Here is a 195,754-nt window from a genome sequence, read left to right as displayed (position 1 = left end):
CAGGCGCTTATCCAGGGGAAATCTATACACCCTCACCGCGCGTCTACGAGCCGCCGCGCGAGCCGGACTATCCCTTCCATGATCGCATTGTGAGAGTAACCCGCTGCGGGCGCATCTGTGTCGGAAAACGCAAGATCAATCTCAGCACCGTCTTCGCCGGGCAAACCCTCGGCATCCGCGAGGTCGACGATCAAATCTGGCTGGTCAGCTTCATGCACTATGATCTAGGATTCTTCGACAAGGAGACGGACCGTGTCGAACCCGGTCCCAATCCATTCGCCCCGGAGAAACTGTAAACCATCTCTCCGGTATCAAATGTAAACCATCTGTCCGGAACGGACCTAAAAAGAAATGGCGGAGGGAGGGGGATTCGAACCCCCGATAGGGCTATTAACCCTATAACGGTTTAGCAAACCGTCGCCTTCAGCCGCTCGGCCACCCCTCCGCAGGCCCCAAGTCGGGGCATTGCTCTGTCTGCAGGCTGTGCTTTCTAGTCAGTCGCTCCCCCGCTTGTCAATGACAGGACAGCGGAGAATTTGGCAAACAGGCCGACATGTCACTTCAGGGCCTGGCGCAAGGCCTGGTCCAGGTCCACGAACAGGTCGCGGCGATCCTCGAGCCCAATGGACAGACGGATCAGATTGCGCGGAATCGGGCTGTCGCTGCCCTCTATGGTCGGGCGATGCTCGATCAGGCTTTCGGTACTGCCGAGCGACGTTGCCGGCACGAAGACGCGGCAGGCACGCACCACGTCCACGGCCTGCTTCTCGCTGCCCTTGACCAACAGGCTCATCATGGCGCCGAAGCCGCCCGGCATCTGTCGGAGGGCCAGATCGTGCTGCGGATGGTCCGGGCGTCCAGGATAGAGCACCGCCTCGACCCCGGCATGCTTGGACAACTGGTTGGCCAGCCAGGCGGCAGTGGAAGTGGCCTGGCGCACACGCACGAACAGGGTGCGCAGACCACGGTGCAGCAGCCAGGCTTCGAAGGGGCCCAGGGTGGCTCCGGTCTGGCTGCGGTGCTGTTCGATGCGCTGCCAGAAATCATCCGCCTGCCGGGTCAACAGGGCACCGGCCAGCACGTCACTGTGCCCGTTCAGGTACTTGGTGGCGGAGTGCATGACGATATCGGCACCATGTTCGAGCGGCCGCTGCAGGACAGGGGTCGCCATGGTACTGTCCACCGCTAGCCGGGCGCCGGCCTGGTGCGCGATCTCTGCCAGGCCGGCGATGTCCACCACCTGCATCACCGGATTGCCCGGTGTTTCGATCCAGATCAGTTTCGTGCTTCCCGGCCGGATCTTGCTCGCAACATCGTCCAGATCGGTGGCGTCAATCGTCTCCAGCTCAATCCCCCAGTCGCGGCAGAAATCCACCGCCCAGCCGCGGAAGCCCCAGTAGAGCGGATCCTGTAGAAGCAGGTGATCGCCCGGCCTGAGTGCCATCACAACAGCGGTGGCTGCCGCCATGCCCGAGGCAAAGACCAGACCGGCCTCCGCCCCTTCCAGGCGCGTCAGCAGCTCCTCCACATGCCGGCCTGTTGGGCTGGCGTTGCGCAGGTAATCGCCCTGGGGCGGCGGGCCGTAGTCTTCGCCCCGCCGAAAGGTGGTGGCGGCATGGACCGGCGGCACAACGGCCCCCGTCTCGGCATCCCCTTCATAGCCGCCCTGGGCGGCCAGGCTCTCGGGCGTTACCCCTGAGTTGCGCCGATCTCGCATAGCCCCAACCTCCTGTTCCCCTGTTATCGTATCAACGCCGCTGGAACTGGCCCTCGCCAAACAGCAGATCCTTGGCCTTCTCATCGAACGCCGGCGGACGCTCGCTGGCCAGAACCTCGACAGCCTTCTGAACGGCCGGACGCTGCGCAATCTCGTCATGCCAGCGCACGAAGTTCGGGTACTCCTCGCGATCCACGTTCTGACCATCCGGATTGCGTGTCCAGGGCCAGGCGGCGATGTCGGCGATTGTATAATCGTCTCCGGCCAGGTAGCGACTCTCGGCCAGGCGCTTGTCCATCACATTATACAGGCGGTTGGCCTCGTTGCTGTAGCGCTTCTTGCCATAGGGCACCTCTTCGGGCGCATAGCGCAGGAAGTGGTGCGCCTGGCCCAGCATGGGGCCCAGTCCACCCATCTGCCACATCAGCCACTGCATGACGTCATAGCGGGCCTTGCCCTCGGCCGGCAGGAACTTGCCGTGCTTTTCCGCCAGATAGAGCAGAATGGCGCCGGACTCGAACAGCGGCAGTGGTTGGCCGTCCGGACCGTCGGGATCCAGGATGGCCGGGATCTTGTTGTTGGGGCTGATCTTCAGGAAGCCGGGATCGAACTGGTCTCCGGCGCCGATGTTCACGGCATGGACATTATAGTCCAGACCCAGCTCCTCCAGCATGATGTGTACCTTATGCCCGTTGGGCGTCGCCCAGCTGTAGAGTTCGATCGTCATAAGTCGAAAGTATCCTTTCCCTGGCTTTCGGATGATGGCCGCCGCAAGGATAAGGGCAGCCTAATGGAAAATCTCTTTCAAAGGTGGCGCCCCCAGGCCGCCACGACAAGCCCATCGGCAGGGAACACAGGCAGACCGCCAAGCCTGGCCGGACATCAGCCCCTGCGCGGACGCACCACCACCAGTGCCACGCCCAGGGCAGCCACCAGCATTCCTGCCAGGGCCACCGGTCCCAGCGTCTCGTCGAACAGAATCCAGGCAATCGTGCCGGTAACCGGCGGGACCAAGTAGAACAGGCTGGCCGTGCGACCGGCCTCGCCCAGACGGATCAGCAGCATCAGCAGGCTGACCGCACCGATGGAGAGAACCAGGACCAACCACCCCAGGGCAAAGAGGAACTCGCCGCTCCAGGTGACGTGATTGTCCTCGAAGGCCAGCGCGACGACCCCGCTTGCAAAGGTCGCGGCCGTGTACTGGATGGCGGCCCCGGCCCAGAGATCCAGATCGGTGCAGAAGCGCTTCTGATAGACGACACCAAAGGTGATTGCCAGAAGGGCCAGGACGCTGAGCAGCACCGCCGGTATGCCGAAACCTTCAAAGAGGGCGGCGCCGACGGCCAGGTCCATGCGTCCCGAGAGCACCATGACGACCCCCAGGAGACCCAGCACCAGGCCCAAAACCTGGCGCGGGCGCACTGTCTCGCCCAGCAGCGGGCCAACGACCGTGGCCGTCAGAATCGGCTGCAGGCAGACGATCAGAGCCGACAGTCCAGCCGGCAGTCCCTGCTCGATGGAAGCGAAGACGGCGCCCAGGTAGAGGGAGTGCACCACGACGCCGACCACGGCGGCATGCGCCACCTGCCGTGGATCGCGCGGCCACTGCGCCTTCATGACAAAGGCCAGCGGCACCACCAACAAGGTGACCAGCGCAAAGCGCAGCGCCAGGAAGGTCTGTGATTCGGCATAGGGCAGGCCCAGCTTGGCCCCGATGAAACCCGTGGCCCAGAGCACCACGAACAGCCCGGGCATCAGCCGCACGAAGAGGGAGGAAGATGACATGAAGCTCTTGTTCTGACGTTATTTCAGGTCCCCGCAAGCGAGACCCAAGCCCTAACAGAGCGACAGGCCGTCAGGTAGCCCCCTGCGGGCAGGGCTCCTATGCATGCAGGCATGCCCCAGAAACCGGCACCTTCTGCAGGCGCAACATGAACTCCATGCCTTGCCAGACCAAGCGGATCAGCCGCCCAGTTTGTCCTTGAGCAGCTGATTGACCATGCCGGGATTGGCCTTGCCCTGGCTGGCCTTCATGACCTGGCCGACAAACCAGCCGATGACCTTGGGGTTGTCGCCGCTGCGGAACTGCTCGGCCTGTTCGGGATTCTCGGCGATCACCTTGTCGACAATGGCCTCGATCTCGCCGGTGTCGGTGATCTGCTTCAGGCCCTTTTCCTCGACGATTGTGGCGGCGTCCTTGCCGGTGGCCCACATCTCCTCGAAAACATCCTTGGCAATGCGACCCGAGATCGTGTCGTCGGCGATCAGGTCGATCAGGCCGCCCAGCTGCTCTGCGCTGACAGGAGCGTCCCCAAGATCAAGACTCGAGGCATTGAGCGCACCGAAAAAGTTCACCGTCACCCAGTTGGAGACAATCTTGGGATCGCGTTTCCCGCCCTCGCCCAATACCGTCTCGAAGAAGGCTGCATTGGCCTGCTCGGCCACCAGCACGCTGGCGTCATAGGGCGTCAGGCCATAGTCCTTGATGAAGCGTGCTTTCTTCTCGTCGGGCAACTCCGGCAGGTTGGCGCCCAACTCGTCCACCCAGGCCTGCTCAATCTCCAGCGGCAACAGGTCGGGATCGGGGAAGTAGCGATAGTCGTGTGCCTCTTCCTTGCTGCGCATGGAGCGGCTTTCGCCCTTGCGCGCATCGAACAGGCGGGTTTCCAGGATCACGCGACCACCGCTTTCGAGCAGCTCCACCTGTCGGCGGGCCTCGTAGTCGATGGCCTGCTGCACGAAACGTACGGAGTTGACGTTCTTGGTTTCCGTACGCGTACCCAGTTCACCGCCCGGCTTGCGCACCGAGAGGTTCACGTCGCAGCGCATGGAGCCCTCGTCCATGTTGCCGTCACAAGTCCCCAGATAGCGCAGGATCGAGCGCAGCTTGCGGATATAGGCACCGGCCTCTTCGGCCGAGCGCATGTCGGGCTTTGAGACGATCTCCATCAGCGCCACGCCCGAGCGGTTCAGATCGACAAAGGTCTTGTTGGGATCCTGATCATGCATGGATTTACCGGCATCCTGCTCCAGGTGCAGACGCTCGATGCCTATGTCGCGTGAGCTTCCGTCGGGCAGGTCGATGGTGATCACGCCCTCGCCGACCACCGGGGTCTGATACTGGCTGATCTGATAGCCCTGGGGCAGATCGGGATAGAAGTAGTTCTTGCGCTCAAAAACCGATTCCAGATTGATCCTTGCGTTCAGCCCCAGGCCTGTACGTACGGCCTGCGCCACGCATTCGCGGTTGAGCACCGGCAGCATGCCGGGCATGGCGGCATCCACCAGGGAAACCTGGCTGTTCGGGGCGGACCCGAAGGCTGTGGAGGCGCCGGAGAAGAGCTTGGAGCGAGAGATCACCTGGGCATGAATTTCCAGCCCTATGACGACTTCCCAGTCCCCCGTTTCACCCTGAATCAAACTCATCGTTTCTTCCTATTCCGACAGGCGGGCCGGCACGGCCGTAAAGGCGGCGGCCTCTTCCAGAACCCCGGCGCTGCGCAGCACCGTTTCCTCGTCAAAGGGCTTGCCCAGCAACTGCAGGCCCAGCGGCAGGCCGTCCGACGACAATCCGGCCGGCAGCGAAATGCCCGGCAGGCCGGCCAGGCTGGCCGGCACGGTGAAGACGTCGTTCAGGTACATGGCCACCGGATCGTCCATCTTGTCGCCCATGGCAAAGGCGGTAGACGGCGCCGTGGGCGTCAGGATCACGTCCACCTCTTCATAGGCCTTGGTGAAATCCTGGGCGATCAGGCTGCGCACCTGACGCGCCTTGTTGTAGTAGGCGTCGTAATAGCCAGCCGAGAGCACGTAGGTCCCGATCAGCAGGCGGCGCTTGACCTCGTCGCCAAAGCCAGAGCCGCGCGTGGCCTCGTACATCTGCTCGAGGTTCTCGTAGCCTTCGCCACGCTGGCCGTAGCGTACACCGTCATAGCGCGCCAGGTTCGAGGAGGCCTCGGCCGGCGCAATGATGTAATAGGTCGGCAGGGCGTACTGGGTGTGCGGCAGCGAGATGTCACGTACCTCGGCACCGGCAGCCTTCAGCCAGTCGATACCCTGCTGCCAGAGGCTGTCGATTTCCTCCGACATGCCCTCCACACGGTACTCCTTGGGAATACCCACCCTGAGGCCGCGCACATCTCCGGTCAGGGCCGCCTCGAAATCCGGCACGGGCATGTCCACCGAGGTGGAGTCCTTGGGATCGTGCCCGCACATGGTCCTGAGCAGAAGCGCACAGTCGCGCACAGAGCGCGCCATGGGGCCGGCCTGGTCCAGGGACGAGGCAAAGGCGACGATACCCCAGCGCGAACAGCGCCCATAGGTGGGCTTCATGCCTGTAATGCCGGTGAAGGCGGCCGGTTGGCGGATCGAGCCGCCGGTATCGGTGCCGGTGGCGCCCAGCGCCAGACGCCCGGCCACCGCCGTCGCCGAACCACCGGAGGAACCGCCGGGCACCAGCTTGTGGTTGTCGCCCTCGCGCTTCCAGGGATTCTCGACGCCGCCGTAGTAGCTGGTCATGTTGGACGAGCCCATGGCGAACTCGTCCAGATTGGTCTTGCCCAGCATCAGGGCGCCATCGTCCCAGAGCTTCTGCGTCACGGTGGATTCATAGGGCGGTGCGAAACCGCCCAGGATGCGGCTGCCGGCCGTGGTCTGGACATCCTTGGTGCAGAAGAGGTCCTTGATGGCCAGCGGCAGACCTTCCAGAGGACGCGCCTCACCGCTCGCGCGGCGCTTGTCGGCCCCGTCTGCGCTCTCCAGCGCCTTCTCTGGCGTCTCCACGATGAAGCTGTTGAGATCGCGCGCGGCCTCCATGGCCGAGACATGGGCCTCTGCCAGCTCTCGCGCGCTGAAGTCCCCCTTGGCCAGCGCGTCGCGGGCCTCGGCCAGGGTCAGTCGGGTCAGTTCGCGGGTCATTCCACCACCTTCGGCACGACGTAGAAGCCCTGCAGGCTTTCGGGCGCATTGCGCAGGACATCCTCGGGGTAACCGCCGTCGGTCACCTCGTCCTCGCGCAGCGGCAGCTTCATCTGCGCCACCGAGGTCATCGGCGCGACACCTTCCGTGTCGACCTCCTGCAGCTGTTCGATCCATCCGAGAATCTGGCTCAGCTCACCGGCCATGGCCTCCGTCTTTTCGGGGTCCATGCGCAGCCGTGCCAGCTTGGCAATGTGCGCCACGGTATCCTTGTCAACCGACATGCTTCATCCGACTGGTTTGTTGCTCTGCAAAATGCGCGCGGACCCTAGCACCGGCCCCGGGAGGCGGCAAGATGCGTGAGAGCGCTCTTGCGGGCTTTAATGCCGGCTGCTTAGAGTGCGCCATGTCAAGACTCCGAAAAGAACCCGCATGAACTTCGTCGACCTCCAAGACCTACCGAACCACCTGCCTCCGCGTACCCGCCTGCTGGGCCTGGACCTGGGGGAGAAGACCATCGGTCTGGCGATCTCGGAGTCGGCCTTCAGTCTAGCTTCCCCGCTGGAGACCATCGCACGGAAGAAGTTCACCAGGGACGCCGAGGCCTTGAAGGCGCTCTGCCAGGAACGTGAGGTGGGCGGGCTGGTCTTCGGCCTGCCGGTGCACATGGACGGCAGCGAGGGCACACGGGCGCGTTCGACACGGCAATTTGCGCGCAACCTCTCGGAAATTGCCGGGCTGGACCTGCCCACGGCCTTCTGGGACGAGCGCCTGTCCACCGCGGCGGTGGAGCGCTTCCTCGTCGACGAGGCCGACATGAGCCGGGCAAAACGTGGCAAGGTCGTGGACAAGATGGCCGCAGCCTATATCCTGCAGGGCGCGCTGGATGCCCTGCGCGCTTCGCCCGCCGGCGGGCAGAGCTCCTCCTGATCCTTCACTTTCCTGCCCCTGCGGATACCCTCGGGTGCCCGGTTTTCTAGATGCTCGATATCATCCTGGTCATCATCCCGATCTTCCTGCTGATCTTCCTGGGGCATGTCCTGCGCAAGAAGCAGTTTCCCGGTGACGGTTTCTGGGAACCGGCGGAGCGCTTGACCTATTACGTCTTCTTTCCGGCGCTATTGATCTCTTCGCTGGCCCAGGCCGACTTCACCGAAGTAGAGGCCGCGCCGATGATTGGGGTGTTGGCACTGTCGATCGGCCTGATGAGCCTTGCGGCCCTGGGCCTGAAACGCCTGCTCCGTATCGACGGGCCCAGCTTCAGCAGCCTTTACCAGAGCGTCATCCGCTTCAACACCTACATCGGCTTCTCGGTCGCCGCTGCCTATTACGGCGCCCCCGGAATGACCGCCGCCGCCCTGGTCGTCGCCTTCCTGGCCCCACTGGTGAACATCCTGACCGTCGTGGCCCTGGCGCGTTACGGCAAGGCCGGACGCCCGGGTTTTCTGCGCATCACGAAACAGGTGCTCACCAACCCCCTGATCCTGGGCTGTCTTGTTGGCCTGGCCCTGAACCTGACGAGCCTTGGCCTGCCACCGGTGATCGGGCCGTTCCTGGAGATCATGGGCCAGGCCTCGCTGCCCATCGGCCTGCTGTGCGTGGGCGCAAGCCTGCGACTGCGCGCACTTAGTTCGGCGGGTAGTCTGGCGTTGGGAGCCGCCGGTCTGAAGCTGTTCCTTCTTCCTCTTCTTACTTATGGCATCCTGCAGGCCTGGAGCATCACCGGGATCACCGCCGCCATACCCATCCTTTTCAACGCCCTGCCGGCCGCACCGGTGTCCTACATCATGGCCCGCCACCTGGGCGGCAATGCGGAGTTGATGGCCGGCTTGATCACGCTGCACACCCTGCTGTCCATGGCAACCGTGCCCATCGTCTTGAGCCTGTTGGCCTGAAAAGAGGCCTGTAGGGGCTTGACGATCCGGGTCCGGGCGGGCGTCATGCCGGGCAGTTGATGGATGAACCAAGAACGAACGGGATCATGACTGCACCACTTGCCGGACTGCGCGTTTTCGACCTGACCCGAATCCTTGCTGGCCCCACCTGCACCCAGTTGCTGGGCGACCTGGGCGCCGATGTCATCAAGATCGAGCGCCCCGGTGAGGGCGACGATACACGGCGCTGGGGCCCACCCTACGTGCGCAACGCAGACGGCAGCGACAGTGATGCCAGTGCCTACTACCTGTCCTCCAACCGTAACAAGCGCTCGCTGACAATCGACATCGCCAAGCCCGAGGGACAGGAACTGGCAAGGCGCCTGATCGCCGACTGCGATATCCTGGCGGAGAACTTCAAGGTGGGTGGCCTCAAGAAGTACGGCCTAGACTACGACAGTGTGAAACAGATCCGCCCGGACATCATCTACTGTTCGATCACCGGCTTCGGTCAGAGCGGCCCCTATGCAGCGCGTGCGGGTTATGACTACCTGGCTCAGGGTATGGGCGGCATGATGAGCCTGACCGGCGACCCGGACGGCGAGCCCATGAAGGTGGGGGTCGGCATCTCCGACATCATGTGCGGCATGTACGCCTCGTCCGCCATCCTGGCGGCCCTGCATCACCGCACGCAGACTGGCGAAGGCCAGCACATCGACCTGGCCCTGCTGGACACACAGGTCGCCTGGCTGGTGAACGAAGGCCTGAACTACCTGGTCTCGGGCAAGGTACCGAAACGCCTTGGCAACGAGCACGCCAACATCGTTCCCTACAAGGTCATGCCCTGCAAGGATGGCTATTTCATCCTGGCCGTCGGCAACGACCGGCAGTTCCAGCGCTTCTGCGCCTTCGCCGGCGCGCCGGAACTTGCCGAGGATCCCCGCTTCATCACCAATTCATTGCGCATCGCCAATCGTGAAGCCCTGTACGACATCCTGCCCAACTACACGCAGAAGAAGACCATCGACGAATGGGTCGAGGGGCTGAGCGAGTTGGGCGTGCCCTGCGGACCGGTGAACACCCTGGACCGTGTTTTCGAGGACCCCCAGGTTCAGCACCGTGACATGAAGATCTCCATGCCCTATCCAGGCAGCGAGAAGGGCGAGGTGGAGCTGATCGGCAACCCCGTGAAAATGAGCGCCACGCCCGTGGAATACCGTGTCGCTCCGCCGCATGTGGGCGAGCATACGGACGACGTGCTGAAGGAATTCGGACTAGACGATGCGGAGATCAAACGCCTACGGGGCGACGAGATCATCTAGTCCTGCACCCCGTTTCCGCCTGCCTGCCCCCGCATCCCAAGAAGGTACGTCATGAGAGAACCCGCCACGATCTATCCGGCACGCAAGATCATCACCATGAGCCGCCACCGCCCCTTCGCCGAAGCCATCGCCGTCTCGGAAGGTCGCCTTCTGGGCGTCGGATCGGTGGAGGAGTTGAAGGCCTGGGGCGAGCACCGCATCGACGACAGCCTGAGCGACAAGGTCCTGCTGCCCGGTTTCGTGGAAGGCCATTGCCACGCCCTGGAGGGCGGCATGTGGGCGCATGTCTATACGGGCTTCTATGACCGCATGGATCCCAACGGCAAGGTCTGGCCGGGACTGAAGTCCATCGACGATGTGGTGGAACGCTTGCAAGAAGCCGACCGGGCCCTGGAGGATCCCGACACTCCACTGACGGCCTGGGGGATGGATCCGGTCTTCTTTGAGGGACGGCGCATGACGGCGGCGGACCTGGACCGCGTGTCGACGACACGCCCCATCTTCATCCTGCACGCCAACGTCCATGTCCTGAACGTGAACTCCATGGTGCTTCAGAAGGCCGGGATCACGGCCGACAGCGCCATCGAGGGTGTCATGACCGGCGACGACGGCAAGCCCAATGGCGAGCTGCAGGAATTCGCGGCCATGTTCCTGGCCCAACAGCCCTTCAATGTGGACTACTTCGCGCGCATCTCGCAGGCCGACGCCCTGCGCGACTTCGGCCGCATGGCAGTGCTGACAGGTACCACCACCGCCACCGACCTCTACAACGAACTGCCGCAGAACGTGGTCGACAATTTCCGCAGCGTCACCGCCGAAGCGGACTACCCCCTGCGTCTCGTCTCGGCCTATACGGCCACCGCCGACACGCCCGAACACGGCGTGGAGAAGATCAACGACCTGGTCCGTCACAACACGGACCGCCTGCGCTTCGGCCTCATCAAGGTTATGACCGACGGCACCCTGCAGTCCTTCACGGCACGGCTCAACTGGCCGGGCTATTACGGCAGCGATGCACAGGGGATCTGGAACCTGACGCCCCAGCAGTTCCTTGAGTCGGCCCGGGCCTTTCACAAGGCCGGACACCTGATCCACATGCATACCAACGGGGACCAGGCCTCGGACCTGGCACTGGACACCATCGGGCAGGTCCTGGCCGAACACCCTAGGCTCGATCATCGCCATACCATCCAGCATGGGCAGATGCTCTCGACCGCCCAGTTCCGCCGCATCGGCGCCCTGGGGATGTGCGCCAATCTCTTCAGCAACCACATCTATTACTGGGGCGACATTCACCATCGCCTGACCCTGGGGCCCGAGCGCGCCGAGCGCATGAATGCTGCGGCGACGGCCGCCAAGCTGGGCATCAATTTCGCCATTCACTCCGATGCCCCTGTGACCCCGCTGGGGCCACTCTTCACGGCCTGGTGCGCCGTCAACCGCCAGACCTCGGGCGGGCGCATCCTGGGCGAAGGCGAGCGCATCACCGTCCCCGAGGCGCTCTATGCCATCACCATGGGCGCGGCCTATACCCTGAAGCTGGATCACGAGATCGGCAGCCTGGAAGCCGGCAAGTGCGCCGATGTGGCCATCCTGGAAGACGACCCCTTGGAGGTCTCTCGCGATACTCTGAAGGACCTGCGCGTCTATGGCACGATGCAGGGGGGCCGCATCTTTCCGGCGAATAAGTAAACCAGGGGCATTGGTCCATGAACGAACGCCGCCCTGCCATTCCTCTCTCTGTGGTCGGCGGGTTCCTGGGGTCGGGCAAGACCACCCTGATCAACAGCCTGCTGCAGCAGAACGAAGGCCGGCGCCTCGCCGTCCTGGTCAACGATTTCGGCGACATCAACATCGACGCAGAGTTGATCACCGCACATGACGGCCAGACCCTGCAGCTCAGCAATGGCTGCATCTGCTGCACGATCGGGGATTCCCTGACCCGCAGCCTCATGGATATCGCGGCTTTGGATGACCCGCCTGACCATCTGGTGATCGAGGCCAGCGGTGTGGCCGATCCGGGACGCATCGCCCAGATCGGCCTGGCCGGTGGCGCTTATCGCCTGCAGGCCATCTGTGTCCTGGCCGATGCCGCAAACCTGATGACCCATGCACAGGACCGCTACATGGGCGACAGCGTGATCCATCAGTTGCGCCGGGCGGATTTCCTGTCACTCAACAAGTGCGACCTGGTCAGCGAGAAGGAACGCCATGACCTGCGCCAGCAACTGACGGCCTGGGGCATCACGGCGCCCGTTCTGGAAACGACCCAGGGGCAGGTCCCTCTTTCGCTGCTGCTTTCTTCACAGGAGGCGGGCGACCGGCAGAGTTCAATGAGTGCGGACCTGCACATTCCCCATGCCGAGCATTTGAAAAGCTGGAGCTTCAGCACGCACCAGCCCCTGGACCGCGCCTCCTTCGAGAAAGCCATCCTTCCGCTGAAGGGCCGGGTGCTGCGGGCCAAGGGCCTGTTGCGCTTCTCCGATCATCCAGAAGGATCGGAAACCCTGCAGCTGGTGGGGCAACGCCTGGAACAGACGGAAAGCCGGCAGGCGCCCGGTTCCCTGGAGTCAAAGCTGGTCGTCATCGCGCCGCATGACTACGCAATCCCGGAAGCACTGCTGCGGCTCTTTCCCGACTGAGCGCCCTAACGCGCGCAATCGAGCAGGGGGCCGAGTTGATGGATACGCCGCTGCAGGGTGGAGGCACGGCCTGCAATATAGTTGGTGGGCCGGCCGGCGGACCAGCGCCTGGGATTGGGCAGGACCGCAGCAATCAGCGCAGCCTCGCGCTCCGTCAACTGGGCGGCCGTCTTGCCGAAATGGTGCCGGGCCGCAGCCTCGGCCCCGTAGACCCCGGGCGCCATCTCGGCAATGTTGAGATAGATCTCCAGGATGCGTGGCTTGGACAGCAGGATTTCCAGATAGACCGTCAGATAGGCCTCGACCCCTTTGCGCAGGAGGCTTCGAACAGGCAGCAGGTAGAGGTTCTTTGCAGTCTGCATGGAAATCGTGCTGGCGCCCCGCGTCCCCTCACCCGCCTGCCATTCCTGCCAGGCGGCCTGCAGGGACTCGAAGTCGAAGCCATTGTGCCTGCAGAACAGATTGTCCTCGCCGGCGATGACGGCAAAGCGCAGGGACGGGGAAATCTCCTCCAGTGGCACCCAGTCATGGGACCAGCCCTCGCCCTCGACCAGGCGCGCCACCATCAAGGGAGTCGCCGGAACGGGCAGCACACTGTACAGCAGAGTGAAGGTAAAGGGCATCCCGACCAGGACCACCAGGCCGACAACGGCAATACGCTGCACCCAGCGTTGGCGAAACAGCTTTCGCCAACCAGCCGTCGCCCGGCTGCCCGACTTGGCCGCCTTCTTCTTTGACTTCCGCAGCACAGCCGCTAGCGCCTTGCGCACCGTGGCGCGGAGTGCCATAAGACCCGCGTCATGTGTTCAGATCGCCCCCTCGACGACAGCAAAACGGGTTACGCGCACAGACATCTTCTCGGGATCGAGGGGCTGCAGCGTGAGGAAATTGCCACGCTTCTCGATCTGGCCGATGACTATGCCCGTCAGGACCCCCGAGCCCACAGGCCCAACACTTTGCTTTCGGGCCATACGGTAATCAACCTCTTCTTCGAGAATTCAACCCGTACCCGCACTTCCTTCGAGCTGGCCGCCAAGCGCCTGGGTGCGCAGGTCATCAACATGTCGGTGGCCTGGTCCTCGATCAAGAAGGGCGAAACGCTGATCGACACGGCCATGACCCTGACGGCCATGCGTCCGGATGTCCTGGTTGTACGGCACCCGGATTCGGGCGCAGTCAAGCTCTTGAGTGAGAAAGTGGACTGCGCCGTCATCAACGGTGGCGACGGCAGCCACGAACATCCGACCCAGGCGCTGCTGGACGCACTGACGATTCGCCAGCGCAAGGGAACCCTGCAGGGCCTGACAGTGGCCATCTGTGGCGACATCCTGCACAGCCGCGTTGCGCGCTCCAACATCCACCTGCTCAACATCATGGGGGCGCAAGTGCGGGTGATCGCGCCGCCGACCCTGATGCCCTCGAAGATCGAGCGCCTGGGAGTCACTGCCTTCCATGACATGAACCAGGGTCTTCAGGACGTGGATATCGTGATGATGCTGCGCCTGCAGACCGAGCGCATGCAGGGCAGCTACGTGCCGTCCGTGCGCGAGTACTTCCGCTTCTACGGCCTTGACCGGGAGAAGCTGTCGAACGCGAAGCCGGATGCCCTGATCATGCACCCGGGACCGATGAACCGCGGCGTGGAGATCGATACCGAGGTGGCTGACGACATCGACCGCTCCGTCATCCGCCAGCAGGTGGAAATGGGCGTGGCGGTGCGCATGGCCTGCCTGGATATTCTGACTCGAGGCCAGGCATGGGAGGGATGATGGCATGTCCGTGAAAACGCCCGACCGCACGGCCTACATCAACGCCCGGCTGATCGACCCGGAAAGCGGGCTCGATGCGCCCGGTGGCCTGCTGACCGAGGGCGAGGAGATTCTGGACGTCGGCGCCGGACTGTTTGCCGATGGCGCACCGGAAGGCGTCACGGTCATCGATTGCACTGGTGCCGCCCTGGCACCCGGCGTGGTTGATCTGCGCACGCAGTTGCGCGAGCCGGGAGAAGAACACAAGGAGACCATCGCCAGTGCCGGGCGGGCCGCCGTAGCCGGAGGCATCACCTCGCTTGTTGCCCTGCCCAACACCGACCCCATCGTGGATGACGTGGCCGGCGTGGAATTCGTGGCCCGCCGGGCCCGCGAAGAGAAGCTGGCCAAGGTCTACACCTACGCCTCGATCACACGCGGCCTGGAAGGCCAGGAAATCACCGAGATCGGCTTGCTGAGCGAATATGGCGCCCGCGGCTTCACCGATGGGCTGCAACCCTTGGCGAACGCCAACGTGATGCGCCGCGCCCTCAGCTATTCCAGCGCCTTCGACACGGTCATCCTGCAGATGCCGCAAGAGCCGAGCCTGAGCGGAGGCGTGATGAACTCCGGCGAGATCGCCATGCGCCTGGGGTTGTCCGGCATTTCTCCCCTGGCGGAGGTCATCATGCTGGAGCGCGACCTTCGTCTGGTCGAGATGACCGGTGGCCGCTACCACGCCAGCCTGATATCCACGGCCGCCTCGGTCGAGGTCATTCGCCGGGCGCGGCAGCGCGGACTGACGGTTACCTGCGATACGGCGCCACACTATTTCACGCTCAACGAAAGCGAAGTGGGGGACTACCGGACCTTTGCCCGCACCATGCCGCCCCTGCGCTCCGAAGAAGATCGTCAGGCCATCGCCGAGGCGGTGGCTGACGGCACCATCGACGCCATCTGCAGCGACCACAGTCCACACGACCAGGATTCCAAGCGCCTGCCCTTTGCCTTGGCCGAACCGGGGATTGTCGGACTGGAAACCCTGCTACCGCTTTCCCTGGCCCTTGTGCACAAGGGCTTGCTGTCGCTTAGCAGCCTCGTGGCCCGTCTGGCCACCTCGCCTGCCGCCATCCTGAAGGGACAAAGCGGTCTGGCAAAGGGCCGTCCAGCCGATTTCGTCGTGTTCGACCCGGATCGACCACGCATGATCACCCCTGAACGCTTCCGCAGCAAATCCAAGAATTCGCCTTTCGAAGATTACGCCGTGCAGGGTCAGGTCCTGTTCACAGTGGTCGACGGGCGCTGTGTCTATGCTTCAGAGGACAGGACCTGAGGAGGACGGATGCCAGATCCCATCTCCTGGGCTTATGCCTGGCCCTATCTGCTGACAGCCCTGGCCTGTGGTTACCTGCTGGGCTCGCTTCCTTTCGGTCTGCTCCTCACCCGGATCGCAGGCTTGGGCGACATCCGCAAGATCGGTTCCGGTAACATTGGCGCCACCAACGTTTTGCGCACGGGCCGCAAGGATCTGGCCGCCCTGACTCTTCTGTTCGATCTGGGCAAAGGCGGCGCGGCCGTCCTGATTGGCTATAACTGGGGGCCTGACATCGCCCTGACCGCCGGTTTCGGCGCCGTTCTCGGGCATCTCTTCCCGGTCTGGCTGGCATTCAAGGGAGGGAAGGGCGTGGCCACCACCCTGGGAACCTTGCTGGCCGTGGCCTGGCCCGTGGGATTGGCGGCCTGCGCAAGCTGGCTTCTGGTCGCCGGCCTGCTGCGCTATTCCTCACTGGCTGCCTTACTGTCACTGGCGCTGACACCGCTGTTTGCCTGGTGGCTGACGGCCGATCTGCAATTGGTGGAGTTCTGCGGCCTTCTGGCCATCCTCGTATGGCTGCGACACCTGTCGAACATCAAGCGCCTCATCAAGGGCGAGGAATCGCGCATTTCCTTCAGGCGCAAGAAAGACTGAAAGTTACAACCCAGGATATTGACCATGCGCCAGGAACACGCGAAAGTCAGGAATGACGATAGAAAGCCCTGCCGCGTTAAGCCCTGCCGCACCTTCACCTGAGGATCAACGCGACTGGTTGCGCCTAGCCCGCAGTGAAAGGATCGGCCCGGCAACCTTTCGCGAACTGCTGGCGCGATTCGGCACGGCGACGAAGGCATTGGAAGCCGTGCCGGAATTGTCACGGCGTGGTGGACGCAAGAGCGGCATCCGACTGTGCAGTCCCGAAAGTGCGGAACACGAACTGGAACAGCTGGAGCGGTTGGGCGCCCGCCTTCTCAGGCTTTGCGACCCCGATTACCCGGATATCCTGAAGGCCACCGACACGGCACCTCCTGTACTGACCAGCAAAGGCAACATTGAACTGTTGCAGGCAGCTTCGATAGCCATCGTTGGGGCACGCAATGCCTCGCTCAATGCCCGAAAACTGGCCCGGCGCCTGGCCGAAGAGCTAGGCGCTGCCGGCCTGGTCATCACTTCCGGCCTGGCCCGCGGCATCGACGCCGCCGCCCATGAAGGTGCGCTCGACAGCGGCACCATCGCCGTCCTGGCGGGCGGTATCGACTCTGTCTTCCCGCCCGAAAACCGGCAGCTACAGGAACAAATTGCCGCCCAAGGCCTGCTGCTGGCGGAATCCGCACCCGGCACACAGCCGAAAGCCGGGCATTTTCCACGCCGCAACCGGATTGTCGCGGGCCTTTCCCAGGGTGTCCTGGTTGTGGAAGCCGCCCTGCGCTCCGGCTCCCTGATTACGGCGCGCCTGGCCCTGGAAGAAGGGCGCGAGGTCTTCGCCATTCCCGGCTCGCCCCTTGATCCGAGGGCAAAGGGCACGAATGACCTGATCCGCCAGGGCGCCATACTGACCGAAAGCGCCCAGGATGTTCTGGACGGCCTGGGCCAGGGTCCAGGACTGTCAGAGCCGGCCAGCGACGAGACCTTCCAGTCCGCCCCCCTGTCAGAAAGCGAAGCGGAACTGGACGAGGCAAGGCAACTGCTGGAAGAGCTGCTCTCCCCGGTCCCGATCCACCAGGACGAACTGATGCGCGAAAGCGGCCTGCCCTCGGGAACGGTCAGTCTGGTCCTGTTGGAACTTGAACTGGCCGGCCGTTTGGAGCGCCATCCCGGCCGCAAGATCGCGCTGATCGTTTAGCGCCTTCCCTGAAATGGCGGGCACCTCTGCAGAGCAATCTAGGCAACGTCATTTTCAGGCCCTCAGCCCGGCAAGGTTGACGAATTCGCAGGCGGATGCCAATTCTCTCCGCGTACTTCACATCCGCCGCTTCCGCTGGCCGGCCTAATGCCGCCCCGCGAGAGAAGCGCGGCAAGCCTACAGGAAGCCCTGTTTCTCCATGCATGTCGTCGTCGTCGAATCGCCCGCCAAGGCCAAGACCATCAACAAGTACCTGGGTAGCGACTTCCAGGTCCTGGCCAGTTACGGCCATGTCCGGGACCTGCCTTCCAAGGACGGGTCCGTAGCCCCTGACAACGATTTCTCCATGTCATGGCAGGTCGACGAGCGCGGCGAGAAACGGCTGAAGGAAATTGCCCAGGCCGTAAAGAATGCCGACCAACTCTATCTCGCCACGGACCCGGATCGTGAGGGCGAGGCCATTTCCTGGCACATCGTGGAGGAACTGGACCGCCGTAAGGTGCTGAACGGCATCCCGGTCAAGCGCGTGGTTTTCAGCGAAATCACCAAGTCTGCCGTCACCGAGGCCTTCAAGAACCCGCGTGAGTTGAACCAGGAGTTGATCGACGCCTACCTTGCCAGGCGCGCGCTGGATTACCTGGTGGGTTTCAACCTTTCGCCGGTCCTCTGGCGCAAGCTGCCCGGCAGCAAGTCGGCCGGCCGTGTCCAGTCGGTCGCTCTGCGCCTGATCTGCGAGCGGGAGTCCGAGATCGAGGCCTTCCGCCCCCAGGAATACTGGAGCATTACAGCGCTCATGGAAGCTGTGGGCCAGGGCCAGTTCAAGGCCCGCCTGACCCAATTGGATGGCGAGAAGATCGAGCGCCTTTCCCTTGGAAACGAGGGCGCCGCCAGGAAGGCCGAGGCTGCCATCCGCGAAGCCGGCAGCTACCGGGTTTCCAAGGTCGAGCGCAAACAGGTCAAGCGCAACCCGCAGCCCCCCTTCACCACCTCGACTCTGCAGCAGGAAGCCTCGCGCAAGCTGGGCTTCGGTGCCACCCGGACCATGCGCACGGCTCAGCGACTCTATGAAGGTATCGAAGTCGGCGGCGAGAACGTCGGGCTGATCACCTACATGCGGACCGACGGTGTCGCCATGTCCGGGGAAGCCATCTCCGGTGCGCGCGAGAACATCGCCGCACGCTATGGCGACAACTACCTGCCTTCTTCGCCCCGCATCTACAAGACCAAGGCCAAGAACGCACAGGAAGCGCACGAACCGATCCGCCCAACGGACTTCCGCCGCCTGCCCGAGGATCTGCGCGGGCGTCTGGGCGAGGACGAGGCCCGGCTCTATGACCTGATCTATGTCCGCGCGCTTGCCAGTCAGATGGCCAGCGCCGACGTGGAGCAGGTCTCCGTGGACATCGAGGCCGGCAAACGCGCCGTCCTTCGTTCCACCGGTTCCATCATCAAGTTCGACGGCTTCCTTAAACTTTATCAGGAGGGGCGCGACGAACCGCAGGACGAGGACGAGCAGGAGACACGCCTTCCCAAGCTGGAAGAAGGCCAGGACCTGCACCTGAAGGACGTGGATCCCGCCCAGCACTTCACCCAGCCGCCGCCGCGCTACAGCGAGGCCAGCCTGGTCAAGAAGCTGGAGGAACTGGGCATCGGCCGACCGTCCACCTATGCCTCGATCCTGCAGGTCCTGCAGGACCGCGACTATGTCCGTTTGGAAAAGCGCCGCTTCATCCCCGAAGACCGGGGCCGCATGGTGGCCGCTTTCCTCAGCAGTTTTTTCGAGCGCTATGTGGAATACGATTTCACGGCACGCCTCGAGGAGGAACTGGACGAGATATCCGACGGCCGCATCGACTGGAAAGAGGTACTACGGCGCTTCTGGGAAGCCTTCCACCAGACCATCGAGGAAACCAAGGGCCTGCGGATCTCGGATGTGATCGATGCTCTGGATGCGGATCTCGGCCCACATTTCTTCCCCCTCGATCCGGACAACCCGGACAAGGATCCGCGCCTCTGCCCCTCCTGCGGTACCGGCCGGCTGGGCCTGCGCATCGGCAAGACCGGCGGCTTCATCGGCTGTTCCAACTACCCCGACTGCCGCTTCACGCGCACCTTGGCCGCCGCGGCCAACCGAGACGGCGAAGAGCGTGCGGACCTGGCCAGCCAGCCCCGCGTGCTGGGAGAGGATCCGGAAAGCGGCCAGCAGGTCACCCTGCGCAAAGGCCCCTATGGTCTCTATGTCCAACTCGGCGAGGCCGTCGAGAAGGGTGAAAAACCCAAGCGGACCTCCCTGCCAAAGGGGCTCGATCCCGATGCCGTGGACCTGGGACGTGCGCTGGCCCTCCTGTCCCTGCCCCGCAGCTTGGGTATGCACGAGGGCGAAGAGGTCACGGCCGGCATCGGCCGCTATGGTCCCTATGTCCGCAAGGGCCGCACCTACAAGTCGATTCCGGCCGACGAGGATGTCCTGACCATTGGCCTGAACCGGGCCGTGGACCTGCTTTCGAAGGCCGCAGCCAAGGCAGCCCCGCTGCGGACCCTGGGGCCGCACCCCGACGATGGCGAGCCGGTGACTCTTCACAGTGGACGCTACGGTCCCTATGTGAAGCACAGCAAGCTCAATGCATCCCTGCCGAAGAATGCCGACCCCGACGCCTTGACCCTTGAGGAAAGCCTGGAACTGCTACGCAAGCAGGCTGAGAAGAAGGGAACGAAAGGCGGGCGGTCGACAAAGGCAAGCGGTGGAAAGAAGACGTCCTCCAGCAAGTCGGCAGCGAAGAAGAAAGCCGACCAGGCGTAATACGTGGCCAAGAAACAGACACACTTCCCCACCCGCGAAGAGGTCCTGGACTTCATTCGCAGCAGCGAAACGCCCGTTCCACGGCGCGAGTTGGCGCGCGCCTTCAATATCAAGGGCGAAGACCGCAGGCGCCTGCGTGAGCTGCTGAACGACCTGAAGGAGGAAGGCGCTCTCGATTCTCCGGAAAGTCGCAAGGTGGCAGCTCCGGGCGCCCTGCCCTCGGTCACGGTGATCGAGGTCTCGGATACCGACGAGGATGGCGAACTCCTGGCCCGTCCCGTGCGGTGGGACAGCGATACGCCTCCGCCGCGCATCTACATTGCGCCGGGCAAGGCCACCCAACGCGGCCATGCCATTGGCGAACGCCTGTTGGCCCGCCTGGACCGCGGTCCGGATGGCGATTATGAAGCGCGCGTGATCCGCCGTCTTCACGAAGGCCCGCGCGAAGTCCTCGGAATCTACGAGACCGGAACCAGGGGGGGACGCCTGCGTCCAACCGACAAGCGCATCAAGAACGATTTCCGCATAGCGAAGGCCGACAGCAAGGGCGCTGAATCCGGTGAACTGGTTCTGGCCAGCATACGGGCCCACCACGCCCGGGCCGGACGCTCGAAGGAAGCTGTCGTGACCGAGCGACTCGGCAGTCTCGACAACCCCAAGGCGCTCAGCCTGATCGCCATCCATGAGCACGGCATTCCCACGGAGTTCTCCAGCGACGCCCTGGAGGAAGCCGAACAGGCGGGGCCTGTGGTCGCGGACAAGCGCACCGACCTGCGCGATATCCCGCTCATAACCATCGACGGCAGTGACGCGAAGGATTTCGATGATGCCGTCTTCGCCCAGGCCGAAGGCAACCCCCAAGCGCCGGATGGCTGGCGCATCATCGTCGCCATCGCCGATGTCGCTCACTATGTGCGCCCGGACAGTGCGCTTGATCGGACGGCGCGCGAGCGCGGAAACTCGGCCTACTTTCCGGACCGTGTCGTGCCCATGCTTCCCGAAGCGCTCTCCAACGGCTGGTGTTCACTGCGCCCCCATGAGGAACGCGGTTGCCTGGCCGTGGAAATGCGCATCGACACCGAGGGGCGCCTGCAGAAGCATCGATTTGTGCGCGGTATCATGCGTTCAGCGGCACGCTTGACCTACGAGCAGGTAGAAGCGGCCTACAGTGGTGAACCCGATGAGACCACGGGACCGCTGGTCGATGATGTGATCCGCCCGCTCTATGGCGCCTACAATAGCCTTCTGAAGGATCGGGCCCGCCGTGGCACCTTGGACCTGGACATGCCCGAGCGCCAGATCGTCATGGACGACAAGGGACATGTCGAAGCGATCCTGCCGCGCCAGCGCCTGGAAAGCCACAAGCTGATCGAGGAGTTCATGATCGCTGCCAACGTGGCGGCGGCTCAGGAACTCGAGAAACGCAACCAGCCCTGCATGTACCGTGTCCATGACGAACCGGACAAGGCCAAGGTGGAGGATCTTTCCGAAGTCCTCTCGACCATGGACCTCAAGCTGGCGCCAGGCCAGGTCCTGGAGCCAAAGATATTCACGCGCATCCTGGACAAGGTCTCCGGCACGCCGGAAAGCGCACTGGTCAGCGAATTGATCCTGCGGGCCCAGTCCCAGGCCATGTACAGTCCGGAGAACATCGGCCACTTTGGCCTGGCCCTGCCGCGGTATGCCCACTTCACCTCGCCCATCCGGCGCTATGCCGACCTGCTGGTGCACCGGGCCCTGATCCGCGGACTGAAACTGGGTGAGGACGGCCTACCCAAGGAAGACGAGGCCCGCTTCTCCGAAATTGCCGAACACATCAGCGGCACCGAACGTCGTGCGGCGGCTGCAGAGCGCGACGCAGCAGACCGTCTGACGGCTTCCTTCCTGAAAGGCCGTGTCGGCGAGGTCTTCGAGGGGCGCATCAGCGGCGTCACGCGTTTCGGTCTCTTCGTGAAACTGCGTGACAGTGGTGCCGATGGCCTGGTGCCGATCTCGTCCCTGCCCAGCGATTATTATTTCCATGACGAAACGCACCACTGCCTGACCGGGCGCCAGCATGGACGCACCTATCGTCAAGGGGACGATGTCCAGGTCCTGCTCAGCGAGGCTGAGCCCCTGACAGGGGGCCTGATCCTGCAAATCCTGGAAGGCGAAGAAAGCAGCAACCGCCTTTCCAGCGCCAAGAAGCCCGCCGGCCGAAAACCAGAAAAACGCCCGGCTGCACGCAAAGCCGGAACAAAGTCCAAGGACCGCAAGCGTGGCAAATCCGCCGCGAAGAAAGCCTGATATCCGCTGCGGCGCACAAAAGACTGGCCCATTCCTTGCTTTCTTGTAAGAGTGAAGCAGAATGTACAATGACGACAGGTCTTTTGTTGCACGGATGGGTATGACGGCAATGCGTTTCGGCTCGACGGGATATGCACGCCTGGCCTCCCTTGTGGTCTTGATGGCCTTTGTTCTTGCGGCCTGTGCCTCAGGACCGGTCACGCAAGGCCAGGAAGGGTATGACCAGGCTGCGGCGCGTTACATGTTTGCCACGGGTTATCAGGACATCAATGCCGTCTACATCCAGGACATTCCCATTGAAACCCTTGCCTTTTCAGGCCTCCAGAAGCTTCAGGGCATGGATGGCGAGATATCGGTCGCCCGCGAACCCGATCATTTCCTGCTGAAGCAGCGCGGCGAGACGGTCGAGCGCTACGGACTGCCGCTGGACAGCCGAATCGATCTGTGGGGCAGGCTGACCGCCCAGGTTGTTGATGACGCCCGCAAGATTTCCCCTGCAATCGCCGAAGCCAACAGCGAGACCCTCTACGAAACGGTCTTCGAGGGTATGATCGAGCCGCTCGATGGTTACTCCCGCTATGCCTCACCGGACGAGGCGCGCGAGAACCGCGCCAACCGGGACGGTTTTGGTGGGATCGGTGTGCGCATCCAGTTGATCGACAAGGGCGTGGAAGTCGTCAATGTCATGGATGGCAGCCCCGCTGAACGCGCCGGGATGGATGACTGGGACGTCATCGTCACCATTGATGGCGTCCCCGCCCCGAAGCTTTCCCAGGAAGAGGTGGTCAAGCGCCTGCGCGGACCGCTTGGCAGCCGCGTCACCCTGGGCATCCACCGCCCGGGGGAGGTCGAAGACACCTGGCGCGAGCTGGATCTTGAAGTGGAGCGCGCGCATATCGTGCCCCAGACCGTGGAGTACGAGCCCCTGGACGACGTCGCCTATTTCCGCATCAGCGGCTTCAATCACGACACCAGCGAAACACTCAGGACGAAACTCAAGCAAGCTGAGCGCGATATGGGCAACCGCCTGCGTGGCTTTATCCTGGACCTGCGCAGCAATCCCGGTGGCTTGCTGGACCAGGCCGTATTCGTCTCGGACCTGTTCGTGGGCAATGGGCGCATTGTATCCACGCACGGCCGCCATCCCGACAGCCATCAGTATTTCGAGGCCAAACGGGATGCCCGTATTCCCGATGTCCCCGTTCTGGTTCTGATCAACGGCAGCTCCGCATCGGCCGCCGAGATTGTCGCCGCGGCCCTGCAGGATACGGAACGGGGAATCGTGGTCGGCAGCAACTCCTATGGCAAGGGAACGGTCCAGACGGTCCTGCGCCTGCCCAACGAGGGCGAGTTGACGCTGACCTGGGCCACCTTCCATGCGCCCGCAGGCTATTCACTTGACCGCCGTGGCGTGCTTCCCAATGTCTGCACCAGCACGGGTTCCAGTGATGGCGAACAGTCCGTCAGCGAGCTTCCGCTCGAAGGCCTGATCTCGAACCCGCACCAGCGCAAGCGTGATATCGACCGCGAGAACGATCTTGAGCTTGCGGAGTTTCGCTCCATCTGCCCCACCAGCGACAGCCTGGACGACACGGATATCGAGATCGCCCTCAAGCTGCTGGAAGACCCAGGCGTACTCTCGCACGCCCGCCGCGGCGCCCCGAACACGGCTCAGCGGATCGTGGACGAAACCAGATAAGGTACAGGCCGCAAGCCGCAAGGACATTGACCACGATCTTTCCTTGACTTGTGCGGCTTGCCCGCTAATGTCCGCCGCCAAAGTCACAGTCTCGACCCCGGAAGGAAATCAAGATGGCGAAGCCCGTCACCCAGTGGATCAAGCTCGTCAGCACCGCAGACACCGGTTACTTCTATGTGAAGAAGAAGAACCCGCGGAACCAGACCGAGAAAATGAGCTTCCGCAAATATGACCCCGTTGCGCGCAAGCACGTGGAGTTCAAGGAATCCAAGATGAAATGAGGCTCTTGCAGCAAGCACAAGCCCAAGCTGCTACAGAGCCCTTCATACGGCCGTGAAGAACCGCCTTTTCCCCGGGAAAAGGCGGTTCAGCTTTTTTGTTCCGGCAAGCTTGGTTTGCCGGAAATATTCCCTTGATCGTGCCTGATCCAGCGAGCCAAGCATGGCGAGGCCCGGCGCCAGGGTCAGCAAGGTGACACCACGACAGGCGAAATAGATGAGTCCGCCAAGCGCGGTCACGAGAACGAGGATGACATAAATCCGCGCCTATTCCGCTGATCCGCTGGTGCGCGACGGCTCAGGCCCTCCTATAGGCCGCAGGGGGTCGTCGAACAGTTCATCGAGGTCAAAGGTGGAGCGCACGCCGAGCCCGTCATAGTTCGCCTCGAGCCATCGCTCCGCCAAAGCCCTGCCACGCTCGCAAAGATAGCTGATGAATTCCCATTCGACATTGAGCTTGCTGGAGGAATCCAGGCCATGCAGTTCCTCATCGGCATGGATGAGATGGATCCGCATGTCGCGGTAACGCTCCGTCTCGAGCCCCTCCGCCTCAATCAGTCTGTGCAGTATTTGGATCGCCCGCAGATCCTTGATGAGGCTGGCATTGAAATTGATCTCATTCAGCCGGTTCAGGATCTCGCGGCCCGTGCGCGGCAGCTCCTCCCGAATCATGGGATTGATCTGGACGATGACCATGTCACGACAGTCGGTCTGGTCGACGAGAGGATGAAGCGCCGGATTGCCGATATAGCCGCCGTCCCAATAGGCCTCGCCATCGATCTCCACCGCTTGGTACACCGACGGCAGGCAGGCCGAGGCCATGATCGTTTCGACCGAGAGATCAGGCTGGGTGAAGACGCGCGCCTGGCCGGTGCGCACGTTGGTGGCGGTGACGAATATCTTCGGCATCGCACAGGCATTGACCTGATCGAAGTCAACAGTGCTGGAAACGAGATCGCGTAACGGGTTGATGTCAAACGGGTTGAGCTCATAGGGCGAGAACAGCCGCGTCAGGTTGTCGAAGAATAGGTAGCCAGGTGACCAACTGAGGTTGAAGTTTCCGGTGAGTCGGCTCCACCAGCTGTTCTGCATGGGCGAAAATCGCGCCGCCTCACTCACCGCCTGCCAGAAGGCAGAGAGCGCCTCGCGCGCGCCGTCCCGGCCGCCCTGATGAAATCCTTGGGCTAACACCACAGCATTCATTGCGCCGGCACTGGTACCGCTGATGCCCGAGACCTCCAGCCGCTCGTCTTCCAGGATGCGGTCGAGTATTCCCCAGGTCAGCGCCCCATGGGACCCTCCGCCCTGAAGCGCCAGATCGATCTTCTTTCTGGGCTGTTGCTGGACCATACCGAAACCTTTGCCCAATCTTGACAGACAGACGAGAGAATTTTCCCGAATGGCACTCCCTGTAGTGTGGCCGCCGGGTCAACACATCCTCGCCTGAGACTTCTTCGGCGAAGCACCTGCCTAACACTCATGGGGAGTTGGTTCACGGCAAACTATGACGAGCAGCCGGGATCAATCGTCAACTGCGTGAAGCACGACCTAACCGGCCACAGCCTCCGACATCACCACCCGGTCACGACCACCGCGCTTGGCTTCATAAAGCGCATGGTCTGCCTCTTCCAAAAGCTTGGAACACTGGGTGTTGGGATTGGTGGTCACCGATACTCCGATCGAGACCGAAACCGTCAGCGCCCCAATCTCTTCATTGATATCAACAGCAAGATTGCCAATCTGATCCCTCAGGCGCTCGGCAATGTTCATCGCCTGATCTGCCGTTGTGTTCGGCATGATCAGGACAAACTCCTCTCCCCCATAGCGGGCGAGCAGGTCAAAATCGCGAACATTGTCCGATACGCGCTGGCAAACCTCGCGCAGTATCTTGTCCCCCACAGCATGGCCGTGGGTGTCGTTGACCTCCTTGAAATGATCTATGTCGAAGATCAGCAGGGCCAACGGCTTTCCGGTTTCTCGGATCTCGGGCAGCTTGCGCTCGAGATAGCTGTTCATATAGAGCCTGTTGTAGGTTCCGGTCAGGGAGTCCGTATAGGCCATGGACATGCCCTGATCCAGCATGCTGCGCAGGCTTTTGTGATAGATCCTGCGCCGGACCTGGGTGCGCACACGCGCCAGCAGTTCATTGTTGTCGATCGGCTTGAACAGGTAATCGGTGACCCCGAGTTCCAGCCCCTTGGCCAGGCGCGGCAGATCCATATCGTCCAGCACAAGAAGGATGGGGATGTGCCGCGTTTCCTCATGGCTGCGCAGTTGGCTGCAGAAACGCAGTCCGTCCTCGCCCGCCACTTCTATACCAACGACAATCAGGTCGAAGTAGGGTTCCACGAAACTCTTCTGCTGGGCATCCTGCAGGCTCTGGCTGAGCGTCACCTCGTAACCGGCCGCACGCAGCTTGTCGCTGACCCGCTGGCCATGCTGCTTCTGTCCATCCACCAGCAGGATACTGGCTCCCTCCAGGTCCTCCTTGGCCCCCATCTGGATACGGTCATCCACACTGACCCCGGCGGCCGCCTGGCGCGCGCGCAATTCATCCATGAGAGTCTTCAGCCGCACCAGGGAGCGCACACGGGCAAAAAGCGCGACGTCGTTGACCGGTTTGGACAGGAAGTCATCGGCTCCGGCTTCAAGGCCCCGTACGCGGTCCGACACATCCGTCAGCGCGGTGATCATCACCACGGGGATATGGCCCAGGGCAGGGTTCTCGCGCAGGCGCCTGCAGACCTCGAACCCGTCCATGCCGGGCATCATGACATCCAGGAGGATAACGTCCGGTATCTCGCGCTCGGCAACCTCCAGGGCGCTGGGGCCGTCGTTGGCTGTCAGTACGTCGAAGTACTCGGCCGTCAGTTTGGCTTCCAGAAGCCGGACATTGACCGGCGTATCATCCACAACGAGGATTCGTGCACTCATCTGACCCGCGGATCCACTTTCAGGTTCGCTATCAACTCAGAAACCGCTTGATGGTATCCAGGAAGTCCGTCACCGAGATCGGCTTGGCGATATAGGCCTCGCAGCCGCCCTCACGGATCTTTTCCTCGTCACCTTTCATGGCGAAAGCGGTGACCGCAATCACGGGAATGGCGCTCAACTCGTCGTCCTCCTTGATCCACTTGGTCACCTCGAGGCCCGAGACTTCAGGCAACTGGATATCCATCAGAATCAGATCCGGCTTGTGGTGGCGTGCCATGCGCAACGCTTCCATGCCATCCTTGGTTTGAAGGATGTTGTAGCCATGCGCTTCCAGCAAATCGTGAAACAGCTTCATGTTGAGTTCGTTGTCCTCAACCACGAGCACTGTCTTGGCGTCACTGGCCACCGGGATCGTATCGACGTTGTCCATCCTAACCTCGTTCCTCGTCCTTGCCAAAAGCCGCGCGTCCTGGTCCCCGCTTGCTGCGGCTCCCTTGGAGTCGACCGACGCGACTTTCTCCACCCCCTAAAAGACGCCCCTATTTGGTAACATTCGATTAAGAGCGATCACATCGATATATTAGAGCGCATATGCTTAACGTTATGCTTACGGAATGAAAACAGTTTAACCCCGGGCAAAATCGATTTTGCCCGATTCAGGAGCCATTCACGGTGATGGAACCCGAGCCGGTGCAGGTTCTCTGTCGTGACTGCACAGCGCTGACGACCCCGAAACCCCCTGTCCGCCGCTGCCCTTCCTGTGGCGCGCGCCGTCTCGTGCGCCATCACGAGCTGGACAGCTTGAGTTTTGCGCACCTTGATTGCGATGCCTTCTATGCCAGTGTCGAAAAGCGGGACCGGCCCGAGCTGCGCGACAAGCCGGTCATTGTTGGTGGCGGTCAGCGCGGAGTCGTTTCGGCCGCCTGCTATGTGGCACGCCTTTATGGCGTGCGCAGTGCCATGCCCATGTTCAAGGCCCTTTCCCTCTGCCCGGACGCCGTGGTCCTGAAACCGGACATGAACAAGTATCGCGAGGTGTCCCGAGGCATCCGGGACCGCATGTCGGCCCTGACTCCACAGATCGAACCCTTGTCCCTGGACGAGGCTTTCCTGGATCTGGCCGGCACGAGCCGCCTGCACCATGCCGCACCGGCCCAGAGCCTGGCCCGCCTGGCGAACGAGATCGAGCGCGACCTGGGAGTCTCCGTCTCCATAGGCCTGTCCACCTGCAAGCTTCTGGCAAAGATCGCCTCGGACCTGGACAAGCCTCGCGGCTTCGCTGTCATAGGCGAAGCTGAAGCAGCCGAATTCCTCTCCGGCAAGCCGGTCTCGATCCTCTGGGGCGTGGGCGGCGCCCTTCAGAAGAAGCTGCTCTCGGACGGCATACGCCTCGTCCAGGACCTTCTGCCCTATGAGGAAAGCGAGTTGATGGCGCGTTATGGTGCCATGGGCCGGCGCCTCTACCTCTTTGCCCGTGGCCAGGATCCACGTCCCGTGGAGGCCGATGCCCCGGCCAAGAGCCTGTCATCGGAGACCACCTTCGAGCAGGACATACAGGACCTGGACAGCCTGCGCCGCCATCTCTGGCCGCTTTGCGAAAAGGTCGCCCGCAGGCTCAGGGACAAGGAGGTGGCCGGAAAAACCGTCACACTTAAACTCCGTCTGGCCGACTTTCGTCTACAGACCCGCAGCCGGCAGCTCTTTGCTCCCACGCAGTCAGCCGACACCCTTTACGAGACAGGCGGCAAGCTGCTGGAGGAAAACTGGAAAGCTGGCGGCTATCGCCTGGTCGGAATCGGGGCAGGCGACCTGGTTCGGGGTGACCTGGCAGATCCGCCCGACTTCCTGGACCCGCAACGTACACGGCGCATTGCCGTCGAGAAGGCTGTCGACGGCCTGAACCAAAAGCTGGGCACTACCGCCGTACGCAAGGGCCGCAGTTTCCAATCCTGATCCAGCCGCGTCATGCCATCAGCAACCGGCGTCGGGAAGCACCTCCAGCTTGGCCAGATGACCTTCCAGCGTGAAATCCCCGTAGTCGAAACTTAACTCGTCAGCGATGCCATTTCGGTAGAGCCGCAAGGTCTGCTCGTTGATCGGCAGTACAGCATCGGGCTCCGGTTCGAAATACGCCATCTGCAGGCGCCAGGACGGCTGTTCACGCAAGGGCTCAAACTCACTGAAGGCTTCCTGGGCGGAATAGCTGCCCAACTTGTGGACCGACACGCCGGCATAACCATCCGTTTCGCCGGATCCATCGAAGACAGTGCGCCACAGCGGCAAGGCGTCACGCTTAAGGCGGTCCAGCAATTCAAAACTGTGCCAACTGGGAAGGACCGTATTGTTGGGCAAGGTGACTTCGCGCTGGACCGGCGTGTTGAACTGCGCTTCACCCTTCTGGCCCGGGGCGGTCAGATGCGCTTCTCCTTGGCGTTCATTCGTCTTCTGCCCATTGGCAAAGTGGCGGATCGAGAAGCGGTAATGATTCCCTTTCTTGGATTCCCAGGACGAGATGGCCCAACCGAAATCCACAATCGGCCCTTCGCTGCGTTCCAGAAAGATGCGGGAACTCTGGTTGACCGTCCACCCGGAACAGCCATCGGCCCATTCGAACTGCAGGCGCCCCGTGGCCGCAGCTATATCGGGGCCGCTTTTTTCCCGCTCCAGCGTCAGGTCATAGACAGCGCGGTGTGGCTGAAAGTCGGCGACGGATCTGGGAAAAGGCGTAGCAGCCTCTGCGTTCGACAGCGCTCCGCACAGAAGCAGGACGCTGGCGAAAAGAAACCCCCTTCCCACAAACGCGAATACGACCGAAAACTTCATGGCTGGTCCGTTCGGACTCGTCACTGCCGCTCCCCACTCTGCTCACGGGCACTGCCCTGTGCCACGTCCGTCGAGTCTACCACGCTCACGCCGATGCAACAGGAAAAACAGACCCCGGGCCCGGCAGGATTTTCCCGACTGGCCTGACGCCTCGGCAGTTCCTGCCACGATGGAGTCCGCAAACCTCCTGGCAAGCCTGCCCTCCTGCCCGAACACTCGTGATTCGAATCTTGGCCCGCTTCTTGCTTTCGAACATCCAAACGCCCTCGTAGCAAGAAAGGGAAATCAGATGGTAATGCGTTCACTGGCCGTTTATGACGAACAGGAAGTCGACACCACCCTGCTGAGCCGCATTGGGCAGCGCGGCATCCACGATCCATCTCTCGACACGACCGCTTCGAACCAGGAAGACGAAGAAAGCCTGCTTGAACGCCTGCGTGTTCGCCTGGCCGACCAGAAGCGGCAGATTGCTGCCCAGGCCGAGCGTATCCGGGTTCTGGAAAGCCTGGCGGTCACCGACGAGTTGACAGGCCTGCTCAACCGAAGGGGCTTTCGCGAAAACCTGGACCGTATTCTTGCCGCCGCCACACGGCATGGGGACAGGGGCATCCTGGTGCTCTGCGATCTGGATAACTTCAAGCTGATCAACGACACCCACGGCCATATCGCAGGTGACATCATCCTGCGGCATGTGGGCCATATTCTGGAACAGCACACCCGTCGGAACGACCGCGTCTGTCGTATCGGCGGTGACGAATTTGCGATCATCATGCCCCGCACACCGCCGGTTTTCGCCAGCAGTCTGACCCAGAAACTGGAAAGCCTGGTCAATCGCCAGGAACTGGAGTGGAACGGATCGGCCATCTCTATCCGGGCCAGCTTCGGTCACGAAACCTTTGACGGCACGACGGACGCAACCAGCCTGTTCGCCAGGGCCGACCAGCTGCTCTATGAACGCAAACGCCAACCGTCCGAAAGCTCGCTGGCCCAGTCTCTCGCCTGATCCAGGCGAACTTTTATCGCACCGACGCCATGACACGGCCAAAATCCGGCTTATCTCTGTTCCAGGTAAAGGCGACACCGAGGAATGGAATTCAGGATGATGAGACGCTTTTGGCCAATGCTTCCGGTGCTGCTGGCCGGCCTTCTGCTGCCGGTTGCCGCTTCGGCCATGCACTTCAAGCAGCTGCAGGAGGACTGGCCCGCACGCGAAGCTGTCGGCAACAGCCATGAAGAGGTGAGCGTCACTTCCAGAAGCCCTTTCATGCTGTCGGATGTTGGCAAGGGATCGAACGCGAACCCCGAAACCGAGATCACGGTCGATCTCTATATTCCCAAGGAAGCCTCGGCGGACAATCCCGTGCCGGCCGTGGTCCTGCTTCATGGCGCGGCCGGAGTCATCGGCTCGCGAGAGCGCCTTTACGCCCAGCAGTTTGCCGAGATGGGGATCGCGGCGGCAGTCGTGGATGCCTTCAGCCCCCGACGTGAGATGGCCACAGGCTTCATCGACCGGCTCTTGAACATCACCGAAACCATGATGCTGGCAGATGCCTACGCCACCCTGAAGCATCTTGACGAGCGGTCCGATGTGGACGGCAGCAAGGTGGCCCTGATGGGCTTTTCCTATGGCGGCATGGCCACGGTCTTCGCCGCCTACGAACAGGTTGCGGAGATGCTGGCCACCGAAGGCCAGCGCTTCGCCGCCCATGTCTCTTTCTACGGGCCCTGCATTGCCCGCTTCGACCGCAACGAAGCCACCGGCGCTCCTGTCCTGATGCTGCTGGGCGCCGAGGACGAGATCACTGATCCACAGCGCTGTCGCGAAATCGCCCAGGACCTCGAGGAGGGCGGCTCACCAAGCGAAGTCGTGGTTTACGAGGGTGCCTATCACCAGTGGGATGGCTCCCGCCCCGGCCCGCGGCGCATCGGCCGCAATCTCGCACCCTGCGAATTCCGCGTGGACGAGCAAGGCAATGCCCGAGAAGGTTTCATCGGCCTGGCCATGGACGGCCCCTTCATGCGCAAGGCCATCCTGGGCCTCTGCAGCGACAGTGACGGCTACCTGATGGGACGTGATGATTCCGTACGCGCACAGTCGAATGCCGATGTAGGGGAACTGCTCGGCCGCACCTTCAGCCCGCATGGCGAAGCTCGGAATTGATGCCTCACCCATGGCCAGGCGCTTGAAGTTGCCTGCGGCTTTCTTCAAGCTTGTCTAGACCTCGGCTATCCCATTGCGCCGTTCCATCCCGGACCGCAGGCGACAGGACTGAACACGAACGTGGTGCATGACTGGATCGATACCGTCACGGATGCGGGACGCGGCTTGCTGGAACGGCGCCTGCGCCTGGGCATCACAGGTCTCTCCTCCTCTGGCAAGACGGTCCTGCTGACCGCACTGGTCCAGGCCCTGCTGCACCCCGAACGTCTCCAGGCCTTAGCGGCCGTACAGGAAGGCCGCTATCATGCGGCCGTGCTGCGCCCGCAGCCCAACCAGCACCTGCCGCGCTTTCCCTTCGAGGACAACCTGGCCCAGCTGACACAAAGTACGAAGTGGCCGCCGGGCACACGCCGGCAATCCGAACTGCGCCTGTCCATCCGCTACCGCCCGACGGGCCTCCATGGCCGCCTGAGCGATGGCGTCCTGCACCTGGATCTCTTCGACTATCCCGGGGAGTGGCTGATGGACCTGGCATTGCTGGGCCATGACCATGCCACCTGGTCCAGTGCCGTGCTCGAGGAGATGCAGCAGCCCCAACACGAAGCCGCCGCGCGGGACTTCCGGGAAATTCTGGCCGATCTTGACCCCGACCTCCCCGATGCGGATTCCGAGCAGAAGGCAATGCAGGCAGCCGAGGCCTTCCGGTCCTATCTTCGCCAGCGACAGGAACAGGAATCCCGGGCCCTGCTGTTGCACCCGGGGCGTTTCCTCCTGCCCGGAGAGCTTGAAGGCGCACCGGTCCTGACATTCACGCCCCTGCCACCTGCCAAATACGACACCGCCTGGCGGCGGCGCGCGCGCAGCCAGGATCACAGTCTGCGCGAGCTGATGGAACAGCGCTTTGCCAGCTATCGCGACGGCATCGTGCGCCCCTTTCATCGCCGGCACTTCATGCGCCTGGATCGCCAGCTTGTTCTGGTTGACCTGCTGGCACACCTGTCCCGTGGCAGCGAAGGCCTGAAAGCCCTGGATCACGAGATGCAGAGCCTGCAGGAAGCCCTGCGCATCGGCCGCAGCTGGTTGCCACGCAGGCTGCGCCCCGGTGTCGATCGTGTACTCTTCGCCTGCAGCAAGGTGGACCACATTCCCGGAGACCAGCACGAGATACTGGAAGGCCTGCTTGCCCGCAGCCTGGCGGGCAGCCTGAGGCAGACACGCTTTCGCGGAGCTGAAACGGAGACCATGACGCTGGCCGCCCTGCGTGCGACGCGCGAAGTCACGCAGCCCGAAAGCCCGAACCGGCGCTATGTCGCCGGCATCCCCATCGATGGCCAGCAGGAGGTCGCCCATTACCCGGGCCAGCTTTCGCTTGAGGGCGTTCCCTCGGACGCTTTCGAGGTCCTGACCTTCCAGCCGCCAACCGGTCTGTCCGGCGGTCAGGCCTGGCCTCACATCCGCCTGGATCGCGCCCTGCAATACCTGATCGGGGACCGCCTGATATGAGCGATCCCAGCAGCCCCGAAACACGCCCGCTGAACGAGACCAAAGCATCCGGTTCCATGGCGCCGGAGGCACACCCGGACACACGCGGCCTGACGGGCATGCAGTCCCTGCCGGAAAACGAACGCTTGGCGGAAAGCTTCAGACATCCCCTGGGGCATCGATCCCTGGCCGGACGGCTGCTCCTGGCTGGACTGGGCCTATTGGTCGCCACGGGCTTTGGCATGGCACTCGACGCCCTGGTCTCTGCCATCCTGGGCAGCGAATCCTGGTACCACTGGGCCTTGCTGGTGGGTTGCGGTCTGCTGCTGCTGGGCAGTCTGCTTCTGGGATTGCGCGAACTGGGCGCCCTGCTTCGACTCAAACGCCTGACCCATCTGCAGGCCCGCAGTCACACAGCCCGCCAGGATGCCAGCGAAGCCCGCAGCCTGCTGGACTCCCTGCTACAGCTCTATTGTCATCGCCCGGTCAGCGAGTGGGCCGTCGCCTCCTGGCGCGAACGGGAAGGCGACTTGACGGACGATCGGGAAAAACTGGAGGCCTTCGAACGGGATGTCCTGGGACAGCTGGACCAGCGCGCCACGGCCATCATAACCGCCGCCACCCGGCGCAGCGGCTTCATCAACATGCTGAGTCCCTTCGCCATCTTCGACATGCTGGCAACCGCCATCATCGACCTGCGCATGGTGGCACGCCTGGCCCGGCTCTATGGTGGGCGGCCGGGCGGCTTGGTCAGCTTGCGGCTGCTGCGCATCGCCTTCCTGGACGTGGTGGCCGCAGGAACCCTGGAAGCTGCGGACGAAACGCTCGGCGACCTGGTTGGGGCCGGTGTCACGGCGCGTCTCTCGGGCAAGGCCGGCACCGCCCTGGTGAATGGGCTCTTCACCGCCCGCCTGGGCCTGGCAGCGGTCGAAGCCTGCCGTCCGATGGATTGGCAGACAGGACGCCCCTCGGCCCGGCGCCTGGTGATGCAGGCGCTCTATCCTCGCCGCAGCCGAGACAACGCTGAAGAGTTAGACAGCAGTCTGCCAAACGGCAGAACACGCCCTCAGAAGTGAGTCCAGCCGGCATGGCCCACGGCGATCGCGCGGCCCTGGTTGTCCAGCAATCGCACAGCCTCGCCTTCGCTCATGCGGCCAATGCGGGTCATCGCAATCCCACTGGAGACTGACAGTGCTTCCAACGCTTCGCGCTGGCCCGGATCACTGGTGAAAAGCAGCTGATAATCGTCGCCGCCGCCGACAACATCCTGCAGTCGCTCCGGCACCTGCGCCAGCAGCTGCGCCGCTTCTTGCGAGAGCGGAAGCCGGGACTGCTCGACGTCGGCGCCCAGTCCGGAACCTTCTGCAATGTGACCAAGGTCCGCCAGCAGTCCATCCGAGACATCCAGGCAGGCCGTGACCAGCCCCGGCAACTTCCCACCCAGGGCCACAGGCGGGTCCGGAAGGCGGTAGGCCGTCTCCAGTCTTTCCAACTGCGCGTCGCTCAGCCCGGGCAGCTTCTCGGACGCCTGTCCCAGACGCACGAACAATCCCAGCGCAGCTTGCCCCAGCGTGCCGGTCAGGTAGATATCGTCGCCGTTGCGTGCTGTCGTGCGCTGCAGGGCCTGCCCTCTGGGCACCTCGCCCAGGGCCGTCAGGCTCAGTGTCTGCGGGCCGGGTGTGCGCAGGGTGTCCCCGCCCAACAGGACCACGTCGTATTTCTGCTGGTCCTGCTCCAGGCCCTTGGCAAAAGCCTGCAGCCAGTCTTCATCCTCCTGGCCTGTCATGGCCAGCGACAGCAGGTAGCCGCGCGGACGCGCGCCCATGGCGGCCAGGTCCGAAAGATTGACGCGCAACAGCTTGCGCGCCAGTTGATCCGGCGGATCGTCCGGCAGGTAATGAACACCCGAAACCATACTGTCCAGGGTCGTCACCAGGCTATGACCGCTGGCGATGTCCAGCACCGCAGCATCGTTCTGAAGCCCGAAGGCACCCGGCTCGGCCGCGGCCAGGGGCGCGAAGTAGCGTGCGATCAGTTCGAATTCCGCCACCATGGTCCCGCCCTTTCGTAACCTGCCCGGTGGATCAGTTGGCCTCGAACTCCTCGGTCCTCAGGCTGCGGGCAATCTGGTCCAGCATGCCATTGACCATGGAAGGTTCCTTGTCGTTGAAGAAATCATGGGCCAGATCGACATACTCGTTGATCGCCGCCTTGGCCGGGAAGTCCGTCCTGTGCCCGATCTCGTAGGCGCCTGCCCTCAGAATCAGGCGCAACAGGAATTCCAGCCGTTCCACCTGCCAGCCTTCCGAAATGACGGCCGACAGCATGTCGTCCAGGTCACTGCCCTCGCGATGCACACCGCGCACCAGTTCCGTGAAGAGCTGCTGGTCCACCTCGCCCAGGGAATAGCCCTCGATCTCCTCGTCGGTGCGGTACTTCAGGAACTCGAGGATAACCGCTTCCGGCGATGCCTTGTTCATCTCGATCTGGTAAAGCGCCTGGACCGCCGCCAGGCGCGCGGCACGCCGCTTGCGCACGCTCTTGTACACCTGCGGTTTGCGACTGTCGCCTCCCTCGTTATCTGGCTCGCTCACGTTGCTTGCACTCTTTCCCGGAAATCTGTCACTCATCGTGCTGTCAGGCCAAAACTGCGCGAAATCTCGATCATGCGCAGACAGGCCTGGGCCGCATCGGCCCCTTTGTTCTTGCGTTTCCGCTCGGCCCGCGCCCAGGCCTGGTCCATGGTCTCCACGGTCAGTATGCCATAGCCGAGCGGCACACACAGCCGGGAGCCCAGATCGCGCAGTCCGCGAGCACTTTCCGCGCAGACATAGTCGTAATGGCTCGTCTCGCCCCGGATCACGCAGCCCAGCGCCACATAGCCGTCATAGACGCGTGTGGCATCGCGTCGGCCCGCCTCGACTGCCATGGCAATGGCCGAGGGGATTTCGAAGGCACCCGGAACCGTCATCCGCTCAACCTCGGCGCCAGCAGCCTCCAGGGCTTCCTGCGCGCCGCTATAGAGCTCATCGGCAATATCTTCGTAGAAACGGGCCTCGACGACGAGGACACGCGGGGATTCACTCATGTACGATCCATTTCTTTCCTTGCTTCGCGATCCCTTTTCGGATCCCGGCGCTTTTCAGCCGTGGCTATCGGGGATACGCGCCTTTGACGCAAGCCCCTATTGCGCCGGACGCACGGGATTCTGACCGACAACCTTCAAGCCATAGCCTTCCAGGCCCACGATGGTATGGCGCGTGTTGTGCAGAAGCACCATTTCCCGCACGCCCAGGTCCAGCAGGATCTGCGCCCCCTCGCCGTAATCGCGCAGTTCGGTGCTGGGGAGGCCTTCCTGCGCGTCTCGGTTCTTCAGGCGTTCCGAGATCGAAACCGGCGAAGGGTCGCGGATCAGGACAACCACGCCACGTCCTTCCTGGCCCACCATGTCCATGGCCTCCTGCAGTTCACCGCCGCGCCCCTGCGAGCGGTCGGACAGAACGTCATCCAGGATCGAAAGCGCGTGGACGCGTACTGGCACTGGCGCGCCATCGTCGATCGTCCCCTTCACCAGGGCCACATGCTCGGCCTGGGTGATGGTGTTGCGATAGACCGACAGGCGAAAGGTTCCACCATGACGGCTGTCGAAGTCCTGGGTCAGGACCTTCTCCACAAGGCGGTCGTTGCGGCGGCGATAGGCGATCAGGTCGGCAATGGTGGCCAGCTTCAGGCCGTGGGTCTGGGCAAAGGCGATCAGGTCGTCGCGGCGCGCCATGGTGCCGTCGTCGTTCATGATCTCGCAGATCACGCCCGAGGGATTGAGGCCGGCCAGGCGCGCAATATCCACGGCCGCTTCCGTGTGCCCCGTGCGCTCCAGCACACCGCCATCGCGCGCCAGCAAGGGAAAGACATGACCAGGTGTGGCGATATCCTCGGCGCTGCTGGAGGGGTCGATGGCCACCGCGATGGTGCGCGCACGGTCCGGAGCGGAGATCCCTGTGGTCACGCCCTCCTTGGCCTCGATGGAGACGGTAAAGGCCGTCTCGTGCCGGGACTCGTTCTTGCGCGACATCATCGGCAGGCCCAGGGATTCGATGCGTTCACGCGTCAGGGACAGGCAGATCAGACCGCGCCCGTACTTGGCCATGAAATTGATGGCCTCGGGGCCGGCCATCTGTGCCGGAATGACCAGATCGCCCTCATTTTCACGATCTTCGTCATCCACCAGGATGAACAAGCGCCCGTTGCGCGCTTCCTCGATGATTTCCTCGATCGGCGAGACCAGTTCACGAAAGGTTACGCGCCAGGGCTCGACGTTTGATTCCGACATGCTTTCTTCAGTCCTGCTGGGCCATGAGGCGAGCAACGTAGCGCGCCAGAAGGTCGATTTCCAGATTAACCCGGTCCCCGGTTTCATAGCGGCCGAAGGTGGTGACCTCTGCCGTATGGGGAATGATGTTCACGCCGAACACGGCCCCCTCGACTTCGTTCACGGTCAAAGAGACTCCATCCAGCGTGATGGACCCCTTGGGTGCGATATAGCGCGCCAGTTCTTCTGGCGCGCGGAAGGAAAAACGCAAGGATTCGCCTTCGGGACGGACCTCCAGGATCTCAGCCACACCATCCACATGCCCCGAAACCAGATGACCGCCCAGTTCATCGCCCAAACGCAGGGCCCGCTCCAGGTTCACCGGCTGCCCTGGCTGCCAGTCGCCCAGCGTCGTCTTCGACAGAGTCTCGCCGGACACGTCCACGGCAAACCAGTCCGCCCCCTTCTCCACCACACTCAGACAACAGCCGTTGCAGGCGATGGAGGCGCCAATAGCCACCTCGTCCAGGGGATAGGACGTGGCAATGCGAAAGCGCCGGTCCGCCTTACCGGTACTCTCTCGCAATTGTCCCAGATCACTCACTAGTCCCGTAAACATGATGGCAGTCCAATGGAATCAAGAATAAAAGCTGTCCCGAACGGAAGGATCAGGCCGCCTCGCGCCGGTAACGCTCCAGCAGGTCTTCGCCCAACGGCTCCAGGGCCTCGCGGCGAAAAACCGGGGCCTGCACCAGGCTATCCAACTCCAGCGTTCCTGTTCCCGGCAGGCCATCCGCACCAATCAGCAGGGGCGCACGGAACCATTCCAGCCGATCCACCAGTCCGGCCTTCAGGAAGGCCGTGGCCGTCTCGGCGCCGCCCTCAAGCAGGATACGCGTCAACCCTCGTTCCGCCAGGCCTTTCAGCACAGTCTCGGGAAAACGGTCGTCAGTCTCGGCCGCCGTGCAGGCAGCTATCTCAACACCGGCCTCGCGATAGCTTGCCAGGGCTCCGTCATCATGCCGAGCGGACGTGAACAGCAATGTCGGGCGCCGCCGTGCCTGGGCCACAAGGTCATGTTCCGGGGGCAACCGCAAGCGCCGGTCCATCACCACGCGAACCGGCGAGCGCACTTCCAGCCCGGGCAGGCGCACATCCAGCCGCGGATTGTCGACAAGCGCCGTACCGGCTCCCACCAGGATGGCATCGTGACTGGCACGCAGCAGATGGGCACGCGCCCGCGCGGCCTCGCCCGTGATCCACTTGCTCTCGCCCGAGGCCAGGGCTATCCGCCCGTCCAGGGAGGTGGCCAGCTTCAGGCTGACCAGCGGGCGCCCCGTCAGCTTGTTGAGAAAGAAGCCGCGGTTCAGCTCGCGTGCATCGTCGGCACAAAGACCCACTTCCACGTCAATGCCCGCCTGTCGCAGGGCCGCAATTCCACGTCCGGACACCCGCGGGTCCGGATCCTCGCAGGAAATGACACAACGTTTGATGCCGCTCTCGATCAGTGCGTCGGTGCAGGGGGGTGTCTTGCCGTGATGGGAGCAGGGCTCGAGGCTGATGTAGGCCGTCGCTCCGTGCGCCGCAGGGCCGGCGCGGCGCAGCGCTTCCGTCTCGGCATGGGGCCGGCCACCAGGCTGGGTCCAGCCACGCCCTAGGGCACGGCCCTCGGCCACGATGACGCAGCCAACCGCGGGATTGGGCGAAACCTGCCCGAGCCCGCGGCGCGCCAGCGCCAGGGCGGCCATCATCCACAGCCTGTCTTCAGATATCGCCGTCGCCACCGATCTTGCCTACGAACTCGCCGAAATCACTCGCCTCGCGGAAATTCCTGTAAACCGAGGCAAAGCGCACGTAGGCGACACCATCCAGCGAAGCAAGGGCATCCATGACCATTTCACCGACGACCTTGCTGGGAATCTCGCTCTCGCCCGAGCTTTCCAGACGCCGCACGATCCCGTTCACGACGCGTTCCAGGCGCTCGGCATCCACGGGACGTTTCTGCAAGGCGATCTGCATGGAACGCATCAACTTGTCCCGATCGAAGGGCTGGCGCTTGCCATCGGACTTGACCACCGTCAGCTCGCGAAGCTGGACCCGCTCGAAGGTGGTGAAACGCGCCCCGCAGTTGGGGCAGAGACGACGCCGCCGTATCGCGGAACTGTCTTCCGTTGGACGGGAGTCCTTAACCTGTGTGTCTTCATGACTGCAAAACGGACAGCGCATTGTCTTCTACCCCTGCCAAGTCCCGCGGTGGGTCTAGTCGATCAGGTCCGGATAGATGGGAAAGCGCTGGCACAGCGCCCGAACCTTTTCATAGACGGCCTTCTCGGCCTTGCTGTTGTCCTCGCGATTGACGGCCAGTTCGTCAAGGACCTCGACGATCATCTGGCCAACCTGGCGGAATTCCTCTGCGCCGAAACCGCGGGTCGTGCCGGCTGGGGTCCCAAGACGGATGCCGGACGTCACCGCCGGTTTCTCAGGATCGAAGGGGACACCGTTCTTGTTGCAGGTGATGCCGGCCTTATCCAGGGTCACTTCGGCAATATTGCCGGTCAAGCCTTTCGGCCGCAGGTCCACCAGGACCACGTGGGTATCGGTGCCGCCCGTGACGATGTCCAGGCCCCCGCTCTTCAGGGTCTCGGCCAGGACCTGGGCATTCTCCACGACCTGTGCTGCATAGGACTTGAAGGACGGCTGCAACGCTTCACCGAAGGCCACGGCCTTGCCGGCGATGGCATGCATCAGGGGCCCGCCCTGCAGGCCCGGGAAGACGGCGGAGTTGATCTTCTTGCCGATCTCCTCGCTATTGCTCAGCACCATCCCGCCGCGCGCACCGCGCAGCGTCTTGTGCGTGGTGGTGGTCACCACGTCGGCATGGGGCAGCGGGCTGGGGTGCACCCCGGCAGCCACAAGGCCGGCAAAGTGCGCCATGTCCACCATGAACAGCGCGCCCACCTCGTCCGCAATTTCACGGAAGCGTTCAAAGTCGATGTGGCGCGGATAGGCTGACCCGCCTGTGATGATCATCTTCGGCTTGTGCTCGCGGGCCAAGCGCGCGATCTCATCGAAATCCATCAGGCCATCTTCGCGGCGCACACCGTACTGGACGGGCTCGAACCACTTGCCTGACAGGTTTGGCGCTGCTCCGTGGGTCAGGTGACCGCCAGCCGACAGCGACAGGCCCATGAAGGTGTCCCCCGGCTTCAACAGAGCTAGGAAGACCGCCTGGTTGGCCTGGGCGCCGGAATGCGGCTGGACATTGGCGAAGCTGCAGCCAAAGAGTTTCTTGGCTCGCTCGATGGCCAGTTTCTCGACCACGTCCACATGCTCGCAGCCACCGTAGTAGCGGCGCCCGGGATAGCCTTCTGCGTACTTGTTGGTCAGAACGGTGCCCTGGGCCTCCAGCACGGCGCGCGAGACGATGTTTTCGGAGGCGATCAGTTCGATCTGGTTCTGCTGGCGCCCCAGCTCATCCTGGATGGCCTTCGCCAGGTCGGAGTCGCTCTCGCTCAGTCCCGCGGTGAAAAAGTTGTCTTCGGTCATGGCGGACTTTGCAGCTTCTGCAGTCATGTTCTCAGGGTCCTCGACGTTGTTGTCGGAATGAAGTGAAGGGCGCGGACAGCCTAGGCTTGCCCCAGCTTGTCGACGCGCCGTTGGTGCCGGCCTCCCTCGAACTCCGTCTCAAGAAAAACCTTGAGGCAGGCCTTTGCAACCTCTTCGCCAACCAGGCGCGCACCCAGTGCCAGGACATTGGCATCATTGTGCTGGCGCGCCAGCCGTGCAGAGGTTTCGTCGGAACAGAGTGCCGCCCGAACGGCCGGATTGCGGTTGGCTGCCATGGAAATACCGATGCCAGTGCCACACACGATCACACCGCGCTTCACGCGTCCTTCGGCGATGGCTTCGGCCATGGCCCGCCCATAATCTGGATAGTCCACCGACTCCTCCGAGTCGGTACCCAGATCCAGGACAGTGTGGCCCAGCTTGACAATTTCTTCTGCCAACAGGCTTTTCAGCCCGTAACCGGCATGGTCGGAGGCTAGTGCTATAGTTTCGCGCGACATGTTCCGCTGTTCCTCAGGAAGGTGCCGGACGCTACCACATGTAGACGTGCCTGCAAAGCCACGCCCCCATTTCCGTCAACACGGGCGCCACAAGCCAGGTAGAGGCTCAGGCTCCGGACGCTTCGGCATGCAGGACAAACTGGATGATGATCTCGGCACCGACCTGGGAGGTGTCTTCCCACTGGCCCTGCCCCACGCCATAGTCCAGTCGATTGATGGCCAGCTCACCTTCGGCGCGGGCTGTCCGCTCCTCGCCTTCACCCTCGATCTCCAGTGTAAAGGGCAGGACCACGTCACGTGTCGTATCGCGCAGGGTCAGTTCGCCCTCCGCCTCGTATGCGCCATCGCCGGTTTCACGGAAAGTCTCGGCCAGGAAGCGCGCTTGCGGATAGCTTTCGACGTCCAGCAGCCCTTCATCGCGTATGGAACTGTCCCTCTGTCCCGAGCCGCTGTTCACCGAGGCGGTTTCGATCGTCACCTCAACTCTGGAATCTTCCAGGTCTTCTGGATCGAAACGGATGTCGGCCTCGAATTCCTCGAAAACCCCCTCGAAGCTATCCCCCGACTGGCTGCCGATGAAGGCCAAGCGGCTTTCCTCGTAATCGGTCTGCCAGTCCGTGGCCTCAGCCGCGGCCGGCAACAGCGCGACGGACAGGAGGCCAGCTGCAAGCGCCGGCAACATGCGCCGCAGGACCGTGTCCTTCAGCAGGAAGTGATGGCGCAGCGCGGCGGCGGCATGGACCAGCACCACCAGCAACAGGGCGGCGGCGAGATAGAAATGTACGGCGGACATAGTATGCATCAATTCCTCGTTGGCCGCGATGGGGCTGGGCAGGTTGAAAAGGCCATAGACGACGGTTGGAAAACCCGAGGCAAAACCGATCACCAGACCGCTGGCCGGCATGGCAAGCATCAGGCAATAGAGCAGGAAATGACTGACGCGCGCGGCCATCCTTTCCCAGTTCGGCATGCCTGCCGGAAGAGGCGGAGGCGGATGGCGCCAGCGCCAGATCAGGCGCAGGATCACCAGGACCAGAATTGTCAGGCCAACAGACTTGTGCAGATTGTAGAATTCGATCTTCTGCGGAGAGTTGTCCATGGAGACCATGTACAGACCGAAGAGTCCCTGCCCGATCAGAGCCAGGGCCAGCAGCCAGTGCAAGGCACGCTGGACGGGATGATAGCGTTGGAATTCGACGTCTGCGGACATGGCACCCTTCCTGCTGAGAAGGTAGTCCTTCCTCAGCGTTTTGCCAGGGGCAAATGCCCTAAAGACTATGCAAGCTCCTGTTCCACCAGGTCAACAATCCGGGCAAGAATGGGGGTCAGCTCGTAATCCTTGGGCGTGAAGACGGCAGCAGCGCCCGCCTCTTCCAGACGCTTTGCATCGGCTTCGGGAATAATGCCCCCCACGACCAGGGGCAGATCCTCCAATCCATCAGCCTTCAGGCGCTCACGCACCGCCGACACCAGGGCCAGATGACTGCCCGAGAGGATCGACAGGCCGATGACATGCACGCCTTCCTCCAGTGCTGCATTGGCGATCTGTGCCGGGGTCAGGCGGATGCCTTCGTAGACCACCTCGAAGCCGGCATCGCGCGCCCGCACGGCAATCTGCTCGGCGCCATTGGAATGCCCGTCCAGCCCCGGCTTGCCCACCAGCATCTTGGGTCGGCACCCCAGTTGTTCGGACAGAGCCTCGACGCGGCGGCACAACTCCGCCAAGCGCTCCTGCTCCGCTGCCGAGATGTCACGCCCACGGCCCAGGCCGGTCGGCGCACGATACTCCCCGAAGACACGGCGCAGGGCCTCTCCCCACTCGCCCGTGGTCACCCCCGCATGGGCACAGGCAATGGAGGGCTCCATGATGTTCCGGCCGTCCCGCGCCGCTGCTTCCAATTCGGCCAGCGCCTCTGCTGCCTTCTGCCCGTCGCGCTGCTGGCGCCAGGCCGCCAGGGCGGCCACCTGTTCCGTCTCGGCCTGCGGATCCGATTGCAGGTAGCCGCCCTCACCGGCCGTCAGTGGCGAGGGCTCGCTTTCTTGATAGCAGTTGACGCCAACCACCGGCAGCTCACCGCTCTCGACGGCGGCGAAGCGCCGTGAGGCGCTGTCCACCAGGCGCTCCTTGATATAGCCGCTTTCCACCGCCGCAACGACTCCGCCGCGCTCGGCCACACGCGCCATCTCGGTCCTGGCCTCCTCCATGAGGCCCGCCACCTTCTGTTCGATCACGGGATTGCCCGTGAAGATGTCCTCATGCTCCAGCAGGTCGGTCTCAAAGGCCAGGATCTGCTGCAGGCGCAGGCTCCACTGCTGGTCCCAGGCGCGCGGCAGGCCCAGCGCCTCGTTCCAGGCCGGCAGTTGCACGGCACGTGCGCGTGCGTCCTTGGACAGCACGACGGACAGCGTCTCCAGCAGGATACGATAGACGTTGTTCTCGGGCTGTTGCTCGGTCAGGCCCAGCGAGTTCACCTGCACGCCATAGCGGAATCGCCGGTACTTCTCCTCCTCTATGCCGTAGCGCTCGCGACAGATCTCGTCCCAAAGCTGCACGAAAGCGCGCATCTTGCAGAGTTCCGTGACGAAACGGATACCGGCATTCACGAAGAAGGACAGACGCCCGACCACGCGCGGGAAATCGGCGTCCGGCACCTGTCCGCCATCGCGCAGGCTGTCGAGGACAGCTGTTGCCGTAGTCAGCGCATAGGCCAGTTCCTGCTGGGGCGTGGCACCGGCTTCCTGCAGGTGGTAGCTGCAGACGTTCATGGGGTTCCAGCGTGGCAGCTCGCGATAGGCAAAGGCGATGACGTCCGTGGTCAGCTTCAGCGAGGGCGCGGGTGGCAGCATGTATGTGCCGCGCGAAAGGTATTCCTTGATGACATCGTTCTGGACCGTCCCGGTCAGCGCTGCCCGATCCGCACCCTGCCGCTCGGCGGCTGCGATATAGAGCGCCAAAAGCCAGGGCGCCGTGGCATTGATGGTCATGGAAGTGTTCATCTGGTCCAGGGGGATGCCGTCGAACAGCGCCTCCATGTCTCCCAGGTGACAGACAGGCACACCGACCTTGCCCACCTCGCCCAGGGCAAGCGGGTGATCGCTGTCATAGCCCGTCTGGGTTGGCAGATCGAAGGCGACCGACAGGCCGGTCTGCCCCTTGGCCAGGTTGCTGCGGTAGAGCGCGTTGGAGGCGCGCGCCGAGGAATGACCGGCGTAGGTCCGGAACAGCCAGGGGCGATCGCGTCTGGGCTGCTTATGTTGCGCTGCACTCTCTTCTGACTGAGTCACACCCCGCCTCCCTTCGGAATTTCTCTGTTATTTCTGTTATATCTTATAAAACGTTATGAAATTACCCGTGCATTGATTCATTCGTAACATACTATCTTTTTGCATTGCAAAAAATAAATCGTTGTAGTTAGCTGATGCAAAAACAACCGGCGCAAAAAGCCGGCCCCGCAGAAATGGACAGGAGCAAGGAGGCCGTCATGAACAGCACTGCCGAAGTGGTGCAGATCCGCCCCGGACAGGAAGCCAAGGATCTCTACGAAGTGGGCGAAATCCCACCGCTGGGCCATGTGCCCAAGAAGATGTACGCCTGGGCCATACGGCGTGAACGCCATGGCGAACCGGAAAGCGCCATGCAGCAGGAAGTCGTCGACATTCCCGAACTGGACAGCCACGACGTCCTGGTCATGGTGATGGCCGCGGGGGTGAACTACAACGGCGTCTGGGCGGCCCTGGGGCAGCCGATGTCCGTCTTCGACGTGCACGGCGCCGACTACCATGTGGCCGGTTCGGACGCCTCGGGCGTCGTCTGGGCCGTTGGTACGGCGGTCAAGCGCTGGAAGGTGGGCGACGAGGTCGTGATCCACTGCAACCAGGACGACGGCGACGACGAGGAATGCAATGGCGGCGATCCCATGTTCTCGCCCTCCCAGCGCATCTGGGGCTACGAGACGCCGGACGGCTCCTTCGCCCAGTTCTGCCGCGTCCAGGACCGACAGCTCATGCCGCGTCCGAAGCACCTGACCTGGGAGGAGGGCGGCTGCTACACGCTTACGCTCGCCACCGCCTATCGCATGCTCTACGGCCATCGCCCGCACATCCTCAGGCCCGGTCACAATGTCCTGGTCTGGGGCGCCTCGGGCGGTTTGGGCTCCATGGCCATACAGCTGATCGCCACCGGCGGCGCCAACGCTCTGGGAGTCATCTCCGATGAGACAAAGCACGACTTTGTCATGGGCCTGGGCGCGCGCGGCGTCATCAACCGCAAGGACTTCAACTGCTGGGGCCGCCTGCCCGACGTCAACGGCGACGACTTCGGCGATTACATGAAGGAGGTGCGCAAGTTCGGCAAAGCGATCTGGGAACACACCGGCAAGGGCAATGACGTGGACTTCGTCTTCGAGCACCCGGGCGAGCAGACCTTCCCGGTCTCCTGCTTCGTGGTGAAGCGTGGCGGCATGGTGGTCTTCTGTGCCGGCACCACCGGCTACAACCTGACCATGGATGCCCGCTTCGTCTGGATGCGGCAGAAACGCATCCAGGGCAGCCATTTCGCCAACCTGAAACAGGCCAGCCAGGCCAACCGTCTGGTGATCGAACGGCGCATCGACCCCTGCATGAGTGAGGTCTTCGCCTGGAACGACATTCCGCTGGCCCACACCAAGATGATGAACAACCAGCACAAGCCCGGCAACATGGCGGTCCTGGTCCAGGCCAAGCGCCCCGGACTGCGCACCATCGAGGACGCCGTCGAGGCGTGAGTCCCTTCCGGGCCAGGCCTTGCCTGGCCCGGCTCGAGCGGCCATAACTGGTGCCGACTCTTCAGGCAGGATAAGGGGTTGCAACCTTGAGCCAGGCACAATCCACCTCCCCCGGAGCAGGCAACGCGCGCCTCCTCCTCGACAATCTGACAACGCTGTGCCGCGAGGCCCTTGCGGCCGCTGAAAGCTTCTCTGAGGCCGCCAAGATCGCCCTGGCGCGAAGCGTTGCCCCTGAGGGCAAGCCCGACGCTGCCCTGCTGGAGCGTGAGCAGTTCGCCGCCCACGGCTATGCCTGGTTCGCAACCTATGTCGCCGCATTGCGCGAACTGCTGGACTGGGCCGAGCGACTGGAGGGTGAGGGTCGCCTGGGCGAACTGGAAGCCCTGATGTTACAGGCCGCCTTCGGGGAATACCTGAACCAGTTGAAGGGCGGCATCGCGCTCAGCCAGGTGGAGATCCTGCGCCCCTCTGACCTGGGCCTTGCCGACAGTGAGATCGAGGCTTTCCTGACGCCCGCCGTCAGACAGCTCTGCTCGTCGGGCCACACGGCTGCCGTTCGCACGCGCATCGCCGATTTCCTGGCCGAGGACAATTTCGGCGCCCCCGGTCTGGACGAGACCGAGGCCATGATCGCCGGCGAATTCCGCAAGTTCGCCGATGCCCATGCCGAGGCCGCGCACGAATGGCACTTGAAGGACGACCTGATCCCGCTCGAAGTGGTGCAGCAACTGGCCGACCTGGGCGTCTTCGGCCTGACGGTGTCCGAAGACTACGGCGGCACCGGTATGGGCAAGACCGCCATGTGCGTGGTGACCGAGGAGTTGAGCCGCGGCTACATCGGCCTGGGCTCGCTGGGCACGCGCTCGGAGATCGCCGCCGAACTGATCACCCTGGGCGGCACCCAGGCACAGAAGCACCACTGGCTGCCGCGCATCGCCTCAGGCGAGATCCTGCCCACCGCCGTCTTCACCGAGCCCAACATCGGTTCGGACCTGGGCAGCCTGCGCACCCGCGCCACGCGAAACGGCGATGTCTATCGCGTCACCGGCAACAAGACCTGGATCACCCATGCCGCGCGGACCGATATGATGACCCTGCTGGCCCGTACCAATCCGGACGAGCCGGGTTACCGCGGCCTGTCCATGTTCCTGGCCGAGAAGCCGCGCGGGAGCGACGAAGATCCCTTCCCGGCCAGGGGCATGAGTGGCGGCGAGATCGAGGTGCTGGGCTATCGCGGCATGAAGGAATACGAAATCGCCTTCGACGATTTCGAAGTGCCGGCCGCCAATCTGCTGGGCGAGGTCGAGGGCGAAGGCTTCAAGCAGTTGATGGCCACCTTTGAATCCGCGCGCATACAGACCGCCGCCCGGGCCGTTGGGGTCGCCCAGAACGCCATGGAGCTGGGGCTGGCCTATGCCCAGGAGCGCAAGCAGTTCGGCAAGGCCATCCTGGGGTTCCCGCGCGTCTCCGGAAAGCTCGCCTGGATGGCGGTGGAAACCATGCTGGCGCGACAGCTGACCCTTGCCGCCGCCCGCGAGAAGGATTCGGGCCGGCGATGCGACATCGAGGCCGGCATGGCCAAGTTGCTGGCCGCCCGTGTGGCCTGGGCCAACGCCGACAACGCGCTGCAGATCCACGGCGGCAACGGCTATGCCCTGGAATACAAGATCTCGCGCGTGCTCTGCGATGCGCGCATCCTCAACATCTTCGAGGGCGCCGCCGAGATCCAGGCCCAGGTCATCACCCGCGGCCTTCTGAAACCCGGCCGGAACTGACAGGCGCAGGCATGTCCGGGTCATCTTTGCTAGTCTTCTCCTGAAAGCAATGAATCAGGAGGGAGACCACGCCCATGATCGCCGTCATCTTCGAAGTCTGGCCAGCCGAGGGGGAGTTCGACCACTATCTGGACTTGGCCGCCGAGTTGAAGCCTGAGTTGGAGCAGATCGACGGCTTCATCTCCGTCGAGCGTTTCCAGAGCCTCACCGATTCCGGCAAGCTGCTGTCCCTGTCCTTCTGGCGTGACGAAGAGGCGGTCCAGAACTGGCGCAACCGGCCCAATCACCGCGCCACCCAGGCCAAGGGCCGGGCCGGCGTCTTCAAGGACTACCGCCTGCGCATTGCCGGCGTCATTCGTGACTACGGCATGAACGATCGTGCCCAGGCGCCCGAGGACAGCCGCGAGGCCCATGGCGGGTGAGTAACCAACATGCTTCGAGGCTTTGTCTTCGACAAAGGACCAGTAGATCGGAGTTCAAATTATTGATAAAAAACGATCCTCACCCTGAGGTGTGGAGCGCGTAAGCGCGGAGCCTCGAAGGGCACCGGCACCGGCTGTGCCATTTTCCAGGGTCCAGGTCGGTGCCGGGATGCTTCGAGGCCCGACCCCTTGGGTCGGGCACCTCAGCATGAGGCTATTTATTTCTGATTCCAGGTAGTTAATCGTAACGCACACCTGTCAGGTACAACCCATCGGCCGGAGCGGTCTCTCCAGCGGCGGAACGGTCGCGTGCCTCCAGGATGGTGCTGATCTCTTCCGGCGCCCAGCGGCCGTGGCCGATCTGTTTCAGGGTGCCGGCAATGTTGCGCACCTGGTGATGCAGGAAGGAACGCGCCGCGGCGTAAATCTCGATCGCCTCCCCCTCGCGCACCACTTCCAGGTGATCCAGTGTCTTCACCGGCGAATCCGCCTGGCATTCCGAGGCTCGGAAGGATGTGAAGTCGTGCTTGCCCACCAGGCGTTGTGCCGCGGCGGCCATTGCCTCTGCATCCAGTGCCTTGGGCACCCACCAGGCACGGCCGGCATCCAGCACCAACGGCGCGCGCCGGTTGACGATGCGATAAAGATAGCTGCGCCCCGTTGCCGAGAAACGCGCATGAAAGTCATTGGGCGCTTCCTCGGCCGCGATCACGGCAACCGGCTGCGGCTTCAAATGGTGGTTCACGGCATCGCGCACGGTATCGGGCCGGGTCGAGCGCGCCAGGTCGAAATGCGCCACCTGGGCCACGGCATGCACGCCGGCGTCCGTGCGCCCGGCGCAGTGCACCACCACGCGTTCGCCGGAAAAGGCATGAACCGCTTCTTCCACGGCGGCCTGTACCGAGTGGCCGTTGTCCTGGCGTTGCCAGCCGACAAAGGGGGCCCCGTCGTATTCCAGGGTCAGCTTGAAGCGTTGGCTCATGCCGGCTCCGGCAAGCTCAGGACCGCGCCCGCCGGCACGGCGAAGCCGCGCAGGAAGGCAGAAGCCTCCAGGACGGAGCGTCCCGGTCGTTGCAGTTTCACCAACCGCAAGGCCCCCTCGCCGCAGGCCACGGTCAGGCGATCATCCAGAACTGTCCCCGGCCTGGCGCCTGACTGACCCTCCTGCAGGGCAGCCTGCACAACCTTGATGCGCGCGCCGTCGAATTCGCAGTAGGCGCCCGGCCAGGGCGTGAAGGCACGTACCTTGCGCTCCAGTTCCACTGCCGGCCGGCGCCAGTCCAGCGCGCTTTCCGCGCGGGTCAGCTTGGCGGCATAGGTCACGCCCTCTTCGGGTTGCGGCTCGGGGGTGATGCGGCCAGCCACATAGTCCGCTAGCACCGATGCGATGGCTTCGGCGCCCTGGCGGGCCAGGCGGTCATGCAGGCTTTGCCCGGTTTCGTCGGGGGCAATCTCCAGCGGCAGACGCGCCAGCATTGGTCCGGTATCCAGGCCGGCCTCCATGCGCATGAGGGTGACCCCGGTCTCGGCGTCGCCGGCCAGAAGGGCGCGCTGGATCGGGGCCGCACCGCGCCAGCGCGGCAGCAGCGAGGCATGGACGTTGACACAGCCATGCCGCGGCGCATCCAGGACGGCCTGGGGCAAAATCTGGCCATAAGCCACCACCACGGCGACATCCAGGTCCAGCGCGGCGAAGTCGGCTTGCGCTTGCGGATCCTTAAGGCTGTCCGGCGTATGGACCGGCAGGTCATGTGCCAGCGCCGTGTCGTGCACAGGCGAGCGCGTCTCGCGATGGCCGCGCCCGGCGGGCCGCGGCGGCTGGGTGTAGACAGCCACGATCTCGTGCCCGGCCCAGATCAACGCTTCCAGGGTGGGCACGGCGAAATCCGGCGTACCCATGAAGGCCAGACGCAAAGGCTTCTTTCTGGATGTAGTGGTGCTTTCCGACATGGCCCCGCTTATAGCATGAGCAGACGTCAATGCCAGCCGAGGGCTATGTCCTTAGGATGCGGCCGCGTAGCTGGGCAGGGCGTGCGTCTTCTTGGCTTTCAGCAGCTTGCGCAGCACCATGTTGCGCTTCAGCGAAGACAGGTGGTCCAGGAACAGGATGCCGTCCAGGTGGTCGATCTCGTGCTGGATACAGGTGGCCAGCAGGCCGTCGGCTTCCAGCTCGCGAATCTCGTTCTCGCGGTCGATATAGCGCAGCCGGATTTCCGCAGGCCGTGCCACCTCGCCGAAATACTCCGGCACCGACAGGCAGCCTTCCTCGTACGTAGCATCGTGGTCGGAGACCTGAACCAGCTCCGGATTGGCCATGAGCAAGGGCTTGCGTTCCTCGTCCTCGGACGTGACATCCACCACGATCACGCGCTTGGACACCCCCACCTGCGGCGCAGCCAGGCCAATGCCCGGCGCGGCATACATGGTCTCGAGCATGTCGTCCATCAGCTTCCGGATAGCGTCATCCACGCGCTCGACCGGCTTTGCCTTGGTCTTGAGCACGGGATCTGGTGCGGTCACGATGGGAAGCAATGCCATTTTGCGAGGTATCCGTTCCTTGAAATCCTTCTAATCTGGATAGGTATGCCGTTCACCAGCAGGCGTCAAGATTTGAAGCCGTGGGCCAGGCACGCCCAATGCTCCCGCGACTCTGACTGCTTGTGCTATGCAGGCCCCGGACGCTACGGAATGGATGGAGACTATGGACGGAGTTGACCCGCTTCTGCTGGCCTTGACGGGCTTGGTCGGCCTGATGGTTGGTGTGGTGGTGGCGCTTCTGCTGCGCCGGGGCCAGGACCGGGGCAATCAGGAGGTTGACCAGCGCCTGCGCCAGCTGTCGGAGAGCCAGGCGGCCGTACAGGCCCAGATGTCCCAGAGCCTGCGCGAGCAGGAACGCGCACTGGCGCGCAGCATGGAGGAGCGGCTGTCCGACTTCTCGAAGAAGATCGGGGACCGCCTGAACGAATCCCAGACACAGCAGTCCAAGAGCCTGACCGATCTGCGCGAGCGCCTGGCAGTGATCGACAAGGCGCAGCAGAACATCACCGAGCTGTCCGGCCAAGTGGTGGGCCTTCAGGACATCCTCTCCAACAAACAGGCGCGAGGGGCCTTTGGCGAAGTCCAGCTGCACGACATCGTGGAAAACGTCCTGCCGCCCTCGGCCTACAGTTTCCAGGCTTCGCTCTCGACCGGGACACGCGCGGACTGCCTGCTCTTGCTGCCCAACCCGCCGGGTTCGATCGCCATCGATTCCAAGTTCCCGCTGGAGGCCTTTCGCAATCTGCGCGCCGCCGAGGACGAAGCCAGCCGCACGGCGGCCATGCGCGCCTTCACCAACGATGTGCGCAAGCACATCAAGGACATTCGCGACAAGTACATCATTGCCGGAGAAACGGCGGAATCGGCGCTCATGTTTCTGCCCAGCGAGGCGGTCTATGCCGAACTGCACGCCAACTTCACCTCGCTGGTCGAGGAGTCCTATCGCGCCCGCGTCTGGATTGTCTCCCCCACCACCCTGATGGCGACGCTCAACACCGTACGCGCCGTGCTCAAGGACGTGCGCATGCGCGAACAGGCCGGCGTGATCCAGACCGAGGTGCATCACCTCCTGACCGATGTCGGTCGCCTGGACGACCGCGTCGGCAAATTGCAACGCCACTTCGACCAGGCCACAGAAGACATCCGCCAGATCCGCATCTCCACCGAGAAGGTCTCCAAACGCGGCGAGCGCATCGAGGACCTTCAACTGGAGGACAAGGAAGACGGCGATGCACAGATCACCCCACCGGTGCGCGGTGAGGAATAGGGATCACGGCAACAACTGACGTCCCGTCAAACCTCTACATCCGCCGCAATCCGCAAATCGCGCAGGGGGCGCACAAGGGCGATGGCCTCCTCGTAGAGCGGATGGTCCTTGAAGGCAGCCAGTTTGTCCGCGTCCGCAAATTCGCCATAGACCACCAGGTCCACCTCGTTGCCAAGCTGGTCGCGCTGCAGGTTGCGGCGCACCTGCAGGACATCGGCATCGGACACCTGTTCCAGGCGTTTCAGGCCGGCCTCGGCGGCAGCTAGGTCAGCCGGGTTCTTCACGGTAAAAAAGACCATGTGGCGAATCATGCGCGAATAACTCTCTTCTCTATGCTGTTGTGTTGATTCGGTGAGTCAGGGAGGTTCCGCTAGAGTTCCAGCGTGCCCTCGATCAGGATCTGCGTCTCGCCGCCGATCAGGATGCGCCCGGCCTCCTTCGTCGAGGGCGTGATGGTGACGCGCCCCTCGCGGCCCAGGCGCGTCCCCTGGCGCACGGTGACAGGACCGGGCAGGCGTCCCTCTGCCGCCATCCACTGGGCGATAGCGGCGTTGAGCGAGCCCGTTATGGGGTCTTCGGACATGGCTGTCGGTGGAGCAAGTAGGCGGACTTCATAGTCGGTTTCGCTTCCCTTCGATTGAGGACCGATCAGGCCCACGTCATGCAAGCCAGCTGCACGAAGGCCGGCCGGTTCCACGGCAAGCACGTCATCCGCACTTTCCAGTTCCAGGACATTCCAGTCGGGGCCGTTATTGAGCCATGCCGACCGCACCACCCGGTCGGGCAAGAGTTGCAGGGCACGCACCAATGCCGACTGACGGCCCTCGGGCAGGGCCTTGACCGCAGTGGGCGGGGCCGCGAAGGCCGGCGTGGCACCTGTCAGATCGATCTCCACAAGCCCCACACCGCATTCCTGGCGCACCAGACCTTCCTGTATCGGAACGCCCTCCGCATGCAGCCATGCTGCACAGCTGCCCAGCGTGGGATGGCCGGCAAAGGGCAACTCGCGATCGGGTGTGAAGATGCGCAGGCGGTAATCGGCGGCCGAATCCTCGGGCGGCAGCAGGAAACTGGTCTCCGCCAGGTTGGTCCAGGCGGCGAAATCCTGCATGGCCCTGTCGGACAGGCCATCGGCGTCCAGAACCACAGCCAAGCCATTGCCCTTGGTGGGCACGGCGGTGAAGACATCGCACTGGATGAAGCGGCGCTGGGTCATGATGGCGCTCCTCCTGCTCACTGTCGCGCGCCTTGAGCTTTCTGTAAACGGGTTCTCTACGCTATTGCGACAAGGCGCGCTAGAGTCTTGTGTCAAGCCGGCAGGAGGCTGTGAGGGTGCCCTTCGGACACCCTCATCGCACCCGGACGTGTTCAGGTCCGCAAGAGCCGGTCACAGGCAGTGGCAACTTCACTGTGGATATTGTTACCCTCGTCGGCACCGCCCGCGCTTGCAGGAACGAAACGCTTCGCCAACTCACTGCGTTCGGCGTTGCGGAACCCGCTGAGTTCATCAAGCTGGCGTCCCTCGACCAGCCAGGCTTCGCGCGCGACTTCTTCGCAGACCGACGCCAGGGTGCTTACGCGGGTCATGCTGACATTCTTCTCCATGGTGTTGGCTGTCACCACCCACCCACCGGCAAAGGCGATGATCGTCACGGCCACGGCACCCAGGACAGCGCCTCCCAGCACAGGTTTCGCGGCTTGCAGTTTTTCAGAAACAGTCATTGTTCATGTCCTTTCAGGAATGATGGGGATTACACGAATAGGTAAATTCGCGCAGCCCAACTGTAGCCATGAGACCCCAGCATTACGGCCATATCAGGGCAATGCCGCGAAAATGGCCTGTTTTTGACACGCAACCATGAAAAGAAAGGTCGGTTTGAAATCCGGCTGGGACCAGGGGCCGGCATTTCTCCTGCGACCCGTGAAAGTCGTCGGATTGTCAGCTGTGCTCGTTTTGCAGCGGCTGCTCGGGGCCATAGAAGATGACCCAGGTCTTGAAGTCTTCGCTGAAGTCCTCGAATCGGTGCGGTACATGAGCCGGTACGTAAAGCAGGTCGCCAGGGGCGAAGGTCACCACCTCCTCGCCGCGCCGGAAACGGCCCTGCCCGGCCGCAACGATGTAAAGTTCGTCGCGATCATGCGGCTGTTGCCGGTCCTCGCCCACCGGCGCGTAGAGCTCGACAGCGACTGCATTGCCGTCTTTGAAAACAGTCTGGAAGGGTCTGTCAGCAGACAGAAGGGCCGCCGCCTCCGCCAATCGCGCCTGAAGAGAGCTCTGGCTCACTGCTTGTTCCTCATTGCTCCACGCGCACGCGATAAGTCAGTGTGGTCTCGCCCTCGGCCGGGACCTCCAGTGTCCAGACCGGACGTCCGGCAGCTTCCGCCTCGCTTTCAGCGCTTTCTTCCAGGATGCGGGCGCCCGGTGGCATGCTTCCCGTGACCTCGACCTCCACCTCTGCGGTACGGGCGTTCTTCATCACGATCTTGTGGACGGCCTCGAAGCTCTCATCGGAGAGTCGTTCAAAATCCGTTTGCCGGGCGATTGCCGATACATCGAAAGCCTCACCCAGACGCAAGGTAACCTCGCCCCCCTCCGGGGTGTGATCCATGCGGGCCTCACCGGCAAAAAGCGCGGCTTCGCCCTTTTCACCACTCCTGTCATAGACGCGGATGGTCCCGGCCGGCAGCGGTTGCGCGTTGTCACCGTTATTGTCGAAAGCCAGATGCAGGCCTGCAGACACCGGCCTGTCTGGCTGGCCGCCCCCCGCCGTGGCCAGGCCATCGAACCGATAAAGCCGATCGGCCTCTATATCCTGCAACGCAAAGAGGCGGCGCTGCTGCTGTTCGCCGGGCTGCAGGCTGACCGTTCCGTCCAGCGTATAGACGTAGCGGTCGGTGCGCGATACCGGCGCGCCCATCTTCTGTTCCTCGGAACTGTCGGCGACCATGCTCGGGGATGCCCTCAGCATGGCCGGGCGTGGCATCTGCGTGCGGGCCACCTCACCTGCCACGAGCCGCAGGCCGGCATCCTGAAAGGCGACATCCGTCTGGTTGTTCAGGGTGACGCTGGCGACCAGGGACAGCCGGTCCTCCTCTGAAAGCCGGGCCACATAGCTGGCCTGCCAGCCGAGACCGTCTGTCAGGTACGTCAGCGGCAATTCCCCCGATCCCTTGCGCTGGCTGTCCAGCGTCAAGGTCAGTGCCGGTTCGGCCCGCAAACCACCCGGCACGTCCCTTGGCAAGGAGATGAGGGCAATACGTCCCGCCGGCTCGATCTCGATGCGATCGCCCAGATCCAGCACGGGCATGCCGTCAGCCATGGATAGCAGTTCGGCATCCAGTTGTTCGCTTTCCCCGGTTTCGGGATTGTCTCGGATCAACAGGACACGCTGTCCGACGGCCTGTTTCAAAAGTTCACTGCGCGTCAGGTTTGCCGGCAGATAGCTCTGAGAAACCAGCGCCAAGTCATCGGCCGCGCCCAACGTGACACTGTCCAGCACAAGCTGGTTGCTGATGCCTGTTAGCGAAATGCGGTTCTCACCCTCCACCAATGGCAGCCAGCGCACCTCGTCCACCTGGGTCAGGCCATTCTGATAGACGGTCAGGCCAAGATCCTGCCGCGCCTCGAGGCCGATCACCCGCTCCTGGGCCGAGAGCGGCAGGGCCGCCAGGCCAGCCAGCGAAAGCGTCACCACCAACAGGGATCTGTGTAGAATCATCGATGTTCTCCCGAGCTTGCGATTGTGCAGGCAGGCTGGCGCACAATTACGGCCGCAGTTTGACCGAATCTGGCTGCTGTTCCGGTTCAGCCGCTGGCCGGCCGCCGTGCCCGAAAGGCCGCCGTCAAGGTCCCGTCGTCCAGGTAATCCAGCGCACCGCCCACGGGCACCCCCTGACCCAGGCGGGTCACCTCGACGGGCAGCTCAGCCAGGCGTTCAGTGATGTAATGGGCCGTGGTCTGCCCATCCACCGTGGCGGAGAGCGCCAGGACCACCTCCTTGACATCAGGATGCTCCGCACGCTTCCAGAGCCCGGACAGATTGAGCTGCTCCGGGCCACGCCCGTCCAGGGCCGACAGAGTGCCGCCCAGTACATGGTACCGCCCTTGGAAAACGCCGCTGCGTTCCAGGGCCCAGAGATCGCCGATTTCCTCCACAACGCAAATCAGTGCGGGATCGCGCCGGCCGTCCTGGCACAGCCGGCAGGGGTCGCTGTCATCAAGATTTCCGCAGATCGCGCACTGCTGGATGTTGTCGGCGGCGCGCACCAGCGCGTCGGCAAGCGGGCGCAGGAGATCCTCGCGCCGCTGCAGCAGGTTCAGTGTCGCCCGGCGCGCCGAACGCGGCCCAAGGCCGGGCAGGCGCGCGAGCAACTGGATCATGCGGTCGATATCGGAAAGGCTCACGCCGGCCAGGCTCCGCCAGGTCTCAGAATGGCAGGTTCATGCCCGGCGGCAGGTTCATGCCACCGGTCAATTCCTTCATCTGTTCCTGTGCCTCGGTATCGACCTTGCCGCGGGCGTCGTTGATGGCCGCCAGGATCAGGTCTTCCAGCACTTCCGAATCGTTCGGATCGATCAGCGAAGGGTCGATCTTCACCTTCCTCGCCTCACCCTTGCCGGACAGCGTCACCTGCACCAGGCCGCCGCCGGACTGGCCGGTAATCTCCATTTCCTGCAGCTTCTCCTGCAGTTCGTTCATGCGGCCCTGCATTTCCTGGGCCTGCTTCATGATCTGGCCAAGATTCTTCATTAGGGACTACTCCATATCCTCTTCGTCCGCGGGCCCAACGGCCGGCTCAGCCGTGGTGTCCAGTCCGGACTCCAGTGTCTCGTCGTCGCCCATATCAGGCGTTTCTTCCTCGGGCAGGGTTATGCGCGAAATCTCGGCACCGGGAAAGACCTGCATCACCGCCTGGACGCGCGGATCGGCCAACACCTCCGCCTGCAAACGCGATTGGCGGTCGGCCTCCTGCTCTTCCAGTGTGGCTTCACCTTGTTCATCCGACACGCTGACGACCCAGCGCTGTCCCGTCCATTCGCCTAACAGGCGACCCAGCTGTCCGGCCAGGTCCTTTGGCGCATGCGGGCCCGGGCGAAATTCGATACGCCCCGGTTCGAAGCGCACAAGATGCACGTCCTTCTTCAACTGCGTGGCAAGCCGGGCTTCGCGCCGCTCCTGAGTCAGGCTTACCACTTCTTCGAAGCTTCGGGGCCGTGGCTTCGACGGCTGTTGTTCCGCCGCTGTGTCTGGCCGCGCTTCCGGCAGGGGTTCTACATCCGATTCCGGTTGTGGCTGCATCGCTACCGTCTGCGGGGCCGTGCTGCCACCAACGGAACGCAGCGCGGTCGGGCCAGCCTCAGGCCCCGTGCCATTCCCGCCAAGCCCGGCTACGCCAGATGAAACGGCATCGGCGCCGGCAGGAGCTCCCGATGGCGCCGTAGCTGCTGCAGTACCGGACGCCCCATCCTGCTGCGACAGGCGCCGTACCAGATCGGCCGGCGCCGGCAGGTCGGCTGCATAGGCCAGGCGGATCAGCACCATCTCTGCCGCCTGCAGGGGAGAAGCCGCCTGCTGTGTTTCGGAAATGCCCTTCAGCAGCATCTGCCAGACCCGGGTCAGCACCGGCACACCCAGATTTCCCGCCATCTCGCGACCGCGCAGGCGTTCGTTTTCGGTCAGGCCGGCATCCGCCGTATCGGGCACCACCTTGACCCGCGTCAAGGTGTGGGTCAGTTCCAGCATGTCCTGCAGCACCACCACAGGGTCGCCGCCGGCATTGTAGAGCGACCCCAGCTGCTCCAGCGCCGTGGCAACGTCGCCCTTCAGGGTGGCTTCATAGAGGTCATAGATCTGCGCCCGGTCCGTCAGGCCCAGCATTTGCTTGACCGTGGCCGTCTCCACGCGCGTTTCCCCCAGGGCAATGGCCTGATCCAGCAGGGAAAGTCCATCGCGCACCGAGCCGTCGGCAGCCCGGGCGATCATCTGCAGGGCCTCTTCTTCGGCCTCCACGTTCTCGCGGGCACAGAGATTGGCGAAATGCTCGGCCAGGACAGGCTGTTCCACACGACGCAGGTCGAACCGCATGCAGCGCGAGAGCACTGTGACCGGAACCTTGCGGATCTCGGTGGTGGCAAAGATGAACATGACGTGCGGCGGCGGCTCCTCCAGCGTCTTCAACAGGGCGTTGAAGGCGTTCTTGGAGAGCATGTGCACTTCGTCGATGATGTAGACCTTGTAGCGCGCCGAGACGGGACGATAGCGCACCCCCTCGATCAGCTCGCGGATGTCGTCCACACCTGTGCGGCTAGCCGCGTCCATCTCCATGACATCGGGATGGCGATCCTCCGCGATGGCGCGACAGGCCTCGCAGTCGTCGGTGCTGCCCACCGTGGGGCCAGCGGTGCCATCTGGGCCGGTATAGTTGATGGCCTTGGCGATGATGCGGGCGGTCGTGGTCTTGCCCACGCCGCGCACGCCGGTCAGCACCACGGCATGGGGCAGGCGATCGGTCTCGATGGCGTTCTTGAGCGTGCGCACCAGCGCATCCTGCCCAATCATGTCGGCAAAGGACTGCGGCCGGTACTTTCGGGCCAGAACCAGATAGGGGGATTTGCTGCCGGATGTTGTCGCGTCTTGCGGCGTCGGGGTCGCGGGCCGGTCCGTCATGTCCTCGCTCGAAGCCTGGCGGAAGCGATCGCCGACGTCTCACTCGGCGCGGCGCGTGAAAGGTGGGAGGCTGGACCTGCGACCCGGATGCAGAAACTCGTTACGGCTGCTTCCTTCCGGACCTGACCGGGTTGGCGAGCGATCCGTCCGCGGCCAACCTCCCGTAAGCACTATATCAGCATCACGGGGGGCAAGGGCAAGGGGCAGTTTTTCTGTTTCTGAACCTTCGTCCTAAGTGTTTCCGGAAGCACTTGCCTCGAAGGCATTTTACCCACCATCCACACTCATCAGGCCCTTCAATATCCCAGTGCCCATCTGGTGTTCCAGATAGGAAGCTACATCCTCGACCACCACTTCCAGGCGGCCGGATTTCGCAAGCAAGGCGATTTCCGATTGCGGTGGCTCCGGAAAGCCTTCCGCCGGTTCCAGACGGCGATGCCCAGGCAGAATAGCTCCTTGGGAGAGAATACTTATCCCCAATCCAGAGGAGATGGCAGCCTGGATTCCGATCAGGCTCTGGCTCGCATAGGCAATGCGCCAGCGACGCCCGGCAGTTTCCAGCATTTCGATTGCATAGCCGCGATAGACACACCCAGAGGGAAAAACCGCCAAAGGCACCGGTTCAGCGACTTCTTTCACCTTGCGTCCAGCCACCCACACAAGGCGCTCCGGCCAACGGGCGATGCAGGGCCCGCTCTCGGGGTGTCGCTTGACGATCGCCAGATCGAGTTCCCGTGCAGCGAGTTGACGGGAAAGCTCGATATTGAGCCCACTGGTCACGTCAAGCCGCACCCTGGGAAAGGAACGCGCAAGGCCGGACAGCAGTTCCGTCAAGCGATGCCCCGCAAAATCCTCGGGAACGCCCAGACGGATCGTCTCCAGAGGTTCGGCGGCACGCATCATGGTTTCGGCCTCCCTGGATATGTCCACGATGCGGCGCGCATAGCCGAGCAGTACTTCCCCCTCCTGGGTCGGCAGAATCACACCGCCTGCGCGTTCTCGTCGAAGCAGGCGATGGCCCGCTGCTTCTTCCAGCTTGCGGATCTGTTGGCTCACCGTTGACTGCGTTCGATGCACCCTGTTGGCCGCCAGCGTGAAGCTGCCGGTGTCGGCCACAGCCAGAAGCGTTCTCAGGAGTTCGACATCAAACATTGTATCATTTGTATTTCCACTAAAGTTTATACATACATTTAATTTTCTAATTCGTCTATCGAGATCTAGATTGTCCGGCATCGGCAAGATCACATGAAAGACCACAGGACATGCTCACCGACAAACCTTCGCCAAGCTGGCTGACTTTCGACTGCTACGGAACCCTGATTCAGTGGGACGAGGGACTCTATGAAGTCGCTCGGCAGCTCCTGCATAACAAGAAAGTCGAAAACCTCGATCCCCGGACCCTCCTGGAGGTTTATGAACGTCATGAATTCAGGCTCGAACAGACACCCCCATACCGCTCTTTCAGAGAGATCGCACAGATGGCCCTGGAGCAGACGATGGACGAGCTTGGGCTTCCAGTTGAGCAGGATGACGGCGAAATCCTGACAGCTGCAATCTCAGGCATGCCGGCCTTTCCAGAAGTGCCGAATGTCCTGCAACGGCTCAAGGCAGCTGGCTTCCGGCTTTGTATTATCTCCAACACCGATGATTCGATCATAGCTGGGAATGTCGGGCAGTTGGGCAACACAATTGACCGTATCATCACTGCCGAGCAGGCAGGCGCTTACAAGCCTTCCCTCGCGCTTTTCGAGCATGCCTATCGCGAACTCGGTGTGGACAGTAACGAGACGGTTCACATCTGTGCCAGCCCACATCTCGACCTGGCCGCTGCCCGAGACCTTGGACTTAGGTGCATCTGGGTTGACCGCGGCTCAGGACGCAAGCCTCCCCCAGACTACACCCCGGATGCCACACTGCCGGACCTGAACGGCCTACCCGGGCTGTTTGCACAGTTCGGCTGGATTGAGCATTCTACAGCCTGATACCCTGAAGATGACGGAGTCCCGATGGCGCACGAATTGAAATCCCGGCAAACGCCTGTCCCGGCTTTTACAACGGCCATAGGCAGCAATTCCATCGACCGCGAGGCCCTGCAGGCCGCACGTGTGGATCTCGCCGCCACCTTCCGCATGGCCGCCCGCCTGGGCCTGCAGGAGGGGGTGTGCAACCACTTCTCGGCCATGGTGCCGGGGCGTGACGACCTGTTCCTGGTCAATCCCTATGGCCATGCCTTCGACGAGATCACGGCCTCGCGCCTGCTGGTCTGCGACCTGCACGGCAATGTCATCGAGGGCGACGGCGTGCCCGAGGCCACGGCCTTCTATATCCATGCCTGCCTGCACCGCGTGGTGCCGCGTGTGAAGGTCGCCTTCCACACCCACATGCCCTACGCCACGGCCTTGTCGATGCTGGAGGGCGAGCCGCTGGCCTGGGCCAGCCAGACGGCGCTGAAGTTCTATGGCCGCACGGCGGTGGACGAAAACTACAGCGGCCTGGCCCTGGACGATCGCGAAGGCGAACGCATGGCCACCGCCCTGGGCGAGGCCGATATCCTGTTCCTCAAGAACCACGGCATCCTGGTGGCGGCCGAGACCATCGCCCAGGCCTGGGATGACCTCTACTACCTGGAGCGTGCCGCCGAAGCCCAGGTCAAGGCCATGAGCACCGGCCGCCCGCTCAAGCCCGTGCCGCGCGAGATCGCCGAAAGCACCGCCGCCCAAATGCAGGACGGCGACGCCGAAAGCGCCCAGGCCCACCTGGAAAGCATCAAGCGCCAGCTGGCGAAACTGGCGCCGGATTTCGCGGTCTGAGGCCGGAAGGCTTCACGCCACGCCGTCCTCCGCCTTCGTTGAGGCCTCGCCAGCGAACGAGACGCTCTCCAGCGGCTCGGCCGCCTGCGCCACCGGCCGGAACATCTTGCGATACTGCCCGGGTGTCAGGCCCGTGGTGCGCCTGAACAGCCGGCGCGCGAAGGCTGGGTTTTCATAGCCCACCTCCGCCGCGATCTCCTCGAAGGCCGTTTCGCTTTCCTCCAGCTGCCGCTTGGCCTCTTCCATGCGGAGGTTCTGGACATAGGTCATCAGGCTTGTGCCCGTGGCCGCCCTGAAGCGGCGTTTGAGGCTGCGTTCCGGCAGTCCGGCCTGGGCGACGGCGCCGGAGACCGCGTGCGCGTCGCGGAAGTACTGCTTCAGCCACTGTTCCACAGCGCGTACCGCTGAGTCGGCGTGGGGCTGGGCACGTACCAGGCTGGCATATGGCAGCTGGCCCTCGCCGTGCCACTTCAGCAGGTAGACCTTGGCTATGCGCAAAGCCTCCCCGGGGCTGCAGTGGCGCGCGATGATGTGTAGCGCCAGGTCATGCCAGGAGGTGGTGCCGCCGGCACTCACGATCCGTCCGGCGGGATCGGCGAACACCAGGTTCGGCGCCGGCCGGAATCGCACGGCCGGAAAGCAGGTGCGGAAGAGATCCTGATAGCCCCAGTGCGAGGTCGCCTCGCGCCCGTCAAGCAGGCCGGTGGCCGCCAGAAGGACGGTGCCTGAGCAGGCCGAATAAACCGTGCTGCCCGTGCGATACCGCCGCCGGACCCAGTCCAGCAGGTCCGGATAGCGGCCCTGGAGGGGATCATCGGGGGCAAGCCACATTTCCGGAAGAATCACGATGTCCGCGAGCGGGTCGTCGTCCACGCAGAGTTCGGGAGCGACCGGTATGCCGTTGCCGCAGAGAAAGGGCGTGCGCGACAGGCCCACGATCCGGGGCCTGATCAGCTGCGCTCCCGGCGGTTCGCCCACCAGTTCGCGCCAAATCCGACCAGTGGCGGACAGTACGTCCACCATACCGTAAAGCGCCGAGCCTGCCGTTTCCGGCACGGCGACGATCAGGGCCTCGGTGCCAGCGGGGGAAGAACCGTCCATCCTCATGAGCCTCGTTTCGTGGCACAAACGGAACTGTTGTGACCAGAATCGAGCTAACCCGCGCGCCGGTCCACTCGTATTTTCTCCTCTATCGGCCACTACAGGCCAATCGGCAAAATTTATGCAGATGTGTCAAACAGTTGATCACTTTCACACAATAAAGGAGTAGGACAATGATGACCCCTGAAACCACCCCTGCACAGCCCGGCCACATGAACGGTCTGGACGTGACCGCCGCCTTAGCCACCATCGATGCGATCAAGGCGGACAGCTCCCTCGGCCACTTCCAGTTCCGCGCCCGGAACACCTGGATCAGCGGCGGCGAGAACCGTTCGAGGATCCGGGACTTCTACGGCGCCGGCCGCGAGGATGATTCGCGCTCGGAACCCTTCACCTTCACCAACGGCGAGCCGCCCGTGCTGCTCGGCAACAACGAGGGCGCCAATCCCGTGGAATTCCTGCTGCACGCGCTCGCCGGCTGTGTCACCACGACCTTCGTGCTGCACGCCACGGCCCGCGGCATCACCATCGAGCATCTCTCGACGGAACTGGAAGGAGACCTGGACGTCCAGGGCCTGCTCGCCCTGGACGAGTCCGTGCCCGCCGGCTACGAGCAGATCCGCATCCGCATGGACGTGAAGGCGAACTGCTCCGAGGAGGAACTAGCCGACCTCATTGCCTTCACCCGGCAGCACTCGCCGGTCTGCAACACCGTCTGCCGACCGGTCCCGGTGATGCTGGAACGCAAGTTGGATGTGACCGAGACCGTTCGGACCGCCGTCTGACCCGGAGCACCGCGCCCTGCCTTACCTGCCCGTTCACGAACCGATCCAGGGAAGGCAGGGTCTTGCGGAGAAACTCGTGAAAAGGCTCCCCGGACAGCACCATGATATTTTGCATCCTCCCTCGTATTGGGCTAGACCAACTCAGGATGCATGTCTTCGCAAGAAGAGACGAAATGAAGACAGTCAACATCATGGAAGCTAGGGCGCACCTCTGCCGATTGATCGCGCAGTCGGAGAAGGGAGAGGAGATCGTGATTTGCCGCGCCGGAAAGCCGGTTGCTCGGCTGGTCCGTCCCGGCCCTCCGACCGGCACACAGACCGCTCGACGCAAAGCCGGAATCTTGCGAGGAAAACTGCGGATTGGACCCGATTTCGATGCGCCCTTGCCAAAGGACATCGCTTCGGCTTTAGGAGTCGAACCGCCCGCTCAGTCAAAGACTCGGAACTCACACTGACAGGACAAGGTCCTTGCCTTGTCCCCTCCGGGACCGCTAAACCGCCACGAGCACTCACGCGGGGGATAGCAGCAGATGTTCGAATGGCTGGGCGAAGCACTCGGCAGCATTATAGCCGCGGTCGGACAACTGGCGGCCGCGATCTGGAACGGCGTATCCGGTGCTCTGGACGGATTCTTCGACGGCCTGTCGCGCGGTGTCGGGCTGCAGAATGCGGACTGGCTGGCCTGGCTGCTGCTGGCCTTCGGGCTCTACCTGATCTACGCCGGCCTGCGCGACCTCTTCCAGCGAATCATCCTGGGCGGCCTGATCAAGTTCCTGATCGGCTGTGCGCTGATGACCTATGTGGTGAGCTGAAGCGTGGCGCGTTGATCTTCACACATTGAAGCGGAACAGGAAGACGTCGCCGTCACGGGCAATATATTCCTTGCCCTCCGCGCGCATCTTGCCCGCATCCTTGCAGGGCTGTTCACCGCCAAGCGCGATATAGTCATCGCAGGTGATCGTCTCGGCGCGGATGAAGCCCCGCTCAAAATCGCTGTGGATCACGCCAGCGGCCTGCGGCGCCGTGGCACCGGCCGCCACCGTCCAGGCCCGCGCTTCCTTGGGTCCCACGGTAAAGAAGGTAATCAGGTTCAACAGGCCATAGCCAGCGCGGATCAGACGAGCCAGCCCGGATTCCTCCAAACCCATTTCTTCCAGGAATGCCTCCTTCTCCTCATCATCCCCCAGGGAAGCCACTTCGGCCTCGATGGCGGCCGAGATCACGACAAAACCGGCTCCGGTCTCCTCGGCGCGTGCACGCACCGTCTCGGAGAGCGCGTTGCCATCCTTCGCCGCAGCCTCCTCGACATTGGCCACATAGAGCACCGGCTTGGCGGTCAGCAAATTCAGGCTGCGGAAAGTGGGAAGCAACTCGGCAGACACCTCGACGCTGCGCGCCGGCTGTCCTTCGCGCAGGGCCGCCGCCACGGGCTCCAGCACGGCCACGCGCTGCTTGGCTTCCTTGTCACCGCCTTTGGCCCGCTTGGCACTGGATTCCAGCTGCTTCTCGACGCTTTCCAGGTCCGCCAGCAACAATTCGGTTTCCACCGTCTCGGCATCACGGATGGGATCGACGGAGCCGTCCACATGCGTGGTCTCACCTTCGAAACAGCGCAGGACATGGGCGATCGCGTCCACCTCGCGGATGTTGGCCAGGAACTGGTTGCCCAGCCCCTCCCCCTTGGAGGCGCCGCGCACCAGGCCGGCAATGTCCACGAACTCAAGCTGGGTCGGAATGACCTTGGCCGATTTGGCGATCGCGCCCAGCTTCTCCAGGCGCGGGTCTGGTACGGCCACACGGCCCACGTTGGGCTCAATGGTGCAGAACGGATAGTTCGCCGCCTCGGCCGCCGCCGTTTCCGTCAGCGCATTGAAAAGGGTGGACTTGCCCACATTGGGCAGTCCCACGATTCCGCATTTGAATCCCATGGATCAGCTTTCCGTATTGTTTCCGCCCAGGCGCTTCATCGCGTTCTTCAGCGCCTGGCCCAGAGTTGTCGCGCTTTCGTCCTGACCGCCAAGGCCAGCTGCTTGCGCCTCCGTCCCTTCGGTTGCGGTCGGGGTTTCCTTTTGCTGTCCAGTCCCCTTGTCGGACTGAACCGTCGTTGCCTTGGCCTTCGAGGGCTGCCTATCCCTAGCAGGCTGTACGGCCTGGCTGACCTTCGACATGAAGGCCCCGTCGGACCTCGCGTCACCAGCCAGCAGCAGCGGGGCCTCGCGGGCCATTACCTCGAGCAGGCGATCCACGATTTCCTGTTCGCTCTTGGAGAAATCGCCCAGCACATGCCCATGCACCTTCGCCTTGTCGCCGGGATGTCCGATGCCCAGCCGCGCCCGGCGAAAATCGGCCCCCAGATGGGCAATGATGGAACGAAGGCCATTGTGTCCGGCATGACCGCCGCCGGTTTTCAGCTTCACCTTGCCGCAGCCCAGGTCCAACTCGTCATGGAAAACCAGGATATCTTCCGGGGACAGCTTGTAGAAGCGCGCCGCCTCGCCCACCGACTGGCCGGACTTGTTCATGTAGGTCATGGGCTTGAGCAGCAGGACCTTTTCACCCCCCAGGACACCTTCCGAACAGAAGCCCTGGAAGCGTTGTCGCCAGGCCGGGAAGCCATGATGCTCGGCAAAGGCATCCACGGCCATGAAGCCGATGTTGTGCCGATTGCGGGCGTAGGTCGGTCCGGGGTTTCCCAGTCCCACTAGAAGCCGCATGGCACAGACCTCCCTTGGTATCGGAACGGCGAAACCGCCGCCCTGCCGGTGTCCTGCGCATTCAGCGCAAACCCGACAGGGCGGCGATCCGGCTTACTTCTCGGAAGACTCTTCGCCTTCGCCGGAGTCCTCGCCCTCGGCGCTGCCCTCGGCGGCTTCACCTTCCTCGGCTTCGCCCTCTTCACCTTCTTCGCCTTCTTCCTCCTCCTCGTCGGCACCCTTCAGGGCGCTCGGCGCGGCGATGGTGGCGATGGTGAAGTCACGATCGCTGATGGTGGGAGCCACGTCATCCGGCAGCGCGACCTCGCTGATGTGGATGGAATCGCCCACATCATAGCCGATCAGGTCGATCTCGATATACTCGGGAATATTGCCGGCATTACAGTCCAGCTCGACCGTGTGGCGCACGACGTTGAGCACGCCGCCGACCTTGATGCCCTTGCATTCCTCATCATTGATGAAGTGGACCGGCACCTCGACGTTCACGCGGCTCTTTGCCGATACCCGCAGGAAGTCCACGTGCAGCGGCAGTTCCTTGACCGGATGCAGCTGCACATCACGCGCCAGGACCTGTTCCTTCTTGTTCCCGATCTTGATGTCGAACAGGTGCGTGAAGAAACCCGGCGTGAAGAGTTCGCGAACGATGTCGCGCTCTTCCAGGGTGATCGTGACGGGGTCTTTCTTGTCACCATAGATGACGGCCGGAACCAATCCGGCGCGGCGGGCTGCACGGGCTCCCCCCTTGCCAGCCCGTTCACGCTTCTCCGCCTTCAGCGTACGCGTTTCGCTCATGTTTCATACTCCTTGACCAAGCGATTTGCGGCGGACAACACGCCCGCCGCTGCGACACGCCGCGACCTCCAGGGGTGTCGCAGCCGTGTTTGTGTTGCCGTACCCTCAGGCCGGCATGTCGAAAAGGCTCGAGACCGAATGCTCGTCACTGATCCGGCGGATCGCCTCGCCCAGCAGGGGTGCGATCGAGATCTGCCGGATATTGTGCGCGACGCGCACGGCCTCAGTCGCCAGAATGGAATCGGTGGTAACCAGCTCCTCGATCGGCGAGGAGGACACGCGCGCCACCGCGCCGCCGGACAGAACCCCGTGGGTGACATAGGCGGAAACCCCGGTGGCCCCAGCATCCTTCAGTGCCCCGGCCGCGTTGCAGAGCGTGCCGGCGGAATCCACGATATCGTCCACCAGGATGCAGCGGCGGCCGCGCACATCGCCGATGATGTGCATGACCTCGGAGACACCGGCGCGTTCGCGGCGCTTGTCGATGATTGCCAGGTCGGCGTCCAGTCGCTTTGCAATGGCACGTGCGCGCACGACACCGCCGACGTCCGGCGAAACGATGGTCAGTTCCTCTCCATCATAACGCTCGATGATGTCCTTGATGAAAACCGGTGCGGCAAAGAGGTTGTCCGTGGGAATGTCGAAGAAGCCCTGAATCTGGCCTGCGTGCAGATCCATGGTCAGAACCCGATCGGCGCCGGCGCCCGTGATCAGGTTGGCCACCAGCTTGGCCGAGATCGGTGTGCGCGGGCCGGACTTCCGGTCCTGGCGCGCATAGCCGTAATAGGGCAGGACCGCCGTGATGCGCCGGGCAGATCCGCGCTTCAGCGCGTCGATGGCCACCAGCAGTTCCATCAGGTTATCGTTCGCCGGATAGGAGGTGGACTGCACCAGGAAGACATCCTCGCCGCGCACGTTCTCGTGGATCTCGACAAAGACCTCCATGTCTGAAAAGCGTCGCATGGACGCCTTGGTCAACGGCAGATTCAGGTAGGCGGAAATCGCCTCCGAGAGCGACCGGTTCGAGTTTCCGGTGAGAATTTTCATGAACTTGGGTCCAGCCTTGGCATGCTGTACAGGCCTGCACAGCAACAAAAAACGGGTTTCCGGAAGCGCCTTCTGCCCCCGAGCGCGCGCGGAAAATATCAAGGCGACACAGAACTGTAAACGGCCAAGCCCAATGTCCCTTCATATTGCCTGCCATGTGGCCGTTCCCCGCGCGTGTGCCGTTGACAGCCGTCGGGGCAGCGCTTATGTTCCGCGCCTCGAATTTGGAAGGGTTCCGTCTGGCCGATACCACCGGAACCGACAGTCGCGAGGACAAAAGAATGAAGGTCATCAACTCCCTGAAGACGGCAAAACTGCGCGAAAAAGGGTGTCGCGTCGTGCGCCGTCGCGGACGTGTCTACGTCATCAACAAGAAGAATCCCCGCTTCAAGGCCCGCCAGGGCTAAGTCCGGCGCCCGGTTCGCCCTGGTGCGGACCTGAGGCTGCCTGAAGTTTGACGCGGAAGGCCGCATCGTTCTCGATGCGGCCTTTTCGTGTTGCCTGCGCAGAAGCCGAACCATGTCCTGGCCATTGACCACAGGGCTCGGCATTCTCATACTCTCTCAAAATTGGTAATACCACTTTCCGCCCTTTAGCAGGCGGAAACGCAAGGGAGAGACGCAGGCATGCAGATGCCGGAGCCGGACCGTGGCGTGATCAGCCGCAAGCGTGAAATCATCGCCACCCTGCAGGAGATCCTGCCGCAGGAAAGCGTGATCTATGACGAAGACGAACTGCGCGTCTATGAGAACGACGGGCTGACCGCCTATCGACAGATTCCGTTGATCGTCGTGCTGCCGGAGACCACGGAGCAGGTCTCCCAGGTGCTGCGGTACTGTAACGAGAACAGCATCAAGGTGGTTCCCCGCGGGGCCGGCACCTCGCTGTCCGGCGGTGCCCTGCCGCTGGAGGATGGTATCGTCCTGGGGCTGGGCAAGTTCAATCAGATCCTGGAGACCGATTTCGAGAACCGCTGTGTGGTGACGCAGCCCGGCGTCACCAACCTGGGCATCACCAACGCCGTGGAACATGCCGGTTTCTACTATGCCCCGGACCCCTCCAGTCAGATCGCCTGCTCCATCGGCGGAAACGTGGCGGAAAACTCCGGCGGCGTTCACTGCCTGAAGTACGGACTGACCACCAACAACCTGCTGGGTCTCAAGGTGGTCCTGATCGACGGTAGCATCATCGAGATCGGCGGCAAGCACCTGGACAGCGAAGGCTACGACCTGCTGGGCCTGATGACCGGCTCCGAGGGCTTGCTGGGCGTGGTCACGGAAGTCACCGTGCGCATCCTGCAGAAACCCGCTTCCGCGCGCGCCCTGCTGCTGGGATTCGAGACCAGTGAGGCGGCCGGCGACTGTGTCGCCGCCGTGATCGCCGGCGGCATCATTCCTGGCGGCATGGAAATGATGGACCGGCCGGCCATTCACGCCGCCGAGGATTTCGTGAAGGCGGGCTATCCGCTGGACGTGGATGCCCTGCTGATCGTCGAGCTGGACGGCCCACCTATCGAGGTCGACCACCTGCTGGAACGGGTCAACGAGATCGCCAAGGAGAAGGGTGCCGTCTACAACCGCATCTCCGAGAATGACGAGGAACGCGCACGCTTCTGGGCCGGGCGCAAGGCCGCCTTTCCGGCCGTCGGTCGCCTCTCGCCCGACTACTACTGCATGGACGGCACCATTCCGCGCAACAAGCTGCCCCATGTCCTCACTCGCATGCGCGAGATGAGCGAGCACTACGGCCTGGGCGTGGTCAACGTCTTCCATGCCGGCGACGGCAACCTGCATCCGCTGATCATGTACGACGCCAACAAGCCGGGCGACCTGGAGAAGGCCGAAGACTTCGGAAGCGACATCCTGACCCTCTGTGTCGAGGTTGGCGGCGTATTGACCGGCGAGCACGGAGTCGGGGTCGAGAAGCGCGACCTGATGGGCTCCATGTTCTCCGAGGTCGACCTGAACCAGCAGCAGCGGGTGAAGTGTGCCTTCGATCCCGACAGCCTGCTCAATCCCGGCAAGGTCTTCCCACAACTGCATCGCTGCGCTGAACTGGGGCGCATGCACATTCACAAGGGGCAACTGCCCTTCCCCGACATTCCCCGCTTCTGAGGTCCATCCATGAGCGAGATCCTGCGCCCGGAGAACCCGGACCAGCTGGTTGAACTGGTGAACTGGGCGGTTTCCGAGAAACAGCCCCTGAAGGTCATTGGCAGCGACAGCAAGAGCGGCCTGGGGCGCCCTGTGCAGGCGCATCACACGGTCTCCCTGTCGGCATTCAATGGCATCCGCCTCTACGAACCCGAGGAACTGGTGCTCTCCGCCGGTGCCGGAACGCCGCTTGCCGACATTCGCTCTGCCTTGCAGGAGACGGGCCAGGAGATGGCATTCGAACCACCGAATCTCTCGGCATTCTATGGCAGTGGACATGACGAGGGCACACTGGGCGGCCTGCTGGCTTGCAACCTGGCCGGCCCGCGCCGTATCAAGATCGGCGCAGCACGAGACCACTTTCTGGGCTTTTCCGCCGTGACCGGCCGGGGTGAACTGGTGAAATCCGGCGGCCGCGTGGTCAAGAACGTCACCGGCTATGATCTCAGCAAACTGCTGGCCGGCTCCTACGGAACGCTGGGCATCATGACCGAAGTCACGGTGAAGGTGCTGCCGGGCGCCGAAAAGCTGCGCACCGTGCTGGTCTATGGACTTGAGGATGCGCAGGCCGTCTCAGCCCTGTCCCAGTCCCTCGGCTCACCGCACGAGGTTTCCGCCGCCGCGCATCTGCCGGCCTCCACGGCTGCTGATTTCGAGCTGTCCCGGGTCTCCGACGCAGGCCGATCCGTCACCGCCGTACGTGTCGAAGGTCCGGAGCCTTCAGCCGTCTTCCGTTGCGAAGCCTTGCGCAAGGAGCTGTCAGCCCTTGGCGAGACCGAAGAATTGCACGGCAAGAACTCGAAGGATTTCTGGAGCAAGATCGCAAACCTGCATCCTTTCGTGCAGAGCAGCGAGCAGATCGTCTGGAAGGTTTCAACGGCTCCCACAGCCGGCCCCGGCGTTGCCGCCCGCATCCTGGACCAACGCAGGGGACAGCATTTCTACGACTGGGGCGGTGGCCTGCTCTGGATCGGCTTCGACCCGGCCGGGACCGAAGACGACGGCGGGACGGCCATCGTTCGCGAGGCCATTGCCGAAGCTGGCGGCCATGCCACCCTGATGCGGGCGCCTGACGCATTGCGCGCGGCTGTTCCGGTTTTCCAGCCGCAGGACGCCGGAAAGGCTGCGCTCTCGGCGCGGCTCAAGAACGCTTTCGACCCCAGCGGTGTCCTCAACCCCGGTCGCATCTACGCGGACAGTTAAGCCCATGCAGACAAACTTCTCACTCGCCCAGCTGGCCGACCCCGATACCCGGGAATCCGAACAGATCCTGCGCAACTGCGTGCACTGCGGCTTCTGTACCGCCACCTGTCCGACCTATGTCCTGCTGGGCAACGAGCTCGACAGTCCGCGCGGACGCATCTACCTGATCAAGGACATGCTGGAGAACGACAAGCCCGCCAGCGAGAAGGTGGTGACCCACATCGACCGATGCCTTTCTTGCTTGTCCTGCATGACCACCTGCCCCTCGGGCGTGCACTACATGCATCTGGTCGACCATGCCCGCAAGCACATCGCAGAGACCTACCAGCGCCCCCTGCCGGACCGCAGCCTGCGCAAGTTGCTGGCCACCGTCCTGCCCTATCCCGGACGCTTCCGCCTTGCGCTCATCGGTGCCCAACTTGCCCGACCGCTGGCAGGGTTGCTGCCAGGCCGCCTGAGAACCATGATCGACATGGCACCGCGCAAGCTGCCGTCGCCCTCCCCGGTGGACCGCCCGCAGGTCTTCCCGGCCGAAGGTACGCTCCGTGCCCGCGTTGCCCTGCTGAACGGCTGTGCCCAGCAGGTGCTCTCCCCGGCCATCAACGAAGCCACGGTGCGCCTTCTGACCCGCATGGGCGTCGAGGTGGTGGTGGCCCAAGGGGCCGGCTGCTGCGGTGCGCTGGTTCATCACATGGGCCAGGAGGACCCGGCGCTTGCCTCGGCCAGGGCCAACATCGATGCCTGGAACCGCCTGAAGGAGAGCGAAGGCGGCCTGGACGCCGTCGTCGTCAACGCCTCGGGCTGTGGCACCACGGTCAAGGACTACGGCTTCATGCTGCGCGAGGATCCGGACTATGCCAAAGCAGCTGCCGAGATCTCGAACATGACGAAGGACATCTCCGAGCTGCTGGCCGAACTGGACCTGCCGCAGCCGGTACGGCCCACCGGCCAGCGCGTGGCCTACCACTCGGCCTGCTCGCTGCAGCATGGCCAGCAGGTGCGCCAACCGCCGAAATCCCTGCTTCAGGCCGCCGGTTTCGAGGTGGTGGAGCCGGCTGAAAGTCACATCTGCTGTGGATCGGCCGGAACCTACAACCTGACCCAACCGGTCATCGCCAATCAATTGAAGGATCGCAAGGTAGGCCATCTGCAGCGCACGGGGGCCGAGATCGTCGCCAGCGGCAACATCGGCTGCATCACCCAGATCGCCAGTGGGGCCGAAATGCCGGTGGTTCATACGGTGGAACTGCTCGATTGGGCAACCGGTGGTCCACGCCCGGATGCGCTTGGATAAGCTGCTCCAAAAGCCCCTTGGGAAAGCCTGAGCCGATCAGCCTCTGTCCGTAGTAATGATGGACAGCAGCATTACGTTGATTTTTCGAGTCAATTGCGATTAAACCTGCCGCTGTTGTTCACTGGAACTGTGGCTCGAGTCTCCGAGTCGCAGGCTACAGGAGACCCTCAGTGCGTGCCGGCACCTCTCTCGCAACACCACATAGCGCGAAGCATCCGTGACCTTTCTCCGCAAGCATTCCGGCGAAAAGGGGACGCCACCATCCATGGGACGCCAGCTGTGGCCCGTGTTGATTCTGGTGCTGGGCTTCCTGGGCCTTGCCGCAGCGCTTGTCTATGATACCGCCTGGCACCAGTACGAACTGGCCGTGGAGTCCGAACGGCGCATTGTCGAGAAGGGCCTGAATCTGCACCGCAGAACCATCGCCAACCATACGGTCAGTGGCGCCTATGACGACGACAGCATCGAGAACCTCCTTTTGGACTACGACCCGGACTGGGCAGAGGAATACATAAGTGAATGGGCCCTCGACGGCCTGCAGATGGATGGCGCGCTGGTGGCCTGGAGCAACAACCGCATTCTGCATCACGTCAATCAATATGACCCCGAGTATCTGGCCGAGCCGGAAGCCCTGCCAGGTGAAGTCCAGGCTCTGATGGACACGGCCCGCAGCAATGTCGGCAACCCTGGTGAGCGGCCTGAAGCGGCCACAGGTTTTTTCAAGGACGAGAAAGGCCTGCATCTGGTTGCAGCCGCGCCGCTGACCTGGGAGGGCGCGCGCGATCACGCACTTGAGGAAGACCAGCATGCCGTCCTTGTCATCTTCATGACCTTCGATGACGCCTTCCTGACCGATCTGACAACGGACCTGGAACTGGAGGGCCTCAGCCTTGTTTCGGAAGCGCCCGAAGGCAGCCGCACGCATCTGCCCCTGACAACTGCCTCTGGACAGACCCTTGCCGCCCTGACCTGGGCCAGCACGTCACCCGGGCTGGGCATGCTGCGTGAGATGGTCCTGCCCCTGACAATCGCCGGACTTGTGATGCTGGTGCTTTCGGCCTTCTTCGTGCGTCACGCATACCGGCGTGCCCGGCTGTTCGAGTACTATCACGGCCTTCTGGAGGAACGGACCGAGGAATTGAAGCAGGCCAAGGAGCATGCAGAAGCGCTCAGTCGCAGCAAATCCCGCTTCCTGGCCACCATGAGCCATGAGCTCCGCACGCCGCTGAACGCCATCCTGGGCTTTTCCGACCTGCTGCGTCAGGAGTTCGTGAAAACGCTCCCCATCGAGCGCATCCAGGAATATGCACGGGACATAAATTCCAGCGGAGAATATCTGCTCTCGCTGATCAACGACATCCTGGACCTCTCCAAGATCGAGGCCGAACGCTACGAACTCCATGAAGAGGAAATCCAGCTGTCCGAACTGGTGGAGGAAAGCCTCTCCCTGGTCCAGAGCATGGCCGAGCGCAGCAACATAACGCTCCACAACGAGGTTACAGACTGCACGCTCCAGGCAGACCCCAGGGCCTTGAAGCAGGTCCTGGTCAACCTGCTGTCCAATGCACTGAAGTATTCAGGGCCCGAGACCAGTGTCTGGATCAGCAATACCCGGGAAAACAATGGGAAACTGACCCTGCGCGTGCGCGATCAGGGACAGGGCATGAAAGCGGAGGACATCGCCAAGGCACTCGAGGCCTTCGGACGGACCGAGGATGCCTATGTCCAGGGAATCCAGGGCACGGGCCTGGGCCTGAACATCTGCCAGTCCATCATGCAGCTGCACGAAGGCTCCCTGGACATCGAATCAGCGCCCGAACACGGCACTACAGTCATCCTGCGGTTTCCAGCAGAACGGGTCCTTCAAGCCAACTATTCCAAACAAGCCTAACGGTTTATATCAGGGGCGCTATTTCCCTCTTTCCACCCTGAGATACAGATCAAAAAAGCCAGACTTTCTCTTTTAAATAGAATGCATGTAAAAACCCCTGGAATGGAAGGCTCATTCTATCCTCAAAGCTCATGAAAACTGAAGCTCAAGAAAGCAAATATTCGGGGTATATCTTTACGCTTCCTCAACATATTGCTGTCACTTTCCGAGCTAAGCCGTGCTGCAAATTTCCTTTACCAGGAAACCACTTCAGGTAGAAGTCAAAAAACCCCTGAACAAGCAAGCCGGTCACTGCACAGCTGAGTTCAGGCACTTGAGATGGTAGATACTACAGAAGCGAGAAGAAGGGCTTACAATTTTGGGCTGATCACCGTACGTGCCCAACTGTTCCCAATCTTCGTTCTCGTTGCTGTCTTCCTCGTGGTAGCAGCCGCACTTATCTACAATACCGTTCAAGAGCAAAACAGGGTTGCCGAACAAACAGCACTGCAGATTGTTTCGTCCACCATCTCTGAACAACGCGAAAAGCTCAGCGATTTTGTGGAAGATTATGCCTATTGGGACGCTACAGTTGAAAACCTTGTCTCAAGCTATGATCCAAAATGGGCTGATGACAATGTAGGCCAATGGGTGGTTGACGGGCTTGGCATGGATGGCTCTCTCGCAGTAGGAGCCAATAACCGCATCATCCACCACACGGAGTCTGATGCTCTAGCTGTGCCTGAACATCTTCCAGAACCCGTGAATAAGTTGGTTATCGCTGCCCGCGCGCAGGCTGTAGGAAGAGGAAGCGAGGACTCCAAAGCAGTCACTGGCTTTTTCCGTGACAAGGAAGGTCTTCATCTGGCCGCCGCTTCTGTGGTTAACTGGGAAGGTACACGTCCGCTGCCCCGTGATGATGGCGCTCCAGTGGTCCTTATATTCTTCCAGACATTTGACCAGGATTTGCTATCCACAATCGATTATCCATTTCTTTTGAAGGATATGCACCTCTCCCTCGATAGTGCACAAGCAAGTGGGTCTCAGTTGCCCCTGAGGTCTGTTGAGGGAAACATACTAGGCATCCTGAACTGGGAATCTGCAAAACCTGCAAACGCCATTCTTAAGCAGCTCTATATACCTCTGCTTCTTGAAGCACTCATCATGATGCTGGTTTTTGGGATTATCATACAGCGCGCCTACAAGCGCGCTCAATTGTTCCATGAGTATCACAATTGGCTTGAGTCGCAGACCAAAGAACTGAGAGAAGCACGAAACTCAGCGGAGGCACTTAGCAAAAGTAAATCCGAGTTCCTGGCCATGATGAGCCATGAGTTGCGCACGCCATTGAACGCAATAATCGGCTTTTCAGACCTGATTCGCCAAGAATATTCACGATCACTACCTGTCGAACAAATTCAAGGCTATGCACAAGACATTCATGCAAGCGGCAATTATCTTCTTGGGCTGATCAATGACATCCTGGACATGTCTAAAATAGAAGCCCAACGTTATGAATTGCACGAGAGTGAAATAGAACTCTCAGACCTGCTTGAGCAAAGCCTGGTCCTGGTAAAGCGTTTGGCTGGGCAGAAGTCCATCTCGATAGAGATGCCCACGGAAGATTACCTAATACACGTCGATATCCGGGCCTTAACCCAGGTTGTCGTCAATATCCTGTCGAATGCCATCAAGTTCTCGCATCCTGGAACTTCCATTCAGATAAAATCTAGGGAGAATGTGGATGGCAGTCTTTCACTCTTGATCTCAGACCAAGGCATAGGGATGAGCGATGAGGATGTCCGGAAAGCGCTGGAGCCTTTTGGTCAGGCCAAGGATGCCTACCTGAGCAATACCAGCAAAGGCACCGGATTGGGCCTCAATATTTCAGAAGCCCTCATGAACCTGCACAATGGGTCTCTCACAATTCGTTCAGTGCCTGGCACGGGAACAACTGTGGAATTGCGACTCCCTGCAGATCGAATCAGTTCATGCCTAGATTATAGTACTAGCCAGAATACGGCACCACGCTTAGCCAGATCCTCAGGGTAGCAACCATCTTGCTCCTCAACCCAGACTGCGCTGAACCAGTTCGGACAGGCGCTTGGAGAAGTTCGAGGGATCGAGCGGCAGGTCGCCGTCCAGGATGCGCGCCTGGTCCAGGAGCAGTTCGCCCATGCCCGCCATCTCGCTGGCCTCGGCGCCGTTGCTGAGCTTGTCGGACAGCTTGCGCACCAGCGGGTGGTTGGGGTTGACCTCAAGGATGCGCGAGGCCTCCTGGTTCAGCTGTCCATGCTGCTTCAGCATGCGCTCCAGGTGCAGGTCCAGGTCACCGCTGTCGGCCGACAGGCAGACCGGGCTGCTGGTCAGGCGCTTTGAGGCGCGCACATCCTTGACCTTTCCGGAAAGGTTCTCCTTCAGGAAGGTCACCAGTGCATCGGCATTGCCCTCCTCGGCCTTCTCTTCGCCATCCTTTGAATCATCACTGGACTCGCCAGCGATGTTGTCCAGGTCGGCCCCGGCTCGCGTGACCGACTTGAACTCCTTGTCCTGGTAGTTTCCGACAGCCGGCACCCAGAACTCGTCGATGGGATCGGTCAGCAACAGGACCTCGACATCCTTGTCATAGAAGCCCTCGAGTTGCGGGCTTTTCTTCAGGACGTCCAGGTCCTCGCCGGTCATGAAATAGATTTCGTTCTGCCCCGGCTTCATGCCGCTCACGTACTCTTCAAGAGAAACCCAACCCTCGCGGCGAGTGGAGCGGAAGCGCGCCAGCTTCAGCAGGGGTTCGCTCTGGTCGCGATCCTCATAGAGACCTTCCTTCAAAACGGGACCGAAGGTTTCCCAGAAGGTCGTGTAATTCTCAGGCTCCTTCTCGGCCTTGGTCTCCAGTTCGCCCAGAACGCGCTTCACCAGCGCAGACTTGATCTTCGCGATCATGGGATTGTGCTGAAGCATCTCGCGGCTGATGTTGAGCGGCAGATCCTCGGAATCGATGATGCCGCGCAGGAAGCGCAGGTATGCCGGCAGCAGGGTCTCGCAGTCGTCGGTGATGAAGACGCGCTTCACGTAGAGCTTCACCCCATGCTTGCGCTGCGGGTCGAACAGGTCATAGGGCCGCTGCGTGGGAATGAACAGCAGGCCCGTGTATTCCATCATGCCCTCGACCCGGAAGTGCAACCAGGTCCAGGGCTCGTCCAGCGCGTGGGCAACGTGCTTGTAGAACTCCTTGTACTGCTCGTCCGAAATCTCGCTCTTCGGGCGCAGCCAAAGTGCACCCGCACTGTTCAGGCGTTCGTCCTCCGTTTCGCCTGCATGCTTCAGCACCACCGGAAAGGCGATATGATCGGAATAGGTCTGCACGATCCGGCGCAGGCTGGCCTCTTCCAGAAACTCCTGCGCATCCTCCTTCAATGTGATGGTAATGCGCGTGCCCCGGGCCGGTGCCGTCTCGCTCTCGCCGATGGTGAAGCTGCCATGGCCGTCGGACTCCCAGTGCCAGCCACTCTCCTCACCGGCCCTGCGGGTCTCGACGGAAACATGCTGCGCCACCATGAAGGCGGAATAGAACCCGACGCCGAACTGACCGATCAGATCCACTTCACCGCGCTTTTCGCCCAGCTTGTCCAGGAAGGCCGAGGTGCCGGACTTGGCGATGGTACCCAGGTTCTCCACCAGGTCTTCCCGATTCATGCCGATGCCGTTGTCGGCAATGGTCAACTGGCCCTTGTCCTTGTCCACCGACAGCTCGACCCGCAGCTCGGAATCGCTTTCCAGTAATGCGGGTTCGGTCAGCGCTGCATAGCGCAGCTTGTCACAGGCATCCGAGGCATTGGAAATCAGCTCGCGCAGGAAGATCTCGCGGTTGGAATAGAGCGCGTTGGCGACAATATCGAGCAGGCGGCTGACTTCCGCCTGAAAGGATAGCGTTTCCTGGGTGGTTTCACTCATGGCTTTACTGTTCTTCTTCACTTTGTCTCGGGTGGTGTTCGGACCGCCGCCCGAGGACTCAGGCGCGATCGCTCGTGATCTGCGGCAAGATATGAGTACCGAACCACCTCGGTGCAAGAGTGGAAGAGAGATTGCACCCCCTTGCTGCAATGCCTGCGCATGATAGCTTGAGGAAGGCAGGCCGGACCCGGCGACATCCCATGACGGAACGGCACCAACAGTGGCTTCTTTTTACGCTCGAGAGTCCATCCGGGGTTTGTCGAGACTTGGAATTGAAGCCTACGCGACAATAGTCGCGATTTCCGGCCTGCAGCCGGAGCGCCCCCGGAGGCCTGCCCTGAAACTTCCACGAATCGCTGGGGCCGCATACCGGAAAGACAGACAGCCCGACAGAAATGCCCCCTATCAACCGGTGGAAGCCTGTTATTGCTTTCGCCCAGCTGTTGCACCTTGGCCCCGGCAGCCCGATTTCTGTAGGATGGTAACTATGAGTTCAGATCGGGTCGTCGCGGTCCTGGGGCCGACCAACACGGGCAAGACCTTCTTTGCCATCGAGCGCATGCTGGCGCATTCCAGCGGCATGATCGGTTTTCCGCTGCGTCTGCTGGCGCGCGAGAACTATGACCGCGTGGTCAAGGCCCGAGGCGAGCGCCAGGTGGCGCTGATCACCGGCGAAGAGAAGATCATCCCGGACACCGCGCGCTATTTCATCTGTACGGTGGAGTCCATGCCGGTGACCCGGCCAGTGGACTTCCTGGCCGTGGACGAGATCCAGCTGGCCGCCGATCCCGAGCGCGGGCACATCTTCACCGACCGCCTGCTGCACGCCCGCGGCACGCAGGAAACCTTGCTGCTGGGCAGCGAGACCATACGCCCGCTGCTGCACGGCCTGATCCGCAATCTGGAGATCGTCTCGCGCCCGCGCTTTTCTAAACTGTCCTATGCCGGCCAGAAGAAACTGAACCGTCTGCCACCGCGGTCGGCCGTGGTCACCTTCTCGGTATCCGAGGTCTATGCCCTGGCCGAAATGATGCGCCGACAGCGCGGCGGCACCGCGGTCGTGCTGGGCGCCCTTTCGCCGCGCACCCGCAACGCCCAAGTGGAGATGTTCGAATCCGGCGAGGTGGATTACCTGGTGGCAACCGATGCCATCGGCATGGGCCTGAACCTGGGGCTCGATCATGTGGCCTTCGCCCGCCTGTCGAAGTTCGACGGCCACCGCCCGCGCCGGCTGAGCGCACCCGAGGTCGGTCAGATCGCCGGACGTGCCGGCCGGCACATGAACGACGGCACCTTCGGCACCACAGCGGACCAGCCACCCATGGAGGAAGAGCTGATCGAGGCCGTGGAGGAACACCAGTTTCCGGCCTTGAACGCGCTTTATTGGCGCAACCGCGAGCTGGATTTCACCCATCCCAAGGCCCTGCTGCGCAGCCTGGAACGCCGGCCGGAGCGCAGGGAACTCATGCGCGTACGCCCGCCCGACGACCAGGCAGCCCTGGCAACCCTGCTGCGTGACGACTCCCTTATGGACCTGGCCCAGGATCGCGCCAGCGTCGAGCTACTGTGGGACGTCTGCCAGGTGCCCGACTTCCGCAAGACCTTCAGCGACAACCATGTCCGCTTGCTGGCTCAGATCTTCCGTTACCTGCGCCAGAACGACCGCCAGCTTCCCGAGGACTGGGTGGCCCGGCAGATCAACCGCATCGCGAGGACCGACGGCGATATCGACGCGCTCATCGCCCGCATCGCCCATGTGCGCACCTGGACCTTCATCACCCATCGCGGCGACTGGCTGGCCGACGCCAAGGGCTGGCAGGAACGCACCCGCGCCATCGAGGATCAACTCTCCGATGCTCTGCACGCGCGGCTGACCAATCGCTTCGTGGACAAACGCACGGCCACCCTGCTGCGCCGGCTTAGGAGCGGCGAGGACCTGCTGGCTTCAGTGCGCAACAACGGCGAGGTCTTGGTCGAAGGCGAAGAGGTCGGCCATCTGGAGGGCTTCCGCTTCCGCCTGGACGCCTCGGTGGACCGCGACGACAGCCAGGCCATCCTGGCCGCCACGCGCAAGGCGCTTCAGGGCGTCATGCCGCAGCGCCTGTCGAAACTGGAGGAGGACAACGACGGTGCCTTCCAGCTGGATGACCGGGCCCAGCTGCTCTGGCGCGGCACCGCCATCGCACGCCTGGCACCAGGGGACAGTCCGCTGACCCCACGCATCCAGACCTTCGACAGCGAGCTCCTGGACGGCCCCTCGCGCGAGCGCATAAGGCGGCGCCTGGCTGACTGGCTGAACCGCCACCTGCGCAATGGCCTGGCGCCGCTCTACCAACTCGAGGAAGCCCCCTTGAAGGGGGCGGCCCGCGGTCTGGCCTTCCAGGTGGCCGAAGCCATGGGCAGCTTGCCGCGCTCTGCCGCCGCCGAACAGGTGCGGCAACTGGACAAGGCGGACCGCAAGGCGCTGGCCGGCCTGAACCTGCGCCTGGGGGTGCAGTCACTCTTCCTGCCGGCCCTGCTGAAGCCACGCAGCCAACGTCTGCGGGCCCTGCTCTGGTGCGTTTTCCACGCGCATGCCTTCACAGCCGTTCCCGACAGCAGCACACGCCTGCTTTACGACGAACGCGCCCAGGATCCTGCCTTTTGCCAGGCCATCGGCTACCGCAGCCTGGGGCGCGGCAAGCGCAGGCTGGCCGTACGTGTGGACAGCCTGGAACAGGCCATGGCCCGCGCCCGGCAGCAAACCCGGGAAGGCGTGCTGAAACCCGATCAGAAGCTCTGCGACCTCTTGGATGGGGATCCGGAAACCCTGCGCCTGGTTCTGGGCAGCAATGGCTATCAGCCGCATCAGGAAGACGGCGAGACCGTCTATCGACGCCAGCGCAAAGCCAAGGGCAAGCCGGAAGGCAGGAAGCCCAGATCCGGAAACACCAAGCCTGGCAAAGCCAAGACCGGGCACCAGAAGACACCCGATGCAGCCCCGCATTCTCCCTTCGCCGTCCTGAAGCAGATGAAACGCGGCTGAGGCCATGAGCGAAGAACAAACCGAGGCCTTCCTGCGCCTGGACAAGTGGCTTTTCTTTGCGCGCTTCTACAAGAGCCGCGCACTGGCCACCCGCGCCTGCGAGGCCGGCGAGATCCGTATCGGCGGCACGGTGGTGCGCAAAGCCAATCACAGGCTGCGCATTGGCGATGTCCTGACCTTTTCCCGCGGCCCCTATGTGCGTGTGATCAAGGTGGTGTCACTGCCAACCCGACGCGGCCCCGCCAGCGAGGCCCAGGAAAGCTACGAAGACCTGAATCCCATCAGCGAGCAGCACCCCCTGCCCCGCAACAGCCGTGGCGAAGGCCCCGCCCGGGAGCCCGGCAGCGGGCGCCCCACCAAGCGCGAGCGCCGCAAGCTGGACCACTTTCGCGGAGAATGGTGAGTTCTCCCTTGCTTGCCCTCAATCCCGCAGCGGGTTAAGGCTGGCAACCAGCACACGAATCATCTGTCAGGGGGACCTTCATGGCACTGAAAGTCGCGGAACGCGGGCGTATTCCGTCCTTCATCGTCATGGATGTGCTGCGCGCGGCCAACGAGAAGATGGCGGCCGGCGAGCATGTTCTGCACCTGGAGGTCGGTCAGCCCGGCACACCGGCGCCCGAAGCGGTGCGCAAGGCGGCACACACCGCGCTCGACTCCCTGCGTCTGGGCTACACCGATTCGCTGGGCATTTCGCGCCTGCGCCGGCGCATCGCGCGCCACTACACCGAAACCTATGGCGTGGAACTCGCCCCCGAGCGCGTGGCGGTTACCGCCGGCTCCTCGGCCGGTTTCCTGCTGTCCTTCCTGGCCGCTTTCGAGCCGGGCGACCGCGTGGCGCTGGCCGCGCCAGGCTATCCCGCCTATCGCAACATCCTGAAGGCCCTGGGGCTCGAGGCCGTGCTGCTGCCCGCCGGGCCTGAGGAGCGCTTTCAGCCGACACCTGAGTTGATCGAACAGGCTGGCGCGTTGGACGGCCTGATCCTGGCCAGCCCCTCCAACCCCACCGGCACCATGGTGGACCGGGAGGCACTGGAGCGCATCGTCGACTGCTGCCGCGAGCGCGGCATCCGCCTGGTCTCGGACGAGATCTACCACGGCATCGAATTCACGCGGCGCGCCGTCAGCGCCAGCGAGCTGACGGACGACGCCATCATCGTCAACAGCTTCTCGAAATACTACTCCATGACCGGCTGGCGCCTGGGCTGGCTGGTCCTGCCGCCCGAGCTGGTGCTGCCCATCGAATGCCTGGCCCAGAACCTCTTCATCTCGCCCATGGCCCTGTCGCAGGAGGCCGCCGTGGCCGCCTTCGACGCCGGCAAGGAACTGGACGCGACCGTCCAGATCTATGCCGCCAACCGCGCCCATCTGCTGGAGCACCTGCCCGCCGCCGGCTTCCCGGATCTGGCGCCCGCCGACGGCGCCTTCTACATCTATGCCTACAGCGGCCACCTGGGCGACGACAGCCAGGCGCTCTGCAAGCGCATGCTGGACGAGATCAATATCGCCGCCACGCCCGGCACCGACTTCGACCCCCAGCGCGGCCACCACTACATCCGCTTTTCCTTCGCCGGCGCGACCGAGGAGATCGTCGAGGCCTGCGAACGGCTCAAGGGCTGGACGGCAAAGCTGTAAAAGCTGGGGCTTGCCTCAATACCCCCGATCCAGATCCACCACGTTCTGCATGGGCTGACCAGCCTCGAAGCGCTGCACGTTGTCCACCAGCGAGGCGACCGCCGTGCGTGGCACGGTGATGCTGGCCATGTGCGGAGTCAGGATGATGCGCCGATGGCTCCAGAAGGGATGGTTCGCAGGCAGCGGCTCCTCGTGGAAGACGTCCAGGGTGGCGGAGTCGATCTGCCCGCTGTCCAGGGCATCCAGCAGGTCCTGGTCCACCAGGTGCTCACCGCGCGCGGCATTGATGACCATGGCCCCCTGAGGCATGCGGTTGAAGAGATCGGCGTTGAGGATGCCGCGCGTCTGTTCGGTCAGGGGCAACAGGCAGACCAGGATCTCGCTGCGCGCGACAATCTCCTGCAGGCCCTCCTCGCCATGATAGCACTTGACACCTTCGATCCGCTTCTCTGTACGGCTCCAGCCGGCCACGTCCAGGCCCAGCATGGCCAGCTTCTCCGCGGAATCGCGACCCAGGACGCCCAGGCCCAGAATGCCCACCTTGCGGTCCCAGCAGGGGGTGAGCGGCAGCGGCTCCCAGCGTTGCTCGGCCTGCTGCTCGCGATAGTCCAGCATGCGGCGATGATGATAGAGAGTCTGCATGACAACGTACTCGGTCATGCCCGCGGTGAGGCCTTCTTCCACCATGCGCACAAGCGGCAGATGGCGCGGCATGTCCGGGTCCTTCACCAGGTGGTCGATGCCGGCGCCGATGGAAAAGATCACCTTCAGGTTGGGCAGCGACGCCATGATCCCGGGCTCCGGCTTCCACATCAGAGCATAATCGATCTCCGAGGCATCGCCGATCTCCGGCCACTGACGGATGTCATGATGCGGCAGCTGCCGCTCGAGCTCGGGAATCCAGACTTTCGCGCTGTCGGACGTGGAATAGAAAAGCAGGGCCATGGGAAAACTCGACTGAAGAAATGACAGATGTGGAAGGACTAGAGATTGGCGGATTAGAGATTCACGACGCCGCTCTCCACCGCCTCCAGATCGAAGGCGGCCTTGAGCAGAGCCTGAGTATAGGGCTCTCGAGGCGAGTCGAAAATGTCTGCTGAGGCGCCCTGCTCCACCACGACACCGTCCTTCATGACGATCACCTCGTCGGCCAGCGCCCGCACCACCTTCAGGTCGTGGCTGATGAAGAGATAGGCCAGCTTGTGCCGGGCCTGCAGGTCGCGCAGCAAGTCGACGATCTGGGCCTGCACCGACATGTCCAGCGCCGAGGTGGGCTCGTCCAGCACGATGAAGCGGGGCTGCAGCACGATGGCGCGCGCTATGGCGATCCGCTGGCGCTGGCCGCCCGAGAACTCGTGCGGATAGCGGTGGCGGCTGTCCGGGTCCAGGCCCACTTCCTCAAGGGCCCGGATGATCCGTGCTTCCGGCGTTTCGCTGCCCTTCAGGTCATGGACCTTCAGTCCCTCGCCGACGATCTCGCCCACGGACATGCGCGGACTGAGCGAGCCGTAGGGATCCTGGAAGACCACCTGCATCTCGCGGCGCAGGGGCCGCAGCTGCCCGCTCTTCCAGCCCTGGATATTGCGTTCCTCGAACAGAATATTGCCCTGGCTGGAAATCAGGCGCAGCAGCGCCAAACCCAGTGTCGTCTTGCCGGAACCGGACTCGCCCACGACGCCAACGGTATGGCCTTCACGCACCGTGACATCGATGCCGTCCACGGCCTTCACATGATCCACCGTCTTCTTCAGCAGCCCCTTGCGTATGGGGAAATGGACCTTGATGTCGACGCCCTGCATGACCACCGGCGCGTCGGCACGCAGCGTCAGCGGCTGGCCTTTCGGTTCCGCGGCAAGCAGGCGCTGGGTATAGGAATGCTGCGGGTTGTCGAAAACCTGGGAAACCGGTCCGCGCTCCACGATCTGACCCTGGGTCATGATGCAGACATTCTGGGCATTCTTGCGCACCACGTTCAGGTCGTGGGTGATCATCAGCAAGGACATGTGCAGCTCGCTCTGCAGGTCACGCAACAGCTTCAGGATCTGCGCCTGAATGGTCACGTCCAGAGCCGTGGTCGGTTCGTCCGCGATCAACAGGTCCGGTTCGTTGGCCAACGCCATGGCGATCATCACGCGCTGGCGCTGGCCGCCCGAGAGTTCATGGGGGTAGGCATTGAGCCTGCGAGCCGGGTTCTGCAGGCCCACCATTTCAAGCAGTTCCAGGGTGCGCTGGCGCGCCGCCTGCTTGGAATAGCCCTTGTGCAGGAACAAAACCTCACGCACCTGCTTTTCCACGGTATGCAGGGGGTTGAGCGAGGTCATGGGTTCCTGGAAGATCATCGAGATCTCGTTGCCGCGTAGCTGGCGCAGACGTTTCTGCGAGGCGCCGATCAACTCCTCGCCCTTGAAGACGATGGAACTGCCAGAGGGATGCGCCGCCAGGGGATAGGGCAGCAGCTGCAGCACCGATAGCGCACAGACCGACTTGCCCGAGCCGCTTTCGCCCACCAGCGCCAGGGTTTCTCCCTTCTTCAGGTCCAGATCGATGCCGCGCAAGGCCTCGACCGCGCCGCCAGGACTCTGGAAGGTCACACCCAGGTTGCGCAGGGTCAGTATGTTCTCGCCCGCATTCGACTGCATGATTAGGCCCTCCCGGGAGCGATGGCAGGTTGCGCGCTGGCCGCCGTTTCCGGCGGCGGCGCAGCCGAGGCGAAGAGCTTGCGCGGATCGAAGGCATCGCGCACGGCCTCGCCGATGAAGACCAGCAGGCTCAGCATCACGGCCAGCACGAAGAAGGCGGTCAGGCCAAGCCAGGGTGCCTGCAGGTTGGCCTTGCCCTGGGCCACAAGGTCACCCAGGGAAGCCGAGCCAGGCGGCAGGCCGAAGCCCAGGAAATCGAGCGCCGTCAGCATGGTGATCGCCCCTGTCAGGATGAAAGGCAGGAAGGTCAGCGTCGCCACCATGGCATTGGGCAGGACGTGTCGATACATGATCACACCGTTGGAGACACCCAGCGCCCGGGCGGCGCGCACGTAGTCGTAGTTGCGCACCTTCAGGAATTCCGCCCGGACCAGGCCCACCAGGGACATCCAACTGAACAGCAGCATGATCAGCAACAGCCACCAGAAGTTCGGCTGCACGATGCTGGACAGGATGATCAGGATATAGAGCACTGGCAGGCCCGACCAGATCTCGATGAAGCGCTGGCCCAGCAAGTCCGTCAACCCACCGAAATAGCCCTGGATCGCCCCCACGGCGACCCCGATCAGGGAACTCGAGAACGTCAGCACCAGTCCAAACAGGACCGAGACGCGGAAGCCATAGATCAGACGTGCCAGCACATCCCGGGCCTGGTCGTCGGTGCCCAGCCAATGCGTGGCATCGGGTGGCGCGGGCGCCGGCTCGGCCAGGTCCCAGGCCACGGTCTGGTGGTTATAGGGAATCACCGGCCAGACCATCCAGCCCTGGGCGTTTATCAACTGCTGCAGATAGGGATCGCGGTAATCGGACTGGGTCTCGAAGTCTCCGCCGAAGGTGGTTTCCGGATAATCCTGGAAGATCGGCATGTAGAAGCTGCCGTCATGGAAGATCAGGACCGGCCGGTCGTTGGCAACGAACTCGGCGAACAAGCTGATCCCGAAGAGAACCAGGAAAATCCAGAGCGACCAGTAGCCACGCCGGTTCTTGCGGAAGTTCTGCAACCGCCGTCGGGTGATGGGGTGACTGAACAGGCCCGCTCCGGTCTTTCTGCTCACAGCCCTGCCCGTCATGTCTCACGGCTTTCGAAGTCGATGCGCGGGTCGATCACTGTGTACATGACGTCTCCCACAAGATTGAGGATCAGGCCCACCAGCGTGAAGAAATAGAGCGTGCCGAAGACGATCGGATAGTCGCGGTTGATCACGGCCTCGAAACCCAGCAGTCCCAGGCCGTCCAACGAGAAGATCACCTCGATCAGCAGCACGCCGGTGAAGAAAACGCTGATGAAGGCGGCCGGGAAACCCGCGATGACGATCAGCATGGCATTGCGGAAGACATGCCCGTAGAGCACGCGGCGCTCGGTAAGGCCCTTGGCGCGCGCCGTCAGCACATACTGCTGGTGGATATTCTCCAGGAAGGAATTCTTGGTCAGCATGGTCAGGCCGGCAAAGCCGCTGATCACCATGGCCAGGACCGGCAGGGCCAGGTGCCAGAAATAGTCCACGATCTGCATGGGCCAGGACAGATCTTCCCAATTGTCGGAAACCAGTCCTCGCAGGGGGAACCAGTCCAGATAACTGCCACCGGCGAAGAGAACGAGCAGCAGGATGGCGAAGAGGAAGTTGGGAATGGCGTAGCCGACGATCACGATGCCGCTGGTCCAGATGTCGAAAGCCTCTCCATCGCGCACCGCCTTGGCAATGCCCAGGGGAATCGAGACGAAATAGGTGATCAACATCGTCCAGACGCCCAGCGAGATCGAGACCGGCATCTTGTCGATCACCAACTCGGCCACATCCGCGTTGCGAAAGAAGCTCTCCCCGAAATCGAAGACCAGGTAGTTGCCGATCATCATGATGAAACGCTCATGCGCCGGCTTGTCGAAACCGAATTGCTGCTCAAGTTCCTTGATGAATTCCGGATCCAGTCCCTGGGCGCCATAGCGCTCGCTGCGCGACGACGAGATGACATCCTCGCCACCGCTGCGCGAAGCCCGTTCGATCGCGGCCTCGGTGCCGCCGCCTGTTCCCGTGACCTGGGAGATCACCTGTTCGATAGGACCGCCCGGCACGAACTGCAGAACGAGAAAGTTGATCAACATGATCCCAAGCAGCGTCGGCACGATCAGGAAAAGCCGTCGGATGATATAGGCGGTCATGCCCTAGCCCTCCTGTTCGTCTGCCGGAGATTCCACCATCTCGTCACCTTCACGCAGACGCCTTGCCCTGTCCTCGTCTATCCACCAGTTGTCGAACTCGAACCCATGCAAGGGCGGATTCTCGGGATGGCCGAACTTGTTCCAATAGACCAGGCGATCCACCCGGGAATGCCAATGCGGCACGACATAGTGCCCCCACAGCAGCACGCGATCCAGCGCGCGTGTCGCCGCGACCAGGTCTTCGCGGCTGCCAGCCCGGATCACTTCGTCAATCAACGCATCGACAACGGGATCCTGGATACCCGCCAGGTTGCGGCTGCCCGTCATATTGGCAGCAGCGGAACTCCAGTAGTTGCGTTGCTCGTTTCCCGGAGAATCCGATTGCCCCCAGGACGTGATGGTCATGTCGAAATTGAAGTCGCGCAGGCGATTGACGTACTGCGAAGTGTCCACCAGCCGCACCGTCGGATCGATTCCCAACCGCCTGAGATTGCGCACATAGGGCAGGACGACGCGTTCGAAGGCCGTGTCATAGATCATGATTTCGAAGGTCATCTGCTCGCCGGTCTCTTTGTGCACGAGTTCCATGTCGCGCACCACCCAGCCGGCCTCCTCGAGCAGTTCGAAAGCCATCTTGAGGTTCTGGCGCGGCCAGCCACTGCCGTCGGTGGAGGGGGCGAAGTATTCCTCTTCGAAGACCTCCTCCGGTACCTGACCGCGATAAGGCTCCAGCAGCTCCAACTCGCGCCCCTCGGGAAGGCCGCTCGACGCCAGTTCCGAGTTGGAGAAATAGCTTTCCGTGCGATCGTAAAGCCCGAAGAAGAGGTTGCGGTTCGACCACTCGAAATCGAAGGCATAGGCCATGGCACGCCGAACCCTAGGGTCACTGAAGACAGGCTCGCGTGTGTTCATGACGAAGCCCTGCATCCCTGTGGGACGTTCGTGTGGAATCTCTTCCATGACCAACCGGCCCTGCTCCACGGCCGGTGTGTCATAATCCAGGGCCCAGGCCTTGGCCTGGTTTTCCTGACGGAAGTCCACTTCCCCGGCCTTCACGGCCTGACGAATGACCGTTTCATCGCGAAAGTAGTCGTATCGGATGCGGTCGAAGTTGTAGCGCCCCTTGTTGACCGGCAGATCCTTGCCCCAATAGTCCTCGACCCGTTCATAGGCCACATGTCGGCCTGGCTCGAAATCGGCCACACGATAGGGACCGCTGCCCAGCGGCGCCTCCAGGTCCGAGCGCGTGAAATCGCGCTCCTCCCAGTAATGCTTGGGCAGGATCGGCAACTGCCCGATGATCAGCGGCAATTCCAGGTTCTCGCCCTCGGAAAAGGTGAAACGCACCTTGCGCGGACCCGTTTTCTCGGCATCCGTCACATCGGCATAGTATTGCCGATAGATAGGGTGCCCCTCTTCGCGCAGGATATTGAGCGAAAAGATGACATCCTCGACCGTAATGGGCTCACCATCATGCCAGTTCGCCTCTTCGCGCAGCGTAAATTCTGCCCAGGAACGATCTTCCGGCACGCGGATGCTTTCGGCGACCAGGCCATACATGCTGAAAGGCTCGTCGGCACTGGACACCATCAGGGTTTCGTTGAGGTAACTGGCACCACTTGCCGCGACACCGCGCACAATAAAGGGATTGAAGCTGTCATAGGTGCCGCGTGCCGCCAAGCGCACCGAACCACCCTTGGGCGCAGCGGGATTCACATAGTCGAAATGTGTGAAATCAGCTGGATACTTCGGTTCGCCGTGCATGGCAATGCCATGCCGCGGTTGCGGAACTTCGCTTTCCTGATCTTCCTGTGCGAAAACCGGAAAACTCCAAAGCAGGAAACAGAGGCCCGCCGCCTTCAGGATCGCGCTCATGCCCCCTGCCATATTCGTGCCCTGCCTCCCGTTCTTGCTGCTGCGGCTTCGTCCGGTTTGTGCCGGATTTCCTTGTGCATCACTAGGGTAGCCGATGATTGGCACTTCGCAACTGTGATCCTCAAACGGGGAGATTACAATTTGTTCAGGTTTTACCGGAAAGTAGTGCCAGGGCCCGGGCATGGGCCTCTGGATCGCCCGCAACAAGAATATCCCCCGGCGAATCCAGGCTCAGCGGCTTCCCTTCCCAGTCCGTGGCCATTCCCCCGGCGCCAATGACCACAGGCAGGAGCGCCATGAAGTCATAGGGCTTCAGGGAAGCCTCGACCACCAGATCGACATAACCGCTGGCCAGCTGAGCGTAACAGAAGCAGTCCCCGCCAAAGAGAGTGAGGCCACAGGCAGCGGACAGCCGGTCATAGGCGTCCGCCTGCCGTCCCGGGAACATGTCGGGCGATGTGGTGCGCATGATCGCCCTGCCCAGGTCGGAACAGGCACGCGTTTTGGTCTCTCGAACTCCTGCCGAATCACGGCGGCGTGTTGGATGTCCACTTGCGCCGATCCAGCGCTCGCCCAGGGCCGGCATCTCGATGATGCCCAGGATCGGCTGTCCCCGGTGCAGAAGGGAGACCAACGTGCCGAACAAGGGATTGCCTGTTATGAAGGCCTTCGTACCGTCTATGGGATCCAGGACCCAAAGATATTCGGCATCCGGATTCTCGGCGCCGAACTCCTCGCCGAAGACACCATGCCCGGGAAAACGTGCGGAAATGGCCGCACGCATCTTCTCTTCCGCATTTCTGTCAGCAATTGTAACCGGCGATTCGTCCGCCTTGGTATCTACGGAAACCGACGTCCGGAAATGCGACCGGGCCACGGCCGCGGCCAATCCCGCCAATTCTTCCGCAAAATCGACCAGGTTCTGCGGGCAGGTCGTAAGTCTATCCGACACTGATCCCGCCCGGATCAGTCGAGAGGTGGCGGGTTTTCACCCTGCTGGCGCAGATAGGCAATGATCGCGGCCAGGTCCTCCTGGCTGCGGACACCGGCAAAGGTCATCTTGGTACCGGGCATCCAGCCGCGCGGATCTTCCAGATAGGCCGCCAGGTTCTCGTAGGTCCACTCAAGACCTTCATCCCTGGCATCCGTTGAAGCGGAGGAGTAATTGTAATCGTCACGGTGCGCGACCGATTGCCCGACAACATCCCAAAGATTCGGACCAACGCGGTTGGCACCGCCTTCGTCGAAGGTATGACAGGCTGCGCACTGGCGTGTCTTGCCCTCGCCCTCGGCAGGATCGGCGGCGGCGATCATCTCACGCAGTTCGCTGTCCACGTCGGCAGCGGCAGAATCTTCATCTTCGCCCGCACCACTCTCAGCAGCATCACCTTCATCACCGGCCGCTTCGCCTTCCTGGGCAGAGTCACCGGATTCAGCCTCACCCTCTTCGCTGGCCTCTCCATCTTCGGAGCTTTCACCATCTGCTGCTTCGCTTTCGTCCTCGGCTGCTTCGGAAGCCTCGGAATCACCTTCTCCTTCTTCGGAGCCTTCACCCTCGCCGCCTTCTTCTTCCTGAGCAGCGGCGATCTCGTCCTCGCTCGGCAGGTCGGCAGGGTCGTCACTCAGGCTGCGCAGATAGGCAATCAGGTCGGCACGGTCCTCGACATCACTCATGCCGTTGTAGCTCATGCGCGTCCCCGGCGCATAACCGTCAGGATCGGCTAGGAAAGCATTCAGGTTTTCATAGGTCCACGGCTCGTCGGACTTGTCAGCCAGAGCATCCGAGTAATTGAAACCATCCGCATGGGCATGGCTTGCTCCGACTATGTTCCAGAGGTTCGGGCCCACCCGATTGGCGCCGCCCTCCTCGAAGGTGTGACAGGCCGAACAGGCACGCGTCAGGGATTCACCATTCTCAGCATCCGCATCCCCCAACAGGGCCAACACCGACTCGAGGGTCTCCTCCTCGGCTTCGGGCGCCTCGGACGGATCACCATCCGTCACCTCCACAGGATAGGCATCCTCATAGAGATCCTTTGGCGAAACAAGAAGCTGGGAGACAAACCCGGCCGACATGGCCACGACGCCGGCCGTCAATACAGCCGCCGCTACCTTGTTGAATTCCAGTGACATTGCGTATCGCTACCCTGTTGACTATCGGCTGCGGAAGGTGAGGGCGGACAATAGCCGGCCCGGGCGGACGGTTCAATATCCCGAAACGCGGAAATATCAAACCTCAGCTGCGGCAAAAAGCGCTTGTCGCACAAGAACTGCCGGTTTTTATTGCATGTCCCCTCGTTGGTTTTCTTCTGTTAAAGCGTTCCAGGCAAGAAGTCGAGAGTGATGTCCTTACCCAGCAACCCCGTCGTTCTTGTTCCCGCCCGCATGGCTTCCACACGATTGCCCGGCAAGCCGCTGGCCGACATTCACGGCGAACCGATGATTGTTCACGTCTGGCGCCGGGCCTGCGAGGCCGGCATCGGGCCCGTGTTCGTGGCCGCTGCGGAGCCGGAAATTGTGGATGCCGTTCGACACGCCGGGGGGCAGGCCGTACAAACGCGCCCGGATCACCCTTCGGGCTCGGACCGCATATACGAGGCCCTGGGTCAGATCGATCCCGACGGCCATCATGATGCCGTGGTCAATGTGCAGGGCGATCTGCCGACACTGGAGCCGGAGGCCATCCGTGCCGTCTTCGCTCCACTGGCCACACCCGATGTGGATATAGCCACTCTGGCGGCCGAGATCGAAGAGCCTTCCGAACGTGGCAACCCCAATGTGGTGAAGGCGGCCTGCCTGTTCCCCGAGGGTCGCCGGCAGGCCCGTGCCCTTTATTTCAGCCGCTGTCCGGTCCCCTGGGACCAGGATGATCCCGGCCACCCCCTTTATCACCACATCGGGCTCTATGCCTATCGTCGTCACGCTCTGGAGCGTTTCGTCAAACTGCCCCCCGGCCTGCTGGAACAGCGCGAGAAACTGGAGCAGTTGCGGGCACTCGAAGACGGCATGCGTATCGACGTGGCGCGCGTTGACACGCTTCCGCTGGGTGTCGATACTCCCGACGATCTGGAGCGGGCGCGCCGCCTGCTTTCTCCGAACGACAGGAAATGAGCCAAGGCGGGCCCGGAGTCATGACAGACAGCAGCAACGCAATCGCCTTCCAGGGCGCGCACGGCGCCTTCTCGGAAATGGCCAGCCGGCATGTCTATCCGGATCGCCCCACCCTGCCCTGTGAAACCTTCGAGGACACCTTCGCCGCAGTGCGCGACAGCCAGGCAGAACTGGCGATGATCCCCATCGACAATTCCAGCGCCGGTCGGGTGGCCGACATCCATCACCTGCTGCCCAGTTCAGGCCTGCACATCATTGCCGAACATTTCCAGAAGGTGGAACACCAGTTGGTGGCGCCCAAGGGGAGCAGCCTGGACAAGCTTGAAGCCGTGCACAGCCACGTCCACGCCCTCTCGCAATGCCGCAACTTCCTGCGCGACAACAATCTGAAACCGGTCGTTCACGCCGATACTGCAGGCGCCGCGGCCGAGGTCGCCGAGCGCAACGACCCGAGCCAGGCCGCCATTTCCTCGTCGCTTGCCGCCGAAATCTATGGCCTCGACACCCTGGCACGCGACATCCATGACGCCAGCCACAACACGACCCGTTTCATCGTGCTGGCGCGTGAGCCCTCGGATGTCGAGCCCGACAGCGGTCCGATCATGACCTCCCTGGTCTTCCGGGTGCGTTCGGTCCCCGCCGCGCTCTACAAGGCAATGGGCGGCTTTGCCACCAACGGGGTCAACCTGACCAAGCTGGAAAGCTATATCCTGGACGGCAGTTTCACGGTTGCGCAATTCTATGCGGACATCGAAGGGCATCCCCAGGACAAACCGGTCCGCCTTGCCCTGGAGGAACTCAGCTTCTTCAGCCGTGAAGTACGTATCCTGGGTGTCTATCCGGCATCAAGTTTCAGGGCCGGCGGGTCTCCACTGTAAGACCCTGCCCCGTATTACCCTGCCCCGTATTACCCTGTCTCGTATTACCCTGTCTCGTATTACCCTGTCTCGGGGCAACGCGATTCACTGCGCTCCTGTTTTCCGATAGAGCAGATCAGGTCCCATTTCCTCCAGGCTGTTGATCCCCATCAGGCCCATATCCTGGTCGATTTCAGTCGCCAGCAGATTGATGGCGTGCTGCACCCCGGCCTGCCCGCCTATGGCCGCGGCATAGAGGAAAGGCCGCCCCACAAAGACGAAGTCCGCCCCCAGAGCAATGGCCTTCAGCACATCGGTGCCACGCCGGATCCCCCCATCGAACATGACCAGCATGCCGCCGGACTCGGAAACGATCTCGGGAAGTGTGCGCAGTCCCGAAATCGCCCCGTCCAGCTGCCGCCCGCCGTGGTTGGACACGATGATGCCATCCACCCCCTGCTGCCGGGCGATGCGCGCGTCTTCGGGCGACAGTATGCCCTTCACGATCAGCCGGCCCTTCCACTGCTCGCGAATCTGCTTCAGGTGTTCCCAGTTCAGGTGATCTCGCAGGCCCAGATCGCGGGTGATGTTCTGGGCCACGATGGGCGCGCCGCGTTCGGCATAGGAATTCTCGAAATGCGGCATGCCGTGACGCAACAGCGTGCGCGCAAAGGTATTCACCAGCCAGTTCGGCCGGATCGCCCCGTCATAGGCCAGGCGCAGGCTGGGCTTGAGCGGTGTGGAAAACCCCGTACGCACATTGTTCTCGCGGCTGGCCAGAACGGCCGTATCCACCGTCAGCAACAAGGTGCCGAAACCGGCCTTCTCGACCCGCTCCACCAGGGCCCTGATGCGCGGCGGCTCACCGGGCAGATAGGCCTGGAACCAGGAGCCCGGCGCGGCTTCCGCCACATCTTCCAGCCGGATCAGCGAGGATCCGCTCATGATCATCGGAATGCCAGCTTCATCCGCCGCCTGCGCCAGAACCAGATCGCCGCGATAGGCCATCAGGGCACTGATCCCCATGGGAGCTATGCCGAAAGGTGCAGCATAATCCTTGCCGAACAAGCGGGTGGCCTGAGAACGCCCAGACACATCGGTCAGGACACGCGGAACAAAGCCGTATTCCGAAAAAACCGCCCGATTATCTTCGCATGCGGCATTGTCCTCGGTACCTCCGACAATATAGCCGAACAGCGGCCGCGGCAGGTGCCGACGCGCCGCGGCTTCCAGATCATCCAGCGACAGGATGCGACGCAACCGGCGTGAGTGTTTACCGCGCGCAGCTGACCCAGGCTCTGGCTTCACCGTTTCTTTCCTGCCCTGCACTTCCCGACTGCTGGGTACGCTGTCGTTCCTGACGTTCGACACGGCTCTTGCCCTTCTTCCTTCTTGTCCCGGCCGGCAAAGATATCGGGCAAAGACGGTGGCGCAAGACACGCGGCCTTCCTCAAGCCACAAAATACAAAATAAAAACAAGACCGGCCGCGGGCACTTTCTGCGCGCGGCCGGAACTGTTTGTAAGGAAAGCTCTGACGGGAAGGTCAGGCCGCCTGGTAGATGCCGGCGGCCTTCACGTCATCATCCACATAGCCCTCGAACTGCTTGAAGTTCTTCTCGAAGCGCTGGGTCAGGTCGCGTGCCACACGGTCATAAGCGGCCTTGTCCGACCAGGTGTTCTTTGGGTCCAGAACCTCTTCCGGTACATCGGGGCAACGCCTGGGCACCAGCATCCCGAAATCCGGATGAATGAAACCATCCACCTCGGCCAGGCGTCCATCAAGGGCTGCACGCACCATTGCCCGTGTGTGCTGGATCGACATGCGCTCGCCAACACCGTACTGGCCACCGGTCCAACCGGTGTTGACCAGCCAGCAGCGTGCGCCTGTCCGGGCCATCTTCTCACCCAGCATCTTGGCATAGACGCTGGGATGGCGTGGCATGAAGGGCGCGCCGAAACAGGTAGAGAAGGTGGCCATGGGCTCGCTGCCCACACCCTTTTCCGTTCCGGCCACACGCGCGGTATAGCCCGACAGGAAGTGGTACATGGCCTGTTCGGGTGTCAGTTGGCTGATCGGCGGCAGGACGCCGAAGGCATCGGCCGTCAACATGACGATGTTCTGAGGCTGGTCGCCCATACCGCTGTCAGCGACATTTGGAATGAAATCCAGCGGATAGGAAGCCCGAGTATTCTCGGTCAACTCAGCCGAATCCAGATCCAGGACGCCGCTATCAGGATCCATGACCACATTCTCGAGCACCGTCCCGAAACGCCGCGTGGTGGCATGGATTTCAGGCTCCGCCTTTTCGGACAGGCGAATCACCTTGGCATAGCAACCGCCCTCGAAATTGAAGACGCCGCGATCCGACCAGCCGTGCTCGTCATCGCCGATCAGGGTGCGGCTGCCATCGGCCGACAGAGTGGTCTTGCCGGTTCCCGACAGGCCGAAGAAAATCGAGGTGTCGCCGGCCGGTCCGATATTGGCCGAGCAGTGCATCGGAAGGACACCCTCTGCCGGCAGAAGGAAGTTGAGGATCGAGAAGACCGACTTCTTGATCTCGCCGGCATAGGATGTGCCCCCGATCAGGACCAGTCGGCGGGCAAAGTTGACCAACACGAAGCATTCACTGTTCGTGCCGTCGGTCTCGGGGTCGGCCTGAAGTCCCGGCACCTGCAGAACGGTGAACTCCGGCTTGAAGCTGCTGCGCTCCTGGGCAGAGGGCCGGATGAACATGTTGCGGGCGAACAGGTTGTGCCAGGCATTCTCGGTGATGATGCGCACTGGAAGGCGGTATTCGGGGTCGGCCCCGGCATGGAGATCCTGAACGAAGATCTCGCGGCCCTGCAGATAGGCGCGTGCCTTGTTCAGCAGGTTGTCGAACTGCTCCGGCGCCATGGCGACATTGACATCGCCCCACCAGATGTCGTTCTCGCTGCCGGGTTCACGCACGATGAACTTGTCCTTCGGAGAACGCCCAGTGTGCTGACCCGTGCGCGCCACGATCGGCCCGCCCTGGGCCAGGCGCGCTTCCTGACGGCGAACGGCCGCTTCATACAGCGCCGGTACGGAAAAATTCCAATTGGCACGGGCATAATTCCGCAAGCCAAGTTCCTGCAATCCATGCGTGCTGATAACAGGGCCCATATCTTCCACGGTGGCACCTCCCAAAATATTGCGCTGACCGTTCATTAAGCCAAGGGCGCAGGGGATTCAAGAAGCGTACCGGGATTCACACGAGACGCAGCCTTGGGCAATACCATGCAACCGTTTGATTTGTTTCGGTGATTTCAAGCAAAATGCAACTTCTGCACCATGGCTGTCACAGACACGGACAGCTCAGGCCACAGCCCAGGCCTGAACACGCCGGGCCGGTATGGTGAAGCGGAAGGTCGTCCCCTCGCCTGGCGTGCTTTCGGCATCCAGAGTGCCTCCGTGCATCTCGACGAGGGAGCGTGAAATGGCCAGGCCCAGGCCAACACCCTCGTGCTGACGAGCCAGCGTCCCATCCACCTGGAAGAAGGGCTTGGTCACCTGGTCGATCTTGTCCTGGGGGATGCCAATGCCGGTATCCCGGACCGAGAAGACCACTCCGTCGTCCCGCACCTGCTCCACGATCACCCGAATCTCTCCTCCGGAAGGCGTGAACTTCACGGCATTGCCGACAAGATTGATGAGCACCTGCCGCAGGCGCCGACCATCCCCCCGGAAGGCAGGCAGGTCGGCTCTGCAAGCCTCAATCAATTCGACGCCCTTCTTCTGGGCCTTCTGCTCCAGGATCCTCAGGCTGTCCTGAACCAATTCCTGAGCCTGCAGCGTTTCCTCCTGCAGATCCAGCTGTCCGGCCTCGATCCGCGAGATATCGAGAATGTCATTGATGATCGCCAGCAACTGATCGCCGCTGTTGTGGATATCGTCGGCATACTCCAGGTAACGCTCGTTGGGCAGGGGGCCGAAGGCCTGGCTGCGGATCAGGTCCGAGAACCCCAGGATGGCCGTCAGGGGCGTCCTCAGTTCGTGGCTCATGTTGGCAATGAACTCGGATTTCACCCGATTGGCCTCGTCCGATAGATTCTTGGCATACTGAAGTTCCGCAGCCGCCCGCTGGCGCTGGGTGATATCGTGCAGGGTCAGGACGATGCCCCTGACGGCCGGGTCATCCATCAGGTTGCAGGCCGTCACCTCGAACTCACGCCGTCCCCGGCCCGGCAGGGTCAGGTAGGTCCCCTCGGCATGGGTCCAGGTCTCACCCGAAGCTGACTGGGCCAAGCGCGCAATCAGCTCCGCGATCGCCGGCCCCTGAAGCATTTCCTCCAGTTCGGCGCCTTCGGCCTTTTCAGTCAGACCACTGTTGGGGCAGGAGGCAAAGTGGATCGTCCCCTGGAGATCGACCACGAAGATGAAATCGCTGGCATTTTCCACCAGTCGGCGGAACCGCGCTTCGCTCTGGCGCAGGATCACGGCCTCGCGCTCGCGATAGGCGGTAAAGCGCCGGTCCACAGCCGTGGTCACAAGCTGCAGCATCAGGATCGTTATGGTCCCGAACGCGATGACGAAGGCCAGGACATAGGGATCGACCTGATAACCGCCATAATAAGGGGCACTCACAGGCTGGGCGTGGAACATGGCCGCTTCCATGCCGATGTAGTGCATGCCATAGACGGCCAACCCCATGATCATGGCCGAAAGGATGCGCCACCAGAAACCAGAAACGCGGATGGTAACCCCCACGGCCGTGGTTGCCGCGGCAACGGCAAAGGCAATGGACAGGCCGACCAGCCAGGGATCATAGGAAATCATGGCCCGCATGTTCATGGCTTCCATGCCGGTATAGTGCATGGCCGCAACGCCCAGACCCAGGGCAAACCCTGCCGTCACGACAGCCAGCGCGGAACCATGACGCCCGATGATCGCGAAACCGGCCGCGGCTCCGATCACGGCCAGCACAACGGACCCGAAGGTCAGGCCCAGATCGTAGGTCACATTCACGGGCAGCATGAAGGCCAGCATGCCGATGAAATGCATCGACCAGATTCCGCCGCCCATGGCCAGGGCTGCCATCAGCAGCCAGACGCGGCGGCGCAGGCCTCGGGCGGCCCAGATTCTTGGTGCCGTATCGATGGCGACAAACGAGGCCAGACTGGCCACCAGCAGGGAGAGAGCGACGAGCAGTGCGCTGTATTCGCCATGAAGAAGAGTATTGGACATCCGGAGCCTTGGTTCCTTCGAGCACAGCCCGGAACCAGGTCCGGGAAAACGGTCAATCCCGGACCGCTCTTGTTTCCGATTGTGGAAGTATAATGGTTAATGTCCGGTTGATGTAGGCCTGAAATATTACAGAACAAGCCGGAAACGGTTTCACAGGCACTGATGTGGTTTAACAGATGTGACAGGCAAGTATATCTGCCGTAAATTCGCCATAGACACGCGATAAGGCGCTATACATGATGACGACAACAACCGAACAGCATTCCGGGACAAACGCCGGAGACGGACTTCAGCCCGATCGCTACAGCATCGCGCTAGTGGACGACGACCGCAACATCCTGACCTCGGTATCCATGGCACTCGAGGCGGAAGGCTTTCGGGTCCGCAGCTATGCGGATGGCTCCGAAGCCCTGCGTGGCCTCTCGACTGCGCCGGCCGACCTGCTGGTCCTGGATATCAAGATGCCGCGCATGGATGGCATGGAACTGCTGGGACGCGTGCGCGAGTCTTCCAATGTCCCGGTCATCTTTCTGACCTCGAAGGACGAGGAGGTCGACGAGGTGGTCGGTCTGCGCATGGGGGCGGACGACTACATCACCAAACCTTTCTCGCAGCGCCTCCTGATCGAACGCATCCGCGCCCTCCTGCGGCGGGAAAAGGCCAGCAAGGACGAGGTTGACCCCGCAGGCGAGGCCTCGATCCGGCGTGGCGAACTGCTGCTGGATCCAGCGCGCCACCTCTGTCATTGGAAGAGCGCGCCGGTCAACCTGACCGTCACGGAATTCCTGATCCTGAAGGCCCTGGCCCAGCGCCCGGGGCACGTGAAGAACCGGGACCAGCTAATGGATGCGGCCTATGGCGAGCACATCTACGTGGATGACCGGACCATCGACAGCCACATCAAGCGCCTGCGCAAGAAGTTCAAGCAGGTCGATGATGACTTTGCACAGATTGAAACCCTCTACGGGGTAGGTTACCGCTACCGCGAAGCCTGACCCGGCCAGGCCGGTACAGGGAGCGAGGAAAGGCAGCACTTGCCCATGGCCGGTTTCAACCTGCTGAACAGAAAGAGTGCCGACAGGCAGGATAACAACAGCGGTCCGTCCGAAGACAACTCCGGTGCAGCCGAGCAAAACGGAGCACACAAGCGGCGTGTCCGGGAGGGTCAGACCGGTTATGGTGCTGCCCGGAGCGAAGAGCCCGAGGGCGAACGCCGGACCTGGCGCCGGCCAGCCTGGCGCTCACCCCTGACCCGGCGCATTCTGCTTCTCAACGTCCTGGTCCTGCTGATTCCCATCCTGGGCCTGCTGCACCTGGATCAGTATCGCCAGTCCCTGATCGATTCCGAGCTGGAGGCCATGCGCACCCAGGGGACCACGGTGGCACTGGCGCTGGGCTCTGCCGCAGTGCGCGACGGCAGCAACGGCGACCAGCAGCTGATGCACGAGTCGGCCCGACAGCTGATTCGAGTCCTGCTGGGCGATTCCCAACTGCGCGCACGCCTGTTCAGTCAGGACGGGAACCTGATTGCCGACTCGTTCCTGCTTGGCGGCTCGGACAGCCAGGTCCAGGTCGAGGAGCTGCCGCCACCGGATGACTCGGGATCCTTGGCGGTGCGCAGCATCGGGACCCTCTATGACCGGATCATACGCCTCTTCTCCGGCAATCGGGACCTTCCGCTCTACAGCGAAAGTCCCCAGCAGCAACAGGCCGAGGACTACGGAGAGGTCCTGCAGGCCCTGCGCGGCGAGGAGGGAACGATGGTCCGGCGCGATTTCGGCAATCGCCTGGTGCTCTCCGTCTCCGTTCCGGTCCAGCGCTATCGCCAGGTGGTTGGCGGCCTGATGATCACCAAGGGCGGCGAAAGCGTGGAGCGCGCCGTACGCGACCGCCGCAGTGATATCCTGCTGGTCTTTGGCGTCGCCCTGGCCGTTACGGTCCTGCTGTCGTTCTATCTCTCGCACACCATTGCCGCGCCGATCCGCCGGCTTGCGCGGGGTGCCGAGCGGATCCGCGGCAGCAACACCAAGGCCAACGTCATCCCCGACCTGCGCGGACGCCATGACGAGATCGGCGATCTTTCCGAGGCCCTGATCGACATGACCGAGGCCCTGCACGCCCGCCTGGAGGCCATCGAGCACTTCGCCGCAGATGTGGCACACGAAATCAAGAACCCCCTGACCTCGCTGCGCTCTGCAGTGGAAACTGCCAATCGTATCGAGGATGAGGAACAGCGCAAACGCCTGATGGGCATCATCCTGGATGACGTACAACGCCTGGACCGCTTGATCAGCGACATCTCGGACGCCTCGCGTCTGGATGCCGAACTGGCGCGCGCCGAAAGCGAGCGCATCGACCTGGGCCGCCTGCTGGATGCCATGGGCGAGCTCCACAAGCCGCTCTGCGAAGACAAGGGCCTGACCTTCAAGATGGACGTGGCTCAAGACGAATCGCTGGTCGTGACAGGTTTGGAAGGACGTCTTGGCCAGGTCTTCCGCAACCTGATATCGAATGCCATTTCTTTCTCACCCGAAGGCGGTAGCATCGAACTCAAGGCCTGGCGTGAAGAGGATCGGACCCAGGGTCCCATGGTCGTCGCCACCATCAGCGACCAGGGAACCGGCATACCGGACGGAAAGTTGCAGGCTATCTTCGACCGTTTCTACAGTGAACGCCCGCGTGCCGAGAAATTCGGGACCCATTCGGGCCTGGGCCTCAGCATTTCGCTGCAGATTATCGAGGCCCACAAGGGCAGTCTTGTCGCCGAGAACCGCCCGGAGGGCGGGGCCTGCTTTACCGTGCGACTGCCGGCTGAGGCGTAGAGGTGCCAGAGATGAGCGATACGACAGAAGCTTCGACTCAGACCAGGCTTGACCTGCATGCCACGGCCGTCGCCGTGGAAACGCAGTTTGGGCCCCTGGGGGTTCTGCTGCGCGGTCCATCCGGTTCGGGAAAGTCGGCCCTGGCGCTGCGCCTGATCGATGAAGGCGGCAGCCTGGTCGGCGACGACCGGGTCCAGTTGCATCGGCGTGGCAAGCTGCTCCACGTGTGTCCTCCGGAAAGGCTCTCCGGCCTGCTGGAGGTTCGCGGCTTCGGGATCGTCGAGGCGCCCTGCATCGAGGACGTGCCGCTGGGCCTGATCGTCGACCTGGTGCCTAGCCAGCCGGAGGAACGCCTTCCCGAGGCGCAAGACGAAAAGCTCCTGGACCTCGAGGTGCCGCGCCTAACCCTGGATCCAGCCACCCCCTCGGCGGGTGCTTTCATCCGCATGGCCCTGCAAAGCCGGGCACGCCGTCTTTCGGACCTTCTGCAGGACACGGCCTCAGCCGGCCGTTCCGACAGGCCACAGGACGAGCCGCCCGAACTGATTCTGATCACCGGCCTTTCCGGCGCGGGCCGCACCCAGAGCCTGAAAGTTCTTGAGGACATCGGGTACGAGGCGATCGACAACCTGCCCTTGGGTCTGATCGACGGCATCGTCGGCGCCAATGCCCAGCATCAACCCCTGGCGGTCGGCATCGACAGCCGCACCCTGGACTTCTCCGTCGAACTGTTCCTGGAACAGATCGACCGCCTGGCGCGCAATCGCGAACTGGCCTTCTCGCTGCTGTTCTTCGAATGCGACGACCAGGTGCTGCAGCAACGCTTCACCGAAACGCGCCGGCGCCACCCCATGGCGCTCAACCGCCCGCTGGCCGAAGGCATCGCCGCCGAACGCAGCCTGTTGATGCCGCTGCGCGCCCGGGCCGACCAGATCATCGACACCAGCGACCTGGCGCCGCCGGAACTCCATCGCCTGCTGTCAGCACGTTTCGCCTCGCGCGCGGATGCGCGCATGCAGATCTTCGTGACCTCGTTCTCCTACCGTTTCGGCCTGCCGCGCGAAGCTGACCTGGTCTTCGACATGCGCTTCCTGCAGAACCCCCATTACCAGGAGGAACTGCGCCCCCTGACCGGTCAGGACAGCGCCGTCCAGGCCTTTGTCGAGGCCGATCCGGCCTTCGGCCCCTTCTTCGATCACCTGACGGCCCTGCTTGAACCTCTGCTGGAGGGCTATGAAGCAAACGGCAAGAGCTACCTGACGCTCGCGTTTGGCTGTACCGGCGGCCGGCATCGTTCCGTGGCCGCCGCCGAAACGCTGATCCGCTGGCTGGACGCGGCCAACCGTCCGGCCCACCTGTCGCATCGAGAACTGGAACGCAGCCGACAACCCACACGATCCCGCAGGAAATCTTGAGGCAGGCATGCCATTTCAGGCTGCACAGCCCCCTTATTTGCGCTAGAACAGCCAACCGGTGCCGGCAAGGAGGTAGAATGATTGGTCTCGTCCTGGTGACCCACGGCAACCTGGCCCGCGAATTCGTGGCGGCCATGGAGCACGTCGTGGGCGCGCAGCCCAACACCCTGGCGATCTGTATCGGCCCCGAAGACGACATGGAGCAGCGCCGCCAGGAGATCATCGAATCGGTCGCGCAGGTAGACGAAGGCGACGGCGTTGTCATCCTGACGGACATGTTCGGCGGCACTCCCTCGAACCTGGCCATCTCCGTCCTGGAGCAGGGGAACGTCGAGGTGATTGCTGGCATCAACCTGCCCATGCTGATCAAGCTGGCCAGCGTGCGTGACCGCGAAAAGCTTCCCGGCGCCGTCCGGCAGGCACAGGAGGCGGGACGGAAGTACATCCACATCGCATCCCAGCTCTTGAAAGACGAAACCTCCTGCTAGGAGACAGGCCTTGGACAGCGGCGACATACCCTCTGAGGAAACGGCGGTCCGTCAGGTCACGATCTGCAACCGCAAGGGCCTGCATGCCCGCGCCGCGGCCAAGTTCGTCAAGCTGGTTGCGACCTACCAGTCCGAGGTCCTGGTGATCCGCCGGGACCAGCAGGTTACCGGCTCCTCCATCATGGGTCTGATGATGCTGGCAGCGGGGCCGGGCTGTGAACTGGAACTGCAGGCCCAGGGCCCGGATGCCACCGAAGTCCTGGACGCCCTGGAAGAGTTGATCAGGCGCAAATTCGATGAAGACTGACCCCAACGCCGATAACGGCACAGATACCCCCAGCGCCGCGGAGGAACGCATCCTGCAGGGGCTTGGGGTCTCGGCCGGTGTCGCCATCGGACACATCTTCTTCCGCGAACCAGGCGACGTACCGGTCAGCGAAAAGAAACTGGTGCCCGACGAGGTGCCTGCCGAGCTGGCACGTTTCGAAAAGGCGGTGGAGAAGGCGCGCCGTCAGCTGCGCAAGCTGCGCCAGCGCGCCACCAACTTCCACGGCTCCTCGGCCGAGGAGCTGGGCTACCTGCTGGAAGCCCACGACCAGATGCTGCAGTCCGGCCATCTGCACAGCGGGGTGGCGCGGCGCATCGAGCAGGAACAGGTCAATGCCGAAGCGGCCGTGGCCACCGAGATCGAGGAGATTGCCGGTACCTTCAATGCCATGGAGGACCCCTATCTGCGCAGCCGCGGCAGCGAGGTCCAGCACGTGGGCCAGCGCATCCTGCGCAACCTGACCGACCGTTATTTCCAGAGCTATGACAGCCTGCCGCGCAACTCCATCATCGTGGCCGAGGAGATCACGCCCGCCGACACGGCCCTGATGAACCCGGCCCGCATCGGCGGTTTCGCCGCGGTGCTGGGCGGCGCCGAGGGGCACACCGCCATCATGGCGCGCGCGCTGGGCCTGCCCGCCGTGCTGGGCGTCTCGGACCTTCTGACCGGGATCGCACCAGGTACTCCGGCGATCCTGGACGGTGAGGAAGGCCTGATCTTCCTCAACCCTGGCCCCGAGCGCCTGGCCTTCTATGAAGAACGGCGCAAGGAGCAGGCCGCCGCCGTCCGCGCACTTTCGGGCATACGCAACCTGCCTGCGGAAACGCTGGACGGTACGCGGCTGACCCTGCAGGCCAATCTGGAGCTGCCCTCCGAGATTTCCCAGGCCCGTGACGTCGGCGCCGAGGGGATCGGCCTGCTGCGCACGGAATTCCTCTTCATGAACCGCGAGGACCTGCCCGGCGAGGAAGAACAGACCCGCCTGCTCCGACAGATCGTCTCCGATATGGCTCCCCTGCCGGTGACGATCCGGACGCTGGATGTGGGCGGCGAAAAGCTTGCACCCTCGCTGGGTCAGCACATCGGGACCTCTCCCAATCCGGCGATGGGCCTGCGCGCCATTCGCCTGTCCCTGAGGATGCCCGAGCTGCTGCGCACGCAATTCTCGGCCATTCTCAGGGCCTCCGCCAGCGGGCCCATACGCATCCTGCTGCCCATGATCTCCTCGACGGATCAGGTGGTCGAGGCGCGCGGCATCCTGCAGGAGGTGGCGGCCGACTTGCGCGCAGAGGGCGTGAAGCTGCCCGACCCGCTGCCACCGCTTGGCGTAATGATCGAGGTGCCAGGCGCCGCGCTGGCCGCCCATGCCCTGGCAGAGGTCTCCGACTTCTTTGCCATCGGCACCAATGACCTGATCTCCTACACTCTGGCCATCGACCGGGGCGAGGAACGCGTGGCCAACCTCTACGACCCGCTGCATGCCGGTGTGCTGCGCCTGATCCACGAAGCCATCACCGCCGCTCGGCATTGGAACCGCCCGGTCTCGGTTTGCGGCGAGATGGCCGCCGACCCGCGCTACACGGGGCTTTTCCTGGGGCTGGGCGTGCGCGAGCTGTCCATGGGGCCAAAAGCCCTGCCGCGGGTGAAGGCGCGCACGCGCTTGCTGCGGCTGTCAGCGGCAGAGACGCTGGCAGAGGAGATGCTGGCCGAACGGGACCGCGCCGAAGTCTCGCGCCACCTGGAACGTTTCCTGGAAGCGCTTCAGGCCGACTGAGCCTTCTCGTGCGCTTGTGCCTTCTCCGTATCCTCGGAGTCCTCAGGCGCGCTCTCCGACTCCGTCGCCTCGGACGGCTCTTCGGGGGACTCCTCTGGTGGCGCCTCACTGAACTCGCCGTCCTGGACCTGCTCGACCTCCACCGGCGGCGTACCGATCAGGTTCATCGAACTGTGGCGCGGCGAACGCCAGAGCAGCGTGTCGAAGGCGTTGCAGACCCCGCAGTGGGCATTCCACTTTCCTGAGATCGCACCACAGCTGCCACAGATCCATGCAGGGTCGGGATTGGCCTCCTCCGCCCGGCGCAGCCACTCCGCGGCCTTCTCCAAATCGCCGTTCTCGCGCTCTTCCAGGGTGGCCATCATGCGGAAAACTCGCTGTTCCGGCGTGCTTTCAAGCAACTTCTTCAGGTGATAGCGGGCTTCGCCCCAGAGCTCGGCATCCAGATTCACGGACGCCAGCGCGATCCGGCTTTCCGGATGGTCCGGATGGCTGTGTGTCAGGCGCTCGATGCGCTTGATCCGTTCATAGGGCTTGTCGGCCAGGCCCGGTTCCTCAAGGGCGACTTCGGCCAACCGGGGATGTGGCTGCTCGCGCCAACCCTGGTCCAGCAGCTTGCGTGCGCGGCGCTTGCGCCCCTTCTGCAGGTCCAGGCGCGCGGCCAGCAGGATGGCGGGCACGAAGCCGCGCTCCAGCTTCAGGGCGCGGTCCAGGTGCCGCCGTGCGGTCGCGGTATCGCCCGCAGCTTCGGCCGCCTCGGCGGCTTCCACCAGCACCACGGCGCGCTTGCGGTTGGTCTCGGGCCGGGGCAGCAGGTGCTGCTTCTCGATCTCGCGCATGGTTTCCTCGGCACGTCCCAGGTCACCGGTACGCTCGCTCAGCTCGAACAGGCCATTCAGGACCCAGGGGGTCTCGGGACGCAGGTTGCGCGCCCGCTCCAGATAACGCCGGGCGGCTTCCTCGTCGCCGTCGCGCATGGCCTGCAGGAACAGGCCGCGCAGCCCCAGGAAACGCGTCTCGCGGTACTCCAGCATTTCCGTGAAGCGTTCCCGGGCCGTCGGCTCGTCGTTATCCAGTTGGGCGGCCTGGGCCTCCAGCAGGCGCACCAGCGGCGGTTCCTCCAGCAGGCGACTGGCCCGGCCGGCCCACTTGTTGGCCTTGGGCGCATCGCCGGCGGCCACCGCCACCAGCCCGTTGGTAAGCGCCTCGTAGCCCTTGCGCCGGCGACTGCGCTGACGCGCCCGCGCCAGGGAGCGCGGCGCCCCGCGCAAGGCACGCCAGAAGCGATAGGCCAGCGCGCCGACCACCATCAGGATGAAGATCGCGGCCAGCAGCAGGCCCACCGTGGTGTCCACGCGGTAGCCCAACCATTCGATGGAGACCGCCCCGGGCTGTTCCGCCAGCCAGACGGCAATGGCGACCAGGATCGCCAGCTTGATGAAGAAGAGAATGCCGCGCCACATCAGCTGTCACTCCCATCCTGTGCGTCCGGGTCGCTCGCGTCCGGCTGCTGTCCACTCGCGTCCTGTCCATCCGCCTCCTGTCCACTTGGGGACGCCGGGGAGTCATAGACGCTCTGGCCGAGTGACTTCAGGGCCTGCTCGGCCTGCAGGCGCCGCTTGGCCTGCGCCAGCCAGTCGGACGCCGCTTCGGCCGGCGGCCCCTGCAGAGTCTCGAGTTCCTGGACCGCGGCGGGCAGCCGGTCCTCCTCCAGGCGCCGTTCCGCCCGCGCCACGATCGCTTCGGCATCGGCACCGTCGCGCTCGCCCACCGGGCGCACCGTCACCAGCGCCGAGGCCCGGTTCCAGATCTCTTCGGCCCAGCTGTCGGCGCGCTCCTCGCGTGCCTGGCGGACGATCGCGCGTGCCGTTGCGGGAAAGCTGCGTTTCAGTTCCGCCAGGGAGGGCACGCCCTGTTCGGCCCCGTCCTCGAGCTGCTGCAGCGGCTCGGCAATATCCGCGCCCACGCCGTCCAGGCGCCTGACCGCCGCCAGCTCGTTCGCATAGGGCCGGGCCTGCAGCACGGCCTCGCGCAGCTGGCCGACGGCGAAGGCGGCCGCCGTCTGCGATTCCGCGCGGGTGCGGATCTGCGAGGCGGCATCGGTCATCTGGCTCAGCTGGTCCTCCAGCTTGCCCATCTGCTGCTGCCAGACCTCGCCGCCCGGCAGATTGCCGGAAATCTCGTCCAGCCGGCCCGAAAGCTGGCCGACCTGATCGTTCAGGCTGTCCAGGCTGTCCTGTTCCTGACCGGCCGTGCGGCTGACCTGCTCGACCTGGCCGGCCAGTTCCGCCATCCGCTCATCCAGGCCTTCAAGTTGCGATGCCAGAGGCTTCAGGTCGTCCTGGGTCAACCCGTTGCGGTCGTTCTGCAACTGCTCCAGGCGCCCGTCGATGGCTTGCAGACGTTCCGCCGTCTGTTGGGTCGAGCTGGCGGCCTGCCCATCCACCAGCGGCAGCCAGGCGTCGCGGGTGATCACGGCGGCCCCCGCCCCGATGACCAGCAGGACGGCGCCGGCCACCAAAGCCGGGGCTGCGCTGCGGCGCGCTGGTGTTTCCGTTGCCCCCTGGGCCTGCGTCGAATCAGCAGTGTCGGTGCGCGGGGCGGCGGGCTCGCGCGTGCGCCAGACATCCTCGGTGGTGCGCGGGGCTTCCGTGGCGCTCGCGGTCTTTTCGTCTCCCTTGGCCCGCCCGGCAGACTCGCTGCCGGCTTCGCTTGCCGCCGCAGCCTGTGGCTGCTGCTCCTCACCACAGGCGCGGGTCAGCTCGTCCTCGTCCAGTGCGATGCCATGCTTTTCCGCCGCGGCGCGGATCTCGTCGTGGCGTGACAGGGGAATATGGGCGCGGTTCTTCCAGCCCTGAACGGTGGAGACGGCCAGCCCCATCTTCGTGGCCATCGGCCGCAACCCGCCGAAACGTGCGATGACGGCCTCGGCCGAATTGCTGGTGTCCTCGGGTTTGCGCGGTGTCTCGCTCTCGCCGTTATCCTCGGTCATCTGCTTCCTTTTCCGCTTTCCTGTTCACCCGTTCCGGGGTCCATCCCATCGATCAGGGCCAGCATGGCCGCCTGATTCGGCTTTTCCGCCGTATGCACGGCCTGCCAGAAGCTGCCGGCCGCAGCCGCCACGGCCGGACTGAGACAGAAGGCCTGCAGGCCCGCGCTGGCGGACCCCAGCCCTTCCTGCTGAACCAGTCTAGCAAAGGTCTCCGCCGTACGGGGAGAGAAAAGAAGTACAGCATCCAGAGTACCGCCCCGCAAGAGCGCAGATGTCGCGGGCGAAAGCGCACGGGCGGCGCGCGCCTCGTACAGCACCACGCGGCGCAGATCGTACCCCGCCGCCTCGAGGCGCGCGCCCAGGGCGCCGGCCACGTCGCGGCCCGAGGGATGCAGCAGGGCACCAGCCGCGGGATCGACCTGTTGCCGGATCAAGGTGGCCAGCTTGACCGCGTCCCCGTCGGCCGAGTGCACTTCAGCGAAACCGGCCTGGCGCGCGGCCTCGGCACTGGCCGGCCCCACGGCATAGACCGGCAGGTCGCGGCGCGCAGAGGTCTGCAGATAGGCGCGCAATCCGTTGCGGCTGGTGATCACCAGCCCCTGCACCCCCTCCAGGTCGAGAGGAACATCTTCATGCGGCTGGATCTCCAGCAGCGGCTCCAGCCAGACCTGATGCCCCCTGGTCTCCAGCGCCGCCAGGGTTTCCTCAGCATCCGCACGCGGCCGGGTCAGCAGCAGGCGCATCTCAGAACAGGTCCTTCAGGGCCTCGAAGAAGGCCTCGCCTGCCGCCTCGCGCAGCTCGTGCCCCACTTCGCGGCCGATCTCCACGGCCTGGTCCGCCGGCCCGCTGCGTTCGGCCCGGTTGAGCGCGCTGCCGTCGGGTTCCGCCACCAGGGCGCGCAGGCGCAGCTCGTCGCCCGACAGTTCGGCCAGGGCGGCGATCGGCGTACGGCAGGAGCCCTCCAGGACGTCCAGGCAGGCACGCTCGGCGTTCACGCGGATGGAGGTTTCCGCATGGTCGATCGATCGTACGTACTCCAATGTACGCGAATCCCCTTGCCGGCATTCCAGGCCGATGGCGCCCTGGCCGGCCGCCGGCAGCATCTCCTCGACCGGCAGCACCGCCTGCAGCAGGTCCTCGCGTCCCAGGCGCTTCAGCCCGGCCAGCGCCAGCAGGGTGGCATCGACCTGTCCCTCTTCCAGCTTGCGCAAGCGGGACTGCACGTTGCCGCGGAAGTTGACCACCTCCAGGTCCGGGCGCGCATGGCGGATCTGCGACTGACGGCGCAGCGAGGCCGAGCCCACCCGGGCGCCCCGGGGCAGGTCGGCAAGAGACGCGCCATGGAGCGAGAAGAAGGCATCGCGCGGATCCTCGCGTTCCAGGATGACCGCGATAGCATAGCCGTCGGGCAGCCAGGTGGGCACGTCCTTCATGGAGTGCACGGCGGCGTCGATCCGACCGTCGCCCAACGCCTCCTCGATTTCCTTGACGAACAGGCCCTTGCCGCCGATCTCCGCCAGCGGCCGGTCCAGCACTCGGTCGCCGGTGGTCTTGATGACCACGATCTCGATGGCGTCCTCGGCGCGCAGCTCGGGATGGGCCGCCGCCAGCAGGCGCTTCGCCTCCTCGGCCTGTGCCAGCGCCAGAAGGCTGCCGCGCGTTCCCAGTTTCAGAAGAGGCATGCCGCTGTGTCTTTCCCCTCAAATTCTACAAATAGTTCCCCGGTGCATCATTTAATCCAGTGGGCGTCTTTCGCTTGCCCCGGGGCAGTGCCAGTTATAGGCATAGCTAGGCGGGAGGATAAAGGCCCGCAGGCCCCGCGCACGCGCAATTGCTTTGAGACGAAATACATGCTGGTACTGGGCATCGAGACCTCCTGTGACGAGACCGCCGCCGCCGTGGTCCGTGACGACCGGACCATCGTGGCGCACAAGGTGCTGTCCCAGATCACCGAGCATCGGGAGTTCGGCGGCGTGGTGCCCGAGATTGCGGCGCGCAGCCATCTGGAGCATCTCGACCGCCTGATCGCCGCCACCATGGAGGAGGCCGGACTGTCCTTCGGGCAGCTCGACGGCGTAGCCGCCACCTCGGGTCCCGGGCTGATCGGCGGCGTGCTGGTGGGTGTCATGACCGCCAAGGCACTGGCCGCCGTGCACGATCTGCCCTTCCTGGCCGTCAATCATCTTGAGGGCCATGCCCTGACGGTGCGGCTCAGCGACAATGTGTCCTTCCCCTACCTGCTGCTGCTGGTCTCCGGCGGGCACTGCCAGCTGCTGGCCGTGGACGGCGTCGGCCGCTACCAGCGCTATGGCGGCACGGTGGACGACGCCGCCGGCGAGGCCTTCGACAAGTCGGCCAAGCTGCTGGACCTGGGCTATCCGGGCGGGCCGGCCCTGGAGCAGGCGGCAAAGCAGGGGGACGCCGGCCGCTTCGCCCTGCCCCGGCCCATGAAGGGCCGCCCCGGCTGCGACTTTTCCTTTTCCGGCCTGAAGACCGCGGTGCGCCAGGCATTGTCCGAGCTCGAGGCGCCGAGCCTGCAGGACCGCCGGGACCTGGCCGCCAGCTTCCAGGCCGCCGTGGCCGACATCCTGGAGGACCGCTGCCGCAACGCACTGGCGCGCTTCCGGGCCGAACGCGGCCAGCCGGGCCCGCTGGTGGTCGCCGGCGGGGTCGCCGCCAACGCGGCCCTGCGCGCCCGCCTGGACCGCCTGGCCGGCGAAGTGGACACACGGCTGGTGGCGCCGCCGCTCAAGCTCTGCACCGACAACGCCGCCATGATCGCCTGGGCCGGCCTGGAGCGCCTGCGGCTTGGAGACTCCGCACCGCTGGACTTCCCCGCCCGGCCGCGCTGGCCGCTGGCGGAGCTGCAGCCCCCCGGCGCGCGCCCTGTCCCGGAGCCCCAGGACGCATGAATCGAGGCGCATAGGAGGAGACCGACCATGCTGCACAACATCGCCGTTCTGGGCGCCGGCGCCTGGGGCACCGCCCTGGCCCAGATCGCCGCACTTGCCCAGATCACCGCACGGGACGGCGGACAGGTCACGCTCTGGGCCCGCGACGCCGAGCTGGCCGAAACGATCAACAGCCGCCAGGAGAACCCGCGCCACCTGCCCGGCATCGCGCTGAACGCGACCGTGCGCGCCAGCAGCGACCTGGACGCTTGCCTGGACTCGGCGCAGGCCGTCCTGCTGGCCATTCCCGCCCAGGGCCTGCGCGATCTCTGCACAGCATTGGCCGGCCGCCTGCCCGCCGACTGTCCGCTGGTGATCTGCGCCAAGGGGATCGAGCGCGACAGCGGCAAGCTGCCCAGCCAGGTGGTGGAAGAGACCCTGCCCGGCCAGCCCCTGGCCGTGCTGTCGGGGCCCAGTTTCGCGGAGGAAGCGGCACGCGGGCTTCCCACCGCCGTCACGCTGGCCTGCCGCGACCGGCTGACCGGCAGCCGCCTGGCCGGCGCCCTGGCGGGCGGCGCCTTCCGCCCCTATCTGTCCGACGATCCGCGCGGGGCCGAGATCGGCGGCGCCCTTAAGAACGTGGTGGCCATCGCCTGTGGCATCGTCGAGGGCCGCGACCTGGGGCAGAACGCGCGCGCCGGCCTGATCACCCGGGGCCTGGCCGAGATGGCGCGCCTGGGCACGCAGCTGGAGGCTCGGCGCGACAGCTTCATGGGCCTGTCGGGCCTGGGTGACCTGACGCTCACCTGCACCAGCCGCGCCTCGCGTAACTATTCCCTGGGCCATGCGCTGGGCCGTGGCGACAGCCTGGACCAGGCCCTGGCCGCCAGCCGCGGCGTGACCGAGGGGATTTACACCGCCCAGGCGGCCAGCCTGCTGTCGCGCCGCCTGGGCGTGGAGCTGCCCATCGCCGGCGCGGTGGATGCCGTGGTCAACCGCGGTGCCGACCTGGAACAGACGATCCAGGCCATGCTGGCCCGCCCGCTCAAGAAGGAAACCGCCTGAAAGTAAAGTACAGGCCGATAGCACCTGAAGTCTTCCCCCCGCGCCAGTGCTGCGGTACGCTTTCCGGCAAAAGACAAGAAATAAAGACATACTAGCGGAGACCGGCGCATGTTTTTCGCCCTGATCTGTCACGACAAAGCCAACGGCCTTGCCCTGCGCAAGGAGAAGCGGCCGGCGCACCTGGCCTATCTTCAGGGCCACGCGGACCAGCTGGTCTATGCCGGCCCCCTGATGGGCGAGGATGGCCAGACCCCGGCGGGCAGCCTGATCGTCCTGGACGTGCCCGACCGCAACGCGGCAGAGTCCTTTGCCGCCGGTGACCCCTACGCCCGCGCCGGCCTGTTCGAGAACGTCGATATCCGCGCCACCAAGCGCGTCTTCCCCGCAGCCTGATCCATCATGCGCCTGATCCATCATGCGCCTGATCCATCATGCGCCTTACCTATACGCCTGCGCCCTGCGCGGCTTTACAGACCGCTCCTGCATGGGTAAGTCCGCAAATGTAAGACTCTGCAGAGGTAAGATTCAGCAGAGGCAACACTCACGAGGAAGGCAAGAGGCCCCATGGCGTACTGGCTGTTGAAAAGCGAACCCAACACCTGGTCCTGGGACGACCAGGTCCGTGACAAGCGCACCCACTGGGACGGCGTGCGCAACTACCAGGCCTCGAACAACATGAAGGCCATGAAGGTCGGCGACCTGGCTTTTTTCTATCACTCCGTCAACGAGAAGCGCATCGTTGGCATTGTGCGCGTGGTGAAGGAGTACTACCCCGACCACACGGACGAGAGCGGACGCTTCGGCATGGTGGATGTCGAGGCGGTGAAGCCGGTGGAAACGCCGGTGACCCTGCAGCAGATGAAGGAAGACCCGCGCCTCGACGGCCTGGCGCTCATCCGCCAGTCGCGCCTGTCGGTGGTGCCGGTGTCCGAGGAGCACTGGAAGGTCATCTGCGGCCTGGCCGGGACCGAGGCCTGAGCCGGCACGCCATGGCGCCGGCGCACGATCCAACCCCAATTGCCCTCTGCCACCTGGACGACCTGCCGGACGGCGGCGCACGGGGCTTCGACCTGCCGCCCCAAGGGACAGACGGGTGGATGGATTGGGGAACGGACGGGGGGATGGACGGGCGCACCGACGGCCTGTCCGTCATCGTCGTGCGCCAGGGACGGCAGCTGCATGGCTATGTGAACGCCTGCCCGCATCTGGGCACGCCGCTGGAGATCTTCCCCGACAAGTTCCTGACGCGCGACGGCCGGCACCTGCTCTGCCACACCCACGGCGCGCTCTTCACGCCCGAGCAGGGCCACTGCGTGGCCGGCCCCTGCAAGGGCGATCACTTGCCGCCGGTACCCCTTGAACTCTGCGCCGACGGCCGGGTTCTGGCCTGGCCGCCCGAAAGCTGACCCCGGACCACACGATCCGTCCCCGTCACGCCCCCTCTGGCGGCACGCTGCGCTCGGCCGGAAAGCTGGCCGTGACCCGCGTGCCCTCGCCCAGCTGGCTGTCCAGCACCACCCGGCCCCCGTGCATCTCCATCAGCTCGCGGCAGAGCGGCAGGCCCAGGCCCACGCCCTCGCTGGGGGCGTCGCTGTCCTCGGCCTGGATCTGCACGAAGGGCTGAAAGACCCGGGCCGCATCCTGTTCGGACAGGCCGATGCCGCTGTCCGTCACCTCCAGGTCCAGGCCGCCGTCCTGCCTCTGCTGCACCTTCATCAGCACCTGCCCGCCCGGCCGGTTGTACTTCACGGCATTGGACAGCAAGTTGATCGCGATCTGCCGCAGCCGCCGTTCGTCACAGCGCAGCCGCGGCAGCTCCGCCGGCAGCTCCAGGCGCAGCTCCACCTGCGCCGTGCGGGCGCGGGCCTCCAGCATACGCAGGCAGTCCTGCAACAGGTCGGGCAGCGCCACCGCACGCTCCGTCAACTCCATCATCCCGGCCTCGACCTTGGACAGGTCCAGGATGTCGTTCAGCAGGTTTAGCAACAGGTGCCCGCTGCCGCGAATGTCCTGCAGGTAGTCGCGATAGCGCGCACTGCCCAGCGGGCCGTAGAGCTCGCTGAGGATCAGGTCGGAAAAGCCGATGATAGCGTTCAGCGGCGTGCGCAGCTCGTGGCTCATCCCGGCCAGGAAGCGGCTCTTGGCGCGGTTGGCCTCTTCGGCGCTGCGCTGCGCGTCCAACAGGGCGGCCTCGGCGGCGCGCTCGTCGGTGATCTCGCGGATCGAGCCTTCGTAATAGAGCGGCGCCCCGTCGGCCGCGCGCACCAGGTGCGCGTTCTCGCTGACCCAGATGCGTTCGCGGGTGCGGTGGCGATAGACTTCCGAGACGAAGTTGACGACCTCGCCCTGTTCCGCCATCACGCGCTCGAACTCGGCACGCCGGCCCGGCTCCACGTACCACTCGTCGGCGATGTTGCCCACGGCGGCCAGCAGTTCCTCTTCGCTGTCATAGCCGTTCAGGCGGACCAGGGCCGGATTGGCGCGCAGCTGCCGCCCCTCCAGCGAGCTGCGATAGATGCCCTCGCGCGCATGCTCGAACAGGCTGCGATAGCTGGCCTCGGCCACGCGCAGGCGCTGCATGGCCTCGACCTGCTGTGTGACGTCCTCGAAGGATCCGACGAAATAGTCTGCATCCCCGTCCTTGCCCGGCATCATGCGCGCGGCCTGGCGCACCCATCTCACGGCACCGTCACGCCGGCGCACCTGACAGACCGTGGAGTCCATCTTTCCCCGGCTTTCCAGGGTTTTCACCATCATCTCGCGCCAGTTCGGGTCCAGATAGAGCTGTCCGGTGGTGAAGCGGCATTCGGCGCAGAGCTGTTCGGGCGAGTCATAGCCCAGGATGTCGGCCAGGGCCTGGTTCACCATCAGGAAGCGCCCGTCGCGCGAAGAGCGATAGAGCCCGACCTGGGCCGTTTCGAAGATGGCGCGATAGCTCTCCTCCTCCAGGCCACCATCCAAATCCCTGCCGCGCCCCGCTCCGCCGTCGCCCATTATACTTCCCTCCGGGGCCTGGGTCTTTTCCCGGTCCGCACCGTCCCGATGGAGTTCGTTCCCGCCCCGGGACTCACCTTCGCCCGACCCCTGATCGCCTGCAGACCCGCTCATCGTCTTCCCGGTTTCTTCGTTGTTCTGGGCGGGCATGATACATACCTGAACCTCGTTCTGGAACATTGACGAAGCCCCCTATCCTGCACTAGGTATAGCCGCCCTCTCGGCGTCGCCGACGTAGCTCAGGGGTAGAGCAACTGATTCGTAATCAGTAGGTCGAGTGTTCGAATCACTCCGTCGGCACCATTTTTTATATGTATAATCAAATGTTTACGACGGACGCCAAATTAAGGTTGGCGCTCGCGAAATTCGTTTGGAAGCAAATTGGAAGCACGGGAATAAATTTCAGGGGCTGCGGAGTCTGGCCTGCCAATACCGGCACAACCCAGCGTGAGGGCTATCACTTCCACGTCACCAGAAGCCACCAGGGCAGCCGGTGGAAAAACATGGGGAATGTTTTATTCCTGCCCCTGCACCGTTTAACGATGTCCGGATATCAGTTCCTCTGCAATATAGACTGCTGACTGCATCAGGACATAGGCCTGCTTGAAGCCTTTCGTTCCACCTTGGCCAGTGTACAAGACCCCACCTGGGGTAACATCCTGAATGACACTCTCGAGGATTTGATAGAACCGCACGAAACGGAAGGCATCTTCCTGATCCAGCGTCCCAAGCTTATCGACATTCGCCCTATAGACCCTGAAATAGTCTTCCGGAATGGGGACGGTGAAGTAAGAAATCCTGCCCTCAGCTCCTGCCTGTAAACCTTCGAGATACTGGCGCACCCGTATTATTTCGCAGATCGCCGAAACCTCAGCGATCAGGGATCGCCGGAGCGTGTGGGCCTGATGCTTCACTCTTCGCCGTTCCAGCCAGGCTGTCGGCACAATTGCCGCCAGGAAGCCGACAATGCCTGTAATAGCGGGCGGCCCAAGTGTTGCCCAAAGCGAAGGCTTCTGGCTCTCCACGGTGGCTTGTAGCTCTGCCACACGCATGAGCAACTGAGAGACCAGCTCCTGTTCCATGCCATACCCCCTTGCACGTCTACCTTGCTATTGGCTCACCATCGCAGTTACTGGTTACCAGGGAGCATCAATACCCGTGAAATGGCAGGGCGTCCAACCGCCCATCAAGAGAGGGGTGAATGGGAGCAGATCATTCCCAAGCAATTCTGAGTGACCTGAGGAAATCGTTTTCGAAAGACTACCTGACAGAGTGGACACTAACCGCACTGGCTGTTCTGCCCGCCCTGGGGTCTCTGCTGCTGAGTTGGCTGCTATCTGATGGGGGCACCTGGTTCCAGCGTGCAGGATCGCTGATGGTGCTCTTTGCTGTCTGGCTGGAATTCCTCGAAACAAGGAAGGTCGCGAAAACCAGGCATCAGGATATAGAGGCTTCGTTACTTGTGAACCTACCACTTACCTCAGATACCCCAGTAGAGCTGATGTTTCAGAGGATCGCTATCTTCATGGCCATCCTGGGGACGATCATCTGGGGTTACGGTGATCTGCTGTTCTTCTGGCAGGCCTGATACCAGATAGGCTTCATGGATAAAGACAGTACGAAGAATGACCCTGTCTGCAGTGCCAGCAGGGTATAAGGGATTGAAGAGGGTCAAGGAGCCGCCCCAATCGCACTACCGATCAGGTGATATTGGGATTGTAAGTGAATGCAATGCACCGATTGCCATGCTCGTCTTTATGTTTTCCGTCCAAATAACGTTGGTCGGGGTCAACACCACGACTCCTTAACAACGTTTGGGTTCGCTTTATATTTCCTCGCACCTTATTTGCAGCCTTGGGCCAGGCCTTGATTTTCCGTGTTGCCTCGTCCACGGACCTATCCAGTGTTTCGAGGAGCTCTTCAGGCGTGAATGAGAAGTATGTATCCCCTTTCCTCTCATATTCCTTGGCAACATAGTCCAGGAGCGCGACTGCAAAAGGATTGTTCTCGAAGGTTGCCTGCTCCGCCCTAAGAATATTGTTCTGATAGGCAGTCAGAAACGTACCCTCTTCCCATCCCAGGGCCTGCTCCATGGCAACACCCAGCTGCGCGAAATCGTACATGCGCGGGGATTCCTGCAGTTCAACATCATCCAAGTGGGCAAGCGTCCCCGACAGAACATCCAGCAAGGCCCCGAAGATGTAGGGTCGCTCGGCGTCGAACCTGGCCTTGGCGGCTTTTTCCCCTTCGCGCTTGTCAGGCGGAATGCTGGGAAGGTCCAGGTTAATGCTGCGATCCGTAAGGTCAGGCCGGTGGGAAAGCTCTGTGATGCCGTTCAGGATCACCGGCCTTTCACCCTCGAAGATCATTTCTTCATCGTCAGTGTGAAGACGGCGCGTTCCATAGCCCGTGCCTGTGGCGATCTTGCAGAGGGTGTCGGAATCGGCTGCGGATATGAACGACAAGTTGTCGAAAGCCATCACCCAGGTATTGATCGCAGCCACGAAGAAATCTCGTTCGTTGGCGGGCATGGAACTTACCATGACCCGGCTGTCATCCACGATACGGCGCAACACACGTGTGAAGGTGGTCTTGGCCGAACCTTGCTCCCCGCTCACCATGAGGATGGGATGCCCACCAGATGGCCGCATGGCCATGAGCAACCAGGCCAGGGTGAGGCACCAGCTCTCGTCATTGTCGTCAGGGAGGTTGAGGAAGCTTCTGAGGTCGGACAGTTTGCCGTTGGGCATTGGCCGTGGCAGCGGGGCCGATCGGTTGGAGCGCGCAAACTTTATGGGCGGGTCAGTGATAATGGACCAGCCTTCGGGGGTCACCTTGACCACTTCCCAATCTGCATTCCCCAGGTCGATATACAGGGTACCGTCAGGGCCTTCCGCAACGCGCAGGTGAACCGGGAACACCAATGACCCGTACCGGGCTTTTGCTTTGAATGTTGCCAATGCGTCATTGACGGCCTGGCTTCCTGGCACGGGCTTCCCGTAGTCTATGGCCCGCTTGATCAGCCAGTCTCCCAACTGGCTGACAGGCGAGTTCTCCAAGTGGCCGTTTACCGGGATCGTCGCGAAAGCCTGATTATCGGGCGTCTTCCAGAGCTCTATTTCTCCGGAGACCATCGTAACCAGATCCTCTCCGCGCATGCGGCTGCGTGGCCTGCCACGCTTCTTCTTCGCCCTCCCCTTGCCAGTGTCACCGGCTTTACTGTCAGTTACCGGCGGCAGCTCTTTGGCATCCTCGAGCGCGTTGCGCACCTGCTGCTTTCCCGGCAGGGAAGAGGGGGTGCCATCGGCCTGGCTAGACTGTCCCGACTGATGACCGGCCATGCTTACGTCCGGATCCGGCGGGGATCGTCTGCACCTGGACATGGCTGAAGATCAGGCAGCATCTTAGACGGCGGCGCGGGCGGACCTGACAACGGCACCAGGGTGTATGAAGTGGCCAAGGGTCCAGTGCAGTGAGGCGTACGCGCGCCCAAAGGCTCACCGTCCTTCCATTCCGGCGGCACGCCATGGGCGAGTATACAGTTAGGGCTTGGACCAAAGGGGCAGAGGGATACGGCTTTTCGCGCCTCATGAACGTGCCCTTTTGTGCAGCGAAACAGCCGCTTCACAATCAGGACTCGCAAGCGCGGCGAACCATCTTTCGTAACTCCATCCAAGCCAGTAAAGAAGAGATGGGGCTTTTCATGCTCGGTCAGCTTGGGCCAATCCCTCTTTGCTCGCCTGGTGCCACAGAGGCAGTCATCCCATTCCAGAACACCATTCCGGACACGACTGGCCAGCTCGGCTCCAAAGCTTTTCTCATGGCGATCAGGCATAGAAGTCCTCCTTTCCCATTGCGGCCCTGCGCATGCGCAGGCCGGGATCTTCCAGGGCAAGTGCATAGGTCTGGGGCGTACCTGCACGCGGGCAGCGACTGGACACAGGGCCGTAGTTTCCGGGAAGCTCACCACGGCGCCGGATGCAGTTGGCCAGGCGATGAAGCACCAGGCCCGCCCCGGTGCTGGGGCAAGGCAGAACGGCATAGGTTCCGGCATAGATCCGCTGCAGTGTGGGCAGCTCCAGACCGTAGAAGGAAAAGCGCCGCCGGATCACCAGGGCCGCGAAGAGGGGCAGGCCATCCCATTCGCCAACCTGACCGCGCCTGAGGTCATCGATCGCCGCTGCCTCGTGGCGTCCGAAGTCATGCGCCAGGTGCAGGCTCTGACAGGGACAGAACCCTATCTCAGGAGTGCAGGCCGCCAGCAGGGATGAGGGCAGACTTGAGCGCATGGTTACGCGCCCTCCTCGAGCGGAACCTTGCCATGGCGCATGCGGCAGCTGCGCATCCAGGCCACCAGGTCCGCCCGGCGATAGCGAACCAGGCGGCCGATATGCATGAAGGGCGGGCCGTCCCCGGCCTGGCGCCAGCGGCGCAAGGTAGGGACCTCCACCCCCAGAAGGGCGGCGGCCTCCTGTTCGTTTATGGCGCTGTCCAGATAAGCCGGGTCAACCGCCAGGGCGGCGATGTGGTGCGGCTCAATGTTCAGAGCTGACAGGCTGGCTGCAAGCTCAGGAGAGAGCCGAACCACGCCCCCACTGTCCCGGCGTGTGAGGGCATTCAGAAAGGTTTCCGTGGCTTCAGTTACATCCCTGCAAGGGGCAGGGGTTTCCGTGCTTGGCATTTGCTGACCTCCATACCTTCTGAAGGTCAGCTTTCCGTGTGTTAGCTGTTGCTGGAAGAGGAAAGAATTTCAGAGATTTTCTTTTTCAAAGTTAACTGGTCTTTTAACAAGGGCGGTTGCTCGACAGACTGGCATGAGCCAAAACCTAGGGCTTGGCTGAACCAGTTGCAGACGATGCTCCAGGTAGCTGGCTGTCTTCATTGGCACGCCCCTTGTCTCTCTCGATATCCTTGCCTGCATCTTTATCCTGTGGCTCCCACGTTTTCTGGGCGGGTTCCCTTTTAAGAAGATCTGAAACCTTTTTCTCAAAGGTTGATGGGGCCCAGTATTCACCGAACTCCTTGTGTTCTAATAGCAGCTCTTGAGTGATGCTCTGTAATGTCATGGTTCGGACTTCAGGTCTGGTCTCCAGCATATTTGCTAGGACAGAGGAAAGGCGTCTGGTGATGGATTCCACTCTCTCTTTAGTATCTCCTTTACGGCGGCCACGTCGTGTTGCTTTGGCTTTCTCGGTCAGTCGGAACCGGATCTGCTTGGCAAGCGTACCATCGGAGAGATACCAATCATCATCATCGCCATCTTGTAGCGGATCTTCGCTTGGGTCCCTGGCGAGTTGAGCCTCTTTCAGGTCCTCGGAACTGAGCGAGCGTGGATCCGCATAGTCTTCTAGATAGGCCCAGGATTCCAATACACCCCGGTCCAGCAGGGAAAGAAGCTCCCTTTCCAACTGCTTCCAGATGCCGTCTCTCTTCTTTTCCAGTTCGATCCATTCGGCATTGAACTGTGACGCCCAATCTACTTCCACAGGATCGAAGTCCAGATAGACGCGGTTAAGATCCGAGAGGATTCTCTCACCGCGCACTGTGGGCTCACGCACACCTGCGCTCAAACGTTGCCAGGGAGGCGAGGTGAACTGTTTGTTATCGAGGTCCACCCATAGAGGAAGTGCTCCCGAGTAACGGTGCCTGAGCTTCCAGAAAGCTTCCTCTAAATCGTCGAGCTGATGCCACAATTCAACATTCACGAGATTGCTATAAGTCTGCAACCACGACAGTCCAGCGTCTTCCGGGTGGGACTTGAAGCGAGGTAAAAGCCTGGCATCAACTTCTGTCTCTTCCGGATCTGCAAGATAAACCGGCAGCAATCTCAAGCTTCCCCAACCTCCCAAATGGTGCAATAGCATTGCATAAAGATCGCGGGGCGGACCTTCCAGATAGCTGTTCAGGACTGACAGCAATAGATCAGACGGCAGAGGCTTGAAGTCGAAAAGCTCGAGGACATCTGGTGTGAATTCGCTCCCCTCAAGTCGAACCCTGCCCTCTCTCAGCATGGTTAGTGCTGCATTCAGGCTCTGTTGACGAAGGTCCTTGGCGCCATCATTCCAAATCAGAGACCGCTCTCTTGCATCCCCCCATAAACGCAACTGTGAGACCAGGTCTGGCATGTAAGTGTCGTTCGGCTCAGGACCATTTGTTGCACGTGCCCAGGCTGCACCTGGGCACACAAGCAAGCCCTCTGCGCAAGGCTGACCCTCCAGTCCCAACAGAAGACGGCCTGTCTTTTCATCAACCAGGGAATTGCCCTGATCATCCATTAGGAATTCAGGGCGCACATTCTGTAAGGTGTGAGCACTGGAATAGAAACGGCCATAGACCACCAGTTGCGCCGGTTGTCCTCGATCGGGTTTAGGGAATAGCTTGCGCCATAAAGCCGAACGCAACTCTGCATAAGCTATTTGCTTGGCCGCATCACCCTCGGCCATGACGTAGTTTTCCAAACACTCAGACGACGCATAGAACAAAGGCGCCTCTGCCCAGGGAACACCCCGGTAGGCCGTGTACGCAGTATCCTCGTGCATCAAGGTCATGATTATCCCCACGTCCCCACGCTGCAGTAGCGGCGGCGCGGGGCCTTGCGTGGGGTCAAGGCATAAGGGTGGCCACCCTGGTCCGCGCCGCCTGTCTGGCTGCTGCTCTTGCAAGCCGTGTTGAGAAGTCTAGGCAGGTGCAGGGGGGTCAGCCAAGTCCGAAATGGGCCGGTTTCTGTGACCGCCAGGACGGGCAGGCCCCGGCCCATGCCGGCAGGCTGAAGGACCTTGGAAGGTGGCCAGGGTGATTCCCCAGCTCTGCCCTCGTTAAGGCCCTGCCGTGCGTCACTGGCGATGGGCGCCGGGCAACTTCCATCCGTACATCGCTGCTTCACGTGGGGGCTGATACCGCCCCAGCAAGCGTCCGATGCAGTATTCCTGCCAGTGCTCCAGGCCCAGGGGGCCATCAGCGGTGCGCAGCATCTTGCCCGATGCACGCCAGGCATGGAATTCACGCTCACTGCGGGGGCGGTTGAAGGCATGCATGGTCACATAGGGGCCTGTCCCGCCAATGTTTCGGGCGCGGTCTTCCGGGACCTGCCGCACCTCCCACAGCTTCGGGGCGTGACGGCTGACCAGGAGGAAAATTTCCCCGCTCACAAAGCTGCGGTCCATATAGTCGATCACGGCCTGATCCCCCTGATAAAGGATCGGCTCCATGCGATCATCCGGAACCGGCAACAGGCCGCACCCCTTGGGCAGGGCACCATAGGTCGGATAGGCTTCATGCAGGCTTTCCGGATAGATGCAGGCGGCATGCTCTGGCAGCAGCTCTCCGCTGGCCTGGTCATAGTCATAGTTCAATAAGGTCTTCATGAGGGACTTCCTTGGATTGCGGTTGCGGTGGGAAGACGGGTCAGGAGTGTTCCGATCGCGTGCCGACCGGCCCGAAGGGACGAACCTTGCTCGAAGGTTCCTGCAGATCGGACAGCATGTTCAGGGCATAGCCTGTACTCTCGGCAATCTGTTCGGCCCCGGCTTCCAGCAGGACAGCCTCCGGGGCACCGGACCTTCCTTCCCTGGCCAGCTTCCGGGCCAGGGCGCCAATGCCTGACGCAATGCGCTGGGCATTCTCGATTTCCAGGCGCAGGTCATTCAGGGTGGCCTGGCGCTCTTCCGGGTCGTGGATCTTGGGCATGGGATCCTCTCTTGCAGCAGTGTTGGATCCCGCCTCCTGGGCTCACCAGCAGGCGGAGAAGTAGGCAGCGGCGTGGCTGTTGCGGCCCATGGTGGCCAGGGGCACACCCTCACGGCGGCGGCGCTTGGCTTCGCTCATCATGGTCAGGGCCATCTGGTGAACGGGATCGGCCTTCAGTTCGGCCCAGGCTTCTTTCAGGGCGATGCTCAGGAAGCGCACCACCGAACCACCGTTCAGGACCTGAAGCTTGCGGGCGCGGCCCCAGGCTTTCTTCATGACCAGGCGGAGTGTGCTGCGGTTCATCGGTAGTTCCTTGCGTTGTCCTGAATTCGTAATGGTGCTACGATATCAGGACAAATCAGGATTATCAAAGGAAATCGTAACGTGGTAACGAATTTTCATCCGGTTCAATGCCGCATGGCCCGCGTTGCTCTGGGGTGGGGCGTTCGTGATTTGGCATCGGCAGCCAAGGTTTCTTCCGACACCATTTCCAGATTTGAGAGAGGGGAAGAGCTCAGGGCGCGCACTGTTGATGACATACGCCGTGCCCTTGAGGACGCGGGCGTTGTCTTCATCCCGGAGAATGGCGGGGGCGCCGGCGTGCGGCTGAAGGAACCGGGGGCCTGAGACCATGCCGGAGCGGCACCGCTATTCGGCAGGCGAACTTTCCGACCTTCTCTCAGACAGGATTGAACAGCTCTGCGCCGATCTTCTGCCCGGCGGCCGCCGGGAGGGACCGGAATGGCGTGCAGGATCCCCGCAAGGGGAAGCCGGAAAATCCCTTGGCGTCCACCTGACGGGCGGAAGAGCGGGCGTCTGGTCGGACTTCGCCAGCGGTGAGAGCGGGGACGCCCTGGACCTGGTACGCGCTGCCCAGGGCTGCGATACCGCAGAGGCCTGCCGGTGGGCCTTGGCCTGGCTGGGGCTCAGCGATGAGGACGCGCCCCGCAAGACGGCACCGCCCAAGCCCAGGCAGAAGACAGACCAGGACACCAGCGGCAAGACGCGGGAATGGGCGCGCCAGCTCTGGGCCTCTGCCGAACCGATACAGGGCACCCTTGCGGAACGCTATCTGCGCAGCCGGGGAATCACCGTGGATCCGCTGCCCCCAACGCTGCGCTTTCACCCCAGGGCGAAGCACGGCCCCAGCGGGCAACACTTCCCGGCGATGATATCCGCCGTCCAGCGCCTGGCCCCGGACGGCAAGAGCTTCCACCTGGTCGCGGTCCATCGAACCTTCCTGTCTTCGGACGGCGGCAAGGCTCCAGTCCCGGAAACCAAGATGACGCTGGGGCCGATCAAGGCCGGGGCCGTCCGACTGGCACCGGCAGGCGAGAGACTGGCGCTGGCTGAGGGCATCGAAACGGCTCTGTCCGTCATGAGCGCGGATCCCGACCTGCCCACCTGGGCTGCACTTTCCACCGGTGGCATGCGCGCCCTGGTCCTGCCCCAGGAGGTGCAAAAGGTCCTGCTCTGCCTGGACGGCGATCCGGAAGGTGAACGCGCAGGCCTCGAGGCCGGACACCGCTTCCAGGAAGAAGGCCGCCGCGTGCGCCTGGCCAGACCCCCTGAAGGCCGCGACTTCAATGACGTGCTCTTGGGCCGGGCCGGTTAGGAGAACAATCAGGCGGGCGTGTTCTCGATCCCTGGACGCTGCATGGCCAGGCAGGAGAGCTGACAGACGCGCCGCACTGTCCGGCTGACCCGGCCCACTTCAGGCCCGGCAAGACCAAGGGCCATGGCCAGACATTGGCTCCGGATAAACGCTCGATCGACAGGCAGGCCATCCCCGCTCATTGCTGTATCCATGGGCCTTGGGTGCTCATCCCCGTGGAGTGCGCTTCCTGATGCCACCCTGTCCACCTGGTCGGCACGCTCTATCAATCACACAGGCGCCCTGGTCCCTCACCAGAAGGTGAGAGGCTCTGCCTTGCCAGGACGGGGACTCGGAAGGCGAACGCGCAGGCCTTGAGCCCGGACACCGCCTCCAGGAGGAAGGCCACCGCGTGCGCTGGGGGTGTCTTCTTCCCGGCGAATGGTAGCCGCGCAAACGTGCGGCTGAAGGAACCGGGAGCCTGAGACCATCTTGCCGGAACGCTATCTGCGCAGCCGGGGAATCACCGTGGATCCTCTACCCCCGGCGCTGCGCTTTCACCCCAGGGCGAAGCACGGCCCCAGCGGGCAACACTTCCCGGCGATGATATCCGCTGTTCAGCGGCTGGCCCCGGACGGCAACAGCTTCCACCTGGTCGCGGTCCATCGAACCTTCCTGTCTCCGGACGGCGGCAAGGCCCCGGTCCCGGAAACCAAGATGACGTTGGGGCCGATCAAGGCCGGGGCTGTCCGACTGGCACCGGCAGGCGCGAGACTGGCTCTGGCTGAGGGCATCGAAACGGCCCTGTCCGTCATGAGTGCGGATCCCGACCTGCCCACCTGGGCTGCACTTTCCACTGGTGGCATGCGCGCCTTGGTCCTGCCCAAGGAAGTGCAAGAGGTTCTGCTCTGCCTGGACGGCGATCCGGAAGGGAAGTGTGATTCCGGGACAGCTATCCGGAAGCTCACGATAGTTCAAACCGAAGGTGTCAGACAGGTTGAGCGCACCCTTGAACAGGCACAGATCCCCACTGTTGCACTGTTGCGCAAGGACCGCCGTTGCATCAAACGTGGCTGTTGCAGCTGGCGAATTTCTGCGGCTGCGGTGCCCGTACAAGAGGGACACCCTTTGGAAGGACCCGCGCGCCAGGGGCCGAGAAGCCTATTCCCTCACTCCATCGCATTACCTCAAGCCTGGTCTTGCCAGCAGGGCAAGGCAGGCAGGCTCAACCGCACCGATCGCCGAAGCTTCCAGATCGTCCGACCACTCATGGCACCCCGGCTCACTGCCCGTGACAGCTGCAGTGTTAAGCAGACGGTTAAGCCAAGACCCCAGATGTTAACTCTGTTAAGGACTTCTCAGCCCTGAGAGTCTGGCGAAGCGGCGCGGCTGCGGGTCCCGTACAAGGGATATCCCCTAGGAAGGACCCGCGCGCCTGGGGGTGAGGGAGATGGATGCCCCTAGGCTGATCTACCAATACTGGCGGGCAGGTAGGCAAGGGCAAGCCTGTGGGCAGAGACCAGGCGGACGGCAACTTGACGATACCTTGACGATCACTGGCAATAATCTCGCAAACCTAATTGTCTGATATTAAATGGTTTTGACGATACAGACGGTCTGGACGGTAGTTTCGGCAATCTTAATAATTAATCAAAATATGCAACACATGCTCTGCCGATAATTATTGCGCCCAGGGAATAGGATCTAACCTGTTGATTTATATCTACTATTTCCCTTTTCTTATTTTTTCTCTGTTAAAGAATATAGGACCGTCCGGATCGTCCGTACCGTCAAACGTATTTATTTTCAGATAGTTATAAGAAAGTCCTTATCGTCAATTACCGTCCACTACTGTCAGCAAATGGTGAGAGGGGGCGGGATACACCTACCAATGCGCGCGCCGTTAAATCCGGCTTCAACTCTTGCGGAGCTTCACGACCTTTTTAGGATCGTCCCCATTAATTCCGGAAAAATTCACACCCATCGCATCGCTTAAGCGGTTGCCGATCAGGTCCGCAGCCTGCTGCACGGGGTCTGCTGCAAGGTGCGCATATCGCGCCGTGGTTGCGACTTGCTGATGCCCCAACAGCTTCCCAATGATCGGCAGGCTTAACCCGGCCCCGGCACCCACGCTGGCAAAGCTGTGCCTCAGGTCGTGCAGGCGCAGGTCCGTCATTTCAGGGGAAAGGGGATACTTTTCCCCCAGCTGCTCTTTCAGGGCTGCCTGACAGGCCTCCAGGTCAGGCAGCTGCTCACGCTCCGTCCAGAGCTCGTTGACAACCTCGGATACCTTTGGATCCTCACACCGCATCCACAGGAAGACGGAAGCGATCTCCCGCAGGTGCTGCCAGCTCTTCTTGATCGTCTGAACGGGCGCGTCTGGTACAGAGGGAGACGGCAACACATAGGCCTCTTTCGTGCCCTCCCGCATTTCACGCAACAGGGCCAGGGCAGGTGCAGGAAGGAAGACATCTCTTGGACCGCCCTTGCTGTCAGCCAGGTGCAGCACCTGCCGTTCAAAGTCCACATGCTCCCAGCGCAGAGTGAAGACCTCGGAGGCCCGGCAGCCCGTGAAGACCAGCAAGCGAACGGCAGAGATTGCCACGGGGGTGCACAGCTCTTCATGTTGCGCATGGGTCAAGGCGTCCCCCAGGGCAGCCAGTTCCAGCATGGAGAGGTAACGTTTTCTCTGTTCCTCGGAATAGCGCCGAACACCCTGGCAGGGGTTTACCCAGCCAGACTTCACCCGGCGCAGGTCATCCGCAGCGAAATTGAACATCTTGGACAGGCAGGCAAGAACCCTATTGGCATTGTAGGGGGTGGCGTGCATGGCCTGGTGCAAGCGGCTTACGTCCCGCCTGGTCACATTCACTGCCTTCAGGCTCCCCAGGCGGGGTTTGATATGCTTGCTCACTATCAGGCGATCGCCCTCATAGCTGCGCTTCTTCTTGTGAACCTTTGCGTATTCCTCCAGGAACCTGTCAGCCAGTTCCGCCACGGTCTCGGCACGCCGTTCCTGATCCTTGGACTCTGCCGGATCATCCCCCTCTTGGGCTTTCACAATCCAGGCAGAGGCCTTCTTGCGTGCCTGCTCCACTGTCAGCAGGGGATAGGTTCCGAGCGTCCGCCGTCTCTGCCTCCCATCAAGCAGGCGATACTGCACCAGGAATGAGCACCGCCCATTCGGTGAGACCCGCAGGCCGAACCCGCGCACCGTATCATCCCAGAGAAACACTCCCTTGCTGCCGGGCTCCGTCGCCTCGATCAGGCGCTTTGTAAGCTTGGCCATATCAACTCACCTCCTGCTGTTTCCGGAAAGCCCAGAGCTCCCCTGCAATCTGTCCAGATCAGAGGCTAGGAAATTTGGAAGCAAATTGGAAGCAGCGCGGATATAAAAAGATAGCAAGAGCGATTAACTCATAGCGGTGAGCCTGCTTTTCGTCTGAATTCATATGCTATTGTTTTTCTTGATATTTTATCGCTTAATAGCACTCAATATCATTCAGTATAATTCAGTGATAAACGCGCTATACGTGCGGAACGTCAGATTCGTAATCAGTAGGTCGAGTGTTCGAATCACTCCGTCGGCACCATTTTTTCTTTTATTACAGAATATTACTAGAAACGACCTCATCCTGAGGCAGCGCACCCTTCGATACGCCGCCTTACGGCGGCTACTCAGGGTGATGGCGCACTCGAAGCCTCATCCTGGAGACCTCTGCGCGGTAGGCACTTGGCAACGGCCACGCCGTTAGCATTTTCCTGGCCCAACCGCCTGTGCCCACACACCACCCCTTTCGTCTGGACGGAGACCGGCAGCAAGGATAGGTTCGAATCTGGACGTACCAGGACAGGCAAAGTACCCACTCGGAATGCAGGACGCCTCAAGCCCCACTGGCCGTCAAGCGGCACGAACGGTCAGTGAATCTGCCGGTCGCCTTGTCACCGTGGATGCGCTGCGCGCCATTGCCCTGTTGGGCATCCTGATCATCAATATCCGCAGCATCAGCGGCCTGGACTTCCTGAATGCCGAAACCCTGGCCACGGTCCAGGGCGGGGGCGACCGCCTGGCGGCCACCACGCTGGCCGTGCTGGTCAAGGGCAAGTCGCTGTCGGCCTTTTCCTTCCTGTTCGGCTTCAGCTTCACGCTGTTCCTGGCCAGCTGCATTCGCAACCAGCGGCCCTTCCTGTCGCTCTATCTGCGGCGCATCTTCTTCCTGTTCTGCTTCGGCCTGATCAACGCGGCCTTCTTCTACTGGGGCGACATCCTGATCAACTATGCGGTCCTGGGCCTGTTGCTGCTGGTCGCCTTCCGCCTGCCCCAGTGGCTGGTGCTGACCCTGTCGTTGATCTTGCTGCTGGTCCTGCCCATCGCCATGGCCATCAGCGACATGCCGGTGGCCGACCCGGGCATGCTGTACGAGGGGCTGCGCTCGCTGGCCGCCTACAGCGACCCCTCGTTCTGGACCACGGTGGAACACAACCTGAAGCGTTTCTTCGGGCCGTCGGACGAGCTGTCGGTGGTACGCCTGTGGCGCTATACCGACATCGTGGGGCTGTTCCTGCTGGGGCTGTGGACCGGGCGGGCCGGCCTGTTGCACGACGTGACGCGCCATCGCCGCACGCTGCTGGCCATCGCACTGGTCGCCGTGCCGGCGGGCCTGGCCATGGAGCTGGGGCGCGCCCTGGCCACGGCCGAAAGCACGCCCCAGGCCGCCTTCATGGCCGGCACGCCGGTGCTGGCCGTGGGCTATATCGCCACGGCCGCCCTGCTACTGAACCTGGCCTGCGCGGCGCCGGTGCGCGGCTTCTTCGCGCCGGCGGGCAAGATGGCGCTGACCGTCTATCTGATGAGCGGGCTGATCGGCGAGATCATCTTCTATGGCTGGGGCCTGGACCTGATCGGCGAGGTCGGCACCATGGAGGTGCTGGGCATCGCCATCCTGGTCTATGCCGGGCTACTGGCCTTCTGCCACCTCTGGCTGGGTCGCTTCCGCTATGGCCCCTGGGAATGGATCTGGCGCTGCCTGACCTATTGGCAGTGGCTGCCCATCACGAAGCGGGCCCCTGGACAAGCGGCGCCCCGATAAGCGGCGCCTCGCTCATGGGTGTCTGGATGCGCGGTTCGCGCGGGCCCAGGCCCTGGGCCGTGGCACAGACCGTGTCGGCCGTGCCCGCCGTGCCGCCGGGCAGCACCTGCAGGAAGGCGCGGCAGGAGTTGCGCCCGGCAATGTCGCGGATGGCCTCCTCGTCAAAGGGCTGCCGTCGCTGGCGCATGATGGCGGTCAGGCTGTTCAGCTCCTCCACCCCGATCAGCGGCAGGACCGAGCCGTCATAGTCCGAGCCATAGGCGATGTTGCGCGCCGGGGGCAGGTTCATGTCCTCCGCGATCTCCATGATGTGCTCCATGGCGTCGGCAATGCGCCAGGGGCTGTCCCCCACCGCGCGCGTCCAGAAGCCCACGCCGATCACGCCGTCGTTGCGCAGCACGTGGCGGATGTCGGAATCGCTCAGGTTGCGGTCCAGGGTACAGGGCGGGGCGCACCCCTCCTTCACGCCGGTATGCGAGATGACGAAGGGTTGCTGCAGCAGCTCGGCCGCCTCGTGCAGGCCGTTCTGCGAGATGTGCGCCAGGTCGATCATCATGCCCAGGCGCTCGGCCTCCTGCAGCGCGACGCGCCCGTGCCGGGTCAGGCCATAGCGCTTGCGCCCCTCGTTCGAGCCGGACAGGTTGTTGTCGAAGCGATGGACCGGCGCGAAAAGGCGCACGCCGGCGTCGAACAGCTCGCGCACCTCGGCCTTCACCTGCTCGTCGCTCTTGTTCCCGCCGCCGATCCAGTGCGCGCCCTCCAGGCCCAGGATGCCGCCGATCACGGCCTCGCCCTGGCGCCGGCGCTGGACCAGCTGGCGCAGGTCCTCGGCGGACTGGATGTACAGCAGTTCGGGGGCGTCCTCATCCTCGCGCGAACGCTCCACGGCATCCTTGAAGCGGTTGATCTGATACAGCGCGCGGCCCCGGGAACTGAAGGCCGGCCGGCCCTGCATGGCCGCCAGCACGGCCGCCATGTTCAGGCTGTGGCGGCTGACCGAATCGCTCCAGGGCATCTTAAGCGGGCTCATGGTCACCATGGTAAAGACCTGCAGGGCCACGTTCCCCTCCCTCAGGCGGGGCAGGTCCACGTGGCCGGCATAGCCCCGGGCCAGCAGGTCGCGGTTCCACTTCAGGGTATCGGCATGCAGGTCCGCGATGAACAGCGACTGGTGCAGGGCCGCGTCCTCGGGCGTGACGATCGCCTTCTCCAGCCCCGGGGCGGGCTTGTTCATCTGTCGGTCATAGATATCGATCAGCGGTTCCAGACTCAGCATGGTTGTCGCGAGACCCATCAGGGCGAGGATCACGAACCAGATTTTCAGACCTCGCACGCGCAGGTCCCCTTTCTTCCGGTCTCAAAACAGACGGCACCTCACCAGAAGCTGTTCGTCCTGTCCAGCCTGTCCACCCCCGCACCAGATGCGGATCGGCTAGAGGACAAAGATCGCAGCCGTCCGCATATTGCGAACCCTGTCGACCGAGGTCCCGTCCCAGTGGAAGTGGTAGTGATCCCCCTGAACCGGTACGCTCATGAGATCGGGCCAGAACACCGCCGCACACTCCCCCTGGGCACATTCCCCCTGGGCACAGCGCACGCTGCGGAAGACAAGGCCGTTGCTGCCCTCAGCGCGCAAGCGCCGGCCGAGCCGTTGAGACGGGCTGTAGTCATCCGGATCGTGACAGTCCGCGAAAGGGCGCAGGTCGTGCAGGTCCAGATCGATGCTGTTCACGAGCAGCCGGAATTGCGAGGTCCAGCCCGGCTCCTCGCCGCTGTCGGCCATGGCGACGGCATGGTGGTGGGCCACCTCGTAAAGCGCGACCTCCTCGCTGTCGCCGGCGCTGTAGACACCATAGGTTCCATCGGTGAAGCGTCCCGGCCGGTCGGTCGAGACATGAACGAAAGGCGCCATCAGCCAGCTGGCCCCCGGGCCGCTCACGCGCCGCTCGGGCGGCACGAGGTCGAGCTGTCCCAGCTGTTCCCAGATACGCGGATTGGTCTTGGACTCCGCCGAGGCCAGCGCCTCCCAATCCCGGGGATCGGCGATGTCCTCGAACAGATCGATGGGCGGATAGATCGAACGTATGATCCTGTAGGCCCGGGGCCAGGTGACGCGGGCCAGATCCGGCTGGGCACTCACCAGCCACCGCGCTCCGCATCCAGATAGGCGCGCACGCGCTGCAGGGAAAAAATGTCCCCCTCGGCCATCACCTCGATCGGCGCACGGCCCTGGAAGGCGCGGTTGGGTTTGCGAACCCAGGCATAGCCCCGGACCGGGTCGGTGAAGAGGTGGCGCAGCCCCTTGTGGATCCCCATCAGCAGCGACAAGCGGGTGGCCAGGTCCCGGTCGATGCGCCCGATGTCCCCGGCCTTCCAGCGTGCATAGGTCCGCGCGGGAAGCCCGCCCAGGACCTCCTGGGCCTGCGCCGCCGTTATCTGCCACTTGTCGAAAAGCCGGATCACAGCACGCGCCATGGCACGCGCTTCCTCGGCGGTGATCCGCGGACTGTCCGGGAGAGCCCTCGTCTTTTCGATTTCCTGCAGCATGTCCCAACTCCTCTGGCATAATATAGGCGCATTATTGCCATTTGGCAATCGCTCTGCGGCAGAGATACCCTGGGAACGACAACGGCATGTACCCGGGCCACGGCCGGCAAAACAGAATTGGCGCGTCCGCCGTAACAGATGGTACAGTAAGCACGATTCAACCGCTGAACTTGATCAGATCATACGGATCACGGCCAGGGAGCCCCTTGGGCATGGCGAACATAACCGAACGCATCCGGCGGGAAATGGGCCAGTTCACCCGCACCGAACGGCGCATCGCCCATGTGCTGCTGTCCAGCTATCCGGCGGCCGGCCTGGAAACCGTGGCGCAGTTCGCCGGGCGGGCCGAGACCAGCGGCCCCTCGATCCTGCGCTTCATCGGCAAGATCGGTTTCGGCAGCTATGCCGAGTTCCAGCAGCAGCTGCGCGCCGAGGTGACCGCCGTGATGCAGTCGCCGCTGACCCGCTCGCGCGGCGACAAGGCGGAGGGCGACAGCGCCCAGGACACGACCGGGGTCCGCATCAGCGAATTCGGCAGCCGCACCATCGAGAACATGACCCGGGCTCTGGAGCTGCTGGACGAGGCCACGGTGGAGGCGGTCACCAGCCTGCTGGCCGAGGACCGGCGCCCGGTCTACCTGATCGGCGGGCGCTTCAGCCGGGCCAATGCGCTCTGGACCTATCAGTTCCTGCGCGAAATGCGCCCGCGCGTGCACCTGGTGGACGGCCAGCCCTCGACCTGGGTGGATCACCTTGTGGACCTGGACCGCCGCTCGGTGCTGATCGTCTTCGACTACCGGCGCTACCAGGCCGACGTCAAAAGCTTCACCGAGCAGGCCGTGGCCCGAAAGGCCACCGTGATCGCGGTGACCGACGAGTGGATGTCGCCGGCCGCCGCCCTGGCCGACCACGTCATCACCGCGCCGGTGGCTGTGCCCTCGCTGTTCGATTCCACCCTGCCCAGCCTGATGCAGATGGAGGCCATCATCGCCCGCCTGGGCGAACGCCTGGGCAGCCGCGGCCACCGGCGCATCGCCGAGATCGAACAGGCCCGCTCCAACCAGGAAGGCCCCCCACCACCCTATCCGGGCCCACCGGGCAGCCCATGAGCGGCGCCTCAGCCCAGCCGGCCCTCCATTCAGCTCTGCTTCAGCCCAGCTCGGGCAGCAGCTCCTCGGTTCGTGCCTGGCGGCAATAGCCCTTGAAGGCGTTGAGCGCGGCCAGGTGGCGCTCCTCGCTGTCGGTGGTGCAGGCATCCACGGGGCAGACCATACGCAAGCCGCGGTCCGAGCCGTCACGCACGGTATGGTCGATGCACTGATCGGTCAGGAAGCCGGTCACCACCACCGTGTCCAGGCCCATGTTGCGCAGCAGGTACTCGAAGATCGTCGAGTTGAACAGGCTGGATGAGGTCTTGGGGAGGACCAGCTCGTCCTCGCCCGGCGCAACTTCGTCGATCACCTTGGCCTCGTGACTGCCGGGCCGGATGTGGAAGCCCGTCTGCTTGTAGTCCCAGCCGCGGTCGCGGCCGTCGCGGGTCAGGCTCTCGATGACGGTATAGATCACCTCCGCCCCACCGGCGCGCCCGGCCCGAACCAGGCGCTGCATGTTGGGAATGGCCATGTCGCGGGCCGTACGGAAGAAATAGGGCCGCGTTGTCTCGGCCTCGGGGTTGAAGATGCCGTTCTGCACGTCGATCACAAGGACCGCCGTGGCCGCGGGGTCCAGCGGCGCGTTGCGTTCGGGCAGGACGAAGCGGCTCATTGCGCGGCCCTCCGGTAGCTCTCGCGCGCCGCGCGCAGCACGCGCTCCAGGCGCTCGGCCCAGGTCTCGGCCGCTTTATCCCCCACCGTCGTGTCCTGGCGCAGCTCGAACTCCACATAGTCGATGCCGCGTTCCTCGGCATGCAGCGGAATGGAATAGTCGCCCTCCATGACCACGGTATAGGGCTCGTTCTCGCCCACGTTCAGCCCCGCTTCCTTCTGCAGCTCGGCCAGGACCGGGCGGCCGAAGCGGTCGTTGTCGGCCCACATGACCGAGACCTGCCAGGGCCGGTCCTCTTCCCGCGCGCGCAGTTCCGGCGTGAAGCTGTGGACCGAGACCAGGATGGTCTCCTGCCCCGCCTGCCGGCGGGCCTGCAGCGCCGCCTCGATGCGGTCGTGATAGGGCATCAGGACCTCGTCGCGCCGCTGCTCCCGTTCGGCCTGCGACAGCTCCTGGTTGGCCGGGATGGTCGTGCCGTCCGAGACGGGCGGGATGGAATCGGCCACCTGGGTCTGACGGTTGGAATCGATCACCAGGCGGGAATAGGGCTGGTAGTAGAGCGGCGCGTTCAGGCGCTGGGACAGGCGCCTGGCGATCTCCAGCGCGCCGATGTCGATGGCGATGTGACGCTCAAGCTCCTCGCGCGGCAGGCCCAGGTCGTTCAAAGCCCGGGGCACCGCGTTGCCGGCGTGATCACAGATCAGGAAGAAGGGCGAGTCCCCGTCCGGATTGACGACACCGGCCGGATCGGGATCGCCCGGCTGCAACAGGCGCTGTTCCTTGTTCTCGCGTGTGGCGGACATCAGTAGACCTCGGTGTAAAGCTGGCAGATTTCATCGGTGGACTTGCCCTTGAGCATGCCGATCTCGCCGCGCTTGTGCATGACATAGGCCTCGGCCAGCTCGGGTCCCAACCAGGACAGCGCGGCCTTGTCGGCCTCCAACGCCTGCAGCGCCTCCTCCAGGCTTTGCGGCAGGGTGGTGATGCCGCGTGCGGCGCGCTCCTCGGCGGACAGGGTCTCGGGATCCTCGTGGCCGATGACGGGCGCGGGCAGGTCCTCGCGAATTCCGGCCAGGCCGGCATAGACCAGCATGCCCAGCTGCAGGTAGGGGCTGGCCGCCGCATCGGCGGCGCGGTACTCGAGGTTGTAGCGCTTGGCCACGTCCACCGAGGGGTCCTCGGGCACTGGACAGATGCGCAAGGTCGCCTCGCGGTCGCGCAGGCCCAGGTTGGTCCAGTAGGCGGACCAGGAATGCGGCTTCAGGCGCTCGTAGGACATGACGCTGGGCGTCGCCAGCGCGCAGAGCGCACGGGCGTGGCGCAGCAGGCCCGCGCTGAAGCTCGCGGCCTGGCGGCTCAATCCCCCCGGCCCGTCGGGATCGTAAGTCACCGGCTTGCCCTGGTCGTCGGTGAAGCTGAAGTGGATATGCACGCCATTGCCCGCCGCACCCCGCGTGACCACGGGCGAGAAGCTGACATGCCCGCCATGGCGGCGACCCAGGGCGCGCGTGATCTCGCGCAGCTTCACGGCGTGGTCGGCGGCGGCCAGGCCGTCGGCGGGATCGATCGTGACCTCGAACTGGCGCGGGCCGTATTCCGGCAGGAAGGTGTCGGGCTGGATGCCGTTGGCGCGCAGCGCGCCGATCAGCTCGTTGATGAACTCCTCGACACCGCGCAGCGAGCCGATGGAATAGGAATCGCCCACCCGGTCGTCGGCGGCGTCATAGTGAAACTCGTGCTCGAAGGCCGCCAGCAGGTTCAGCCCCGTCTCGGCCTTCAGGTCAGCAAGCGCGCGGCGCAGGAAGCTGCGCGGGCAGCAGCTCCAGGGCTGGCCGTCCAGCGTCTTGATGTCGCCCAGGATGAAATGCTCGCCGGGCGCATCGTCGTAGTCCAGGCGCACGTCGCCGTCCGGGTCCGGGGTCAGCATCAGGTCGCCAAGCGCGCCCCAGGGCGTGGCCTGGATGCTGCCGAAGCAGTTGATCATGCTGTTGGTCGGGGTCCAGCCGACGCCGAACTTGCGCCGCTTTTCCAGGTCGCGCGCGGGGAACCCCTTGCCACGCACCTGTCCGGCCAGGTCCGAGGTGCAGAGGGTCACGATGGATTCGGCTTCAAATGCCATGGCGCAGCTTTCTCCAGTTTTACTCTTGGCCGGTCTTTTCAGGGCCATTCTGTTCCGGGCAGGAAGGACGGGAGGCGGCGGCCAGGCCGCCTCCCGCCAGACAAGGACGAGGTCCTTACTCCTGCAGTTCGCCCTCGAGGCCTTCCTCGGGACGCCAGATCTCCAGGACATCGAACTCGCCGCCCTGCACCTCGATGATCGAGATGGGCTTCGGCGGCACCATGTTCTCACGTGTGTAGGAGATCGGACCGGTCACCGCCTTGTAATCGCGGGTCTGCTCCAGGGCATCACGGATATCGGCGGGATCGGCAGAACCGGCGGTCTCGATGGCATTGGCGATCAGGCCAATGGCATCATAGCCCAGCGGCGTAAAGGAGTTCTCGGGCGGACGGTCGTATTCCTCCTCGTAGTCCGCGATGAACTGCTCAACCTCCGGACGGTCGTCACCGCGGTAGGTGTGGCTGGAGAAATAGACGTCATTGGCCAGCTCCGGCCCCGGCGTTTCCGCCACCAGCGGCGTGTCGAAGCCGTCACCCGAAACGATGGGGATGTCGATCCCGGCCTCGCGGATCTGACGCACCGTCAGGCCGGCCTCGCTGGGGATGGCCGAAATGAAGACGCCTTCCACCGGCGGATCCAGGGATTCCATGCGCGAAATCTGGCTGGAGAAATCCGTGTCGCCCATCATGAAGCTGACTTCCTCGGCGATCTCGCCGCCATTCTCCTTGAAGCGCTCCTTGAAGAACTTGGACAGGGCCTTGGTGAAGTCCATGGACTCGTCAGTCCAGACCATGACCCGATCAAGATCGAGCTCCTCGCTGGCGTAGTCGGCGATGGCGTAGGACTGGTCATCGTCGCCGAAGGCGGTCATGAACATGTAGTCGCCAACCCAGGTCGGCAGCATCGGATGCGTGGCCCCGGAGGTCACGAAGGGGATGCCGTTTTCCTGGAAGGTCGGAGCGGCGGCCATGACGAAGGTGGTGTCGCCGTAGCCGATGCCGGCCACGACGTCCTCGGACACCGCTTCCTGGGCCGCGGTGGCCGTTTCGCCCTGGTCGGTGCGGGTGTCATAGGAGATCAACTCGACCTCGCGGCCCAGCAGGCCGCCGGCTTCGTTGATCTGCTTCACCCGCAATTCGGCGGCGGCGAGCGCCGGCGCGTCGATGGAGGACATGCCCCCGGTCAGGTTATAGAGTGCAGCGATACGGATCGGCTCGTCGTCCTGTGCGGACGCTCCTCCGATCCCCAGGCTAAGAGCCAGTGCGCCAGCGGCGACACCGGTCAACAAGTCACGACGTTTCATTAGGAAACCCTCCTCTGTGCTCGTGGGATGTTTTACTTGGTGGTTTTCCAGGCGTTGTCATCCGCCTGGTTACCGGCTCGCCGGAGCCGAAGAGCCCCTGCGGCCGGAATAGCAGCACCGCGATCAGGAGGGTCGCGGTGACGATCTGGACGAGGCCATAGGCATCGATGGCCCGCTCGATGGGGCGCGCCACCTCGCTGATGACGCTGAGCGCGATGGCCGCCAGCGCGGCGCCGATCAGGCTGCCGCTGCCGCCGAGCACCACCATGACGACGATCATGAAGGCCGTCACGATGCCGAAGGAGTTGGGCGTCAGGTTGGTGACCAGATGCGCCCAGAGTGCGCCGGCCACACCGGCGAAGAAGGCCCCCAGGACGAAGGCGAACAGCTTCAGCCGCGCGCGGCGCACACCAATGGAGGCCGAGGCCAGCTCGTTCTCGCGGATCGACATCAGGGCCCGCCCCAGCGAGGCATGCTTCAACTGCCAGGTCACGAACAGCGTGACCGCCACCCAGCCGTAGATCCACCAGAGATTGGACAGGCGCGGCAGGCCCGCCAGCCCGATGGCGCCGCGCGTGATGGAGTCCATGTTATTGATCAGCACCTGCACGATGACGATCAGGCCCAGGGTGGCCACGGCCAGGTAGTGCCCGCGCAGGCGCAGCACCGGAAAGCCGGCGATCAGCGCCGCCACGGCCGCCACCACACCGCCGGCCAGTGTCGCCGGCAGCAGGGACAGCTCGGACGTGGCGATGAACTCGGGCAGGCCGGGCAGCATGGTGGACTTGCGCATGGCCGGGAAGGTCAGGATCGCCGCCGTGTAGCCGCCCAGCATCATGAAGGCGGGGTGGCCCAGCGAGAAGAGCCCTGTCAGGCCGTTGGAGAAAGTCAGGCTGACCGCCAGGATGATGTTGATGCCGGCAAAACCGATGACGGTGCGCTCGAAGGGCGTCAGCCATGTCTCGGCCCCGGCGATCAGCGCCGCGCCGATCAGCAGCAGCCCGATGCCCAGCGTAGCCGGAGAGTGGCGCAGTCTGTCCATCATGCCCGTTCCGCCCGTCATGCCCGTTCCTCCGCTGGCTTTCCGAGCAGGCCGTTCGGCATGACCAGCAATACCAGGATCAGCAGGCCAAAGACGAAGGCGTCACGATAGGATCCGTATTCGCTGGGCAGCATGCCGACGATCATGATCTCGGCCATGCCCAGCAGGTAGCCACCGAGCGCCGCGCCGGCCAGGCTGCCGACCCCGCCGATGACGGCGGCGACGAAGGCCTTCAGGCCGGGCACGAAGCCCATCAGGGGATCGATCTGGCCATAGCGCCCGCCCCACATCAGGCCGGCCAGGCCGGCCAGTGAGCCGCCCACGGCGAAGGCCGCCGTGATGACGCGGTTGACGGGGATGCCCATCAGCTGCGCCGCCGAAACGTTCTCGGAAGTGGCGCGCATGGCGATGCCCAGGCGGGTGCGCTTGACGAACAGCGTCAGCACCAGCAGCGAGATCAGGGTGGCGGCGACGATCAGGATGTCCAGGGTGGTCACGCGGGCGCCGAAGAAGTCGTGGTTCGTGCGCAGCAGGCCCGGCAGACGCACCGAGCGCGGCTGAGCCGAAAGCAGCAGGATGCCGACGTTCTGGATCAGGATCGAGACCCCCAGCGAGGTGATGAAGCCGTTGACCTGTGGCGCCTGGCGCTGGGGCCGGAAGACCAGGAACTCGATGACCGCCGCCACCGCGGCCCCCACAGCCAGCGTGGCCGGCACGATCACCCAGAGCGGCAGGCCGGCCGCGGCGAAGACCAGGAAGGTGCTGAACGCGCCGATCATCGCCACGTCGCCATGGGCGAAGTTGATCAGGCGCACGATGGAATAGATCATCGAGAAGCCCACCGCCACCAGGGCGTACATGGACCCCAGGACCAGGCCGTTGATCAGCTGCTGCAGGACATAGGCGCTCATGAGGAGGTCTCCATGGGCGGGGTCTCAGCTCCTGTGGCTTGTGTTGTCTCGATTCCCAGATAGGCTTCCCGGACCGAGGGGTCCTCGGCCAGCTCGCTGGCGTTGCCGGAAATCGTGATCTTCCCGTTCTCGATCACATAGGCCCGGTCGGCGACCTCCAGCGCCATGGCAGCATTCTGCTCGACCAGGAAGACCGTGGTGCCCTGGGCACGGATCTCCTCGATCCGGTCGAAGATCTGGTCGATCACCTGGGGCGCCAGGCCAAGCGAGGGCTCGTCCAGCATCAGCAGGCGCGGCCGCGACATCAGGGCCCGGGTCAGCGCCAGCATCATCTGCTCGCCGCCCGACAGCTGCCCGGCCTTCAGGTCGGCGCGCTCCTCCAGGATGGGAAACAGCTCGAAGAAGTGCTTGATGTCGGCGCCGATCTGGTCGTCATGGCGCAGGTAGGCGCCCATGCGCAGGTTCTCCATCACCGAAAGGCCGCCGAAGACCTGTCGCCCCTCGGGACAGTGCGCGATGCCCAGCTTGACGATGTTCTCTGGGCGCAGGCTGGTCAGCGAAACCGGCCCTGAGTCTCCGGCAAAGGTGATGCTGCCGCTTTTCGGGCGCAGCAGGCCGGAAATGGTGGAGAGAGTCGAGGTCTTGCCGGCCCCGTTGCCCCCCAGCAGGGCCACGATCTCGCCCTGTCCGACCGACAGCGACACATCGTTCAGCACCTGCGATGCGCCGCGCCAGACATTGATGCTTTCCACCTTCAGCAGCGCGTCAGGCAACCTTCTTCCCCCTGCCCTTGCCAAGATAAGCTTCGGCCACTGCCGGTGTCGCCTGCACCTCCTCGGGCGTGCCGTCGGCAATCAGCTCGCCGCGGTTGAGCACCTGCACGCGCCGGCACAGCGACATGACAAAGCGCATGTCGTGTTCCACCAGCACCAGGGTCAGGCCCAGGTCCTCGTGAATCACGGCGATCATCTTCTTGAGCTCCTCGGTCTCCGTGGCGTTCATGCCAGCGGCCGGCTCGTCCAGCAGCAGCACACGCGGCTCGGTGGCCAGTGCGCGGGCGATCTCGAGCTTGCGCTGGTGGCCATAGGGCATGTCGCCGGCGCGCTGGTCGATGAAATCCGCCAGCCCCACGGTCTCCATCAGGGCACAGGCCTTCTCGCGCATCCGGCGCTCGCTGGCGCGGGCGCCCGGCAGCGCCAGGATGGTGGACAGCCAGCCGGCGCCATGGCGCATGTGATAGCCGGCGGCCACGTTTTCCCAGGCGGAGAGATCCTTGAACAGGCGGATGTTCTGGAAGCTGCGGGCGATGCCGGCCTCGGCAAAGGCCTCGGGCTGCGATCCGGTCAGGTTGCGGCCGTCCAGCGAGATGCTGCCGCTTGAAGGCGGCAGCACGCCGGAGAGCAGGTTGAAGGCCGTGGTCTTGCCGGCGCCGTTGGGCCCGATCAGGCCCAGCAGATCGCCCTTGGAGAGCTTTACGGAATAGTCCTGCAAAGCCACGACACCGCCAAATCGCCGGCTCAAACGATCACCTTCCAACAGCGTATCTGGCGTATCAACCATCTCTGACCCTTTGCAGGATTTCGTTTGTTTGCACGCCGTCAATTCTGGCGCAGCTGTGAATGATACGTTACAAAATACCGATAAACCTTGCAATCCTGTAATGATTGACAAAGCCTTTTTCCAAGGCGAAGAAACATCTTGCAGCAAGCAGCACCGGAGCGCCACAAGGGCTGAACCGGCCCCAGGTCCACAAGACCGAGAGACAAGAGGAGCCCGCAGAAACGATGACCAAGACCCTGAACCCGATTCCGCCCGTCGACGCCGAAGACGGCAGTTACCGCTACCGCCCCATCGAACCCGGCAAGACGGCGCTGCTGTCCATCGACATGCAGAACATGGAGGCCGGCAAACCCCTGCGCGAACGCGCCAAGGTCGAAGGCACCCCAGAGTGGAAGAAGCGCTTTTTCTTCGAGCGCGTGGAGACTGTGGTCATCCCCGCCCAGCAGCGCCTGCAGGCGGCCGCGCGGGCGGCGGGCATCGAGGTCATCTACACCGTGATCCAGAGCCTGACCCAGGACGGGCGCGACCGCAGCCTTGACCACAAGATCTCGCGCCTGCACGCGGCCAAGGGCTCCTGGGAAGGCGCCGTGATCGACGAGGTCGCCCCGGTGGGCGACGAGATCGTCATTCCCAAGACGGCCTCGGGCATCTTCAACTGCACCAACATCGAATACGTCCTGCGCAACCTGGGCGTCGAATACCTGGTCGTCTATGGCGTGGTCACCGACCAGTGTGTCGAATCCACCGTGCGCGATGCCGCCGACCGCGGCTTCATGGTGACCGAGATCGAGGACGCCTGCGCCACCTATACCGAGGATCGCCACCTGCGCTCCATCGAGGCCATGGACGGCCACTACGCCCGCGCGCTGTCTGCCGACAGCTTCATCGCCGAGCTGGACGCCCTGGGCCTGAAGACGGCGTAAGGCTCAGGTCCTGCCCCAAGCTTCCTGCCACGTCGGCAGGCTATCCCCCTCTGCCGGCGTGGCGGCATGAACACCGCGGGCAATGGCGCGCGCCAGGCAGCTCGCGGCGGCGTGTCCCAGCAGCATCTGGTCGCTGGCCGGGTCCTCCAGCGGCCGCGCCCCGGTGGCCAGTGAGAAGACCAGATCCCCGTCCAGCGGTGTGTGCGAGGGCACCAGGCTGCGCGCCATGCCGTCATGGGCCACGGTCGCCAGGCGCTTGGCCTGCCCCTTGGTCAGCACGGCATCGGTGGCGACAATGGCAATCGTTGTGTTGGCCTTGGCGTTCAGCGCCTCCAGCGTCTTGTTCTTCGGCAGGGTGAGCGGCACCGCCTCGGGACAGGGCCCAAGTCCCCCGAATTCGGCGCCCACCTCGAAGGGCGCCGCCCAGAAGTGAGGATGCCCGGGAACATTCGCACTGCCGAAGGCATTGACGGCCACCAGCGCGCCCACCGTATGCCCGGAGTCCAGAACCAGGGACGCGGAGCCCAGGCCACCTTTCAGCTCGGCGGTGCCGGCACCGGTGCCGGCCCCGGCGGTGCCGAGGGCGAAGTCCATGCTGACGGCCTCCAGGGCCTCCGCACCCAAGGCCCGGTAAGGATTGCTGTTCCAGTCCTTGTCGCCGCCATTCAGAAGGTCGAAGAGGATGGCCGAGGGCACGATGGGCACCCGCATGTCGCCCACGGCAAAGCCACGCCCCTGCGCGCGCAGGGCATCGACCACACCCGAGGCGGCCTCCAGGCCGAAGGCGGAACCGCCGGAGAGCACCAGGGCGTCCACCCCCTGCACGGTCTTGTCGGGGGCCAGCAGGTCGGTTTCCCGCGTGCCCGGCGCGCCGCCCATCACCTCCACCGAGGCCACGGACGGCTGGTCGGCCAGCAGGACCGTGGTTCCGGACTTGACCCGGTCGTTCCGGGCATTGCCGACCTTCAGGCCGGGTACATCGGTAATCAGGTTGCGCGCACCGGGTTTCATGCCCTCTCCCTTGCGTTCAGATGCAGCGCCCACCGTCCACTTCCATGGCGACACCGGTCACCATGGAGGCCTCGTCCGAGCAGAGAAAGGCTGCGGTATTGCCCATGTCCTCGGCGGTGGAGAAGCGGCCGATGGGAATGGTCGAGAGGAACTTGGCCCGGACCTCGGGCGTGTCCTCGCCCATGAAGGACTTGAGCAGCGGCGTGTCGCCGGCCACGGGATTGATGGCGTTGACGCGTATGCCAGCCGGGGCCAGCTCCACCGCCATGGCCTTGGTGGCCGTGATCATCCAGCCCTTCGAGGCATTGTACCAGGACAGCCGCGGACGCGGGCTGACGCCGCCGGTCGAGGCAACGTTCAGGATGGCCCCGGTTCCCCGTTCCTTCATGTGCGGCAGAAGGGTCCGTGCCGTCAGGTAGACCGACTTGGTGTTCACCGCCAGCACGCGGTCGAAGTCCTCCTCGCTGACCTCTTCCATGGCGGCCGGCAGATGCGTGACCCCGGCGTTGTTCACCAGGATATCCACCTGGCCGAAGGCCGACAGCGCCGCCTGGCTCATCGCCTCGACGCTGTCCTTGCTGGCCACGTCCACTTTCTGGGCGACGGCCCTGTCGCCCAGCTCGCCGGCCAGGCTCTCGGCAGCCTCGCCGTTGATGTCGGCGATCATGACCCGGGCGCCTTCGTCCAGGAACTTGCGCACAATGCCGGCCCCGAAGCCCGAGGCGCCACCGGTGACGATGGCGGTCTTGTCCTTCAATCTCATACTCTTGCTGTCCTCTGTCTTGGTTGGAACGGCTAGTTCAGCCGTGATATGCCGCCACGGTCTTCAGCGACGAGAAGCCGTAGAGCGCCTCGAAGCCCTTCTCGCGGCCGTGGCCCGACTTGCCGACCCCACCGAAGGGCAGTTCGGCCCCACCGGCCGCCCCGTAGTTGTTCAGGAAGACCTGCCCGCAGTGCAGCTTCCGGGCCATGCGCATCTGGCGATCGCCGTCCTTCGACCAGACGCCGGCCACCAGGCCGTAATCCGTGCCATTGGCGATGGCCACGGCCTCATCCTCGTCCTCGAAGGGCAGCACCACCTGGACCGGGCCGAAGATCTCGTCCTGGGCCAGCTTGTGATCCGGTGACAGGCCGGCGATCAGCGTTGGCGGCACATAGTGGCCGCCGGACGGCGCATCGGCCGCAATCTCGCCCTGGGCCGCGATCTGCAGGCCGTCCTGCCGGGCCAGGTCCAGGAAGCCGGAGACGATCTTCTTCTGCGGGGCCGAAATCAACGGCCCGACATTCAGATCCGACAGCGCCGGGCCGACCTTCAGGCCACGATAGCTTTCGGCCAGCCGCTCCAGAAGCCGGTCGTAAAGACCGCGCTGGATCAACAGGCGCGATGAGGCCGAGCAGGTCTGGCCCGCGTTCTGCACCCCGGCGCGCACCAGGAAGGGCAGCGCCTTGTCCAGGTTGGCGTCCTCGAAGACCACCTGCGGGGACTTGCCGCCCAGTTCCAGGGTCACCGGCACCACGTTCTTCGCAGCCGCTGCCTGGATCATGCTGCCCACCGGCACCGAACCGGTGAAGGAGAGGTGATTGACGCCGCCGTGTTCCGACAGGGCCGCGCCGGCTTCCTCGCCCAGGCCCGGCACGGTGTTGAGCGCGCCTTCGGGCAGGCCGGCCTGCCGCGCGATCTCGGTAAAGACCAGAGCCGTCAGGCTGGCCTCCTCGGCAGGCTTCAGGACAGCGGCATTGCCCATGGCCAGGGCAGCGCCGACAGAGCGCCCGATGATCTGCATGGGATAGTTCCAGGGCACGATGTGACCGGTCACGCCGTGCGGCTCGCGCAGGGTATAGACGGTATAGCCTGCGTTGAAGGGAATGGTTTCGCCATGCACCTTGTCGGCCGCACCGCCGTAGAATTCCATGTAGCGGGCCAGCGCGACGGCATCGGCACGCGCCTGGCTGAGCGGCTTACCCACGTCGCGGGCCTCCAGTTCGGCCAGCTGCTCCACATGTTCCAGAACCAGTTGGCCGATGCGGACCAGAACGCGTCCCCGCTCGGTGGCCGTCATGCGCCCCCACTCACCCTGCAGGGCCGTGCGCGCCGCAGCCACGGCGCGGTCGATATCTTCGGCCCCGCCCCCGGCGATCTCGCCCATGATCTCTCCGGTCGAGGGATCCTCGGCCGGCAGGGTCGCGCCCGAGGCCGCCGGGCCCCAGGCGCCGGCGATGAAGCAGTGCCGGCTGTCGAAGCCGAAATCGCTCAGGATGTTGCTCATGGCTAGTGTCCTTTCTTGGATCTGGATCAGGCCGCCCGTTCGCGCGCCTTCAGGGCCCGCTCCAGGTCAGGCGTGGCGGCAATCAGGCTCTTGGTGTAGTCGTGCTGCGGATTGCTGAAGACCTCTTCCGTCGCCCCCTCCTCGACGATCTGGCCCGCCTTCATAACCAGGACGCGGTCGGTGATGGCGCGCACGACGGAGAGGTCGTGCGAGATGAAGAGGTAGGAGACCGAAAGGCGGTCCGAGAGGTCGGCCAGAAGATCCAGGATCTGCGCGCGGATCGAGACGTCCAGGGCCGAGACCGCCTCGTCCAGGACGATCAGCGACGGCTCTATGATCAGCGCACGCGCGATGGCAATGCGCTGGCGCTGGCCGCCCGAGAACTCGTGGATGTATTTCTGGGCATCGCCCGGCTGCAGCCCCACGGCCTCCATCATGGCCTCGACCCGGTGGCGACGCTCGGCGCCGGTCGGCGCCTGCGGGTCCAGATGAAAGGGCTCGGCCACCAGGCGCTCCACGCGATGGCGTGGGTTGAACGAGGCATAGGGATCCTGGAAGACCACCTGCACCTTGCGCCGCAGGTCGTGACCGGGACGGAAGCCGCGCCGATTGAAGGCGGTGCCTTCCAAATCGATCTCTCCGCCCTGCAGGTTCTCCAGGGCCAGGATCGCGCGGGTCAAGGTGGACTTGCCGCAGCCCGATTCCCCGACCAGCCCGACGTTCTCGCCGCGCTCTACGGCCAAAGAGACGTGATCCACGGCCCTGAAGGCACGCGCCCGCGCCAGGGGATGCGGGCGTGGCAGGGCATAGTCGCGCACGGCCTGGCTGACCTTCAGGACCGGCGGCCCGCTTTCGCGCCGGCGCGTCTGCGCACGCTCCGGACTGTGCGAGGACGCCGCAAAGAGCTTCCGGGTATAGGAATGCTGCATACGACGGAAAAGCTCCAGGGTCTGGCCCCGCTCCACCACTTCGCCCTCGCGCATGATGACGATGTGATCGGCCATGTCGGCCACCACCGCCAGGTCGTGGGTGATCAGGATCAGGCCCATGCCGTCCTCGGCCACCAGGCGCTTCAGCAGCTTCAGGATCTGTGCCTGAGTGGTGACATCCAGGGCGGTGGTCGGTTCGTCGGCGATCAGCAGCTTGGGCCGCAGCGCAATGGCCATGGCGATCACCACGCGCTGGCGCTGGCCGCCAGACAGCTCGTGGGGATAGCGCGACAGCGGAAACTGGGCCGCCGGCAGGCCGACACGATCCAGGGTCTCGCGTGCGATACGCTCGGCCTCGCGCTGGCTGCCGCCGCCATGGATGCGAATTGTCTCCGCAACCTGCCGGCCGATGGTTTGAACGGGATTGAGGGCGGTCATTGGTTCCTGGAAAACCATACCGATGTCCTTGCCGCGGACGGCACACATGCCCTTCTCGCCCTTCTCCTCCAGGGACTCGCCATTCAAGCGGATACGCCCCGACCACCGCGCCCCCTCGGGCAGCAGCTGCATGATGGCGCTGGCCGTCATGGACTTGCCCGAGCCCGACTCGCCCACCACGCCCAATACCTGCCCGGCACGCAGCGACAGGCTGACAGCCCTCAGGATGGGCAGGTCGCGGATCGAGAGGTCCAGGTTCTCGATGCTGAGAAGAGGAACGGACTTGCTCATCGTGCACGCCTCAGTCTCGGGTCCAGGATGTCCCGCAACCCATCGCCCATCAGGTTCAGGCCCAGGACCGTCAGCACGATGGCCAGGCCCGGGAAAATCGCCAGGTGCGGCGCGAAGGAGATCATGGTCTGGGCGTCCGCCAGCATCCGGCCCCAACTGGGCATGGGTGGCTGTGTACCCAGGCCCACATAGGACAGACCAGCCTCGGCCAGGATACCCAGCGAGAACTGGATGGTCCCCTGCACGATCAGGAGGTTGGTGATGTTGGGCAGAATATGCTCGGCGGAAATGCGTGTTGCGGACTTGCCGCTGACGCGCGCGGCCAGGATATAGTCGCGCGTCCACAGCGACAGGGCGGCCCCACGCGAAAGACGGGCGAAGACGGGAATGTTGAAAATGCCGATGGCGATGATGGCGTTGACGGCACCGGGCCCGAAGACCGCCGTGATCATGATGGCCAGCAGCAGGGCCGGGAAGGCGAAGATCAGGTCATTGGTGCGCATGATGATCTCGTCCAGCAGCGAACCGCGACGCGCCGCCGCCGCCAGGCCCAGTGGCACGCCCAGCAGGATGCCAATCCCCACCGCGATCAGGGCCACCGCGATCGAGGCGCGCGCCCCAACCATAACCATGGACAGAATATCCCGGCCCAGATTGTCGGTTCCCAGCCAGTGCGCAAGCGAGGGGTCCTTCAGCTTCTCGGTCGGATTGAGCTGCGTCACTTCATAGGGTGTCCAGACGAAGGACAGAAGAGTGGCAAGGAAGAAGACCAGCGTCAGGGACGCACCAACCACAAAGTTGGGCGAGCGCACCGCGGTCGCCAGGAAACCGCGGTGCCCCTTTCCATGAGGCAGGGTCTGCACGCTTTCGCTCATGACCGCTGCCCCCTCAGCCGCGGGTCCACGGCCGCATAAGCCAGGTCGACCAGGAAGGTGATCAGAATGACGGCAAAGACCAGAAGCATGATAACGGTCTGGACCACGATCAGGTCACGCTGGGCTATGGCCTGGAAAGCCAGGCGCCCCAGGCCCGGCAGGAAGAAGACATTCTCTATGATGATGGCGCCGGCCAGCAGGAAGGAAAACTGCAGGCCGATGATGGTCAGCACGGGGATCAGGGCATTGCGCAGGGCATGCCGCCAGAGCGCCTGGCTGCGTGTCAGGCCCTTGGCCCGAGCCGTGCGCACGAAGTCCTCGCCCAGGGTTTCCAGCAGCGACGAGCGCATGACCCGCGCCAGGATCGAGGCCTGAGGTAGCGCCAGCGCCACCGCTGGCAGGGTCAGCGCATGTACGGCCAGCAGGAAGCCGCTGTCCCAACCTGGAAAGCCGCCGGCGGAAAACCACTGCAGTATGATCGAGAAGAAAAAGACCAGCAGCATGGCGAACCAGAAGTTCGGGACGGCAATGCCAAGCTGCGTCATGCCCATGATGGACAGGTCCGTGGGCGAATTGCGCCGGGCTGCCGAAAAAATCCCGGCCGGAAAGGCAATCAGGGTGGACAGCGTCAGGGCATAGAGCGCCAGCGGCAGGGAAACCCACAGCCGGTCGCCGATCAACTCGGCCACCGGTACCTTGTAGGTATAGCTGGTGCCGAACTCCCCCACCAGCATCCCCTGGAGCCAGTCGAAGTAGCGTTGCAGCAGCGTTTGATCCAGGCCCAGCTCGCGCCTCAGAGAGGCCAGAGCTTCCGGCTGTGCATTCATGCCCAGCATGAAGCGCGCCGGATCCCCGGGCACCACATTGATGACAAAGAAGATGACAAGGCTGGCGGCCAGCAGACTGAGAGTCAGCGAGACGAGCCGTTTCAGGACAAACGAGAGCATGGATCACTCTGGACGCATCGGCCTTGATGAAAACCGGCCGGACACTGCCACGGCAGCATCCGGCCGGCCACGACTTTTCCTTCCGGTCACTCTTTCCAGTAGACACCCGTCAGATCGTTGGCCTGGGTCGGTTGATCCTGCCAGAGGCCCATCAGGTCCGCCTTGGCCACACCCAGTTTCGGCAGCTGGAAGAGGAAGGCGTTGACGTAGTCATCGGCCAGCTTGCGCTGGGCCTGTTCCAGCAACTCGTTGCGTGCCTCTTCATCGGCCGTTGCTTCGAGTTCAGCCATGATCTCTCGGAATTCCTCGGAGTCATAGTTGAAGTAATAATCGTCGCGGGCATAGATGTTGATGTCCATGGGCTCGGTATGCGCCACGACGGTCAGATGATAGTCCGTGTCCTCGAAGACGCTCTGCAGCCACTGGGCCCACTCGACATTGATGATCTCGGCCTCGATGCCGACGTCGCGCAGATAGGAGGCCAGGATCTCCCCGCCACGCCGCGCATAGGACGGCGGCGGCAGCTTCAGGGTCGTCTCGAAGCCATCCTCGTAACCGGCTTCGGCCAGCAGCTCGCGCGAAAGCTCGGGATCATAGGCCGACTGCCCGGTCAGGTCCACATAGGCCGGATTCTGCGGCGCCAGGTGCGAACCGATGGGCGTACCATAGCCGAAATAGGCCCCCTCGATCAGGCCCTCGCGGTCGATGGCGTGCGCCACCGCCTTGCGTACGCGAATGTCATCGAAGGGTTCAACGGCGTTGTTCATCGCCATGATGATCTCGCCTTCGGTGGACCCCTCGATCACCTTGAACTGGGGATCGGCCTCGAACTGGGCAATGTTCTCCGGCGCCGGGAAGCTGGGATAGGCATCCAGGTCGCCCGCCATCATGGCCGAGAAGGCCGCCGTGGGGTCGTCGATGAACTTGAAGATCGCGCTCTCCAAGGCCACCGGCTCGCCCCAGTAGTCCTCGTAGCGTGTCAGCTCCACGCTGTCTCCTTCGCGCCAGTCCTCGAACTGGAAGGGGCCCGTGCCGACTGGATTGGTCGCGTTGTCGGCGGCGCTTTCCTCGGCCACGATGACCGCATCGCCCCAAGCCATGTTGGACAGGAAGGCGCCATCAGGCTGTGAGAGGTTCACCTGGACAGTGTGGGGATCGACGACCTCGACAGATTCGATGTCCTCGAACAGGACCTTCTGCGCATTGGTGGAGTCCTCGGCCCGCGCGCGATCCAGCGAGAACTTCACGTCCTCTGCCGTCATCTCCGTGCCATCGTGGAAGGTCACGCCTTCGTGCAGATGGAAGGTATAGCTCAGCTCATCCTCGGAGATATCCCAGGACTCGGCCAGCGCCGGCTGGATCGAGCCGTCCTCGGCATAACGAGTCAGCCCCTCGAAGACATTGGCATAGACCACCTCGTCGATGGCGGCGGCGGCGCCTGCGGTGGGATCGAGGTTCGGCGGCTCCAGCACCATGCCCAGGGTGACCGAGGTCTTCTGGGCCAGAGCCGGTCCGGCAAAGGCCACGGCCGCACCCATCACGGCCGCCGAAAGGATCTTGCCCGTCATCTTCATCTTCTCACACTCCCTATCGTCATTTCGTCTGTTGTTCTATCGCTTTCAGCTTTCCGTACCCAGCAGGCTGCAGAGCGAAAGCGCCATGACCTTGGCGGATTCCACCATGTCCTCGATGCCGACATACTCGTCCGGCTTGTGCGCCAGGTCCAGGATACCGGGCCCATAGGCGATACAGTCCTTCAGACGCCCAATACGATCAATATGCTTCTGGTCATAGGTTCCGGGCGAGACCACGTACTCCGGTGCCCTGTTGAAGACCTGCTCGATCGCCTTCGACACCGACTGCACCACAGGCGCCTCGCGGTCCGTCATGGTCGGGCTGACCTGCCAGAGTTCCTTCAGGTCATAGCGGAAGTTGTCGCGGCTGGACTTCACGCGCTCCAGCAGCTCGACGATCTCGCCGCGCACCTCCTCGGGCTTCTCCTCGATCAGGTAGCGCCGATCAATGATCATGCGTGCGGAATCCGGGACGCAGGCCGAGGGAAAACCCGTGAAATCCGCGTCAGGTTCCTTCTGGCCTCCATGGAAGGAGTTGATGTTCATGGTGGACCGGCGGGCGCCCTCGGGCACCACCGGCATCTCCGTGTGCCGGCTGGCCAGGGCCGGAAAGAGGCTCTTCTCCATCTCGCTCAGCACGGCCCCCATGTGCCGTACGGCGCAGTCGCCCAGGAAGGGCATCGAACCATGCGCGATTTCGCCCTGCGTCTCGATCTCGGCCCACCAGACTCCGCGATGGCCCAGGCAGACCCGGTCCTTGTTCAGCGGCTCGGGAATGATGACATGCTGCACGCGCTTGGGATCGAAATAGCCTTGTTCGGCCAGATAGGCCACACCGCCGTAACCGCCGGTCTCCTCGTCGGCCGTGCCGGAGATCTCGATGGCGCCCGGGAAATCGGGGTGGACTTCCAGGAAGGCCTCGGCGGCGATGATCGAGGCCGCCAGACCGCCCTTCATGTCGCAGCTGCCGCGGCCATAAATCTTGCCGTCCTTCACTTCGCCGCCGAAGGGATCGAAGGTCCAGCCCTTGCCGACCTCGACCACGTCGATGTGGGAGTTGAAATGCACACAGGGCCCGCTGCTCTTTCCTTCACGACGCGCGATCACGTTCCAGCGCGGGTACTTGTCACTGTCACCGGGCGTACCTTCGGCGCGGATGAAGGTGACCTCGAAACCGCTGCCTTTCAGGCGTTCGGACAGGAACTCGCAGATCTCCAGGTAACAATCACCCGGTGGGTTCAGCGTGGGAATACGGATCAACGCCTGCGTCAGTTCGACCAGGTCGTCGCGGCGCGCCTCGATGGCCGAGGCCAGTCTGTCGGCGCTGGCAATGGCTTGATCCATAATTTCATTCTCTCCCTGTTATACGCAGCTCTATTGCAGTATTCGACAGCGAGACGCAGTATCGCAATCTGGTAGAATCACGGCCCGTGAAAATACGGTAGGCAGGCACAAGGCGGCATGACCCAGGCTGAAAAGACAGTACAGGAAGATCTGGACCAACTGGCGTTCGACCACGCGCCGGTGGGGCTCGTGCTGACTGAAGAGCGGATCATTCGAGCCTGCAATCTGACATTTGCGGCGCTGTTCGGCTACACGCGCCAGGAACTACTGAACCAGTCCTTCCGCATGCTCTATGCCAGTCACGGCGAGTTCGAGCAGATACGCGACGTGGGCCTGGAAGCCCTGCGTATCAGCGGTTGTTACACCGATGAGAGGGTCATGCCGCGGCGCGACGGCTCCTATTTCTGGTGCCGGGTGCATGTGCGCACCTTCCATCCCGACGCCCCCATGAAGCGGGTCATCCTGAGTTTCGCCGACCTGACCCAGGTCCGCCCCGCCATCTCACTGACAGCACGCGAACGCCAGGTAGTCCAGCATCTTGCGCGGGGCCTGACCAGCAAGGAGATCGGGCGCGAACTTTCGATCTCGCCACGCACGGTCGAGGATTACCGTGCCCGCCTTCTGGACAAGTTCAATGTGCGCAATGTCGCCGGCCTGCTGGCCCGCCTGGGTGGGATCTCCACATAGGACAGGCGCCTGAAGCTGCCTTCAGGTCTCGAAGACCAGAATCACCTTCTGCTGTCCCTGGTTCTCCGCCATGCGAACGCTGTCGGCAAAATGCCGCATCAGGCGGTATTCCAGTCCGTCCTCGCCGGGCTGGGTCCTGGCCGTTGAGTCAGGGGATCGGAGCGCAGTCTCGCTGTCCGGATCTGCCGCTGTGAACTCCAGGTTCGCCCGGATCCGGAACTCGTCGTAATTGACATGCAGCTTGAGCGGGCGGCCTTCGGAGCCGCGGGCCAGGGCCAGTTCGCCGGCTTCTGTCAGTCCGGCGGCCAACCGCTCAATGACGTCACGGCGGGCGCCCCAAAGCGCCCCCTGTTCACGGCAGAAGGTCACCAGCTGCGGCAGCAGGCTGCTGTCCAGCGGCAGCTCCAGCTCGGCCGTGCGCTTCACCCCTATACGAAACAGGGCATTGAGCACCAGGGCCAGGACCAGGGCCACCACCAGCGAAGACCCGCTGATGGACTTCAGCCAGAGTGGGAAGTGGTCGTAGAACTCGGGAAAGACGTCGTGGCTGAGACCGAAGATCAGGGCCACCCCGATGGTCAGGATCCGCCGGGCATCCAACAGGCGGGCCACAATGATGCTAAGCCCGTTGGACAGGATGAAGGCCGAGGAGAATACCAGTATGGCACCGGTCAGGGCCTGGGGCATGCCGATGGCCAGCATGACGATATCGGGCGACAGCGCCAGCACGAAGAATAGCCCGCCAATGGCCAGCCCCACCCTGCGCTGGATGATGCCGGTCGCCTGTGACAGGCCGATGGAACTGGAAAAGCTGTTCAGGCCAACGGCGCCCAGCAGGCCGGCACAGGCCGTGGCCAAGCCATCGGCGCGCACGCCGCGGGCGATGCTGTCCATGTCGGGGCGCACCCAGCTTTCGTCGGCGATCCGCTGGCAAGTCGTAATGTCGCCCGTGGCCCTGAGCGCACAGGCAAGCGCCCCGATCATGAAAGGCACGGCCAGAGTGACATCGAAACTGGGCAGCAGATAAGGCAGATTCGGCAGGTCGACCAGCCCCACCAGACTGAGTTGCTGACCAGCCGGCAATTCCACCTGGCCCAGAACGGCGGCCAGTGGATAGATCACGCCGATGCAAATCAGCCCGGCGAACAGCTTGAAGACTCCCCGCCCCCAGACGTTCAGCACGATCAGTAGGGCCAGGGCCAGCACGCCGAGGGCCACGGCGTGACTGTCCGAGACGCCCTCACAAAAGTCGCCGTGGCTGTCCAGGCCAAGCATCAGGCGGAACCCCATGAAACCCAGGATCAACCCGATCATGACCACGGCCAGTCCGGCGATTTCTGCCGGCAGGTAGGCACGCAGGCGGCGCAACAGGAACGAGAAGGCGACTTCACAGAGCCCGGCAAAGATGGTCATCCCGAAAACCAGCGACAGCCCGCCGGTATCGGCTGCGGCCAGTGACGCCGGCAGGTAGGCTGCCGTAAAGACAGCCGGGCAGAGATAACCACTGCCCAGCCTTCGACCCCGCAGGCAAAGCAGAATATTGCCGATGCCCAGTGCCAGCAGAGACGCCGTGATCACCGCCTCCTGAAGCGCAAAGCCGGCATCGGCAGCCCGCAAGACAAGCAGCGGGAAGACCAGTCCGATGGGCGCGATAATGGCAATATGCTGCAAGGCAGAGAAAAGCAGCGTCCCGTGAGACAGGTGCTTTTCCTGCGGGGGCTTTTCCTGCGGCAGCGCCCTGCCGTCGCCTGTCATGCCCTTAGCGCCATGGTTTTTCAGGTAAGATCGCCTCAAGAGTCATCTATGCAACACCAACCAGGTCAACACTAACAAGCATTGCCAGGAAATCCACCTTCTGGACCTGCCAGGCCTCTGCCGGGCGCTTCAGATCCTGCGGAACCCTTCAGGTGCGCCCGTTTGCGGGACGGGCCCATTGGGTCCGAACTCGTAGCAGGCCAGCAGGATATCCATTCGATATCCCGGCTCCAGGGAAAAGGGAACGCTCAACCGGCTGTAGGTGACATGATCGCGCTCGGCCGCCTCCATCCAGCCGTGAACCAGTTGGGGCGCAGGATTGTCATAGAGTTCACGGGCAGTGCGCTGGCCCGCGCGCAGGCGTTCGGGTGTCGAAATCTGACTGAAGCGTTGGCCACGAAGGCTGCGCCCGGCATGGCGTTCGAACTCGGCGCCGGCCAGACGGAAAAAGAGATCTTCGCCCTGGTCCAGGACCTCATAGACCACCAGGCGCGTAATCACCGTCCAGAGGCGCAGAGGGTCGAAATTGCTCCATTGCGGCAGACTCCCGTCTTCTGGCTGCAACTCCTGCCAATAGGCCAGCAGGGTGCGCTGGCGGTCCGTCAGCGTTTCATCCCGTTGCCCGGCTTCGCTCACACCGTTCGGCAAGCCCGACCAGATCACCCGCTGGCTGTCTCCGGGGGGCAAGCTATTGCGATTTTCCATTCAGCTCTCTTTGAGATTCGTCTCTTATCTTTCTCTTGTATTTTATTCGTAAACCCTGAAAAAGCTCTTAATAAAATGCGCTGATCTGCCAGACAGACAGCAGCCAAGACGCGTCCGGCCGCTCCCGCCGGCTTTGCTTTACATTTCGCGCGGCGCTGCTTTACTGTCCGCCGAAAACGCCCAAAAACAGTGAGGAAGATCATCATGGAAATGCAGAACCTGGATAAACTCGTTCAGTTCCGTCACGACATTCACCAGCATCCCGAACTGGGCTTCTGCGAGCATGAAACCTCACGCAAGGTCCAGGCCTACCTGGACGACCTGGGCGTCGAGTATGCCTCAGGCATCGGCAAGACCGGTATCGTGGCCTGGATCAAGGGCAACACTGAAGGCAGCGACCGCACTGTGGGGCTGCGTGCCGACATGGACGCACTGCCCCTGGAGGAGACCAGCGGTGTCGAATATTCCTCCAAGAACAAGGGGTGCATGCATGCCTGCGGCCATGACGGCCACACCACCATGCTGCTGGGTGCCGTCGAGCACTTCCACAGCAACCGCGACTTCGCCGGCACCATCTATTTCGTCTTCCAGCCCGCCGAGGAAGGCGTGGGCGGCGGCAAGGCCATGGTCGACGACGGCCTGTTCGATCGCTTTCCCATGGACGAGATCTACGGCCTGCACAACTGGCCCGGCCTGCCGGTCGGCATGTTCGGTGTGATCCCCGGCCCGCTGATGGCCAGCGGCGACCGCATCGATGTCACGATTCACGGCAAGGGTGGACATGGCGGCCTGAACCCGCATGGCTGCATCGATCCGGTCCGCATCGCGGCCGACTTCATCAACCGCGCCCATACCATCATCTCGCGCGAGGTCGACCCGCTCAGTCCGGCCGTGCTCAGCATCTGCGCCATCGAGAGCGGTGACATCAGCGGCTTCGCGGTCATCCCCGACACCGCCCGCATGAGTGGCACGCTGCGCAGCCTGGACAAGGATACCCGCAAGGTCATGGTGGATGCGCTGGAGCGCCTGTCCAAAAGCCTAGAGGCCTATTACGGCTGCACCATCGACTTGAACATCGAAGACAAGTTCGAGGTCACCTACAACGAGGAAGCGGCCACGGAATCCGCAATCAAGGTCATCCGCGAGACCTTCGGTGAAGAAACTCTGGCCCCGAACCACAAGCCCACCATGGGCGGCGAGGATTTCTCCTACATGCTGGCCGCCTGCCCCGGTGCCTACATCCACCTGGGATCAGGCGACGAGGAACATACCCACGGGCTGCACAATCCAGGGTATGACTTCAATGACAAGGCCATTCCCTTCGGTGTCGAGCTGCTGGCGGGCGTGGCCCTGGAATCCCTGGGCAAGCAGAACCGCCGCGGCTGAGTTTTACCGAGACGGCCAATCGCAACGTCAGGGGCCCGCTTCGCCGGGCCCCTTTTGCGTGTCAGGACTCGAAAGCGTAACAACAGAGGATATGGGCAAGAGGACCGCCGTCCTGTTCGGCAAAGCCCACGGCCAGACGTCGATAGCCCACATGGCCTCGGTCAAAGGTGGACAGCGTTCCCGCGTGCAGGACCGGACGTGGATCGCGCAACATGTCCTTCAGCGCCGCCTGGATCTGCGGGACCTCGTCCGGGTTGCCCACCTTGGTGAAGCGCTGCCCGCGCAGGTTCGAGCCGGCCCGATCCGCGAAATCCTGTCCGACCAGACGAAAGACAATGTCCTCTCCATCCCCCAGGACCTGCAACAGGGTAATGCTGGCCACCCGTGTCCAGACTTCAAGCGGGTCGAAACGGCTGCGTGCCGGCAGGCCTTCCGCCGGCTTCAGGCTGTACCAGTAACCCGTAACCTCCCTTTGCGCCTCGCTCATCTCGCGCGCAACCGTTTCCGGCAGGTCCTGCGGCTTGCAGGACCCTTTCCAGATCATGCGGTGCGGCTGAATGGTATGCGGGTAGACCATGAGACGCTCAGGCAGGACAGACGAAACCAGCACCGCAGTCGCAATAAGGGCTGCGGTGCTGCAACTTACGTTAGGCCATCTGCCTGCGAACGACAATACACCCTGAGATTAAAGGCGCCATGTCGACGCCTGGTGCGCCTTACTCGGCAGCTTCCTGATAGGCACTGAGCGGCGGACAGGTGCAGACAAGGTTGCGGTCGCCGGCCACGTTGTCGATACGGCCCACCGGCGGCCAGTATTTGGCATCGCGCAGGCTGTTCAGCGGATAGGCGGCCTGGTCCCGGCTGTAGGCGTGGCTCCAGTCTTCGGACAGGACCGCCTCGGCCGTATGCGGTGCATTGCGCAAGGGGTTGTCCTCCTTGTCCGCCTCGCCCTTCTCGATGGCCGCGATCTCCTTGCGGATGGTGATCATGGCCTGGCAGAAGCGATCCAGTTCGGCGCGGGATTCCGATTCCGTCGGCTCGGCCATCAGCGTCCCGGCCACCGGCCAGGACATGGTCGGCGCGTGGAAGCCGAAGTCCATCAGGCGCTTGGCAATATCGTCCACGGAGATGCCCGCCGTATCCTTGAAGTCACGGGTATCCAGAATGCATTCGTGGGCCACCAGGCCGTTGCGCCCCTTGTAGAGCACGTCGTAGTGCCCCTCCAGACGCTTGGCCATGTAGTTGGCGTTCAGGATCGCCGTCTGGCTGGCCTTCTTCAGGCCTTCCGGTCCCATCAAGGCCAGATAGGCCCAGGTGATGGGCAGGATACCGGCCGATCCCCAGGGGGCGGCGGCCACGGGCCCCACGCCGCCTTCCGGCCCGCATTCCTTGACCACCGGATGGTTCGGCAGGAAGGGTGCCAGGTGATCGCGCACCCCGATGGGACCGACACCCGGACCACCCCCGCCATGCGGGATGCAGAAGGTCTTGTGCAGGTTCAGGTGCGCCACGTCCGGACCGAACTGTCCCGGCTGGCAGAGACCCACCATGGCGTTCAGGTTGGCGCCGTCCATGTAGACCTGGCCGCCGTTCTCATGAATGATCTCGCAGATACGGCGGATCTCCTCCTCGAACACACCATGGGTCGAGGGATAGGTGACCATCAGCGCGGCCAGGCTTTCGGCCTTGTCGCTGGCCTTTTTCTCCAGATCGGCCAGGTCGATGTTGCCCTCCTCGTCGCAGCCGACGACCACCACATCCATGCCGGCCATGATCGCGCTGGCCGGATTGGTACCGTGGGCAGAGCTGGGGATCAGGCAGACCGTGCGCTGGTCGTCGCCGCGGCTGTCGTGATAGGCGCGGATGGCGAGCAGACCGGCGTATTCGCCCTGGCTGCCGGCATTGGGCTGCAGGGACACGGCATCAAAGCCGGTGATACGCGCCAGCCACTCTTCAAGGTTCTCGATCAGCTCCATGTAGCCCTGGGCCTGGTCGGTCGGCGCAAAGGGGTGCATGGCGGCGAACCCGCGCCAGGTAATGGCCATCATCTCGGCCGCCGCGTTAAGCTTCATGGTGCAGGAGCCCAGCGGGATCATCGAGCGGTCCAGTGCGATGTCCTTCTCGCGCAGGCGCCGCAGGTAGCGCAGCATCTCGGTCTCGGAGTGATAGCTGTTGAAGACCGGATGGGTCAGGTAGTCGCTCTTGCGCTGCAACGCCTTGGGAACACCGCTTTCCGCCGCCTCGTCCAGCTTCAGCAGATCCAGGCCATGATCCTGCTTGCCGGCAAAAACCGCCAGGACCGTCTGGAGCGTCTCACGCGTCGTCGTTTCATCGAGCGAGAGCCCCACATGAGCCTCGTCGACCGGACGCAGATTGATCCCGGCCTCGCGGGCGCGCTCAAGAATCTCGGGGCCGGCCTTGACCGTCAGGCTGTCGAACCAGCTGTCGTTGACCACTTCGTAGCCCAGCTTGTCCAGCCCTTGGGCCAGGATGCCGGTGAAGCGATGCACGCGGTCGGCGATCCGCTTCAGGCCCAATGGACCGTGCCAGACGGCGTAGAAACCGGCGATCACGGCCAGCAGCACCTGTGCCGTGCAGATGTTGCTGGTCGCCTTCTCACGGCGAATGTGCTGTTCGCGCGTCTGCAGCGCCAGGCGGAAAGCCGGATCGCCGTTGCTGTCCGTGGAAACTCCCACGATGCGCCCCGGGATCGCACGCTTGTAGGTATCGCGCGTGGCGAAGAAGGCTGCGTGCGGGCCGCCATAGGACATGGGCACGCCGAAGCGCTGGGCACTGCCCACCACGATGTCCGCACCCCACTCGCCCGGAGGCGTCAACTTCAGCAGGCTCAAGAGGTCGCTTGCCACGGTCACCAGAGCGCCGCCCTCGTGACAGCGTTCGGCCAGCTTGGCGTGATCGCCGATGCTGCCGTAGGTGTTGGGATACTGCAGGATGACCCCGAAATAATCAGAGGCCTCGAAGTCGCTGTCCGGGTCGCCGATGTCCAGCTCGATACCCAGGGGTTTCGCGCGCGTTTCCAGTACGGCCAGGGTCTGCGGATGCATGTCCTCGGCCACGAAGCAGCGCGGCGACTTGTTCTTGCCCATGCGGCGCATCAGCGTCATGGCTTCCGCCGCCGCCGTGGCCTCGTCCAGCATGGAGGCATTGGCCAGGTCCAGGCCGGTCAGATCGATGACCATCTGCTGGAAATTGATCAGGGCCTCCAGGCGCCCCTGGGCGATCTCGGCCTGATAGGGAGTATAGGCCGTGTACCAGCCGGGGTTTTCCAGCAGGTTGCGCTGGATGACCGGCGGCAGGATGCAGTCGTGATAGCCCTGACCGATCAGGGAGGTCAGGGGCTGGTTGCGGCCGGCCAGTTCACGCAGCTTGCCCAGCACCTGGGCTTCGCTGCGCGCCTCGGGAAGGTCCGGCAGGTCGGCGCGGATCTTGCCAGGAACCGTCTTTTCGACCAGTTCATCGAGCGACGAGAGCCCGAGTGTCTTCAGCATGGCGATGCTTTCGGCTTCATCAGGACCGATATGCCGATTGGCGAAGTCGTCAGCGGCTTCCAGCTCTTTCAGCGTCGGGCGTGTCTCTGTCATTCCAGTTCTCCTGCGGTCCTCCGGTGCGCACCCGAAGATGCCCCCGGCAACCTTTCTTCAAATAAAGGACAGCTGTGCCCCGCCCGCTGGCGGGGCCGGCTGCTCCGGAACCTGTCACTGGCACGGGGGCGAAAGACCCCGCAGTGCTCAGTCCAGGCCCTCGATGAATTTCTTGTAGGCCGCTTCATCCATCAGCTCGTCCAGCTCGGAAGTGTCGGACAGCTTCAACTTGAAGAACCAGCCTTCTTTTTCCGGGTCCTCGTTGACCTTGCCGGGCTCTTCCTCGACGGCGCCATTGACCTCGGTCACCTCACCGGACACGGCGGCATAGACCTCGCTGGCAGCCTTCACGGATTCGACCACGGCGGCCTCGTCGCCCTTGGACAGGGCCTTGCCGACCTCAGGCAGTTCCACGAAGACCACATCACCCAGCTGTTCCTGGGCATAGCTGGTGATGCCGATGGTGGCTTTGTCACCATCCACGGCAATCCATTCGTGTTCATCGCTGTAGTATGTCTTGCTCATGATCTCGTCTCCCCGGGAGTTTCCCTGTTGCTTGAAGTCATCCGCGATAGTAGCGGCGCTCGACGAAAGGCATCTTTGCCACCTTCATCGGACGCTCTCGGCCGCGCACCACGGCCTTGATCTCTGTGCCGGGCTCCGACAGTGCACGCGGCAGGTAGCCCATGGCCACCGGCGCCTCGGCCGAAGGTCCGTAACTGCCGCTGGTGACCGTGCCGACCACTTCGCCGGCTTCGTTCACCAGTTCCGCCCCCTCGCGCACAGGGGCACGGCCCTCGCCGATCAGCCCCACGCGACGGCGCGGTGTCTTCTCGGCAATCTGTTTCAGAATGATGCTGTCCCCCGGAAATCCGCCCTCGGCCCGGCGGCTCTTGGCGATGGCCCAGGTCAGTGCGGCCTCGATGGGCGTCGTCGTCTCGTCGATATCATGCCCGTAGAGGCAGAGCCCCGCTTCCAGGCGCAGCGAATCCCGCGCGCCCAGTCCGATGGGCTTGACCCGATCATCCGCCAGCAGCTTGCGGGCGAAAGCCTCGGCCTGGTCACCCGGCAGGGATATCTCGTAACCATCCTCGCCGGTATAGCCGGAACGGCTGATGCGGCAGGGTACGCCTGCGATGTCCAGGTCGCGCATGGTCATGAAACTCATGGTCGCCACCTCTGGCGCCAGCTCGGAGAGGACAGCGGCCGCCTCGGGTCCCTGCAGGGCCAGCAGCGCCTTGTCGCCCTCCTCGACCACCTCGCAACCGACCGGCAGGCCAGTCTTCAGGTGTGCGATGTCCGACTGCTTGCAGGCGGCGTTCAGCACCATGAAGACATGGTCGGCAAAGGGCGTGGCCATCAGGTCGTCCAGGATGCCCCCCTTGTCATTCAGCAGGAAGCTGTAATGCATGCGGCCCTCCTCGCTGTTCACGAGATCGGCCGGCAGGAGGGTTTCGACGGCGCGGCGCACATCCTTGCCCGTCACGCGGACCTGGCCCATGTGCGAAACATCGAACAGCCCCGCCGCAGAGCGGCAGTGCAGGTGTTCGGTCATGATTCCATCGGGGTATTGCACCGGCATGTCATAGCCGGCGAAGGGCACCATGCGCCCGCCCAGCTCGACGTGCAGGGCGTGAAGCGGTGTCCTGGCGAGATCTTCCTTGGTATCCGTCACATCAGATCCTTCATGACAGTGAGCCCGGCCGCCATCAGGCGACATTGCCCCCTCTGTCCTCGGACCTGAGAGATTGGCCGGCGCAAGAGTCTCGCACACGGCTTTCCCCATCGGTGTGAAACGTGACCGGGAACCCTGTCCGATCCCGTTTCAGCTTTCCAGAGGTGCCTGTTCCGTACGGTCCTGGATGCCTGAGAGTTTCCGGGGCGGTTGCTCCTTCGGCGCCGGGAAGCCGAAACTTCCCGATCTCTCCCATACGAAACGTATAGACACTTACTGCTAGGGTAGCGCCAAGACCTGCTGTGTCAATCCATAGCACTGTAAACCCATCGAAATTAGGATATGAGTTGCTATAGAAGTAAGCGCAATTGAATTTTTATAATATTTTTTTTGATGAAATTAATAAATTATATAGATGATAAAAATAAGTGATCACTCACATATACAGTAATTTTTTCCTATAATCCACAAAACCATCCAACCTGAGTATTATAGTATAATTCATTGATTATCGTATGCGGTGATTCTCTAGTTCTTTTTTTGTTATTAATTTATAAAAAGAGCTAATTTTGTTTTCACAATCATCGAGCACTCCCTTTGCATAATCAACAAATCCCTCAAGAAAAGCAGCGCTCTCACCATTTGACACAAACTCAATCATAGATTGTAAAACATGATCAAGCTCCTTTAGCGTATCACTTAAATCAAGTGCTCGATCAAAAATTTCTTCGTCAATTTTTGCCACCTCAAATAGATTAGAAGAAAGTGCTATGTTATGAACCTGTCTAATAGGCATCTCCCTCCGATATCCACCACTACCTTCCTGTCGAAAGTATCTTTGTCCAAGAGTTCCAATTCGAATTAAAATCTGTGAATTTTCATCCCAAATAGATTCCTCAATGTAGGATATACAGTCACGCAATACCTTTATTGTGAATTTATTTCGCTCTATCTCATCAGAAATAAGGCGACGCACAGCCTTGCGTTTGCGTGCATTTTGCTTCCTACGGCGGATTTCCTCCAATATTTCCTTTAATACAAACAGAATTACTGCCGCCACAACTGTAGCTGGGAGAATGTTACTTACATTATTTAATATTTTAAATAAGATAAAATTCTCCATTTTATTCTCCGCTGGATAATATAAAATACTTAAAATTCAAGAAATTTACGAAAAAAGGATAACGCATAGGGTGTAACTCAATAATCTGAACTGCCATCCTGCTCTCAGGACAAGCGCTGCAGAGCCTGCTGGCGATGGGCGTCGCCGATGTTGTGACGGGCGGTGAAGCTGTCGGGATCGGCGGCCTGCCAGGCCAGGGCATAGGGCGTGTCCTCGGGGGCCTCCACCAGCTGATTGCGGCCGACGAAGGGATAGATCTCATCGGCCATGCGTGCCGCCGTGGGGCTGATGCGATGGAACAGGTGATGCGGCTCCAGGTCATGGATGCGCTTGACCCCGGCCGAGGCCGCGATCTGGACCGCGGCGGCCACGGTTTTCTGGTGAAAACGCGCCACCTGCTGGGCCTTGTCCTCGACCACCAGACCCCGCTGGCGCCCGGGGTCCTGGGTGGCCACGCCGGTGGGGCAGGTGTCGGTGTGACAGCGCATGGACTGGATGCAGCCGACCGAGAACATGAAGGCGCGGGCCGCATTGGTCCAGTCCGCCCCCAGGGCGATGGCCTGGGCGATGCCGGTGCCGGAGTAGACCTTGCCGCTGGCCCCCAGGCGCACACGGTCCTTCAAACCGGCGCCGATCAGGGCATTGCGCACGATGACCAGGCCGTCGTTGAGCGGCAGGCCCACGTGATTGCTGAGCTCGATGGGGGCCGCTCCGGTGCCGCCCTCGGCCCCGTCCACCACGATGTAGTCCAGGTAAATGCCCGAGGCCAGCATAGCCTTGACCAGAGCGAAGACCTCGTGGGGATGACCGACACAGAGCTTGACCCCCACGGGCTTGCCGCCGGAGAGCGTGCGCATGCGTGCGGCGAACTCCAGCAGCTCACGCGGGGTCGAGAAGGCCGAATGCCCGGCCGGCGAAACGCAGTCCACGCCTACCTGTACCTTGCGTGTCTCGGCAATTTCCTGCGTCACCTTGGGGCCCGGCAGCACGCCGCCGTGCCCGGGTTTCGCGCCCTGGCTCAACTTGATCTCGACCATCCGCACCTGCTCCGCGCTGGCCGCTTCCTGAAACAGGTTCGGATCGAAGCGCCCCTGGTCGTCGCGGCAGCCGAAGTAGCCCGAGCCGACCTCCCAGATCAGGTCCCCGCCGCCCTTTCGGTGATAGGGGCTGATGCCGCCCTCGCCCGTGTCATGGGCGAAGTTGCCCAGGTGCGCACCGGTGTTGAGCGCCTCGATGGCCCGCGCTGACAGAGCGCCGAAACTCATGGCCGAGATGTTGAGGATCGAGCCGTTGTAGGGCTTTGCGCACTCGGAGCCGCCGATGTCCACGCGCGGGTCCTCGGTGTCCGGCTCGACCGGGGCCATCGAGTGGGTCAGCCAGCGGTATTCACTGGAATAGACGTCAAGTTCCGTGCCGAAGGGATGGTTGTCCGCCTCGTTCCGGGCCCGCTGATAGACCAGCGTGCGCTGCTCGCGGTTGAAGGGACGCCCCTCGCGATTGCCCTCGACGATATAGGTGCGCAGGTAGGGGCGCAGGCTCTGGAAGAAATAGCGCGCCCAGCCGGCCGCCGGATAGTTGCGAAGGACAGCATAACTTCGCTGACGCACGTCATGAACGGCCAGGGCCAGGACCGCCAGGCAGGGCACCAGCCCCCACAGCCAGGCGGCGTCCCAGAAGCCCGCCAACAGGAAGACGATTGCCAGGAGTGCGGCCAGGACCGGCACGATCGCCCGGCGGGTTCCCGGCAGTCCCCGGAAGGCACCCAGAATGGTTTCGCTATCACGCATCTTCGCTGCCCCAGCTGTTGTTGGTTTACATCGCGATCCTGCGCCCCCTAGAGATCGCGCAGGTACTTCAGGTTGGCACGCACCTGCTTCAGGACCTCGGCACCGCGTCCCTCCAGGACCATCTTCGCCTCGCTGAGTGCATAGCTTTCCAGCTGTTTCAGGCTGGTGTGCGGCGGCATGGCCACGGCATTGCGGTCGGTCTTCACGTCCAGGAGGATGGGTCCGTCATGGGCCATGGCCTGCTTGACCGCCGCGTCCACCTGCTCCGGATCCTCGACGGTGACACCCTTGAGGCCGCAGGCCTCGGCCACCTTGGCGAAGTCGGGATTATAGAGCTCCGTCTGGTAATTCGGGATACCGGCCAACTGCATCTCGATCTCGACCATGCCAAGCGTGCCGTTGTTGAAGACGACGGCTTTCACCGGCAGCTGGTACTGGCCGATGGTGGCCAAATCGCCCATCAGCATGGACAGTCCGCCATCGCCGCAGAGCGCCACGGTCTGCCGGCCGTTGCCGGCCAGGGCCGCCCCGATCGCCTGAGGCATGGCGCTGGCCATGGAGCCGTGGGAGTAGGAGCCAAGCATGCTGCGCCGGCCGGTGCTGCGCAGATGGCGGGCCGCCCAGACAGTGGTCATGCCGGTGTCGGTGGTGAAGATCGCATCGTCATCGGCATGAGCGTCGATGCGGGCGGCAAGATAGTCCGGTCCAATGGCATTGCGTGTGCCGGCCTCCTGCTCGTGGCGCGCCAGGTTTTCCAGATCCTCCTTATAGACCTTGCGCCGGTCCTGCAGGAAGCTGTCGTCTCCGCGATAGGCAACACGCGGCACGAGCGCCTCCAGCGTCGCATGCACAGAACCGACCAGGCCCATGTCCACATGGGTGCGCCGCCCCAGGCGTTCGCCGTGGGTGAGCACCTGAGCCACGCGTGCCTTGGTGTGCAGGAAATCCTTCCAGGGAAAGTCGGTGCCCAGCAACAGCAGCACATCGCACTGGGCGATGGCATCGGCACAGGCCTTCCCGCCGATGAAACCGGTCATGCCGATGCCATGGGCGTTGTCATGCTCCAGGGCCATCTTGCCCTTCAGGGTCCAGCCCACCGGCGCCTGCAGCCGTTCGGCCAGGGCCGTCACCAGGGCATGGGACCCCTCGCAGCCGACACCGCCATAGATCATCGGACGCTCGGCCCCCGAAAGCAGTTCTGCCAGCGCATCCAGGTCGCCATCGCCCGGACGCACGACCGTGTGCGGCCGATAGGACGGCGAGACAATGGCCGTGTCCGGCAGCTTCTCGGGCAACAGGTCGCCGCCGTAACCGAAGACACCCACCCCCTTGCGGGTCAGTGCGTGCTGGATCGCCTGCTGCAGCATGCGTGGCGCCTGCTCCGGCGTCTGGGCCAGCTGGTTGTACCAGCTGCAGCCATCGAACATGCTGAGGTCGGTCTCCTGGAAGGACTCCATGCCGTAATCCGAACGGCTGATCGTCGAGGGTAATGCCACCACCGGCGCGCCCCAGCGGTGGGCATCGTAGAGCCCGTTGATCAGATGCACATGACCGGGCCCTGAACTGCCGGCACAACAGCCCAGCCCGCCCAATATGCCTTCGGCCATGGCGGCATAGGCGCCGGCTTCCTCGTGACGGACATGGATCCAGTCGATGCGCCCATCGCGCCGCAGGGCGTCGTTCAGAAGGTTCAGGCTGTCACCGGTCACGCCATAGAGGCGCTTCACCCCGGCCTCAGCCAGCATGTCGATGATGGTCTCGGCGATCGTGCGTGTCATGAAGCCCCCAGATACCGCTTCGCGGCTGATTCTTGTCCAGGAGGAGCAAGGCGTGTCGTGACGGCCCCTCAGCTTTCCTAACTTATTGAATCTCTATACAGTTTTCCTTTCACCTTCGCAACAGAAGGTGGTCGGCACATCAACCGATGCTGCCCACGACGCGCGCCAGGGATACTGCAGGACTCTTCTCTCTAGCGGCAATGCAGCCGGGCAGGGCCGGCAAAGCGGTTGCGCGGGAAATGGGCTTCCTGTAGCTTCGCGCCGCATTCGGAGCCGGGATATGCGCGGCAACCGCTGGCAGGGGACCAGCGGATCCGTGAAACGACCGTACCGGCTCTTTTCGGGAGGGCGCTGGAGAAATGGGATTCCTGATGGGCCTGAGTCGTGCGATCGACAGCCTCAACGGCTTCGTCGGGCGCTGCGTCTATTGGTTGATCCTGATCGTCGTTCTGATTTCGGCCGGAAACGCCATCTCGCGCTATCTTTTCAGCCTCAGCTCCAACGCCTGGCTCGAGATTCAGTGGTATCTCTTCTCGGCCGTCTTCCTGCTGGGGGCCGGCTACACCCTGCTGCGCAATGAGCATGTACGCATCGACGTGCTCTATGCGCGCTTCTCGCCGCACCGCAAGGCCTGGATCGACATCATTGGCGGACTGTTCTTCCTGCTGCCCGTTGCGATTTTCATCATGGTCCTGTCCTGGCCCATGTTCCACAACGCCTTCGTACGCATGGAGATGTCCGGAAACACGGGCGGCCTGATCCGCTGGCCCGTACTGCTGCTGATGCCTGTCGGCTTTTTCCTCCTGAGCCTTCAGGGCCTCTCCGAAGTCATCAAGCGCATCGCCTTCCTGGCGGGACACGCTCCCTATCCGGGCAGCGGCCAGTCCTACAGTGACGTCATCCGCGACAACTGACGGGACCGGAACGCCATCATGATCGAAATGCTGCAAAGCTATCTGGCCCCGATCATGTTCGCGGGACTCGTGGTTTTCCTGCTGTCCGGTTATCCGCTGGCCTTCGCGCTGGCGATCACCGGGCTGATCTTCGCCTTCATCGGCATCGAGTTGGGCATGCTGACCACGGCCCTGCTGCAGGCCCTGCCCAACCGGATCTACGGGATCATGAGCAACGAAACCCTGCTCGCGATTCCCTTCTTCACCTTCATGGGCCTGATTCTTGAACGCAGCCGCATGGCCGAGGACCTGCTGCACACCATCGGCCAGCTGTTCGGTCCCCTGCGTGGCGGCCTTGCCTTTGCCGGTGTCTTCGTGGGCGCCATCCTGGCTGCCACCACCGGCGTCACGGCGGCCTCGGTGATCTCCATGGGACTCATCTCCCTTCCGATCATGCAGCGCTATGGCTATGACCAGAAGATCGCCACCGGCACGATCCTGGCCTCGGGCACGCTGGCCCAGATCATCCCGCCCAGCCTGGTGCTGATCGTCCTGTCCGACCAGTTGGGCCGTTCGGTAGGCGACATGTATCATGGGGCCCTGGTGCCCAGCCTGGGCCTGATCACGCTCTATACCCTCTATGTGCTGGTCATCGCGGTCTTCCGGCCCAATGCGGTGCCGGCCCTGCCCCCTGAGGCCCGGACCCTGCGCGGCCTCCAACTGGTCAAGCGCATCCTGATTTCGCTGGTGCCGCCCCTGGCCCTCATTTTCCTGGTGCTGGGAACCATCCTGATGGGCCTGGCCACACCCACGGAAGCCGGCGCCATGGGCGCCGTCGGCGCCCTGGGACTTGCCATCATCAAGCGCCGGCTGACATTGCCCATCCTGAAGCAGGCCATGGACGCCACGGCCAAGCTGACCTCCTTCGTGATCTTCATCCTGGTGGGTGCCAGCGTCTTTAGCCTGACCTTCTGGGGTGTGGACGGTGACCTCTGGGTCGAGCACCTGTTGACCAGCCTGCCCGGCGGGCCTCTCGGCTTCCTGATCGCGGTCAACCTGCTGATCTTCGTGCTCGGCTTCTTCCTGGACTTCTTCGAGCTGGCCTTCATCATCGTGCCGCTGGTCGCCCCCGTGGCCGAAGTCCTGGGCATCGACCTGGTCTGGTTCGGCGTCCTGCTGGCCGTGAACCTGCAGACTTCGTTCCTGACGCCGCCCTTTGGATTCGCACTATTCTACCTGCGTTCGGTCGCACCCAAGGAGGACTACACCGACGCCATCACCGGCCGGCTGGTGAAGTACATTCCCACCGAGCGCATCTATCTGGGTGTCCTGCCCTTCCTGGCCCTGCAGCTGATCATGGTCGGCCTGATCATCACCTTTCCCGAACTGGTGACCGGCATCGAGGACGCTGCCGCCGTGGATCCGGCCGACGTGGAGATCGACATTCCGGCCGGGGACATGGGCCTGGACGGCGGCGACGAGCCGCCACCCATCACCTTCGATTGATGACGTCAACGCAAGGACGCAATATATCCTGAGAGCAGACAACCAACACCGGACCAAACTGTCATGAAGATCACCGACGTTCAGGAGCGCCGAGTCTCGATCGCCTCCGACATTGAGAACGCCTATATCAGTTTTGCCGGCATGGACGTCTCCATCCTGGCCATCACCACCGACACGCTCATCGACGGAAAGCCTGTCGTGGGCTATGGCTTCAATTCCAATGGCCGCTATGCCCCCAGCGGTCTTTTGCAGCACCGCTTCCTGCCGCGATTGAAGGAAGCGGATCCGGCCAGCCTGCTCGACACTACGGGCCACAATCTTGACCCCTTCCGCATCTGGCAGACGCTCATGCGCAACGAAAAGCCCGGCGGACACGGGGAGCGATCCGTCGCTGTCGGCGTAATCGATATGGCCATCTGGGACATCGTGGCAAAGGTCGAGAAAAAGCCACTCGCCACACTCCTCGCCGAACGCTTCGGAGATGGCACCCCCGATGAAAGCGTCTCAGTCTATGCCGCGGGCGGATACTACTATCCCGATTCTGATCTCAGTACATTGCAGGCTGAAATGCGCGGCTACCTGGACGCAGGCTATACCGAGACAAAAATGAAAATCGGTGGCGTGCCCCTGGACAAGGACTTGCGCCGGGTCGAGGCTGCACTGGAGGTCGTCGGCAGCGGGGAGCGCCTGGCAGTGGATGCCAATGGCCGCTTCGACCTTGAGGCCGGGCTGGCATACGCGAAGGGTCTGTCTCCTTACGGACTGCGTTGGTATGAGGAAGCGGGCGATCCACTCGACTACGACCTTCAGCGCGTTCTGGCTGAAAACTACGCAGAGCCGATGGCCACAGGCGAAAACCTCTTTTCCCATCAGGACGTCCGCAATCTTCTGCGCCACGGTGGAATCCGCCCGGATCGCGATATCCTGCAGATGGATCCGGTTCTCTCCTATGGCCTCGTCGAGTATATGCGGATGCTCGACGAGCTTCGCCTGCGCGGCATCTCACCGCGCGTCTGCATTCCGCACGGCGGGCATCAGTTCGCCCTGAACATCGCTGCTGGACTGAAGCTTGGCGGCAACGAATCCTATCCGCGCGTGTTTGCGCCCTTTGGCGGGTTCGCCGATTCCACACCTATTGAGAACGGCCGGGTCCGCCCCTCCGACCTGCCTGGTATCGGGTTCGAAGACAAGGCAGACCTGATGGAGATTTTCCGCAAGGAGTTGTCTTGAAGCGGGGCAAACAGCCATCGCCCCTCATTGACACCTGAGATACAGAAAGCCCCGCCGAAGCGGGGCTTTCCAGTATCATCAAGGCCAGGGCCTACCAAGGACGGCAAGCCCAGCCTCAATTGCCCTCCTCTTCCTGCTCCAGGCGCGCCTGGGCGGTGAAGGCAAAGTTGTCGAAGCTGTTCTCGGCGACGCGGAACCAGAGGTACTGCTCATCGCGGAACTTGCGCCATTCCTCGTAGATAGCGCGGAACTTGTCGTTCGTCTCCACCTGTTCCTCATAGAGTTCCTGGGTGGCCTTGTAACAGGCCATCAGGATCTCGCGGTTGAAACTGCGCAGCTGTGTGCCCTTGGACACCAGGCTGCGCAGGGCCACTGGGTTGAGGGTGTCATAGCGCGCCGTCATGCGGATATTGGCTTCCGCTGCCGCGGCCTGGACGATGTTCTGGTATTCGGGCGTCAGCTCGTTCCAGGCATCCTTGTTGATGTAGAGGGTCAGCTGCGGACCGGCTTCCCACCAGCCCGGATAGTAGTAGTATTCGGCAACCTCGTTGAAGCCCAGCTTCTCGTCATCATAGGGTCCAACCCATTCGGTGGCGTCGATCGTGCCGCGCTCCAGGGCTGGATAGACATCCGCGCCCGGCAGCTGCTGCGGCACCAGACCAAGCTTCTCCAGGACCGCGCCGGCGAAGCCGCTGATGCGCATCTTCAGGCCGTCGATGTCCTCGACCGAGTTGATCTCGTTGCGGAACCAGCCGCCCATCTGGGCCCCGGTGTTGCCCATGGGGAAGTTGATGATGTTGTACTCGTCGAACAGCACCTCGCGCACCAGTTCGATGCCGCCGCCCTCGTACATCCAGGCATTCTGTTGGCGCGTCGTCAGGCCAAAGGGCGCAGCACAGTCGAAGCCGAAGGCCAGGTTCTTGCCAACGTAGTAGTAACTGGCGGAGTGGCCGCACTCGACCGTGCCCTCGCTGGTCGCATCCAGGACCTCGAAGGGGGGCACCAACTCACCACCGGCGAAGACACGAATGTCGAAGTTGCCGTTCGTGGCATCCGAAACACGCTGTGCCATCATTTCGGCCGTGCCATAGATCGTGTCCAGGGCCTGCGGAAAGCTGGAGGCCAGGCGCCAGCGCACCTGTGGCTGGCTCTGCGCGATGGCCGGGGCGGCAAAGCTGGTGGCCGCGGCGGCGCCTGCACCGACACTGGCCGAGGTTAGAAACTTGCGTCGATTCATGAATTCTCCTCCCTGTTGTGAACTGGGCGGCTCCGGCTGAGCGCCGGCCACCCTTGCGGGCATGATACACAAAGCGCCTGTTCAGGATAGGAAAAATGCACCCCTGGCAGGCCGCGAAGACCCCGCCGAAGCGGGGCCTGGCAGGCAAAGGGTCATGGACCGTGGCAGATCAGTTGCCCTCTTCCTGTTCCAGGCGCGCCTGGGCGGTGAAGGCGAAGTTGTCGAAGCTGCTCTCGGCCACGCGGAACCAGAGGTATTGCTCGTCGCGGAACTTGCGCCATTCCTCGTAGATGGCACGGAACTTGTCGTTCGTCTCCATCTGCTCTTCATAGAGTTCCTCGGTGGCCTTGTAGCAGGCCATCAGGATCTCGCGGTTGAAGCCGCGCAGCTGTGTGCCCTTTGAGACGAGACGGCGCAGGGCCGGCGGATTCTCTGCGTCATAGCGCGCGGTGATTTTCACATTGGCCTCGGCCGCGGCGCCCTGAAGAATGGCCTGGTATTCGGGCGTCAGCTCGTTCCAGGCATCCCTGTTGATGTAGAGGGTCGTCTGCGGGCCGGCTTCCCACCAGCCCGGATAGTAGTAGTATTCGGCAACCTCGTAGAGCCCGACAGACTCGTCGTCGTAGGGGCCGACCAGCTCCGAGGCGTCGATGGTCCCGCGCTCCAGGGCAGGATAGATATCCCCGCCGGGAATCTGCTGCGGCACCACGCCTAGCTTCTCCAGGACCGCGCCGGCGAAACCGCTGATGCGCATCTTAAGTCCCTCGAGGTCTTCCACGGAATTGACTTCATTGCGGAACCAGCCGCCCATCTGGGCCCCGGTGTTGCCCAGTGGCAGGTTGATGATGTTGTAGTCGTCGAACAGCACCTCGCGCACCAGCTCGATGCCGCCGCCCTCGTACATCCAGGCGTTCTGCTGGCGCGTCGTCAGGCCAAAGGGCGCGGCACAGTCGAAGCCGAAGGCCAGGTTCTTGCCAACGTAGTAGTAGCTGGCCGAATGGCCGCACTCGACGGTGTCGTTGCTGACGGCATCCAGCACCTCGAAGGCGGGCACCAGTTCGCCCGCGGCAAAGACCCGGATATCGAAGTTGCCATCGGTGGCCTCCGAAACACGCTGGGCCATCCGCTCCGCACCTTGATAGAGTATCTTAAGGCTCTGCGGAAAACTGGACGCCATGCGCCAGCGCACCTGCGGCTGGCTCTGCGCGATGGCGGGTGTAGCGAGGGTCGAGCTGGCCGCAGCACCGAGGCCTGCGGATTTCAGGAACTTGCGTCGATTCATCGGTCCTTCCCGTCTGTCATGATCTCGTATCTGACGTCACTCCGGTTCAAGGGAGCACCAGTCAGGCGGGCGGCATCATATAGATTTGCCCGCGCAAGTGAACAGGACTCTCCATTCCAAAAATAGACTGAACAGGCTTCAGGAAGGCGCAGGCTCGTCCGTATACTGGCTTATCTCCTTCAGGCGGGCTTGCAGGCTCATGCGGTCCAGGCTGTCCAGCGGCAGGCTGGTGAACAGCCGGATCCGGTTCGACAGCATGCGGACCACCTCCTGCACCGCCCGGACGGCCCGCTGCTCATCCCCGGCCATGGCCACGGGGTCCGGCATGCCCCAGTGGGCCGTGATGGGCTGGCCCGGCCAGACCGGGCAGACCTCGTTGGCCGCGGAATCGCAAACCGTAAAGACGAAATCCATGAGCGGCGCATCCGGCGCTGCAAACTCGTCCCAGCTCTTGGAACGCAGCTGTCCGGTCTCCAGGCCCTGGCTTTCCAGGAACTCAAGTACCGGCTGGAAGATCCGGCCCGAGGGATGACTACCGGCGCTATAGCCGCGAAAGCGCCCACCACCTAGATGGTTCACGAGGCATTCGCCCAGGACACTGCGTGCCGAATTCCCGGTACAAAGGAAGAGGACGTTGTAGCGAGGTTCAGTCATGAGGCTTTTGCTTTTCTGGTTGGCCGCCTTCCTTCTCCGGCGGCAGGTGGGGCGGACTGCAGGCGGCCTGTCCGGCCGTCGACAGAAGCGGTTCGCAGATCTCCGGCCGTCCCTGGCAGCAGTCGCGCAGCAGGAAGCTCATCAACCCCTGCATGCCCGAGAAGTTAACGGAGTAGAGGATCGAACGCCCGTTCCGACTTGCGCGAACCAGCCCGCTCTGAGCCAGGATCTTCAAATGACTGGACAGCGTGTTCGGGGCAATCGACAGCTCCGCCGCCATTTCACCGGCGGGCAGTCCGTCCGGTCCAGCCGTCATGAGCCGACGGAAAACCTCCAGGCGATGTGTCTGGGCCAGTGCGGAAAGGGCGGCGACGGCATTTTCTGTTTCCATATTTCGAGAAATATCGAAATATTTTCCCAGCTGCAAGCCCCTTCCGCTGCCGACTCAAGGTCGCAGCAGCTCAATCCACGGCCCCGGCCCGTCCAGCGTCTTCGGCCGGCAGCACCTCGATGGGCCGCATCATGTCGTTGTCCTCGTGATCCAGCAGGTGGCAATGAATCACGTAACGCCCCGGGAAGCCGTACCAGCGCACAGCCAGGCGCGTGACGTAGCCGAAGGGCGCCAGTGCCACATCCTTGGGCCCCGTTTCCTGCGGCGCTGGGGCCTCGGCCTGTGCGGGGACCAGGTAGCTGTCCAGGTCCTTCAACTGGCCGGCATCGCGGTCCCGGATGTACGCCTCGACACCGCCCTGCCGGAAGGGCACCCGCTCAATGATGCGGAAGCTGATCAGGTGGATGTGGAAGGGGTGCGCCTCGTCGGTCAGGTTGACGATGTTCCAGACCTCGGACTCGCCCAGGCGCGGCCGGATCTCCACCGGTTCATCGAAGTGGCGGTCATTGATCAGGAACAGGAAGTCTTCATGCTCGTCCAGGGTGATATCCCGTTCCACGGATTTTTCGGCCAGGATGCGCTCCAGTTCCCCGTCATCCGGTACGGGATGCTGCGGGATGCTGCTTTCATCCGGAGTGTCACGGCGCTCGGCCACCCGGAACTGCATCAGGTGGGGCAGCTCCACGTCCCCCATGCGCTGCTGGCCGTCCCGCTGTGGCCCGAAGCAGGAGGTGGTGTTCTCCAGGACGACCTCCTCGCCAGCCATGTCCGAGAAATCGACAATGATGTCCGCGCGCTCGGCCGGGGCCAGCAGCAACTCATCCGTCTCCACCGTACGCGCCAGCAGGCCGTCGTCGCCGCCGATCACGGAAAAGCTGGCACCGTTCGACAGCGCCAGACGCTTGATGCGGAAGTTGCTGCCGTTCAGCACCCGGAAGCGATAGCGCCGAGGCTCGACCTCCAGGTAAGGGAAGACGGCGCCGTTCACGACCCCGAAGTTGCGGCAGACACCGGGATAGACCAGCGTCCCGTCCTCGTTGAAGTTGCGATCCTGCAGCACCAGCGGGATCTCGTAGTCGCCCGAGGGCAGGTTCAGTTCCGCCTCGGTCTCGGGATTGCGCAGCAGGTAGAAGCCGGCCAGGCCGGCATAGACGTTCAGGCGCGTATTGCCCATGGCATGGTCGTGATACCACAGCATGGCACCGTCGCCCTGGGCGTCACCGTTGGGATAGTGATAGAGCACCTCCTCGCCGGGATCCTGGGTCCAGACGGGATAGCCATCCGAACGGCTTTCCGTGATGCCGCCGTGCAGGTGCGTGACCGTCCGGATCCTGTCGTCCGGCACATGATGGCTCAGGTTGACCGGCAGCCATTCCGGGTAGTGCTCTGGCAATGCATTGCGCCACTTCACATAGACCTCTTCCCCGTGCGGCAGATCGAAGGTCGGTCCCGGCCAGACGCCGTTATAGGTAAAGACCGGGGTCGGCGGCAGATCTCGGTGCAGCTTCTGCTCCACCTGGCGCAGGGTCACCTCGTACAGCGGCGCCCCTTCATGCTTGCCCACCGGTTCGGCGCGCGGCGGGATGGGCAGCGGATCGACGAAGGGGGTCAGGGCATCCTTTTCGAGGACCGGCCTGCTGTCCGAAGAGTCGGTATGGGCGCCATGGGCGCTGTCCTGATCCGCCGCCTCGGCGCCCCCCTGCACGGGCGACAGCGTGATACCCAGCCCCAGGACCAGGCAGACCCACAGACCTCGCATCGGAATATCCCCTTCCTGCCCTTCAGCGCACTGCGACAGCCGGTCACTTGCCAGCAGGCCGTGCAAAGAGTAAACGCGCCTTATGGAAAGTGAAAAGAAAATCCGCAAGGCTTACGAGAACAGCGACTTCCTGCGCAGCCGCGAAGGACGCTCTATGCGCATACTCTCGGAGTTCGCGGAACCGCAGGCCCGCTTCGAACGACTGGGCCTGCGCGACACCATCGTCATGTTCGGCTCAGCCCGCGTGCCCAGCGCAGAGGAAGCTCAGTCCGAGAGCTGTGATAAGTCCGAAGACCTGAAGGTCATGTCGCACTATTACGAGGCCGCGCGGGAACTCGCGCGCCGGCTGAGCGAATGGTCCATGGGGCTGGAGGACGACCCCGGGCGTTACGTGATCTGCACGGGCGGTGGGCCAGGCATCATGGAGGCGGCCAATCGCGGGGCGCGCGAAGTGGGCGCGCGCACCGCCGGCCTGACCATCTCCCTGCCCAGGGAGGAGTTCGAGAACACATATGTCAGCGAGGAACTGGCCTTCGAGTTCCACTACTTCTTCATGCGCAAGTTCTGGTTCACCTATCTGGCCAAGGCGGTCATCGCCATGCCCGGCGGCTTCGGAACGCTCGATGAGCTCTTTGAGCTTCTGACCCTGGTGCAGACCAACAAGATGAAGAAGAAGATTCCCATCGTGCTGTTCGGCAGCGAGTTCTGGGACGAGGTCTTCAACCTGGAAACCATGGTGCGCCACGGCACCATCAACAAGGAAGACCTGGACCTCTTCTACCGCACCGATTCCGTGGACGCCGCCTATGATTACATCACCGACCACCTGATCAACGGCCCGCCGGAAACGGGGCCGGTGTTGTAGAAGGTACGAGGTCGAGAACGCAGCCGTTACCAGCAGCACCTGGAGCATTCTCATGAGGCCACGTTACCTCAGATGATGAAACCAGTGAAACGTGAGAGTCTCTTGGACTCGATCCGTACGTACATCCCCAAAAGATCATGAACTCACTTTACCCCTCCCGAGCTCACGATACTCTACAGTAAGCCAGGAAACAGGGTGATGAAATTTCGTTATCTATTTATCAATACGGGTTGAAATTTTTTATCCTTTAATGAATAATATAAGGTACTTTTTCACTCAGAAGAGAATTATGCAGTGAAAGCAACCAGGAGAATCTAACGATGAAAAGAACATGGATGGCAGGACTGGGAGTTGTCGCCGGCGTACTGGCGGCTGGAACGGCAAGCGCCCAAACCGAATTCAATGCCAGTATCTGGTTCCCGGATACCCACCCCCTAACTGGTGCAGGCTACGTTCAGTGGGTCGAGCAACTGGAAGAAGCCTCCGATGGCGATCTGGTGGCAAACCTCTTCACAGGTTCTGCACTCTTGCCCCCTAGCGCACATCTGAGTGGTTTGCAGGATGGTATCGCCCAGGTGACTTACCATGCCGGTACATATACCCCTAGCGATCTTCCTGAGGACAACACTCTCTCCATTCTTGGCCTTGGACTGCGCGATATTATGACCGCAGGCTTTGCGGTAACAGACTTCTACATGAATGATCCTGAGATGCAGGCACGATTCCAGGAGTTGGGCATCATCTTTGCGGGCGGCTACGCCACACCGCAGTATCACCTCATATGTTCTACGGAAGTCGCCAACCTGGAAGACTTGGAAGGCCTGAAAATCCGCATGCCGGGCCCAATTCATGCAGACTGGGCACGAAGCGTCGGAGCCACCCCTGTGAATGTGCCTTCCTCGGAAATGTTCACGGGTCTCGAGCGTGGGCAACTCGATTGCGCAGCAAATGCAGCGAATGACTTGAAAAGCCGTTCGCTTTGGGACGTTGCCGAGTACGTGAATCTGGTTCCGCTCGGATCCTATTTTGCTGGTTGGGAATGGGCATTTAATGCCGACTTCTGGCAAGGCCTGAACGATAACCAACGTCGCATTATGCTCGACACTATCTCGTCATCGCTGGTGGACGCACTTATCGCCTACGAGAGCGCCTCCATGGAAGCACTTGAGGAGGCACCGGATCATGGAGTGACGATTCATGAGCCGAACGAAGAAATGCTAGCTTCGGTCAACGATTTCGCCAACAACGTGGCTCCCGAGACTGCCATAGAGCAAGGTACGGAGCAGTTCGGGCTGGAAGATCCAGAAGGCCTAATCAAGCGTTTCGAGGAGACTCTGGCCAAGTGGGACGAACTGCTTAAAGGCGTGGATCGTACTGACGGCGAAAAGCTGAAAGAAATTCTTCACGACAATCTTTATGCTGAGGTGGACGAAAGCAGCTACGGCATGCAATAAGAAGCTGCACTCAGGCGAAAGAAAGCCTCCCGCGGTCTCCGCGGGAGGCTTTTTTCATGTGCAAGCGTTGACCCTTTAATAGAGAAGGGCTGTGTATTACACGCCTCTCAGAGTTGGATATAATTCCGGTAGACGCTGCTCCATAAGCGGGTAGCGTTGCTTAACTTCTTTAATAAATGCTCTGTCAATATGTGCAGTCACGCACTCTTCACGATCAGACGCAGTCGCCACCACAGTGCCCCAGGGATCTACGATCATGCTACGGCCGACAAAACTAAGCCCGGATTTGGGCTCTGTTCCGTACTGTCCTGAGGCAACGACGTAACACTGATTCTCCGTTGCACGTGCCCGCAGGAAGAATTCCCAATGATCGTATCGAGGACTGAGAAAGGCTGAAGCACAAACCAGGATTTCAGAGCCTTTGAGTGCCATCTCCCTATAAATTTCGGGAAAGCGCAGGTCCGAACAGACAGAAAGACCAACCTTTCCCACTTCGGTCTCGTAGACATCAAGGTTGTCTCCGGCCTTTACCTTCTTGGATTCCATGATGCCTGGAGGGATATCCGTCCTATTGGGAGCATCAAACAAATGTGTTTTGCGGTATTTCCCCGCAATTCTACCCTCGGGGGTGATCAAAGGGGTCGTATTGTAATAGTCACTACCAGCTTCTTCATACATTGATCCTGCTATATACATCCCGTACTTCTTGGCTTTTTCAGCCAAGCGATGCGTCACAGGCCCCGGAATGGGCTCAGCGATCGAGCGATAGACAGACTCATCCGAGAACCCCAATCCCGTCCAGAGTTCAGGCAATACACAAAGCTGCGTTCCCCGTTGTCCTGCAGTATCGAGAAGGTCCAGAATCTTTCCGACCGTGGCCTCCTTCTCCCCATCCACAGCCGTGATCTGGATCGCCGAGACCACGATTTCGTTCGGGTTTACTGGCATCATCCTCTCCCTGACGTCGTTAACTGAGAATTCCCGGCAACCATAGGGACAGGGCCGGTATTGCTACGAGCAATGAAAGCGTTACCAGTTCGATCACGACGAACCAGGAAACGCCCCTGAAGATATCCTGCAGCCTCACAAGGCTGCCCAGTGAAGCCTTCATGACATATACGTTCAGGCCAACCGGAGGTGTGACCAAGCCGATCTCAAGCAGTTTCACCAGGATTATCCCGAACCAGATAAAATCTATCCCGGCGGCACGGGCTATCGGCAAAATGATTGGCAGTGTGAGCAGCAAAATCCCTATGGAATCAAGAAACATTCCTAGTAGCAGGTACAGGGCTGTTACCATCAGAATTATGGTCAATTGATCTCCGCCAAACACAAGCAATTCGCTCGCGATGAAAGTCGGCAGTCCGCTCATAGCCATGAAACGGCCCAGCAGAACAGTTCCGATCACAACCATGAAGATACTGGCAGTACTTGAAAGCGTGCTGACGATAGCATTCTTGAAAACTCTCCAATTGAGAGCACGTCGCACGACTGCGAGTACAATGGCCAGGAAAGCACCGATTGCGCCAGCTTCGGTTGGTGTGAACAGACCAATGAAAATTCCGACCAAGACACCGAGTACCAGAACCGGAAGCGGCCAGATGTCCTTGAGCGCTTCAAGCTTTTCTTCCCTGGAAAAACTCTCTTCCACCCTAGGAGCCAAGGAAGGTGTAATACTTGCGCGGGTCACAATCATGAGGGCCATCATGGCAGCTGATAGCAGCCCCGGAACAACACCGGCCATGAAGAGCTGCGCAATGGAAACCTCGGCGTAGTAACCATAAAGTACAAGCAGGATACTGGGCGGTATCAACGATCCCAAGGTTCCTGCTGTTGCCACCACACCCGTTGCCAAACCCGGATTATAGCCGTACTTCAGCATCTCCGGAGTAGCTATTCGGGCCATGGAAGACGATGTCGCGACACTGGACCCCGAAGCTGCGGACATCAGCGCGCAGGCGCCCACACTGGCGACAGCCAATCCTCCGGGAAGACGCGACATGAATATCCTCATGGCACGAAACAAACCTTGGGTCAGACCCGAAGATGAGGCCACATACCCCATCAGAAGGAACATGGGAATCGCTGTCAGGTTCCAGTCACCCACGAAATGAAAGGGTGTGGCTGTGAGCATGCCCCAGGCTGCACGCATATTCGCAATCACCGCTATCCCGATGAACGAGACAAGACCCACGGCAACACCGATCTGCACACGCAGCGCGATGAGGAAGAGCCCGGCACCAAGTCCGATGAAACCGATCGTAATATTATCCATGATTGACCCTCAGACTCCGCTCTGTGTAGTGCTGGTATCCTCCGTTTCCGGAGATGCCGGACTGGGATCAAAGTCTGGATGGATCAAGGCCTTCCAGGCATGAAGAAGGACTGTCAACATTATGAGCAGGAAACTGAAGGGCAGGATGAACTTTGCCGGCCAGATGGTGACGTAGACGGCCCCCATAACGATCTCATCCATGCGATAGGATTTTAAGGCATCGAGCCAAGTCTGATAAGCGAGTATCGCAAAGAAGGTTGCGGAGATCAGGCTACCAAGAATATAGATCACGCGCTGTACCACCTGTGGCAGCCAGCGAACCACCAAGTCCACGTGAATATGCTCGTGCCGTAGTTCCACCATCGCCAAGGGCAAGAAAACGACAGCCACCATGTGATAAATGGAAACCACTTCAAGATTGCCTTGGATCGGTTTCCGAAAGAAATAGGTCAGGAACACATCAAGTACCATCTGCCCCATCATCAGAAGCAGCGCTATCCCGGCCAGTAATGTTAGCCCATTGGAAAGCATTCGTATTACTTTTTCGGGCCAGGATCGGCTAATTGAATTTTCGTTCCCTGTCATCGTCCCCTAACCATATCCTTGGTACTATGCCTGTTCACGACCATAGAGTTCGTTGGCTGCTTTCAGGTCGATCTTGCCGTTGGCTATATCGTCGTTAAGTTTTTGCCGGTCACGCGTGTGCGGGTTTCCCCACCCCCCACCGCCAGCCGTTTCCACCAGAACCCTATCACCCGGGTAGAGTTGCGTGACGGTCTTGGAGGAAATGGTTTCACGACTCCCATCCAGGCGTAGAATCTCAGAGCGTGCACATTGCCCCTCTCCTCCGCCTGCCAGTCCCTGGGCCGGAACGAAATGCCGTTCGCCGCGGTGAGAGAAGCTAACAGCTCCATCCACAGCATCCAGAATCTCGATTTCCTTGATCAGACCCAAGCCACCCCTGTTTTCACCGGCACCTCCGGAATCACGGCGAAGCCTCAACTGGTGAACACGAATTGGCGCTTCCATCTCCATGGATTCCGCCGGAACATTCATACAATTGGTCGCATCGGTTTCCACGACATCAACGCCATCAACTCCCTCGCCGGCTCCACTGCCACCGGCTATGAGTTCCCCGGTCACGAAAGCCTCGCCTGAAGCCCGACGTCCACCAAAGGCCATCACCAGCAGTTGCCCGGCGGGAGGAGCCGGTATCCGGTCGGGAAGTGCCTGGGCCAGGGCGGAAAGCATACAGCCAGTAATCCGCTTGATGGTCGCTGTCCGTGCATTCACGGGTGCAGGCGAACGAGGATTGACGAGACTGCCCTCGGGCAGGGTCAGACGCAGCGGACGAAAACAGCCGCCATTATTGGGTATGAGGGGATCCGTTACAGCCTTGACCGCAAAACAGGCGGCCGCCAAGCTGCCCGAAGGCACACAGTTGATAGGCCCTCGGACCTGGGCACTGGTACCGGTCAGATCGAAATGAATCTCGCCGTCGCGAATCTCCGCAGCCACTTCAATGCGCACCCGGCTGTCCATATCGATCCCGTCATTATCCAGCCAGTCGACAAACCGGTACGTCCCTTCCGGTATCTTCCGGATAGCCTCGCGGGTCATCAGTTCGGCACGATCGATCAGAAGACCGAAGATGGTCAGAAGCGCGTTGTTCCCATGCTTGCGCGCCAGTTCATCAAGGCGCAGCGCCCCGACCTTGCAAGCTGCGATCTGGGCATTGAGATCCCCCATAAAGGTCTCCGGAATGCGAACATTCAGACGCAGCAGGTCCGTCAGAGTCCGATCGAATGTCCCGGCCCTGGCCCAGCGCACAGGCGGTAGGCGCAGGCCCTCCTGGTAGATCTCAGTGGCATTCGTCGGAACCGAGCCCGCGCTCATTCCGCCGACATCCTGATGGTGGGTCATGGTTGCAGCGAGGGCAATCGGCCGTCCTTCGGAAAAGACGGGCATGGCCACGGCAATATCGGGAAGATGCGTACCACCATGATAGGGATCGTTCAGCAGATAGACGTCCCCCTCTTCCATGTCCTCTACTGAAAAGGTCCTGAGAATTTCCGCAACGGCAGGGATCAAGGTTCCCAGATGAATCGGCACCGCGCAGGCTTGCGCCAGGGTCGTTCCATTCAGAGTGAAGAGGGAGGCAGACGCATCCAAGCCTTCCTTGACCAGAGGGGAACAGGAACTCTTGAACAGCGTAACCTCCATCTCCTCGGCAATGCCGTCCAGCTTGTTGCGGACAACTTCAAGAGTGATAGGATCGAATGTTTCTTCTCCAGCAACAGTCATCACGCAGTTGCCTCCTGTTCCAGCAAGAGGGCTTCACCCTCGACCAATTGCCCGCGCCATCCCGGCGGCACGAGAACCGTCGTATCGCTCTGTTCTATCACGGCCGGCCCCCGCAAGGGGCCGTCGTCCTGCTTCAAGAGAGATCTGTCATAGACAGCGGCGTCCTGCGGTATGTCACTTCCCTGGAACCAGACACTGCGCTGCCCCTTCAGTGCCACACCTTCTACCGCCTCCAGAGCCAGGTCCGTACTGGGCAGGTGGGCACGATGGATGCTTCGCAGATTGACCAACTTCGCTCCGGCCCCCGTGGCATGGCCATAGATGCGATGATGCATGTCCTCGAAGTCTCTGTAGAGCCGCTCAAAGGGCTCGGTGTTCTCGATATCCAGCGGAACCTCAAGGGTATAGCTCTGCCCGAGATAGCAAACGTCAGCCAAGTGCCGTCGTTCCGTCTGCAGCCCCTCCAGACTCTCCGCCGCCATGAGTTCGGCCGTCTTGCGGTCGAGCTCGGAGAGAAAATCTCTTACTTCCTCATGTCCGGCTTCCTGGAGTGGCTTGTTGAATGCGCTTGAAACTTCATGCTCAACCGGCGCCGCCAACAATCCGGCAGCCGAGAGTACACCGGGATAGCGCGGCACCAGGACGCGGTTCAGTCCCAATTCCTCGGCCAAGGGAACGGCATGCAGACTGCCGGCACCCCCCAGGGGAACCAACGCAAATTCTCGTGGATCATGCCCGCGATTGAGCGATACCAGGCGAATACCTTCGGCCATCTGAGCGTTGGCGATCCGGTGGATGCCCAGAGCCGCCGCACTTACGCTCAATCCCATGGGCTCGGCCACATGCTCGCGGATGGCCTTTTCAGCAAGTTCGGACTTTAGAGTGAGTGTGCCCCCTGCAAAGTAGGCCGGATCAAGATATCCCAGAACCACAGACGCGTCGGTGACGGTTGGCCGTTCGCCGCCCCGGTCGTAGCAGGCCGGTCCTGGCTCCGAGCCGGCAGATTCAGGCCCGACACGCAATCCCTTTGCCGCATCCAGCCAGACAAGGGACCCCCCTCCAGCTCCCAATGTCTCAATATCCACCATGGGGACACGTACGGCATAGCCGGAGATGGTGGTTTCCGAGCGCACCAGCGCTTCACCGCTCTTGATCAGGGCAATATCGCTTGATGTACCTCCCACATCGATGGTGATGGCATCTTCGAACCCGGCGGCACGCGCTGTGGCCGACCCCCCGATTACGCCAGCCGCCGGTCCTGAAAGGAATAATCGCACCGGTCGCTGGCGCGCCACCTGGGAAGCTGCCAATCCGCCGCGCGATTGCATGATCTGCAGAGGCGCCGGGATCTTCGCCTGAAGTAGGGAAGTCTCCATGTTCTCGAGATAACGATCGACAACCGGTTTCACGTAACCGTCGAAGGCCGTGACGGCTGTGCGCTCGTACTCCCGGAATGCCGGGTCAACCTCCGAGGACAGAGACACCGGTAACTGAGGCGCCACCTCGTGTATGTAATCTGCCACCGCACGTTCATGCGAGGGGTTGGCGAAAGAGAACAGCAAGCTGACCGCTATGGCCTCAACCTCCTGTTCCAACAACTTCTGGACTGCAGCTTGCAGGCTTTTCTCATCCATGGGGACAACGATGCTGCCGTCCGCGGCCACGCGTTCGCTGACTTCCACTCGACGTACGCCCGGAGCAAGCCAGCCAGGAGTCTGTGGCTGTATCTTGAGGTCATACATTTGGCGGCGCATTTGCCGACCGATCTCGAGAACATCACTGAACCCCTCTGTGGCGATAAGGCCGATCCTCGCGCCCTTACGCTCTAGGACTGCATTCGTCGCCACAGTGGTGCCATGCACGAAACGTGCAATTCCCTCAGAAGCCACGCCATGCTGCTCGGCCAGCTGCCGTATGGCCGCTTCAACGGCCAGGCTGGGATTCCGCCGTGTAGAGGGTAGCTTGAAGATGTGCGTTTGGCCATCTCCGACGCAGACAACATCGGTGAAGGTGCCCCCTATATCAATTCCTACGCTGTGTCTTCCATCTTGCTGTGTTTTCATCACGCTTTTCTTTTATGAGACAGGATTCACTGTCCTGCCCCTGGCAACAAACTGTCGAGGGGTCAGACTGCCACTCCGTAGGCCTTCTCCACCATCTCACGCGACAGATAGCCGTGCTTGACATCATGGCGAATTGCCTCGGGATCGCGTTCGTCCGCCTTGCCATAGCCGGCTCCGCCAGCTGTGTAGAGAGTCAGGATATCTCCCTTCTTCAGATCCATGCCGTCCTTGCTCTTCACCTGGATAACCTCGTCGCCCCGCTTGATTTCGCAGCGGGCGACCTGGCCATCCGAGCCCCCGAAGAGGCCATAGGGCGACAGGCGGAACCGATCAGCATAGATTGCGAAATTCACGCCATCCTTCAGGATCTCATAACTGCGATAGAAGCCCAGGCCCCCGCGATACTTGCCATGACCGCAGGAATCCGGAAGCAGCCCGTAACCGATGATCCGGAAATGCGAGAAATCCATGTCCGTGGCTTCGATGGGCGTGTTCGCACAGTTTGACAGGGGAGCGTCCACGGCATCGCAGCCATCCTTGTGGGCCGATGCACCATAGCCTCCACCGAAGACCTCCAGATAAACGCGGTAGCCCTCGTCCCCAAGATGGGAGATGGCAGTCACCGTGGTCGTATCGTTGCCCCCTGAGATGACCCTGTCGGGCACGATCTGCGCCAGCGCCTTCATGACGGCGTTGAAACAGCGATAGCCCGCCTCCATACGCGCACGCACCGGAGCCGGATAGTTCGGATTCAACAGCGAACCCTTGGGAGCGGAAATCGTGATCGGCCGCTTGACGCCCTCATTGAATGGGATATCCGGGCTGGTCAGAACGGACTTGATGGCCGAGAGGGTTGCGGAGATGGTGGAAGTGTAGGGGCAGTTGAGATTGCGCGTCACCTGCGCACAGGTACCCTCGAAGTCGACGGTGATCTCTCCCTTCTCGATTGTCAGAGCCGCCTTGACCACCAGCGGTTCTTCCGTGATGCCGTCATCGTCGATGGCATCCTCTCCGTAATAGGTTCCCTCCGGCAGTTCCGACAGCGCGGCACGGAAGCGCCGCTCGGAGTAGTCCATCAACTGGTTCATTACCGACTGTATGGTTTTCAGGCCGTATTTCTCGCAGAGCTGTGCCACCCGTTCACCCCCGATGGCATTGGCAGCAAATTGGGCATTGAAATCCCCGATCGTCTGCGCCGGAACACGAATGTTGGCCGAAACAAGTCGTTCAAGCGGCCCGCCTCTCCAGTCGCGGTAGAGATTGTACTTGGAAGGCGGGAATAGAAAACCTTCGGCATGAACATCGGCCGCCTCGGTGGTCAAGCCTGGGTTCCCGCCCCCCAGGTCAAGATGGTGCGCCACCGTTCCCGCAAAGCCTATGATTTCTCCCCCAACGAAAATGGGAGAATATATGAAAACATCCTGGAGGTGCTGCCCACCGGAAAAGGGATCGTTGTTGATATAGAAATCCCCCTCCTGCAGCTCATCCACAGGATAGAGTTCGGCGCAGGCCCGGAAGGTGTCCGCCATCGGACCCAGCTGCATGGGGATCAACTCCGCCTGGGCCACGACATTCCCTTCGCGATCCAGCAAAGCTGCGGACGCATCCGCTGCCTCACGCACGATGGTGGAATAGGCCGAGCGGATCAGCTTGGCCCCCATCTCGCGGGCCGCAGCAATCAGGCCCTGGCTGATGACCGCGTAATCAACAGGATTCAGTGCAGTTTCCGTGGTGATTTCACTCTTACCTTCAGGCATTACTCGCTCCTCTCAAGCACGAGATTGTGCTGGTCATCGCTTCGAGCATCCCATCCCTCGGGGACAAAGAGCGTGGAGGTTGGATCCTCGAGCAGGAGCGGACCCTTGAGGGTTCGCTCCGGCGTCAGGGAGCTGCGGCTCAACAGCTTGCCCTTGTGCATCTTTCGCTGATCGAAAAGTTCAATATCTCCTTCGTCCACACGGTAATCCGGGGTTTCCGAGAGAACGGGCAGATCATCCAGCTCCGCGGTGGTTCCCAGTCGGAAGGAAACAAACTCTATGGGCTTCTCGGAACCTTCGCCAAAGAAATAAATCTTCTGGTGCGCCTTGCCGAACAAACGGCGTATCTCTGCGGTATCCAGATTTACAATCTGCTCTTCCGTCAAGGATACTGGAACTTCGAAAGCCTGTCCGACAAACCTCATGTCTGCAATGAAATCGAGACGCAGGTTGCTGTTCAGCCCCATGCCCTCGAAACGTTCAAGCGCGCGCTCTTTCATGAACTTGAAGGTCTCGCGCACGAGATCGCCGGCATTCTGGTCAACCACCGCACGCCGAGTCAGACTCTCGAACTGGACGAAATTGGAGGCAATCAGGCCATAGGCGGACATGACACCAGCATTTGGTGGCACCACGATTGTTTCAATTCCCAGATCCTTTGCCACCTGAGCCGCATGCAGCGGTCCCGCGCCCCCGTAGGGCACCATCACGTAGTCGCGAGGATCCTTGCCGCGTTCCGTCGAGATGAGCTGAATTGCGCGCACGATATTGGCATTGGCAAGCTGGATCGCGCTGTCAGCCGCCTCCTCCAGGGACATGTTGAAATGCTGTGCAATGGGTTCGAAGACCCTGCGCGCAGCTTCGACGTCGATATTCATGCGCCCACCGAGAAAGGCTTCCGGCCGCATGGTCTGTCGTATCAGATGTGCGTCGGTAATCGTGGGCTGCTGCCCCCCACGCCCGTAACAGGCCGGCCCAGGGTCGGCGCCCGCCGAATGGGGACCAACACGCAGCATACCCCCCTCATCGATCCAGACGATACTGCCGCCACCAGCTCCCACAGTATTGATATCAATGACCGGGATGCGGATGGGCAGACCATCGATATGGAATTCACTGGTCAACTCCGGCTTGCCCTCGGTCACGACACAGACATCTGTCGATGTCCCCCCGATATCCAGGGTAATCAAGTTCTTGTATCCTGAGCGACCCGCCTGGCGCGTTGCTCCCATCACCCCGGCGGCAGGCCCGGATAACAGTGCCGTGACAGCGCTCTGCCGCATGGCCTCAGCCGGAAGTCGTCCGCCATTGGACTGCATGACACTGAAACGTCCCTGAAACCCGTGTTCCTGGAGACGATCCTCGAAACGCCCGATGTAGCGGTCAATCACGGGCTGCACATAAGCCGAGATTGCAGCGGTCGATGCCCGTTCGAACTCGCGGAACTCACGCGTGACTTCGGAGGAAAGGGTCACGTGCAGGTCCGGTAGCTGCTGCTTGATAAGCTCGCGCAGTTTTTCTTCATGCGACGGATTTACATAGGAATTCAGCAAACAGACCGCGACGGCCTCGTAATTCCCGTCTTTCAGACGAGGCACCAGCTCGCGCAGGACCGCCTCTTCGTCAAGTTGCCGCTCGATCTCTCCACTAGAGAGAACCCGCTCATCCACCTCGAAACTGTCTAGCCGAGCAACAACCGGAGCTGGCTTCTGATATTCCAAGTCGTAGATGGAGTTCCGATTATGGCGCTGCAGCGCCAGAATGTCCCTGAACCCCTGGGTGGTGACGAAGGCTGTTGGAAAACCTTTGCGCTCCAGAACAGCGTTGGTTGCTACGGTAGAGCCATGAGCCAAGTCTTCAATGGCCGAGATATCGAGCTCACTGGCCACCAGGGCATTGAAGGCCCCCTCATCCGGTCGCTTTGGTACACTCGGCACCTTGGTAACACGAACTCCGTCCTTTCCGATTGCGACCAGGTCGGTAAAGGTTCCCCCGACTTCTACACCAACGCGCATAGACCCTACTGCTCCCGTACAATTCTGTGAGAAGTTACGAAAAGTATCACCCGTATTGAAGATTTTCTATTATTTTTTTAGTATCGCATGAACTAAGCAAGATTATTACGTTATGCCAAACTGCGGAAACATCGCATGAACATGCCAGTCTCGCCCGCCTCCACAGCCCGACTAGGATCGACTAGAACACAGCACCACCTTCCCCAGGCGGCGGCAAACATCAGATCATGAGCAGCTATTGGCGCGGATGGCCTTTGACGGTCGCTCTATTGAGCGTTCTCGTCTTCGCGTGGGGTGGCAATTACACTTGGGTCAAGGTCGCTCTCGAGGACAGCGGCCCTCTTACCTTTAATGCACTGCGCTATTCAGGGGCTGTTATGGTCATTGGCATTGGCCTTTGTCTGGCCGGGCGTGGACGCGATTTGATCCCGGTACGTGGAGAGGCGGGATTCATGGCCATTATCGGCCTGCTTCAGGTCACGGTCATGACCGGCTTAACCACTGTGGCCATGCTCTGGATCGAAGCCAGTCGCACCGTTCTGATCGCATATTCCATGCCGATCTGGGCTATGATCATCAGCCTACCGGTGCTTCGTGAAGGAATCTCCTGGCGCATGGTTATCGGCGCCACCCTTGGGTTGAGCGGCTTGTGTCTGTTGACGGATATAGTGAGCATGGAATGGACGGGCGGCGGCACCCTGATCGGCTCTGCCGTTGCACTTACAGCCACGCTCGGCTGGGCCCTTGGTTCCGTGCTCTACCGCTTACGGCAATGGCGGAGCAATTTCTGGCAGCAGGTCTTTTGGCAACTCTGCTCAGCCGCACTGAGCATGACCATCATCGCGCTTGTCCTTGAAAGCGATGAACCAATCACCTTTTCTCCGGAATACGTCACGATTGTCGTCTACAACTGGTTGGTCCCCACAAGCCTTGGCTTTTGGTGCTGGGCGCGCGCCCTGACGCGGACTTCGGCAACTGCAGCCGGTCAGTTTCTTCTACTTTCACCGGTTTTCGGCGTCTTCCTCAGTCATCTTGTACTGGATGAACCGTTGCATCCCGCCCTGCTAAGCAGTGCCTTACTGATTCTAGCGGGCGCGTTTCTCTCCTTACGCCGCCAACCAGCGGGCAGAAACTAGTAAGCCACATGCCGCCGCCGGCGTGCCGTGCTTGTGGCAAAAGTTCAGAGACCTTCAGTACGGATTCACGCTCACGCACAACACCACGAAACTACCCTTTGTTGAACCTGCTCTCCTTCTGGTCAGGTCCCTTCATATTTGGGAACAATCCCAGAAAGATCTCAAGAGGGCGCAATGAGAAATGACAATTACAACGCCTGCAGTTCGGAAAGGGCGGCCTCAAGACCGCGCACCTCACCCCATCCTACAGATATCATTTCGATCGCCGGATCGTGAAGATGAGGCAGTGTGGTTCCCGTCGCCTCCTCAACCACTATAGGCTTGAAGTCACGGAAGTTGGCATCTTTGGAAGTTGCAGCAACACATTGGTTGGTCAGAACACCGGCAAAGAGTACAGTTTCAGCAGATAGCGAGCGGAGAATGAGTTCCAAGTTTGTATTGTAGAAAGCACTGAGGCGATTTTTTTCCACATACCAATCGTCAGGTCGGGCACCAACCTCGTCATGTATTTCGTACCCCCAAGAATTAATTCGCAATCCGCCTTCTTTTAGAAAAGGCCGCAGGCGCAGAAACACACCGGCATCCCGCTCGTCATGAAAACCATGTCGAGTCCATACTATCGGAACGTCACGTAAACGCGCCTCTTCAACCAAGTTCTTGGTTGGTTCTATCGTGCGGCGCATATGAGAAATATCGACCCCGCTTTGCGCATACCAACCATCAGGATCGAGAAAATCATTTTGCGGATCTATGACCACCAAGGCCGTGGCACCCGGCACCAGTTCCCACTTTGTTTTCTCAAAAGGTTTCCGTTCGCTCAATGTCTTCATCTCCTGTTCTTGATCTTTATTGATTATAGGTCAACCATGGGACTCTCATCAGATTAGAGAGATACATGGAGCCAATAAAGAGACATTTTCACTCCTTACCGGTTGGTGCATGGAACTTGGTTGGTGTGCAATGTAGGGCTTATTTCATGATGATTGACCATCAAAATCTGGCACACTTTGTATGCCTTGCATAAAGTCGCTCTGCCTAAAGAAAGATTGAACGGATAAGGCCCCATATATCCGGGCGAACGGAAAGTGGATGCAGCAAAAGCGGGCAGCGATCGCTTGGAACTCGCCTCAAAAAAAGCGGCCTTGCATGCTCGATAACAGAAGGCCCGTACAGCCTCCTGTCGAGTTGGTGCGCATCAATAGGCACACATGGCGTGCCTATACCGAAGCCTTTCTGCAGTCTATAATTGAATTTTCGTTTTTATCTCCAACATAAATATTGAACTATTGTCATGTTTTTTTCATTATGAATGAAGAAAACATGATTGCAAGAAGAAGGGGTCTTTCGTGAGCGTTGCGCGAAGCAGGACATCAAACGAAATGCCTAGCGGTAGCATCGGTCGCAAACTGCGCCTTCGGCGTAAAGTGCGTGGATTGTCGCTACAAGAGATTGCAGACCGCAGCGGCATCTCAATAGGCCAACTGAGTCAAATTGAACGTGACATCTCATCGCCCTCGCTTCGCTCCTTGCGCCTCATCTGCAGCGCGCTGGATATGCCGATGGGATGGCTGTTCGATAGTGGAGGCAGGGATGCAGATGAAGAGGACCCCGTTGTCGTACGCAGTGAAAATCGTAGGATTCTCGATCTGAACGGCAAAGGAATGGTCAAGGAGCTTCTGACACCTGATAGCTGCCCAGCTATTCAGATGATGTTCATCACACTTCGTCCGGGTGGCAGTTCAGGAGAAAAAGCATACAACAATTCTGAGGGTGCCAAATGCGGAACAGTGCTGGAAGGCACTTTAGGCCTGGAAGTGAATGGGAGATCCTACACTCTTGAGACAGGCGACAGCTTTGCTTTCGAGGCTGTAAAGCTTCATCGATTCTGGTGCGCAGGCGACAGGGATTGTCGTGTCGCGTGGATAGTGGCCCCGGCTATTTACTAAATACCTTCAGAACCAATACCAGCTGCCCCTAAACCGGCGCAGAATAGCTGTACCTTCAGGAACTCTTTCAAATGACCATAGATAGCGAACGCCCCGTCCTCGCCAATTCTACATGGACAGCAACATCGAATCCAACCCCCGACACACCGCCGCTCAGTGAAGATCTGCAATGTGACGTGACGGTAGTAGGCGGGGGGTTCACCGGACTATCCACGGCAATCCATTTGGCCGAGAAAGGCGTCTCCGTAACAGTCCTGGAAGCCGAGCACCCGGGCTGGGGGGCCTCGGGACGCAACGGCGGCCAAGTCATCCCCGGCCTGAAAGAGGATCCCGATACTATCGAGGCGCTTTTCGGGCGCGAAATGGGTGGGCGCATGGTGCAGCTTGCCGGGAGGGCGCCTGATCTGGTGTTCGATCTGATCGAGAAGTACGGTATCGAATGCGGCGCGGTGCGCGAGGGTTGGATTCAGTCCGCCCACAATTCAGACGCCATCAAGGCCTGCCAGGAACGGGCGGAACAGTGGCAAAGACGCGGGGCCGATATCGAACCGCTCAGCAAACAGCTGGTCTATGAACTGCTGGGCAGTGAAGCTTATCATGGAGGACTGATTGACCGGCGCGGTGGCGGGGTCCATCCCTTAAACTACACGCTGGGACTGGCCCGTGCCGCCATCAGTCAAGGGGTGCGTCTTTTTGGGCAAAGTCGCGTCATCTCTCTGGATCGCCAAAGCGACGGCTTCCTGATTCGAACGTCCTTGGGTTCGGTGCGCAGCGGCAAGGTAGTACTGGCCACCAATGCCTATACGCCGGCACTGACCGGACGCCTAAGGCGCAGCGTGGTGCCGGCCTGCTCCGTGCAGGTAGCAACCGCTCCGCTCTCCGAAAATGTGCGCCGCTCTATACTGCCCTATGGCCAAGTGGCTTCCGACACTCGCAAGCTGCTGGTCTATTACCGTCTGGACCAAGACGGACGCTTCCTGATCGGGGGTCGTGGAGCCTATGGCGATGGCGGCATCAAGGCTCAAATGGCGCGCCTGAGAAATCGAGCCTGCCATTTGTACCCACAGCTAGGCGAGCCGGAATGGGAACACCAGTGGGGCGGCTTCGTCGCCATGACCAAGGATCACTTCCCGCATCTGCACGAGATCGAGCCGGGCTTGATCGCGGGATTGGGCTTCAACGGTCGCGGCGTAGCAATGGCCACTGCCATGGGGCGGGTCCTGGCCGACAAGGCCAGCGGTACAGCGAATGAGGACCTGAATTTTCCGATCACCCCAGTGCGAACCATACCGTTCTATTTTCTACGGAAACCTGCTGTCAGTGCGCTAGCGGCTTGGTATGCCCTCGTTGATAGAGTTTAATAGCCCCGGCTAACTCATGAGTCTCAATTACTTCAAAAAGTCTTCAAGGCTTTCAGATAAGCTCCCATAGAGAAGCACAGGCTAGGTGAAGGACCTTTCCAGGCCGTTTTCTCACAGCAGATCGCTCAACGGCCAAGACTTCTCTGGTCACACGTTCAGTGTTGCCGTATCAGGGATTTAAGGTACAACTATGCAATGCTACAATATTTTGTAGTGTGAGTTGTTCCAGCCTATACGATGATCTCTATCCTCGCAATAAGCGCGACGGGATAGCATTCCAATAATATACTTCATGTTTATGTATAAATAACAGTAAAATGCCCGATAGAGACCAAGATAATAATAATATAGACCCCCGTTTATTTGTAGGAAGCGCAGAAAAGGCGTTACGCATCCTTCAGGTATTTCAGGAACACAGACAACCGCAAAGCTTGACTGAAATCACCGAATCTACAGGCCTTGGACGAAGTGCCACACAGAGGTTCATCTACACACTGAAAGCGCTTGGATATCTGCGGCAGGACAAGTTCACCAAACGCTACACTCTATCCCCCAAGGTTCTGGACTTTGGTTTCACCTATCTTCGCAACGATTACCTTGTCGAAAAGGCGTTTCCTTACCTCCTGGAAGCCAGCAAGCGAACGGACGAAACCGTCAACCTGACCGAGCTTGACGACAAGGAGGTTATCTATGTTTCACGGCTTCCCAGTCGCCATTTGATCAGTGTGGATATTCTTCTTGGGCAACGCTTGCCTGTATATTGCACGGCTCCTGGGAGAGCCATTTTGGCGGGAATTCGGCCTGATCAAGCGTCTGATATACTTGAAAGGTCAAATCGCCAAGCCCGAACCAAATTCACCATAACCGAGCTTGCCGAAATCGAAAGGAAGCTCGAGGAAGTTCGTCATTTTGGGTACGCACTGAGCAATCAGGAATCTTTCCTGGGCGACATATCGATCGCCGCTGCAATTCGCAATCATGCAGGGGACGTCGTCGCTGCCATTAATATCGCAGTCCCCCACCCACGGTGGTCCATCGAGGAAGCCGAACGGGATTTGGCTCCCGTTGTAATCGAAACAGCATGGGCGATTACGAAAGCCTTGGGTGGCCGAAAGATCTAACGTAGTGGCATTGCCTGGACTCGATCCAGGATCATGTTTCCGGCAACGATATCCGCCAAGGCAACGCCAGGAAACAGGAAGGCGATACGCTCCGAAGCATTCCGGCGTCCTTCGACTTTCCCTACCAGCAAGCCCGAAAGGTCGCCTGAGAAGGACATCCCAGAAAACGCTGCATTGTTATGAGCGAGTGCCTTACTCTGTTCCAGATCGTCCGTCATGCAGCGGTCGAATTCCCCTACCGTGGTCGCCTTCCACGAACGACCCAGATCCACCATGGATACGAAAGCACCCTCTGGAAGGGCGCCCGCATCAAGGAACCCTTCCAGGTCACGATGGGCCGGAACAGTGGTTACGACTATATCACTCAACGCCAGCACTTCTTCCGCATGTGAGCAGGAAACCGTTTCCAGGCCGAAATGATCCGCAACATAGTTTTCGAAGGCTCTGACGCTCTGCGGGCGCGGACCGTAGATGGCAACCTGGTGTAGGGAAAACTCTTCGGCAAAAGCCTGCAAATGGGTTTGAGCCTGAAATCCGCTGCCGATAAACCCCAAACGCTTCGCTTCGGGATTTGCCAGGGAGCGGGCGGCCAGCAGGGACAGGGCAGCCGTTCGCAGGCCGGTCAGGTACCCCGCTTCAATAACGGCTTTCGTTTCCCCTGTCTCATCATCAGAGAGTATTAGGTGCGCATGAATATGCGCCAGGCCGCGACTGCTGTTGGAAGGAGACCCAGCAACCCACTTCACGCCTGCCGCAACACCAGGCACAAACGCAGGCATGGAATGGAAATACGCATCCGACCCTGTGGGGTACATCCCGGTCTTGGCTGGCATCATAACCACCCCCTCAGAACGCTTTCGAAAAGCCGGGACAAGGGCATCAGCCAATTCACCGATCGACAGAGCTGTCGCCTTTACATCCTCATCTGTGAGATAGAGAGGTGCCGTCATCCGACTGTCTCTGAGGCTTTCTGGCCAGTCCGAAATTTTCCAGGTGTTGGGCCTGATGATTTTGCAGGGAACCTCTCTGGCCGAAAAGCGCTTATGTCGATCTCTGGGCTTTCATCTGCTGCCAAAGCCGCAATG

At 62.4% G+C, this 195,754-nt stretch carries 175 protein-coding genes, 2 tRNA genes, 1 other RNA gene, 1 pseudogene and 2 riboswitches (1 of these 181 cut by a window edge); of the genes and pseudogenes, 69 read left to right on the top strand and 110 right to left on the bottom strand.

The annotated features are described in order from the left end of the window. On the top strand, window positions 1–296 hold a 296-nt coding region (locus G502_RS22410; protein ID WP_022729530.1), incomplete at its 5' end, for a hypothetical protein. Between the two features lie 56 nt (window positions 297–352). On the opposite strand, the gene G502_RS0115160 is transcribed toward G502_RS22410, so the two are convergent. From G502_RS0115160 to gatC, 7 genes are all read right to left on the bottom strand, one after another. Further along, window positions 353–445: transfer RNA gene (locus G502_RS0115160), tRNA-Ser, on the bottom strand. Window positions 446–556: 111 nt separating this feature from the next. Then, window positions 557–1,717 carry a trans-sulfuration enzyme family protein gene (locus G502_RS0115155; protein ID WP_022729529.1) on the bottom strand — a complete coding sequence of 387 codons (1,161 nt, stop codon included), beginning with the start codon at window positions 1,715–1,717 and terminating at the stop codon, window positions 557–559. 31 nt (window positions 1,718–1,748) lie between these two features. Beyond that, window positions 1,749–2,444 carry a glutathione S-transferase N-terminal domain-containing protein gene (locus tag G502_RS0115150; protein ID WP_022729528.1) on the bottom strand — a complete coding sequence of 232 codons (696 nt, stop codon included), beginning with the start codon at window positions 2,442–2,444 and terminating at the stop codon, window positions 1,749–1,751. Window positions 2,445–2,599: 155 nt separating this feature from the next. Continuing rightward, window positions 2,600–3,502 (bottom strand): DMT family transporter, encoded by a 903-nt coding sequence (locus G502_RS0115145; protein WP_022729527.1) that lies wholly within the window; start codon window positions 3,500–3,502, stop codon window positions 2,600–2,602. A 177-nt stretch (window positions 3,503–3,679) separates the two neighbouring features. Continuing rightward, a complete protein-coding gene (gene gatB, locus G502_RS0115140) occupies window positions 3,680–5,143 on the bottom strand; it encodes an Asp-tRNA(Asn)/Glu-tRNA(Gln) amidotransferase subunit GatB (RefSeq protein ID WP_022729526.1) in 1,464 nt (487 codons plus the stop codon). A 9-nt stretch (window positions 5,144–5,152) separates the two neighbouring features. Further along, complete coding sequence (gatA, locus tag G502_RS0115135; RefSeq protein ID WP_022729525.1) at window positions 5,153–6,634, bottom strand: Asp-tRNA(Asn)/Glu-tRNA(Gln) amidotransferase subunit GatA; 1,482 nt, start codon at window positions 6,632–6,634, stop codon at window positions 5,153–5,155. Then, window positions 6,631–6,918 carry an Asp-tRNA(Asn)/Glu-tRNA(Gln) amidotransferase subunit GatC gene (gatC, locus tag G502_RS0115130; protein WP_022729524.1) on the bottom strand — a complete coding sequence of 96 codons (288 nt, stop codon included), beginning with the start codon at window positions 6,916–6,918 and terminating at the stop codon, window positions 6,631–6,633. Before gatC ends, gatA begins: the two co-directional genes overlap by 4 nt. Window positions 6,919–7,066: 148 nt before the next feature. Here gatC and ruvX point away from each other — a divergent pair, with 148 nt between their 5' ends. The 5 genes from ruvX to G502_RS20590 all read left to right on the top strand — a co-directional run bounded on the left by ruvX (window position 7,067) and on the right by G502_RS20590 (window position 12,472). Beyond that, entirely contained in the window at window positions 7,067–7,564 is a 498-nt protein-coding gene (ruvX, locus tag G502_RS0115125) for a Holliday junction resolvase RuvX (RefSeq protein WP_022729523.1), read from the top strand. 50 nt (window positions 7,565–7,614) lie between these two features. Continuing rightward, the gene (locus G502_RS0115120) at window positions 7,615–8,529 is read left to right on the top strand and encodes an AEC family transporter (protein WP_022729522.1); all 915 of its coding nucleotides are present in this window, start codon (window positions 7,615–7,617) and stop codon (window positions 8,527–8,529) included. A gap of 86 nt (window positions 8,530–8,615) precedes the next feature. Further along, window positions 8,616–9,830 (top strand): CaiB/BaiF CoA transferase family protein, encoded by a 1,215-nt coding sequence (locus G502_RS0115115; RefSeq protein WP_040488366.1) that lies wholly within the window; start codon window positions 8,616–8,618, stop codon window positions 9,828–9,830. A 51-nt stretch (window positions 9,831–9,881) separates the two neighbouring features. Then, complete coding sequence (locus G502_RS0115110) at window positions 9,882–11,522, top strand: amidohydrolase (RefSeq protein WP_022729520.1); 1,641 nt, start codon at window positions 9,882–9,884, stop codon at window positions 11,520–11,522. 17 nt (window positions 11,523–11,539) lie between these two features. After that, on the top strand, window positions 11,540–12,472 hold the full coding sequence (locus G502_RS20590) for a CobW family GTP-binding protein (RefSeq protein ID WP_022729519.1): 933 nt from the start codon (window positions 11,540–11,542) through the stop codon (window positions 12,470–12,472). 5 nt (window positions 12,473–12,477) lie between these two features. Here G502_RS20590 and mtgA read toward each other — a convergent pair whose 3' ends face one another. Further along, window positions 12,478–13,260, bottom strand: coding sequence for a monofunctional biosynthetic peptidoglycan transglycosylase (gene mtgA / locus G502_RS0115100; RefSeq protein WP_022729518.1), 783 nt, complete (start codon window positions 13,258–13,260; stop codon window positions 12,478–12,480). A gap of 12 nt (window positions 13,261–13,272) precedes the next feature. On the opposite strand from mtgA, the gene G502_RS0115095 reads away from it, so the two are divergent. From G502_RS0115095 to rpmG, 8 genes are all read left to right on the top strand, one after another. Next, window positions 13,273–14,241, top strand: a complete 969-nt coding sequence (locus G502_RS0115095) for an aspartate carbamoyltransferase catalytic subunit (protein WP_022729517.1) — start codon at window positions 13,273–13,275, stop codon at window positions 14,239–14,241. A 4-nt stretch (window positions 14,242–14,245) separates the two neighbouring features. Beyond that, entirely contained in the window at window positions 14,246–15,553 is a 1,308-nt protein-coding gene (pyrC, locus tag G502_RS0115090) for a dihydroorotase (protein ID WP_022729516.1), read from the top strand. A 9-nt stretch (window positions 15,554–15,562) separates the two neighbouring features. Beyond that, window positions 15,563–16,189: a glycerol-3-phosphate 1-O-acyltransferase PlsY gene (gene plsY, locus G502_RS0115085; RefSeq protein ID WP_022729515.1), complete on the top strand. Its 627-nt coding sequence runs from the start codon at window positions 15,563–15,565 to the stop codon at window positions 16,187–16,189. A gap of 52 nt (window positions 16,190–16,241) precedes the next feature. Continuing rightward, the gene (dprA, locus tag G502_RS0115080; RefSeq protein WP_026989544.1) at window positions 16,242–17,378 is read left to right on the top strand and encodes a DNA-processing protein DprA; all 1,137 of its coding nucleotides are present in this window, start codon (window positions 16,242–16,244) and stop codon (window positions 17,376–17,378) included. 199 nt (window positions 17,379–17,577) lie between these two features. Further along, entirely contained in the window at window positions 17,578–20,178 is a 2,601-nt protein-coding gene (topA, locus tag G502_RS20585; RefSeq protein WP_022729513.1) for a type I DNA topoisomerase, read from the top strand. 3 nt (window positions 20,179–20,181) lie between these two features. Beyond that, window positions 20,182–22,464 carry a ribonuclease R gene (gene rnr, locus G502_RS0115070; RefSeq protein ID WP_022729512.1) on the top strand — a complete coding sequence of 761 codons (2,283 nt, stop codon included), beginning with the start codon at window positions 20,182–20,184 and terminating at the stop codon, window positions 22,462–22,464. A 61-nt stretch (window positions 22,465–22,525) separates the two neighbouring features. Further along, on the top strand, window positions 22,526–24,163 hold the full coding sequence (locus G502_RS20580) for a S41 family peptidase (protein WP_022729511.1): 1,638 nt from the start codon (window positions 22,526–22,528) through the stop codon (window positions 24,161–24,163). A gap of 113 nt (window positions 24,164–24,276) precedes the next feature. Beyond that, a complete protein-coding gene (gene rpmG / locus G502_RS0115060) occupies window positions 24,277–24,444 on the top strand; it encodes a 50S ribosomal protein L33 (RefSeq protein ID WP_022729510.1) in 168 nt (55 codons plus the stop codon). A gap of 264 nt (window positions 24,445–24,708) precedes the next feature. On the opposite strand, the gene G502_RS0115050 is transcribed toward rpmG, so the two are convergent. From G502_RS0115050 to G502_RS0115040, 3 genes are all read right to left on the bottom strand, one after another. Continuing rightward, entirely contained in the window at window positions 24,709–25,791 is a 1,083-nt protein-coding gene (locus G502_RS0115050) for a patatin-like phospholipase family protein (RefSeq protein WP_022729508.1), read from the bottom strand. A 198-nt stretch (window positions 25,792–25,989) separates the two neighbouring features. Continuing rightward, window positions 25,990–27,375 (bottom strand): PleD family two-component system response regulator, encoded by a 1,386-nt coding sequence (locus G502_RS0115045; protein ID WP_022729507.1) that lies wholly within the window; start codon window positions 27,373–27,375, stop codon window positions 25,990–25,992. A gap of 31 nt (window positions 27,376–27,406) precedes the next feature. Further along, window positions 27,407–27,805, bottom strand: a complete 399-nt coding sequence (locus G502_RS0115040; protein ID WP_022729506.1) for a response regulator — start codon at window positions 27,803–27,805, stop codon at window positions 27,407–27,409. Window positions 27,806–28,050: 245 nt separating this feature from the next. Here G502_RS0115040 and G502_RS20575 point away from each other — a divergent pair, with 245 nt between their 5' ends. Beyond that, complete coding sequence (locus tag G502_RS20575) at window positions 28,051–29,328, top strand: DNA polymerase IV (protein ID WP_022729505.1); 1,278 nt, start codon at window positions 28,051–28,053, stop codon at window positions 29,326–29,328. Between the two features lie 18 nt (window positions 29,329–29,346). Here G502_RS20575 and G502_RS0115030 read toward each other — a convergent pair whose 3' ends face one another. Then, complete coding sequence (locus G502_RS0115030) at window positions 29,347–30,198, bottom strand: EipB family protein (protein WP_022729504.1); 852 nt, start codon at window positions 30,196–30,198, stop codon at window positions 29,347–29,349. 289 nt (window positions 30,199–30,487) lie between these two features. Here G502_RS0115030 and G502_RS20570 point away from each other — a divergent pair, with 289 nt between their 5' ends. The 4 genes from G502_RS20570 to G502_RS20565 all read left to right on the top strand — a co-directional run bounded on the left by G502_RS20570 (window position 30,488) and on the right by G502_RS20565 (window position 34,917). Continuing rightward, the gene (locus tag G502_RS20570; RefSeq protein ID WP_162140991.1) at window positions 30,488–31,201 is read left to right on the top strand and encodes a GGDEF domain-containing protein; all 714 of its coding nucleotides are present in this window, start codon (window positions 30,488–30,490) and stop codon (window positions 31,199–31,201) included. Between the two features lie 96 nt (window positions 31,202–31,297). Further along, window positions 31,298–32,359 (top strand): dienelactone hydrolase family protein, encoded by a 1,062-nt coding sequence (locus G502_RS0115020; protein ID WP_245560775.1) that lies wholly within the window; start codon window positions 31,298–31,300, stop codon window positions 32,357–32,359. 120 nt (window positions 32,360–32,479) lie between these two features. After that, a complete protein-coding gene (locus G502_RS0115015; RefSeq protein WP_022729501.1) occupies window positions 32,480–33,862 on the top strand; it encodes a YcjX family protein in 1,383 nt (460 codons plus the stop codon). Then, window positions 33,859–34,917, top strand: coding sequence for a TIGR01620 family protein (locus tag G502_RS20565; RefSeq protein ID WP_022729500.1), 1,059 nt, complete (start codon window positions 33,859–33,861; stop codon window positions 34,915–34,917). Before G502_RS0115015 ends, G502_RS20565 begins: the two co-directional genes overlap by 4 nt. On the opposite strand, the gene thiL is transcribed toward G502_RS20565, so the two are convergent. The 11 genes and pseudogenes from thiL to G502_RS0114950 all read right to left on the bottom strand — a co-directional run bounded on the left by thiL (window position 34,908) and on the right by G502_RS0114950 (window position 45,502). Further along, window positions 34,908–35,894, bottom strand: a complete 987-nt coding sequence (thiL, locus tag G502_RS0115005; protein WP_022729499.1) for a thiamine-phosphate kinase — start codon at window positions 35,892–35,894, stop codon at window positions 34,908–34,910. The genes G502_RS20565 and thiL overlap by 10 nt on opposite strands. A 31-nt stretch (window positions 35,895–35,925) precedes the next feature. Beyond that, window positions 35,926–36,435 carry a transcription antitermination factor NusB gene (nusB, locus tag G502_RS0115000; protein ID WP_162140990.1) on the bottom strand — a complete coding sequence of 170 codons (510 nt, stop codon included), beginning with the start codon at window positions 36,433–36,435 and terminating at the stop codon, window positions 35,926–35,928. Between the two features lie 32 nt (window positions 36,436–36,467). Beyond that, window positions 36,468–36,938 (bottom strand): annotated as a pseudogene (locus G502_RS0114995) (6,7-dimethyl-8-ribityllumazine synthase); the annotation flags it as partial. Window positions 36,939–37,025: 87 nt separating this feature from the next. Beyond that, window positions 37,026–38,171, bottom strand: coding sequence for a 3,4-dihydroxy-2-butanone-4-phosphate synthase (gene ribB, locus G502_RS0114990; protein ID WP_022729496.1), 1,146 nt, complete (start codon window positions 38,169–38,171; stop codon window positions 37,026–37,028). A 7-nt stretch (window positions 38,172–38,178) separates the two neighbouring features. Then, on the bottom strand, window positions 38,179–38,769 hold the full coding sequence (locus G502_RS0114985; protein ID WP_022729495.1) for a riboflavin synthase: 591 nt from the start codon (window positions 38,767–38,769) through the stop codon (window positions 38,179–38,181). 49 nt (window positions 38,770–38,818) lie between these two features. Continuing rightward, window positions 38,819–39,934, bottom strand: a complete 1,116-nt coding sequence (gene ribD / locus G502_RS0114980) for a bifunctional diaminohydroxyphosphoribosylaminopyrimidine deaminase/5-amino-6-(5-phosphoribosylamino)uracil reductase RibD (protein WP_022729494.1) — start codon at window positions 39,932–39,934, stop codon at window positions 38,819–38,821. Next, window positions 39,915–40,376, bottom strand: coding sequence for a transcriptional regulator NrdR (gene nrdR / locus G502_RS0114975; RefSeq protein ID WP_022729493.1), 462 nt, complete (start codon window positions 40,374–40,376; stop codon window positions 39,915–39,917). Before nrdR ends, ribD begins: the two co-directional genes overlap by 20 nt. Before the next feature lie 33 nt (window positions 40,377–40,409). After that, window positions 40,410–41,723 (bottom strand): serine hydroxymethyltransferase, encoded by a 1,314-nt coding sequence (gene glyA, locus G502_RS0114970; protein ID WP_245560774.1) that lies wholly within the window; start codon window positions 41,721–41,723, stop codon window positions 40,410–40,412. Window positions 41,724–41,776: 53 nt separating this feature from the next. Beyond that, window positions 41,777–42,217, bottom strand: coding sequence for a ribose 5-phosphate isomerase B (gene rpiB, locus G502_RS0114965; protein WP_022729491.1), 441 nt, complete (start codon window positions 42,215–42,217; stop codon window positions 41,777–41,779). A gap of 106 nt (window positions 42,218–42,323) precedes the next feature. Further along, window positions 42,324–43,427 (bottom strand): cytochrome b/b6 domain-containing protein, encoded by a 1,104-nt coding sequence (locus G502_RS22085; RefSeq protein WP_081649827.1) that lies wholly within the window; start codon window positions 43,425–43,427, stop codon window positions 42,324–42,326. Window positions 43,428–43,492: 65 nt separating this feature from the next. Beyond that, the gene (locus tag G502_RS0114950) at window positions 43,493–45,502 is read right to left on the bottom strand and encodes a protein meaA (RefSeq protein ID WP_022729490.1); all 2,010 of its coding nucleotides are present in this window, start codon (window positions 45,500–45,502) and stop codon (window positions 43,493–43,495) included. Window positions 45,503–45,699: 197 nt separating this feature from the next. Between G502_RS0114950 and ccrA the strand changes: the two genes are divergently transcribed. The 3 genes from ccrA (at window position 45,700) to G502_RS0114935 (ending at window position 49,177) form a co-directional block, all read left to right on the top strand. Then, on the top strand, window positions 45,700–46,980 hold the full coding sequence (gene ccrA, locus G502_RS0114945) for a crotonyl-CoA carboxylase/reductase (RefSeq protein ID WP_026989538.1): 1,281 nt from the start codon (window positions 45,700–45,702) through the stop codon (window positions 46,978–46,980). Window positions 46,981–47,066: 86 nt separating this feature from the next. Next, window positions 47,067–48,755 carry an acyl-CoA dehydrogenase family protein gene (locus G502_RS0114940; RefSeq protein WP_022729488.1) on the top strand — a complete coding sequence of 563 codons (1,689 nt, stop codon included), beginning with the start codon at window positions 47,067–47,069 and terminating at the stop codon, window positions 48,753–48,755. A 74-nt stretch (window positions 48,756–48,829) separates the two neighbouring features. Continuing rightward, entirely contained in the window at window positions 48,830–49,177 is a 348-nt protein-coding gene (locus G502_RS0114935) for an antibiotic biosynthesis monooxygenase family protein (RefSeq protein WP_022729487.1), read from the top strand. A gap of 238 nt (window positions 49,178–49,415) precedes the next feature. Here the strand turns inward: G502_RS0114935 and truA are convergent, their stop codons facing one another. Genes truA through def form a run of 3 tightly spaced genes read right to left on the bottom strand, consistent with a single transcriptional unit; the run spans window position 49,416 to window position 51,715 of the window. Then, window positions 49,416–50,159 (bottom strand): tRNA pseudouridine(38-40) synthase TruA, encoded by a 744-nt coding sequence (truA, locus tag G502_RS0114930; protein WP_022729486.1) that lies wholly within the window; start codon window positions 50,157–50,159, stop codon window positions 49,416–49,418. Next, window positions 50,156–51,127, bottom strand: coding sequence for a methionyl-tRNA formyltransferase (fmt, locus tag G502_RS0114925; RefSeq protein ID WP_081649826.1), 972 nt, complete (start codon window positions 51,125–51,127; stop codon window positions 50,156–50,158). The genes truA and fmt overlap by 4 nt, the downstream gene beginning before the upstream one ends. 51 nt (window positions 51,128–51,178) lie before the next feature. Beyond that, a complete protein-coding gene (def, locus tag G502_RS0114920) occupies window positions 51,179–51,715 on the bottom strand; it encodes a peptide deformylase (RefSeq protein ID WP_022729484.1) in 537 nt (178 codons plus the stop codon). 163 nt (window positions 51,716–51,878) lie between these two features. On the opposite strand from def, the gene G502_RS20555 reads away from it, so the two are divergent. Beyond that, entirely contained in the window at window positions 51,879–52,982 is a 1,104-nt protein-coding gene (locus G502_RS20555; RefSeq protein WP_022729483.1) for a DNA recombination protein RmuC, read from the top strand. Between the two features lie 26 nt (window positions 52,983–53,008). On the opposite strand, the gene G502_RS0114910 is transcribed toward G502_RS20555, so the two are convergent. From G502_RS0114910 to G502_RS20550, 10 genes are all read right to left on the bottom strand, one after another. Next, complete coding sequence (locus G502_RS0114910) at window positions 53,009–53,293, bottom strand: Dabb family protein (RefSeq protein WP_022729482.1); 285 nt, start codon at window positions 53,291–53,293, stop codon at window positions 53,009–53,011. 59 nt (window positions 53,294–53,352) lie between these two features. Next, complete coding sequence (locus G502_RS0114905; protein WP_022729481.1) at window positions 53,353–54,198, bottom strand: PhzF family phenazine biosynthesis protein; 846 nt, start codon at window positions 54,196–54,198, stop codon at window positions 53,353–53,355. 152 nt (window positions 54,199–54,350) lie between these two features. Then, window positions 54,351–54,704 carry a hypothetical protein gene (locus G502_RS0114900; RefSeq protein WP_022729480.1) on the bottom strand — a complete coding sequence of 118 codons (354 nt, stop codon included), beginning with the start codon at window positions 54,702–54,704 and terminating at the stop codon, window positions 54,351–54,353. A gap of 217 nt (window positions 54,705–54,921) precedes the next feature. Further along, on the bottom strand, window positions 54,922–55,266 hold the full coding sequence (locus G502_RS0114895) for a cupin domain-containing protein (protein ID WP_040488319.1): 345 nt from the start codon (window positions 55,264–55,266) through the stop codon (window positions 54,922–54,924). A 10-nt stretch (window positions 55,267–55,276) separates the two neighbouring features. After that, the gene (locus G502_RS0114890; RefSeq protein ID WP_022729478.1) at window positions 55,277–56,701 is read right to left on the bottom strand and encodes a DUF4139 domain-containing protein; all 1,425 of its coding nucleotides are present in this window, start codon (window positions 56,699–56,701) and stop codon (window positions 55,277–55,279) included. 86 nt (window positions 56,702–56,787) lie between these two features. After that, a complete protein-coding gene (gene recR / locus G502_RS0114885) occupies window positions 56,788–57,387 on the bottom strand; it encodes a recombination mediator RecR (RefSeq protein ID WP_022729477.1) in 600 nt (199 codons plus the stop codon). Between the two features lie 22 nt (window positions 57,388–57,409). Beyond that, window positions 57,410–57,733, bottom strand: coding sequence for a YbaB/EbfC family nucleoid-associated protein (locus G502_RS0114880; protein WP_022729476.1), 324 nt, complete (start codon window positions 57,731–57,733; stop codon window positions 57,410–57,412). A gap of 6 nt (window positions 57,734–57,739) precedes the next feature. Next, window positions 57,740–59,650: a DNA polymerase III subunit gamma/tau gene (locus tag G502_RS0114875; RefSeq protein ID WP_022729475.1), complete on the bottom strand. Its 1,911-nt coding sequence runs from the start codon at window positions 59,648–59,650 to the stop codon at window positions 57,740–57,742. A 62-nt stretch (window positions 59,651–59,712) separates the two neighbouring features. Further along, an RNA gene (ffs, locus tag G502_RS22080) (signal recognition particle sRNA small type) lies at window positions 59,713–59,812 on the bottom strand. A 105-nt stretch (window positions 59,813–59,917) separates the two neighbouring features. Further along, the gene (locus tag G502_RS20550) at window positions 59,918–60,802 is read right to left on the bottom strand and encodes a LysR substrate-binding domain-containing protein (RefSeq protein ID WP_022729474.1); all 885 of its coding nucleotides are present in this window, start codon (window positions 60,800–60,802) and stop codon (window positions 59,918–59,920) included. A 110-nt stretch (window positions 60,803–60,912) separates the two neighbouring features. Between G502_RS20550 and G502_RS0114865 the strand changes: the two genes are divergently transcribed. Then, complete coding sequence (locus G502_RS0114865) at window positions 60,913–61,632, top strand: haloacid dehalogenase type II (RefSeq protein WP_022729473.1); 720 nt, start codon at window positions 60,913–60,915, stop codon at window positions 61,630–61,632. A gap of 24 nt (window positions 61,633–61,656) precedes the next feature. Then, the gene (locus G502_RS0114860; protein ID WP_022729472.1) at window positions 61,657–62,460 is read left to right on the top strand and encodes an aldolase; all 804 of its coding nucleotides are present in this window, start codon (window positions 61,657–61,659) and stop codon (window positions 62,458–62,460) included. Window positions 62,461–62,472: 12 nt separating this feature from the next. Here the strand turns inward: G502_RS0114860 and G502_RS20545 are convergent, their stop codons facing one another. Continuing rightward, window positions 62,473–63,561: a GlxA family transcriptional regulator gene (locus G502_RS20545; RefSeq protein WP_022729471.1), complete on the bottom strand. Its 1,089-nt coding sequence runs from the start codon at window positions 63,559–63,561 to the stop codon at window positions 62,473–62,475. A 173-nt stretch (window positions 63,562–63,734) separates the two neighbouring features. On the opposite strand from G502_RS20545, the gene G502_RS0114850 reads away from it, so the two are divergent. The 3 genes from G502_RS0114850 to G502_RS0114840 all read left to right on the top strand — a co-directional run bounded on the left by G502_RS0114850 (window position 63,735) and on the right by G502_RS0114840 (window position 65,158). After that, on the top strand, window positions 63,735–64,346 hold the full coding sequence (locus G502_RS0114850) for an OsmC family protein (RefSeq protein ID WP_022729470.1): 612 nt from the start codon (window positions 63,735–63,737) through the stop codon (window positions 64,344–64,346). Window positions 64,347–64,447: 101 nt separating this feature from the next. Beyond that, a complete protein-coding gene (locus tag G502_RS22840) occupies window positions 64,448–64,801 on the top strand; it encodes a type II toxin-antitoxin system Phd/YefM family antitoxin (protein WP_022729469.1) in 354 nt (117 codons plus the stop codon). Between the two features lie 75 nt (window positions 64,802–64,876). Next, the gene (locus tag G502_RS0114840; RefSeq protein ID WP_022729468.1) at window positions 64,877–65,158 is read left to right on the top strand and encodes a hypothetical protein; all 282 of its coding nucleotides are present in this window, start codon (window positions 64,877–64,879) and stop codon (window positions 65,156–65,158) included. Window positions 65,159–65,176: 18 nt separating this feature from the next. Here G502_RS0114840 and ychF read toward each other — a convergent pair whose 3' ends face one another. The 4 genes from ychF to G502_RS0114820 form a co-directional block, all read right to left on the bottom strand. Continuing rightward, window positions 65,177–66,274 carry a redox-regulated ATPase YchF gene (gene ychF / locus G502_RS0114835; protein ID WP_022729467.1) on the bottom strand — a complete coding sequence of 366 codons (1,098 nt, stop codon included), beginning with the start codon at window positions 66,272–66,274 and terminating at the stop codon, window positions 65,177–65,179. Window positions 66,275–66,277: 3 nt separating this feature from the next. Further along, entirely contained in the window at window positions 66,278–67,060 is a 783-nt protein-coding gene (pth, locus tag G502_RS0114830) for an aminoacyl-tRNA hydrolase (RefSeq protein ID WP_022729466.1), read from the bottom strand. Between the two features lie 93 nt (window positions 67,061–67,153). Further along, window positions 67,154–67,852, bottom strand: a complete 699-nt coding sequence (locus tag G502_RS0114825) for a 50S ribosomal protein L25/general stress protein Ctc (RefSeq protein WP_022729465.1) — start codon at window positions 67,850–67,852, stop codon at window positions 67,154–67,156. Between the two features lie 105 nt (window positions 67,853–67,957). Then, window positions 67,958–68,899 carry a ribose-phosphate pyrophosphokinase gene (locus G502_RS0114820; protein WP_022729464.1) on the bottom strand — a complete coding sequence of 314 codons (942 nt, stop codon included), beginning with the start codon at window positions 68,897–68,899 and terminating at the stop codon, window positions 67,958–67,960. Between the two features lie 281 nt (window positions 68,900–69,180). Here G502_RS0114820 and ykgO point away from each other — a divergent pair, with 281 nt between their 5' ends. From ykgO to G502_RS21615, 6 genes are all read left to right on the top strand, one after another. Continuing rightward, a complete protein-coding gene (gene ykgO / locus G502_RS0114815) occupies window positions 69,181–69,306 on the top strand; it encodes a type B 50S ribosomal protein L36 (RefSeq protein WP_026988018.1) in 126 nt (41 codons plus the stop codon). A gap of 219 nt (window positions 69,307–69,525) precedes the next feature. Then, the gene (locus G502_RS0114810) at window positions 69,526–71,013 is read left to right on the top strand and encodes an FAD-linked oxidase C-terminal domain-containing protein (RefSeq protein ID WP_022729462.1); all 1,488 of its coding nucleotides are present in this window, start codon (window positions 69,526–69,528) and stop codon (window positions 71,011–71,013) included. A 9-nt stretch (window positions 71,014–71,022) separates the two neighbouring features. Beyond that, entirely contained in the window at window positions 71,023–72,255 is a 1,233-nt protein-coding gene (gene glcE / locus G502_RS0114805) for a glycolate oxidase subunit GlcE (protein ID WP_022729461.1), read from the top strand. 4 nt (window positions 72,256–72,259) lie between these two features. Next, window positions 72,260–73,549, top strand: a complete 1,290-nt coding sequence (gene glcF, locus G502_RS0114800) for a glycolate oxidase subunit GlcF (protein WP_022729460.1) — start codon at window positions 72,260–72,262, stop codon at window positions 73,547–73,549. A 265-nt stretch (window positions 73,550–73,814) separates the two neighbouring features. Further along, entirely contained in the window at window positions 73,815–75,440 is a 1,626-nt protein-coding gene (locus tag G502_RS21620) for a sensor histidine kinase (RefSeq protein ID WP_022729459.1), read from the top strand. Between the two features lie 318 nt (window positions 75,441–75,758). Continuing rightward, a complete protein-coding gene (locus G502_RS21615; protein WP_022729458.1) occupies window positions 75,759–77,471 on the top strand; it encodes a sensor histidine kinase in 1,713 nt (570 codons plus the stop codon). Window positions 77,472–77,486: 15 nt separating this feature from the next. On the opposite strand, the gene htpG is transcribed toward G502_RS21615, so the two are convergent. Continuing rightward, complete coding sequence (gene htpG / locus G502_RS0114785) at window positions 77,487–79,370, bottom strand: molecular chaperone HtpG (protein ID WP_022729457.1); 1,884 nt, start codon at window positions 79,368–79,370, stop codon at window positions 77,487–77,489. A gap of 487 nt (window positions 79,371–79,857) precedes the next feature. Between htpG and G502_RS0114780 the strand changes: the two genes are divergently transcribed. From G502_RS0114780 to G502_RS0114770, 3 genes are all read left to right on the top strand, one after another. Beyond that, entirely contained in the window at window positions 79,858–82,395 is a 2,538-nt protein-coding gene (locus tag G502_RS0114780) for a helicase-related protein (protein ID WP_022729456.1), read from the top strand. Window positions 82,396–82,399: 4 nt separating this feature from the next. Next, complete coding sequence (locus G502_RS0114775) at window positions 82,400–82,798, top strand: RNA-binding S4 domain-containing protein (RefSeq protein ID WP_022729455.1); 399 nt, start codon at window positions 82,400–82,402, stop codon at window positions 82,796–82,798. Window positions 82,799–82,878: 80 nt separating this feature from the next. Continuing rightward, window positions 82,879–84,030: a pyridoxal phosphate-dependent aminotransferase gene (locus tag G502_RS0114770; protein ID WP_022729454.1), complete on the top strand. Its 1,152-nt coding sequence runs from the start codon at window positions 82,879–82,881 to the stop codon at window positions 84,028–84,030. Between the two features lie 15 nt (window positions 84,031–84,045). Here G502_RS0114770 and G502_RS0114765 read toward each other — a convergent pair whose 3' ends face one another. The 7 genes from G502_RS0114765 to G502_RS22405 all read right to left on the bottom strand — a co-directional run bounded on the left by G502_RS0114765 (window position 84,046) and on the right by G502_RS22405 (window position 92,895). Further along, complete coding sequence (locus G502_RS0114765; RefSeq protein WP_022729453.1) at window positions 84,046–84,975, bottom strand: 2-hydroxyacid dehydrogenase; 930 nt, start codon at window positions 84,973–84,975, stop codon at window positions 84,046–84,048. Window positions 84,976–85,028: 53 nt separating this feature from the next. Next, window positions 85,029–86,669 carry an ABC transporter ATP-binding protein gene (locus tag G502_RS0114760; protein ID WP_022729452.1) on the bottom strand — a complete coding sequence of 547 codons (1,641 nt, stop codon included), beginning with the start codon at window positions 86,667–86,669 and terminating at the stop codon, window positions 85,029–85,031. Window positions 86,670–86,671: 2 nt separating this feature from the next. Then, window positions 86,672–87,784 (bottom strand): ABC transporter permease, encoded by a 1,113-nt coding sequence (locus G502_RS20525; protein WP_245560773.1) that lies wholly within the window; start codon window positions 87,782–87,784, stop codon window positions 86,672–86,674. Window positions 87,785–87,795: 11 nt separating this feature from the next. After that, window positions 87,796–88,887, bottom strand: a complete 1,092-nt coding sequence (locus tag G502_RS0114750; RefSeq protein WP_022729450.1) for a microcin C ABC transporter permease YejB — start codon at window positions 88,885–88,887, stop codon at window positions 87,796–87,798. A 3-nt stretch (window positions 88,888–88,890) separates the two neighbouring features. Then, window positions 88,891–90,762: an extracellular solute-binding protein gene (locus G502_RS20520; RefSeq protein WP_022729449.1), complete on the bottom strand. Its 1,872-nt coding sequence runs from the start codon at window positions 90,760–90,762 to the stop codon at window positions 88,891–88,893. 145 nt (window positions 90,763–90,907) lie between these two features. After that, window positions 90,908–91,714, bottom strand: a complete 807-nt coding sequence (hisN, locus tag G502_RS0114740; protein WP_022729448.1) for a histidinol-phosphatase — start codon at window positions 91,712–91,714, stop codon at window positions 90,908–90,910. A gap of 14 nt (window positions 91,715–91,728) precedes the next feature. After that, entirely contained in the window at window positions 91,729–92,895 is a 1,167-nt protein-coding gene (locus G502_RS22405) for a c-type cytochrome (RefSeq protein ID WP_022729447.1), read from the bottom strand. 210 nt (window positions 92,896–93,105) lie between these two features. Here G502_RS22405 and G502_RS0114730 point away from each other — a divergent pair, with 210 nt between their 5' ends. After that, entirely contained in the window at window positions 93,106–93,873 is a 768-nt protein-coding gene (locus tag G502_RS0114730) for a 3-deoxy-manno-octulosonate cytidylyltransferase (protein WP_022729446.1), read from the top strand. 20 nt (window positions 93,874–93,893) lie between these two features. After that, window positions 93,894–94,751 (top strand): prephenate dehydratase, encoded by an 858-nt coding sequence (locus tag G502_RS0114725; protein ID WP_022729445.1) that lies wholly within the window; start codon window positions 93,894–93,896, stop codon window positions 94,749–94,751. 84 nt (window positions 94,752–94,835) lie between these two features. Here G502_RS0114725 and G502_RS0114720 read toward each other — a convergent pair whose 3' ends face one another. The 3 genes from G502_RS0114720 to G502_RS0114710 form a co-directional block, all read right to left on the bottom strand. Then, window positions 94,836–96,038: an alpha-hydroxy acid oxidase gene (locus tag G502_RS0114720; RefSeq protein ID WP_026989532.1), complete on the bottom strand. Its 1,203-nt coding sequence runs from the start codon at window positions 96,036–96,038 to the stop codon at window positions 94,836–94,838. Window positions 96,039–96,274: 236 nt separating this feature from the next. Beyond that, on the bottom strand, window positions 96,275–97,876 hold the full coding sequence (locus G502_RS0114715) for a phosphoenolpyruvate carboxykinase (protein ID WP_022729443.1): 1,602 nt from the start codon (window positions 97,874–97,876) through the stop codon (window positions 96,275–96,277). Between the two features lie 192 nt (window positions 97,877–98,068). Then, window positions 98,069–99,937, bottom strand: a complete 1,869-nt coding sequence (locus G502_RS0114710) for an MHYT domain-containing protein (protein WP_022729442.1) — start codon at window positions 99,935–99,937, stop codon at window positions 98,069–98,071. Window positions 99,938–100,173: 236 nt separating this feature from the next. Between G502_RS0114710 and G502_RS0114705 the strand changes: the two genes are divergently transcribed. The 6 genes from G502_RS0114705 to ptsP all read left to right on the top strand — a co-directional run bounded on the left by G502_RS0114705 (window position 100,174) and on the right by ptsP (window position 106,764). After that, window positions 100,174–100,932 (top strand): response regulator transcription factor, encoded by a 759-nt coding sequence (locus G502_RS0114705; RefSeq protein WP_022729441.1) that lies wholly within the window; start codon window positions 100,174–100,176, stop codon window positions 100,930–100,932. Window positions 100,933–100,977: 45 nt separating this feature from the next. Beyond that, on the top strand, window positions 100,978–102,759 hold the full coding sequence (locus tag G502_RS20510) for a sensor histidine kinase (protein WP_022729440.1): 1,782 nt from the start codon (window positions 100,978–100,980) through the stop codon (window positions 102,757–102,759). An 11-nt stretch (window positions 102,760–102,770) separates the two neighbouring features. Beyond that, the gene (gene rapZ / locus G502_RS0114695; RefSeq protein WP_022729439.1) at window positions 102,771–104,174 is read left to right on the top strand and encodes an RNase adapter RapZ; all 1,404 of its coding nucleotides are present in this window, start codon (window positions 102,771–102,773) and stop codon (window positions 104,172–104,174) included. A gap of 77 nt (window positions 104,175–104,251) precedes the next feature. Further along, window positions 104,252–104,662 (top strand): PTS sugar transporter subunit IIA, encoded by a 411-nt coding sequence (locus G502_RS0114690; RefSeq protein ID WP_022729438.1) that lies wholly within the window; start codon window positions 104,252–104,254, stop codon window positions 104,660–104,662. Between the two features lie 10 nt (window positions 104,663–104,672). After that, entirely contained in the window at window positions 104,673–104,969 is a 297-nt protein-coding gene (locus tag G502_RS0114685; protein ID WP_022729437.1) for an HPr family phosphocarrier protein, read from the top strand. Next, window positions 104,959–106,764 carry a phosphoenolpyruvate--protein phosphotransferase gene (gene ptsP / locus G502_RS0114680; RefSeq protein WP_022729436.1) on the top strand — a complete coding sequence of 602 codons (1,806 nt, stop codon included), beginning with the start codon at window positions 104,959–104,961 and terminating at the stop codon, window positions 106,762–106,764. Before G502_RS0114685 ends, ptsP begins: the two co-directional genes overlap by 11 nt. On the opposite strand, the gene G502_RS20505 is transcribed toward ptsP, so the two are convergent. The 4 genes from G502_RS20505 to hemC are packed head-to-tail and all read right to left on the bottom strand — an operon-like array spanning window position 106,752 to window position 111,439. Next, a complete protein-coding gene (locus tag G502_RS20505; RefSeq protein ID WP_022729435.1) occupies window positions 106,752–108,227 on the bottom strand; it encodes a heme biosynthesis protein HemY in 1,476 nt (491 codons plus the stop codon). The genes ptsP and G502_RS20505 overlap by 13 nt on opposite strands. Next, entirely contained in the window at window positions 108,227–109,756 is a 1,530-nt protein-coding gene (locus G502_RS0114670; protein WP_022729434.1) for a COG4223 family protein, read from the bottom strand. Before G502_RS0114670 ends, G502_RS20505 begins: the two co-directional genes overlap by 1 nt. Continuing rightward, a complete protein-coding gene (locus G502_RS20500) occupies window positions 109,753–110,499 on the bottom strand; it encodes a uroporphyrinogen-III synthase (protein WP_022729433.1) in 747 nt (248 codons plus the stop codon). The genes G502_RS0114670 and G502_RS20500 overlap by 4 nt, the downstream gene beginning before the upstream one ends. 1 nt (window position 110,500) lies before the next feature. Further along, window positions 110,501–111,439, bottom strand: coding sequence for a hydroxymethylbilane synthase (hemC, locus tag G502_RS0114655; protein ID WP_022729432.1), 939 nt, complete (start codon window positions 111,437–111,439; stop codon window positions 110,501–110,503). A gap of 168 nt (window positions 111,440–111,607) precedes the next feature. On the opposite strand from hemC, the gene tsaD reads away from it, so the two are divergent. From tsaD to G502_RS0114630, 5 genes are all read left to right on the top strand, one after another. Then, entirely contained in the window at window positions 111,608–112,669 is a 1,062-nt protein-coding gene (gene tsaD, locus G502_RS0114650) for a tRNA (adenosine(37)-N6)-threonylcarbamoyltransferase complex transferase subunit TsaD (RefSeq protein WP_022729431.1), read from the top strand. A 27-nt stretch (window positions 112,670–112,696) separates the two neighbouring features. Beyond that, window positions 112,697–113,713, top strand: a complete 1,017-nt coding sequence (locus G502_RS0114645) for an NAD(P)H-dependent glycerol-3-phosphate dehydrogenase (protein WP_022729430.1) — start codon at window positions 112,697–112,699, stop codon at window positions 113,711–113,713. A gap of 108 nt (window positions 113,714–113,821) precedes the next feature. Then, window positions 113,822–114,106: a YciI family protein gene (locus tag G502_RS0114640; protein WP_022729429.1), complete on the top strand. Its 285-nt coding sequence runs from the start codon at window positions 113,822–113,824 to the stop codon at window positions 114,104–114,106. Window positions 114,107–114,277: 171 nt separating this feature from the next. Beyond that, window positions 114,278–114,691 carry an EVE domain-containing protein gene (locus G502_RS0114635; protein WP_022729428.1) on the top strand — a complete coding sequence of 138 codons (414 nt, stop codon included), beginning with the start codon at window positions 114,278–114,280 and terminating at the stop codon, window positions 114,689–114,691. Between the two features lie 11 nt (window positions 114,692–114,702). Next, window positions 114,703–115,119, top strand: coding sequence for a Rieske (2Fe-2S) protein (locus G502_RS0114630; RefSeq protein WP_022729427.1), 417 nt, complete (start codon window positions 114,703–114,705; stop codon window positions 115,117–115,119). A 25-nt stretch (window positions 115,120–115,144) separates the two neighbouring features. Here G502_RS0114630 and G502_RS21610 read toward each other — a convergent pair whose 3' ends face one another. Further along, window positions 115,145–116,887, bottom strand: a complete 1,743-nt coding sequence (locus tag G502_RS21610; protein ID WP_022729426.1) for a PAS domain-containing sensor histidine kinase — start codon at window positions 116,885–116,887, stop codon at window positions 115,145–115,147. Window positions 116,888–116,935: 48 nt separating this feature from the next. On the opposite strand from G502_RS21610, the gene G502_RS0114620 reads away from it, so the two are divergent. Next, window positions 116,936–117,010: transfer RNA gene (locus G502_RS0114620), tRNA-Thr, on the top strand. A gap of 233 nt (window positions 117,011–117,243) precedes the next feature. On the opposite strand, the gene G502_RS0114615 is transcribed toward G502_RS0114620, so the two are convergent. Next, window positions 117,244–117,789 carry a hypothetical protein gene (locus tag G502_RS0114615; protein ID WP_022729425.1) on the bottom strand — a complete coding sequence of 182 codons (546 nt, stop codon included), beginning with the start codon at window positions 117,787–117,789 and terminating at the stop codon, window positions 117,244–117,246. Window positions 117,790–117,908: 119 nt separating this feature from the next. Between G502_RS0114615 and G502_RS0114610 the strand changes: the two genes are divergently transcribed. Beyond that, the gene (locus G502_RS0114610) at window positions 117,909–118,295 is read left to right on the top strand and encodes a hypothetical protein (RefSeq protein ID WP_022729424.1); all 387 of its coding nucleotides are present in this window, start codon (window positions 117,909–117,911) and stop codon (window positions 118,293–118,295) included. 112 nt (window positions 118,296–118,407) lie between these two features. Here G502_RS0114610 and G502_RS20490 read toward each other — a convergent pair whose 3' ends face one another. From G502_RS20490 to G502_RS0114575, 7 genes are all read right to left on the bottom strand, one after another. Further along, on the bottom strand, window positions 118,408–120,048 hold the full coding sequence (locus G502_RS20490; protein WP_022729423.1) for an AICE element replication initiation protein: 1,641 nt from the start codon (window positions 120,046–120,048) through the stop codon (window positions 118,408–118,410). Window positions 120,049–120,534: 486 nt separating this feature from the next. Continuing rightward, window positions 120,535–120,996 (bottom strand): hypothetical protein, encoded by a 462-nt coding sequence (locus tag G502_RS0114600; protein WP_022729422.1) that lies wholly within the window; start codon window positions 120,994–120,996, stop codon window positions 120,535–120,537. Between the two features lie 2 nt (window positions 120,997–120,998). Next, a complete protein-coding gene (locus tag G502_RS22075; protein WP_022729421.1) occupies window positions 120,999–121,388 on the bottom strand; it encodes a helix-turn-helix domain-containing protein in 390 nt (129 codons plus the stop codon). 145 nt (window positions 121,389–121,533) lie between these two features. Next, window positions 121,534–123,255 (bottom strand): hypothetical protein, encoded by a 1,722-nt coding sequence (locus G502_RS0114590; RefSeq protein WP_155957869.1) that lies wholly within the window; start codon window positions 123,253–123,255, stop codon window positions 121,534–121,536. Window positions 123,256–123,540: 285 nt separating this feature from the next. After that, a complete protein-coding gene (locus G502_RS0114585) occupies window positions 123,541–124,071 on the bottom strand; it encodes a hypothetical protein (RefSeq protein ID WP_022729419.1) in 531 nt (176 codons plus the stop codon). Window positions 124,072–124,111: 40 nt separating this feature from the next. Then, window positions 124,112–124,393, bottom strand: coding sequence for a hypothetical protein (locus G502_RS0114580; protein ID WP_022729418.1), 282 nt, complete (start codon window positions 124,391–124,393; stop codon window positions 124,112–124,114). A gap of 42 nt (window positions 124,394–124,435) precedes the next feature. Continuing rightward, complete coding sequence (locus G502_RS0114575) at window positions 124,436–124,696, bottom strand: hypothetical protein (protein ID WP_022729417.1); 261 nt, start codon at window positions 124,694–124,696, stop codon at window positions 124,436–124,438. Between the two features lie 81 nt (window positions 124,697–124,777). Here G502_RS0114575 and G502_RS0114570 point away from each other — a divergent pair, with 81 nt between their 5' ends. Together G502_RS0114570 and G502_RS0114565 are read left to right on the top strand one after the other, a co-directional pair. Beyond that, on the top strand, window positions 124,778–125,020 hold the full coding sequence (locus tag G502_RS0114570) for a helix-turn-helix domain-containing protein (protein WP_022729416.1): 243 nt from the start codon (window positions 124,778–124,780) through the stop codon (window positions 125,018–125,020). Between the two features lie 4 nt (window positions 125,021–125,024). Beyond that, window positions 125,025–126,008, top strand: a complete 984-nt coding sequence (locus tag G502_RS0114565) for a DUF7146 domain-containing protein (protein ID WP_022729415.1) — start codon at window positions 125,025–125,027, stop codon at window positions 126,006–126,008. An 8-nt stretch (window positions 126,009–126,016) separates the two neighbouring features. On the opposite strand, the gene G502_RS20480 is transcribed toward G502_RS0114565, so the two are convergent. Next, window positions 126,017–126,202, bottom strand: a complete 186-nt coding sequence (locus tag G502_RS20480) for a hypothetical protein (RefSeq protein ID WP_022729414.1) — start codon at window positions 126,200–126,202, stop codon at window positions 126,017–126,019. Window positions 126,203–126,479: 277 nt separating this feature from the next. On the opposite strand from G502_RS20480, the gene G502_RS21605 reads away from it, so the two are divergent. Then, a complete protein-coding gene (locus tag G502_RS21605) occupies window positions 126,480–127,355 on the top strand; it encodes a DUF7146 domain-containing protein (RefSeq protein ID WP_022729413.1) in 876 nt (291 codons plus the stop codon). Window positions 127,356–127,902: 547 nt separating this feature from the next. Here the strand turns inward: G502_RS21605 and G502_RS21600 are convergent. Further along, window positions 127,903–129,276, bottom strand: a complete 1,374-nt coding sequence (locus G502_RS21600) for a tyrosine-type recombinase/integrase (protein WP_022729412.1) — start codon at window positions 129,274–129,276, stop codon at window positions 127,903–127,905. A 583-nt stretch (window positions 129,277–129,859) separates the two neighbouring features. Here G502_RS21600 and G502_RS0114550 point away from each other — a divergent pair. After that, entirely contained in the window at window positions 129,860–131,077 is a 1,218-nt protein-coding gene (locus G502_RS0114550; protein ID WP_022729411.1) for a DUF418 domain-containing protein, read from the top strand. On the opposite strand, the gene G502_RS20465 is transcribed toward G502_RS0114550, so the two are convergent. The 3 genes from G502_RS20465 to G502_RS22555 all read right to left on the bottom strand — a co-directional run bounded on the left by G502_RS20465 (window position 131,040) and on the right by G502_RS22555 (window position 133,624). Beyond that, window positions 131,040–132,410, bottom strand: coding sequence for a dipeptidase (locus G502_RS20465; RefSeq protein ID WP_022729410.1), 1,371 nt, complete (start codon window positions 132,408–132,410; stop codon window positions 131,040–131,042). The two genes, G502_RS0114550 and G502_RS20465, sit on opposite strands and share 38 nt — an antisense overlap. 99 nt (window positions 132,411–132,509) lie before the next feature. After that, the gene (locus G502_RS22560; RefSeq protein WP_022729409.1) at window positions 132,510–133,217 is read right to left on the bottom strand and encodes an RES family NAD+ phosphorylase; all 708 of its coding nucleotides are present in this window, start codon (window positions 133,215–133,217) and stop codon (window positions 132,510–132,512) included. Next, window positions 133,214–133,624 carry an MbcA/ParS/Xre antitoxin family protein gene (locus tag G502_RS22555; RefSeq protein WP_022729408.1) on the bottom strand — a complete coding sequence of 137 codons (411 nt, stop codon included), beginning with the start codon at window positions 133,622–133,624 and terminating at the stop codon, window positions 133,214–133,216. The genes G502_RS22560 and G502_RS22555 overlap by 4 nt, the downstream gene beginning before the upstream one ends. Window positions 133,625–133,836: 212 nt before the next feature. On the opposite strand from G502_RS22555, the gene G502_RS20460 reads away from it, so the two are divergent. Then, complete coding sequence (locus G502_RS20460) at window positions 133,837–134,733, top strand: MurR/RpiR family transcriptional regulator (protein WP_022729407.1); 897 nt, start codon at window positions 133,837–133,839, stop codon at window positions 134,731–134,733. A gap of 40 nt (window positions 134,734–134,773) precedes the next feature. On the opposite strand, the gene G502_RS0114525 is transcribed toward G502_RS20460, so the two are convergent. From G502_RS0114525 to G502_RS0114490, 8 genes are all read right to left on the bottom strand, one after another. Then, window positions 134,774–135,388, bottom strand: coding sequence for a cysteine hydrolase family protein (locus tag G502_RS0114525; RefSeq protein ID WP_022729406.1), 615 nt, complete (start codon window positions 135,386–135,388; stop codon window positions 134,774–134,776). Then, window positions 135,385–136,191, bottom strand: a complete 807-nt coding sequence (locus G502_RS0114520) for an N-formylglutamate amidohydrolase (RefSeq protein ID WP_022729405.1) — start codon at window positions 136,189–136,191, stop codon at window positions 135,385–135,387. The genes G502_RS0114525 and G502_RS0114520 overlap by 4 nt, the downstream gene beginning before the upstream one ends. Next, the gene (locus G502_RS0114515; RefSeq protein ID WP_162140989.1) at window positions 136,191–137,555 is read right to left on the bottom strand and encodes a glutamine synthetase family protein; all 1,365 of its coding nucleotides are present in this window, start codon (window positions 137,553–137,555) and stop codon (window positions 136,191–136,193) included. Before G502_RS0114515 ends, G502_RS0114520 begins: the two co-directional genes overlap by 1 nt. A 67-nt stretch (window positions 137,556–137,622) precedes the next feature. Next, window positions 137,623–138,810 (bottom strand): ABC transporter substrate-binding protein, encoded by a 1,188-nt coding sequence (locus tag G502_RS20455; protein WP_022729403.1) that lies wholly within the window; start codon window positions 138,808–138,810, stop codon window positions 137,623–137,625. After that, on the bottom strand, window positions 138,797–139,873 hold the full coding sequence (locus G502_RS20450; protein ID WP_022729402.1) for a branched-chain amino acid ABC transporter permease: 1,077 nt from the start codon (window positions 139,871–139,873) through the stop codon (window positions 138,797–138,799). The genes G502_RS20455 and G502_RS20450 overlap by 14 nt, the downstream gene beginning before the upstream one ends. Further along, the gene (locus tag G502_RS0114500) at window positions 139,870–140,763 is read right to left on the bottom strand and encodes a branched-chain amino acid ABC transporter permease (protein ID WP_022729401.1); all 894 of its coding nucleotides are present in this window, start codon (window positions 140,761–140,763) and stop codon (window positions 139,870–139,872) included. Before G502_RS0114500 ends, G502_RS20450 begins: the two co-directional genes overlap by 4 nt. Beyond that, a complete protein-coding gene (locus G502_RS20445; protein WP_022729400.1) occupies window positions 140,760–141,536 on the bottom strand; it encodes an ABC transporter ATP-binding protein in 777 nt (258 codons plus the stop codon). The genes G502_RS0114500 and G502_RS20445 overlap by 4 nt, the downstream gene beginning before the upstream one ends. Then, complete coding sequence (locus G502_RS0114490; protein ID WP_022729399.1) at window positions 141,529–142,323, bottom strand: ABC transporter ATP-binding protein; 795 nt, start codon at window positions 142,321–142,323, stop codon at window positions 141,529–141,531. Before G502_RS0114490 ends, G502_RS20445 begins: the two co-directional genes overlap by 8 nt. A gap of 104 nt (window positions 142,324–142,427) precedes the next feature. Between G502_RS0114490 and G502_RS0114485 the strand changes: the two genes are divergently transcribed. Continuing rightward, complete coding sequence (locus G502_RS0114485) at window positions 142,428–143,246, top strand: cysteine hydrolase family protein (protein ID WP_211217845.1); 819 nt, start codon at window positions 142,428–142,430, stop codon at window positions 143,244–143,246. Between the two features lie 3 nt (window positions 143,247–143,249). On the opposite strand, the gene G502_RS0114480 is transcribed toward G502_RS0114485, so the two are convergent. From G502_RS0114480 to G502_RS0114445, 8 genes are all read right to left on the bottom strand, one after another. Continuing rightward, window positions 143,250–144,290: a P1 family peptidase gene (locus G502_RS0114480; RefSeq protein ID WP_322098923.1), complete on the bottom strand. Its 1,041-nt coding sequence runs from the start codon at window positions 144,288–144,290 to the stop codon at window positions 143,250–143,252. Continuing rightward, window positions 144,274–145,020 carry an SDR family oxidoreductase gene (locus tag G502_RS0114475; protein WP_022729396.1) on the bottom strand — a complete coding sequence of 249 codons (747 nt, stop codon included), beginning with the start codon at window positions 145,018–145,020 and terminating at the stop codon, window positions 144,274–144,276. The genes G502_RS0114480 and G502_RS0114475 overlap by 17 nt, the downstream gene beginning before the upstream one ends. Before the next feature lie 37 nt (window positions 145,021–145,057). Further along, complete coding sequence (locus G502_RS0114470; protein WP_022729395.1) at window positions 145,058–146,524, bottom strand: aldehyde dehydrogenase family protein; 1,467 nt, start codon at window positions 146,522–146,524, stop codon at window positions 145,058–145,060. 26 nt (window positions 146,525–146,550) lie between these two features. Next, a complete protein-coding gene (locus G502_RS0114465) occupies window positions 146,551–148,182 on the bottom strand; it encodes an ABC transporter ATP-binding protein (RefSeq protein WP_022729394.1) in 1,632 nt (543 codons plus the stop codon). Then, a complete protein-coding gene (locus tag G502_RS0114460) occupies window positions 148,179–149,057 on the bottom strand; it encodes an ABC transporter permease (RefSeq protein WP_022729393.1) in 879 nt (292 codons plus the stop codon). The genes G502_RS0114465 and G502_RS0114460 overlap by 4 nt, the downstream gene beginning before the upstream one ends. Continuing rightward, window positions 149,054–150,004 (bottom strand): ABC transporter permease, encoded by a 951-nt coding sequence (locus G502_RS0114455; RefSeq protein ID WP_022729392.1) that lies wholly within the window; start codon window positions 150,002–150,004, stop codon window positions 149,054–149,056. Before G502_RS0114455 ends, G502_RS0114460 begins: the two co-directional genes overlap by 4 nt. 86 nt (window positions 150,005–150,090) lie before the next feature. Next, window positions 150,091–151,572, bottom strand: coding sequence for an ABC transporter substrate-binding protein (locus G502_RS0114450; protein WP_051152287.1), 1,482 nt, complete (start codon window positions 151,570–151,572; stop codon window positions 150,091–150,093). A gap of 51 nt (window positions 151,573–151,623) precedes the next feature. After that, a complete protein-coding gene (locus G502_RS0114445; RefSeq protein ID WP_022729390.1) occupies window positions 151,624–152,922 on the bottom strand; it encodes an acetylornithine deacetylase/succinyl-diaminopimelate desuccinylase family protein in 1,299 nt (432 codons plus the stop codon). A 117-nt stretch (window positions 152,923–153,039) separates the two neighbouring features. Between G502_RS0114445 and G502_RS0114440 the strand changes: the two genes are divergently transcribed. Then, a complete protein-coding gene (locus G502_RS0114440) occupies window positions 153,040–153,609 on the top strand; it encodes a LuxR family transcriptional regulator (RefSeq protein WP_022729389.1) in 570 nt (189 codons plus the stop codon). A gap of 21 nt (window positions 153,610–153,630) precedes the next feature. Here G502_RS0114440 and G502_RS20440 read toward each other — a convergent pair whose 3' ends face one another. Beyond that, on the bottom strand, window positions 153,631–155,364 hold the full coding sequence (locus tag G502_RS20440; protein ID WP_022729388.1) for a uracil-xanthine permease family protein: 1,734 nt from the start codon (window positions 155,362–155,364) through the stop codon (window positions 153,631–153,633). A 129-nt stretch (window positions 155,365–155,493) separates the two neighbouring features. After that, the gene (locus G502_RS0114430) at window positions 155,494–156,069 is read right to left on the bottom strand and encodes a PAS domain-containing protein (RefSeq protein ID WP_022729387.1); all 576 of its coding nucleotides are present in this window, start codon (window positions 156,067–156,069) and stop codon (window positions 155,494–155,496) included. Window positions 156,070–156,273: 204 nt separating this feature from the next. Here G502_RS0114430 and G502_RS0114425 point away from each other — a divergent pair, with 204 nt between their 5' ends. Next, window positions 156,274–157,455, top strand: a complete 1,182-nt coding sequence (locus tag G502_RS0114425) for a M20 metallopeptidase family protein (RefSeq protein ID WP_022729386.1) — start codon at window positions 156,274–156,276, stop codon at window positions 157,453–157,455. A 61-nt stretch (window positions 157,456–157,516) separates the two neighbouring features. On the opposite strand, the gene G502_RS0114420 is transcribed toward G502_RS0114425, so the two are convergent. From G502_RS0114420 to G502_RS0114395, 7 genes are all read right to left on the bottom strand, one after another. Continuing rightward, window positions 157,517–158,032 carry a PAS domain-containing protein gene (locus G502_RS0114420; RefSeq protein WP_022729385.1) on the bottom strand — a complete coding sequence of 172 codons (516 nt, stop codon included), beginning with the start codon at window positions 158,030–158,032 and terminating at the stop codon, window positions 157,517–157,519. A gap of 139 nt (window positions 158,033–158,171) precedes the next feature. Then, window positions 158,172–161,057 (bottom strand): aminomethyl-transferring glycine dehydrogenase, encoded by a 2,886-nt coding sequence (gene gcvP, locus G502_RS0114415; protein WP_022729384.1) that lies wholly within the window; start codon window positions 161,055–161,057, stop codon window positions 158,172–158,174. A gap of 147 nt (window positions 161,058–161,204) precedes the next feature. Continuing rightward, window positions 161,205–161,582 carry a glycine cleavage system protein GcvH gene (gene gcvH, locus G502_RS0114410; protein ID WP_022729383.1) on the bottom strand — a complete coding sequence of 126 codons (378 nt, stop codon included), beginning with the start codon at window positions 161,580–161,582 and terminating at the stop codon, window positions 161,205–161,207. Between the two features lie 37 nt (window positions 161,583–161,619). Next, complete coding sequence (gcvT, locus tag G502_RS0114405; RefSeq protein ID WP_022729382.1) at window positions 161,620–162,732, bottom strand: glycine cleavage system aminomethyltransferase GcvT; 1,113 nt, start codon at window positions 162,730–162,732, stop codon at window positions 161,620–161,622. Between the two features lie 44 nt (window positions 162,733–162,776). Next, a riboswitch (glycine riboswitch) is annotated at window positions 162,777–162,899 on the bottom strand. Window position 162,900: 1 nt separating this feature from the next. Next, window positions 162,901–162,997, bottom strand: a riboswitch (glycine riboswitch). 243 nt (window positions 162,998–163,240) lie between these two features. Beyond that, a complete protein-coding gene (locus G502_RS22320) occupies window positions 163,241–163,855 on the bottom strand; it encodes a hypothetical protein (protein ID WP_155957867.1) in 615 nt (204 codons plus the stop codon). 104 nt (window positions 163,856–163,959) lie between these two features. Then, window positions 163,960–165,642 carry an FMN-binding glutamate synthase family protein gene (locus G502_RS20435; protein WP_022729381.1) on the bottom strand — a complete coding sequence of 561 codons (1,683 nt, stop codon included), beginning with the start codon at window positions 165,640–165,642 and terminating at the stop codon, window positions 163,960–163,962. Window positions 165,643–165,689: 47 nt separating this feature from the next. Beyond that, window positions 165,690–167,420, bottom strand: a complete 1,731-nt coding sequence (locus G502_RS0114395; protein WP_022729380.1) for a thiamine pyrophosphate-dependent enzyme — start codon at window positions 167,418–167,420, stop codon at window positions 165,690–165,692. 359 nt (window positions 167,421–167,779) lie between these two features. Here G502_RS0114395 and G502_RS0114390 point away from each other — a divergent pair, with 359 nt between their 5' ends. The 3 genes from G502_RS0114390 to G502_RS0114380 all read left to right on the top strand — a co-directional run bounded on the left by G502_RS0114390 (window position 167,780) and on the right by G502_RS0114380 (window position 171,049). After that, window positions 167,780–168,334, top strand: coding sequence for a TRAP transporter small permease subunit (locus tag G502_RS0114390; RefSeq protein ID WP_022729379.1), 555 nt, complete (start codon window positions 167,780–167,782; stop codon window positions 168,332–168,334). A gap of 18 nt (window positions 168,335–168,352) precedes the next feature. Continuing rightward, complete coding sequence (locus tag G502_RS20430) at window positions 168,353–169,819, top strand: TRAP transporter large permease (protein WP_022729378.1); 1,467 nt, start codon at window positions 168,353–168,355, stop codon at window positions 169,817–169,819. Between the two features lie 63 nt (window positions 169,820–169,882). Beyond that, window positions 169,883–171,049 (top strand): mandelate racemase/muconate lactonizing enzyme family protein, encoded by a 1,167-nt coding sequence (locus G502_RS0114380; protein WP_022729377.1) that lies wholly within the window; start codon window positions 169,883–169,885, stop codon window positions 171,047–171,049. Between the two features lie 115 nt (window positions 171,050–171,164). Here the strand turns inward: G502_RS0114380 and G502_RS0114375 are convergent, their stop codons facing one another. The 5 genes from G502_RS0114375 to G502_RS0114355 all read right to left on the bottom strand — a co-directional run bounded on the left by G502_RS0114375 (window position 171,165) and on the right by G502_RS0114355 (window position 176,372). Continuing rightward, window positions 171,165–172,286 carry a TRAP transporter substrate-binding protein gene (locus G502_RS0114375; RefSeq protein WP_022729376.1) on the bottom strand — a complete coding sequence of 374 codons (1,122 nt, stop codon included), beginning with the start codon at window positions 172,284–172,286 and terminating at the stop codon, window positions 171,165–171,167. 169 nt (window positions 172,287–172,455) lie between these two features. Continuing rightward, a complete protein-coding gene (locus G502_RS0114370; protein ID WP_022729375.1) occupies window positions 172,456–173,568 on the bottom strand; it encodes a TRAP transporter substrate-binding protein in 1,113 nt (370 codons plus the stop codon). A gap of 138 nt (window positions 173,569–173,706) precedes the next feature. Further along, window positions 173,707–174,222 (bottom strand): arsenate reductase ArsC, encoded by a 516-nt coding sequence (locus G502_RS0114365; protein WP_026989518.1) that lies wholly within the window; start codon window positions 174,220–174,222, stop codon window positions 173,707–173,709. Continuing rightward, on the bottom strand, window positions 174,215–174,613 hold the full coding sequence (locus G502_RS20425) for an ArsR/SmtB family transcription factor (protein ID WP_051152283.1): 399 nt from the start codon (window positions 174,611–174,613) through the stop codon (window positions 174,215–174,217). The genes G502_RS0114365 and G502_RS20425 overlap by 8 nt, the downstream gene beginning before the upstream one ends. Window positions 174,614–174,683: 70 nt before the next feature. Beyond that, window positions 174,684–176,372: a multicopper oxidase family protein gene (locus G502_RS0114355; RefSeq protein ID WP_051152270.1), complete on the bottom strand. Its 1,689-nt coding sequence runs from the start codon at window positions 176,370–176,372 to the stop codon at window positions 174,684–174,686. Between the two features lie 82 nt (window positions 176,373–176,454). Between G502_RS0114355 and G502_RS0114350 the strand changes: the two genes are divergently transcribed. Together G502_RS0114350 and G502_RS0114345 are read left to right on the top strand one after the other, a co-directional pair. Next, window positions 176,455–177,237, top strand: a complete 783-nt coding sequence (locus G502_RS0114350) for an LOG family protein (protein WP_022729373.1) — start codon at window positions 176,455–176,457, stop codon at window positions 177,235–177,237. A 320-nt stretch (window positions 177,238–177,557) separates the two neighbouring features. After that, complete coding sequence (locus G502_RS0114345) at window positions 177,558–178,691, top strand: C4-dicarboxylate TRAP transporter substrate-binding protein (protein ID WP_022729372.1); 1,134 nt, start codon at window positions 177,558–177,560, stop codon at window positions 178,689–178,691. Window positions 178,692–178,787: 96 nt separating this feature from the next. On the opposite strand, the gene G502_RS0114340 is transcribed toward G502_RS0114345, so the two are convergent. The 7 genes from G502_RS0114340 to G502_RS0114310 all read right to left on the bottom strand — a co-directional run bounded on the left by G502_RS0114340 (window position 178,788) and on the right by G502_RS0114310 (window position 189,105). Continuing rightward, complete coding sequence (locus G502_RS0114340; protein ID WP_022729371.1) at window positions 178,788–179,642, bottom strand: carbon-nitrogen hydrolase family protein; 855 nt, start codon at window positions 179,640–179,642, stop codon at window positions 178,788–178,790. Between the two features lie 16 nt (window positions 179,643–179,658). Beyond that, window positions 179,659–180,966 carry a TRAP transporter large permease gene (locus G502_RS0114335; RefSeq protein ID WP_022729370.1) on the bottom strand — a complete coding sequence of 436 codons (1,308 nt, stop codon included), beginning with the start codon at window positions 180,964–180,966 and terminating at the stop codon, window positions 179,659–179,661. 9 nt (window positions 180,967–180,975) lie between these two features. Further along, a complete protein-coding gene (locus G502_RS0114330; RefSeq protein WP_022729369.1) occupies window positions 180,976–181,551 on the bottom strand; it encodes a TRAP transporter small permease in 576 nt (191 codons plus the stop codon). A gap of 24 nt (window positions 181,552–181,575) precedes the next feature. Next, on the bottom strand, window positions 181,576–183,270 hold the full coding sequence (locus tag G502_RS20420) for a hydantoinase B/oxoprolinase family protein (protein ID WP_022729368.1): 1,695 nt from the start codon (window positions 183,268–183,270) through the stop codon (window positions 181,576–181,578). Further along, window positions 183,270–185,333 carry a hydantoinase/oxoprolinase family protein gene (locus G502_RS20415; RefSeq protein ID WP_022729367.1) on the bottom strand — a complete coding sequence of 688 codons (2,064 nt, stop codon included), beginning with the start codon at window positions 185,331–185,333 and terminating at the stop codon, window positions 183,270–183,272. The genes G502_RS20420 and G502_RS20415 overlap by 1 nt, the downstream gene beginning before the upstream one ends. Window positions 185,334–185,395: 62 nt before the next feature. Further along, window positions 185,396–187,090: a hydantoinase B/oxoprolinase family protein gene (locus tag G502_RS20410; protein WP_022729366.1), complete on the bottom strand. Its 1,695-nt coding sequence runs from the start codon at window positions 187,088–187,090 to the stop codon at window positions 185,396–185,398. Then, on the bottom strand, window positions 187,090–189,105 hold the full coding sequence (locus tag G502_RS0114310) for a hydantoinase/oxoprolinase family protein (protein ID WP_022729365.1): 2,016 nt from the start codon (window positions 189,103–189,105) through the stop codon (window positions 187,090–187,092). The genes G502_RS20410 and G502_RS0114310 overlap by 1 nt, the downstream gene beginning before the upstream one ends. 227 nt (window positions 189,106–189,332) lie before the next feature. On the opposite strand from G502_RS0114310, the gene G502_RS0114305 reads away from it, so the two are divergent. Beyond that, window positions 189,333–190,241 (top strand): DMT family transporter, encoded by a 909-nt coding sequence (locus G502_RS0114305; protein ID WP_081649823.1) that lies wholly within the window; start codon window positions 189,333–189,335, stop codon window positions 190,239–190,241. 188 nt (window positions 190,242–190,429) lie between these two features. Here G502_RS0114305 and G502_RS20405 read toward each other — a convergent pair whose 3' ends face one another. Beyond that, complete coding sequence (locus tag G502_RS20405) at window positions 190,430–191,071, bottom strand: cysteine hydrolase family protein (protein WP_022729363.1); 642 nt, start codon at window positions 191,069–191,071, stop codon at window positions 190,430–190,432. A gap of 549 nt (window positions 191,072–191,620) precedes the next feature. On the opposite strand from G502_RS20405, the gene G502_RS0114295 reads away from it, so the two are divergent. From G502_RS0114295 to G502_RS0114285, 3 genes are all read left to right on the top strand, one after another. Next, window positions 191,621–192,187, top strand: coding sequence for a cupin domain-containing protein (locus G502_RS0114295; RefSeq protein WP_022729362.1), 567 nt, complete (start codon window positions 191,621–191,623; stop codon window positions 192,185–192,187). Between the two features lie 71 nt (window positions 192,188–192,258). Next, window positions 192,259–193,548, top strand: a complete 1,290-nt coding sequence (locus tag G502_RS0114290; RefSeq protein WP_022729361.1) for an NAD(P)/FAD-dependent oxidoreductase — start codon at window positions 192,259–192,261, stop codon at window positions 193,546–193,548. A 317-nt stretch (window positions 193,549–193,865) separates the two neighbouring features. After that, complete coding sequence (locus tag G502_RS0114285; RefSeq protein ID WP_022729360.1) at window positions 193,866–194,669, top strand: IclR family transcriptional regulator; 804 nt, start codon at window positions 193,866–193,868, stop codon at window positions 194,667–194,669. On the opposite strand, the gene G502_RS0114280 is transcribed toward G502_RS0114285, so the two are convergent. Both G502_RS0114280 and G502_RS20400 read right to left on the bottom strand, forming a co-directional pair. Further along, entirely contained in the window at window positions 194,666–195,619 is a 954-nt protein-coding gene (locus G502_RS0114280) for an ornithine cyclodeaminase family protein (RefSeq protein WP_022729359.1), read from the bottom strand. The two genes, G502_RS0114285 and G502_RS0114280, sit on opposite strands and share 4 nt — an antisense overlap. Continuing rightward, window positions 195,616–195,754 carry the 3' portion of an NAD(P)/FAD-dependent oxidoreductase gene (locus G502_RS20400; protein ID WP_022729358.1) on the bottom strand. 1,184 nt of this gene lie beyond the right edge of the window, so only the last 139 of its 1,323 coding nucleotides appear in the window; its start codon lies beyond the right edge, outside the window; the stop codon is at window positions 195,616–195,618. The genes G502_RS0114280 and G502_RS20400 overlap by 4 nt, the downstream gene beginning before the upstream one ends.

This window comes from Fodinicurvata sediminis DSM 21159, from assembly GCF_000420625.1.
Classification (GTDB): Bacteria; Pseudomonadota; Alphaproteobacteria; order Kiloniellales; family DSM-21159; genus Fodinicurvata; species Fodinicurvata sediminis.
The sequence above is the reverse complement of the archived record's forward strand: the minus strand, read 5'-3'. Positions and strand labels throughout refer to the sequence as shown.

Bases quoted from the DNA above. Each gene is read 5' to 3' on its own strand.
- G502_RS0115155 (WP_022729529.1), bottom strand. From the start codon at position 1,717: ATGCGAGATCGGCGCAACTCAGGGGTAACGCCCGAGAGCCTGGCCGCC.
- G502_RS0115150 (WP_022729528.1), bottom strand. From the start codon at position 2,444: ATGACGATCGAACTCTACAGCTGGGCGACGCCCAACGGGCATAAGGTA.
- G502_RS0115145 (WP_022729527.1), bottom strand. From the start codon at position 3,502: ATGTCATCTTCCTCCCTCTTCGTGCGGCTGATGCCCGGGCTGTTCGTG.
- gatB (WP_022729526.1), bottom strand. From the start codon at position 5,143: ATGAGTTTGATTCAGGGTGAAACGGGGGACTGGGAAGTCGTCATAGGG.
- gatA (WP_022729525.1), bottom strand. From the start codon at position 6,634: ATGACCCGCGAACTGACCCGACTGACCCTGGCCGAGGCCCGCGACGCG.
- gatC (WP_022729524.1), bottom strand. From the start codon at position 6,918: ATGTCGGTTGACAAGGATACCGTGGCGCACATTGCCAAGCTGGCACGG.
- ruvX (WP_022729523.1), top strand. From the start codon at position 7,067: ATGAACTTCGTCGACCTCCAAGACCTACCGAACCACCTGCCTCCGCGT.
- G502_RS0115120 (WP_022729522.1), top strand. From the start codon at position 7,615: ATGCTCGATATCATCCTGGTCATCATCCCGATCTTCCTGCTGATCTTC.
- G502_RS0115115 (WP_040488366.1), top strand. From the start codon at position 8,616: ATGACTGCACCACTTGCCGGACTGCGCGTTTTCGACCTGACCCGAATC.
- G502_RS0115110 (WP_022729520.1), top strand. From the start codon at position 9,882: ATGAGAGAACCCGCCACGATCTATCCGGCACGCAAGATCATCACCATG.
- G502_RS20590 (WP_022729519.1), top strand. From the start codon at position 11,540: ATGAACGAACGCCGCCCTGCCATTCCTCTCTCTGTGGTCGGCGGGTTC.
- mtgA (WP_022729518.1), bottom strand. From the start codon at position 13,260: ATGGCACTCCGCGCCACGGTGCGCAAGGCGCTAGCGGCTGTGCTGCGG.
- G502_RS0115095 (WP_022729517.1), top strand. From the start codon at position 13,273: ATGTGTTCAGATCGCCCCCTCGACGACAGCAAAACGGGTTACGCGCAC.
- pyrC (WP_022729516.1), top strand. From the start codon at position 14,246: ATGTCCGTGAAAACGCCCGACCGCACGGCCTACATCAACGCCCGGCTG.
- plsY (WP_022729515.1), top strand. From the start codon at position 15,563: ATGCCAGATCCCATCTCCTGGGCTTATGCCTGGCCCTATCTGCTGACA.
- dprA (WP_026989544.1), top strand. From the start codon at position 16,242: ATGACGATAGAAAGCCCTGCCGCGTTAAGCCCTGCCGCACCTTCACCT.
- topA (WP_022729513.1), top strand. From the start codon at position 17,578: ATGCATGTCGTCGTCGTCGAATCGCCCGCCAAGGCCAAGACCATCAAC.
- G502_RS20580 (WP_022729511.1), top strand. From the start codon at position 22,526: ATGTACAATGACGACAGGTCTTTTGTTGCACGGATGGGTATGACGGCA.
- rpmG (WP_022729510.1), top strand. From the start codon at position 24,277: ATGGCGAAGCCCGTCACCCAGTGGATCAAGCTCGTCAGCACCGCAGAC.
- G502_RS0115050 (WP_022729508.1), bottom strand. From the start codon at position 25,791: ATGGTCCAGCAACAGCCCAGAAAGAAGATCGATCTGGCGCTTCAGGGC.
- G502_RS0115045 (WP_022729507.1), bottom strand. From the start codon at position 27,375: ATGAGTGCACGAATCCTCGTTGTGGATGATACGCCGGTCAATGTCCGG.
- G502_RS0115040 (WP_022729506.1), bottom strand. From the start codon at position 27,805: ATGGACAACGTCGATACGATCCCGGTGGCCAGTGACGCCAAGACAGTG.
- G502_RS20575 (WP_022729505.1), top strand. From the start codon at position 28,051: ATGGAACCCGAGCCGGTGCAGGTTCTCTGTCGTGACTGCACAGCGCTG.
- G502_RS0115030 (WP_022729504.1), bottom strand. From the start codon at position 30,198: ATGAAGTTTTCGGTCGTATTCGCGTTTGTGGGAAGGGGGTTTCTTTTC.
- G502_RS20570 (WP_162140991.1), top strand. From the start codon at position 30,488: ATGGTAATGCGTTCACTGGCCGTTTATGACGAACAGGAAGTCGACACC.
- G502_RS0115020 (WP_245560775.1), top strand. From the start codon at position 31,298: ATGATGAGACGCTTTTGGCCAATGCTTCCGGTGCTGCTGGCCGGCCTT.
- G502_RS20565 (WP_022729500.1), top strand. From the start codon at position 33,859: ATGAGCGATCCCAGCAGCCCCGAAACACGCCCGCTGAACGAGACCAAA.
- thiL (WP_022729499.1), bottom strand. From the start codon at position 35,894: ATGGTGGCGGAATTCGAACTGATCGCACGCTACTTCGCGCCCCTGGCC.
- ribB (WP_022729496.1), bottom strand. From the start codon at position 38,171: ATGTCGGAATCAAACGTCGAGCCCTGGCGCGTAACCTTTCGTGAACTG.
- G502_RS0114985 (WP_022729495.1), bottom strand. From the start codon at position 38,769: ATGTTTACGGGACTAGTGAGTGATCTGGGACAATTGCGAGAGAGTACC.
- nrdR (WP_022729493.1), bottom strand. From the start codon at position 40,376: ATGCGCTGTCCGTTTTGCAGTCATGAAGACACACAGGTTAAGGACTCC.
- glyA (WP_245560774.1), bottom strand. From the start codon at position 41,723: ATGACTGCAGAAGCTGCAAAGTCCGCCATGACCGAAGACAACTTTTTC.
- rpiB (WP_022729491.1), bottom strand. From the start codon at position 42,217: ATGTCGCGCGAAACTATAGCACTAGCCTCCGACCATGCCGGTTACGGG.
- G502_RS22085 (WP_081649827.1), bottom strand. From the start codon at position 43,427: ATGTCCGCAGACGTCGAATTCCAACGCTATCATCCCGTCCAGCGTGCC.
- ccrA (WP_026989538.1), top strand. From the start codon at position 45,700: ATGAACAGCACTGCCGAAGTGGTGCAGATCCGCCCCGGACAGGAAGCC.
- G502_RS0114935 (WP_022729487.1), top strand. From the start codon at position 48,830: ATGATCGCCGTCATCTTCGAAGTCTGGCCAGCCGAGGGGGAGTTCGAC.
- truA (WP_022729486.1), bottom strand. From the start codon at position 50,159: ATGAGCCAACGCTTCAAGCTGACCCTGGAATACGACGGGGCCCCCTTT.
- fmt (WP_081649826.1), bottom strand. From the start codon at position 51,127: ATGTCGGAAAGCACCACTACATCCAGAAAGAAGCCTTTGCGTCTGGCC.
- def (WP_022729484.1), bottom strand. From the start codon at position 51,715: ATGGCATTGCTTCCCATCGTGACCGCACCAGATCCCGTGCTCAAGACC.
- G502_RS20555 (WP_022729483.1), top strand. From the start codon at position 51,879: ATGGACGGAGTTGACCCGCTTCTGCTGGCCTTGACGGGCTTGGTCGGC.
- G502_RS0114910 (WP_022729482.1), bottom strand. From the start codon at position 53,293: ATGATTCGCCACATGGTCTTTTTTACCGTGAAGAACCCGGCTGACCTA.
- G502_RS0114905 (WP_022729481.1), bottom strand. From the start codon at position 54,198: ATGACCCAGCGCCGCTTCATCCAGTGCGATGTCTTCACCGCCGTGCCC.
- G502_RS0114900 (WP_022729480.1), bottom strand. From the start codon at position 54,704: ATGACTGTTTCTGAAAAACTGCAAGCCGCGAAACCTGTGCTGGGAGGC.
- G502_RS0114890 (WP_022729478.1), bottom strand. From the start codon at position 56,701: ATGATTCTACACAGATCCCTGTTGGTGGTGACGCTTTCGCTGGCTGGC.
- G502_RS0114880 (WP_022729476.1), bottom strand. From the start codon at position 57,733: ATGAAGAATCTTGGCCAGATCATGAAGCAGGCCCAGGAAATGCAGGGC.
- G502_RS0114875 (WP_022729475.1), bottom strand. From the start codon at position 59,650: ATGACGGACCGGCCCGCGACCCCGACGCCGCAAGACGCGACAACATCC.
- G502_RS20550 (WP_022729474.1), bottom strand. From the start codon at position 60,802: ATGTTTGATGTCGAACTCCTGAGAACGCTTCTGGCTGTGGCCGACACC.
- G502_RS0114865 (WP_022729473.1), top strand. From the start codon at position 60,913: ATGCTCACCGACAAACCTTCGCCAAGCTGGCTGACTTTCGACTGCTAC.
- G502_RS0114860 (WP_022729472.1), top strand. From the start codon at position 61,657: ATGGCGCACGAATTGAAATCCCGGCAAACGCCTGTCCCGGCTTTTACA.
- G502_RS20545 (WP_022729471.1), bottom strand. From the start codon at position 63,561: ATGGACGGTTCTTCCCCCGCTGGCACCGAGGCCCTGATCGTCGCCGTG.
- G502_RS0114850 (WP_022729470.1), top strand. From the start codon at position 63,735: ATGATGACCCCTGAAACCACCCCTGCACAGCCCGGCCACATGAACGGT.
- G502_RS22840 (WP_022729469.1), top strand. From the start codon at position 64,448: ATGATATTTTGCATCCTCCCTCGTATTGGGCTAGACCAACTCAGGATG.
- G502_RS0114840 (WP_022729468.1), top strand. From the start codon at position 64,877: ATGTTCGAATGGCTGGGCGAAGCACTCGGCAGCATTATAGCCGCGGTC.
- ychF (WP_022729467.1), bottom strand. From the start codon at position 66,274: ATGGGATTCAAATGCGGAATCGTGGGACTGCCCAATGTGGGCAAGTCC.
- pth (WP_022729466.1), bottom strand. From the start codon at position 67,060: ATGCGGCTTCTAGTGGGACTGGGAAACCCCGGACCGACCTACGCCCGC.
- G502_RS0114825 (WP_022729465.1), bottom strand. From the start codon at position 67,852: ATGAGCGAAACGCGTACGCTGAAGGCGGAGAAGCGTGAACGGGCTGGC.
- G502_RS0114820 (WP_022729464.1), bottom strand. From the start codon at position 68,899: ATGAAAATTCTCACCGGAAACTCGAACCGGTCGCTCTCGGAGGCGATT.
- ykgO (WP_026988018.1), top strand. From the start codon at position 69,181: ATGAAGGTCATCAACTCCCTGAAGACGGCAAAACTGCGCGAAAAAGGG.
- G502_RS0114810 (WP_022729462.1), top strand. From the start codon at position 69,526: ATGCAGATGCCGGAGCCGGACCGTGGCGTGATCAGCCGCAAGCGTGAA.
- glcE (WP_022729461.1), top strand. From the start codon at position 71,023: ATGAGCGAGATCCTGCGCCCGGAGAACCCGGACCAGCTGGTTGAACTG.
- glcF (WP_022729460.1), top strand. From the start codon at position 72,260: ATGCAGACAAACTTCTCACTCGCCCAGCTGGCCGACCCCGATACCCGG.
- G502_RS21620 (WP_022729459.1), top strand. From the start codon at position 73,815: ATGGGACGCCAGCTGTGGCCCGTGTTGATTCTGGTGCTGGGCTTCCTG.
- G502_RS21615 (WP_022729458.1), top strand. From the start codon at position 75,759: ATGGTAGATACTACAGAAGCGAGAAGAAGGGCTTACAATTTTGGGCTG.
- htpG (WP_022729457.1), bottom strand. From the start codon at position 79,370: ATGAGTGAAACCACCCAGGAAACGCTATCCTTTCAGGCGGAAGTCAGC.
- G502_RS0114780 (WP_022729456.1), top strand. From the start codon at position 79,858: ATGAGTTCAGATCGGGTCGTCGCGGTCCTGGGGCCGACCAACACGGGC.
- G502_RS0114775 (WP_022729455.1), top strand. From the start codon at position 82,400: ATGAGCGAAGAACAAACCGAGGCCTTCCTGCGCCTGGACAAGTGGCTT.
- G502_RS0114770 (WP_022729454.1), top strand. From the start codon at position 82,879: ATGGCACTGAAAGTCGCGGAACGCGGGCGTATTCCGTCCTTCATCGTC.
- G502_RS0114765 (WP_022729453.1), bottom strand. From the start codon at position 84,975: ATGGCCCTGCTTTTCTATTCCACGTCCGACAGCGCGAAAGTCTGGATT.
- G502_RS0114760 (WP_022729452.1), bottom strand. From the start codon at position 86,669: ATGCAGTCGAATGCGGGCGAGAACATACTGACCCTGCGCAACCTGGGT.
- G502_RS0114750 (WP_022729450.1), bottom strand. From the start codon at position 88,887: ATGACCGCCTATATCATCCGACGGCTTTTCCTGATCGTGCCGACGCTG.
- G502_RS20520 (WP_022729449.1), bottom strand. From the start codon at position 90,762: ATGAGCGCGATCCTGAAGGCGGCGGGCCTCTGTTTCCTGCTTTGGAGT.
- G502_RS22405 (WP_022729447.1), bottom strand. From the start codon at position 92,895: ATGTCACTGGAATTCAACAAGGTAGCGGCGGCTGTATTGACGGCCGGC.
- G502_RS0114730 (WP_022729446.1), top strand. From the start codon at position 93,106: ATGTCCTTACCCAGCAACCCCGTCGTTCTTGTTCCCGCCCGCATGGCT.
- G502_RS0114725 (WP_022729445.1), top strand. From the start codon at position 93,894: ATGACAGACAGCAGCAACGCAATCGCCTTCCAGGGCGCGCACGGCGCC.
- G502_RS0114715 (WP_022729443.1), bottom strand. From the start codon at position 97,876: ATGGGCCCTGTTATCAGCACGCATGGATTGCAGGAACTTGGCTTGCGG.
- G502_RS0114710 (WP_022729442.1), bottom strand. From the start codon at position 99,937: ATGTCCAATACTCTTCTTCATGGCGAATACAGCGCACTGCTCGTCGCT.
- G502_RS0114705 (WP_022729441.1), top strand. From the start codon at position 100,174: ATGATGACGACAACAACCGAACAGCATTCCGGGACAAACGCCGGAGAC.
- G502_RS20510 (WP_022729440.1), top strand. From the start codon at position 100,978: ATGGCCGGTTTCAACCTGCTGAACAGAAAGAGTGCCGACAGGCAGGAT.
- rapZ (WP_022729439.1), top strand. From the start codon at position 102,771: ATGAGCGATACGACAGAAGCTTCGACTCAGACCAGGCTTGACCTGCAT.
- G502_RS0114690 (WP_022729438.1), top strand. From the start codon at position 104,252: ATGATTGGTCTCGTCCTGGTGACCCACGGCAACCTGGCCCGCGAATTC.
- ptsP (WP_022729436.1), top strand. From the start codon at position 104,959: ATGAAGACTGACCCCAACGCCGATAACGGCACAGATACCCCCAGCGCC.
- G502_RS20505 (WP_022729435.1), bottom strand. From the start codon at position 108,227: ATGTGGCGCGGCATTCTCTTCTTCATCAAGCTGGCGATCCTGGTCGCC.
- G502_RS0114670 (WP_022729434.1), bottom strand. From the start codon at position 109,756: ATGACCGAGGATAACGGCGAGAGCGAGACACCGCGCAAACCCGAGGAC.
- G502_RS20500 (WP_022729433.1), bottom strand. From the start codon at position 110,499: ATGCGCCTGCTGCTGACCCGGCCGCGTGCGGATGCTGAGGAAACCCTG.
- hemC (WP_022729432.1), bottom strand. From the start codon at position 111,439: ATGCCTCTTCTGAAACTGGGAACGCGCGGCAGCCTTCTGGCGCTGGCA.
- tsaD (WP_022729431.1), top strand. From the start codon at position 111,608: ATGCTGGTACTGGGCATCGAGACCTCCTGTGACGAGACCGCCGCCGCC.
- G502_RS0114645 (WP_022729430.1), top strand. From the start codon at position 112,697: ATGCTGCACAACATCGCCGTTCTGGGCGCCGGCGCCTGGGGCACCGCC.
- G502_RS0114640 (WP_022729429.1), top strand. From the start codon at position 113,822: ATGTTTTTCGCCCTGATCTGTCACGACAAAGCCAACGGCCTTGCCCTG.
- G502_RS0114635 (WP_022729428.1), top strand. From the start codon at position 114,278: ATGGCGTACTGGCTGTTGAAAAGCGAACCCAACACCTGGTCCTGGGAC.
- G502_RS0114630 (WP_022729427.1), top strand. From the start codon at position 114,703: ATGGCGCCGGCGCACGATCCAACCCCAATTGCCCTCTGCCACCTGGAC.
- G502_RS21610 (WP_022729426.1), bottom strand. From the start codon at position 116,887: ATGTTCCAGAACGAGGTTCAGGTATGTATCATGCCCGCCCAGAACAAC.
- G502_RS0114615 (WP_022729425.1), bottom strand. From the start codon at position 117,789: ATGGAACAGGAGCTGGTCTCTCAGTTGCTCATGCGTGTGGCAGAGCTA.
- G502_RS0114610 (WP_022729424.1), top strand. From the start codon at position 117,909: ATGGGAGCAGATCATTCCCAAGCAATTCTGAGTGACCTGAGGAAATCG.
- G502_RS20490 (WP_022729423.1), bottom strand. From the start codon at position 120,048: ATGGCCGGTCATCAGTCGGGACAGTCTAGCCAGGCCGATGGCACCCCC.
- G502_RS0114600 (WP_022729422.1), bottom strand. From the start codon at position 120,996: ATGCGCTCAAGTCTGCCCTCATCCCTGCTGGCGGCCTGCACTCCTGAG.
- G502_RS22075 (WP_022729421.1), bottom strand. From the start codon at position 121,388: ATGCCAAGCACGGAAACCCCTGCCCCTTGCAGGGATGTAACTGAAGCC.
- G502_RS0114590 (WP_155957869.1), bottom strand. From the start codon at position 123,255: ATGACCTTGATGCACGAGGATACTGCGTACACGGCCTACCGGGGTGTT.
- G502_RS0114585 (WP_022729419.1), bottom strand. From the start codon at position 124,071: ATGAAGACCTTATTGAACTATGACTATGACCAGGCCAGCGGAGAGCTG.
- G502_RS0114580 (WP_022729418.1), bottom strand. From the start codon at position 124,393: ATGCCCAAGATCCACGACCCGGAAGAGCGCCAGGCCACCCTGAATGAC.
- G502_RS0114575 (WP_022729417.1), bottom strand. From the start codon at position 124,696: ATGAACCGCAGCACACTCCGCCTGGTCATGAAGAAAGCCTGGGGCCGC.
- G502_RS0114565 (WP_022729415.1), top strand. From the start codon at position 125,025: ATGCCGGAGCGGCACCGCTATTCGGCAGGCGAACTTTCCGACCTTCTC.
- G502_RS20480 (WP_022729414.1), bottom strand. From the start codon at position 126,202: ATGGATACAGCAATGAGCGGGGATGGCCTGCCTGTCGATCGAGCGTTT.
- G502_RS21600 (WP_022729412.1), bottom strand. From the start codon at position 129,276: ATGGCCAAGCTTACAAAGCGCCTGATCGAGGCGACGGAGCCCGGCAGC.
- G502_RS0114550 (WP_022729411.1), top strand. From the start codon at position 129,860: ATGCAGGACGCCTCAAGCCCCACTGGCCGTCAAGCGGCACGAACGGTC.
- G502_RS22555 (WP_022729408.1), bottom strand. From the start codon at position 133,624: ATGCTGCAGGAAATCGAAAAGACGAGGGCTCTCCCGGACAGTCCGCGG.
- G502_RS20460 (WP_022729407.1), top strand. From the start codon at position 133,837: ATGGCGAACATAACCGAACGCATCCGGCGGGAAATGGGCCAGTTCACC.
- G502_RS0114525 (WP_022729406.1), bottom strand. From the start codon at position 135,388: ATGAGCCGCTTCGTCCTGCCCGAACGCAACGCGCCGCTGGACCCCGCG.
- G502_RS0114520 (WP_022729405.1), bottom strand. From the start codon at position 136,191: ATGTCCGCCACACGCGAGAACAAGGAACAGCGCCTGTTGCAGCCGGGC.
- G502_RS0114515 (WP_162140989.1), bottom strand. From the start codon at position 137,555: ATGGCCCTGAAAAGACCGGCCAAGAGTAAAACTGGAGAAAGCTGCGCC.
- G502_RS20455 (WP_022729403.1), bottom strand. From the start codon at position 138,810: ATGAAACGTCGTGACTTGTTGACCGGTGTCGCCGCTGGCGCACTGGCT.
- G502_RS20450 (WP_022729402.1), bottom strand. From the start codon at position 139,873: ATGACGGGCGGAACGGGCATGATGGACAGACTGCGCCACTCTCCGGCT.
- G502_RS0114500 (WP_022729401.1), bottom strand. From the start codon at position 140,763: ATGAGCGCCTATGTCCTGCAGCAGCTGATCAACGGCCTGGTCCTGGGG.
- G502_RS0114490 (WP_022729399.1), bottom strand. From the start codon at position 142,323: ATGGTTGATACGCCAGATACGCTGTTGGAAGGTGATCGTTTGAGCCGG.
- G502_RS0114475 (WP_022729396.1), bottom strand. From the start codon at position 145,020: ATGAGATTGAAGGACAAGACCGCCATCGTCACCGGTGGCGCCTCGGGC.
- G502_RS0114470 (WP_022729395.1), bottom strand. From the start codon at position 146,524: ATGAGCAACATCCTGAGCGATTTCGGCTTCGACAGCCGGCACTGCTTC.
- G502_RS0114465 (WP_022729394.1), bottom strand. From the start codon at position 148,182: ATGAGCAAGTCCGTTCCTCTTCTCAGCATCGAGAACCTGGACCTCTCG.
- G502_RS0114460 (WP_022729393.1), bottom strand. From the start codon at position 149,057: ATGAGCGAAAGCGTGCAGACCCTGCCTCATGGAAAGGGGCACCGCGGT.
- G502_RS0114455 (WP_022729392.1), bottom strand. From the start codon at position 150,004: ATGCTCTCGTTTGTCCTGAAACGGCTCGTCTCGCTGACTCTCAGTCTG.
- G502_RS0114450 (WP_051152287.1), bottom strand. From the start codon at position 151,572: ATGACGGGCAAGATCCTTTCGGCGGCCGTGATGGGTGCGGCCGTGGCC.
- G502_RS0114445 (WP_022729390.1), bottom strand. From the start codon at position 152,922: ATGGATCAAGCCATTGCCAGCGCCGACAGACTGGCCTCGGCCATCGAG.
- G502_RS0114440 (WP_022729389.1), top strand. From the start codon at position 153,040: ATGACCCAGGCTGAAAAGACAGTACAGGAAGATCTGGACCAACTGGCG.
- G502_RS20440 (WP_022729388.1), bottom strand. From the start codon at position 155,364: ATGACAGGCGACGGCAGGGCGCTGCCGCAGGAAAAGCCCCCGCAGGAA.
- G502_RS0114430 (WP_022729387.1), bottom strand. From the start codon at position 156,069: ATGGAAAATCGCAATAGCTTGCCCCCCGGAGACAGCCAGCGGGTGATC.
- G502_RS0114425 (WP_022729386.1), top strand. From the start codon at position 156,274: ATGGAAATGCAGAACCTGGATAAACTCGTTCAGTTCCGTCACGACATT.
- G502_RS0114420 (WP_022729385.1), bottom strand. From the start codon at position 158,032: ATGGTCTACCCGCATACCATTCAGCCGCACCGCATGATCTGGAAAGGG.
- gcvP (WP_022729384.1), bottom strand. From the start codon at position 161,057: ATGACAGAGACACGCCCGACGCTGAAAGAGCTGGAAGCCGCTGACGAC.
- gcvH (WP_022729383.1), bottom strand. From the start codon at position 161,582: ATGAGCAAGACATACTACAGCGATGAACACGAATGGATTGCCGTGGAT.
- G502_RS22320 (WP_155957867.1), bottom strand. From the start codon at position 163,855: ATGGAGAATTTTATCTTATTTAAAATATTAAATAATGTAAGTAACATT.
- G502_RS20435 (WP_022729381.1), bottom strand. From the start codon at position 165,642: ATGCGTGATAGCGAAACCATTCTGGGTGCCTTCCGGGGACTGCCGGGA.
- G502_RS0114395 (WP_022729380.1), bottom strand. From the start codon at position 167,420: ATGACACGCACGATCGCCGAGACCATCATCGACATGCTGGCTGAGGCC.
- G502_RS0114390 (WP_022729379.1), top strand. From the start codon at position 167,780: ATGGGATTCCTGATGGGCCTGAGTCGTGCGATCGACAGCCTCAACGGC.
- G502_RS20430 (WP_022729378.1), top strand. From the start codon at position 168,353: ATGATCGAAATGCTGCAAAGCTATCTGGCCCCGATCATGTTCGCGGGA.
- G502_RS0114380 (WP_022729377.1), top strand. From the start codon at position 169,883: ATGAAGATCACCGACGTTCAGGAGCGCCGAGTCTCGATCGCCTCCGAC.
- G502_RS0114375 (WP_022729376.1), bottom strand. From the start codon at position 172,286: ATGAATCGACGCAAGTTTCTAACCTCGGCCAGTGTCGGTGCAGGCGCC.
- G502_RS0114370 (WP_022729375.1), bottom strand. From the start codon at position 173,568: ATGAATCGACGCAAGTTCCTGAAATCCGCAGGCCTCGGTGCTGCGGCC.
- G502_RS0114365 (WP_026989518.1), bottom strand. From the start codon at position 174,222: ATGACTGAACCTCGCTACAACGTCCTCTTCCTTTGTACCGGGAATTCG.
- G502_RS20425 (WP_051152283.1), bottom strand. From the start codon at position 174,613: ATGGAAACAGAAAATGCCGTCGCCGCCCTTTCCGCACTGGCCCAGACA.
- G502_RS0114355 (WP_051152270.1), bottom strand. From the start codon at position 176,372: ATGCGAGGTCTGTGGGTCTGCCTGGTCCTGGGGCTGGGTATCACGCTG.
- G502_RS0114350 (WP_022729373.1), top strand. From the start codon at position 176,455: ATGGAAAGTGAAAAGAAAATCCGCAAGGCTTACGAGAACAGCGACTTC.
- G502_RS0114345 (WP_022729372.1), top strand. From the start codon at position 177,558: ATGAAAAGAACATGGATGGCAGGACTGGGAGTTGTCGCCGGCGTACTG.
- G502_RS0114340 (WP_022729371.1), bottom strand. From the start codon at position 179,642: ATGATGCCAGTAAACCCGAACGAAATCGTGGTCTCGGCGATCCAGATC.
- G502_RS0114335 (WP_022729370.1), bottom strand. From the start codon at position 180,966: ATGGATAATATTACGATCGGTTTCATCGGACTTGGTGCCGGGCTCTTC.
- G502_RS0114330 (WP_022729369.1), bottom strand. From the start codon at position 181,551: ATGACAGGGAACGAAAATTCAATTAGCCGATCCTGGCCCGAAAAAGTA.
- G502_RS20420 (WP_022729368.1), bottom strand. From the start codon at position 183,270: ATGACTGTTGCTGGAGAAGAAACATTCGATCCTATCACTCTTGAAGTT.
- G502_RS20415 (WP_022729367.1), bottom strand. From the start codon at position 185,333: ATGAAAACACAGCAAGATGGAAGACACAGCGTAGGAATTGATATAGGG.
- G502_RS20410 (WP_022729366.1), bottom strand. From the start codon at position 187,090: ATGCCTGAAGGTAAGAGTGAAATCACCACGGAAACTGCACTGAATCCT.
- G502_RS0114310 (WP_022729365.1), bottom strand. From the start codon at position 189,105: ATGCGCGTTGGTGTAGAAGTCGGGGGAACCTTTACCGACCTGGTCGCA.
- G502_RS0114305 (WP_081649823.1), top strand. From the start codon at position 189,333: ATGAGCAGCTATTGGCGCGGATGGCCTTTGACGGTCGCTCTATTGAGC.
- G502_RS20405 (WP_022729363.1), bottom strand. From the start codon at position 191,071: ATGAAGACATTGAGCGAACGGAAACCTTTTGAGAAAACAAAGTGGGAA.
- G502_RS0114295 (WP_022729362.1), top strand. From the start codon at position 191,621: ATGCCTAGCGGTAGCATCGGTCGCAAACTGCGCCTTCGGCGTAAAGTG.
- G502_RS0114290 (WP_022729361.1), top strand. From the start codon at position 192,259: ATGACCATAGATAGCGAACGCCCCGTCCTCGCCAATTCTACATGGACA.
- G502_RS0114285 (WP_022729360.1), top strand. From the start codon at position 193,866: ATGCCCGATAGAGACCAAGATAATAATAATATAGACCCCCGTTTATTT.
- G502_RS0114280 (WP_022729359.1), bottom strand. From the start codon at position 195,619: ATGACGGCACCTCTCTATCTCACAGATGAGGATGTAAAGGCGACAGCT.